Here is a 230686-nt window from a genome sequence, read left to right as displayed (position 1 = left end):
TAGGCTTTGCGACAGTCTGACCGTGCTGCGCGACGGCAGGCTTGCCGCCCATCACCCTCAGATTGCCGGGACGACACGTGAACAGATCATCTCGGAGATGGTCGGCCGCGAGATCAGCGATATCTGGGGGTGGCGCGGACGCCCTCTCGGCGACATCAGGCTCGAGGTCAAGGACCTGTCCGGACCAAGGCTGCGCAATCCTATCAGCTTTGCTGTCCGCCAGGGCGAGATCCTCGGCTTCTTCGGCCTGATCGGCGCCGGCCGCAGTGAGATGGCGCGGCTGCTCTACGGCGCCGATCAAAGGCATCAGGGCCAGGTGACGATCGATGGCGCCGCCGTTTCGCCGAATGATCCGAAAGCGGCGATCGATGCCGGCATGGTGCTCTGCCCGGAGGACCGCAAGTCCGATGGCATCGTCCAGGGACGGTCGATCGAAGAGAATATAGCCATCTCGTCGCGCCGCCATTTCTCGCCCTTTGGTATTCTGAACCTAAAAAAGGAGGCGGCGCTGGCGGATGAATTCATTTCCCGGCTACGAGTGCGGACGCCCTCACGCAAGCAGGACATCATCAATCTTTCAGGCGGCAACCAGCAGAAGGTCATCCTGGGCCGCTGGCTTTCAGAACAAGACATCAAGGTTCTTGTGATCGACGAGCCGACGCGTGGAATCGACGTCGGAGCGAAGTCGGAGATCTACGAAATTCTTTATGAGCTGGCGGCCGGAGGCATGGCGATCGTAGTGATCTCGAGCGAACTGCCCGAAGTGATGGGCATATCCGACCGCATCATGGTGATGTGCCAGGGCAGGGTGGCGACCGACGTCGCCCGCCCGGATTTCGACGAGCGCGGCATTCTGACGGCGGCTCTTCCCGACAAGAACGCTGCCGGCACCATCTAGGATCAGGAACAGGACGATGAACTCGTTGAAAAAAATCCTTCTCGGCGAACAGGGACTGGTGGTGATCTTCGCTGCCGCCTTCGTGATCGTCTCGCTCTTTGTTCCGAACTTCCTGACCGAGCGGAACATGCTGGGGCTTCTGCAGTCTGTCGTCACGATCGGCATCGTCGCCTGCACGATGATGTTCTGCCTTGCCTCCCGCGATTTCGATCTTTCGGTCGGATCGATCGTGGCCTTCTCCGGCATGGCCGCAGTGATGGTCTCGAACGCCACAGGCTCCATTCCGGTCGGGTTGGTGGCCGCTCTGCTGTGCGGCGCGATCGTTGGCTTCGTCAATGGCATCGTCATCGCCCGCTTCCGCATCAACGCGCTGATCACCACCCTTGCGACCATGCAGATCGTGCGCGGACTGGCGCTGATCGCCTCGGATGGCCGCGCCGTCGGCATCAACGATCCGGCCTTCTACCAGCTTGCTCTGTCGCGCTTCCTCACCGTGCCCACGCCGATCTGGATCATGCTCATCCTTTTCATCTTCTTCGGCTTCGTGCTCAACCGCACCGTCTTCGGCAAGAACACGCTGGCGATCGGCGGCAATCCGGAAGCCTCGCGGCTCGCCGGCGTCAATGTCGTCAACATGCGCATCTGGATCTTTGCGCTGCAGGGCCTCGTCTGCGGCATCGCCGGGATCCTGCTTGCCTCGCGCATCACCTCCGGCCAGCCGAATGCAGCGACGGGACTCGAACTCTCGGTGATTTCGGCCTGCGTGCTCGGCGGCGTTTCGCTTTCCGGAGGCCGGGCGGCGATGAGCGGCGTCATTGTCGGCGTTCTGATCATGGGAATCGCCGAAAACGTTATGAATTTGCTGAATATCCAGGCTTTCTATCAGTATGTCGTGCGCGGGTTGATCCTGTTGATCGCTGTGCTGCTCGACAATCTGAGGTCTTCGGCGGCAGGGCGGCGTGGATGAGCAACGGACATGGTGGAGATGAAGTCGAGCTGAGCAACGGCGATCTGTCAGTCGGGGTCAGCCGCCGGGGCGCCGCCCTCACCGCCGCAACCTATCGGGGCAAGCCCTTTCTCGTTCCGGTCGGCGGCCCAAACGGAATCGTCGCGAGTTTTCCCATGGTGCCTTTTGGCAACCGCGTGGAAGGTAATGCCATGTCCTTCGGCGGACGCGACTATGCCTTCCAGCGAAATTGTCACGATCCCCTCTATCTGCACGGCGATGGCTGGATCAGCCTTTGGCAGCCGGAGGAATTAGGCCCTGAGCATGTGCAGCTCCGCTTTTCGCGTGATGCCGATGCAATCTCGCCCTATACCTATCTGGCCCGGCAGGAGATCCGTCTCGCCGGCAATCGGCTGGTGCTGGCGCTTTCTGTGAGGAACCGCGGTGAGGCGGCTCTGCCCTTCGGCCTGGGTCAGCATCCCTTCTTCGTAAGGACGCCGGAAACACGATTGACGATTGCCGCCGGCCGCTTCTGGAACGAGCGGCACGACCATCTCCCCGGTGAACCTGGCCCGGTCCCTGATGATTTCGACTTCAGGTCCGGCAAGCCGCTGCCGCGGCTCTGGATGAATAATGCCTTCGAGGGGTGGAATGGGCGGGCAGCCATCGCCTGGCCGGAACTTGGAATTCAGGCGGCAGTGGAAGCCGATGCCGCGCTTTGCCGATTCATGCTATACATGCGGCTCGACCGCACGGATTTTTTCTGCCTCGAACCGATGAGCCATTTGCCGAACGGCCATCACCTGCCTGAGTTCGGAGGTCTAAAACCGCTTGCGCCAGGTGAGGGTCTTTCCGCTAAAGTGACGATCGATCTGTCGGCGCTGCCGGTTCAACCGGAGGGAAGATCATGAGCAACCGCCTGCAGGGCAAGAACATACTGATAACGGGCGCTGCGCAGGGTATCGGCCTTGCGATCGCGAAGGCGTTCATAAGCGAGCATGCAGCCGTCTATCTCGTTGACCGCAATGCGGCGCTGCTGGCGCGGGCCGCCGCAGAGCTGGCAAGCACCGGCGGCCGGGTCGGTTATCTGCCGGCCGATATAACCGATGCCGGAACGATCACGCGGGCGGTTGCCGAGGCGAATGAGGAGATCGGTCCGCTGAACGCGCTTGTCAACAATGCCGGGGTCAACATCTTTGCCGAACCGCTTGCGACGACGGACGAGGAGTGGAGCCGCTGCTTCGATATCAATCTCAAGGGCGCTTGGAACTGCTGCAAGGCTGTGCTGCCCGGCCTGATCGAGCGCGGCGGCGGCGTCATCCTCAATATCACTTCCACCCACGCCTTCACGATCATCCCGCATACCTTTCCTTACCCGCTGGCGAAACATGCGCTGCTCGGCATGACGAAATCCCTGGGCCTGGAGTACGCGGCCCGAAATATCCGGGTTAATGCTCTGGCGCCGGGCTATGTCTCGACCCAGAAAGTGATAGACTACTGGAATAGCTTCCCCGATCCCGAAGCGGCCAAGGCCGAAACGATGAGGCTCCATCCCGGCGGGCGGATCGCATCGCCGGAGGAGATCGCCATGGCGGCGGTGTTCATGATTTCCGACGAATGCCCTTTCATGAACGCAACCTGCCTGACGATCGACGGCGGCCTCAGCGTCCTGCAGCATGCCGTCTGAGCGGCACTGCCTACTGGATTTTTACAAGCCTGTCGTCTTCTGCCGATAGAGCGTTATATTGCCTGTCGGGAAGGCGAACCTGGATCTCCCACAGGCTTGGAGCGGCCATCGCCGCTGCCTGAAAGCTCAACCGAAAACAGGAGGATGGCATGCAGATCAATCGTACGGCTTCGGCTCATTGGACCGGTGGCCTCAAGGACGGCAAAGGCCTGATCACAACTCAGAGCGGCGCGCTGACAGACTATCCCTATGGCTTTGCCAGCCGTTTCGAAGGCATCCCTGGCACCAATCCGGAAGAGCTGATCGGCGCGGCCCATGCCGGCTGCTTCACCATGGCGCTGTCGCTCATCCTCGGCGAAGCCGGTTTCACCGCCGAGCATATGGAAACCTCCGCCAAGGTGACGCTCGAAAGCGTCGAAGGGGGCTTTGCCGTCACCGCCATCCATCTTTCGCTTTCAGGCCGCATCCCGGGTGCGGATGAGGCAACCTTCACTGAGCTCGCCAACAAGGCGAAGGCCGGCTGCCCGATTTCCAAAGCGCTCGCCGCCGTTCCGATCACGCTCGACGTTAAGCTCGCCTGATTTTTTCTGCTGTCGCCAACGAGGTGCCGCACGCTTCGGCGTCGCGGCACTTTTCAATCGTGGCCCGCGCTCATTGTCACATCCTTCAAAATCATCACGCTCGGCCGCTTGCGCCTAACGGCTAGCATTGACAAATGATGTCTGACATTTTACGAATGACGAAAATCAAAAATCGTCAGTCGTAACTCGAGGCCTCGAAACTCATGAACGACATTGCGGAAACTACCATCGACGTTACGCGGCAGGAGAATGTCACGCGCATTCTGGACGCGGCCGAGCGGCTGTTCCGTCACTACGGCTACAGCAAAACGACGGTGGCCGACATTGCCCGTGATCTCGGCATGTCGCCTGCCAATATCTATCGTTTCTTCGCTTCGAAGGTGGAAATCCATCAGGCGCTTTGCGGGCGCATGCTCGCTACCGCCTATCAAATCGCCTACGACATCCGCCATCAGCCGATCAGCGCCAGCGAGCGGTTGCGCCGCTATGTCGAAACCCAGCATCAACTGACGCTGGATCTGATGCTCGATGAGATGAAGGTGCACGAGATGATCATCGTCGCGATCGAGCGCGACTGGCATGTGATCGAGAAACATATCGATCGCATCCATGATCTCATCGCCGAGATCATCGCCGAGGGCATCGCAGCCGGGGAATTCGCCGAGCAGGATCCGGTCGTTGCTTCACGCTGCTTCGGCGCGGCGACGATCAATCTCGTCCATCCGCAGATGGTGGCCCAATGTCTTGCTAAAACCAACCGCGCAAGCGTCGACGAACTGATTGATTACGTGATCAGGGCGCTCAAGAAATAAGCGACGGCAAAGGCCGCCGGAAATCCCGAAACGATCTAGGAGTGCGGAAGATGTTTTCGCTGAAGACCGTCAGTAATCGCATGCCGTCCGTCGCGAGCCTCGTGCTCGTCGGCGCCATCGGCATCGGCCTTTCCGCCTGCTCGGAAGAAAACGCTGAGGTCAAGGAAGTTATCCGGCCGGTGAAGGTCGTCGAGATTGCCAGGGCCGACGATACCCGCAAGCTTGATTATTCAGGTTCGGTCAAGGCGCGCACGGAGATGAATCTCGGATTCCGGGTGGCGGGCAAGATCACCGAGCGGCTCGTCGATATCGGCGACCGGGTGATGCCGGGCGACGTTCTCGCCCGGGTCGATGCCACGGATTACCAGCTCGCTGTCAAGACGGCGGAGGCCAATCTCGCCGCTGCGGAAAGGGGCGTCGAAACCGCCGATCTCGCCAACAAGCGCGCCGAGCAACTGTTCGACAAGAGCGTCGCTCCGAAGTCGCAGCTCGAGCAGGCCGCGCTCAGCCATGACCAAGCGGTCTCGCAGCGCGATGCGGCGCTCTCGGCGTTGGACCAGGCGAAGAACCAGGTGAGCTATACCGAGCTCAAGGCCGGGCAGAGTGGCATTGTCACGTCGATCAATGCCGACATCGGCCAGGTCGTCGGCTCCGGAAGCCCCGTCGTCACGGTTGCCGTCGATGGCGAGAAGGAAGTTCAGATCGCGGTTCCGGAAAACGACATTGCCGACTTCAAGCCCGGCAAGACGGTCAAGGCCAGTTTCTGGGCGGATGACGGGCTGGTACTCGACGGCAAGGTGCGGGAGGTTTCCGGCAGCGCCGACCAGCAGTCGCGCACATTTGCGGTTCGGGTGAGCCTGCCGAACGATCCGCGCGTATTGCTCGGCATGACCGCGACGATCGAGGCCGATGTAAACAACGGCAGCAGCTATGTCTCGATTCCGCTCAGCGCGCTGGCTGAGAAGGATGGCAAGCAGATGGTCTGGACCGTCGACCGCGACACGGCGACGGTGCATGGCCGGGCCATCAAGGTCGCCGATTTCACCGGCGATGGCGTGCATGTGACCGAGGGCCTCGATAGCGGCGATCTCATCGTTGCCGCCGGCACCCAATTCATGAGCGAGAACCTGAAGGTGAAGGTGCCGGATCAGCAATCAGCCCTGGTTGATACGGATCAGACCGTGCGCTGATCGCGTCGTAAAAGGAACAAGACCATGGACGCAACCGCCACCGAAAAGCGGCCCTTCAATCTGTCGCGCTGGGCAATCCGACATCCGAGCATTGCGCGCTTCCTCTTCGGGCTCATCATCGTCACCGGCGTGCTCGGCCTGATGCGCATGGGCCAGCGCGAGGATCCCGAATTCACCTTCCGCGTCATGGTCGTTCAGGCGCTCTGGCCGGGTGCCTCCATCCAGGAAATGGAAGATCAGGTCGTCAACAAGATCGAGCGCAAGCTGCAGGAAACGCCACATCTCGACTGGGTCAAATCCTATACGCGAGCGGGCAGCGCGATCATCACCCTGCAGGTCAAGGGCGACACGAATTCGCAGGAAGTGGCGGATGCCTTCTATCAGGTGCGCAAGAAGGTCGGCGATATCGCGAACGAGCTGCCGCAGGGCCTGCTCGGCCCCTATTTCAACGATGAGTTCGGCGATACCTTCATCACGCTGCATTCGATCAGCGGCGAGGGTTATTCCTATCCGGAATTGAAGAAGTTCGCGATCCAGGCGCGCGACATGCTGTTGACAACGCCGGGCGTCGAGAAGGCAGTCATCATCGGCGATCAGCCGGAAAAGATCTATATCGACGTCTCGTCCAAGGCGCTCGCCGAGCGCGGCCTGACGATCCTCGATCTGCAGAACGCCATCAAGGGCCAGAACAATGTCGATCCGGCGGGTTCGGTCGATACCGGCCTTCGTTCTGTGCGTATTTCGGTCGAAGGCGATGTGAAGAAGGCTGCCGATATACGTGAGCTGCGCCTGCGGGCCGGCGGTCAGGTGACCCGCCTCGGCGATATCGCCACGGTCAGTTCCGGGCTCGAAGACCCCTACCAGCGCAAGTACCGGTTCAACGGGCACGAAAGCGTTCAGGTCGGCGTCGTCATGGCCAAGGGCTTTAACGTCACCGATGTCGGCAAGGATGTGGAAACGACCTATCACCACTTCGAGGACGCGCTGCCTTACGGCGTTGCGGTCGACCAGATCGCCAACCAGCCCGACGTGGTGACGGACGCGATCAGCGAGTTCATGCACGCGCTTGGCGAAGCCCTGGTCATCGTGCTTGTTGTCTCGTTCCTGTCGATCGGCTGGCGGTCCGGCCTCGTCATCGCCATCGCCATTCCGCTGGTGCTCGCCTTCACCTTCGCACTGATGTACGAACTCGGCATCGACCTGCAGCGCATCTCGCTCGGCGCGCTGATCATCGCGCTCGGCCTGCTCGTAGACGATGCAATGATCGTCGTCGAAATGATGGAGCGGAAGCTGGAGGAGGGGCTCGTCAAGGTCGAAGCGGCAAGCTTCGCCTATTCCTCGACTGCCTTCCCGATGCTGACGGGTACGCTGATCACCACGGCTGGCTTCATCCCCGTTGGTTTCGCCGCATCGACAGCCGGCGAATATGTGCGCTCACTGTTTTATGTCGTCGGCATCGCGCTGGTCACTTCATGGTTCGTCGCGGTCTATTTCACGCCATGGCTCGGCTACATGATCCTCAAGCAGCGCCATCACGCCGGCGAGCATCACGATGCTTTCGACACGAGCTTCTACCGCCGACTGCGCGGCACGGTCGGCTGGGCGGTTCGCCATCGGGTGATCGTGCTGCTGTTGACGCTCGGCACCTTCATTACCAGCCTCTGGGCCTTCCAGTTCATTCCGCAGAATTTCTTCCCGCAGTCGTCGCGGCCTGAGATTCTCGTCGATCTGTGGCTGCCCGAGGGCACCAGCATTCGGGAAGTCGAGGTGCAGGCAAAGGCGCTCGAAGCGAAGATGATGGATGATCCCGACAAGCGGTTCATCGCCACCTATATCGGCGAAGGCGCGCCGCGCTTCTTCCTGCCGCTCGACCAGCAGTTGCGCAATCCGAACTTTGCCCAGCTTCTGGTCATGGCGAATGACGAACCGGCGCGCGAACGGCTGATCGTCAAGCTGCGTACAATCCTTGCGGAGGATTTCCCCTCGATCCGCGGCAAGGTTGACCGCCTGTTCCTCGGCCCGCCCACAGGCTGGCCGGTCCAGATGCGCGTCATGGGGCCCGACCGCCAGGAAGTGCGAGCGATCGCTGATCAGGTGAAGGCGCGCTTCGAAGCCAACCCGATGCTCGGCGCCATCCACGACGACTGGCTGGAACAGGTGCCGGCGATGAAGCTGGTGGTCGACCAGGACCGCGCCCGGGCGCTGGGCGTGACCTCGCAGCGTGTGCGCCAGATGCTGCAAACCGCTATGTCCGGGGCGCCGCTCGACGATTTCCGTGACGGCGAGGAGACGGTCTCGATCGTCGCCCGCGAGCCGGATTCCAGCCGCTCGCTGCTGTCGGCTGTCAACTCCGTCTACGTGCCGACCGATTTCGGCGGCTTCGTGCCGGTCTCGCAGGTCGCCAAGGTCGTGCCCGTCATGGAGCAGGGCGTCGAATGGCGGCGCGACCGTTTGCCGACGATCACCGTGCGTGCGACGCTGCCAGACGGCGTGCAGCCGAACGACGTGGTAATGAAGATGTATGCCGACATGAAGGATCTGCGCGACAGCCTGCCTGCCGGCTACAAGGTCGAGATCCAGGGCGGCGCCGAAGATGCGGCGGAAAGCCAGATGTCGATCGCCGCCAAGGCGCCGATCATGCTTGCCGTCATCATCGTGCTGCTGATGGTGCAGCTGCAGCATTTCGGCAAGGCGATGCTGGTGCTTGCCACCGGTCCGCTCGGCATCATCGGGGCTGCGGCAGCCTTACTGATCAGCGGCGCGCCTTTCGGTTTCGTGGCGATCCTCGGCGTCATCGCGCTGCTCGGCATCATCATGCGCAACTCGATCATCCTGGTCGACCAGATCGACCAGGACATCAAGGCCGGCATGCACCGGCAGGAGGCGATCGTCGGTGCTGCGGTGCGGCGTTTCCGGCCGATCATGCTGACGGCGCTGACCGCTGTGCTGGCGCTGATCCCGATCTCTCGCGGCGTCTTCTGGGGTCCGCTTGCCTACGCGATGATGGGTGGCATCCTGGTCGCGACAGTGCTCACCATTCTGGTTCTACCCGCCGGTTACGCCCTTTTCTTCGGCCGTGAGCCGAACGCAAAGAACGAGCCAGGCCGAGATGCCGACGCCATCCAGGAAGAGGCGGGTGACAGACATCCGCCGGCGTTGGCAGCCGAGTGAAGGCGGCGCGGCGAAAGCCGCGCCGTTTTCCTTTCGAGGCTGCTTCGCCTGAGCTCGCGCCGATTCCCTTGCCGTCTCGAAAAAGCTAAGCTCGTGGAAGCATGCCGGGAGAGTGCCGCGGACCCGGCCGCTCATCGACGGGAAAGGGCGCGAGCATGGCTGATTATCGTCTGGAAACGAGCTGGCGTCCGATCGAAGGCGGTTTCGGGCGCTTGAACTTCACGCTCTTCAACCTTTCCTCCGAGCCTCTTTCCGGCTTCTTGCTCGCCTACACGTCGGAGACGCGGCTTGCCGATAAACATGTCTGCGATGGCGGCAGCCTGAAGCGGCAGGTCGCGCATTTCCATGAAGTCCGGCCACCCGAGGGGCTGAGCGTGCCGCCGGGCGGGCGCTGGCAGTTCACCGTCGAGGGGCTGACCCGTGAGCCGAAACATGTGACGTCAGGGGTCAAATCGGCCTATCTGACACTTGGCGACGGTCGCCATCTTCCTGTCGGCTTCGGCGATCTGCTTCTCGAAGGCCGGGATGGCGGTGCGGCGCCGCCGCTTTTGCCGCCGGGCCGGGTAGAGGAGCCTTATTCGCTGCTGCCCTGGCCGCTGGCGCTCGGGCTGAAGGCGGGAGAGCTGCCTGTCGTTCTTTATCCGGCCGAGAGGACACGGCCGGAGGCGGTCAAGACGTTGTCCCTGGTTCTTTCGCTCCACCAGCGGCTCTATCCGGCTGAAAACGTGCCGTTCTCGCTCTGCGCCGCAGAGGGCGGGCGCGCTATTCGTTTCGTCACCGAATCGTCGATCGCTGCGTTCGCCTATGAATTACGGTTTACCGCGCATGAGATCGTGCTCTCCAGCGCCGATGCGGCGGGCCTGCACTATGGGCTGATCAGCCTGGCGCAACTCATGCACGGCGCCCGTACCGATCGAGAGCACTTCCGATTTCCCAGTTTCGGCACGATCGCCGATCAGCCTCGTTATAACTGGCGCGGCTGCCATCTCGATGTGGCCAGGCAGTTCTATTCGGTTGCAGACGTCCTACGGCTGCTCGATATTCTTGCCTGGAACAAGCTTAACATCTTTCATTGGCACCTCACTGACGATGAAGCCTGGCGGCTGGAGATCAAGACCTATCCCCAGCTTACGGAGACCGGCGCGCGGCGTGGGCCGGACGAGGCGCTCGTGCCGCAGCTCGGCGACGGGGCGGAAACGCGCTCCGGCCATTACGCGCAGGAGGACGTCAGGCGGATCGTCGCGCATGCTGCGTCGCTTCATATCGAAGTGGTGCCGGAAATCGATATTCCCGGGCATAGCACCGCGACGCTGTTGTCACTGACCGGCCTCGTCGACGGCCAGGAGGCGCCGGATAGCTATCGCGCCGTGCAGGGTTATCCCAACAATGCCCTCAACCCGGCGGTCGAATTCACCTATGAATTTCTCGGCAAGGTGTTCGACGAGATGGTCACGTTGTTTCCCGGTGAATATTTTCATATCGGCGGGGACGAGGTCGCAAGCGGCGCCTGGCTTTCCTCGCCGCTTTGCACGGCGCTGATGGAACGGGAGAAAATTGCCGGCACGGCCGAGCTGCAATCCTATTTCCTAAAGCGGATCAAGACAATGCTGTCGGAGCGCGGCAAGAAGCTCGCCGGGTGGAATGAAGTCTCACATGGTGGCGGCGTCGATCGCGACGGCACTTTGCTGATGGCCTGGGAAAAGCCCGCTGTCGGCATCGAGCTGGCGCAGCAAGGCTACGATGTGGTGATGACGCCGGGTCAAGCCTATTATCTCGACATGGCCCAGGCGGAAGCCTGGTCCGAGCCCGGCGCGAGCTGGGCGGGCCATGCGCCGCCGGAACATACCTATGCTTACGAGGCCGAGGGTGAGTTGCCGGATGCGCTGCGGGAGAAGATGCTTGGCGTCCAAGCCTGCATCTGGACTGAAAACTTCCTCTCTCGCGCCTATTTCAACCGGCTGGTCTTCCCGCGCCTTCCGGCCGTCGCCGAAGCCGCGTGGACGCCCTTGGAACGCAAAGACTGGGACAGGTTCGCAGCGATCGTGCGGATGTGGCCGGTGCTTTAAGCCGTGGTCGCTTCCGCCTTCAGCCCCAAGAGCGCCGCGCCGATCAGACCGGGTTCGATGCGGCACTCGCTCGGTACCACCAGCGGGCGGTCGAACCTGCGCAGGATCCGGGCGCGCACCGCCTTGTCTAGCTCGGCAAGCAAGGGCTCGGCATTGGAAAGTCCGCCGCCGACCGGAACGATTGTGGCGCCGGTGATGTTGATCGTCAGGGCGAGCGGCGAGGCGACGAGATCGATATAGACGTCGATGGTGCGTGTCGCCTTCTCCTCCCCCTGTCGCCACTGACCGATGATCTCTTCGCTCGAGAGTTCGAGATCGTGTAGCGTCTTATGCAGCCGCTCCAGTCCGCGGGCGCCGCCGACCGTATCGACACAGCCTCTTTGGCCGCAGCCGCAGGCATAGACGGGAATGGCGGTGGGCGGATTGCCGGCTGCGGAGGCGAGGATCGGGCCATGGCCCCATTCGCCGGCGAAACCGCCTGCCTCGTTGACGAGACGCCCGTCGGCGACCAGGCCACCGCCGACGCCGGTGCCGAGGATGGCGCCGAAGACGATACGGTGGCCGCGGCCGGCGCCGAGACCGGCTTCAGCCATCGCGAAACAGTCGGCATCATTGGCGATCAGAACAGGCAGAGCAAGTTCGGCTTCGAGGTCGGCTGCGAGCGTGCGGCCGTGGATGCAGGATATGTTGGCGCAGGTCAGCCGCTGTGTATCGGGATCGACGACGCCAGCGGTCGACAGCGCAATGCGGCTCGGCCGTTCGCCCGTTTCGGCGATGATGTCGCGCAGGGTCTCGACGAAAGCGGCAAAATCGTCCTTCGGCGTCGGACGGCGACCGAGGGGAACGATGTCGGTCTCGGAGCGGGCGATGCCGCCTTTGATGGCGGAACCGCCGATGTCGAATGAAATGATCATAGCCTGCCTGCCGTTTCTCTGGCCTTCAGCGTCTGCTCGCACTGTTGGCAGGCAATTACAAGCCTTCATGCATCCGCCTGCCATGCGTTTGCGGGCACAAAGGGCGATGGTCGAACGTAAATCGCGCCCACAGGTCTTCTCATTCGATTTCCTGCGTCATAAGTCATTCAATTGGCATATTGCGCGGCCAAAATCGGATCTCGCATTCCATCATCTGCCGGTATCATGACCATCGAAAACGCCGATTCCCCTAGACGCAGAAGACCACGTCCGCCACGTCCCAAAGGCCGCCGCCTCTCAGCTGTCCTGCGGCAGCTGGCAGGCGACCGAAGCCGGGAGTGGATTTCGATCGGCGACGTGTTCCAGACGATGGGCGACCGGGCGATCAGCGCCCTGATGCTGATTTTCGCGCTGCCGAACGCCTTCCCCACCCCGCCCGGCACCTCGGCCGTGCTCGGCGCACCGCTGGTTTTTCTGGCGGTGCAATTGACCTTCGGGCTCAAACCCTGGCTGCCGAAGGCGATTGCGAACCGCTCGATGCGGCGGGAGGATTTTGAGGCCATCGTCGGGCGCATCCACCGCTGGCTCGCCTGGGCGGAGCGCATGCTGAAGCCGAGGCTTGCGATCTTCGCCGAGCCGCCGGCGGAGTATTTCGCCGGCCTTGCCTGTCTGCTGCTTTCTCTCGTGCTGGTTCTGCCGGTTCCGCTCGGCAACATCCTGCCGGCGATCACCATCTCGGTTTTCGCTTTCGGTATAATGGGCCGTGACGGGCTCTTCGCACTCATCGGCTTCATCATGACGACCGTGTCGCTCGTGATTGCCGGCGGTGTGATTTACGGTCTCGCGAAGGCGTCGATTTATTTCGTCATGCAATGGTTCGCCTGAGCGGTGGCGTCAACAGGCTCGACTTTTTCAAGAATTTTGTTTTGATCTGACGCGATAGAGACTCACATCATGCCGGCGGCAAGCCGGCTCATTTTTCGCGGTAGGCATCATATGGCAAAAAGATCCGAGACCCCTGCGCGGCTCGACGATGCGGCCCGTGCCGGCTGGCTATATTACGTCGCCGGGCGCACGCAGGACGAAATCGCCGCCGCGATGGGCATCTCACGGCAATCGGCGCAGCGGCTGGTGTCGCTTGCAGTCGCCGAGCGTCTGATCAAGGTGCGGCTCGATCATCCCATCGCCGCCTGCCTCGAGCTTGCCAACCAGCTGCGACGGAAATTCGGGCTGAAACATGTGGAGGTGGTGCCGAGCGATGCGGGTTCCTCATCGACCACCGTCGGTATCGCCGAGGCGGCCGCGGCCGAGATCGAGCGCTGGCTGAAGCGGCCGGAACCGATCGTGCTGGCGGTCGGCACCGGCCGCACGCTGAAGGCGGCCGTCGACCAGCTTCCGGTGATCGAATGTCCCAATCACCGGATCGTCTCACTGACCGGCAACATCGCGCCAGACGGCTCAGCCGCCTATTACAATGTCATCTTCAGCATGGCGGATGCGGTCAAGGCGCGGCACTATCCGATGCCGCTGCCGGTGCTCGTCACCTCGGCCGAGGAACGGGAGCTGCTGCATGGCCAGCAGCTGGTGCGTTCAACGCTCGACATGAGCGCGCAGGCCGACGTCACTTTCGTCGGCATCGGCGAACTCGGCATTGACGGGCCGCTCTGCGTCGATGGTTTTCTCGAGAAGGACGAGATGATGGAATTGATGCGCGGGGGTGCTGTCGGTGAAATCTGCGGCTGGATCTTCGACGTCGACGGCAAGCTGCTCGACAACCCGATCAACGAGCGCGTCGCCTCGGCGCCGATCCCGTCCCGCGAGGCATCGATTGTCATCGGGCTTGCCAAAGGCAAGCGCAAATTCAAGGCGATCAGAGCTGCCCTCGTCGGCCATCAAATTAACGCGCTGATCACCGACGAAGAGACTGCTGAGTTTTTGCTCAGAGGTTGAGCAAAAAATATTATAATCAAATCAAGGGGAAGGATATCGCCTTCGGCATCGCAGCAACGATTGCTGATTGACATTTTTTGTCCGGTGGTGAGTAATTGCTCATGAGCAAAGCGAATGCTCACATCTCATCTTCTGGGAGGAAGATATGACATTGAGAACTTTCCTGCTGGGCGCCTGCTCAGCACTGGCGTTTGCCGGCATGGCTTCGGCCGAGACGCTGACAATCGCCACCGTCAACAACGGCGACATGATCCGGATGCAGAAGCTGACGGATGACTTCAAGGCGAAGAATCCCGGCATCGACCTTGAATGGGTGACCCTCGAGGAGAACGTGCTGCGCCAGAAGGTCACGACCGACATCGCGACCAAGGGTGGTCAGTATGACGTTCTGACGATCGGCACCTATGAAGTTCCGATCTGGGCAAAACAGGGCTGGCTGCTGCCGCTCGACAATCTCGGCGCCAATTACGACGTCGAGGACCTGCTGCCGGCAATCCGCAGCGGCCTGACCACAGACGGCAAGCTCTATGCGGCGCCGTTCTACGGCGAAAGCTCGATGGTCATGTACCGCAAGGACCTGTTTGACGCCGCCGGTCTGAAGATGCCGGACGCCCCGACCTGGGACTTCGTGGCGGATGCTGCCCGCAAGATCACCAATAAGGACAAGGAAATCTACGGTATCTGCCTGCGCGGCAAGGCCGGCTGGGGCGAGAACATGGCCTTCCTGACCGCCATGTCAAACTCCTTCGGCGCCCGCTGGTTCGATGAAAGCTGGAAACCGCAGTTCGACCAGCCCGAGTGGAAGGAAGCACTGGATTTCTACGTCAAGCTGATGAAGGACGCCGGTCCTCCGGGCGCTTCTTCCAACGGCTTCAACGAAAACCTGGCGCTCTTCCAGACCGGCAAGTGCGGCATGTGGATCGATGCCACCGTTGCCGCGTCCTTCGTTAGCAATCCGAAGGAATCCACCGTCGCCGACAAGGTGGGCTTCGCGCTCGCCCCCGACAAGGGCCTCGGCAAGCGCGGCAACTGGCTCTGGGCCTGGAACCTCGCCATCCCGGCAGGCTCGCAGAAGGTCGAAGCCGCCGAGAAATTTGTCGCCTGGGCAACGAGCAAGGAGTACACCAACCTCGTCGCCGAGAAGGAGGGCTGGCTGAACGCACCTCCCGGCACCCGCACCTCGCTTTACGCGAATGCGGAGTACCAGAAGGCTGCTCCCTTCGCCAAGATGACGCTCGATTCGATCAACTCGGCGGATCCGACAAAGCCGACCGTGAAGCCGGTCCCCTATGTCGGCGTCCAGTTCGTGGCGATCCCGGAATTCCAGGGCATCGGCACGGCAGTGGGCCAGCAGTTTTCGGCAGCCCTTGCCGGCCAGATTTCGGTCGATCAGGCGTTGAAGAGCGCACAGCAGCTGGCAACCCGCGAAATGACCAAGGCCGGCTACATCAAATAAAACCTCCTGAGAAGGCGGATCCTTGACAATCCGCCCCTCTGGGCCGCCGATTGCCCGAACCGCATCGGCGGCCTCTTTTCCAGACAAAGCTGCCTTGCGGCCGCTCCCCGCTTCAGATCAGATCGGTGATTGCCATGGCAACATTACATACTCGCTCCGCGGCGCGCCTGATGATTGCGCCCTCCGTGCTGTTCCTTTTTGCGTGGATGATCGTTCCGCTCGCGATGACGATCTATTTCTCGCTCCTGAACTACAATTTGCTCAGCCCCGGCATGGAGAGCTTTGTCGGCCTGCTGAACTACGAATATTTCCTTTCCGATCCGGCCTTTATTGCCGCGCTGATCAATACGCTGCTGCTTGTCGCCGGCGTTCTTGTCATCACCGTCGTCGGCGGCATCGGCTTCGCGCTGCTGCTCGATCAGCCGATGTACGGCCAGGGCATCGTGCGCATCCTCGTCATCGCGCCCTTCTTCATCATGCCGACGGTGGCAGCACTCGTCTGGAAGAACATGTTCATGAACCCGGTCAACGGCCTGTTTGCGCATCTTGCGAAGGCGTTGGGCCTGCAGCCGATCGACTGGCTTGCGAATGCGCCGCTGTTGTCTGTCATCCTTATCGTTGCATGGCAGTGGCTGCCCTTTGCCACCCTCATCCTACTGACCGCGCTGCAGTCGCTCGACGAGGAGCAGAAGGAGGCGGCGGAAATGGACGGCGCCGGGGCGATCTCGAAATTCATCTACATCATCCTGCCGCACATGGCCCGCGCCATCACCGTCGTCATCCTGATCCAGACGATCTTCCTGCTTTCGGTCTTCGCCGAAATCCTCGTCACCACCAATGGCGGGCCGGGCACCGACAGCACCAATCTCACCTATCTCGTCTATGCGCAGGCGCTCCTGCAGTTCGATATCGGCGGCGCTTCGGCGGGCGGCATCGTCGCGGTCGTGCTTGCCAACATCGTTGCGATCTTCCTCGTCCGCCTCGTCGGCAAGAATCTGGAGGCTTGAGAGATGGCCAGAAAAGCCTCTACCCGGCGCAAGGTCATCGTGACCGCAATTGCCTGGACGCTCGGAATCCTGATCTTCTTTCCGATCCTCTGGACGTTCCTGACGAGCTTCAAATCGGAAGCCGACGCTATTGCCTCGCCGCCGCAGTTCCTGTTCTTCCATTGGACGGCGGAGAACTACGCGGAGGTGCAAAGCCGGTCGAACTACCTCAGCCACTTCATGAATTCGGTGGTCATTTCCTTCGGCTCGACGCTGATCGGTCTCATCATCGCCATTCCGGCCGCCTGGGCGATGGCGTTTTCGCCCACCAAGCGGACGAAGGACGTGCTGATGTGGATGCTCTCGACCAAGATGATGCCGCCTGTGGGCGCACTGATCCCGATCTATCTGATGTTCCGCAATTCCGGCCTGCTTGACACGCGCACAGGGTTGGTGATCGTGCTGACGCTGATCAATCTGCCGATCATCGTCTGGATGCTCTACACCTACTTCAAGGAAATTCCCGGCGAGATCCTCGAAGCGGCGCGCATGGACGGGGCGTCGCTGATGAAGGAGATTGTCTATGTGCTGACGCCGATGGCGGTGCCGGGCATTGCCTCGACGCTGCTCCTGAACATCATCCTTGCCTGGAACGAGGCCTTCTGGACGCTCAACCTCACCGCCTCGAAGGCGGCGCCGCTGACGGCCTTCATCGCCTCCTATTCCAGCCCCGAGGGCCTGTTCTACGCCAAGCTTTCGGCCGCCTCGACCATGGCGATCGCGCCGATTCTGATCCTCGGCTGGTTCAGCCAGAAGCAACTCGTCCGCGGCCTGACCTTCGGCGCAGTGAAATAAGAAAAGGGAGAGAAACATGGGCAGCATTACCCTTCAGAAGGTTTCCAAGGTCTTCGGCGAAGCCAAGGTCATCCCTTCGATCGATCTCGACATCAACGACGGCGAATTCGTCGTCTTCGTCGGCCCATCCGGTTGCGGCAAATCCACACTGCTCAGGCTGATTGCCGGCCTTGAAGATGTATCCGGCGGCAAGATCGTCATCGACGGCAGGGACGCCACCGAAACGGCTCCTTCAGAGCGCGGGCTTGCCATGGTGTTCCAGTCCTACGCGCTCTATCCGCATATGAGCGTGCGCAACAACATCGCCTTCCCGCTGAAGATGGCGGGCGTCGACAAGGCGGAGATCGACCGCAAGGTGGCGGATGCGGCGCGGGTGCTGAACCTCACCGACTATCTGGAGCGCAAGCCGCGCCAGCTTTCCGGCGGTCAGCGCCAGCGAGTTGCGATTGGCCGCGCCATCGTGCGCCAGCCTTCGGCCTTCCTGTTCGACGAACCGCTGTCGAACCTCGATGCTGCACTTCGCGTCAACATGCGTCTCGAGATCAGTGAACTGCATCAGCAGCTGAAGACGACGATGATCTACGTCACCCACGATCAGGTCGAGGCCATGACCATGGCCGACAAGATCGTCGTGCTGAATAGGGGCAATATCGAACAGGTCGGCTCGCCGCTCGAGCTCTACAGCCGCCCGCGCAACCTTTTCGTCGCCGGCTTCATCGGCTCGCCGAAGATGAATTTCATCAAGGGCCAGAACGCGGCCGAGCTCGGCGCACATACGATCGGCATCCGCCCCGAACATATATTGCTGTCGATGGAGACCGGCGACTGGAAGGGCAGGGTCGTCGTCGCCGAACATCTTGGTTCCGACACCTTCCTGCATATCGACGCCGACGGGATCGGCATGGTGACAGCGCGCGGCAGCGGCGATTTTGCCGCGCAAGCAGGCGATACAGTCTATCTGACGCCGGACCGGTCGCGCATTCACAAATTCAACGAGGGCGGCCTTGCCATCTGAGCAGGCGGCCGGCTGGGGGCAGGCATGCGAGCCGGGCGAAGGCGCCCGGCCGTCTCGGCAAGACCTTCAAGAGGATTGAAACATGACGTGCAAATTATCGCTGGCAACGCTTTCGGACGCGGCGCGCACTGCCGCCATCCCTTCCTATGACAGGGCGTCGCTGAAAGCCGGCATCGTGCACTTCGGCGTCGGCAATTTCCACCGCGCCCATCAGGCGATCTATCTTGACGATCTCTTCAACCAGGGCGTCGATCACGACTGGGCGATTATCGGCGCCGGCATTCTGCCATCGGATGCCGCGATGCGCGAAAAGCTTGCGGCGCAGGATTTCCTGACGACGGTGGTGGAGCAGGACAACAATAAAACGGCGGCGCGCGTCACTGCGCCGATGATCGACATCCTGCCGGTCGGCGATCCCGCCGCGATCATCGCCAAGCTTGCCGATCCGGATATCCGCATCGTCTCGCTGACGATCACCGAGGGCGGTTATTTCATCGATGCGTCAGGCACGTTCAATCCGGCCCATCCCGATATCGCCGCCGATGGCCAAAATCCCGGCGCGCCGAAGACGGTCTTCGGCCTGATCGTCGCCGGCCTGAAGGTTCGCAAGGAGAAAAGCATCCGGCCCTTCACCGTGATGTCCTGCGACAATATTCCTCATAACGGCGTCGTCACCGCTAATGCCGTGGTTGGCACGGCAGCGCTTTCCGATCCCGCTCTTGCCGACTGGATCGCGGCCAATGTCGCCTTTCCGAACGCGATGGTCGACCGTATTACGCCGGCGACCGGTCAGCGGGAGATCGATTTCCTCAAGGACAATTTCGGCATCGAGGATAACTGGCCGGTTTATTGCGAAGAATTCAAGCAGTGGGTGCTCGAAGACAAGTTCACGGCCGGCCGGCCGGCTCTCGAAAAAGTTGGTGTGACCTTCGTTCCCGATGTTACGCCTTACGAACACATGAAGATCCGCATCCTGAACGGCGGACATGCCGCGATCGCCTATCCGGCGGCGCTGATGGACATTCACTTCGTGCACGATGCCATGGAGGATCCGCTGATCCGGGCTTTCCTGGCCAAGCTCGAGAAAGACGAGATCATCCCGATCGTGCCGCCGGTGCCGAACACCTCACTGACGGATTATTTCGACCTCATCGAACATCGGCTCCTCAATCCGAAGATCGCCGACACTATCCCGCGTCTGGCACAGGACGGTTCGAACCGCCAGCCGAAATTCATCCTGCCGTCGACGCTCGACAATCTGCGCCAGGGCAGGGACGTCATCGGCCTGGCGCTTGTCTCGGCCCTCTGGTGCCGCTACTTCGGGGGCAAGACCGACAGCGGCAAGGATATCGTCTTCAATGACGCCAGCGCCGGGCGCCTGCATGAAGCGGCGCTGAAGGCAAAGGGTGATCCTTCGGCCTTCCTCGTCTTCGACGATATCTTCGGCGAGGTGGCGAAGTCCGAACTTTTCCGCAAGCGTTTTGCCCATGCGCTCAAAAGCTTGTGGGAAAAAGGCACGCGTGAGACGCTGCAGCTCTATCTCGACGGCAAGCTCGCAGTGTAAGGGAATCCACATGGCGGCATCCGCTGCCGCCATTCATCCTGCCTTGCGAGCGAAGCGGGACGGTCATGTGTCGGAATTGAACTCAGGTTGGGTCTTTCATGGCTGATGCTGAACCACGGCTGGTCATCTTCGATTGCGACGGGGTGCTCGTCGACAGCGAGCCGATCTCAATCAGCGTGCTCGTGCGGGCGATGAGCGATCTTGGCGTGTCGATCACCGAGGACCAAGCCTATGAGCGTTTTCTCGGCCGCAGCCTGTCGACCCTCATCGATACGCTGGAAACCGAATTCAACATTCACGCCGGCGAAGAATTCCTGGAGCGCATCCGCACCGATCTCTACGCGCGCTTCCGCAGCGAGCTGAAGCCGATCGACGGCATCGCCGCGACGATCGACAGGCTTGGTATTCCTTGCTGCGTTGCCTCTTCAAGCCAGATGGAGCGTATCCGACTATCGCTTTCCGTCACCGGGCTTCTCGACAGGCTCCCCGACATCTTCAGCGCGACGATGGTCAAACGCGGCAAACCCGCGCCGGACCTCTTCCTGCATGCGGCCCGCCAGATGCATGTCGAACCCGAAGCATGCCTTGTCATCGAGGACAGTCCAGCCGGTATTGCCGCCGCCAAGGCGGCCGGCATGACTGTCTTTGCCTTCACCGGCGGATCGCATGCGAATTTCGCCGGATACAGGGCCGAACTCGACCGACTTTCGCCGGAAGTCGTGTTTGACGCCATGCCGGATTTGATACACCTTGTCCGCAACCATAAGCTGGACGGGACCGAGATTTGATGCGTGATCATGTGGTTGCGGTGGATGTCGGCACCGGCAGCGCGCGCGCCGGCGTCTTCGATGCCGGCGGCCGTTTGCTGGCCAAGGCCGAACATCCGATCGTAATGAACCGGCCGCGTGAAAACCACGCCGAGCACGATTCCGAAGACATCTGGTCGGCCGCCTGCAGAGCAGTTCGCCAGGCGGTGGAGCAATCCGGTATCTCAGCCGCGTCAGTCGCGGCAATCGGCTTCGACGCTACGTGTTCGCTTGTCGTCCGCGATGTCGAAGGCCGGCAGATCAGTGTATCCACAAGCGGCGAGCAGCGTTTCGACACCATCGTGTGGCTCGATCATCGGGCGCTGAAGGAAGCCGACTTCTGCACGGCGACGGAGCACGGAGTGCTCGAACATTCCGGCGGGGTCATGTCGCCGGAAATGGAAATGCCGAAGCTGATGTGGCTGAAGAAGAAGCTGCCGTCGACATGGGAAAATGCGGGATATTTCTTCGATCTTGCCGATTTCATGACCTGGAAATCGACGGGATCGCCGGCCCGCTCGCGCTGCACGGTGACGGCAAAATGGAACTACCTCGCCCATCTCGAAAGGGGATGGCAGCAGGATTTCTTGCAGCGGATCGGGCTCGACGATCTTCAGACTCGCGGCCGGTTGCCGGATGAGACCGCGCCGGTCGGCGGCAGTATGGGCCTGTTGACGCCCGATGCGGCCGAGGCGCTGGGGCTGACCACGGAGTGCCATGTCTCCGCGGGAATGATCGACGCCTATGCCGGCGCGCTCGGGGCGCTCGGGGGTTATGCCGCCGATCCTGTAACACGCGAGCGCCAGTTGGCGCTGATCGCCGGCACTTCAAGCTGCATCGTCGCCTTTTCACAGCAACGCAAGCCGAGCCACGGCATGTGGGGCCCCTATTATGAAGTCGTCTTCCCGCGGTCCTGGCTGGTGGAAGCCGGGCAATCTGCGACCGGAGCGCTGCTCGACCATGTCGTGCGAATGCATGCGGCCGGTGGTGAGCCGACGGCGGCGTTGCACCAGAAAATCGTCGCGCGCATCGCCGAATTGCGGGCAGGGGAGGGCGACGCTTTCGGCGAGCGCATTTTTGTGCTGCCGGACTTTCACGGCAATCGCTCGCCGCTTGCCGATCCGCATGCCGTCGGTGTGATCAGCGGCCTGACGCTGGATACGTCATTCGACGGACTCTGCGCGCTCTATTGGCGGTCTGCCGTCGCGATCGCTCTCGGCATCCGCCATATCCTGGAGAAGATGAAGGAGTATGGCTACGTGCCCGATACGCTGCATATCGCAGGCGGACACGTCAAGAACCCGGTGCTGATGGAACTCTATAGCGATGCCACCGGCTGCAAGGTCGTGGTGCCGAAGATGAACGAGGCCGTGCTGCTCGGCACCGCGATTGCGGCATCCGTGGCCTGCGGTCTGCACGAGGATTTGGCGGCAGCCGGCGAGGCGATGTATCCGGGCGGCAACGAACGGCTTCCCGACAAGGCGAAACAGGCGCTTTACGACCGCGATTATCGCCGTCTTCTGGCCATGCATCGGCACCGCGCCGAACTGGAAGCGTTGCTCTAGACTAGCCGCTGAAGGCGCCCGACTATTTAGTGGTTCGCGGTCTCGCCGAGGACGGTCGCGAATTCCAGCATGCGGCGGCGCCGAAGAGCTGCCTCCTCTCCGACTTCGAGAATGACGGATTCCGACAGGCAATCGAGCAACGCGATCAGCGGCGGAAGATTATCGAGATCGGGGGCGCGTGCCGGCGGCAAGGACAGCATGACGTTTGACTGATCCGCCATCCAGTCCGCTTGCTGAGGCGAAATCAGCACGACCTTGTAGCCGTATCGCCGCGCGGTTCTGGCAAGCAGCCGTGCCTTGGCGAAACGGCGGCAGTCGATAATGACGAGCAAAGCATCGTCGACGGCCTGCCGGGCGAAGAGTTCGGCAAAACGGTTGTCGGTGGCATCGAGCGTGCGGACGCCATCGCGGGCTTGCGTCAGTCGCTGGCAGAAATGATTGGCAAGACTGGCGAGCCGCGCATGCGTGGCGATCGATACTTCGCGGGCGGTGCTGATCAGGCGGACGGCTTCCGCCCAGTGGGGCTGCGCCGTCAGATGATAGATGTGATGCAGGGCCTGGATCTGTTCTGCGACCAGCACGGCAAGCGGCTTGCCCTCCGCCGCGTCCGCGTGCAGCTCGCTCATGGCACTCTGCAGCTGCGCCGGCGATGTCGTCACGGTTTCGCGAATCTCCACCTTGACGCTGTCCAAACCCTGATAGCCGAGCGCGCGCAGGAAGCGCCCGACGGTCATCGGCGAGAGATCCAGCCTGTCGGCAACAGACGCCGCCGTCTCAAACGGCAGGTCGTTCAAGTGCTCGGAGAAATATTTCGCGATACGACGCTCGGCCGGTGTGCCGCTTTTTACGTATTGCCTGAGCTTGTGCACAAAGTCTTCCACGTCAGCCTCCCCGTATTTCCTCAGAGGCGTTCCGTGGATGCGCTATCGCGACCCCTTGTCTTGGCAACTATTTTCGGAAGCTGCTTCTCAGGTCCATGCGTATTTCTGCGTCTGATAATATTATATTAGTTCTAATATTGCGACAAGTTTCTATTACAGCCTGCAATTTTATTCTCTCTTGCCGGTGGCATTCGCCTTTCCTACATCTTCTGCGCAACCGGAGACGCCGAAGAAATGATTCTTGATGCCGCACGCCTTTCGCTCGCCAATCTGTTCGCGCCGGAGACACGCTCGGTCTTCTGGAAGGTGCTCGGCCTGACGCTTCTCGTGCTCGTCGGCCTATGGTTTGCGCTACGTGGGGCCTTCATGGCCTTCCTCTTTCCCTGGCTCACCAGCTTCTTTCCCGAAATGCCGGATTGGGCGGGGTGGTTCGCTCTGGTCTTTGCGATCCTGGCCGGGATCGGCCTTGCGCTCCTGCTGGCGCTGCTGCTTTCGCCGGTAACGGCACTGATCGCAGGCCTTTTCCTCGACGATGTCGCCGAGGTCATCGAAAAGCGTGATTATTCCGGCGACGCACCGGGCGCCGCCATGCCGATCGGCCCGGCGATGGCAAGCTCGATCAAATTTTTGGGGGTGGTGATCCTCGGCAATATCGTGGCGTTGTTGCTGCTGTTCATCCCCGGCGTCAATCTGGTCGCTTTCTTTTTGGTGAACGGCTATCTGCTCGGACGGGAATTCTTCGAATTCGCCGCCATGCGCTTCCGGCCGCAGCATGAGGCACGGCTCTTCCGCGCCAAACATGCGCCGACCGTCTTTCTCGGCGGGCTGGTCATCGCACTCTTTTTGGCGATCCCTGTGGTCAACCTGCTAACACCTCTCTTTGCTGCGGGCATGATGGTGCATCTGCACAAGCTGATTTCCGCAAAGGACGCCGATTTTCGCGCCTGAGGCTCAACTCGGTAAGGCTGATGCCTCGTACATTGCGGCGAACTCGGCGCTCGGCGGTATAGGTTTAATGACGTCGATCAGCACGCCATTCGGGTCGGCGGTAATGAAGTGCCGCTGGCCGAATTCCTCGTCGCGAATCTCCCGCAGGATCGGGAGGTTTGCGCTGCGGCAGGCCGCGTAGACCGCATCTACATCGGCAACCTCGAAATTGAGGAGCAGGCCGCTTACTTTGCCGCGAGCCACGGCCGGTATGGTTTCGTGGCTGCCATCGAGAATGGCAAGAGCGACATGCTTCTCCTCTTGCGACTGCAGGTGAACGTACCAGTCGCTCTCGAACACCGCCCTGAAGCCGAAATGCGCGCAATAGAAGCGGGCGGAACCAGAAACGTCTTCGGTCATGATGACAGGATAATAGCTCGTCGAATTCACCCGGTTTCTCCTTACATACAAACTGACTGTATGTTTTTCTTCTTAACATACAGTCGGCTTGTATGTAAATGGGGGAAATGAGCCGCAGCAATCGCGAAAGAACAGAACAGACAAGACAGGCGCTGATCGACGCCGGACGGCGCCTCTTCGTCGGTAAGGGGTATGCCGAAACGGCGACGCCGGACATCGCCGCGGCAGCGGGTGTGACGCGCGGAGCGCTCTATCATCATTTCGAAGACAAGAAGGCGCTCTTTCGCGCGGTTGTCGAAGGCGAGGCGCGCGCAGTTGCCGAAGCGATCGAGGCATGCCCAGCGCCCGACGATGCGCCCCGAGACGCGCTGCTTGCCGGCGCTTCGGCTTATTTCGATGCGCTGATGGCTGAGGGCCGCACGCGGCTGCTGCTGGTCGAGGCGCCTGCCGTCCTCGGCTTGGCGGCCACTCAGGCGATCGATGCCGACAATGCGGAAATGACATTACGGGCAGGACTTGCAGCCATGCTGCCGGGAGCCGGCGCTGCTCTCGAGCCTCTGACATTGCTGCTATCGGCGGCCTTCGACCGCGCGGCAATGGCCATCGAGGCGGGCGGGGAAAGGCGGAGTTACGAGGAGGCGATCGTTGTTTTACTCGACAGCCTCGCCGATCACTTGCGGCGGTAGCTCGATGAGTGGGGCCGGCACATCCGAACTCTTCTCCGGCGATTTGCAAATGTCGGCGATGACGCAGCGTTCGCATTCGGGACGGCGAGCCTTGCAGGTGTAGCGTCCGTGCAGGATCAGCCAGTGATGGGCATGATAGAGGTAGTGTTTCGGCACCACTCTCATCAATCGCGCTTCGACTTCATCAGGTGTCTTGCCGGGAGCAAGCCTGATGCGATTGGCGATCCGGAAAATGTGTGTATCGACCGCCATGGTTGCCTGTCCAAAGGCCATGGACAGCACGACATTGGCAGTCTTGCGGCCGACGCCCGGCAGCCGAACTAGTTCCTCGCGGGTTTCCGGGACCTTGCCGGCGAATTCGTCGACCAACATTTGCGAGAGCGCGATCACGTTTTTCGCCTTGTTGCGGTAAAGGCCGATCGTTTTGATGTAATCGCGAACCTTCTCTTCGCCGAGATCGAGCATTTTCTGCGGCGTATCGGCCACCGTGAACAGCGCCCGCGTCGCTTTGTTGACACCGGCATCGGTGGCCTGGGCGGAGAGGGCCACCGCCACGACAAGGGTAAAAGGATTGGTATGCTCCAGCTCACCCCGCGGCTCGGGCCGCTGCACTGAAAAGCGACGGAAGATTTCCTCGCGCTCAGCCTGCGAATAGGCGGTCTTGACCACCGCCGCCGGCTTGCGGCGGGTAATCACATTCGTGCCTTGCGGCGGGGATTTGAGTTTCGGATTCGCCATAGAAACTCTATACTCAGCCGTCATGATGGAAAGCAACGCCAACAGCTCCAACGAGCAGCCTGTTTTCGCCGCCGAGCTTTTCCCTCACCGGTCGCTCGGCCGCCGGGGCTTCAAGGTGCTGCTCATTCTGTCCGGCGCCGTCTGCTTCCTCTATGGGATGTTCTTCATCGTCACCGGCGCCTGGCCGATCGGCTTCTTCTTCGGATTGGATTTCGCGCTTCTCTACGGCGCCTTTTGGCTGAATTACCGTTCCGGGAAGGTGCGCGAACAGGTCATCGTGTCGCGCACGGACGTATCGGTGCGCAAGTTTGCTCCATCGGGACGGATGGTGGAGCATCATTTCAATCCCTTCTGGGCGCGTTTCCTCGTTCGCAGGCACCAGGAGATCGGCATCCTCTCCATGCATATTTTCGGCGAGGGCCGCCGTACGGATATTGGTTCCTTCCTCAATCCTGACGATCGCGAGAGCTTCGCCAAGGCCTTCAAAGGTGCGCTCGCCACCGTCAGGCAGCGTATCTGAGCGCATCAGGCGAACGCGCAAGAATCGGGTGGCTTACCCCCCGCCTATTGATTATCTCCTTGCTGCAAGGAGAAAGACCATGGACATGATTGCGAACCCGCAGACCGACATCACGCCTGACGGCCCTGATTACGACATCGTCCGTCGGGTCATCGAACTCATCACCGAGGATTACCGCGACCAGCCGTCGCTGGAGGCGATCGCCGCGCGGCTCAACCAGTCGCCGACGCAGCTGCAGAAGACCTTTACCCGCTGGGCCGGCCTCTCGCCAAAAGGTTTCCTGCAGGCGGTGACGCTCGACCACGCCAAGCGGCTGCTGCGCAAGGAAGATATGCCGTTGCTCGAGACGTCGATCGAAGTCGGCCTCTCCGGGCCGAGCCGCCTGCACGACCTTTTCGTTACCCACGAAGCGATGTCACCCGGCGAATGGAAGGCGAAAGGCGGCGGCCTCATCATCCGCTACGGCTTCCACATCTGCCCCTTCGGCGTGGCGCTGATCATGGTGACCGATCGCGGTCTTGCCGGCCTTGCCTTCAGCGATTCCGGCGGGGAACGGGCTTGCCTCGAGGACATGACCTGCCGCTGGCCGAATGCCGAATATATTGAAGACCTGCAGGCGACGATGCCCTATGCCGCCCGCATCTTCGAACCCGGGAAATGGTCTTCCGAGCAGCCGCTGCGCGTCGTGCTGATCGGCACAGACTTCCAGGTGCGTGTCTGGCAGAGCCTGCTGAAGATACCCTTCGGCAGGGCGGTCACCTATTCCGACATCGCCAACGAAATCGGCCGGCCGTCGGCGCAGCGGGCCGTGGGGGCGGCGGTGGGCGCAAATCCGATCTCCTTCGTAGTGCCTTGCCACCGGGCGCTCGGCAAAAACGGTGCGCTGACGGGTTACCACTGGGGCCTCACCCGCAAACGGGCGATGCTTGGTTGGGAATCGGCGCATGCGTAAAGTAAGCCGTGCTAAAAAGCACGGCATGAAGCGCGGCAAGCCAAATTGAAAGCTCACGGCGCGCTTCGGGCCTCTTCGGCCAGATCAAGCAATGCTTGCGCCGCGCCTTCATCGGTGATCAGGGTGTTGCAGCCGATGCGCTTGATCGTAGCGCGGATGGCGGTGGCCCGGTGGGCGCCGCCCGAGGAAAGCACGATGTGCTTGGCCTCCTTCAGCATGTCGAGATCCACCGACATCACGCGCTGGTTGATCGAGTGGTCGACCGAATGGCCGTCCTTGTCGAGAAAGTTGAACATGGTGTCGCAGACGCAGCCGGCATTGATCAGTTCCTGCAGCTCGGCCTTCGATATCCATCCTTCCGATAGCGAGGTCGAGTGCGGCCCGATATCACCACAACTGACGATGGCGAGATCGAGATTCTCGGCGAGACGGTAGATCGTGTCCAACCCGCATTTGTCGATCAGATTGCGTTTGGTCTCGACGGAATCGACGAGAAGCGGCGCCAGGAACATATAACATTCGGCGCCGAGCTGATTTGCCAGCCGCCAAGTGTAATCGATCGGGTTCGTCTGGTGCACGGCAACGATGCCGCCGAGCAGCGAGACGACCTTACAATTGGCGCGGCGTGGCGGCCGGAAGCTCGCTAGCGAGGCGGTCATGGTGCGGCCCCAGCCGACACCGATCGTATAGTCGTCGGGGATGGCTTCTGAGAGGAACTGGCCGAGCGCCAGACCGACATTCTTTGCCAGCGAATCGACGTCGCAATGAACCGGCGCAGGCACGACGATCGCCTCGTCGAGGCCATAGGCACGCTCCAGCTTGACCGAAAGCTCGACGCAATCACCGATCGAATCGTTGATCCAGATCTGGACTTCGCTGCGCTTCATCGACTCGTCGAGCAGCCGGATCACCGTCGTCCGGCTGATGCCCAGCTGTTCGGCGACGTCCTTCTGGGTCAGGCCCTCATTGTAGTAGAGCCATGCGGCCCTCAGTCGCAGCGAGGAGGCCTCGGAATAGGCGGTATGGGTGCCGCGTTTGAGCTTGACCACGTCTCCTCCCGCAGGATTTTCGCCTAAACCCCTGGTGGCGAAAGGCTGCGCCTGTGCGCTTGCTGTTGGGATAATGACGGGCGTGACACTTATGTCAACTGAAATGCACAAATGTCCTTGACTTTTCCTAGGCTGCGCGTTGATAGTCCTCGCGACATGAAGTCGTTCCTGTCCGTCCGAGGAGGACATAGTGCGGGCATGCCGAAAGTCACGACCGGCCTTTGCGCCGCAGGCGATATTGCCTGCGTTCGAGCAGCCGTTCACACCGGGCCGGAACACGTCGACTGTCCCTCACGTTTATGAATCATCCGTGACGGAAGCGCGTATATTCGCCTGCAGCATGCAAACCATCTGTCCCAAGATCATCTCTTTGCCGGGCGGAAGTCGCGCCGGTCCGCTCTGAATTCAATAAGGATCACCAACCATGACATCCAAGCTTGACCAACTCCGCGAGATTACCACCGTCGTCGCCGATACCGGCGATATTCAGGCGGTCGCCCGCCTGAAGCCGGTTGATTGCACGACCAACCCATCCATCGTTCTCAAGGCGCTCGGCACCGAAATGTTCGCCGACGACATGAAGGAAGCGATCGCCTGGGGCAAGAAGCTCGGCGGCGATGCAAATGTCGCTGCTGCAGCCGTTGCCGACCGCCTTGCCATCTCCGTCGGCGCTGCCCTGGTGAAGCTCGTTCCCGGCCGCGTTTCGACGGAAGTCGATGCCGACCTGTCCTTCGATACAGAAGCATCGCTGAACAAGGCACGCAGCATCATTGCCGCCTACAAGGAACGCGGCATCGAGAAAGACCGTATCCTCATCAAGCTGGCCTCCACTTGGGAAGGTATTCGCGCAGCGGAAATCCTGCAGAAGGAAGGCATTGACTGCAATCTGACGCTGCTCTTCTCCAAGGCACAGGCGATCGCCTGCGCCGATGCCAAGGTTTTCCTGATCTCGCCTTTCGTCGGCCGTATCCTCGACTGGTACAAGAAATCGACGGGCAAGGATTTCACCGCCGAGGAAGATCCGGGCGTCCTGTCCGTCCGTGAAATCTACAATTACTACAAAGCCAATGACATCAAGACGGTTGTCATGGGCGCATCCTTCCGCAATACCGGCGAAATCGAAGCGCTGGCCGGCTGCGACCGCCTGACCATCGCTCCGAACCTGCTCGACGAGCTGTCGAATGACCTGGGCAAGCTCGAGCGCAAGTTGTCGCCTGAAACGGTCAAGCCGGCCGCGAAAATCGCCGTCGACGAAAAGACCTTCCGCTGGATGATGAACGAAGACGCGATGGCGACCGAAAAGCTCGCCGAAGGTATCCGCGCTTTCGCCAAGGACTTGGGGACGCTGCGCAGCATGGTGCAAAAGGAATTGCAGCTCGCCGCGGCCTGATAGGGTACGGCAAAGGATCGCAGGCGCGGTGGCCTACTGGCAACCGCGCCTTTTTCATGCTGTTATCAAAGACCTATGCGGCCGGAGGCGAAGATGGAGGAGGAACGGACAACGTCTCTGGCGGTGCTTTCCTCCCGACATGCAAGCTTCATCATCGCCGCCCTTGTCGGCTTGGCAGTCTTCCTGGCCGTGACCTCGCGGGAAGTCAGCGCCCGCAACGTGCTGTTCGGATGGAACGCCAGCGCCGGCGTCTTCATCGCGCTCAGCTGGCGCAAGATGCTGCGGGCGACGGTCGAGAGCATCCGGAAGCGCTCTGAGGACCTCGATTTTTCCGACACGGTCTTGCTGGCTCTTTCGATCGGCGCGGCGCTTGCGAGCATCGCCGGCATCGGCCTCGAGCTGCATTCGATCAAAGAGGCGACGCCCGATGTCGCGCTGGTCCGGGCCGGTGGCGCGGTGCTGACGATCTTGATCTCCTGGGTCTTCCTGCACACGCTCTTCACCATCCATTATGCTCATTATTTCTACGGCGGGGCGGACGATGAGGGCGGCCTGAAATTCCCCGACGGAATCGACGAGCCCAGATATTGGGATTTCCTCTATTTCTCCTTCACCATCGGTGTTGCCGCGCAGACGGCGGATGTCGCGGTCAGTTCGACCAGCATGCGCAAGCTGACGCTGCTGCACGCTGTGCTGTCGTTCCTGTTCAATACGACAATTCTGGCATTGGCGATCAATGTCGGGGCGAGTTTGCTATAATAGGCCGTGCCCCGGGCGATCTGGAGAATTCGAGCATCGCACGCATCCAAGGCAGCACGGGCGGGAGATCGAGGCAGCAGCAGGGCAGGCGGACTATCTGCTCTGGGCAGGAGGCTATCATGGAAAGCGCCGCAAGCAGGTACCGACCGGCCGATCTTGTCCTGCTCCTCGGCAGGCTTTTGCTGTCGCTGATCTTCCTGCACGAAGGCTGGTCACTTGCGGCGGATCTCGCGGCGACCATCGACACCTTCGCGAAATTGGGACTGTCGGCGCCGGTAGCCTTCGCTACCATCGCCCTTCAGCTCGGCGCCGGCGCTTCCGTCGCGACTGGTTTCCTCGGCAGGCTCGGAGCCGCGGCGCTGGCGCTCTTCTGCCTGGCGACCGCTTTGCTCTTCCACACGAACTTTGCCAGTCAAAACGAGCTCCTGCATTTCGAGAAGGATCTGGCGATTGCCGGCGGCATGTTCGTCCTGGTGGCTACCGGTGCCGGATCGATATCGGTCGACAATCTGCTGAAAAGGCGGACTCGAGGCGTTCCTCCCTGGCTGAGGGCCATGATGTGACGCATCCGTCCGCATTCGACGGTCTCAGCTGGCGTCCGAACCGTTCACAAGACCGCCTGGCCGGCCAGCAGTGCCAGAACCAGGAAGATCAGGAAGATCACCAGCGCGATACCGAAGAGCACCCGGGCGATGGTCGCGGTGGCGGCTGAGACGCCGGAGAAGCCAAAGAAGCCGGCGATGATCGAAATAACGAAGAATATCAGAGCCCATTTCAGCATGACATCATCCTTTGCGTTTGCCTGAAAAGACGCGGCAACCGGGAAAATGTTCCGCGTCGCGCGAAACGGATGGTGTTCTCTGCTGTCGGGGTCGCTGCTATATCCTTGCCGGGTTCACCGTCAGCCGTGATTGATCATCACATGGCGAACGGCGGTATAATCCTCCAGCGCGTAGACCGACATGTCCTTGCCGTAACCTGATTGTTTGAGGCCGCCATGCGGCATCTCGTTGACCAGCATGAAATGCGTATTGATCCAGGTGCAGCCATATTGCAGCCGGGCGGCGGTCTTCATGCCGCGGCCGATATCCCTGGTCCAGACCGAAGAGGCGAGACCGTAATCGCTGTCGTTCGCCCAGGCGATGGCATCCTCGGCGTCGGAGAAACGGGTGACCGAGACGACCGGGCCGAAGACCTCGCGGCGGACGATCTCGTCGTCCTGCAGGGCACCAGCAATGACAGTCGGAGTGAAGAAGAAGCCCTTATCGCCGGAGACCTTGCCGCCGGTGGTGATTTCCATGTGCTTGTGCTCGGAAGCGCGGGCGACGAAGCTTTCGACGCGGTCGCGCTGGCGCCTGGAAATCAGCGGCCCGATCTCGTTTTCGGTATCGTCAGACTGGTTGAAGCGGATGCTGGCGACAGCAGACGAGAGATCGGCGACGAAATTGTCGTAGACCCTGGCGTCGGCATAGATGCGGCAGGCGGCGGTGCAATCCTGGCCGGCATTGTAATAGCCGAAGGTGCGGATGCCCGACACGACGGCATCTATATCGGCATCGTCGAAGACGATGACAGGGGCCTTGCCGCCGAGTTCGAGATGGGTGCGTTTGACCGTCTTGGCGGCGGCCTGCAGCACCTTCTTGCCGGTCGCGACATCGCCTGTGATCGAGATCATGCCGATCTTGGCGTGATTGATCAGGGCGTTGCCGACGCTTTCGCCGCGGCCAAGAATGACGTTGACGACGCCTTCGGGAAGGATGTCGGAGAGCAGCTTCGCCATCTTCAGCGCCGTCAGCGGCGTCTGCTCGGACGGCTTGAAGACGACGGTATTGCCGCCGGCAATTGCCGGCGCAAGCTTCCAAGCCATCATCATCAGCGGATAGTTCCATGGCGCGATCGAGCCAACGACGCCGATCGGATCGCGGCGGATCATCGAGGTATGACCGGGCAGATATTCGCCGGCGGCCGGTCCATGCAGATTGCGCACCGCGCCTGCGAAGAAGCGATAACAATCGACGATCGCCGGGATTTCGTCGTTCAGCACAGAATTGATCGGCTTGCCGCAGTTCAGCGCCTCCAGCGCTGCGAAACCTGCGGCGTCCTTCTCGATGGCGTCGGCGATCTTCAGCAGATAACCGGAGCGCTCGGAAGGCGTCGTCTGCGACCAGCTCGCGAAGGCTTTTTCGGCGGCATCGACGGCGGCGTCTATCTGGGAAAGCGAGGCCTCGGGAAGATCGATCACTGTCTCGCCGGTCTTCGGGTTCAGGATGTGCTCCTCCGTCTCCGTGCCTTTTTCGAAGCGGGAACCGATCAGCATTTTTGTATCCATGATGTTCTCCCTGTTATTTGCCGGCGCCGGCGATCTGGTCGCCGTCGCGGGTGAGGTAAAAGGCTGCCAGGATCGGCAGGAAGGTGACGAGCACCACGACCATGGCCACCACGTTGGTGACGGGGCGCTGGCGCGGGCGGATGAGTTCTTCGAGCATCCAGATCGGCAGGGTCGATTGCTGGCCGCCGGTGAAGGTGGTGACGATGACCTCGTCGAATGACAGGGCAAAAGCGAGCATGCCGCCGGCCAGAAGAGCGGTGCCGATGTTCGGCAGGATGACATGGCGGAAGGTCTGGAAGCCATCGGCGCCGAGATCCATGGAGGCTTCGATCAGCGAGCTCGAGGTGCGGCGGAAGCGGGCGACGGCGTTGTTGTAGACGACGACCACGCAGAAGGTGGCGTGGCCGAGCACGATGGTCCAGACGGAAAATGGGATGTCGAAAAGGCTGAACGCCGACCGCAGCGCAATACCGGTGATGATGCCCGGAAGGGCGATCGGCAGGATGACCAGCAGCGAGATCGCCTCGCGGCCGAAGAATTTCGTCTGGCTGACGGCTGCCGCGCAGAGCGTGCCGAGAACAAGCGCGATAGCGGTTGCGATGACGGCGACCTGCAGGGAGAGGCCCAGCGCCGACCAGACGTCAGGCCGGTCCCATGCGACCGCGAACCATTGCAGCGTCAGCCCGGGCGGCGGCCACTGATAGCTCTTTTCCTCGGTCGTGAAGGCATAGACGAAGATCAAGAGGATCGGCAGATGCAGGAAGAGCAGTCCGACTGCAGCGGCGATCTTCAGGAGCAGCGGCGCTGTGTTGCGATCAGAGCGCATCGAAGGCTCCCTGTTTCTTGGCGAGCCACAGATAGAGCGCCATGATGACGATCGGCACGACCGAAAAAGCCGCCGCCAGCGGCACGTTGCCGGCCGTTCCCTGTTGGGCATAGACGGCCTGGCCGATGAAGAGCCTGGACGACCCGATGATCTGCGGAATGATGTAATCGCCCAATGTCAGCGAGAAGGTGAAGATCGAACCCGCGACTATACCTGGCAGCGCCAAAGGCAGCAGCACAGTGCGGAAGGTCTGGCGCGGTGTGGCGCCGAGATCCGCCGACGCTTCGATCAGGTTACCGGGCACACGCTCGAGCGCCGCCTGCGTCGGCAGGATCATATAGGGCAGCCACACGTAGACGAAGACGATGAAGGTGCCGAGGTAGCTTACCGAAAGCGAATTGCCGCCGATAACCGGCAGGTCCAGCACGCTGTCCAGCAGCCAGGCGAGATGGAGCTTCTCGAAGATCCAGGTAAGAATGCCTTCCTTGGCGAGGATCAGCTTCCAGGCGTAGATCTTGACGAGGTAGCTCGACCAGAGCGGCAGCATGACGCCAAGATAGAAGAGCGCCTTCCACTTTCCCTGGGCGTAACGGGCGGCGTAGTAGGCGATCGGAAAGGCGACGAATGCGGAGGCGACGGTGACCAGTGCGGCCATCACGACCGTACGCATAATAATGTCGAAGTTCGTCGGGCTTAGAAGCTGGGCGTAGGTCGACAGCGTGAATTCGTAGTTCACCAGTCCCGAGAAATCATCGATCGAGAAGAAGCTCTGCAAGAGCAGGGCGACCAGCGAGCCGATATAGATGATGCCGAGCCAGAGCAGGGGCGGAGTCAGCATCAGGAACAGCAAGAGCTTCGGGTGTCGCCAGAGGGCGTCTGACATCAGGCCGAAGACGCCGCTGCGTCCCGGAAGGATCGATGTCTTGCCGTCGGACATGATGAGAGCCGTCATGCCGCATCGTCCATATAGTGGATATCGGCGGGCTGCCAGGCGAGGCGGATGCCGGCGCCGACATCCGGCACAGGCGCGCCGGCCGGCAGGGTGACATGCAGGCGGCTGCCTCTGAGGTCGACGCTGAGACGGGTCGCCGCACCGAGGAAGCTAGCATTTTCGACCTTCGCCTCGACGCCGTCGCTTGCCAGCCGGATCGCCTCGGGGCGCAGGCTTGCCCAGCGCTTCTCTCCGCCGAGCGCTGCCATCAGATCAGGCGCGATTACGTTGGACGAGCCGACGAAATCGGCGACGAAGCGGGTCCTCGGGCAGCGATAAATTTCCTGCGGCGTGCCGTGCTGGACGATGTTGCCATTGTTGAAGACGGCGACGCGATCGGCCATGGACAGCGCTTCGCCCTGGTCATGCGTCACGAAGACGAAGGTGATGCCGAGCGCGCGCTGCAGGCTCTTCAGTTCCTCCTGCATCTGTTCGCGCAGCTTCAGGTCAAGCGCGCCAAGCGGCTCGTCGAGAAGCAGCACTTTCGGCTTGTTGACGAGGGCGCGGGCAAGCGCCACGCGCTGCCGCTGGCCGCCGGAGAGCTGACCGGGCCGGCGGGCGCCATAACCCGGCAGCTTGACGAGCTCGAGTGCGTCGCCCGCCGCCTTCGTCCGCTCGGCCTTGCCGACGCCCTTGACCATCAGTCCGTAGGCCACGTTGTCGATAATGTTGAGATGCGGGAAGAGCGCATAGTCCTGGAAAACGGTGTTGACGTTGCGCCGATAGGGCGGAACGCCGTCGGCAGTCTCGCCGAAGATCTGAATGCGGCCCCCCGTCGGCTGCTCGAAGCCGGCGATCAGTCTGAGACACGTCGTCTTCCCGGAACCGGACGGTCCGAGCATGGCGAAGAACTCGCCTGGCGCGATCTCCAGATCGACGCCGTCGACGGCGCGAACCTGGCCGAAATGGCGCGATACCTGCTGGAAACGGACGGCTGACGTCATTGGGAGACTCCAGGATAGCTATCTTCTGCCGTGTAAGCCCCTCATTTGCCCTGCCGGGCACCGACCGGAGTCGAGCCACGGGTCTCGACCCGTCCTTCGGACCCCCGCGTGGGGAGAAGGGGACACAGAGCGCTGCTTTCGCTCACCAGCTTGTCGCGGGGCACGTCCCTCTCCCCGCAGGCTGGGAGAGGGTTAGGGTGAGGGGCTGTGACGCAACTACCTTCCGCCGATCACGCCGATATAATCCGACACCCAGCGATGATAGGGAACGCATTCGCTCTGCGTCGCGCATTTGGCGACCGGGGTTTTCCAGAACTTGATCTTGTCGAAATGATCGAAGCCGTTGGTGGCGCAGCCGGCATCGCCCATCAGCTCGTTACCCTTGCAGGCGGCGGGAACGGAGGGCACGGCGCCGAACCAGGCGGCGGCGTCGCCCTGGACCTTGGCCTGCAACGAATGTTCCATCCACATATAGGCGCAATTCGGGTGTTCGCTGTCGGCGTGCAGCATTGTCGTGTCGGCCCAGCCGGTGACGCCTTCTTCCGGGAACGTGGAGGCGATCTTCTGCTTGTCGGCCTGCAGCAGGTTGACCTGGAAGGGCCAGGAACCGGAGGCGACGACGCCTTCGTTCTTGAAGTCGTCGATCTGGATCATCGCGTCGTGCCAGTAACGCGAGACGAGCTTGCGCTGGCCGCGCAGCAGGTCCAGAGCGGCCTTGTACTGGTCTTCGGTCAGTTCATAGGGATCCTTGATGCCGAGATCCGGCTTATGGGCCATCAGATACATCGCCGCATCGGCGATATAGATCGCGCCGTCATAGGCCTGGACGCGGCCCTTGTTCGACTTGCCGTCGGGCAGGGTCTGCTCCTCGAAGACGACACCCCAACTGGTCGGTGCCTTGTCTTTGAAGGCGTCGGTATTATACATCAGGACGTTCGGCCCCCAGAGATAGGGCACGCCGTAATGTGCGCCGCCGACCGTATACCACGGGCCGTCCTGCAGGCGCTTGTCGACATTCTTGAAGCTCGGAATCAGATCGGTATTGATCGGCTGGACGCGCTTGCCCGCGATGAGGCGCAGCGATGCGTCGCCGGATGCGGTGACGAGATCGAAGCCACCTTCGTTCATCAGCGACACCATTTCATCGGAAGTGGCGGCAGTCTTGACGGAGACTTTGCAGCCCGTCTCCTTTTCGAAGCCGGTGACCCAATCGTAATTCTTGTCGGTTTCACCGCGCTCGATGTAGCCGGCCCAGGCGACGATGCTGACCGCGCCTTCGCCCTTACCCAAGGCCTTCAGCGGTTCGGCGGCGACCCCCTGTGTCGCGAAGCTGAGGCAGGCGAGCGCTGCCGTGCAGGATTTCAAGAGATTCTTCATCATCCGTCTCCCGGTTTGGTGCCACTTTCTGTGGCCGTTCGTTCCCGGATGAAAAGGTGACGCGAAAATGCCGCTTTCGCAAATTCATTTATCAGAAAGGCGGTATCGGAAATTCCGATATCACCTGATGCGGCCGGAGCGCATGCTTTCGGCGATGCCGACGAAATCGCGGGCCGCCTGCGGCAGGCTGGAGCCCTTGCGCCAGACCATCCCGACCTGCACGACCGGCAGCGAGCCGGAGACGTCGCGGCTCTCGATGCGGTCGCCTTCGAGCGACCAGGGTCGATAGACGAGATCGGGAAGCAGTGCGACGCCGGCACCTGTCGCAACCAAGCTGCGCACCGCTTCGACCGAGCGGGTGCGGAAGGCGACATGCGGGCGGGCGCCGAGCGCCGATAGCAGCTTGCCGGTGTTCTCTTCGATTTCGTCGACCGTCAGCATGATCAGCGGTTCACGAGCGATATCGGCGACCGAGATGATGTCGGCCGACACCAGCGGATGGCCCATGGGCAGCCATAGCCGATAGGGCGAGGTTTCGAGGATCTCCGCCTGCAGCGCCATGCGGTCGCGCAGGTTTGATATCACCATGACGGCCACGTCGAGCTCGCCGCCGACCAGCAGGTGTTCAAGGTAGCCGCCATTGTCCTCAATGGCGCTGACCTCAATGCCCGGACAGGCGCGCCGGTATCGCGCCAGCAGATCGGAGAGGACGTAGCCGGCGACAAGCGAGGTAACGCCGATGTTCAAGGTGCCGGAGAGGGCACTCTGCTGGCCGGAGAAGCTGGTTCGCGCATCGGAGACGGAGGCGAGAATCTTGGTCGCGTGACGGAGGAACTGATGTCCGTTGTGGGTGATGGTCAGGCCACGCGGATGGCGCTCGAAAAGCTCGACGCCAAGGTCGGTTTCCAGCTCCTTCAGCGCTTCGGTCACTGAGGATTGCGAGATCGAAAGGTTCTGCGCGGCTCGCGTCACTGAACCCTGTTCTGCGACGGCCACGAAATATTGGACCTGGCGGAGCGTGAAGGCCATGGGCTTATAGAGCATGGCGCGATGCGCCGTGGCAAGCGGCTGGAAAAGACGGACCTTTTTTGGTTTTTTTCAAAACGGGGCAGGCTTTGCATGTTCACTTAAACTTTCGGAAACGTCATTTCCCTAGCATTCCCAGCACCTGTCCTGCGTTGGAGTTTGAAATGGCGGAGCAGTTGGCGTGAAGGCCTTACTGCGCATATTCCGGCCTTCCCGGAAATTGGCAATCATCATCGGCGGAGTCGCGCTTCTGGCGGGCGTTTCCGGCGGTGCGGCGATTTATGTCGGTAAGGACAGGCTGGTCGGCGTCTCCGGTGGCGGTGGGCTCGAATGCAGCGACGTCAACCTCGTGACGATCAGGAAGCAGGATCATCTCTGGGTGCGGAAGTACATCAAGACCGAACCGACCGATGGCGTGACGCGGGTCAGGACCGCACTCCGTGTTGCCCAGGCCGTCTACGCCGCGCAGAAACCGGATCTGGTACAGGTGGTGGTGCTTGATGAGAATGGCCCGACGCTGCGCGCCGATATTCGCGGCCGGGCGATTGGCGCCGATGTCGTCTTCATTCCGCACCCCGACAAGGCCATTCCCGGCCTGGACGACAAGCGTTTTACGGCGCGCTACTATGACGGCAAGGCCAGCGAAAATGGATTGTTCTTCGGCGAGCGCATCGAGCTGCCGGCCGATGAGATCGCCATGATCAGCGCCTCGTTCAAGGATCCCGAAGATTGTGTCGACCCGGTCGCCGTCGCCTCGACCAAGCACGATGAAAAGGGCAAGACGGACGCAGGCGGCGGACATGGCACAGCACCGGCCGCCGAAAGTGAAGCCGCGCCCGCTGCAGAGAATGAGGGCGCCGACGTGGTCGCCGAGGCGCCGGCCGAAGAGCCGCCGGAGGAAGCCCCGAAGGCGCATTGACTTGCTGAATTTTGCATTTACGCAATTGCCTACGGAAAACCGCTTCGCACTTTTCCTGGAATTGATCTTGCCAGCATGAAAAAGCGGAGCGCCGGGCGGCATTCCGCTTTCGTTTCTTATGCGTTTTTCCCTCAGTCGGCTTTGCTGCGGCGGGCCGGGAAGAGGATGACGTCGCGGATCGACGGCGCGTTGGTCAGAAGCATGATCAGGCGGTCGACGCCGATGCCGAGGCCGCCGGCCGGCGGCATGCCCTGGTCGATCGCGTCGAGGAATTCGTCGTCCAGCTGCTTTTCCTTTTCGCCGCGGGCATGCGCCTGTTCCAGCTGCTCGACCATTCGGCGGCGCTGTTCCTCGGGATCATTGAGTTCCGAGAAGGCGTTGCCGAGTTCCCAGGCGTTGCAATAGGTCTCGAAGCGTTCGACAAGCCGCGGCTCGCCCGGCACTTCCTTTGCAAAGGGCGAGATGTCCTTCGGGAAATGCGTGACGTGGGCAGGCTGGATCAGCGTGGCTTCGACCTTTTCCTCGAAGATGAAGGCAAGGCATTCGCCCCAGGTCCAGTCCTTCTCGACCGCGAATCCAGCGGCCTTGGCGGCGGCGCGGGCTTCTTCATCGGTCTTGATGGCGAGGAAATCGATACCGGTCGCTTCCTTGACGGCATCCGGCATCGGCACGCGCTTGAACGGTCCCTTGAAGGACAACCGCTTGTCGACGAAGTCGAATTCCGTCGTGCCGTGAATGGAGAGCGCCAAGGTCTCGAACAGCCGTTCGACGAGGTCCATCATGTCCTCGTAATCGGCATAGGCCCAGTAACACTCCATCATCGTGAATTCGGGATTGTGCCGGGTGGAGACGCCTTCGTTGCGGAAATTTCGGTTGATTTCGAAGACCTTGTCGGTGAGGCCCGAGACCAGCGTTCGCTTCAGGAATAGTTCCGGCGCGATGCGCAGGTACATGTCGAGCTTCAGCGTGTTGTGATGCGTCTTGAACGGCTCGGCAGTGGCGCCGCCATAGACCGAATGCAGCATCGGCGTCTCGACTTCCATGAAGCCGTCATTTTCCATGAAGCGGCGGATGCCGGAGACGATCTTCGAGCGCTGCTGGAAGCGCAGCTTCGAATCCTCGTTGGTCATGATGTCGAGATGGCGCTTGCGATAACGCAGTTCGATGTCGGAGAGGCCGTGCCACTTCTCGGGCATCGGCAGCAGCGACTTCGTCAGCATTTCGATCTTCTGCGCGTTGATCGTCAGTTCGCCGCGCTTGGTGCGGCGCACGATGCCGGTGACGCCGATGATGTCGCCGATATCGATCATCGGCAGCAGGGCGCGGGCTTCCTCGCTCGTCACATCCTTGTGCGAGAAGATCTGGATCTTCCCGGATGCATCACGGAGATCCATGAACATGCCCGAGTTGCGCGAGGAGTAGACGCGGCCGGCGACCGTCACGACGTCCTTTGTCTCGACGTCGGCTCCCAGAGATTCATACTTGGCGCTCAGTTCGGCATTGGTCAGCGTCCGGTGGAAATGCGCCGGATAGACGTCGCCGATCTGATCGCGCAACAGCTTCAGCTTTTGGGCGCGCACCTCGGTCGCGTCGGAGGAGAGGGTGTTTTCGGTCTTGTTGTCAGCCACTGTCGAAATCCTCTGACTATTCTTACTTCGAGCCGACGAGGGCTGCGACCGCCTGGGCGGCGAGCTTCAGACGCTGTCGCACGACGGAGCGTCCGAGGATTGCCATGGAATCGAAGAGCGGCAGGGAGCGCGACGAGCCGGAGACGGCGACGAAGAGCGGCGAGACCACGACCTTCAGCTTCTTGCCCATGCGGTCGGAGATCGCGCGCAGTTCCGCCTCGATCGTCTCGACGTTCCATTCGAGGATCTTTTCGAGATCCGGCTGGACGGTGTTGAGGATCTCCAGGATCTCTTCCGGCGGCGACTTGATCTTAGCGAAGTCGGAAGGCTGCAGGCCGAGATCGGACTTCAGCAGGAAGCCGGCGAGATCGGGCAATTCGCCGAGCTTGGAAATGCGCGTCTGCGATAGGCGCAGGCCCGCCATCAGGCGGTCGTTTTCCATCGCCCAGGTCAGCACGCGCGCCTGAAATTCCTCTTCGGAAAGTTTCTCGCGGATCCAGCGGCCGTTCAGCCAATCAAGCTTCTGGATATCGAAGATTGCGCCGGCCTTGGAGAGATTGTCCGGGTCGAATTTTTCGGAGAGCTCATCCATCGTCAGAAGCTCTTCGCCCTCGGCGATCTGCATGAAGAACAGGCCGAGGAAATTCATCAGCGCTTCGGGGATATAGCCGAGCGCCGAGTAATAGGAGATCGAGGTCGGGTTCTTGCGCTTCGATAGCTTCGACTTGTCGGCGTTGCGCATCAGCGACAGATGCATGAAGACCGGCTGATCCCAGCCGAAATAGCGATAGAGCAGGATGTGCTTCGGCACAGAAGCCAACCATTCCTCGCCGCGCGCCACGTGGGTGATCTTCATCAGATGGTCGTCGATGACGTTGGCCATATGATAGGTCGGCATGCCGTCGGCCTTGATCAGGACCTGCATGTCGACGGAATCCCATGGAATGGAGACATCGCCGTAGACGCCATCGGTGAAGTCGCAGGAGCCTTCGGTCGGTATCTTCATGCGGATGACAGTCGTTTCGCCAGCCGCCATGCGCGAGGTGACTTCCTCGGCCGTGAGGCTCAGGCAGAGACCGTCGTATTTCGGCGGCTTCCCGGCGGCGCGCTGCGCATCGCGCATCTGCTCCAGCCGCGCCGGCGTGCAGAAACAGCGGAAGGCATGGCCCTTGTCCAGCAATTCCTGGGCGTAGGGCTGGTACATCGGCTTGCGGTCGGACTGGCGATAGGGGCCGTAGGGGCCGCCGATATCGGGGCCTTCCTTCCATTCCAGTCCGCACCATTTCAGCGCGTCCAGCACCTTCGTCTCGAATTCCGGAGTCGAGCGCGTCGCATCGGTATCCTCGATGCGCAGGATGAACTCGCCACCGTGCTTCTTGGCGAAGAGGTAGTTGAAGAGAGCGATGTAAGCGGTGCCGACATGCGGCTCGCCGGTCGGCGAGGGAGCGATGCGGACGCGGACACCGGAAGCTGTCCCGGAAACTGTCATTGTGTGTGCCCGTCAATGAATGCCGGACGGCTTTCACGGGAAAGCGACGTTCGGCGGAAGGATGCAGATATCTTCGGCAAACCGGCCGAAAAAAAGGGCATGCGCCCGCACCATCCGCCGATCGTCCGTTCGGCTGGCCTTAGGCCATATTCAACCGAGCGCGTCAAGGAAAACCACGTCCGCAACGGCTTCCCGGTCCGGAGAGGGGCGCGCCGGTTGCCCGCGCGCCCTCCCGTATCAGCCTCAATGCGCGCCTTCGCGTTTGCGCTTGCGGGCGTTGCGCGCGAACATGTTCAGCACCTCGACCAGCGCCGAGAAGGCCATGGCGGCGTAGACGTAACCCTTCGGTACGTGGAAGCCCATGCCTTCGGCGATCAGAGTCGTGCCGATCATCAGCAGGAAGGCGAGCGCCAGCATGACGATCGTCGGGTTCTTCTCGATGAAGTTGGCGAGCGGAGTCGCCGCGACCAGCATGACGGTAACGGCGGCGATGACGGCGATCACCATGATCGGCAGGTGCGGCGTCATGCCGACGGCGGTGATGATGCTGTCGACGGAGAAGACCAAGTCTAGCAACAGGATCTGGCCGATGGCTGATGCGAAACCTGTCGTGACGGATGTCGCAATGAAATCCTCCTGATGATCGACCGGATCGACCGTGTGGTGAATTTCCTTGGTCGCCTTCCAGACGAGGAACAGGCCGCCGGCGATCAGGATCAGATCCTTCCAGGAGAAGCCGTGTCCGAAAGCTTCGAACAGCGGTTCGGTCAGTTGCACGATCCAAGCGACGGTGCCGAGCAGCGCCAGGCGCATGATGAGGGCCAGACCGATACCAATCTTGCGGGCCTTCTCCCGGTGCTCGGGGGGCAGCTTGTTTGTGAGAATGGAAATGAAGATCAGGTTGTCGATGCCGAGAACGACTTCCATCACCACCAGCGTGATGAGCGCCACCCAGGCCGCCGGATCCTGAATGAGCGTCATAATTTCCTGCATTAGTCTATATCCCCTTGCGTCACCGATGACGCCCGCAATGTAGTGTCCGCGGCCTGCTGCGCAAGCGCCGCAAGGGGATATACGAAATCGATGTGACTTTTATTCCCTGATAGGTAGCCAGATTTCAGTGACGCCCACGCCGGTATAGGGATCGAAACGTTCGTCATAACGTTCGAACATGTCGGGCATGTCAGCGTGCTCCAGGCCCGACGTTGGCCACCATGCGCCGAAAATCCGATTCATGGTCGAGGAAATGCCGGAGACATGGCCGCGATGGGTGAAGACAGCGTAGCGCTGGCCCGGAAGCCTAAGCGTCGTAAAATGCGGCGGCAGGTCGCCGGTATTAGATATTTCGGCCGCGGCCATATAGCGGAATTTCTCTGCTTCACCATTGATATGGGTACAGATGCCGTAGGCGACATTGCCCTTCTGGCTGGAGATATGGCCGAAATGGGCATTGAACCTCTGCCAGAGGGAGGGAATGGCGGCATTGTCGCCGTGAGCATAAATCTCCTGCAGGCCGGCAAAGAGCATCGGCTGAAGGCTTTCGAAGCGGGGCGGTTCGAGGTCGTTGAGGTGGGCGGGGTCCATTCTGATCGGCTCCATCAAGACAAGATTGCGGGCGTGCCCCTGTTTGCGCACCGCATCCGGCGTCATGCCGAACTGGTCGCGGAAGGCACGGGTGAAAGCTTCGTGCGAGCCGTAGCCCGCGCAAAGCGCAACCTCGAGAATGGTAGATGAACCGCCGACCAAGGCGGGCACGGCGCGGCTGAGGCGCCGCCCTCTGATATAGCCGCTGATCGAGTGGCCGGTGACCAGCCCGAAGACGCGCGACAGATGGTAGCGCGACAATCCGGCTGCTTCCGATATCTCCTCCAGCGATATATCGCTTTCGAAATGGCTCTCTATGAACCAGATCGCCCGTGCGATGGCGCTCATTCTCACTCCCCTGGTTGCGGCTTCTTCCTTAGAGAAAAGCCGAAAGCCGGGTTTGATCGTTCTTGCGGAGTTTTGGCCGATGCAAGGGAGCGGTCAAGAAAACGTATCAGGCGGTGTCGTGCCGGCGCGCGCCATAGGCTGCCATGAAGACCCTGATCGCACCCCGGATGACCCGGTCGATCTCTTCGCGGCTCGGCGGTTCTTCCATGCTGCCGAACAGGCGCAGCTTGAAGAAACTGCCGCTGGCGAGATCGAGAAACTGGCCGGCGGCGAGATCGATATCATCGATCTCGAGTGTGCCCTCGGTGATGTGGCGCTCCAGGAAATCGCGCATGATGGTGCGCAGATTGACCGGACCCTTGAAGAAGCGCTGACAGAGGGCCGGCATGCGGTCTCGGACGCCGAGAACGGTGCGCATTGCAGTGATGACCTTTTCGTCGGTCATGTGGGTGACGAAGCTTATCCCGAATTCGTACAGTCCGGATTCGGGATCGTCATGCTCGGCGAGCGCCGTGCGCACTGCGGCCACGAAGGCGGCGCGCTCGTTCTCGACCATTGCCGAAAACAGCTCTTCCTTGTTGGTGAAGTAGACGTAGAGCGTCCCCTTGGAAACGCCGGCCTCACGCGTCACATCGTTCATGCTGGCGGCATCGAAGCCCATTTTCATGAAGACGCGTTTGGCGCCATCGAGGATCTGCTGGCGCTTGGCTGGATCTTCGCCCGCGGCAAATCGGCCCCCAGCAGGAGGAGGGCTGAAGACGGCGGCATTGTCGGATTTCAGCGTCATGTCTCCTTAACCGTTTTTGCGGCTTCGCCTGTACCTTAAAAGAAATCGAACCGATTGGTTCTATCCATCTTGATATGACGACAAAAGAGGTTTATGTCAACTGAACCGAACCGTTCAGTTCGATCAATTACTCCAAGATCGGTAAGTGCCCATGTCGAGCAACCAGAAAAGCAGCGTCGCGCGTATCGTCAGCGAAAACGCCGAAGCCGAAGAGGCAAAGGTCGCGGCCGTTGCGGAGGCCCCGACGGCTGAAGCACGCGAGAAGCCGTCTGCCCCCGCGCAGTCGGCGCCGGCTTCGGTCGCAGCTCCTGCGGCTGCGAAGAAGCGCCGCAGTCCGGTGCTGCCGATCGTGGTGCTTGCTCTTCTCGCAGGCGGCGCTTGGTATGGTTACGAATGGTGGACGAACGGCCGCTTCATGGTGTCGACCGACGATGCCTATATCGAGGGCGATATCGCAACGATTTCGCCGAAGGTCACGGGCTATGTCGCGAAGGTGAACGTCGTCGCCAACCAGGAAGTCAAAGCCGGCGATGTGCTCGCTACGCTCGACAATGGCGACTACCAGAACGCGCTCGATCAGGCCCAAGCCCAGATCGCCACCGAAAAGCTTTCGCTGCAGCGCATCGATGCGCAGATCGAAGGCGCCAATGCGAGCTTCGCACAGGCGCAGGCGCAGAAGGTGGCACTCGAAGCGGCCGTTCGCGGTGCCGAAATCACCCAGAAGCGCCAGAGCGAGCTTCAGGCAAAGTCGGTCGGCACCGCCGCCGATCTCGACAATGCCAACATCGCACTCGACCAGGCCAAGGCCAATCTTGCCGCAGGCGACGCCAACATTGCCGCCGCGCGTGCCAACATCACCATCCTTCAGGCCCAGCGCAAGGAGGCGGAGGGTTCGGTGCGCTCGCTGGAAATTTCGCGTGATAAAGCCGCCCGTGACCTCTCCTTCACCGTGCTCAAGGCGCCTTATGACGGCATCGTCGGCAACCGCTCCGTCCAGGAAGGCGATCTCGTCTCGCCTGGCCAGCGCCTGATGGCGCTCGTTCCGGTGCGTGAGCTTTATATAGACGCCAATTTCAAGGAAACGCAGATCCAGCATCTCGTTCCGGGCTCGAGGGTCGACGTGCATGTCGATGCTTATGACGACCATCCGATCGTCGGAACCGTTGTTTCGATTTCGCCGGCGTCCGGCTCGGTCTTTTCACTGCTGCCGCCGGAAAATGCGACGGGCAACTTCACCAAGGTGATCCAGCGTGTGCCGGTGCGTATCGCGCTGCCGCAGGATGCGCTCGACAGCGGGCGTCTGCGCGCGGGCCTGAGCGTCGTCGTCGACGTCGACACCCGCACGGCGCCGAGCAAGTAAGCCTTTAGGGCAATTCCAGCAAAAGTGTGCAGCGGTTTTGCGTCCGGAATTGCGTGAAAAAATTGCTCTGGAAAGGCGGAGGTGGTCCCATGGCCGGAAGTGCGACTGCAACAGCGGGTACTGTTCCGGCAGCGCCCGCTCACGCCGAGGACCGCATGGATCCGAGGAAGCTCATCGCCTTCTTTGCGATGGTGCTCGGCATGTTCATGTCGATCCTCGATATCCAGATCGTCTCGGCCTCGCTTGCCGAGATCCAGGCTGGCCTTTCGGCCGGCAGCGATGAGATCGGCTGGGTGCAGACATCATATCTGATCGCCGAAGTGATCATGATCCCGCTCTCGGGCACGCTGGCGCGCATCATCTCGACCCGTTATCTCTTCGCGATCTCGGCTGCGGGCTTCACCATGGCGAGCGCGCTTGCGGCAACGGCGACGAATATCGACCAGATGATCGTCTATCGCGCCATTCAGGGTTTCATCGGCGGCGGCATGATTCCGTCGGTCTTCGCGGCTGCCTTCACCATCTTCCCGCCGTCGAAACGCAGCATCGTCTCGCCGATCATCGGCCTGATCGCAACGCTGGCGCCGACCATCGGCCCGACAGTCGGCGGCTATCTCAGCCACGCCTTCTCCTGGCATTGGCTGTTCCTGGTCAATATCATTCCGGGAATCATCGTTACGATCGTCACCTGGAACTTCATCGATTTCGACAAGCCGGAACTGTCGCTCTTCAAGAAGTTCGACTGGTGGGGGCTGGTTTCGATGGGCGTCTTCCTCGGCGCATTGGAATATGTGCTCGAAGAGGGCAACTCCAACGACTGGTTCAACGACGAGTCCATCGCCATCGCGGCCGTTGCGTCGGGCGTCGCCGCCATCATATTCTTCCATCGCGCCTTTTCAGTGGAGTTCCCTGTCGTCGATCTCAAGGCCTTTGCAAACAGAAACTTCTCCTTCGGCTCGGTCTTCTCCTTCGTCATGGGTATCGGCCTTTATGGCCTCACCTATATCTACCCGGTCTATCTCGGCCGCATCCGCGGCTATGATTCTCTGATGATCGGCGAGACGATGTTCGTTTCCGGACTGGCGATGTTCTTCACCGCGCCGATCGCCGGCCGGCTGTCGACCAAGATGGACCTGCGCCTGATGATGGTGATCGGTTTCGTCAGCTTCGCCGCCGGCACATATATCATGATGCACCTGACGGCGGACTGGGATTTCTACGAGCTCTTCATTCCGCAGATCCTGCGCGGTTTCGGATTGATGATGTGCATGGTGCCTATCAACAACATTGCGCTCGGCACGATGCCGCCCTCGCGCATTCGTGGTGCGTCCGGTCTGTTCAACTTGACGAGAAACCTCGGCGGCGCCGTCGGCCTTGCCGTCATCAACACCGTGCTCACCAACCGGCAGGATGTGCACTACGAGCGGCTGCGCGAGAATGTCGACTGGGGCAATCCGGCTGCGATCGATCAGATGAACAACATGGCCGCCAATTTCAACACCTATGGCATGGACGGTGCGTCGGTCGCGATCAAGCAGATGGTCAACCTTGCCACCAGGCAGGCGGTCATTCTCTCCTTCAGTGACGTATTCCTGATCCTGACCGTACTTTTTCTCGCGATGATCCTCGGTGTCGCGATGATCAAGAAACCCGCGCCGCAAGGCGGGGGAGGAGGTGGCGGCGGCCACTGACCTCCGGCTTCCGCCCCTCGAAAAGGCCCTCTCCGGAGGGCCTTTTTGTTTGCCGTCCTTCGACTTTTATGTCAACGGAGTGTGATGCCGGAAGCGAACCGGGCAGCGCCTGAAATCGGTGCGCGAACTGGCCGTTCGATTTTTTGATTTACGTACATCAAAATTAGCGCTAATGGTCTCGTCGGGAGGAATGATGAGGCCAACTGTTCACGATATCGCCGCCGCCGCCGGGGTTAGCCTAGCGACTGTCGACCGGGTGCTCAACCAGCGCCCGGGAGTGCGTCATGTCACGCGGGAGAAGGTAGAGACCGCGATCCGGCAGCTCGGTTATGTCAGGGACGTCGCCGCCGCCAATCTTGCCAAGGGACGCACCTATCCGCTGGTATTCATTCTGCCGGCCAGCGACAATTCATTCATGCACGGCCTCAATGCCGAAATCCGGCAAGCGATCCTCCGCTCGCCTGCTGAACGCACCGATATTCGCACCATCGAGGTGCCTGCCTTCGATCCGGCCGCCCTCGTCGCAGTGCTCGAAGGGCTTTCCCGCGAAAAGCCTTGCGGCATCGCGATGGTTGCGACCGATGCGCCGGAGGTGCGTGCCGTCGTCGACAGGCTGGTGCGTGCCAGCTTTCCTATCGTGACGCTGGTGTCCGATCTTACCGGCTCGCTGCGTCATCACTACGCCGGCGTCGAAAACATCGCGGCAGGCCGCACAGCGGCCCGTCTGCTCGGCCGGTTCCTCGGGCCGCGAAAGGGCGAGATCGCCGTGCTCGCCGGCTCCATGCTGGTGCGCGACCATCGCGAGCGGCTGGAAGGTTTCACCTCGGTCATGGCAGAGGAATTTCCCGATCTTGCGATCCTTCCGGTTCTGGAAGGCCGTGACGATCCGGAGATCGCTCATATGCTGGTCGCCGAGGCACTTGGGAATGCCGACATTATCGGCGTCTACAGTCTCGGCGCCGGCAACCGCGGCCTTATCAGGGCGCTGAAGGAGAAGGCTGTCGACCGGACGCTGACGGTCATTGCCCATGAACTGACCGCGCACACGCGCGCGGCGCTCATCGACAACACGATCGATGCGATCCTCAATCAGGATGCCGGTCATGAGGTGCGCAGCGCAATCCGCGTGCTGAAGGCCAAGGCGGACGGGCTCGCCGTCATCGAATCGCAGGAGCGTATCCGCCTCGACATATTCCTGAAGGACAATCTGCCGTAACGGCAAAGGGAGAATGCCACATGTATCTCGGTCTCGATCTCGGAACCTCCGGCGTCAAGGCGATGCTGATCGACGGCGACCAGAAGATCGTCGGTTCGGCGAATGGTTCGCTCGATGTCTCGCGCCCGCATTCCGGCTGGTCGGAACAGGAACCGGCTCACTGGGTGCGCGCTACCGAAGAGGCCGTAGCAGGCCTCAAGGCGAAACATCCCAAGGAGTTCGCAGCGATCAAGGGCATCGGCCTTTCAGGCCAGATGCATGGCGCCACTCTTATCGACGCCGCCGACAAGATATTGCGGCCTTGCATTCTCTGGAACGATACGCGCAGCCATGTCGAAGCCGCCGCACTCGATGCCGATCCGCGTTTCCGCGCGCTGACCGGCAATATCGTGTTTCCCGGCTTTACGGCGCCCAAACTCGCCTGGGTCAAGAAGCATGAGCCCGAGATTTTCGCGAAGGTCGCCAAGGTGCTGCTGCCGAAGGATTATCTGCGTCTCTGGCTGACTGGCGATTATATTTCCGAAATGTCGGATTCGGCTGGCACCTCCTGGCTCGACACGGGCAAGCGCGGCTGGTCGTCCGAACTGCTTGCCGCCACCGACCTTTCCAAGGAGCAGATGCCGGCGCTTGTCGAAGGTACCGAGCAGGCCGGCAGACTGCGGCCGGAACTCGCGGCGCAATGGGGCATATCGGGCACTGTCGTCGTTGCAGGCGGCGCGGGCGACAATGCGGCCTCGGCCTGCGGCATGGGCACTGTCAGCGATGGCGCGGCCTTCGTCTCGCTCGGCACCTCGGGTGTGCTTTTTGCCGCCAACGGCTCCTATCTGCCGAAGCCGGAGAGCGCCGTGCATGCCTTCTGCCACGCGCTGCCGAACACCTGGCATCAGATGGGTGTCATCCTCTCGGCCACCGATGCGCTCAACTGGCATTCCGGTGTGACAGGCAAATCCGCCGCCGAGCTCACCGGCGAACTCGGCGAGACACTGAAGGCGCCTTCCGGTGTCACCTTCCTGCCTTATCTCTCAGGTGAGCGCACGCCGCACAATGATGCCGTCATCCGCGGCGCCTTTATCGGTCTCGAGCATGAAAGCAGCCGTGTCGTGCTCACCCAGGCCGTGCTCGAAGGTGTGGCCTTCGCCATCCGCGACAATCTCGAAGCGTTGCGTTCGGCCGGGACGGGTATCGCGCGCGTGACGGCAATTGGCGGCGGTTCGCGCTCGCTTTACTGGCTGACATCAATCGCCACCGCGCTCGGCGTTCCGGTCGACCTGCCGGCCGACGGCGATTTCGGCGCGGCCTTTGGCGCCGCCCGTCTCGGCCTGATCGCAGCGACGGGGGCGGATCCGATCGCCGTCTGCACGCCGCCGGTGACGGCGAGCACCGTCGAGCCGGTCTCGGCGCTGAAGGGCGCTTACGAAGACGCGTATCAGCGCTACCGCGCATTCTATCCGGCGATCAAATCGCTGGCGCATTGAAACCTAGAGCCGGCGGCCCCCTCATCCGCCTGCCGTACCTTCTCCCCGCTGGGGAGAAGGGAATACGCCGCAACGTTTCCGTTTCCCTTCTCCCCTCGGGGAGAAGGTGGCCCGAAGGGTAGGATGAAGGGCTGGATGGCACGAACGACAAGACTGAACACGAACCCAAGGAGACCTGACATGAGCACCGGATTTTTCGGCGATATCCAGAGAATAAAATACGAAGGCCCGGACAGCACCAATCCGCTGGCCTTCCGCTACTACCAGCCGGACGAGATCGTTCTCGGCAAGCGCATGGAAGATCATCTGCGTTTTGCGGTGGCCTATTGGCACACCTTCACCTGGCCGGGCGGCGATCCCTTCGGCGGCCAGACCTTCCTGCGTCCCTGGTTCGAAGACTCGATGAAGGCCGCCAAGCTGAAGGCAGACGTGGCTTTCGAATTCTTCTCGCTGCTGGGCGCGCCCTACTACTGCTTCCACGATGCCGACGTGCGTCCGGAGGGCAAGAATTTTGCCGAAAACACCAAGAACCTGAACGAGATCGTCGATTACTTCGCCGAGAAGCAGGCCGCGACCGGCACCAAGCTGCTCTGGGGCACGGCGAACCTCTTCTCCAACCGCCGCTATATGTCGGGTGCGGCGACCAACCCGGATCCCGACGTCTTTGCTTTCGCGGCCGCGACGGTCAAGACCTGCATCGACGCCACGCAAAAGCTCGGCGGCGAGAACTACGTGCTCTGGGGCGGCCGCGAAGGCTATGAGACGCTGCTCAACACCGACCTCAAGCGCGAGCTCGACCAACTCGGCCGCTTCCTCAACCTCGTCGTCGAGTACAAGCACAAGATAGGCTTCAAGGGCACGATCCTGATCGAGCCGAAGCCGCAGGAGCCGACCAAGCACCAGTATGACTATGACGTCGCGACCGTCTACGGCTTCCTCAAGAAGCACGGCCTCGAAAACGAGGTGAAGCTCAATATCGAGCAGGGCCATGCGATCCTCGCCGGCCATTCCTTCGAGCATGAGCTGGCGCTGGCCAACGCGCTCGGCATTTTCGGCTCGATCGACATGAACCGCAACGACTACCAGTCCGGCTGGGATACCGACCAGTTCCCGAACAATGTTCCGGAAATGGCGCTTGCCTACTACCATGTTCTGGCAGGCGGCGGCTTCAAGACCGGCGGCACGAACTTCGACGCGAAGCTGCGTCGCCAGTCCCTCGACCCGGCGGATTTGCTGATCGGCCATATCGGCGGCATGGATTGCTGCGCTCGCGGCCTGAAGGCAGCCGCCAAGATGATCGAAGACAAGGCCCTGTCGCAGCCGCTCGCCGATCGTTATGCCGGCTGGGAAACGGCCGAGGCGCAGAAGCTCTTCCGCGGCGAGTATTCGCTCGACGAGATCACGCGTTACGTCGAGAGCCGCGACATCAACCCGCAGCCGAAATCCGGCAAGCAGGAACTGCTCGAAAACGTCGTCAACCGCTACGTTTGACAACATGCGCCGGCGGCCATCGGTCGCCGGCGCAGCCCCTCCTCGGCCGGCTGCAATCCATTCGATTCAGCGTTTCGACCAGCTGCGCGATGGTGCGGAGACGGAGTTTCGAACGACCAGATCCGGCCTCAGCAGGATTTCCGTCTCGGCCGGCTCTCCATCTGACAGGAGTTCCAGCAGCAGCGCCATGGCCTGTTTGCCGATCGCCGTTCTCGGCTGGCGGATCGTCGTCAGCGACGGGGATATGAAGACGGCTTGCGGTACGTCGTCGAAGCCGGTCACCGAGAAATCGCGAGGAATGTCGTAGCCGCGTGCGCCGAGCCCGATCATGACGCCGATTGCGGTCTGGTCGTTCACGCACATGAAGGCGGTCGGAAGCGTATCGCGCATGAAAAGCTGTTCAACGGCATGCCGGCCGCTTTCAATCGTGCCATCGCCTTCGAGCACGATCCTCAAATCGGGCGGGACTCCGGCAGCGTCAAGACCGGCATCGTAACCCAAGCGGCGCCGTGTAAAGGCAAGTCGGGTGCGGGAATCGCCGATGAAGGCGATCTTGCGATGGCCCTCGGCCAGCAGCAGGTCCACCGCCTTTCGCGCCCCCTCGGTATCGTCGACGCCGACATAGGGAATGCCGCCGTTGAATACCGGTTCGAAAACCCCGACGCTCGGCGGCAGCCGCGCGGTCATCGTCTGATGCCCAAAGGGCAGGATGCCGGTGAAGAGGATAAGGCCGGCGGCTTGGTTGGAGTTGAGGAATTTCAGATACTCCAGGCCGCGCTGGGCATCGTTCTGAGTGTGGCCGATCAGGACGCCATAGCCGTGGGCGCGCGCCTCGTTCTCCAGCCCGACGAGGATGTTGGAGAAATTCGGATCGCCGATGTCGGGCGCCACGACAAGGATCATGTTAGAGCGGCCGAGCCTCAGGCTGCGGGCCATGGCATTGGTCGTGTAACCGGTGATGGCGATTGCCTGGTTGACCTTGAGCCGCGTCGAGTTGGCGACCTTTTCCGGGGTGTGGATCGCCCGCGAAACCGTCGCGATGGAGACCTCGGCGATCCGGGCGACGTCTTCGATTGTTGCAGGCGTAGAATTCGACACTGGGCTCTGCCTTAAGGCTGTCTTCGCCGTGACACTACACAGACTTGTCGCGAGGTCAAAGGCAGGCCTCACCTCATCTGTGTAAATCCAAGATGTAAACCTTTACATGGCCGATGTAAAGGTTTACACAGGCTCAAAGCGGACGGGAGCCGCGAGCGCATAGCCCTGAGATCGACGCAGTTTCAGAAACTAAATGTGAGCTAGTTCATAGTGGAGCGTTGCCGGCCTTTCCGGACGCGCAGTGCTCTAGGGGAGGGATTGATGACCGTCGAGATCGCCGACACCGCACCTGTGGTGCTGTCCGCCAGGCGCATATGCAAATCGTTCAGCGGTGTGCAGGTTCTCTTCAGCGTCAACTTCGATCTCCGCGCCGGCGAAATCCATGCGCTGATGGGGGAGAACGGCGCCGGCAAATCCACGCTCGTCAAAGTGCTGTCAGGTTTCGAACAGCCGACTTCAGGCGAGATTCTCCTGGATGGCAAGCCTGTGGTGCTGCCGCCCAATGGTGCTGCGGAAGCGCTCGGGATCGTCATCATACACCAGGAATTCAATCTCGCAGAACATCTGACGGTGACTGAGAGCCTTTTTCTCGGGCGCGAGGTTACGCGTTTCGGGGTGCTCGACCGAAGATATATGCGCTCGGAGACGCGCAAGGTCCTCGACCTGCTCGGGTCGCATGTGGATGAGAACGCGCTGATCAGCACGCTTTCCATCGCCGATAAGCAGATGGTCGAGATTGCCAAAGCGATCAGCCGCGATGCACGCGTCGTGTTCATGGACGAGCCGACCGCCGTCCTGTCGCGGGAAGAAACGAATATGCTCTTCAAGCAGGTCCGCAAGCTTCGCGATCAGGGCACAAGCTTCGTCTTCGTGTCTCATAAGCTCGACGAGGTGATGGAGTTGACAGACCGGGTGACAGTCCTACGAGACGGCCAGTGGATCAAGACGTCACCGACGTCGATCCTCGACGGCGAATCGATCGCGCAGCTGATGGTCGGCCGCGAGCTTTCCAGTCTCTATCCCGCCAAGGTCGAGCCCGATGTCGACGAGGAGGTCGTCCTCAGCGTCTCCTCGGTGTCGACGGGCTATGTCAAGGATGCGAGTTTCGAGGTGCGCAAGGGCGAGATCATCGGCTTTTCCGGCCTGATCGGCTCCGGCCGCACCGAGCTGATGGAGGCGATCGCCGGCTTGCGTCACCGAATTGAGGGTGAAGTGGTCATCAAGGGGCAAGCGGTCCCTTCCGGCGACGTGCATGCCGCCAATCGCTGCGGGCTCGCCTACATGACCAAGGACCGCAAGTCGAAAGGCCTCCTGCTGCGCTCCGGCATGGTGACCAATCTGACTTTGCAGTCTCTCGGAAGGCATTCCCGCCACGGCTATCTCAGCCCGGGCAGCGAGGCGGCCGCGCTGGCAAAGGCCAAGCGCCGTTTCGACATAAGGGTTCGCGACGCAAATGTCGTCGCCGGCCGGATGTCGGGCGGAAACCAACAGAAGCTGCTGCTCGCCAAGGTCATGGAGACCGATCCCGATATCATCATCATCGACGAGCCGACGCGCGGCATCGATGTCGGCACCAAGCAGCAGATCTATCATTTCATTTCAGCGCTCGCCCGCGACGGCCGGTCGATCATCGTCGTGTCGTCGGAGATGCCTGAGGTGATCGGCCTCTGCACGCGGGTGGCGGTGATGCGCGAAGGCCATATCGTCGGCGTGCTCGAGGGCGACGAGATTTCCGAACAGGAGATCATGCGCTACGCGGCCGGGCTCAAAAGGAAAGCGGCCGCGTGAGGGTGGAAGCGGGCTTGGCAGATGCGGACGATAAATAACATGCCCAGAGATTATGGGATCGGAGGTTGGTTTTGGAAATGAGTGTCAACGAGGAGACCAGGGAAATCCGGCGCCGGTCCTGGCGGGATGTCGACCTGCGTGCGGTCGCGCCTTTCGTCGCCTTAGCACTGCTCCTGATCGTCGGAGCCCTGGTCAATCCGAATTTCATTGGCGTCACCAACCTTGCCAACGTCGCGACGCGCAGCGCCTTCATCGCCATCATCGCGGTCGGCGCGACCTTCGTGATATCAGCGGGCGACCTCGATCTCTCGGTGGGTTCCATGGTGGCTTTCGTCGCCAGCCTGATGATCTTGCTGATGAATTCGGCTGCCATCGAAAATCCGGCCTTGATGCTGATCGCTGCGGTCGTCTTCACGGTCGCCGCCGGTGCGCTCTGCGGCCTGGCGAATGGCCTCATCACCACGGTTGGCAAGATCGAACCTTTCATCGCCACGCTCGGTACGATGGGCATCTATCGCGGTCTGACGACATGGCTGTCGCAGGGCGGCGCGATTACGCTTCGCTCGCCCGACATCCAGACGCTCTATCGTCCCGCCTATTTCGGCACTATCGCCGGCGTGCCGGTGCCGATCGTAGTGATTCTTGCGGTGACGGCGGTCGCGGCATTTGTCCTCTATCGCACCAGATACGGACGCCATGTCGTGGCCGTGGGATCAAACAGTGATGTCGCCCGCTATTCGGGCATCGCCGTCGACCGCGTGCGTACAATCGCCTTCGTGATCCAGGGGCTTTGCGTCGCCATCGCCGTGCTGCTCTATGTTCCGCGCCTCGGCTCGACCTCGGCGACGACGGGAATCCTCTGGGAACTGCAGGCGATCACCGCCGTCGTTGTCGGCGGCACGGCGCTCAAAGGCGGTGCCGGCCGGGTCTGGGGCACGATCTGCGGGGCCTTCATTCTCGAACTCGTGGGCAACATCATGCTGCTTTCGAATTTCATCAGCGAATATCTGATCGGCGCCATTCAGGGTGCGATCATCATCATCGCAATGTTCGTCCAGCGCTCGCTGGTGAGAAAATCATGATCTGACCAGTCTGAATCGGGCCGGGCTTACAGGGCGTCCGGTCCCAGTATGGAAAAGTCCCTGAAGTCATTGGGAGGAAATAGCATGCGGAAATTGATGTTGGGTTTGGCTGTTGCGGCGTTGACTGTTGCCGGCACGGCCTATGCCCAGGATAAGAAATTTACGATCGGGGTGTCCATTCCCGCCGCTGACCACGGCTGGACCTCGGGTGTCGTGTTCCATGCTGAACGCGTCGCCAAGCTGCTGATGGCCGAGCATCCGGGTCTCAACGTGATAGTCAAGACCTCCCCTGATGCCGCCAGCCAGGCCAATGCAGTTCAGGATCTTGATACGCAGGGCATTGATGCCCTCGTCATCCTGCCGTCCGACCCGGATCCGCTCGTCAACGCTATCAAGGAAGTCAAGGACAAGGGCAAGTTCGTTGCTCTCGTCGACCGGGCACCTAGCAACAACGACAGCTCGGTGCGCGATCTCTACGTTGCCGGCAACAACCCGGCTCTCGGCGAAGTCGCCGGCAAGTACATCAAGGAGAATACGCCGGACGCCGAAGTTGTCATCATCCGCGGCCTGCCGATCCCGATCGACCAGCAGCGGCAGGACGGCTTCGACAAGGGCATCGCCGGTTCGAACGTCAAGGTTCTCGATCGCCAGTATGGCAACTGGAATCGCGACGACGCCTTCAAGGTCATGCAGGATTACCTGACAAAGTACCAGAAGATCGACGTCGTATGGTGCCAGGACGACGACATGGCCGTCGGCGTTCTTCAGGCGATCGAGCAGGCCAAGCGCACGGACATCAAATATGTCGTCGCTGGCGCCGGCTCCAAGGACATGATCAAAAAGGTTATGGACGGCGACAAGATGATCCCGGTTGATGTTCTCTATCCGCCGGCGATGGTCGGCACGGCCATGGAGCTGACAGCCGCGGCCCTTTACGATCAGGTTCCTGTCCACGGCAACTACATCCTCGACGCGACGCTCGTCACTAAGGAGAACGCTGAGGACTTCTACTTCCCGGATTCTCCGTTCTGATCTATCGGCATTGGAGTGCGCCCATTCGAAAGGATGGGCGCATTTTCGCTTTCATTTCGGTGCATAGCCGAAAATGCTGCACGTACCTCTTGCTCGTCAAAGCCCATCATGATTAGGTCGCAGCCATACCGCATCTGGTCTCGCCGCAAGTCTCCGAGCCAAGGGTGAGGAGGCACCTTGCTCCCGCCCAAATGCGTGCTACAAGTTCTCAGAAACGTTTACGGCAGATATTCAGGGAGGAATCTGACATGAAGACGATCAAGGGTCCCGGCCTTTTCCTTGGCCAGTTTGCGGGTGACACCGCGCCTTTCAATTCCTGGGACGCGATAACCAAATGGGCGGCCGGTATCGGCTATAAGGGTGTCCAGGTGCCGACCTGGGCGAGCCAGCTGATCGATCTGAAGAAGGCTGCCACATCCAAGGATTATTGTGACGAATTCGCCGGCAAGGCCCGCGAAAATGGCATCGAGATTACCGAGCTCTCCACCCATTTGCAGGGCCAGCTCGTCGCCGTTCACCCGGCCTATGACGAAGCTTTCGACGGTTTCGCGGCGCCTGAGGTGCGTGGCAATCCGAAGGCCCGTCAGGAATGGGCGGTCGAGCAGGTCAAGATGGCGCTGACCGCATCGAAAAACCTTGGCCTCAAGGCGCACGCAACCTTCTCTGGCGCGCTTGCCTGGCCTTTCATCTATCCCTGGCCACAGCGCCCGGCCGGTCTGGTCGAGACCGCCTTCGACGAGCTTGCCCTCCGCTGGACCCCGATCCTCAACCATGCGGACGAGAACGGCGTCGACGTCTGCTACGAGATTCATCCGGGCGAGGACCTGCATGACGGCATCACATTCGAGATGTTCCTGGAGCGCGTGAAGGGCCATCCGCGCGCCAACATGCTCTACGATCCCTCGCACTATGTTCTGCAGTGCCTGGATTATCTCGAGAACATCGACATCTACAAGGACCGCATCAAGATGTTCCACGTCAAGGATGCGGAGTTCAACCCGACCGGTCGCCAAGGCGTCTATGGCGGCTATCAAGGCTGGGTAGAACGCGCCGGCCGCTTCCGTTCTCTCGGCGACGGCCAGGTCGATTTCGGCGCGGTCTTCTCGAAGATGACGGCCAATAATTTCGACGGATGGGCCGTGGTCGAATGGGAATGTGCGCTGAAGCATCCGGAGGATGGCGCCCGTGAGGGTGCCGAATTCGTCGCCGCCCATATCATCCGCGTCACCGAAAAGGCCTTCGATGATTTCGCCGCCGGCGGCACCGACCAGGCGGCCAATCGGCGGATGCTCGGACTTTAAAGAGAGAAATCCCCTGCCCAGCCCCTCCCCAAAAAAGGGGAGGGGCTTGTTGTGGCGCTGCCGCGGATTTTCTCCCGAATTGTGGGGAGAGGCCCGGCAGGGCAGAGGGGATTGATCTCCAAACAAGAAATTTCAGGAGGACAAGAATGGCAATCGAAGCATCATCCGAACAGACCCGTGAGCCGCGCATCCGGCTCGGCATGGTGGGCGGCGGCGCCGGCGCATTCATCGGTGCGGTGCACCGCATCGCGGCGCGGATTGACGATCAATACGATCTCGTCGCCGGCGCGCTGTCGTCGACGCCTGATAAGGCTGTCCAGTCTGGCCGTGATCTTGGCCTCGACCCGTCGCGGACCTACTCCAGCTACCGCGAGATGGCGATCCGCGAGGCGAAGCTGAAGAACGGCATCGAGGCGGTGGCGATCGTCACGCCGAACCATGTGCACTACGATGCGGCCAAGGAATTTTTGAAGCGCGGCATCCATGTCATCTGCGACAAGCCGCTGACATCAAACCTTGCCGATGCGAAGAAGCTGAAGAAGGTGGCCGACGAGAGCGGCGCGCTTTTCGTGCTGACACATAATTACACCGGCTATCCGATGGTCCGTCAAGCGCGCGAGATGGTCGCGAACGGCGAACTCGGCGATATCAGGGTGGTCCAGGCCGAATATCCGCAGGATTGGTTGACGGAAGCGGTCGAGCAGACCGGCCAAAAGCAGGCCGCTTGGCGCACCGATCCGGCCCAGTCCGGCGTCGGCGGGTCTACAGGCGATATCGGCACGCATGCCTATAATCTGGCCTCCTTCATCACCGGTCTGGAGCTCGACAGCCTTGCCGCCGATCTCGACAGTTTCGTGCCCGTTCGCCGGCTTGATGACAACGCCCATGTCATGCTGCGCTTCAAGGCGAAGGGTTCGGAGAAGCCGGCCAAGGGCATGCTCTGGTGCAGCCAGGTGGCGCCGGGCCATGAGAACGGCCTGATGGTTCGCGTCTACGGCACCAAGGGCGGACTGGAATGGACCCAGAAAGATCCGAACTACCTCTGGTACACGCCATTCGGCGAGCCGAAGCGGCTGATCACCCGTGGCGGCGCCGGCGCAGGCGCTGCGGCCGGCCGCGTTTCGCGCGTGCCGTCAGGGCATCCGGAAGGTTACCTCGAAGCTTTTGCGACGATCTATACGGAAGCCGCGCATGCGATCAACGCCCGCAAGAAGGGCAAGGAAGTCGATAAGGCGGTGGTCTATCCCACCGTCGACGATGGCGTGAAGGGTGTCGCCTTCGTCGAGGCCTGCGTTGCCTCGTCCAAGAAAAACGGCGCCTGGGTGAAACTCTAAGCTTTGACGATCCGCGCCTCAGATGGTGTGGGGCGGAGTCGTGAGCAATGCCGAGGCGGCCTTGGGTCGCCTCGGCTTATCATCATGTCTCAGGCCGTAGCGTGGTTGCGCTTCATGAGGCCGTCGACGCTGAGTGGGCCGGCGCCTGCCGCCACCAGATAGAGAAACACGAAGCAGAACAGGATCGCAGCGACGCCGCCGTTCTGCGCGGGATAAAAGCTCTTCCCCGCATGGCCGATAAAATAGGCGAAGGCCATCAGCCCCGAGAGCACGAAAGCTGCGATGCGTGTCTGGAATCCCACCAGGACGAGGAAGCCGAGGATGAGTTCGATCAGCCCGGCGATCCAGGGGAGCGAGCCCATCGGCGGCACGCTTGCCGCCGCCGGAAAGTGCAGGATCTTCTGCGTTCCATAACTGAAAAGCACGAGCGACGAGACGATACGGAGCAGGCTCAGCAGATGGGGCTGCAACAGGTGGATCGAAGACAGCATTGGATTCCTTTCATGTTCTACGATGTCTTCCGCTGTGTAGCGATGGTGAGCCTGGCAGCAAATCACGACTGCTGACATTCGCGTTATGAGAGCGCCGGGGCGGAAAACATGGCAATTGGGAGCGAGGAACAGCGCCATATGGCTGCTCTGCCTTTCGTACTGCAACGTTGCAGTTTTTCGTTGTGGAGACCTGTACTTTGCAATGCGGCTTGGCTAAATCCGCCCACGGGTCAGTCCAATCAGTGAGAGACGGGGATTACAGATGATCGATGCAAAGACGCTTGCAGGCCGCTTTCCCGGCGATTTCACCTTTGGCGTCGCCACCGCCGCTTTCCAGATCGAGGGTGCCAGCAGGGCCGATGGGCGCAAGCCGTCGATTTGGGACGCTTTCTGCAATATGCCCGGCAGGGTCCATAATCGCGACAACGGCGACATTGCCTGCGACCACTACAACCGGCTGGAGCAGGACCTGGATCTCATCAAAGAGATGGGCGTCGAAGCCTATCGTTTCTCCATCGCCTGGCCGCGCATCATTCCCGAGGGCACAGGCCCGGTGAACGAGGCCGGCCTCGATTTCTACGACCGTCTTGTCGATGGTTGTAAGGCGCGAGGGATCAAGACCTTTGCGACGCTCTACCACTGGGACCTGCCTCTGCTGCTCGCCGGCGATGGAGGCTGGACGGCGCGTTCCACCGCTTATGCCTTTCAGCGTTATGCCAAGACTGTCATGAACCGCCTCGGCGATCGCCTCGACGCGGTCGCGACTTTCAATGAGCCCTGGTGCATCGTCTGGCTGAGCCACCTCTACGGCATCCATGCCCCTGGCGAGCGCAATATGCAGGCCGCTCTTCACGCCATGCATTACATGAACCTTGCCCACGGCCTCGGTGTCGAGGCGATCCGTTCGGAAGCCCCGAACGTGCCGGTCGGGCTGGTGCTCAACGCCGCCTCGATCATTCCCGGCTCCGACAGCCCGGCCGATCTTGCCGCTGGCGAACGCGCGCATCAGTTCCACAATGGCGCCTTCTTCGATCCTGTCTTCAAGGGCGAATATCCGAAGCAATTCGTCGAAGCGCTCGGTGACCGCATGCCGGTGATCGAGGACGGCGATCTGACGCTGATCAGCCAGAAACTCGACTGGTGGGGCTTGAACTACTACACGCCCGAGCGGGTCGCCGACGATGCCGAACGCCAGGGCGATTTCCCTTGGACGGTGAAGGCGCCGCCGGCAAGCGACGTCAAGACCGACATCGGCTGGGAAATCTATGCGCCAGGCCTGAAGCTCCTGGTCGAGGACCTCTATCGCCGCTACGACCTGCCGGAATGCTACATCACCGAGAACGGCGCATGCGACAATACCGATGTTGTCGACGGCGAGGTCGACGACAGGATGCGTCTGGACTATCTCGGCGGCCATCTAGATGCCGTGGCCGACCTCATCAAGGACGGCTATCCCGTGCGCGGCTATTTTGCCTGGAGCCTGATGGATAATTTCGAATGGGCGGAAGGCTATCGCATGCGCTTTGGTCTCGTCCATGTCAATTATGAGACGCAGCTGCGCATGGTGAAGAAGAGCGGCAAATGGTATCGCGAACTCGCGGCGCAATTTCCGAAAGGCAATCACAAGCCAGGTCAGCAGGCCATCTGACTTCGATGGCAGGCGACCCCAGGTGCTCGCTTTGAGCTCGTGCCGACGGCGAAAAAATAGACGGCCGAAGTCTGCAGCAGACGGTTGCTTAAACGTTTCTGAACCCTTGGCTGGCAGAGTCCGGTGGTCAGGGAGCCGGAATGCAAATACTCGGAAAATTGCAGAGCAAGGGTTCAGGAATAGGCCGTCACATCACCGTCACGGGCGTGTTGTTTTCCTTTGCCGTCATCGTCGCGGTCGCCACCATCATGGTGTTGACGGCAATCGAGCGCGTGGCTGAAAATGCCAATGTCCTAGATGACGAGCGTTCGCGCGAAACGACAATCGGCGCGTTGAAGACCTTCGAGGATCAGCTCGGTGCGACGCTAGACGATTATGCAGCCTGGGACGATGCCGCCGCCAACGTCTATATGCCCGATGGCATGGCGTGGACGGTCAGCAACTACGGCGAGATGTCGGTCAACAGCTCGCTTTTCGACATGGCGATCGTTATCGATGACGCGAAGAATTCGATCATGGCCTATCGGGACGGCAAACCGATGGAGGAGCCGCCCGCGGACTTCTTCGCGACTTCGCTGTGGAAACTGTTCGACGCGGTGAAGGCGGCCGGCCCCGCCGATACTCCCCAGGCAGTCGGTTTCGTTCGCACCAAACGCGGCATTGCCGCTGTCGGCGTGGCATTGGTGCGGAAGAAATCTGGCGCGCTTGATGTGCCTGCCGGTCAGCACCGCTACCTTGTTTTCGCCCGTCATCTCGATGACGCCAGAGTGGCAGGGCTCGGCGAGACCTATGTGATCGGCGGTCTGAGGCTGGCGTCGCCAAGTTTCGAGGCCGAGTATCTCGTACCGATCGTCGATCCGGCGGGGGCCACGATCGGCAAGCTCGTCTGGAATTCGCGCTCGCCCGGCAATATTGCCTATGCGCAGGTGCGGCCGATGGTCATCCAGGCGCTCGGTCTCGTCGGGCTTTTCTTCGTGGTGCTGCTGGTCATCGGTTGGCTGGCTGGCCGGCGCCTGAAGGCGGAGGAAAACAGCGCGCGGGAGGAGGCGCTGCGCGACAGGCTGAGCGGCCTTTCCAATCGCGACGGCCTCGGGCTCGCCGTCGATCGTTTCGTCTTCGAAGCGCGCCAGAGCAAGCGCAACGTGCTGCTCCTCTATCTCGACCTCGATGGCTTCAAGGAAGTCAATGACAGCTATGGACACGGTACCGGTGATCAGTTGATCCGCGCGGTCGCGGCTGGGCTCAAGGTGTTGATCCCACAGGGCGCGGTTCTCGCCCGCATCGGCGGGGATGAATTTGCGATAGCCTTCCTCTCCGACGGCGAGAATGCCGCCGCCCTGCAGCTTGCCGAGCAAATTCTCGATTTCCTCGTCGAGCCGCTGGAAATCGGTCGACGTGTCGTCGTCGTCGGCGCCAGCATCGGCATCGCCATGTCGCCTGCCGGCGCAATTGATCGCGAGGAACTGGTGCGCCGTTCCGACCTTGCAATGTACAAGGCAAAGGAGGCGGGCCGTGCGCGCATGACGCTTTACGATCCGTCGATGGATGCGGACCGGCAGCAGCGCAATGCGCTCGAGCTCGATCTCAGAATCGCCATTGAAGGCGGCGACCTGACACTCGTCTACCAGCCGCTGGTCGATGCGGCCTCGCATGAGCTGACGGGTGTCGAGGCGCTGGTGCGGTGGAACCGTCCGGGCCATGGCCCGGTTTCGCCCGAGCTGTTCATTCCGATCGCCGAGACCAGCGGCCTCATCGAATCGCTCGGCCTGTTCGTGCTGCGCAAGGCCTGCGAAACGGCCAGGCAGTGGCCGGAACTGGACGTCTCGGTCAACGTTTCGCCGGGCCAGTTCCGAAATCCCGCCTTCACCGATTATGTGCGCTACGTGTTGAAGCAGACGGAGATCCAGCCCAGCCGCATCACCCTCGAGATCACCGAAGGCTATATGATCCAGAACCCGCAGCGTACCCGCCAGTCGATCGAGCGGCTGAAGGGGCTGGGGGTCAAGGTAGCGCTCGACGACTTCGGTTCCGGCTTCTCTTCGATCGGCTATCTCAGACAGTTCGGCTTCGACCGCATCAAGATCGACCGCTCGCTGGTCATGGGCGTCAACGAGGACAAACGCCAGCGCGAAATGCTGCAGGCGACGGTGGCGCTCGCACGCTCGCTCGATATCCCGGTGACGGCTGAAGGCATAGAGACCGAGGGACAGGCTGTCGCCATGCGCCTGTTCGGCTGCGACTGCCTGCAGGGCTATTTGTTCGGAAGGCCCCTGGCGGCCGAGCGGATTACCGAGATGCTAAACGAACTTCGTGCTGCGGAGCCGTCAACCCGGCGCCGCCTCGGCGCGGCCTGACGGCGAATTCTTGGACGGCAAGCTCGTCCAACAGAAACAGGCTCAGCTGCCAATATGACGCTGGCCACGTTTTTTTGCCAGAGCGATCTGATGCTGCCGCTGACGGTAGCGCAGCCGGTCATCCTCTGTGCGCGTGTGATAACAGTGGCTGCAGGAAACGCCTTCCTCATAGAGCGGCGAGGCAATTTCCTCGGCGGTGATCGGATTGCGGCAGGCGTGGCATAGCCGGTGCTCACCTTCCTTCAGGCCGTGTTCGACGGATACACGCTCATCGAATACGAAGCAGGCGCCGTCCCAGAGGCTTTCTTCCTGAGGCACTTCCTCCAGATATTTCAGGATGCCGCCTTTCAGATGATAGACCTCGTCGAAACCCTCAGCCTTCATGAAGGCTGTGGCCTTCTCGCAGCGTATGCCGCCAGTGCAATACATGGCGACTTTCGGCTTGTTGTGCAGCCCGGTATTCCGGCGCACCCAATCCGGAAATTCGCGGAATGTCTTCGTCTTTGGGTCGAGCGCGCCGCGAAAGGTACCGATCGCCGTCTCATAATCGTTGCGGGTGTCGATGACGATCGTATCGGGGTCGGAGATCAGCGCGTTCCAGTCCTTGGGCGCCACATAGGTGCCGACCACCTTGTTGGGGTCGATGTCTTCGACGCCCATGGTGACGATTTCCTTCTTCAGCTTCACCTTCATGCGCAGGAAAGGCATTTTCGAGGCGCGGCTTTCCTTGTGCTCCAGGCACGCAAATTCCGGCTGAGCATGCAGGAAGGCGAGTACGGCGTGAACGCCGGCATCCAGCCCCGCGATCGTTCCGTTGATGCCCTCATGCGCCAAAAGCAGCGTTCCCTTGACGCCGTTCTCCTCGCACAGCGCCTGCAGCGGAACCTGCAGGCTTGCAAAGCGCGGCAGGGAAACGAAATGGTAGAGCGCCGCCACTAGGAACGGGCTGGTGTGTGTCTGGCTGTCGGTCATGCGCCGGAAATACAGAAAATCACCGGACCGCGCAATTCCCCTGACGGGGACCGATCACGGCTTTGCCTTCCATTCGGAAAGCGGTTGCACGCCGAAATTTCGATCGGGCGCATCGTCGAGAATGCTGATGAACTCGATCGGATGCCCATCCGGATCCTTGAAATAGATCGACAGCGCCGGCATCCAGCCTAAAACGACCGGCTCGGTTGCCGGTTGGCCGGTGAAGCCGAGAGGTTCGACGCCTTTTGCCTTGAGACGGGCAGGCGCCTGCAGCACACCATCGACAGTCATGCGGAAAGCGATATGCAGCCGCATCTTCAGGGGGCCGGTTCCGCTTTCCCAGAGGCCGAGCATACCAGTCTTCCTGTCGTCCACCCAGAGGAAGGCGACCTTGCGTTCCTCGAACGACGCCGCGGGTTCCAGTCCGACGACATCGCGGTAGAAATCCACGGAGGTCTTGAGACCCGCAACCGTCAGATGGGTCTCGTAGAGCCCGAGCACACTTGGCATCGCGGCATTTTCTGCAAACATTTCTTCCTCGCGGCTAGGTTCCTTTGGTCGATTACCGGAGGCTAGGACCTCAAGATTGGTTGAGGTCAATGGGGTCTGGCGACATTTCCAGATGCGCCGTCTCTCAGTTCCCGACGGTCAGCCAGAGAAGTTCGATACGCTCCGATTCCTCGTCGGGATCATCGGCGAAGACGGCTTCGGCCTTGACGAGGGCTTGCCGCCGGTCTTCCTGTTGGCGGAAGATGATCGCGTCGAGAAGATGCGCCAGATCGTCGTTGCGGGTGAAGAGCTGTGGCTCGGCTTCGACCAGTTCGCAGAGCACGACTAGGTCATGGATGTGGCCGAGATCCTCGACGAGCTCCTTGGCAGCATCGCGCTTGGCCTTCATCGCGCCCGGCCAGATGTCTCGCAAAAGAGCGTGGTAGAGCCGATAGTCGTAGGTGCGTTTGCGCAGATCATGGAAATTGTCGGCCGATGCATCACCGTGGCAGCCGGCAAGCGCGGCCTTGGCCTTGCGGGCGGTGCGGCGCCAGCTCTTCGCCAGCATGCGGGCATTCCTGCGGTGGCTGCCATCGAAGGAGATCCCGTCCAAAGCGGTGATCGCCTCCTTCAGCACGCCTGAGGTTTCGATCAGCCGCTGTTCCAGACCCCTTTCGGCCTCCGCCATCCAGTCACGGCGCCCCTCGAGAATGGTGACGATCCGGCCGAGGGCTTCGCTTTCCTCTTTGCCGCGGGCTGAATGCTGCAGATATTGCGCAGTGCCGATGAGCGCGGCAGCGTCCCGGATTGCCGAAAGCGAGCGCGCGGCATCGCGCAGCCTTGCATTTTCTTGCTTCTGAAAGTCAGGCACCTCGCGCGCGACGAGCCGGTAGAGCGAGCGCAATCGTTTCAGGTTTTTCCGGAAGGAATGGATCGCCTCGTGCGCGCCGTCCGGCCGCTCTTCGAGAAAGGTGATGGCGCTTTCCAGTTGCTCGGCCGCGACGCCCCTGAATGCCTGGGTGAAATCGGCGTCAGGCCGAATGCGATAGGCCATGCCTGTCGTGCCCGTATTCGGTGGCAAGGGCTTGGTTGGAATAGCGGAAATCGCCGGTCACTTCGCGGCCGAGCCAGAGGGGCAGGGCTGGCTTGTCGGTTTCCGCCGCCATCTCCACTTCGGCAATCACCAGTCCGCGATGTTCGCCGGCAAAGACGTCAACTTCCCAGACGAAGCCCTCATGGGGAACGCGGTAGCGCGTTTTCTCGATGACGATGCCGATTGCGTTCTGCAACAGCTCTTCGGCATCGGCGACGGGGATATCGTATTCGAATTCGTCGCGAGTAATGGCGCTGCGGCCGATCTTGATCGTCAGTCTCGCTTTCCTGCCGTCGAGGATGCGGACCCGAACGGAACGGTCGTCCATCGAGGCGATGTAACCCTGCCTGAGGACAGACTTGGTCTCGACGGCGGAACGCCATCCATCGCTGCGTACGAGAAATTTCCGCTCGATCTCTTTCGCCATGTCAGTGAACCTTTTGTGACGATTGCTGCACGGTAGACCAATTTCCAAGCATTTCATACCCTTCTTCTCAGGCAACTCGGTTTTAGCTCGACAAGGTTCGGCGGGGACGTTATTCGGGATGCAAATTTTCAATCGTTTCAAGGAGGTTGTGCGACCATGGGCGACAAAACAGAGAAGCTCCTTTCCATCCTGAAACTCCAGCCGGTCGTTCCCGTCTTGATTGTCGACGATGCCAAATCGGCGGTGCCGCTTGCCCGGGCGCTCGTCGCAGGCGGCTTGAAAGCAATCGAAATCACCATGCGCACGCCGGCGGCACTCGAGGCGGTGCGTGCCGTCGCCGCCGAGGTCGAGGGCGCCGAAGTCGGTGCCGGCACGATCCTGAATGCCGCCCATTGGCAGGCGGCCGTCGAGGCCGGTTCGAAATTTATCGTCAGTCCAGGCACGACGCAGGAACTGCTCGATGCCGCTGCAGATTCCGATGTGCCGTTGCTTCCCGGAGCTGCCACTGCCAGCGAAGTCATGGCGTTGCGCGAAGAAGGCTACCAGGTGCTGAAGTTCTTTCCGGCCGAACAGGCCGGTGGTGCCGCTTACCTCAAGGCGCTCTCTTCGCCGCTCGCCGGCACACTGTTCTGCCCGACAGGTAGCATTTCACTTAAGAACGCCCGAGATTATCTCTCGTTGCCGAACGTCGTCTGTGTTGGTGGTTCCTGGGTTGCGCCAAAGGAATTGGTCGCAGCCGGCGACTGGGCGGGGATCACCAAACTTGCAGCAGAGGCCGCGGCTCTGAAAGCCTGAGGTCGCAAGGGCTGGGATGAGCGCCAGGCGCGATCATCACGCGCAGTATTTGTATTTCAGCCGTCGCAAACCTATGTTCTCCTCCAGCCTCAAACAGGAGATGACGAGGAATGTTCGACGCAAAGAAGCTTCTCGACCAGTTCTTGGGTTCGCAGGTGCCGGGTGTCGGCGGTTCGGTCCGAGACAGGGCGGGCGAGGCCATGCAGACGGCAAAGAACAATCCGATGAAGAGCGGTGCGATCGCAGCCGTGCTTCTCGGCACCAAGACCGGCCGCAGCATTGCCGGCAATGCACTGGCGATCGGCGGTCTTGCCGCCATAGCCGGCCTTGGTTATCAGGCCTATAAGAATTACCAGGCGGGCCAAGCCCCCGCGGCCTCGTCGGATGCGCCGTCGGCAAACAACCCGGTTCTCCTGCCGCCGCCTGTTGACTCCGGCTTCGGGCCGGCGTCGCCTGCCGGCAGCAACGAATTCGTGCTGGTGCTGATCCGCGCGATGATCGCCGCAGCCAAGGCCGACGGCCACATCGATGGCGCCGAACGCGCCCTAATCATGGACAAGATCAAGGCCGCCGATGTCAGTGGCGAGGCTGCAGCCTTCATCGAGCGCGAACTCGCGTCGCCGACGGATATTGACGCGATCGTCGCTGCGGCGGTGACGGAAGAACAGCGCGTCGAACTCTACACCGCTTCGCGGCTCACCATCGAGCCGGATTCGCGCGCCGAGCGCGGTTATCTCGATCTGCTTGCGGGCCGTCTCGGCCTCGCCGACCAATTGGTCGACCATATCGAGGCGACGGTGTCGTCCGCAAAGACGACCTTGTCACAGTAACATCTAGGCCGGTTGCCTTTGTCGGGCGGCTGGCCTATCCACTCTGCCGAGAAGGGGAGTGAACATGCGCGATCTTGCAAATTTCAAGGGCTGCCCGGCGCCGAAGCCGGTCACACTGAAGGGCCGTTTCGTTACCGTTGAGCCCTATCGACGCGAGCAACATCTCGAAGCGCTGTGGAAGGGGTTAGGGGGCATGGGCATCAACCCGCTGCTTCTTTATTTCGCGCAGGACGACTTCACTGGCATCGAGGATTTCGCCAACTGGCTGGAAACCGTCCACACCAAGTCCAACTGGCTCACCCATATCTTCCGCGACAACGCCACCGGCAAGATTGTCGGCATGGCGAACTATATGCGCGCGGACCCGGCCAACGGCGTCGTCGAGATCGGCGGGGTGGCCCATGGTCCCGACATGAGCCGTTCGCCGCTGTCCACCGAGGCGCACTACCTCATGGCCAAGCACGTCTTCGAAGATCTCGGCTACCGCCGCTACGAATGGAAATGCGACAACAAGAATGAAGCGAGCAAGACGACGGCTCTGCGCTACGGCTTCAGCTTCGAAGGCGTGTTCCGCCAGCACATGATTTCCAAGCACCGCAACCGCGACACTGCCTGGTTCTCGATGATCGACGCCGAATGGCCGCTGATTAACCAGGCCTTCGAAGCCTGGCTTTCGCCCGAAAATTTCGACGCGACCGGCAAACAGGTCCGGCGCCTGCAGGATATTCGTGCCGATCTGGAAAAGGAAAGGCTCGCGTGAGCCCGGAAAGCCGCTCGCAGGCGATCGCCGCCGCCGTCATTCTTCTGGGCGCCGGTCTCGTCCTTTATTTTCTGCCGACCATCGTTCTATGGATCGGCAATTTCTCCCCAGTGCTGGCGATTGCCGTCGGCGTCTGCCTGATCATGGCGTTTTTTGCGGTGTTCTGGCTGCGGGCGCGCTACCAGCGCGGCAGAGGAAAATAGCCTATCCCTGCAGGGAAGCCCCGAGCAGCAGGACGCCCATCAGGATGACGAGCAGGGCGCCGAGGATTTCAATTGCGTTGCCAACCCAGACCGAAGCCGTCGAGCCGCGTCCGGAGAGGCGGACCGCCGCACCCTTGGCGGTGACGGCAAGCGTCGCAAGCACGGAAACGGTGATCGCCGTGCCGAGCGACATGGCAGCAACCGAAAGCGCGCCGCCGAGATAGAGGCCGTTCAGAAGCGAGAAAGTCATGACAAGCAAAGCCCCGGAGCAGGGTCGAAGGCCGACGGCCACGATCGCCGACCAGGCTTCTCGAGCGCTGAACCTGTCGCCGGCGAGCAGGGCCGGATTAGGCACGTGCGTATTGCCGCAGGTCTCGCAGACCATTCCGGGAAGGAAGTTGTGGCCGGCATCCACGGCCTGCGCCTTGCCGTTGAAGGCATAGGCCTGGCGTTCGGCTGCATTATCCTTCCAATCGAGCATCATGGAAACCGGACCGGCCGACGTCGCCACCAGCCGCCGGCGCGGCAGATTGCTCGCCATCGAACGCAGTTTGCGGAACAGCAGCCAGCCGCCGAAGAGGATGACCATGACGAAGCTTGCGATTTCCATGGCGTGAGTGGCTGTCGTCAGCGTAATGCCGGTGCCGCGCAAAACCAGCCAGGCACCGCCGACCAATGCCACGGCGGCGACTCCCTGGATGAAAGCCGAAATGAAGGAAATCACCACGCCACGCTTCAGTTCAACCTCGTTGGCGATCATGTAGGAGGAGATGACCGCCTTGCCATGGCCAGGGCCGGCGGCATGGAAGACGCCGTAGGCGAAGGAAAGGCCGACCAGCGATGTCAGTTGCCACGGGTCCTCCCGCATGCCCTTCAACGCACCGGTCAGCGCCCGATAGAAGGCCTGCTGTTCATAATTCACGTAGAGCAAAAGCGGCGCGAAAGGCCCACCCGTCGGTTGAAAACTCGGTTCGGCCGTGCCGATGCCGAGCGGCGATTGCGCATGGGCGAGGCTTGCAGCCATCAGGAGCGTGAGGAGTGCTGCGGGAAAGATGAGGGACGGGCTTCTTATCAGCATGTGAGCTCCAGCCGGGTGGCGAAGAGTTTGGACATGTTGGTGCCGGTGGGGTCGGTAAAGAAGGCGTCCGTCAGGGACTGCTTGTTTTGCGAGATCACCTCGTCGGCATCCGGCCTCACCACTTGGTGTTTGCAGGCCTTCAAGCTGTCGCCGACCGTTGCCAGCTCGTTGTCTGTGGGAAAATCGATCGACGTATAGAGCGTCGGATCGTAGACGCCGAACGTAAGCCTGCCCTTGAGCGGCATCTTTTCCACAGGCTTGACCGCAAAGAACATCAGGAGCTGGCCGTTCTTATAGTCGACATGGATGACGTCAGGCTGTTGGACGGTGACGCTCTTCCCGTTGATCGTCAGGTTCATGTAGTAGTCGTAATCGGCAAGCGATTGCTTCACCGTGTTACCGACCTGCGCGAGTTCGTTCGGCTCCAGTTTCAGATCAGTGTTCTTGTCGAAATCCATGACGACCGAGGAGGAGAAGACCTCGTCAAAGCGCCAGACATTGCGCAGTTCCTCGATGCTGCCGTCAGCGCCGGCCAGGACTTCGAGCCGCGCCTCCACGAAGATGTGCGGATGTGCAAATGCCGCTGCCGGCGCCAGCGAAAGCAGCGCGGTCATCAATGGTATGGATTTGTTCATGCGTCCCGCTGCCCTATTCGCTCGACCCGAGTTCTTACGAGAAATTGGGACGGAATTGGGACCGGCTTGTCGGTTGATGGCGTTCGGCATCATCCCATCGTCCGGCCAGGCCGGTCTGTGCCATCCAAATCTCACGGATGCTTCTTGAACCAGTTGTGCAGGTAATCGACGAAGATTCTCACCTTGGCCGGCAGGTAGCGCCGGTGCGGGTAGACGGCATAGATGCCGCGGTCGGTCGGAATGTAATCATTAAACAGCGTCACCAGCTCGCCGCTCTCGATCGGCCTGCGGGCGATGAAATCGGGAATAAGGGCGATCCCGATGCCGGCGAGTGCAGCGCGTAATGTCGCATGCGGACTGTTGACCTCGATCGGCCCGGAGACGGCGACGGCAAAGGTGGTGTTGTCAGGATTGTGGAAGCGGATGCTGCCCTGGGTGCGTGAATTGGTATCGACGATAAAGGGAAGATTGGAAATGTCGCTCGGATGCTCCAGATCGGGATGGCGCTCGAGAAAATTCGGGGTGGCGCAGAGATGGACGCGGAAATCTGAAATCTTGCGGGCAATCATGCCGGAATCTTCGAGCTTGCTGATGCGAATCGCCACGTCGAACCCTTCCTCGATCAGATCGACGAAACGGTCGTCGGCGGCGATCTCCAGCGAAAGGTCCGGGTTTTCGCTGGAGAAATCGATTAGCGACTGACCGACGTCCGCATCGACGAAGGTGCGGGGGACGGAAACGCGCAACCGCCCCTTCAGCTGTGCATTGTTTTCGCGCACGAGATCGGCAAGATTGTCGATCTCCTTAAGAATATCCGAGGCGCTGCGATAATAGGTGTGGCCGGCCTCCGTCATGGAGAACTGCCGGGTGGTGCGGTTGAGCAGCAGCGCGCCGAGCTCGTCTTCCAGTTCGCGCACATATTTGGACAGCAGCGCCTTCGAGCGGCCGGTGCGCCTGGAGGCGGCGGAAAAGCCTTCGGCCTCGACGACATCGATGAAGGCGCGTATGCGCGTCAAGGTATCCATGATGCTTCCTAAAACTGTTTTGGAACGTTGAACAAATTGGCCAGCGCTGTTCAAATATTTTTTTGCCCAGAGGATCAAAAATTCGCTTGATTATGGAGGCGAATATTCTTATTTCCCAATCAGCCCAAAGTCGCACGTGCCCATGGGTGTCCGCCGAACCCTCGAATTGGTGAGGAAATCGGTAAGGTACCTGGAATTAACCCCTCCAGTCGCTATTCCGGCCAACCGGAAAATGCGAGGACGCCTGAAGCAACGACGGTGCGGGCCTTTTTGTTCTCTCCCTGCTTTCCATCAGCGGGGGTTACTGAAGAGGCACACCATCATTGCCGGAAGTGCGGTTGGGACTCTCCCTCCAATCCATGGCAGACAAAGCCGAACTTACACCGCGTCCGCGGCGTTGGTTCACTATCCGCGCATCGAGCGCTTGCTATGGTTCCGGGGTCTCCACCGGCTGGTTCCAATGCGAGTTCTCGTATGCCCTTTGTCCTCCGGTTCATGCCGGAGTTCTGGAACTGGAAGAGGGAACGACTATGACCACCCAGCGCATCCGCGACTTTCTCGCAACCCGACGTCCCGACGGTCCCTGCCTCGTGGTTGACCTCGATGTCGTTCGCGACAATTTCCACGCCTTCCGTCACGCCATGCCGGACAGCGCCATCTACTATGCCGTCAAGGCTAACCCGGCTCCGGAAGTGCTGAAGCTGCTCGCAGGGCTCGGCTCCAATTTCGATTGCGCATCCGTTGCCGAAATCGAAATGGCGCTGGAAGCCGGTGCGACCGCTGCCCGCATCTCCTATGGCAACACGATCAAGAAGGAACGTGATGTCGCCCGCGCTCATGCGCTCGGCGTCAGCCTCTTTGCGGTCGACAGCCACGAGGAAGTCGAGAAGATCTCGCGCGCCGCTCCCGGCGCCCGTGTCTTCTGCCGCGTGCTCACCGATGGCGAAGGCGCCGAGTGGCCGCTGTCGCGCAAGTTCGGCTGCGTTCCGCAGATGGCGGTCGACGTTCTCGTCTATGCCCATCAGCTCGGCCTGCAGTCCTACGGCGTCTCGTTCCATGTCGGCTCGCAGATGACCAAGGTCGATGCTTGGGATTCGGCTCTTGCCGACGCCAAGCGCGTCTTCGTCCAGCTTGCCAAGCAGGGCATCCACCTGCAGATGGTCAACATGGGCGGCGGCTTCCCGACCAAGTATCTGCGCGACGTTCCGTCCGCGGAAGCTTACGGCAAGTCGATCTACCAGGCGCTGCGCACCCATTTCGGCAACCAGATCCCGCAGACGATCATCGAGCCGGGTCGCGGCATGGTCGGCAATGCCGGTGTCATCAAGGCGGAAGTCGTGCTGATCTCCAAGAAGTCGGACAATGACGACGCCCGCTGGGTCTTCCTCGACATCGGCAAGTTCGGCGGTCTCGCCGAAACCATGGACGAGGCCATCCGTTACCCGATCCGCACGGAGCGCGACGGCGGCGAGATGGAACCTTGCGTGATCGCCGGCCCGACCTGCGACTCGGCCGACGTGCTGTATGAAAAGAACCTCTATCCGCTGCCGCTGTCTCTGACGATTGGCGACGAGGTTCTGATCGAAGGCACCGGTGCCTATACGACGACCTACTCGGCGGTTGCTTTCAACGGCTTCGAGCCGCTGAAGGCTTACGTCATCTAAGGTCTTGTTTCTGCCAGCTCCGCAACCAGCCGGGGCGGCAAATCCACAATTCACCGAAGTCACCGTCTGAATCGGTTTTGAGTGCGGGAGGCCCACAATGGCCGCTGTTCTTGATTCTGTCCGCGCATTCTTTGCGCCCTCCATTTTCACCATCGACGCCGAAAACCCGTCGGATGTTGTCGCGCGTGAAAACCTGCTCGACCGCGTCATGGGCCCCGACCGCCGCAAGAAGTCGTCGGAGAAGATCCGCCGCAACCGCATTCCGGCCGAAGGACTTGCACTGGTCGCGCGTGATCGCGACGGTCGCCTGATCGGCACGGTGCGGCTCTGGAACGTCGAGGCCGGCGTCAACGCCGATGGCACGCCGATCAACGCGCTGCTGCTCGGCCCGCTGGCCGTCGATTCCCGTCATGGCGGCAAAGGCATCGGCTCGGCCCTGATGCGCGCGGCGATCCTCGAGGCGAAGAACCGCGGGCATGGCGCCGTCCTGCTCGTCGGCGATGCCGCCTATTATGAGCGTTTCGGCTTTTTCGCCGAAAAGGCTCGCCATCTTGTCATGCCAGGTCCGTTCGAGCGCTCGCGCTTTCTCGCGCTTGAGCTCACGGAAGGCTGGCTTGACGGCGCGGCCGGCATGATCGTTCCCTCGGGACGCATGCTGGCCAGCGCGCCGGTTCGCCGCGCAGCCTGAGCTGCGCGCCCACCAGGTAGTGATAGGGAACGTTCCCCGCCGGTAATATCCGCGCCGCTGATCATGCAGGCAGGCGGGCCTGCCGTGGCTGCGGCGCGGATTGTTTTTTATGCCGAGACAGAGAGACACGGGTAACCGGTTCACCAGCAGACACGATCGCGTGAGAAGTGCTGTGGGCACGCGAATATGTTGCCGCGATATCCTATCATGCGTCACATGATCCGTATTCTTTTCCTTCTCCTTTTCTTCTGCCTGACATTTGCCGCAACAGGTCCGACGGCCGCTCAGAGCACGGCGTCCGCCGCCGGGCTTGGTCCGCGTCTCGACCAAGCGGCGAGCGATCCGGCGCTGCGGCCGCTGAAGACTGTGATCGTCGCTCGCGACGGACGCGTGCTCACCGAACGCGGCTTCCGCAGTCATTCGCCGTCGGAATCGACCAATATCAAGTCTGCTTCGAAATCGATCATTTCGGCGCTCGTCGGTATCGCGATCAGCAAAGGACTGCTTGATGGTCCGGACCAGAAGATCGCGCCGATCCTGAAAGCCGATCTTCCCTCATCGCCAGACCCGCGCCTCAACGACATCACCATCGGCAATCTTCTCTCCATGCAGGCGGGACTCGACCGCATGTCGGGGCCGAACTACGGCCGCTGGGTTTCCTCGCGCAACTGGGTGCGCTTTGCTCTCTCACAGCCTTTCATCGATCAGCCCGGCGGCGAGATGCTCTATTCCACCGCATCGACGCATCTGCTTTCGGCCATTCTTACCAAGGTCAGTGGCCGCTCGACCCTGGCGCTTGCCCGCGAATGGCTCGGCCCTGTCGAGGGTTTCCGCATTGGCGCATGGGAGCGCGACCCGCAGGGCATCTACATCGGCGGCAACCAGATGGCGATGAGCGCTCGGTCCTTACTTGCCTTCGGCGAGCTTTATCGCAATGGTGGGCGCACAGCCAAGGGGGAGCAGGTGGTGCCTGCCGACTGGATCGCGCAATCCTGGCAGCACCGTACCAATTCGCGTTTCTCCGGCGACGAATACGGCTATGGCTGGTTCACGCGTGTAATCGGCGGCGAGCAGGTGCATTTCGCCTGGGGCTATGGCGGGCAGATGCTCTACATCGTCCCGTCGCTCGATCTGACCGTCGTCATGACGTCGGAAGAGAGCGGCCCCTCGGCGCGAAACGGCTACCGGGATTTGCTGCACGGTCTGTTGGCTGACATCATCGGCACGGTGCGATCTGCTTGATTACTGCGGCTGTAGGAAAACCACCGATTGTTCGATTTTCAACGAAGGCTCCGATCAAACCGCAAAATGCTTGCTGTAGGTTCCGCGGCCAGAACCTCGCCCACCACGATCCGCTGACCGGCGCGCTCAATCGTGGCGGCCTTGCCCAGCACGTGCCCGTGCTCGCGTTCTCCGATATCCCTGCTGATCTCGATATCGACCATTTCGAGCAGTTGAACGACAGGCACGGCCACGCCGCCGGCGACGAGATCCTGCGGCTTTTCGCCCGCGTTTCGAGGAGCATCATGCGCTCCAACGAACTGCTCGCGCGGCAAGGTGGAGACGAGTTCCTGGCGGTGCTGAAAAACATCGCCCAGGAAGATGCGGTGGCGATTGCCTAGCAGATCCGCCTCGCTTTCGCCGCCGCCGTCATGCAGCGGCCGGATCTCGCCGTCTTTCCGACGTTGAGCATCGGCGTTGCTACCCGTGAAAACGCAGAGGGTTTCGAGCGGCTCATGCACAAGGCCGATGAAGCGCTCGATCGCTCGAAGCGCGAAGGCCGAAATCGCGTTGAAGCTTCCCGGCAAAACCAGCAGGCCGGATAGCGCATGGGTGCGTCCCTGTAGGGCCTAGATATTCTGGTCCATGGTCTCGGCCGGGATTTCATCGGCGCGGTGGATCCGCACGATCGCGGCCGGGACGCCGGCAACAGTGCAATGTTCGGGAACCGGCTTCAGTACGACGCTGCCGGCCGCGATTTTGCTGAAGGCGCCGATTTCGATATTGCCGAGAATCTTGGCGCCTGCGCCGATCATGACGCCGTGGCGAATCTTCGGATGGCGGTCCCCCGTCTCCTTGCCAGTTCCGCCAAGCGTGACATTCTGGAGGATCGATACTTCGTCTTCGATCACCGCCGTTTCGCCGATCACGATGCCCGAGCCATGGTCGAGCATGATGGAAGCGCCTATCCGTGCAGCCGGATGAATGTCCGGGCCGAAGACCAGCGAGGCCAGATTGGCGAGCCAGGCGGCAATCTCCGGGCGGCCGGTATTCCAGAGCACGTGGGCGATGCGGTGTGTCTGCAGCGCATGAAAACCCTTGAGGTTCAAGAGCGCATGCAGAAATGTCGTGCAGGCCGGATCGCGTTTGCGAACGGCAGCGAGATCTGCCTCGACTTTCCGGATGATATCGTCATCAAGCGTCGACAGGATGAGGTCGAACAGATCGCCGGTTTCAACTTTCGCCACCGAGAGCCGCGCCGCCAGCACCTGAGCCAGGATCTCATGGTTGCCGGCGGGGCTCGTCACCTGCTCGGCAAGCAGTCGCCGCAATATCGGCTCGCGCGCTGCAAGCTCGCCCGCCTCGGCGCGGATCACCGCCCAGATGGATGCGTCGCCCAGGGGCTGCGGCTGTTGCTCGGCCAAGCCGAGGCCGGTCGATATCGGCATTGCGTTTCCTCTGTCAGTCACGGCCAGGCATTAGCTGCGCGGATTTTCATGTGTCGTCCAGCCAAGATCGACAAGTCCGGTATTCTAAGGCCTTGGCATGCGATCTTCCAGCCAGTCCGTTTAAGCCGGCGCCTGCATATGGTCGGCGCCATATGCGACGGTTTCAGGTTCCGCCAGGGGCTTAAGCCGAGATATCGACCACGCCGCAATCGCCGGCTTCGGAGGCGAAAGCGAGCAGCTTGCCGTTTGCGCTCCAACTCATTGCTGTGATCGCGCCCTTGCCGGGGCGGCGCAGGAGGGCTTCCTTGCTGTCGGCGATGCGCACGGCGAGGATCATGCCGTCGATGAAGCCGATCGCGAGGATATCCTCCAGCGGATGGAACTTCACCGAGGTCGCCATGATGTTGGCGCGGGTGCCGAGTTCGAGTGGCGCCTTGCCCATCGGGCCGTCCTTGCCCTGGAAAGGCCAGACGATTGCCGCCGGTGCGCCCGAGGAGGCTAGCCATTTGCCTTTGACCGACCAGGAGAGGGATTTCACCTTGGCGGGGTAGCCGGTCATGCGCATGTGGCGGGCTTCGGCGCCGGGCTTGCTGTCGAGCTTCCAGCCGTGCAGCGCGTTTTCCTGCATCGAGGTGACGAGGAAATTACCATCGGGCGAGAAGGTGACGGCGGTATGCGCGCCCTTCCATTCGAGATCGACCGGTTTGGCGCTCATGCCGACCCAGTGCAACGACACGCCGTTATAGCGGGCGGCGGCGATGCGCAGGCCTTTCGGTGCGAAGGCGAGGCCTTCGACGGTGCGCTCCTCGGGGAATTCCTTAGTGGTGCCGTCGGCAAGCCGGACGAGCGAACTCTTGCCATAGGAATAGGCAACCGCTCCTTGCGGGCCGGCCGCGACCTGCGAGATCCATTTGCGCGGCGCGGTCGCAAGTTCGCTGACGCTGCCGTCGGCGGCGATGCGCAGAACCTTGCCGTCTTCGCCGCCCGAGATCAGGCTGTCGCTGTAGGGATCGCGGATCGCGGTGAGCATGCCCTGATGGGCTTCTGAAACCCTCTCGCCGCCGTCCAGCCGGTGAAATGTGCCGTTGGCGCTGGCGAAGAAGGGAACATCACCTAAAAATTCGACGGCCAGAACGTGGCCGTCGAGATCAAGCGGTGCAACTGTGGGCATCAGGCGGCTGCCTCACAGGCCTTGAAGGAGGCCTCGAGTTTTTCCCGGTCGAGATCGCGGCCGATGAACACGAGACGGCTTTCATGCTTCTCGCCTTCCTTCCATGGCCGCTGGTGATCGCCTTCGATGATCATGTGCACACCCTGGACGACGTAACGCTGCGGGTCGTCCTTGAAGGCAATGATGCCCTTGAGGCGCAGAATATTCGGCCCCTGCGTCTGCGTGACCTTCTGGATCCAGGGGAAGAAGCGCTCGGGGTTCATCTCGCCGCCGCGCAGCGACACCGACTGTACCGTCACATCGTGGATAGCCGACATCGCGCCATGGTGATGGGCGCCGTTGTGATGGCCGTGGTCATGATCGTGATGGTGGTGGTCGTGATCATGATCGTGGTGATGGTGATCGCAATCCGGGCCGCAGACGTGGTCGTCATGGCCGTGTTCCAGGAAATGCGGATCGTTTTCCAGCGCGCGCTCGAGGTTGAAGGCGCCCTGATCGAGAACGCGGGCGAGGTCGACGCCCGAGCGGCTGGTCTTGTAGACACGGGCGGCCGGGTTGATGGCACGGACGATGTCTTCGATCACATCCAGTTCTTCGGGGGTCACGAGGTCGCTCTTGTTGATGACGACGACGTCGGCGAAGGCGATCTGGTCCTCGGCTTCGCGGCTGTCCTTCAGGCGCAGCGGCAGGTGCTTGGCGTCGACGAGAGCAACCACGGCATCGAGCTCGGTCTTGGCGCGCACGTCGTCGTCCATGAAGAAGGTCTGGGCGACCGGGACCGGATCGGCAAGGCCCGTTGTTTCGACAATGATGCCGTCGAAGCGGCCGGGGCGGCGCATCAGGCCTTCGACGACGCGGATCAGGTCGCCGCGCACCGTGCAACAGACGCAGCCATTGTTCATCTCGTAGATTTCTTCATCCGACTCGACGATGAGGTCGTTGTCGATGCCGATTTCGCCGAACTCGTTGACGATGACCGCGTATTTCTTGCCGTGATTTTCCGACAGGATGCGGTTGAGCAAAGTCGTCTTGCCGGCGCCGAGATAACCGGTGAGCACGGTAACGGGAATGGGCTTCTGGGTGGAGATCGCGTCGGTCATGAGAACCTCTAAATTAGGCGTGCGGCCGAGCGGCTTTGGATCGGCCGCTTGAACGGTTGGTCTCATATAATGGCATGGGCACGGCAGTTCAAAGGATTTTATATGTTATAAGATCACATCGCCGCCGGATGCAGATGATCGCTTTTCAACGGAGCTCGCCGAGATCGAATGCATCGACATCCTCCAGAAGTTCCACCAGCCCCTTTACCGAGTGAGCAATCAGCGCCTCTCCCTTTTCGGCCGTCGCAGCGGCGGCATTGCCTGCCACGCCTTGTTTGTTGAGATCCGACATCTTCCAGCCGAAGGCATGCGGGCCGTAGGCGCGCAGGTGCTTGAAGCGGGTGGCGAATTCCGTCTGCCGCGAAGGAAAATCCCCAGCCTTTGCCATGTCTACCTTGGTGGGGTGAAGAGCCAGCATGACCGATGTCTCGATATCGCCGCCATGGATGCCAATCGCCTTTTCCTCTGGTGCAATCACGCCATCCGGCAGCCCGAAGCGGGTCCAGCTCGTCGCCACAGCCAGCATGGCAAAGCGGATCCGCGCCTCGGTCGCGACAATAGTCATGAGGGGCGAATTGCCACCATGGGCGTTCAGCATCACGAGTTTGCGGATGCCTTGCTTCGCCAGCCCTTCGGCAATGGCGAGCCAGCGGTTGACCGCTTCGTCGAATGCGAGCGTCTTCGTTCCTTCAACATCCATATGTTCTATGGAGTAGCCGACCGATTCGGTGGGCAGGAAGGTGACCGACAGTCCGACGGGCAAGGCCATTTTCAATCGTTCGGCGATGCCTTCGGCAATCAGCGTGTCGGTTTCGAAAGGCAGGTGAGGGCCGTGCTGCTCATGGGCACCAAGCGGCAGCACCGCGATCGGGCGGCGCTCGCCAGGGGCGCGGACCGAGCCGCTGTCCTCGGAGCGGGGCGAAGACGTCATCATCCGGTCGTTGCCTCTTGTTTATGACGAGATCATGGGCAATGTCATATCGCAGCGGCGCCGGGGCTTAAAGATCAAAGGGATGGCTATGGGAAAGAAGCATAAGGACGGCAAGAAGAGCAAGTCCAAGAAGAAGGACCAGACGGAGTATACGCTTGTCGACCTCTCGCCGGCGCTGACCCAGGCAGCTCGTTCCATGCGTACGGTGCTGTCGCGCAACCTGTTCGAAAGCGGCCTCTATGCCGGCCAGGACGGCGTCATTCTCTCGCTGGCCGAGACCGACGGCATGACAGCTGGCGGTCTTGCGCAAAAGCTCGGAGTGAAAGCGCCAACCATGACGCGGACGATCGGCCGCATGGAGGCGCAGGGCTTTCTCGAGCGCAAACCCGATGCCGAGGATGCGCGCCTGACCAAGGTCTATCTCACTCCGCTCGGCCGTGACAGCGTGCGGGCGATCGAGATGGCGGCCTCGGCCTGCGACAGACTGGCGACGCAGGAATTTTCTGAAAAGGAAATCCGCAATCTCGTTCGACTCCTGAAGGCGATCGACGCCAATCTGCAGGCCGAAGCGCATGCCATCGAAGAGCCGGACGACGACTGAAATTTCCCAGAAAAGACGAATTGCCTGCTGCGGTTAAATCTTTTAATTAAACATTTTAAGGGCCGCGCCGGTTTCCCGGCGTGGCCTTGCTGTCTTGCGTGCTGCCTGGAGGAGGACACGTGGTCCAGAAGATCAAGCTTTCGACAATCGCCGAGACGCTCGGCATCTCAACGGCGACCGTGTCGCTCGCCTTGCGCGACAGTCCGCTGGTGGCCGGTAATACGCGGGAGAAGATCAAGGAGCAGGCGCGCGCGCTTGGCTATATCTACAATCGCCGTGCCGCCAGCCTGCGCACCTCACGCTCGGGCATCATCGGCGTCGTCGTGCATGACATCATGAATCCATTCTACGGCGAAATCCTGAAGGCGATCGAAAGCGAGCTCGATCGCAGCCGCCACACCTTCATTCTTTCCAACCATTACGATAATGTCGAAAAGCAGCGCACCTTCATAGAAACGCTCCTGCAGCTCGGCGGCGATGGCGTGATCATGTCGCCGGCAATCGGCACCCCGCCGGAAGATCTGCAGTTGGCGGAAGAGAACGGCATGCCGGCGATCCTCGTTGCCCGTTCGATGGAAGGTCTGGAGCTGCCGACCTATCGCGGTGACGACAGCTATGGCATCTCGCTCGCCACCAACCATCTGATCGGCCTCGGACATCGCTCGATTGCGATGATCGGCGGTACGGACCAGACATCCACCGGCCGCGACCGCTACCAGGGTTACGTCAATGCGCTGCGCAAGGCGGGCATCGAAGTCGACCCGAACCTGCGCATTCCCGGGCCTCGCTCAAAGCAGGGTGGTTTCGAGGCGGCTGTGCATTTCCTCTCCCTGCCGCAGAAGCCGACGGCGGCCGTCTGCTGGAACGATCTCGTCGCGATCGGCCTGATGAACGGCATTGCCCGCGCCGGCCTTGTGCCGGGCCGAGATATTTCCGTCACCGGTTATGACGATCTCGAGGAAGCCTCGATCGCCACGCCGGCGCTGACAACCGTCTGGAACGGCCAGACCGAGGTCGGCCGCCTGGCTGCGCGCGCGCTTCTCGATCGTCTTGCCGGCAGCCATGAACCTGACGGCATGCATCTCATCAAGCCGGAAATGCGAATCCGCCAATCGACCAGTCCCCATCGGCCCCGCGCCTGAACCAGACCCGTCCAAGAGGAAAAGCCATGTCCCGCATCGCCATTCTCGTTCCTGGGAAGATACACGAGCGTGTTCTCGAAAGGCTGAAAGATCGTTTTGAGATCATCGCTGTCGCCCGCGAGGAAAGGCTCGCGCTCGACAATGACACCGCCGGACGCATCCGCGGCGTCGCCGTCTCCGGCGCTTTTCCCGGCGCCTGGATGGACCAGTTGCCTGGTGTCGAAGTGATCGCCAGTTTCGGTGTCGGTTATGACGGCATGGATGTGAAGCGTGCAGCCGAAAAGGGCATCGTCGTCACCAATACGCCAGACGTTCTGAACGACGAGGTTGCAGATACGGCGATCGGCCTGCTCTTGAACACGATCCGCGAGTTGCCGCGGGCGGAAGCCTGGCTGCGTGCGGGCAACTGGAAGCCGGGCACGGCTTTTCCGCTGTCACGTTTCTCCCTCAAGGGCCGTCATATCGGGCTTTACGGCCTTGGCCGTATCGGGCTTGAGATCGCCAAGCGGCTGGAGCCGTTTAAGGTGAAGATCAGTTATCACACCCGTTCGCGCCACCCGGATGCGCCCTACGACTATTACCCGACGTTGAAGGAATTGGCGGAGGCGGTGGATACCCTGATCGCCATCGTTCCGAAGACGCCGCAGACGCATAAGACGATCGATGCCGATATCCTGGCCGCTCTCGGGCCGAACGGAGTTCTCGTCAATGTCGGCCGCGGCTGGACGGTTGATGAAGAAGCGCTGAGCGCTGCCCTCGCATCAGGCGCGCTCGGTGCGGCCGGCCTCGACGTCTTTTACGATGAGCCGACCGTGCCGTCCGGCCTGCTCGAACCAGCCAATGCCGTGCTGCTGCCGCACGTTGCCTCGGCCTCCGTGCCCACGCGCGTGGCGATGGCTGATCTGGTCGCCGACAATCTCATCGCCTGGTTCGAGAAGGGGACTGCGCTGACGCCGGTGCCGGAGACGCCGCAAAAGGTTAAGCGAGACTAACGTTGAGCGCCTTATGAAAATCTGAACCGCCTAGGCGCTGTGCGTCCTTTCGGACGAACAAGGGACGCTCCAGCACCCTGAAGCAGCCACTCGTGCTTTCCGAAGATCGCTCCGATTCTCGGGCCGATGCTCTAGGCGATTTCCGGCGCCGTCACAGGCAGTTTGCCGGCGGCGTAGCTGCGGACGGCGTCGCCGAAGGCGGCAAACAGCCGGTTCGACGCCTTGTCGGTTTCGGCCCAATATTCCGGATGCCATTGCACGCCAACGGCGAAGGCCCTGGCATCGATCACGGAAACGGCCTCTACCGTGCCGTCTTCGGCGGTGGCTTCCACCTGCAGGCGCGGCGCGGTTCTGGCGATCGCCTGTCGATGCAGCGAATTCACGCGGATATCGCCGGGGCCGAGAATCTCTGCGATGCAGGAGCCTTCCTTGATATGGACAGTCTGGCGGATGGCATACATGCCATCACGGTCCACACCCTCCGGCCGGCGATGATCCCAGATGCCGGGCTGCTCATGGATCTCGCTTGCCAGCGAGCCGCCGAGAGCGACGTTGAGTTCCTGAATGCCGCGGCAGATGGCGAGCAGCGGGATGGCGCGGTCGATGGCGCGGCGGATGAGCGGCAGGCTGGTGGCGTCGCGGGCGGGATCAAAGGGGCCGTCCCTGTCAGTCGCCTCGACGCCGTAAAGCGCGGGATGCACATTGCTGGCCGAACCTGATACCAGCAAGCCATCGACGCGGTCGAGGATCGCGTCACTATCGTAGCCTGCCTCGAACGCGGGGATCATGAAGGCCATGACGCCGGCCGCATTCAATGCGGCGCTCAGATATTGATGCTGAACGGCATGCCAGGTCGCGCCGTCGAAGCTGCGGATATCGGCAGGAATGGCAACAATCGGTTTCGTCATGTTCGCCCCGGTGAAATCTCTGCTCGTCGTTTCTGCCGCCAGAACGGCGGTGAAGTCAACGCCTGCCTCATGTCCGGTGGACAAATTGCGGCGCAAGTGGCACCGCGGCTCTCCGGCGCGCGCTAAGCTGCTGATTTTGATGGGCGCGTCGCGCGCTGCCCTATTGGCTATCCTGATGCCAAAGGCTAATAGACTAAAGCTTGAATCGCGGCCCCTGCCATGCTTAGCTCTGCCCTCGCTGCGGGTAGGGGTGAAGATTGGCCGCGCAGTGCCATCTATACGGGAGGTTTTTGATGGATCGTCGTTCGTTTTTCAAGAAGGCGGGAACTGCCGGCGCCGGAGCGGTTGCCGCAACGGCACTGGCAGCGCCTGCGATCGCGCAGGAGAATCCGAAGATCGCATGGCGCATGACGTCGTCATTTCCGAAGAGCCTGGACACGATCTATGGCGGCGCCGAGGACATCTCCAAACATGTCGCCGCTGCGACCGACGGCAATTTCACGATCCAGCCTTTCGCAGCCGGTGAAATCGTTCCCGGCCTGCAGGCCGTCGATGCGGTCGCCGCCGGCACGGTCGAGGCAGCGCATACCACCTCCTATTATTTCGTCGGCAAGGATCCGGCCTATGCCTTCGGAACAGCCATTCCCTTCGGGTTGAACAGCCGCCTGACCAATGCCTGGTTCTATGAGGGCAACGGCAACAAGCTGATGAACGAGTTTTATGCCACACAGGGCATGTATGCCTTGCCGGCGGGCAACACCGGGGCGCAGATGGGCGGCTGGTTCCGCAAGGAAATCAATACTCTCGACGATCTCAAGGGTGTCAAGATGCGCATTGCCGGCCTTGCCGGACGCATCATGGAGAAGGTCGGTGTCATTCCGCAGCAGATCGCTGGCGGCGACATCTATCCGGCGCTCGAAAAGGGTACGATCGACGCGGCGGAATTCGTCGGTCCCTATGACGACCTGAAGCTTGGCTTCCATAAGGTAGCGAAATACTATTATTACCCGGGCTGGTGGGAAGGCGGCCCGACCGTGCATGCGTTCTTCAACCTCGATAAGTGGAGCAACCTGCCGAAGCACTATCAGGCAGCGCTCACCGACGCCTGCGCCTTCGCCAACACCAACATGCTGGCAAAATACGACATGAAGAACCCGACGGCGCTGAAACAGCTCGTTGCGGAGGGTGCGACGTTGCGCCCGTTCAGCCAGGAAATCATGGAAGCCAGCTTCCAGGCGGCGATGGGCATCTATGGTGAAATCTCGGCCAACAACCAGTATTTCAAGAAGATTTACGAGGACCAGACCGCCTTCAAGCGCGATGCCTATCTGTGGATGCAGCTTTCGGAATATACCTTCGATACGTTCATGATGATCCAGCAGCGGGCCGGGAAGCTCTGAGCTTCTGGCCGACGGCATTCGTCGACGCTTGATCGCCACTGATGACAAAACCCCCGGATTTCGGTCCGGGGGTTTCTTTTTCCGTGTTATTTGCCGGGCGCCGGCGCTCCGGGCAGGCCGTTCAGCGGCGGCAGGCTGAGGCCTGGAATCTGAGGCGAGCCGTTGCCGCCGCCCACCGGCGGCAGGCCGAGTTGACCGCCGAAGCCCGGCACTTCGATCTTGATGGAGCTCGGATCCACCTTCGGGCTGCGGTCCAGCCAATAGGTGACCGATTGCGGCCAGAAGATCACGATCGCTACCAGGATCAACTGCATGCCGACCCACGGGAGGGCGCCCATGTAAATATCCGAAGTCTTGACCTCCTTGCCGGCGATCGAGCGGAGGTAGAAGAGCGCAAAGCCGAACGGCGGGTGCATGAAGCTGGTCTGCATGTTGACGCAGATCAGCACGCCGAACCAGATCAGGTCGATGCCGAGACTGGAGGCGACGGGGGCGAGCATCGGGATGACGATGAAGGCAATCTCGAAGAAATCGAGAAAGAAAGCGAGCACGAAGATGAAAATGTTGACGAAGATCAGGAAACCGACCGGGCCACCGGGGATGCCGGACAGCATGTGCTCGATCCAGCGCGAACCATCCATGCCCTGGAACACCAGGCTGAAACAGGTGGAGCCGACCAGGATCATCACCACCATTGATGTAATATGGGTGGTCGACGTCATCGCCTCGCGGATCAGCGGCCAGGTGAGGCGGCGATGCAAGGCGGCGAGCGCCATGGCGCCGACGACGCCGAGGGCGCCGGCTTCCGTCGGCGTCGCAAGTCCCATGAAGATCGTGCCAAGCACGAGGAAGATCAGCACCATCGAGGGCACCATGCCCATCAGCACCTTGGCGAGCAGCGCCCAGTCAAGGTCGCCGCGTATCTCTTTCGGCAGGGGCGGCATTGATTTCGGCCGGACGATCGACATAACCAGAATGAAGAGGACGAAGATCGCCACCTGCAGGATCGAGGGGCCGATGGCGCCGAGATACATGTCGCCGACCGACCTGCCGAGCTGGTCGGCGAGAACGACGAGCACCAGCGAGGGCGGGATCACCTGTGTAATGGTGCCGGAGGCGGCGATGACGCCGGTGGCAAGGCGAGGGCTGTAACCGTAGCGCAGCATGATCGGCAGCGAGATCACCCCCATGGTGATCACCGAGGCCGCCACCGTGCCGGTGATGGCGCCGAGCACTGCGCCGACGAGGATGACAGCATAGGCGAGGCCACCGGGAATGCCACCGAAGAGCTTGCCCGTGCCTTCGAGCAGATCCTCGGCAAGCCCGCAACGTTCCAATACGGCTCCCATGAAGGTGAAGAAGGGAATGGCCAGCAAAAGGTCATTGGAGACGATGCCGAAAAAGCGCAGAGGCAGTGCTTGCAGAAACGCTTCGCTGAAATGACCAGTGATGATGCCGATGATGCCGAAGAACAAGCCGACGGCAGCGAGCGAAAAGGCGACCGGAAAGCCGTAGAGCATGAAGATGACCATGCCGAGGAACATGGCCGGCGGAATGTAGCCGAAATCAAACAAATCCGTTCCTCCCGGGAGCGCTACTGCAGCGGCTTTTCGTATTTGGTGTCGATGCTGATGTGGCCGGTGAGGGCGGCGATCCGCTTGATCAGTTCCGAGATGCCCTGAAGAGAGAGCAGCGCGAAGCCTGCGACGAGGATCAGCTTGACGGGCCAGCGGATCAGCCCGCCGGCATTACCCGATATTTCCCCCTGCCGGTAGGAAAGCGCGAAGAAGGGCCAGCAGAGCCAGGTGAGAAAGATGCAGACCGGGATGAGGAACAGGATCAGGCCGACGACATCGATCCAGATCTTTGCCTTGTCGGAGACAGCGCCATAGATCAGGTCGACGCGGACATGCTCGTTATTGTTAAGCGCATGCGAAGCGCCGAGCATGACAACGAAGGCGAAGAGATACCACTGGATCTCAAGCCAGCCGTTCGAACTGTAGTTGAAGGCGTAGCGGACGATGGCGTTTCCGGCGCTGATCAGACAGCAAAACAGCACCATATATTCGGAAAGTTTTCCCATGATCCGACTGATCGAATCGATCAACCGGCTTGCTGCCAAAAGTGCCGACATTCGTTTCCCTTGTTCTTGTCCTGCCGTTTTTCGGCAGCTTTCCCTCTTTGGAATCGGTGTAGACCAGGGCCTTTGAAATTGGAAGGACAAATGCCTGGCGTTGGAGCATAGTCTAAGGCGCAGAGGGCGGCCGGCACGGTCTTTCGATGTTTTCACAACCAAAGCGCGGATGAATATTTTCCAATTCTCGCCGGAAGGCTGCATAATCTCGCGTAAGGTGCGGAGTTCATCCTGCAGTTTTAGAAAATTTGACCAAATGTTTGGTTCGGTTGAAATCAATTTTTAAAGGGTTGGGCTTAGAATCCCCGCGCACAGGGAAAGTGTGGATGAAGCCAGATAACCCGAACAGGGTCCCTATAGATGTGTATTTGTCGTTTGTGAGCTCCCTTTCCGGGAACCGCATGACGCTTCTTGCCGGCGTGATCGTCCATGTAGCGACATGCCTCGCCGTTGCTGCCAAGACGCAATATTCCATCTACATCCTGTTGTCGCTCGCCTTCCTTCTGGTCTTCAGCGCCCGCATGGCCATCTTCCGGCAGTTCGATCGCGTCAACAAGGAACGCCTGTCGCGCGCCGACATTGAGCGCTGGGAGCGGATCCTCGTCGCCGGTGCTGCCTGCACCACCGCTCTTCTTGGCTTTGCCAGCGGCTACGCGATCTTCGTCGTGCATGATTCCTTTGCGGAGCTTGCCTGCATTTCCGTCACCATGGCGACCATGGTTTCGGTCGTCGGCCGAAATTACGGGTCGCGCCTTGCGGTCGATCTTCAGACATTCTCCTGCTGCCTGCCGATGATCGTCTGCAGCCTGTTGGCAATGGATTTCTACCGCGGCCTGCTGTCGATCTTCCTCATTCCCTTCTGGCTGACGACCAGGGCCATGGCGAACGGCGTGCGCGAGTTTCTTTACGAGAACGTCATCGCCCGCCGGGAAGTCACCGTTATCGCCGACCGTTTCGATACCGCGCTCAACAACATGCCGCATGGCCTGGTGATGGTCGATGCCGAAAACCGTATTCAGGTCGTCAACCGGAAGGCCTGCGAGCTATTGAAAATCGGTGCGCCGGAGCGGCTGAAGGACCGTGATCTCGGCGCCGTGCTGCGTTATGGCGCACGTTACAGCTTCATGGACGCTTCGCAGCCGGAGCTCATCCTGCGCCAGCTCACCCAGGTTGCCGAAGGAAACCTGTCGCGCACGCTCATCCATTTCCCCGAGGGACTCTCGCTTGAATTCTCAGCCAGCCGAAGGGCCGACGGCGGCGCCGTGCTGATCTTCGAAGATGTTTCGAGCCGGGTGAAGGCGGAGCAGAAGATCATGCACATGGTCCGCTTTGACGCGCTGACCGGCCTGCCGAACCGCGAATATTTCGGCCAGTTGGTGCAGGAATATCTGGCCAGGCACCCGCGGAAGTCAGGGCCACTCGGTTTCATGGTCCTCGATATCGACGAGTTCAAACATGTCAACGACATGCGTGGACACGTCACTGGCGACCATCTGCTTTGCGCAATTGCCGCCCGCATCAAACAGGTCTGTGGCAACGCTATCCTCGGCCGGCTGATGGGAGATCAGTTCATCCTGTTCTTCCCGCATGCGAGGGAGCCGGCCTCGCTCGATCTTGAGATCCGTCGCGTACATGCCGCGATCCAGGGCCATTACGAGGTCGATGAGCTGACCTTTCTCGTTTCGCTCAGCGCGGGTTACGCGACATTCGAAAGCACGGCCTTTGCGTTGGATGAATGGAGCGTAAAGGCGGATCTCGCGCTCTTCGAGAGCAAGTCGCGCTTTAGGGGCGGCATATCAGGCTTCGAGCGCGAGATGGATGGGCGCTACATCGAGCAGCAAAAGCTGAAGGCGGACCTGCGTGAAGCGGTCGCAGCGCAGGCGCTGCATCTCGTCTTCCAGCCGATGTTCCGGGCCGACGGGTCGCGGATCGAATGCGCGGAGGCGCTGGCTCGCTGGGTGCATCCGACGAAAGGCGCGATCCCGCCCGACGTCTTCATCAAGCTCGCCGAGGATATGGGCATCATCTCCGACATCACCCGTTTCGTGCTGTTCAAGGCCTGCAGCGAATGCATGACCTGGCCGGAGCACATCGCCGTCTCAGTCAATCTCTCGGCGCGAGATCTGCGCGATGCCGACATTCTGCAGGTGGTTGCCGATGCGCTTGCCCATTCCGGGCTCGACGCGGGGCGGCTGCACCTTGAGATCACCGAAAGCTGCTTGATCGACGAGCCGCAGGCGGTGCGCGCCATCCTGGCGGAGCTCAGAGCCCGTGGCATCACCATCGCGATCGACGATTTCGGCACCGGCTTCTCCAGCCTCAGCTATCTCGACACGCTGCCGCTCGACATCGTAAAGATCGACCGCTCCTTCGTACGCAATATCGTCGAGGATACCCGTCGCCTCAAGCTCCTGCGCGGCACGGTCAATCTAGCGCGCGAACTCGGTCTCAAAATCGTCATCGAGGGCGTCGAGACCGATGAGCAGCTGGCGCTGCTCAATAAGCACCGCAGCACCGATCTCGTGCAGGGCTACGTGTTTTCGCCGCCGGTGCCTTCCCAGAATATCACCCTGCTGCAGCAGGGCATCGGTCGCCGCAGCGTCCAGCGTCGTCGCAACAAAGTCGCCTGAGCGCTCCGCAGCGGCCGCTATTTCCCAAAACAGTTCGCCGCGCGCCCGTTAACCTTAATAGTTTATATACGGCCCGAATTATCGGATTTCCTTGCCTAAATCGCGCTGGCGTATGATTAATGATCCGTTAACGAGCGGATCAAGAAAATGTCAGAGACACTGTTCAAGCGAAGTGATTTCAGCACGAAAATTTTGGAAATATTGGATCATGTCGAATATCGCCGCGTCGAAAGCAGTGAGGACATGGAGCAGGTGGAACGCCTGCGCTACAAGGCTTATAAGGCTCATGACGTGCTGGCGCTCGCCCCGAAGGGGCTGCTTGACGACAGCGATTTCGACAGCCACGCCTATATTTTCGGCCTGTACTATTATGGTGAACTGATCAGTACAATCCGGGTTCATTATGTGACACCGGAGCATCGCCTCAGCCAGTCCGGCGGCGCTTTTCCCGAGGCGATGGACGAGCTTCTGGATTCCGGGCTGACCTTGATCGATCCGGCGCGTTTTGCAGCCGATCCGGAACTCACTGCCGACCTGCCATGGGTCCCCTATCTGACGTTGAGACCCACAATCGTCGCGGCCGCCTATTTCCGTGCGGATCGAGTTCTTCAGTTTGTCCGGCCGCCCCATGCGGCTTTCTACAAGCGGGTCTTCTATGCCGATACGGTCGTTCCCGGGCGGCTGGCGAAGAATTATGGAATCGACATGACCCTGATGGCGACGAATGTGATCGAGGTCGGACGCAAGCTGTTGACGCGCTATCCCTTCTTCATCTCCAGCGCCAGTGAGCAGCGCATGATGTTTTCGCGCAATCCCAACGACACACTGCCGCCGCTGACCATCATTCCGACGGCGCGCTTCGTTCCGCAAGGCGAACTCGGCACAGACCTGCCGCTCTAGCTTCTCCTGTCCTCCAAATGGGGGAGAAGATAGGGGCGATGACGCGACCGCCGCCGCACTCTTTTTCCACGCGGAAGAAGGTGGTTGGAAGCGCGGCTGCGGCATTCTCATGCATTGCGCTTTCGCCTGTCATTGTGTAATTCCTGCTGCCAGGGACTTCCCTCGGCCCAAGAGGGAATCAAGCAGCGGAAAGCATTTCAGGGAGACGATATTTATGGCCGAACATCATACCGGACCGGTCGAGACCGGCGCGCCGATGGATTACAAGGAACATGAGCAGACCTACAACATGTTCGTTGCCGGCACGAAATACGGCACGATGCTTCTCATCGTTCTCCTGCTGGCTATGACCGCCGGTTTCTTCGGCGGCGCTGGCCTCCTTGGCGGTCTCTTCGTCTTCATCATTCTTCTCGCCGCCGGCATCTTCCTGGTCCGCTGATCTCGGCTGGCGCATCGCCGGAAAGTCGGAATCGATTTTCGGAGAGCGCGATGCTCGATCCAAAGAGTTCGAGCGTCTGTGCGTCCGGGAGGACGCTAGACGCTCCAAGGGGAGGGGAGGCTTCTCCGAAGCTTTGTGAATTAGGTGCTTGGCCTGCGCAGGCGAGCCTGCGGCGGTCTGGCTGACCCGGAGGAGGGGGCAGTTGGGCAATATTGTTTTCGTTGCTAGGGAAATCACGGACGGGGAGACGCGTGTCGCAGCCTCAGCCGAGACCGTGAAGAAGATGAAGAGTTTCGGCTTCGATGTCGTCGTTGAAGCCGGCGCGGGTGCGGCTTCGCGTATTCCGGATGGCGAGTTCGAGGCAGCCGGCGCCAGGATCGGCAGCTTTACCGACGCTGCCGCGGCCGACGTGGTGCTGAAGGTGCGCCGCCCGAGCCTATCGGAGCTCTCGGGTTATAAGAACGGCGCCGCCGTCATCGCGATCATGGACCCCTACGGCAATGACGAGGCGATCGCCGCACTCGCAGGTGCCGGGCTTTCGGCCTTCGCGATGGAGCTGATGCCGCGCATCACCCGCGCTCAGTCGATGGACGTGCTCTCCTCCCAGGCTAATCTTGCCGGTTACCAGGCCGTCATCGAGGCTGCGGCGGTTTATGACCGCGCCATGCCGATGATGATGACGGCGGCAGGCACCGTGCCGGCTGCCAAAGTCTTCGTCATGGGCGCCGGTGTTGCCGGTCTTCAGGCAATCGCCACAGCCCGTCGCCTCGGTGCTGCGGTCTCGGCCACTGACGTCCGTCCGGCCGCCAGGGAACAGGTCGCCTCGCTCGGCGCCAAGTTCATCGCCGTCGAGGACGACGAGTTCAAGGCGGCGGAAACGGCAGGCGGCTACGCCAAGGAAATGTCGGCCGACTATCAGGCCAAGCAGGCTGCCCTGGTGGCCGAACACATCGCCAAGCAGGATATCGTCATCACCACCGCTCTCATTCCCGGCCGGCCGGCGCCGCGGCTCGTGTCGCGCGCCATGCTTTCTTCGATGAAGCCGGGTGCGGTCGCCGTCGACCTCGCAGTCGAGCGCGGCGGCAATATCGAGGGCGTTGTTGCCGGCGAGGTCGCCGATGTCGAAGGCGTGTGCGTGATCGGCTTCGCCAATATGCCCGGCCGGGTCGCGGCCAGCGCCTCGGCGCTCTACGCCAAGAACCTCGTCACCTTCCTCGAGACGATGGTCAACAAGGAAAGCCGGAGCGTCGTCGTCAACCTAGATGACGAGCTCGTCAGGGCGACGATGCTGACCTATGCCGGCGATGTGGTTCATCCCGCCTTCGGCGGCGTGAAGAAGGGAGACATATGATGGCCAGTGAAGCGATGGACAGAGCGCTGGAGCAACTGAACGACGCGGTTGCGGCCGTCGCCACTGCAGCCGCGCATGCCCCGGAGGCGGCAAGCGCTGCGACCGGCGGGGCGATCGATCCTTTCGTCTTCCAGCTCGCGATCTTCGTCTTGTCGATCTTCGTCGGCTATTACGTCGTTTGGTCGGTGACGCCGGCGCTGCATACGCCGCTGATGGCCGTCACCAATGCGATCTCCTCCGTCATCGTGGTCGGCGCACTTCTGGCGGTCGGCATCTCCACAAGCGGGCTTGCGACCGGTTTCGGTTTCGTCGCCCTGGTGCTCGTTTCGGTCAACATCTTCGGCGGCTTCCTCGTCACGCAGCGAATGCTTTCGATGTACCGCAAGAAGGACCGGTGAGGATCGATGACCAATATCGCAGCCTTCCTCTACCTCGTCTCCGGCGTGCTGTTCATCTTGGCGTTGCGCGGTCTTTCGCATCCAGCCACGAGCCGCAAGGGCAATCTTTACGGCATGGTCGGCATGGGGATCGCCATCCTGACGACGCTGGTGCTGGCGACGCCGAGCGTCGGCGGTTTCGTGCTGATCGTCCTCGGCCTTGCCATCGGCGGCAGCGTCGGCGCCTATGTCGCCCGCACCATCGCCATGACTTCGATGCCGCAGCTCGTCGCCGGCTTCCATTCGCTGGTCGGCCTTGCCGCCGTGCTGGTCGCGGCTTCCGCGCTCTATACGCCTGCCTCGTTCGGCATCGGCGAGATCGGCCATATCCATACCGAGGCGCGCATCGAGATGGCGCTCGGTGTGGCGATCGGGGCACTCACCTTCACGGGCTCGATCGTCGCCTTCCTGAAGCTCGACGGGCGCATGTCCGGCAAGCCGATCCTGCTGCCCTACCGGCATCTGATCAATGCCGCACTGCTGGCGCTGATCGTGCTCTTCATCGTCGGGCTTGCCATGACCGAAAGCCATGTCGATTTCTGGGCCGTCGTGGCGCTGTCGCTGGTGCTCGGCGTCCTGCTGATCGTGCCGATCGGCGGCGCCGACATGCCGGTCGTCGTTTCGATGCTGAATTCTTATTCGGGCTGGGCCGCGGCTGGCATCGGCTTCACTCTCGGCAATCTGGCGCTGATCATCACCGGTGCCCTCGTCGGTTCCTCCGGCGCCATCCTCTCCTACATCATGTGCAAGGGCATGAATCGCTCTTTCATCTCCGTCATCCTCGGCGGTTTCGGCGGTGAGACTGTGTCGGGCGGGGCCGACACATCGGACAGGACGGTCAAGCTCGGCTCGGCGGAAGATGCCGCCTATCTGATGGTGAATGCGTCGAAGGTCATCATCGTGCCGGGATACGGCATGGCGGTCGCCCAGGCCCAGCATGCGCTGCGTGAACTCGCCGATAATCTAAAGAAGAACGGTGTTGAGGTCAGATATGCGATCCACCCGGTCGCAGGCCGCATGCCCGGCCATATGAACGTGCTGCTAGCCGAAGCCAATGTTCCCTATGATGAGGTCTTCGAGCTCGAGGACATCAATTCAGAATTCGCCCAGGCCGACGTCGCCTATGTCATCGGTGCCAATGACGTTACCAATCCGGCGGCGCGCGATGACAAGACCTCGCCGATCTACGGCATGCCGATCCTCGACGTCGACCGGGCCAAGACCTGCCTCTTCGTCAAGCGTTCGCTTGGCTCGGGCTATGCCGGCATCGACAACACGCTGTTCTACAAGGACGGCACGATGATGCTGCTCGGCGACGCCAAGAAAATGACCGAGGATATCAACAAGGCGATCGGTCACTGAGCCTGATGCAGCTGCCCTTTTGGCCGCTTTTCTCATATCTCGCCCGGGACCAGGGTCAGCTTCTCGACGCCGACAGCCAGGTTCAGCCCTTCCTGGGCCTGAACATTCAGCGGCTGCAGCATGAAGGCCTTATTGGTGCCGCCGGCGATCACCTTGGCGCCGGCACCGGCACCGAGACTCGCATCGGCGCCGATGCCGAAATATTCGCCGGCGAGGGCGAACTCAGGCATGTCCGTGCCAGTCTTTGCCAACACCTGCCAGATCATCACGCTCTTGCCGGTCTGGCCGAGGTCAATGCCGAATTTCTCTATCTTACCGGCATAGACCGCCTTGGCGCCGCCGGCCGCCGGCGTATAGGTGCAGATGAGATTCTTCTGCGAGGTGATGATAAGACCCTGACCGCCATCCGATCCGCAGACCAGACGGCCAAGCGTCACATAACTTTCGGCGTTCGCCGAGCTTGCCCAGGCGGCGGCCGCCAGAGCCGCGGCGGCGATCATCGTTTGCTTGAACATGGTCCTTCTCCTTGGGAACGACCTGTTCGAAACGGGTTGAACTGGCGATTGTTCCTGGCTTATTCCCGCTCCAGCGCCGCGCGCTGGGCCGTCAGCACCCATAAGAGGCCCTCCGGTCGGAAATCGACCTGCACCGTGCCACGGAAGGCGGAGGCGGCATGCGCCTTGATAACCGTCGTGCCGAAGCCCGAGCGTGACGGCTCTGTTACCGGCGGGCCGCCGCTCTCTTCCCAGGTGAAGCGGAGCAGGGCATCCGGCTTGTCTTCTTCCCTGACATCGTGCCACTCGAAGCGGACGCGGCCTTGCGGGACGGAGAGGGCACCATATTTCACCGAATTAGTGGCGAGTTCATGCAGCGCAAGGCCGAGGTTCTGCACCGCATCCGGCTTCAGGATGAAATCTTCGCCTGCGATTTCGATCTGCTCGCGCGATTGCGGGAAGGCCTGCAGATGGATGTCGACGACCCGCCGAAGCGACACGCCTCCCCATTGCTCGCTGGTCAGGAGCTCGATCGAACGCACCAGTCCCTCAAGGCGGTCGGCGACGGCGGCCTGAAAGGTTTCGACGCTGTCGGCTTGCTTGGCGAGTTGGCGCATCATGGCCTGCGCAAGTGTGAGAAGGTTCTTGGTGCGGTGGACAAGTTCATGCATGACGAAGCGCAGCCGGTCCTCGGTCTGGCTGCGATCGAAAGAGGCGTTCGAAAGAGCGATCGCCACCTGGTTCGCCTCGATGACGCTCGTTTCGACGGGTGAGACAATGTGGCCTTCGCCCATTCGGTTCGCCATGTCGGCGATCTCGCGGATCGTGGTGCGGACCTGTCTCGCGACCGCATAGGCGGCTAACACGGCGACGAGCACGAGTGCGACACCTCCGATGATGAGGAAACGCCAGGTGCTGAGAATCGAGGCCTGCGCCACCGGCCCCCAGATCACCGTCTTCCACGACCAGCCCGGAATTTGCGCATAACCAAGAAGCATGTGCGGCAGGATCGTCTTATCCTCGAAGACGCCTCGGAAGCTGCCGAGCGCCGGCAGGATACGCGGGTCGAAGGGCGTGCCGGGTTCGAGATTGGCCGGGCCGGTGGCGGCGACGACATGGCCGCCTTGGTCGATGACGGCGGCCGACCAGCCTGGCGCCAAACCCTCGGTCGTCACCAGCCTGCTCAGATCCTTGGCATCCTGCGTGATGATGAGGGCTGCCACGGGATCGTTCGCCCGCGGCAGGGTCACATTATAAACCCAGTCGCCGCTGGTCCGGCCGCGGAAGACATCGGACGCCTCGATGCGGCCGGAGGTCATGGCCGATTCGAGTGCAGGCATGTTCGCGACCTTGCTGAGCGGGGTGCCAAAGGCTCGGCGCGTGTTCAAGAGTTGCTGGCCGGTGCGGTCGACGGCGATGACGAATAGTGTATTGTCCCGCAACGCTGTTTCCGTGCGTTCGTGGAAGGCGGCGAGATTGCCGTTTTCGAGTTCCGGCGAGCTCGACAGCAGCCGGAGCGTCGTCGCCATGTCCTGCAGCTGGCGGTCTATGATTCGCGAAAGGGCAACCGCATCCTGGGCCGTCTCGCGTTTCAGCGCCGAACGCTGGTTGTCCTCCAACTGCAGCAGAAGCAACGCCACGAAGGCAAAAATCGGCAGCGCGATCGCAACCGCCATGGCGACCAAGTAGGTGCCGATCGAAGCTTTGGGGAAAAACAATGTGACGATCTTCATTTATTGCGCCACATCGCCCGCGCCATTGCCTCATTCTGCAAACTGGAATCGATCCAAGACACAATCAGACTGCAATTCCACGTGAAGCCGCCTTTGCGCGTCTTGAAAGACGCGCGGCGCCGTCGTGCCCGCTGCCCGCAACAGTTTTCGTCTGCGGTCAGGAAAGCAAAGATCCGCATCTCTCGCAAACCGCCCTCAACATGTTTTCGCGCAGCCCGATAGCGGGCTATCGAAGCAGCCCATGTTAGGGGGAGCAAAAGCAGGTTGCAACATAGTATGACATGCCATCGAAGACGGCGGCGGTTTTTCCGCCTCTCTTTTCAAAGCGATGCTGCGGCCTTCATGACGGCTCGCTTACGCTGCACAGGCATCGGGCCGGTCATTGGTCAGGCGGCTCTGCCGGTGATTTTGTTGCAATGCCGGGTCCTGGGGCTTCCGAGGTCCGGCCGCCCCAATTCACATCTTTAGCCGGCTGGAACGCCGACTCGGGCGAGACCGTCGCGGGCCGGCTGGTATTTCGGATCGAGTCCAACGGCGTGGCGATAGGAACGGGCGGCCTTTGCCTTGTCGCCGCGGCGTTCGTAGACGAGCGCTTGATTGGCCCAGGATTCGGCGATGTTGCCGTTGAGCTCGATCGCATGATTGAAATCGGCAAACGCGTTGTCGTCATCATTCAGCGCGAAGTAGGAGACGCCGCGGCCATTGTAGGGCTCGGGTGAATTCGGCGCGAGCGAGATGGCTTTCGAGAAATCGTCGATTGCCTTATCCTGTTGATTGCGCTTCTGGTAGATCAGCCCACGGTTGTGGTAGGCGCGGCCATCGGTCGTGCCGAGCTGGATCGCCTTGCTGAAATCGTTGAAAGCCGCATCGTCCTGGCCAGCCATGCGATAGACATTGCCGCGGCCGATATAGGCGACGTCGTAGCTCGGGTTGATCTGCAGGGCGGCATTGTAGTCGGCAATCGCCTGCTGCTGCTGGCCCATGTTGCGGTAGACCAGGGCGCGGTTGGCATAGGCCTGGAAGAAGCGCGGGTTGATCTGCAATGCCGTGTTGAAATCGTTCAACGCCTGGCGGAACTGGCCGCCGCGGCCATAGGCGGAACCACGGACATTATACCCTTCGGGATCTCTCGGATTGGCGTTGATGACCGCCGTCAGCGATGCAATATTCTCTTCCGAACCTTGTGCCTTGTCGATGCGGATTACGGCATCGGTGGTATTGGTCGTCTCGCAGCCGGCGAGACCAACCATGGCCGCCAGCGTCAAAGCCGGCAGGAATGCGGTTTTCTGAAAGCGCCATGCGCGGGACGGATTGAAGGTGGTATCAGCCATTCGGGCTCGCTTTCCCCATGCGGCATATCCGATGTTTGGATATGCGATCTTCAGCGGCAAACTAAAAAGGCGGCGGCGAACCCATCGCCCCCGCCACAATGCATCTGAAAACGTCGAAAAAACGACGGCAACGCTTAGCGTGCGACCAGACCTTCGCGCTGGGCGCGCTTGCGGGCCAGCTTGCGAACGCGGCGAACAGCCTCGGCCTTTTCGCGAGCGCGCTTCTGCGACGGCTTCTCGTAGTAGTCGCGCATCTTCATTTCGCGGAAAATGCCTTCGCGCTGCATCTTCTTCTTGAGAGCGCGGAGAGCCTGATCGACATTGTTATCGCGGACAAGTACCTGCACGAGAATCACGTTCCTTTGGTTTGGTTGATGCCAGAGGCAGCGCAGCGCCAGGGGCAAAAATATAACGTTCGCGCGGCCGCAGCCTTGCGATTGGTGATGCGGGATAGCAGATCGAGTAGGCGAAGTCCAGACGGATGTGGAAGGCGGGCGGAAAAATCACGCCTCGCCTGATATCCGGTTGCGCTCCATAGTCTCGGGGAGGGCTTCATCAAGTGCTGCGATCGCCTCCTTGAGAGCCGTCCTGACCCGAAGACGGTCAGCCGGTTCCAGCCGGCCCATGTCCAGATGCAGGTCGAGGCCCGAGAGATGCTCGCTGAGAACGCGGCTCTTGTGATCGGCGCCGAGCTTCAGCCCGTCCACGGCATAGGGCACGACTTCGCGCTGTATGCCCTTCATGGTGATCGGCGGCAAGGGATGGGCATCGACGATCTCGTTCACCAGCGCATAGGTTTCGTAGCTGATGACGATTTCCCCGCCCTGGGCGATCGATTGCAGTCGGGCCGCCAGATTGGCCTCGGCGCCGATGATCGTATAGTCCATGCGGTCGCTGCTGCCGAAATTGCCGACGTTGCAATAGCCGCTGTTGATTCCCATGCGCACCACGAAGGGTTCTTCCGTGCCGTTCCTGCGCCATCTGTCCTTAAGCTCGCCGAGACGGCGCTGCATGTCGACCGCCATGCGCAGGCATGCCTTCGCATCCTCTTCCGGCCCCTTCGTTTCGGGATCGCCGAAGAAGACCAGCATCGCGTCGCCGATGAACTTGTCCACCGTGCCGCCATGCTGTAGCGCGATGTTCGACATTTCGGTCAGATATTCGTTGAGCATTTCCGTCAGGGCTTCCGGCTGCAAGCGCTCAGTGGTCGCCGTAAAATCCTTGATGTCTGAGAAGAAGATCGTCAGACGCTTACGCTCGGTATGGACGACGACGTCCTTCTGCCCGCTGAAAATGCTCTTGTAGATCTGTGGCGAGAGATAGCGCGAAATTTTCAGGGAAATGCTGGCGAGGAACTCATTCGCCGCTTCCAGATCCTGATTGGCGCCGTGGATCGCGCGCGTCTGCTGCCGCTGGAGAAGGATGAAGCTGATGCCGATGACGGCGACGAACAGGAAATAACAGAGCAGGTATTTGAAGGCGAAGACGTTGCTGGCATAGGGCTGGCGGATGACAACTTCCTGTATGCCGCGCACATCGCCGACCTTCCAATCGGTTTTTGGGCTTTCGGGATGAGTATTGTGGCAGGCGACACAGGCCTGGCCCATGACCACCGGGGTGATGAACCGCAAGGTGTCGGTTAACCCGACGCGGGTAAGGTCGTTCAGCGCTTGCTGCGGATTGGCGCGCAGGGCGGCGAGCGCCTTTCTCTCGAAGTCGTCGAGCTCGTGGGATGCGCGGCTCTTGAAGGGAAGGTCGGAAACGAAGCGGTAGGTGATATTGGCCTGCTGCTCCTTGATAACGTCTCCGAGCTCCAGGGAAAGGGTTGCCGGCAGCGGGATGGCGCCTGGAATATTGGCATAGTTATGGGAAACGACCGTGCCTGAGGTCGCACCGCTCGCGTGTGCGGCCAGAACACGCCCCACGACATTCGTCGAATAATAAGAGCGGATGCTTGAAATCAGCGAGCTCATGTCTCGCGCCTGACGCCGCAGGGTATTGCCCGAGAGATCGCTGATATCGAGCCAGACGGCCAACGGCAGTCCCCCGAGCATTGCCAGCACGACGACAATAAGCCAGTAGCCGCTCCGACGCGCGGCGGATTCGGAAATCACGGGCGACCCCTCGTTCTTTTTGCGGAAAAGCATCCGATTTGCAGCCGCTAGAAGAACATTTCGCTGCCCGCCCGGCAAGATCGATGCCTTGTCATTCGGGCAAAAGCCCGGCTGAAAATTGGAGGTATCTGCGAATGGCATTCAGAATGAAAGCGGCGTAGCCTGTCCGTCGGCAGTTGCGGGCCCGATCGGCCGGCCGTGGGAGGGGACAGCCGGTGAGATCATGACGCGCGTGCAGCAAATCGGTGTCGTTATCGGTCTGGCGATCGTGGCTCTGCTCACGATTCTGCGGGCTGGCGATCCCGGAATTTTCAAGCTGATCCGCGGCGTGACATTTGACGAGTATCAGCGGCTGGTTCCGCGGACCTTCGAGCCGATGCCAGTCCGCGTCATCGACATTGATGAGGCCTCGTTGCGCGAATTCGGGCAATGGCCTTGGCCAAGGGACCGGCTGGCCCTCCTCGTGGACCGGCTTTCGGAGATGGGTGCCGCGGCCATCGCCTTCGACGTTCTCTTCTCCGAGCCGGATCGGTTGTCGCCGCGCAACATCGTCCGGGAGGTCATTGGTATCGATCCTTCGCTTGCCGAAAAGCTGCCCGACAATGACGAGATATTCGCCCGCTCGATCGCCGAAAAGCCGGTCGTGCTCGGCTTCGGCCTCTCCAACGAGGGCAGTTACCGGCCGCCCGTCAAGGCGGGCTTCGCATTCACGGGCGAAAGCCCCGTCTCGGCTCCGCCCCATCTCGGCGCCTCGACGCCGCTCAGACCGCACCTGGAAACCAATGCGGCGGGGCTCGGCCATATCAGCCTCAACCCCGGAAACCCTTCGCCGGTGGTGCGGGCAGTTCCGCTGTTCCTAACCGACGGAGAACAGCTCTATCCCAATCTCGCGGTCGAGGCGCTGCGCGTCGCACAGGGCGCCTCGACCTACGTACTATCCGGCGCTCCCGACCACGCCGGTATTATGACATCGGCTAAGATCGGCGACTTCGTCGTCCCGCTGACGGCGGCTGGCGAACTCTGGCTTTATGTCACTACCGACCGGGCCGAGCGGTATATCTCCGTCCGGCAGGTGCTTGCGCCGGGAGGCGTCTCCACCGAGACGGCAGCGGCCATCAACGGGAGCATTCTCTTCGTCGGCACATCGGCAGCTGGCTTGCAGGACATCCGCGTTACCGCGCTCGGCGAGAACGTTCCCGGGGTTTCGCTGCATGCGCAGGCGGCCGAGCAGATCCTCTCCGGCCAATTCCTGTCTCGGCCCGACTGGGCGGACGGGCTTGAAATCCTTGTCATCGCGGTGCTCGGATGCCTGCTCGTCGTGGTGACGACCTTCGTCAGCCCCGCCGTCGCGCTGGTCTGCGGCCTGCTGATCACCGCAATGGCGCTGGTGGCGTCGTGGCTCTCTTTTCTCTATGCGGGGCTTCTCTTCGATCCGCTGGCCCCGATCGTCAGCGGATCGATCACCCATTTTGCCGCGACCTCCTTCAAGATCCTCGTGATCGACCGAGAGCGGCGTGAGGTGCGGCGCGCCTTCGGGCATTATCTTTCTCCGTCGTTGCTCCACCGCATCGAGCATAATCGTGACGCATTGCGTCTTGGCGGCGACGACCGCGAGCTGACGGTCATGTTCGTCGATGTCAGGAACTTCACCGAGATGAGCGAGCGGCTGGCGCCGACCGATGTCGTCGCCTTCCTGAATACGCTGCTGGACGCGCTGAGCCGCCATGTCGTGGCTAATGAAGGCACGCTCGACAAGTTCATCGGCGATTCGATCATGGCTTTCTGGAATGCGCCCGTCGATGTGGCGGATCACGAAACCAAGGCGGTTCGCACAGCGCTGGCCATGCGCGAGACACTCGCCGAACTGAACGCCGGCGACGCCTTCGGCTTCGGGCCTGATCAGGAGGTCGGCATCGGCATCGGTATCCATACCGGCCTTGCCTGCGTCGGCAACATGGGCGCCAAGACCCGCTTCAACTATTCGGCCGTCGGAGACGCCGTCAACGTTGCTGCCCGCATCGAGTCATCCTGCAAGGAGGTCGGCTTCGATATCCTCATTTCCGACAGTACAGCACGGTCAGTGCAGGGAATGGCACTGATCGAAGCCGGCGCGCTCCCGCTCAAGGGGAAGAGCAACCGGACACAGATCCTGGCCGTGGTCGGCGACGAGCGCGTCGCCGCGTCCCCGGAATTTGCGGCTCTTGAGGTCGTTCACAGGCAGTTGATGCAGGCCCTGCAATCGCATTCGCGGAACAGCCGGAAGCTTATCGGTACGGCAAAGGTCAGAGCGGTGCAGGTGATCGGCGGTTTGGCGGAATTCTACCAGCGTATATCCGGCCGGGCCGATCATTTTCGCGAAGTGCCGGAGGGGATCGAAAACAGCGCAGCCGACTGATCGCCTCAGCGGCCGCGATTGAAACTCCGACTCCTGTCGTGGCTAAGGTCGCTGTCGCGATCATGATCACGATTGTGATCGCGATATCCATGACGGTCGCGGTCGTGTCCGCGATGATCCTCGCCATGATTCCCGGGCTTGCCGTCATCGTCATGCCGGCCATGGCCATCATGCTTGTCGTGCCGATCGGGCTTGTGGTGATGCGGCTTGTCGTGATGCGGCTTCTCATGATCAGGCTTGTCAGGCTTGGCCGGCCGCTCCTTTTGCGGCTCGGCCTGTCTCTGCGGCGGATCCTGCCTTTGGGGGGTGGGCGCAATCGCGGGCGGAGGGCGCGTTCTGTCTTTTCTCTCTGGTGCAACGGAGGCCATATTGCAGCCTCCGAGCATACCGATGCCGCCCACAAGCCGCTGGTTGCCGGAGAGGAAGGGTAGGGCGCGGGAAGTTCCGAGCTTATCGAGAACGCTGGGGTCGACCCGGCGGGCCGGCGACATATCACCGTTCGGCTTGGCGACCACGCAATCGCAGCGCTGCTGCAACTGCCGGCACCCGCCGGGGCCGCAGAAACTGGCCGCGCCGTTCAAGAGGACGACGGCGGTGGTGCCGTCGGGGCCGACGTAAAAATCGAATGCAGTCCCGCGCACGCCGATCGTGCCTGCCGGCGTCAGGATTTGATAGGCCGAGGATTTGGAATTGCCGCTGACCCACCGGAAGGTCCCCTTGGCGGCCTTGATGGTGAGTTTCTTGACCGATTGAGAGTCGTCGAAAACATACTTGTCAATAACGACGGACGAACCCCAGCCGACCGCAAGTTTGGTGCCGTCCCTAAACAGAAACTGGCCGAGCCCCGACTGGGATGTTTTTATGCGTTCGTCACGGTGAACGCTTGTGTTGACTTCAATTGGGCCGGCTTGTCCCGTTACCTCAGTCTTGATGAGGACAGCCTGGCCAACCGGCTCGGCGGCGGCTAGGTGGGCGCTGCCGAGCACAGTAAAAAGCGTCTGGAATAATAAACGCCGCCCCCGCATGATACACCAACCCCGCAACCGGGCGAAATTAACACTTTGGTAACTGCTTGTCTTTTCACCCTCTTGGGTTAGGCCGACCCTGCCGCCGGGTGGAAAGTCATCTTGCATGGCATGATTGGGAAGCGGCGCTCGGCACCATCGAAAAATTGCGCAGTTTTCGACATGATGTCGTTCAGTGTCAAAAGCGAAGCTCTCGCGCGTCGCAAAAGAGCCGTTGTGCCGCATTTGGATTTGCGATTTGTATGGGCGCGAGAACAGCCCTTGCCTGAAGGAGAACAAGGCAGATGCGGAAATATTCGGTTTTTGCCGTGGCGCGAGAGGCCCTTCGCGGCCACCGAGGTTGGGAGAAGCAGTGGACTTCGCCGGAGCCCCGCGCCGAATACGACGTCGTCATCATCGGCGCGGGTGGGCACGGCCTCGGAGCCGCCTATTATCTCGCCAAGGAGCACGGCATCACCAATGTAGCAGTGATCGAGAAAGGCTGGCTCGGCGGCGGCAATACAGGGCGCAACACCACCATCATCCGTTCGAATTATCTCTATGAAGAGAGCATGCACATCTACGAGCATTCGATGAAGCTCTGGGAAGGGCTTTCGCAGGAGCTCAACTACAATGTGATGTATTCGCCGCGCGGCGTGATGATGCTCTCGCACAATATTCACGACCAGCAGTCCTTCAAGCGGCATATCCATGCCAACCGGCTCTACGGCATCGACAATGAATGGCTGACACCGGAGCAGGCGAAGGCCTATTGTCCGCCGCTCGATATCTCCGCCAGTGCGCGCTATCCGATCAATGGCGCAGCGCTGCAGCGGCGCGGCGGCACCGCGCGGCATGATGCGGTAGCCTGGGGATATGCGCGGGCCGCCTCCGATCGTGGCGTGCACATCATCCAGAACTGCGAAGTGACCGGCATCCGGCGCGGTCCGGACGGACGGGTGATCGGGGTCGAGACCTCGCGCGGCTTTATCGGTGCCAAAAAAGTCGGCGTGTCGGCCGCGGGCCATACGTCAACAATCATGAAGATGGCGGATGTGCGCGTGCCGTTGCAATCGAGTCCGCTGCAGGCGCTGGTCTCCGAGCCGCTGAAGCCGATCTTCCCCTGCGTAGTCATGTCGAACACTGTGCATGCCTATATCTCCCAGTCCGACAAGGGCGAGCTCGTCATCGGCGCCGGCACCGACCAGTACAATTCCTATTCCCAGACGGGCGGGCTGCAGATCATCACGCATACGCTCGACGCCATCTGCGAGCTCTTCCCGATGTTCCGGCGCGTCAAGATGATGCGGCAATGGGGCGGCATCGTCGACAATACGCCGGACCGTTCGGCAATCCAGTCGAAGACGCCGGTCCCCGGCCTGTACGTCAATTGCGGCTGGGGCACCGGCGGCTTCAAGGCGACGCCGGGTTCGGCCAATCTCTTCGCGCATTTGATCGCCCGCGATGAACCGCACAAGTTCAGCGCCGGCCTGACGCTGGAGCGCTTCCGCAGCGGCCGGCTGATCGATGAAGCGGCGGCTGCGGCGGTGGCGCACTGATAATGAACACTTCCGCTCGTATGCTCGCTCCTTTGGTCGCTTACCCCCTCACCCGCCTTTCAGGCACCTTCTCCCAGCTCGGGAGAAGGGGAGGAGAAGGAAATCCCACATGCTGCTGATCCATTGCCCTTACTGCCAAGAAGAGCGCTCCGAGCTCGAATTCCGCGGCGCGGGTGACGCACATATCGCGCGGCCCACCGATATCGCTTCGATCTCGGACGAAGAGTTCGAAGAGTATTTCTTTCTGCGCGAGAACCCGAAAGGACTGATCTTCGAACGCTGGCGGCATATTCACGGCTGCGGCCGCTTCTTCAACGCGGCGCGCGATACGGTGAGCGACAAGTTCATCATGACCTACAAGGCGGGTGAGCCGAAGCCGCGGATCGGTGCCGAGGCCGAACAGCATAGCCCTGTCGAGACATATGAAGCCGTGGAAGGAGAGGCGCAATGAGCGGTGCTAATCGTATCGCCGGGAAGGGGCGCCTGACGCCGGCCAAGACTGCGCGTTTCAGCTTCGACGGCAAGGGCTATACGGCGCTGGAAGGCGATACCGTCGCCTCGGCGCTGATCGCCAACGGCATTCATCTCGTCGGCCGGTCGTTCAAATATCACCGTGCTCGCGGCATTCTGTCGGCAGGGGCCGAGGAGCCGAACGCGCTGATCGACGTTGCTCGGGATACGGCGCGCAAGCAGCCGAACGTGCGCGCCACGGTGCAGGAAGTCTTCGACGGCATGATCGTCCAGTCGCAGAATCGCTGGCCTTCGCTCGCCTATGATGTCGGTGCGGTCAACAATCTGATGTCGCCGTTCTTCGCCGCCGGTTTCTACTACAAGACCTTCATGTGGCCGCGTTCCGCCTGGAAACATGTCTACGAACCGTTCATCCGCCGTGCCGCCGGCCTCGGCGTCGCACCGACGGAAGAGGATCCAGATCATTATGCCAGCCGCTACGCCCATTGCGACGTGCTGGTGGTCGGCGCCGGAGTGGCCGGGCTTTCGGCGGCGCTGGCCGCGGCCGAGACCGGCGCGAAGGTGATCCTCTGCGACGAGCAGGCGGAAGCAGGCGGGGCGCTGCGCTACGATGCGGGGGTGAGGATCGACGGGCAGGATGGTTACACCTGGGCGCAGAAAGCCGTGGCGCGGCTGAAGGCAACCGATAATGTCAAGGTGCTCACCCGCACGACCGCCTTCGGCTACTACAACCACAATTTCGTCGGACTTGCCGAACGCGTCACCGATCATATCGCCAAACCATCGAGCGATCTGCCGCGCGAGCGGCTGTGGCAGGTCCGGGCCAAGCGGGTGATCCTCGCCACCGGCGCGATCGAGCGGCATATGGTGTTTCCGAACAACGACCGCCCAGGCATCATGCTGGCTTCGGCGGGGCGGATGTATCTCAATCATTACGGTGTCGCCGTCGGAACCAATATCGGCATCTACACGGCACATGATTCCGCCTATGAAGCGGCTTTCGATCTGAAGCGGGCCGGTGTCTCGATCGCCGCCATCGTCGATTGCAGGCAGGCGCCGGGAGCGGCGGTGCTGGCGGAGGCGCGTACGCTCGGTATCGACGTTCTCACCGGCCAGTCGGTCATTAATACTGCAGGGCGGCTGCGCATCTCGTCGATGACGGTAGCGCGCAACGGCGGCGGCTCGCCCCGCAAGATCGCGGTCGATGCGCTGCTGGTTTCGGCCGGCTGGACACCGTCCGTGCATCTCTTCTCGCAGTCGCGCGGCAAGGTGGCCTTTGAAGCGGAAAGCCAGCGCTTCCTGCCCGGCACCTATTCGCAGGACTGCCTTTCGATCGGCGCCTGCAACGGCACTGACGACCTGCAGCGGACAGTCGAGGAATCGCTTGCCGCCGGCGAACTGATGGCGCGGGCCACCGGCAGAAGCGGCGGCGGTAAGATCACGATTTCGGCCGAGCAGCCCTATGACTGGACAGGCGGCATGATTGGCGCCGCCGAAGGCGCCGGGCCGAAGACAAATGCCAAGGCCTTCATCGATTTCCAGCACGACGTCTGCGCCAAGGATATTCGCCTGGCCGTGCGCGAGGGCATGCATTCGATCGAGCATATCAAGCGCTTTACGACCAACGGCATGGCCTCGGACCAGGGCAAGCTTTCCAACATGCATGGCTTGGCGATTGCCGCCGAAATGCTAGGCAAGGAAATTCCGAGGGTCGGTCTCACCACTTTCCGTGCGCCCTACACGCCGGTGACCTATGGTACGCTGATCGGCCATTCGCGCGGAAAGCTGTTCGATCCCACCCGCAAGACGCCGCTGCACGAGTGGGAAGAAGCCCATGGCGCTGTTTTCGAGGATGTCGGCAACTGGAAGCGCGCCTGGTTCTACCCGCGCTCGGGCGAGAACATGCATCAGGCCGTCGCCCGGGAATGCCGGACGGCCCGCGAATCGGCAGGTATCTTCGATGCCTCGACGCTCGGCAAGATCGAAGTGGTAGGGCCGGATGCGGCGAAATTCCTCAATCTCATCTACACCAATGCCTGGGACACGCTGAAGCCCGGCAAGGCTCGCTACGGCATCATGACGCGCGAGGACGGCTTCGTTTATGACGATGGCGTCGTCGGTCGCCTGGCGGAGGACCGTTTCCATGTGACGACGACGACAGGCGGAGCGCCGCGTGTTCTCCACCATATGGAAGACTACCTGCAGACGGAATTTCCCGAACTGAAGGTGTGGCTGACCTCAGTGACCGAGCAATGGGCCGTCATCGCCGTGCAGGGGCCGAAGGCGCGCGAGATCGTCGCGCCGCTGGTCGAGGGCGTCGACCTTTCCAACGAGGCCTTCCCGCATATGAGCGTTGCCGAGTGCACGGTCTGCGGCGTGCCGGCGCGACTGTTCCGCGTTTCCTTCACAGGTGAAATCGGCTTCGAAATCAACGTGCCGGCCGAATACGGCCAGTCGGTGCTCGAAGCGGTCTGGGCCAATGCCGAACCGCTCGGGGCTTGCGTCTACGGCACCGAGACCATGCACGTTCTTCGCGCCGAGAAGGGCTATATCATCGTCGGTCAGGACACGGACGGGACCGTGACCCCTGACGATGCGGGCGTTGCCTGGGCGGTTTCGAAGAAGAAGAAGGACTTCGTCGGCATTCGCGGACTGCAGCGGCCGGACCTCGTCAAGGAGGGGCGCAAGCAGCTTGTCGGCCTTGTCACCAAGGATCCGAAGCAGGTGCTCGAAGAAGGCGCGCAGATCGTCGCGAGCCCGAACGAGCCGAAGCCGATGACGATGCTCGGCCACGTCACATCGTCCTATTGGTCCGAAAATTGCGGCAGGTCGATCGCCTTCGCGCTGGTCGCCGGCGGCCGGGCGCGGATGGGCGAGACGCTTTATGTGCCGATGCCGGACCGGACGATCGCCGTCGAAGTGACGGATCTGGTGTTCTTTGACAAGGAAGGAGGCCGCATCCATGGCTGATGTCGCAATTCGCAAGCCGGCACTGGCCGGCCGTCTCGGCGGCTCCGCCACAGTGCGCCTGACAGTCGCACCGCCCGCAACTCGCGTGGCGCTGCGCGCGCCGGCAGGGTCGCTCAAAGCACTTTCTTTGGCTCTCGGCCTGTCTGTGCCGACCACTCCGAAAACGTCCGGCCGCGCGGGTGCGCGCTCGGCACTCTGGATCGGGCCGGACGAGTGGCTGTTGATCGACGAGGCGGGCGGTGATCTGATGGCCGCGTGTTCCAGTGCCGGTGCGCTGCATTCCGCGACCGACGTTTCCCACCGCAATGTGGCGGTCATCGTTTCGGGACCGGGTGCGGAGGCCACGCTTGCGGCCGGCTGCCCGCAGGATCTGTCGCTTTCTTCCTTTCCGGTCGGCGCTGCCTCGCGCACGATCTTAGGCAAGTCGGAGATCGTACTTTTCCGCACGGAAGAAGACACGTTCCGGGTGGAGTGCTGGCGGTCGTTTTCCGATTACGTCTTCGGGCTGTTGGCCGAAGCGGCGGAAGATGCCGGGCATTGAGGCTTTCAAGCCCGGCTGCTTAAGAACCCATGACATTTTCAGGGCTGCAATGACAGTTGCGGCCCATTTCGCACCAATGTGCGGCATCCGTGCCGAATGCGGCGAAGCCGTCGTCAGTCCGGGCGGGTAGCAAAGCAGCGCTGGCCTACGCGTCTTCCGGCCGGTCCTTCGGGTCGAACTGGATAATCGTGATCCATCTTGCCGTCAGCGCCGGCTTCTTCTCGTTTTCGATTTCGATGGTCACGTCATAGGTGGTCATCAGCATGCCGCCGCCGCGGAAGCGGGCGTCGGAAAGCAGGAAACGGCCGCGCACACGGGCGCCGCTCTTCACCGGCGTCATAAAGCGAACGCGATCAAAGCCATAGTTGATGCCCATGGTCTGCTCGCGCACTTTCGGCAGGCAATTGTAGTTCATCGCCGACAGCAGAGACAGCGTCAGGAAGCCATGCGCGATGGTGCCGCCGAAGGGGCTTTCGGCGGCCGCGCGCTCGGGATCGACATGAATGAACTGATGGTCGTCGGTGGCCCCCGCGAAGGCGTCGATCATTTTCTGATCGACGGTGATCCAATCCGAAAGGCCCGTTTCCATGCCGATCAATCCCCGCACATCGGAGAGTGAAATTTCCGTGACCATGAATTCCTCGTGAGAAAAGCCGCCGGGCAAGCCTTATCGTGCATTTATGACGATTGCGACAAGGATTTGTATGAGTGGCGGGAGGCAGTCATTTTTCTGCGAAAAAGGCGACGGAGCGTGGCTCGATGGTCACGGAGGTGCCGGCCTTCTTCTCTCCCTCCGACGTCAGTTGGCGCCAGCCCAACTCGTTCTCTGACGGGAGCGTAAAGAGCTGGCGGCTCTCGGAACGATTGAAAAGCACGGCAAGCCGGGTCTTTCTGCCGCGCAAGGAGCGGTCGCCGGTGGCGAGCAGCATCCCGAGCGTCGAGAGCGACGGCGTCTCCCATTCGGCAATGGTCATCGGTTCGCCGGAGAGTGAGATCCATTCGACGTCGCCATTGCCGGAGAGGAAGCCCTTTTCGGAAAACACGGTGAAGCGGCGGCGGAGTCCGGCGACGAATGCCGTATGGGCGATGAGATCCTCATTCAGCGTCTTCCAGTCCAGCCAGGTGATCTCATTGTCCTGGCAATAGGCGTTGTTGTTGCCGCGCTGGCTGCGGCCGCCCTCGTCACCCGCCGTCAGCATGATGCTGCCACGGGTGGCAAAGAGCGTTGATATCAGCGCCATCACATCATTTATGCGGCGCTTGCGGATGGTCGGAAAAAGCGTCTCGCCTTCGACGCCATTGTTCCAGGAATGGTTCTCATTGTGGCCGTCCCGATTGTGCTCGCCATTGGCCTCATTGTGCTTGCCGGCATAGGAGACGAGATCGATCAATGTGAAGCCGTCATGGGCGGCGAGAAAATTGACGCTGCGCGTCTCCTTGCCATCATTGCGGGAGAAGATGTCGGAGGAACCGGCAAGTGCGGTGGCCAGTGAGCCGGTCTTCCATTGGTCGCCGCGCCAGTAGCAGCGCAGATCGTCGCGAACCCTGTCGTTCCATTCGAGGAAGGGACTGGGGAAATTGCCGAGCTGGTAGCCGCCGGGGCCGATATCCCAAGGCTCGGCGATCATGATCCGATCGGCAAGCACGTCGTCAGTCAGGATCGCGGCGAGCGTCCCGTCATCACGCTGGAAGCCCGTCGCGGTGCGGCCGAGGACCGGGGCGAGATCGAAGCGAAAACCGTCGACGCCCGCATTGAGCACGAAGTGCCGCAGGCTGTCGATGACGAGGCGCCTGACCTCAGGATGATCGCAGGCAATCGTATTGCCGGTACCGGTGTCGTTGACGAGTTCGCCAGGGTTATTCTGGACGTGGCGATAGTAATGCAGGTTGTCGAGGCCGCGCAGCGACAGCGTCGTGCCATAGCGGTCGCTTTCGCCGGTATGGTTGAAGACGAGATCGAGGATGACGGCGATTCCTTCGGCATGCAGGGCGGCAACCGTTTCGCGCAGCTCCGTCACACCGCCGGGGACAATCCTTGGATCGAGGGCCATGAAGGCGACGGGATTGTAGCCCCAGCCGTTGGTGAGCCCGAGCGGCGGCAGGTGGCGTTCGTCGATCCAGGCGGTGATCGGCATCAGTTCGACGGCGTCGACCCCGATCCGCTTCATATGGGCGATGACGGCGGGATGGGCAAGCGCTGCAACCGTGCCGCGCTGAGCCTCCGGTACGTCGGGATGGAGAATGGTGAAGGGCCGCACGGCCACCTCGTAGATGAAGCCGCCCGGTTTGAAGAGCGGCTTGGCGGCGGCGGCTCGCGTATCGGTGGTGACGATCGCCTTCGGCATCAGATCCTGACTGTCCTCGCCGTAGATGCCGAGGCGGGGATCGTAGCGGAACGGCCGGTCGATTTCCTTGGCGTAAGGGTCGATCAGCAGTTTGGAGGGATCGAACCAGAGGCCGTTGTCGGGCGCATAGATGCCGTCGGCGCGATAGCCGTAGCGCGCGCCTTGCCTGACGCCGTCGACGAAGAGGCGATGGATGTGGTTGCCATCGCGCGTCATCGGCAGGCGCGCAAGCTCCTTGTTGCCGTCATGCTCGAAGAGGCAGAGATCAATCTGCGCGGCATGATGCGACCACACGGCAAATTCGACGCCGGTCTCGAAGACGATCGCGCCGCGCGCCGATTTGCTGTCCCGCATGCTCCCCACGGATCAGGTGATCACGGTTGGCTCATCGCGTCCCGTGCGCTCACGAATGCTGGCGATGCTTTCGGCGGCCGCAATCAGATCGGCGAGCGCTTCCTGCGTTTCGATGTTGTGACGAGTCGAATCCGGCTCGTACCGCTCGATATAGACGCGCAAGGTTGCGCCAGATGTGCCGGTGCCGGAGAGACGGTAGACGACGCGGGAGCCGCCCTCGAAGAGCACTCGGATGCCCTGATGCTCGCTGACCGATCTGTCGATCGGGTCGTGGTAGGCGAAATCGTCGGCCTTCTCCACCTTCAGGCTGCCGAAGCTCTTGCCGGACAGGGTGGAAAGCTGGCTACGGAGGTTGTCCATCAGGCCATTCGCTGCGTCGGTGTCGAGCCCTTCATAGTCGTGACGCGAGTAGTAGTTCCGGCCGTAGGTCTGCCAGTGCTGGGTCACCACGTCGGCGACGCTCTCACCGCGCACGGCAAGGATGTTCAGCCACAATAAAACGGCCCAGAGGCCGTCCTTCTCACGCACATGACTGGAGCCCGTACCGGAGCTCTCCTCACCGCAGATCGTCGCCATGCCGGCGTCGAGCAGGTTGCCGAAGAACTTCCAGCCGGTCGGCGTTTCATACATGCCGATGCCGCGTTTTTCGGCGACGCGGTCGGCCGCGCCAGAAGTCGGCATCGATCGGGCGATACCGGCGAGGCCGCCGGAATAGCCTGGGGCGAGATTGGCGTTAGCGGCGAGGATCGCCAGGCTGTCTGAGGGGGTGACGAAGATGCCGCGGCCGATAATCAGGTTGCGGTCGCCGTCGCCGTCGGAAGCGGCGCCGAAGTCGGGCGCGTCCTCGCCCATCATCTCGTCGAAGAGCTCCTTGCAGTGAACCGGGTTGGGGTCGGGGTGATGACCGCCGAAATCCGGCAGCGGCATGAAGTTGCGCACCGAACCCAGAGGAGCGCCAAGACGATTTTCGAAGATTTCCTTGGCGTAGGGGCCCGTGACGGCGCTCATACCGTCGAAAGCGATGCGGAACCCAAGGCTAATCAGATTGCGGATGGCGCCGAAATCGAACAGTTCTTCCATCAGGGCGGCATAGTCCTCGACCGGATCGATGACTGAGAGAATCATGCCGCCGGGAAGCTCGTCCTTGCCGATACGGTCGAGATTGACGTCGGCGAAATCGGCGATCTTGTAACTGTCGATCGTCTTGGAGCGGGCGTAGATCGCGTCTGTGATCTTTTCCGGCGCCGGGCCGCCATTGTTGATGTTGTACTTGATTCCAAAGTCTTCGGTCGGGCCGCCGGGATTGTGGCTGGCCGACAGAATAATGCCGCCGAACGCCTTGTACTTGCGGATGATATGAGACGCGGCCGGCGTCGACAGAATGCCGCCCTTGCCGACCATGACCTTGCCGAAGCCGTTGGCGGCGGCCATTTTGATCGCCTTCTGGATGACTTCGCGATTGTAATATCGTCCGTCGCCGCCGATGACGAGGCACTTGCCCTGATAGCCTTCCAGCGAATCGAAGATCGACTGGATGAAATTCTCTGCATAATTCGGCTGCTGGAAGACCGGAACCTTCTTACGCAGACCCGACGTTCCGGGTTTCTGGTCCAGATAGGGCGTGGTGGGTACGGACTTGATCATTTTAGGTCACATGCCTTTCGAGACGAGGCTTGAATAGAGGGCAGCGTAGCGTTCGGCGCTCTTCTCCCAGGAGACATCGGATTTCATGCCTTGCTTTTGCAATTGGGTCCAGAGTTTTCGGTCCGCATAAAAATGCATCGCACGGCGGATTGCCTGTAGCATGCCCGTTTCTGTCACGGGTGAGAATTGTATGCCGGTTGCCACTTTCGCCGCAAGTGCGGCGTGATTGGCGTCGATCACGGTGTCGTTCAATCCGCCGGTGCGGGCGACGATCGGCACGCAGCCGTAACGCAGGCCGTAAAGCTGGGTGAGGCCGCAGGGTTCGAAGCGCGACGGGATGATAATCGCGTCGCAGCCGGCCTGCATCAGGTGCGACATCGGCTCGTTATAGCCGATCGAGACGCCGATGCGGCCGGGATGGCGGCTGGCGGAGGCGAGCAGCGCTCCTTCAAGCGCGGCTTCGCCGGAGCCGAGTACGACGAGCTTGCCGCCCATGCCGACGATCTGATCGGCGACGTTGGCGACGATGTCCATGCCCTTCTGCCAGGTGAGGCGGCTGATGACGCAGAAGATCGGCGCATCGTCATCGTCGAGATGGAAGAACTCGGCGATCGAGCGGCGGTTTTCCTCGCGGTTCTTCAGCGTCGTCGGGCCATAATGGGTGTGGACGACGGGATCGGTCCCCGGGTTCCAGATATCGGTGTCGATGCCGTTGACGATGCCGTGCAGGTTGTCGATGCGGCTGGCGATGACGCCTTCCAGCCCCATGCCGAATTCCGGCGTCAATATCTCGTCGGCGTAGGTTGGGCTGACGGTCGTGATTGCATGGGCCGTCTGCAAGCCGCCCTTGAGGAAGCCTACCGTGCCGTAATATTCGATGCTCTCAGTGGCAAAGGCATGGTCAGGCAGACGCAGGCCGGGAAAGATCTCCGCACCGAACTGACCTTGGAAGGCAATGTTGTGGACCGTCAGCACGCTCGGCAGTTCCGGCGTCGGGTAATAGCGCATGTAGACCGAGGTCAGGGCAGACTGCCAGTCGTGCGTGTGGACCAGATCCGGCCGCCAGCCGGGCAGCAGGCCAGCCGCGATTTCGGCAGCGGCGAGCGACAGAGCGGCGAAACGGCGCCAATTATCGGGATAGTCCTTGCCGAGCGTATCGAGATAGGGGCCGCCCGGCCTGTCGTAATAGGCGGGAGCATCGAGGACGAGCAGATCGAGTCCCTCATGCTGAACCTCCAGCACGGTCGCCCGCTCCCCGAGAAGGTCCGGGAATTCGAGCCTGACGACGGGGTCGCGAATGACCTTCATGACGGCGGGGTAGCCGGGCAGGAGGGTTTTGGTCTCGACCCCGAAGGCTTTCAGAGCAATCGGCAGGGCGCCGGACACATCGGCCAGGCCCCCTGTCTTGATCAAGGGGAAGACTTCGGACGAAACCGAAAGAACTTTCATAAGTCAGATATCCAGCTTGTCGATCATCGGTTGCGTGATCAGGCAGATGCCGCTTTCCGTCCGGCGGAAGCGCTTGGCGTCGAGATTGGGATCCTCGCCGACGACGAGCCCCTCGGGGATGACGACGCCATGGTCGATCACCACATTCCTGAGCTGCGCGCGCCGTCCGATCTTCACGTTGGGCAGGATGACCGCTCCTTCCAGCTTGGAAAAGGAATTGGCCCTGACGCCGGTGAAGAGAAGGCTCTTGTTGAGGCTGGCGCCTGAGATGATGCAGTCGCCCGATACGACGGAGGACGTGGCCGAGCCGCGGCGATCGTCGTCGTCATGGACGAATTTCGCGGGCGGGGTGATTTCGGCGTAGGTCCAGATCGGCCAGGACTTGTCGTATATATCGAGCTCCGGGACGATGGCCGTCAGATCGATATTGGCCTGCCAGTAGGCGTCGATCGTGCCGACGTCGCGCCAGTAGGGCTCGTGCTCGAAATCGGAACGGACGCAGGATTTGGCGAAGCGGTGGGCGACCGCCTTACCGTTTTTGACGATATAGGGAATGATATCCTTGCCGAAATCGCGGCTCGAGTTCGGGTCGGCGGCGTCGCGGCGCAGCGCATCGAGCAGGAACTTGGTGTGGAAGACATAGATGCCCATCGAGGCGAGCGCAAAGTCAGGCTTGTCCGGAATGCCGGGCGGATCGGCCGGCTTTTCGATGAAGGCGAAGATCTCATCCTTTTCGTTGACATGCATGACGCCGAAGCCGGTTGCTTCCATGCGCGGCACTTCCAGGCAGCCGATCGTCACGTCCGCGCCGGAATCGACATGCTGCTGGAGCATGTATTCGTAGTCCATCTTGTAGACATGGTCGCCGGCGAGAATGACCATGTATTCGACGCCGTAATCCTCGATGATATCGATGTTCTGATAAACGGCGTCGGCGGTGCCTTCATACCACTGCGTTTCGGAAACGCGCTGGGAGGCGGGCAGGATGTCGAAGCTTTCGTTTCGCTCGGGGCGGAAGAAGTTCCAGCCTCGCTGCATGTGGCGTATCAGCGAATGCGCCTTGTACTGCGTCGCAACGCCGATGCGGCGAATGCCCGAATTCAGTGCGTTCGACAAAGCGAAATCGATGATGCGGGCCTTGCCGCCGAAATAGACGGCGGGCTTGGCGCGCCGGTCGGTCAGTTCCTTGAGACGGCTCCCCCTGCCGCCCGCCAGAACATAGGCCATGGCATCGCGGGCAAGTGGCTGAATACGCTTCTCTACCATTTTCTCCTCCCACCAGTCTAATTTTCAGGTTCAAGCATGATTGTCGCCAAGGGCGGCAGAGTGATCGAGCAGGTGATATTGCCGCCGGCATCGACGGCCTGCACGCGCCCGCCATTGCCCTTGCCGCTGCCGCCATAGATGTCGGCGTCGGTGTTCAGAATCTCCCGCCAGCGGCCCGCGAAAGGCAGGCGTAATAAATAGTTCTCGCGGTAGACGGGAGTAAAGTTGGTGATCACGACGATGGGCTTTTGGCCCGGCGCCTTGCGTTGCCAAGCGAAGACGGAATTTTCGCTGTCGTCGGCAATCAGCCATTCGAAACCGTCGCCCTCGCAGTCACGCTCATGCAGGGCGGGCTTGCTGCGATAGGTGAAATTGAGATCGCGGACCAGGCGCCGCATGCCCTCGTGCATGCGATACTGCAGGAGGTTCCAGTCGAGCGACCTCTCCTCGCTCCATTCGCTCCACTGGGCGAATTCCTGCCCCATGAACAACAGCTTCTTGCCGGGATAGCCCCACATGAAAGCGTAGTAAGCGCGCAGATTGGCGAATTTCTGCCAGTCGTCGCCCGGCATCTTCGCGATCAGCGAGCCCTTTCCGTGAACGACCTCGTCATGCGACAGCGGCAGGACGAAATTTTCCGAATAGGCATAGAGGAGGCCGAAGGTGAGTTCGTTCTGGTGGTGCTTTCGGTGCACCGGGTCACGTTTCATGTAGCTTAGCGTGTCATGCATGAAGCCCATGTTCCATTTGAAGCCGAAGCCGAGGCCGCCTTCATGCACGGGTTGAGAGACTTTCGGCCAGGAGGTCGATTCCTCGGCGATGGTCATGACATTGGGATGTTGGCCGTAGATGCGAATGTTGAGGTCCTGCAGAAAGCGGACAGCTTCGAGGTTCTCGTTGCCGCCATATTCGTTGGGGATCCATTCGCCGTGTTTGCGAGAATAATCGAGATAGAGCATAGAGGCGACGGCATCCACACGCAGGCCGTCAAGATGGAACTTCTCGGCCCAATAGAGGGCGTTGTTGACCAGATAGGAAACCACTTCGGTGCGGCCAAAATTATAGATCGCCGTGTTCCAGTCCGGATGGAAGCCCTTGCGCGGGTCTTCGTGCTCGTAAAGCGCCGTGCCGTCAAACCAGCCTAGGCCGTGTTCGTCGGTGGGGAAATGCGCCGGCACCCAGTCGAGAATGACGCCGATGCCGACCTTGTGGCAGCCGTTGACGAAACGGGCGAAACCTTCCGGCTCGCCGAAGCGAGCGGTGGGCGCGTAAAGGCCCGTCGTCTGGTAGCCCCAGGAGGGATCGTAGGGATGTTCTGTGATCGGCAGGAATTCGATATGGGTGAACCCCATGTCGACGCAATAGGGGATGAGGCTGGAGGCGAGCTCGTCCCAGGAAAGCATGCTGCCGTCCTGCCGGCGCTGCCAGGAGCCGGCATGCACCTCATAGATCGAGATCGGCTGACGGCGCTTGTCGGTCTCGCTCCAGTGCTTCAGGTGGGCCTCGTCCTCCCAGACCTGCTCGAGCTCGGCAGCGGCGATCGAAGCGGTCTTCGGTCTGAGTTCGCTGCGGCGGGCGAAGGGATCGGCCTTGAGCGGCAGCAACACGCCGTCGTGGCCGCGGATCTCGAATTTGTAGGCCACCCCGATCGGAACGTCCGGGGCGAAAATTTCCCAGATGCCGCTGTCGGCGCGGAAGCGCATGACATGGCGGCGCCCGTCCCAATTGTTGAAATCGCCGACGACGGAGACGCGCTGGGCGTTCGGCGCCCAGACCGCGAAGTGGATGCCCTGGGCGCCTTCATGCTTGATGAGATGAGCGCCCATCTTGTCGAACAGGCGCAGATGCGAACCTTCGCGGGCGAAATAATCATCCATCGGCCCGAGCACCGGCCCGAAGCTGTATGGGTCGGTGACGGCCCATTCGGCGTCGCCGCGCCGGGCGCGGTAGCGCAACGGCTGCAGTTTGGCGATCGAAACCGGGCCGGCGAAGACGCCATCGGCGTGGAACCGATTCAATTCACCGACAATGTCGCCATCGAGCGTCATGGCGGTCACTTCATCGGCACCCGGGATGAAGCACCGGGCGACAAAAGCGTCGCCGGCCTGATGCGCACCTAGGACGGCAAAGGGATTGGAATGCGAGCCAGCAAGGATAGCCGTGATTTCATCTGCCGAAATTTCCCAGGAAAGCTTTACTTCAGGGAGCGTTTTCGGCGTTTTCATCCGGCTCTCCAGATTTCGTCTGCATATTGCCTGATCGTGCGGTCGGAGGAGAACCAGCCCATCCGTGCCGTATTGTTGATCGTCTTCGTGTACCAGGCGGACTGGTTGGTCCAGATCTGATCGACGTCACGCTGGGCCTGGGCATAAGCGTCGAAATCTGCGGCGACCATGAACCAGTCATGCGAATAGATGCCATCGATCAGCGCGGCGTAGCGATTGCGGTCATCGGGCGAGAAGACGCCGGAGCCGATGGCTGAGAGAGCCTGGGAGAGTTCGCGGGACCCCTCGATGATGGCGCGCGGATTGTGACCATCGCTGCGGACTTTGGCGACCTCATCCGCCCTGAGGCCGAAGATGACGATATTATCTTCGCCGACATTGTCGCGCATTTCGACATTGGCGCCATCGAGCGTGCCGATCGTCAGCGCTCCGTTGAGGCCGAACTTCATGTTGCCGGTCCCTGAGGCTTCCATGCCGGCGGTCGAGATCTGCTCGGAAAGGTCGGCGGCCGGAACCATGACCTCGGCGAGCGAGACATTGTAGTTTGGCACGAAAACGACTTTCAGCAGCCCGCGCACCGCCGGATCATTGTTGATCGTGCGGGCGACGTCGTTGATCAGTTTGATGATCAGCTTGGCGTTGTAGTAGCTCGGCGCCGCCTTGCCGGCGAAGAGTTTCACGCGCGGCACCCAATCGAGTTCGGGATGCGAGCGGATCTGATCGTAGAGGGCAACCGCTTCGATGATATTCAGAAGCTGGCGTTTGTATTCGTGGATGCGTTTGATCTGGATGTCGAACATCGCCGAGGGATCGAGCTTCACCCCCATGCGGCTGGCGACAAGGTTGGAAAGGGCCACCTTGTTGGCGCGCTTCACCGCGGCGAACTTCTGCTGAAAGCTCGGATCGGAAGCATGCGCCTCAAGCGGGCGCAGCTTTTCCGCATCATCGAGGAATTCGTCGCCGATCGCCTCGCGGATCAGCCCGGTGAGGCCGGGATTGCACTGCTGCAGCCAGCGGCGCGGCGTGATGCCGTTGGTCTTGTTGTTGATGCGGTCGGGATAAAGCTTATGCAGGTCGGCAAAGACCGTGACCTTCATCAGCTCGGTGTGCAGCGCCGAGACGCCGTTGATCGAATGCGAGCCAATGAAGGCGAGATTACCCATGCGCACGCGGCGGTCGCCGCTTTCCTCGATCAGCGAGATCGAACGGATTTCACTGTCGGAGAAGTTCTTGCCCTTGCGGGCTTCGAGCAGGATCTTGGCGTTGATCGCGTAGACGATCTGCATGTGGCGCGGCAGCAGGCGCTCGAAGAGCGGAACGGGCCAGCTTTCCAGCGCTTCGGGCAGAAGCGTGTGGTTGGTATAGGAGAAGGTGCGGCGGGTGATGTCCCAGGCCTGTTCGAAGTCGAGTCCATGCACGTCGGAGAGCAGACGCACGAGTTCGGCGACGGAGACGGCCGGATGGGTGTCGTTCAGCTGGATCGCCACCTTGTCGGGCAGCGAGGTAAAATCGTCATATTGCTGCAGATGGCGGCGCAGGATGTCCTGCAGCGAGGCCGAGGAGAAGAAGAATTCCTGGCGCAGCCGCAATTCCTGACCGGCGGGGGTTGCGTCGGCGGGATAGAGTACGCGCGTCAGGCTTTCGGCCTTGTTGCTCTCGCGCAGCGCTCCGATGTGGTCGCCGGCGTTGAAGGCATCGAGCAGGATCGGATCGATCGGCTGCGCCGACCAGAGGCGCAGCGTGTTGACGCGTTTTCCCCGCCAGCCGACGACCGGCGTATCGAAAGCGGCGGCGATGACGCGTTCGGCCGGTTTCCAGACGTAACGTGGTTGATCGTCATGAGTGGTGATGAATTCGACAGAGCCGCCGAAGCCGATTTCATAGGCGCTCTCGCGACGTTCGAACTCCCAGGGATTACCATGGGCGAGCCAGTTCTCGGGCAGTTCCACCTGCCAGCCGTCGGCCAGCTGCTGGCGGAAAAGGCCGTGGACATAACGAATGCCGTAGCCATAGGCCGGAACGTCGACCGTCGCCATGCTCTCCATGAAACAGGCGGCGAGGCGACCGAGGCCGCCGTTGCCAAGCGCGGCATCCGGCTCCAGGCCGGCGATGACGTTGACGTCGACGCCGAGCGAGGCGAGAGCATCGCGCACTTGCTCCATCAGCCCGAGGTTGGAGACGGCATCGCGCATGAGGCGGCCGATCAGGAACTCGAGAGAAAGATAATAGACGCGCTTGGCTCCGGTCGCATAGACCTCACGCGTGGAGGCCATCCACTTGTCGATGATGCGGTCGCGCACCACCAGGATCGTCGCCGTCAGCCAGTCATGCGGCTTTGCCACTTTGGCGTCCTTGCCGATGCGGTAGGTCAGACGTTCGATGATTTCTTCAGCGAGAATTTCCGGCCTTGAGCTGCGGGGAGCGGGAGAGGGGATAACCGGCTTGGAAACGGTGTTCATGGTCAGATCTCGCCAATTTTAATTTTGTTTCAGGACGTTATGCCTGATTTAATCGATTTGTCGCCTGAGCTTGCGACAGTTTATGCATCGTTAGGAAGCACTTGCAACAAAGGATTTGGGCAAACGAAGAATTTGCGAAAAGCTCATATTCGCACGGCTGGGGAGGGTTGGTTTCAATCGCCTTTCCCGATCTGATAGCGGGCAGCAGGAACGAAAAGCCGCCCCGGCTTGTTCCGGCGCGGCTTGTTGTTCGGCTTTTTGCCGTGGTCGCTCAGTTCGTCAGGCGCGTGACCTGTGCCGAGGCCTTCGCTCCAATCGCTTTGAACGCGGCTAGGAGGTCTTCCATTTGCTCCGCCTGGAAATAATGGGCAGCATCGGAGGCGCAATACTGCAGCAGCGCCTGCCCGCCCGGCGGCGCCATGAAGGCGATCGTATAGATTTCTAGGCCCTTGGACTTGGCGGTGTCACATGTTGCTTTTGTCAAAGTGTCGTAAGAGCGGCCGCCACTGCTATCGTTGTTGTTATCGCCGTCTGTCATGAAGACTATGTATTTTTTGGGTATTTGCCCGGTTTTCAACTTGTGGGCGGAGTCCTCGGCGTCGTTCCCGGCGGCGTTCTTTGCTGTCAACGATGTGTAAGCCGTGTTCATCGCGCCACTTGAATTCGTGCCGCCATTCGCCTGAAGCGCATTGACATAACTTGTGACACCGGCAGTACCCCAGGCGAGATTGCTGGGTGAGTACTGGACGATATCGTAAGATACCGCGCCGGTGCGCACGTACTGCGCATTAGGATCGGCGCTGTTCAGCTGGCCGAAGAGATTGCCGGCAGCAATCTTCAGCGCCTGTATCTTGGTATAATAGTTCGTACGGGTGCCGGTGCAGGTGTCGTAAACCAGCTTGCCGTTCTTATTATAGTGCGGATTGCAGCTGTAGCTGTAGCTCTCCGTTGGTTTCTCTTTGTTGACGGTAGCGGTATCCTCGCCCATCGACCCTGACTTATCGAGCGCGAGATACATGGAAATCGAGCCCTGGCTTTGCGAATGACCGCCGACGGTCGTCCCGGAGGTTGAAAGACGCTGCGTGCTGAAGCCTACCGCCTGCATGAGCGGATTGACCGCGAGGTCGTAGCTCGGCGAAACCGTCACCTGATAGGATGTCGAACTGCCGGATGTGCTGGTCTGCACGGTGACACCAGTCGCGCTCTTGATATCGACGCCGCCCTGCACGTAATTCGCCATTTGCCCGGCAACGAAATTTCGTGCAAAGGCTTCGGCCTCAGAGGTTTGGATCGTCCCATTCGCCAGAGCGGTGGCGGTTGCAAGTGCCGCCGAATCGGCTGCTTCCTGCAACTGCTGTTTCGCGAGCAACATATCACCGACCTGGATCGCCATGCCGGCGGCGCCGAGAAGAACCGGCGCCATGATCGCCGTCATAATTCCAAAATTACCGCCTCGATCGCTGAACATGCGACGCAGGCAGGGACGCATAAAGGAGGTGCGCATCATGTTCACCCAACTGGAAACCCTGTGAGGTGATTTACGCACGCGGCTTCTTTACGCCATCCTTACGGCGTCAATAGAATTTTAACGAATCGGCGGATTTTTCCAGTTTTGGGATTATTTCAGCGGGACTACGTCGACTGCTTGCGCGGCGCGCTGGCTGCCGTAACTTTTCAACACGCCGATCACGGGAACGACGTCGGAATAGTCGCGGCCGTAGGCGACGACGATGTGGTCCATGCCGGCAGGGATGTTGTTGGTCGGGTCGAGCTCGATCCAGCCGATCGTCTCGCCGCACCAGATCCGCACCCACGCATGCATCGCGTCCGCCCCTTCCAGCCTTTCCTTGCCGGGGGGCGGAATGGTGCGCAGGAAACCGGAGACGTAGCCGGCCGGAATGCCGAGGCTTCTGAGCGCGAGAATCATGATGTGGGTGAAATCCTGACAGACGCCGCGCTTCAGCCTGAACGCCTCAAGCGAGGTCGTGTCCACCGTCGTCGCGTCGGGATCGTAGGTGAAATCCTTGTTGATGCGGGCGCAGAGCGCGTGCGCGATCTGCATAACGGTCAGCTGTGGCGTAACGCAGCTTCGTGCATAGTCGCCAATCTCGCGCGCTTGCGTCAGACGCGGGCTGTTGCCGAGGAAGTGGTGCGGCGAATCCGGCGTCAGCGACCAGACGCCTGAGATTTCCTCCGGCAGGTCGGCAAGCAGCGGCGAGAAATCCGCGGAAATCAGCTGGCTTTCGACCTGCACACGAGCTTGCATGCGGATGTCGAGCGCCTCGTGCGGCGCCCGCAGCATGAAGGAGGTGGCGGGATGTTGAAAGAAATCAACGAAATGCGACTGCTCGTCCGGCGTCGGCGAGATGGTGATCGAGCCGGCGACCAGGCGTTGCCGGTTGGTCAGCGACAGCGGCATCAGTCGCATGATATGCCGAGCGCCGGAGGCCGGCACGTCGTAGCTGTAACCCATGCGGAGCGAAAGATCGTAAAGCACCGCCGTCACCCGAGATAGGTCTGGGCGAGCAGATCGGAAAGCTGCTCCAATTCGCGCTCGAGCCGCTGGTAGACCTCGACCCCCATGCCCTCCGGCGTCATCACCGCCAGACCGGAATGAAGCCGCATCGCCTCGCGATAGAAGGGCGACATCTGGCCGTTAATCAGCGCATTCGGCAATTGCTCGACCTCATGATGGATCTCGTTGACCTGGAAGAGGACCGAGCGCGGATTGAGGGGATCGAGCGCCAGCAAGTCGGTGACGGTCAACCGCGCCGTGTTGACGTTGTAGCGGCGGCGATGGGTCATGACGCTGTCGCCGATCTCCAGCAGCATGTCGAGGGCGCCGTCGGGCGCTTCCGGGCCAGACATGTGGCCGAGCAGGCGCGTCATGTGCAGGCCGCGCTCGATATAACGGCCGAGCGAGAGGAAACGCCAGCCGGTAAAGCGGTACATGTTTTCGTGCACGAGACCGGCAAAGCCCGCGAGCTTGCGCAGGAGGATCGTCATCGCATGGCTGGCATCGTCGCCGGCGGCGACGGTGACGCGGAAGCGGCGGGCTGTCTTGGCAAGATCGTTGAGCGCCAGCCATCCGTCGGGCGAGAAGCGGTCGCGGATGTTGCTTGCCGAATAGACGGCGCTGTCGATGTTGCGCAGGAGCGTTTCGGGCACGGCCTCAGCCGTATCGATATCGACGGCTGCGAGATAGGCGGAGACGTCGGCGAGCAGCGGCTGGCTTGGATCGGCGGCTTCGGCAAAACGGGAATGCCAGGCGCGCAGGATGCGCAGCGCTCCTTCGGCACGTTCGATATAGCGGCCGAGCCAGAACAGGTTGTCGGCCGCCCGGCTCGGGAGACTGCCCGGCATGTTGCGGGTGAAGCTGCCCTCCGCCGGCAGCAGCGTGTGGCGCTCGACCGGCTTATCGCTGACGATCCAGACATCGGCCGCCGCTCCGCCGGACTGCATGGCGATCGCCGCGACGTCGGCGCCGGAACCGATGCGAGCAAAGCCGCCGGGCATGATCTGCCAGCCATTTGCCGTCCGGGCGGCGAAAACGCGCAGCGACATCGGCCGCGGCACGAGCTTGCCATCCACCCAGGCCGGCGTCGTGGACAGCGTGACGACCTCCTGGCCGACGAGTTTCGGGCCGTCCGAATTCAGCCAGTCGGCGATGGAATCCTTGGCCGTCGTCCGCAGCGACGAGCCGAGGACGGATTCGCCATTGTCATCAAAGAAGGGGGCGCGGGAATAGGCCGGGCCGATCACCATTTTCTCTATGTGCTTGGCAACATGCTCGCGCTCTTCCTTCTGCCCGCACCACCATGTGGCGATCGAAGGCAGTTTCAGATCCTGCCCCAGCAGATGGCGGCAGATGGTCGGCATGAAGGCCAGGAGCGCCCGGGTTTCGAGAATCCCGGTTCCGAGCGCGTTGACAATGGTGACGCTCTCGGCGCGCAGCGCTTCCACCAAGCCGGGCGTGCCGATATGCGAATTCTGGTTCAGCTCCAGCGGGTCGGCAAAGGCCGAATCGAGGCGGCGCCAGAGCACGCCGATCGGCTTCAGGCCGGCGACGGTACGCACCATGACACGGCCCTTGACGACGGCGAGATCTTCGCCCTCGAGCAGCATTAAGCCTAGATAGCGGGCGATGTAGGCGTGTTCGTAATAGGTCTCGTTGGCAGGGCCCGGCGTCAGGACGGCAATGCGGTCGTCGCCCGAATGTTTCATGCCCTGCAGCGCATCGCGGAAGGCGCCGAAGAAGGAGGCGAGGCGGTGGACCGGAGTTTCAGCGTAGATATCCGAGAAGGCCCGGGTCGTCGCGACGCGGTTCTCCAGGGCAAAGCCGGCGCCCGAGGGAGCCTGGGTGCGGTCTGCCAGCACCCACCAATTGCCGTCAGGCCCGCGGCCGATCTCGAAGGCGCAGAAGTGCAGATAGTAGCCGGATGCCGGCCGGATGCCGGCCAGCGGGCGCTGAAATTCAGGATTGGCGGCGATCAGCGCCGGCGGCAAGAATCCTTCCTCCACCAGCTTGTTCTCGCCGTAGATATCGGCGACGATCGCCTCCAGGAGGTCGGCGCGCTGGACGAGGCCGGCCGACAGCGCCTGCCACTCGCGCTCGTCGATCAGCACCGGAATATGCGAGATCGGCCAAGCGCGTTCGCCGGTTCCCTTGCTGCCATAGGCGCGGTAGAAGACGCCAGCATCTCTGAGGTAGCGGTCGGCACGGGCGAAACGCTCCGCGAGATCTTTTTCCGGCATTGCGCCGAGATGCGAAAGGAAACGCTGCCAGACGGGGCGGACCACGCCTTTATTGTCCACCATTTCGTCTGCTGTGCCGGGAAGCGGCGCATAGGCGAAGGCCGCATCCTTGCCGATGCTGCTCTCAACCTCTTCCCTGCGCTCCACTGCCGGTCTCTTACCCATCAAAACCCAAGCCTTACCCCCTGGCCTCTACCCAGGCCTCAAATGCCGGCGGGCCGCCTCAGATCCAGCGTCAGCGGGAATTCCGGCGAACCCGTCTCGGCGCGCGGGATATAGCCGCCCGCCGTATGCCCCCACGGCTCGAACCGGGCGAGCCGCCGTGCTTCCGCCTCGTTGCCGTTGACCGGGAAGGTGTCATAGGTCCGGCCGCCCGGATGGGCAACATGATAGATGCAGCCGCCGATCGAACGCTTCGACCATGTATCATAAATGTCAAAAGTCAAAGGTGTGTTGATCGGCAGGACGGGATGGAGGCCGGAGGCCGGCTGCCATGCCTTGTAGCGGACGCCGGCGACCGATACGCCCGAAGTCCCGGTCGGGGTCAGCGGCAGGACGCGGCCGTTGCAGGTGACGGTGTAGCGAGCGGTATTGCTGGTTTCGAACCGCACCTGCAGGCGCTCGACGGAGGAATCGACATAGCGCACCGTGCCGCCGATCGCGCCTTGCTCGCCCATGACATGCCAGGGTTCCAGCGCCTGGCGCAGTTCCAGCTTCGATCCTTCATATTCGACCTCGCCGCAGAAGGGGAAGCGGAATTCGAGCTGGGCCTTGAACCATTCCGGACTGAGATCGAAGCCATTTTCGCGCAGGTCCGTCAATACGTCGAGGAAGTCGGCCCAGACATAATGCGGCAGCATGAAGCGGTCGTGCAGGGAGGTTCCCCATCGCACGAACTTGCCGTCAGCCGGGTTCATCCAGAAGCGGGCGATCAGAGCACGCACCAGCAGTTGCTGGGCAAGCGACATGCGGGCATTCGGCGGCATCTCGAAGCCACGGAATTCCACCAGGCCGAGGCGACCTGTCGGGCCGTCGGGCGAGAAGAGCTTGTCAATGCAGATCTCGGCGCGATGCGTATTGCCGGTCACGTCGATCAGCAGATTGCGGAACAGGCGATCGACGAGCCAGGGGAGGGGCTGCAGGCCGCGGCCGGGGGCCGGGATCTGCGCCAGTGCGATTTCCAGTTCGTAGAGGCTGTCGTGACGGGCTTCGTCGATGCGCGGCGCCTGGCTGGTCGGGCCGATGAAGAGGCCCGAAAAGAGGTAGGATAGCGACGGATGGCGTTGCCAGTGCAGCACGAGGCTCTTCAGCAGATCCGGACGGCGCAGGAAAGGGCTGTTATTCGGATTGCTGCCGCCGACGACGACATGGTTACCGCCGCCGGTGCCGGTGTGGCGGCCGTCGATCATGAACTTGTCGGCGCCGAGACGGCTCTGGCGGGCTTCCTCGTAAATAGCTGTGGTGACGTCGACCGTCTCTTTCCATGTCGAGGACGGATGGATGTTGACCTCGATGACGCCGGGATCCGGAGCGACGCGGATGACGTTGATGCGCTCGTCCTGCGGCGGCGGATATCCCTCGATGTGAACGGCGAGGCCCAAGGCGGCCGCCGCTCGTTCGGTCGAGGCGATGAGATCGAGATAATCTTCGAGCGTTTCCGTTGGCGGCATGAAGACGCAGAGCCGGCCGTCACGCGGCTCGATGGAAAGAGCGGTGCGAACATGGCCGCCGATTTCGCCGATCGACTGAGGTGCGCTCGGCTGCTGACCGGTGAAGGGCTGGAAGTGTGCTGCCTGAAGCGGGCGCCCCTCATCCTGCCCGAAATCCGGCAGCTCGGGCCGCTCCACGAAAGGATCGAGCGGATTGATGTAGGGATATTGCGAGGGCGGGATATAGGCGAGCGAGCCGAGTGGCAGCCGGTAGCCGACCGGACTGTCGCCCGGTACGAGGAAGATGCGGCCGCGCCGAGTCGACCATTTCTCGCTCGTCCAGGCGCGGCCGCTGGCACGCGCATTCCACGCCTGGACAGGCAGCACATAGCCCGTCGGGCGCGTCAATCCACGATCGAATACGCGGGCGATGCGGCTGCGCGCCTCGGCATCTTCGAGCTTGGAATTCGACGGATCGACATTTTCCGGCAGGCTCGCTTCCTTGACGAGCCATTCGGCGGGGTCCTCGAAGGCTGGCACGACGTAATCGGGCGGCAGGTCGAGCTCGCCGGCGATTGCTGTCAAAAGGCGGCCGGCATCATCCTCCGTTACCTGGTAATCGCGCCCCTCGGTGGCGACGAGATCGTCGTTGGACCAGATCGGCAAGCCGTCCTTGCGCCAATAGAGCGAGAAGGTCCAGCGCGGCAGGCTCTCGCCCGGATACCATTTGCCCTGACCGTAATGCAGGAAGCCGTTCGGAGCAAAACGGCTGCGAAGCCGGCGGATGAGCGTGTCGGCTTTTTCGCGCTTGGTCGGGCCGACGGCTTCGGTGTTCCATTCGGCCGACTGGAAATCGTCAATCGAGACGAAGGTCGGCTCGCCGCCCATGGTCAGCCGAACGTCTTCCGCCTCAAAGACACGGTCGACCCTCTCGCCGAGTTCGTTGAGCTCGTTCCAGCTTTCATCGGAGAAGGGTTTGGTGATGCGCGGATGTTCGGCGACGCGGGACACCTTCATGTCGAAGGCGAATTCGGTCTCCGCTTCGCCGAAATAACCGCCGGAGATCGGAGCGGCGTTGCGGTAATGCGGCGTGGCAGCCAGCGGGATGTGGCTTTCTCCGGTCAGCAATCCCGATGTGGGGTCGAGGCCGACCCAGCCGGCGCCGGGCAGATAGACCTCGGCCCAGGCATGCAGGTCGGTGAAATCGACTTCGGTGCCGGAGGGGCCGTCAAGCGCCTTCAGATCCGGCGTCAGCTGGATTAGGTAGCCCGAGACGAAACGGGCGGCAAGGCCGAGATGGCGAAGGATCTGGACGAGCAGCCAGCTGGTGTCGCGGCAGGAGCCGGTGGCGCTTTCGAGCGTCTCTTCCGGCGTCTGCACGCCGGCCTCCATGCGGATGACATAGCCGATCTGCCGCTGCAGGCGCGCATTCAGGCTGACGACCATATCGATCGTCGGCTGGCCGGGCGACCAGTCGAGCGTCGGCAGCAAGGCCTTCAGGCGCGGGCCAGCCGGTTCCGGCGTCATGTAGATCGACAGATCTTCGCGCATCGTTTCAGGATAATCGAAGGGCCATTTGGTCGCCTCCTCTTCGACGAAAAAGTCGAAGGGGTTGTAGACCGTCATATCGGCAACGAGGTCGACCTCGATCTTGAACTCCGTCACCGGATCCGGGAAGACGTAGCGCGCGAGATAATTGCCGTAGGGATCCTGCTGCAGATTGACGAAGTGGTTGGACGGCGTGACCTTCAGCGAGTGGCTGAGCACCCGCGTCTTCGAATGCGGGGCCGGTTTCAACCGGATGATCTGTGGGCCGAGGCGGACCGGTTTGTCATAGGTATAATGCGTCAGGTGATAGATGCTGGCTTTGATCGACATATTTCTCTTTTTATCCGGCGCGCATCGTCGTGCGGCTTGCTGTTCCCGAAGCCAGTGTGTGCAATGCAGCGAAAGAAAGCAAGGGCGGAAGGCCGAGGAACCGGTGGCTTTTACGCCGCCTTGGCGAAGGTGACCGCCGCCTTCAGACCCTTGCCGCCTGCGCCCGGCTCCAGCGTCAGGGCGGCGTTGAAAAGATTGGCGATTTCTTCGACGATCGGCAGGCCGAGGCCGGCGCCGGGCGCACCGGAATCATTGCCGCGCGAAAAGCGCCGGCGGACCGCCTCCAGCTTCTCGCGCGGAATGCCGGGACCATTGTCCTCGACTTCGAGACGAACCGTGTCGGCGGCTGCGATGATGCGGACGGTGACCTCCGCCCCCTTGCCGGCATAGGCTATGGCATTGCCGGCGAGGTTGCGCAGCATCTCGCCGATCAGCAGCGGCTCGGCGCGGATCATAGCCGGGCTTTCGCCCTCGAAGCCGAGATCGATGCCGGCGACGGCTGCTGCCGGGATCTGCTCGCCGGTAATATCCTGGGCGATTGCCGCAAGGTCGATGGCGGAGGCGGTCAGCGCCTCCTTGGCCGTGGCGGCGTCGATCTTCGCCATCAGAAGAAGCTGGGCAAGGATGCGCTCGGCATGCGCCACGGCCTGGTCTCCCTTCAGCGCCGCCGCCTGGGCTTCATCAAGTGTGCCGGCGCGGGCCGACAGGGCAAGCTGGGTGCGGATGATCGCCAGCGGCGTGCGCAGCTGATGGCTGGCATTGCCGGTGAAATTGCGCAACGCATCCAGGGCCGACTGCAGGCGGACCATGAAAGAGTTCACGGTATCGACCAGCGGCTCGACCTCGCTCGGCACGGTTTGTTCGATCGGATGCAGATCGTCAGGACTGCGTTCACCGATGGCGTCGCCGAGCTTGTAGAGCGGGCGGAGCGCCACCGTGACCGATATCCAGACGATGACCGCCGCGCCCAAGATCATGAGGGCGAGACGCAGCGCCGAGCGCACGAGGATCGCCTGCGTCAATTGCCGGCGGGCGATGGTTGTTTCGGCGACGGTCACGACGAAGGGCACGGAGCGGATGCCCGTCGAGGCCGAGCGCTCGAGGGTGGCGATGCGGATCGGCTCGCCGCGAAAACTGTCGTCGGCAAAGGCTGCCGCATCGCCGGGCGTCTTGTTGAGGACCGGCAGGGATTGATAGCCGGTGATGAATTGACCCGGAGGGCCGTCGACGCGGTAGAAGACGCGGTCCTGCGCCGCCGAGGTCAACATTTCGAGGGCGACATAAGGAATATCGACCTGCAATGTGCCGTCTTCGGCGACGACAACGCGCTCGGCAATTGCGAGAGCAGAGCCGGCGAGCACGCGGTCGGAGACGATATTCGAGGTCTGGACAGCCTCGCGATAAGTATCGGCGAGCGCCATCGTGCCGATGACGGCGGTAGAGATGAGCAGCCAGAAGAGCAGCCGGCGCCTGAGGGAGTAGGCGGCTTTCATGAGACCTCGGGCAGCTTGTCGAGATAGTAGCCGATGCCGCGGGCGGTCTTGACCGTCAGGCCGTACGGCGAGAGGCGCTTTCTCAACCGGCTGACATATTGCTCGATTGCGTTTGCGGAAATGTCGTCGTCGAAGGCTGTCAGCGACTGGATGATCGCCTCCTTGGCCACGACCTTGCCGGCCCGCATGAACAGGATTTCGAGTAAGCCAAGTTCGCGGGCGGGAATATCAAGAGGAGTGTCGCCTGATGAAAAGGTGCGGGAATTGAGGTCGAAAGAAATGCCGCCGAAGCCGACGGTCGCCGAACGCAGCCCGGCCTGGCGGCGCAGCAGCACGCGCACGCGCGCCTCGAATTCGGCAATGTCGAACGGTTTGATCAGATAATCGTCGGCGCCGAGATCGAGACCCTTCACCCGTTCTTCCGGTGTGCCGCGCGCCGTCAGGATCAGGACGGCCGCCTGGTTCTGCCGGGCGCGCATAGCGCGCAGCACATCCAGCCCGTCCATTTCGGGCAGGTTGAGGTCGAGGATCACGAGATCGAAATTCTCCGCCGCGATGACCGCATTGGCGGATGCGCCGTCATGGACGACGTCGACGGCATGGCCGGTGCCGCGCAGGATCGCCGACAGACCGTCGGCCAGCGCTATATTGTCTTCTGTGAGCAAAATGCGCACGGATGTTCCCTCTGTTTTCTAAGGAGATTACAGAGGTGGCGCAGCGATGTCATAGCGATTTTCAAATTCGGTGAATAGCTGGGAAGAGATTTCAGCTCCCGGTCCTCTCGATCCGTTCACGTTCCGTCATCGCGATGGCCAACAGTTTCCGGAAGCGGGGATCGTCGCGGATGTTGTCGAGATCGGAATCATTGTTGAACCATTTGATGTGATAGACGGAGCTGTGCGGCAGAAGCTTCTCCAGCAGGTCGATCGCTCGGTCGGCGTCGCCGAGGACGGAATAGACGCAGGCAAGATTATACTGGGCGACAATGTCGTCGGGATCGATGGCGATCGCGCGGGCGGCCCAGTCGCGCGCCCGTGTCGCATCGCCCAGATGGGCAAGCGCCAGCGCGCCGCGATGGGCCGGGCCGGAGTTCTCCGGATTGAGATTGAGCGCGCGTTCGGCGCGCAGCAGGCCGAGGCGCGCCCAGTTTTCCGTATCCACCGGACGGCCTAGCGAACGGTAGGCGGACATCAGATGGATCGGCGAGACGTAGTCGTCATGGCGGATTTCGGCAGCACGGGTGAAATATTGGACGGATTCGGCAAAGTTTCCGTGCATGAAGAAGAACCGGGCATAATGGAAATTCGCCTCGAACAGATTCGGGTCGAGCGTGAGGGCGCGTTCGAAAGCGGCCGCCGCCCGATCGTCGTAGCCGCTCTGATGCAGGGCCAAGCCATGCGAGGCATGGGCCTCGGGAAGATCGGGATCAAGCTGAAGGGCGCGGGCGCTCATGTCGAGGATGCGCCTCAGCGGCACATCGTCGGGCGCCCAGTCACGGATCGCCGCGTCGCAATCGGCAATGCCGGCATAGGCGCGGGCATAATCGGGGTCGAGCTCCACAGCCTTGCAGAACATGCGCCTCGCGAGATGCAGGTAGGATTTCGTCCAGGTGTGGGAGAGCTGACGGCCTCTGAGATAGTAGGTGTAGGCCTCGACATTGGCGGTCGGTTCGCTGGCAATCGCCTTCTTTTCCTCCGGCAGCAGGCGCACCTTCAGCTGACTGACGATCGCCTGGGTGATCTCGTCCTGAATGGCAAAGATGTCGGTGAGATCACGGTCGTAACGCTCGGCCCAAAGATGGTCGCCATTGGCGGTGTCGATCAACTGACCGGAGATGCGCACGCGCTTGTCGAAGATGCGCACACTTCCTTCGAGCACATAGCGCACGCCGAGTTCCTGGGCGAGCCGCTTCAACTTCACCGATATGCCCTTATAGGTAAAGATGGTGTTGCGCGGCACGACATGCAGGCTCGAGATCTTCGAGAGATCGGTGATGATGTCTTCGGTGATGCCGTCGGAGAAATAATCCTGATCGGCATCGCCGCTCATGTTTGTGAAGGGCAGTACGGCGATGAAGCAGGTGTTGCGGTTCTCAGCGACCAGCTTGGCGGAGGAGGGCGGCGCCAAGGTGACGGTGTAGACCTGAACGGGCTGCCTGATATTCTTCAGCGTGTGCTCGCCGATGAATTCGAAGCCGAGATTGAGGCGCGAGCCGACCTGGTCGCGCACCGAGGCCGACACGGCGATGCCGCCCGGTGCTGCGATGCGCTCAAGCCTTGCTGCAAGATTGACGCCGTCGCCGAATATGTCGCCATTTTCGACGACGACATCGCCGAGATTGATGCCAATGCGGAATTCAACGCGCTCATCCTTCGGCACGTTCTCGTTGCGGGCCGACATGCTGCGCTGTATTTCTGCGGCGCAGGCGACGGCATTCACCACGCTCTGGAATTCGGCAAGGATGCCATCGCCGGTGAGTTTGACGATTCGGCCCTTGTATTCCGAAATACGAACGTCGACCAGCTCGCAGCGATGGCGGTTCAGCGCCTGCAAGGTGCCCGACTCATCAATGCCCATCAGTCGGCTGTAGCCGACGACATCCGCAGCGAGAATAGCGCTCAGTCGTCGTTCCATGACCCCTCCCATGGATCTCCAGAGTGATCTAGTTTTTTATAGAGTTTTTGTCGCGCAGAGTCGTCCCCCGAACAAGAAAATTCGGGCGGGATTCGACGTTTTGACGCGGCAGCGCACCCTATATCGTCGCCAAACTTCATCAATACTCTAAACGAGCGAAGGATGATGTGAAAGCCATAATCATTTATGATTAAAGTCGTCGCCAGGCCCGCAGCTACGCTGTTGTTGCTCCAAACCAATACTTGTTATTCGCCGGACAATTCCGCGCGCGGCCGCTGTTCATATCCTGCGCCCTTGCTCCTCCCCCCATGCTCGGGCATTGTTGCGGTATGAGGAGAATTTTCATCTTGCTGCTGGCGTTCTGGCCGGGTGGCGTCCTGGCCGATCAGACCTTCTATCCGGCGAAGTCGGGGAACACAGCCGCACCGGTGCTGACGGTCTATTCTTCGCTCGACGAACCCTTGGCACAGCCGATGATAGGCGGTTTCCAGGAAGCCAATCCTGATGTCGCGGTCAGATATGAGGATATGCTGACTGGGGAGATCTACGACCGGATCGTCAGGGAAACGGATGCTGGTGGCAAAACGGCCGATTTTGCCTTTTCATCGGCGATGGACCTGCAGGTGAAGCTTTCCAATGACGGCTATGCGCAAGTCAGCAATCTGCCGATGAGCGCCGCCTGGCCGAAATGGGCGAACTGGCGCAATACCGCCTACGCGCTCACCTTCGAGCCGGCTGTCTTTGTCTATCACAAGCCAAGCTTTGCGCATGAGCCGGTGCCGAGTTCGCGGGCGGAATTCGTCGGTTATCTGAAACGCAAGGGCAACGCAGTCTACGGCCGGATCAGCACTTACGATATCGAGCGCTCCGGTGTCGGCTTTCTCTTCATGGCGCGCGACCAGGAGCAGTTCGGCGACATCTGGTCGGTTATCGGAGCGATGGGCGCGGCCGGCGTCAAGCTATACTCGACGAGCTCAGCGATTCTCGAACGCGTTGCCGACGGGCGTTTCGTGCTCGGCTATAATATTCTCGGTTCCTACGCCGCTGACTGGGCTTCGCGGCACCCCGACGTCGGCATCGTGCTGCCGAAGGACTATACGGTGGTGATGTCGCGCATCGGCCTGGTGCCGCAGGCTGCAGCCGAGCCGGAACTCGGGCGCCGCTACCTTGCCTTTTTCATGTCGAAGGAGGGCCAGACGATCATGGCGCGCGAGCTGCAGATTCCGGCCGTCAGCCCGGAGGTGGCGGGGGAGAATACCGCCAATACGCTGCAGGAGCTGCTCGGCGCCCAACTTCGGCCGGTGCCGGTCAGTCCCGGACTGATGGTCTATCTCGACCAGGTAAAGCGTGCGCGGCTGATTGCGCACTGGAACGAGGTTCTGCGGGCTCAGTGAGAAGGCCAGCTTTCGGCCGTTCATGACCTCAATGACTGTTACATCTCGGCGGGCTGTCGGCCCAATTACGGCAAAAAAGTGTCCTTCCCTTCTGGATATCTCGCCGATGTCAGCTAGATGACAGGTTGTTGTGGTGGCTTTGGCTACTTCTTCTCCGTGGAGGCGGAGAATTGAAGCCTTGGGAGGCATTCCGCTCGTCATTCAGGACAACTGCGTCCACTGGCCGGCCACCCCTCCCGATTCACTCGAGAATAACAGGCGGTTCGCTCAGCCGCCCACGGAGGACACATCGTGAAGCATACGTTCATCGCAACCATTCTTGCAGCCGCCATCGCGCTGCCGGCCTATGCGGCCGACTACACCATCATCGCGCCGGCCGCTCCCGGCGGCGGTTGGGACCAGACGGCCCGTTCGCTGCAGACTGCGCTGCAGCAGGAGAAGATCTCCGGCAACGTGCAGGTCCAGAACGTTCCGGGCGCCGGCGGCACTATCGGCCTTGCCCAGTTCAGCAGCCAGGCGGCCGGCAATCCGAACTCGCTGATCGTCGGCGGCTATGTCATGGTCGGCGCCATCCTCACCAACAAGTCGCCGGTAACGCTTAAGGACGTCACGCCGATCGCCCGGCTGACCGGCGAATATGAGGCCGTCGTCGTTCCCGCCTCGTCCGATATCAAGACGATGGCCGATCTGGTCGCCGCGCTGAAGAAGGATCCGGGAGCGGTTTCCTGGGGCGGCGGTTCGGCCGGCGGCACCGACCACATCACCGTCGGCCTGATTGCCAAGGCGTCCGGCGTCGACCCGACCAAGATCAACTATGTCGCCTTTTCCGGCGGCGGCGAGGCGCTTGCCGCTATTCTCGGCGGCCAGGTCACGGCCGGCGTGTCGAGCTACAGCGAGTTTGCGTCGCAGGTGAAAGCGGGCACGCTGCGTCTTCTTGCCGTATCGAGCGACAAGCGCATTGATGGCGTTGATGCCCCGACGCTGAAGGAAGCAGGCACCGATGTCAGCATCCAGAACTGGCGTATGGTTGCCGCTGCTCCCGGCCTGTCGGCGGAGCAGGTCGCGGCCATCACTTCCGATTTCGAGAAACTGCACAGCTCCGCCGCCTGGCAGGAAATCCTGAAGACCAAGGGCTGGGCCGACACCTATCTGTCCGGCGACGCCTTCAAGGCGCAGCTCGAAAAGGATGTCGCCGCCACTGAAGGCATTCTCAAAGAGATCGGACTTGTTCAATGAGCGGGGATAACACCTCCTCGGCAACCACGCGCCGCCCTGATTGGGCGGCGTTCACCATTGCCGTTTTCCTCTTCGCCGTCGCCGGCGTGATGGCCTGGGATGCACTCCATCTGAAGACGATCGCGCAGTACGACCGCATCGGCCCGGCCACGATGCCCCAGGTGGTGGCCTTCGGCCTCTTCTGTCTTGGGATCTGGACCGTCGCCGAAGCCTGGCGTGGCGAGTTTCCGGAACGCGATCGGCAGGAAGTGGCGCCCGTCATCTGGATTATCGCGGGTCTCGTCGGACAGATGCTGCTTCTGCGCCTCGCCGGTTTCTCGATCGCGACCGGCCTGCTGTTTGCGCTCACGGCACGCGGCTTCGGCAAACGCAAGCTCTGGATCTCGCTGCCGTTTGGCATAGCCTTCAGCTTTGTCGTCTGGGCGATCTTCTCGCAGCTGCTGCAGCTGACGCTGCCGGCCGGTCCGCTCGAACGCCTGTTCTTCTGACGGCGCGCGCCGTCAGCACTTTTGACTATTGCGCAGCGCCGGATAGCGTCACGCACGGCCGGAACGCGCTTGGGATATCAAGATGAGCACATTCGAATTCCTATGGCAGGGGATCTTGGTTGCGATGCAGCCGATGAACCTGGTTTATGCGCTGGTCGGCGTGACGCTCGGCACCGCCGTCGGCGTGCTGCCCGGCATCGGACCTGCACTCACCGTGGCGCTGCTGTTGCCCGCAACCTACAAGCTCGACCCCGGCGGTTCGCTGATCATGTTCGCGGGCATCTATTACGGCGGCATGTATGGCGGTTCGACCACCTCGATCCTGCTGAACACGCCGGGAGAAAGTGCGTCGATCGTCACGGCGCTCGAGGGCAACAAGATGGCGCGCGCCGGGCGCGGCGGACCGGCGCTGGCGACGGCGGCAATCGGATCTTTCGTGGCCGGCCTGCTCGCCACGCTCGGGCTCGCCTTCATCGCGCCCTATATCGTCAAGCTGGCGCTGGTCTTCGGGCCGCGTGAATATTTCGCGCTGATGGTGCTCGCCTTTGTCACCGTCTCCTCAGCCTTCGGCGATTCAGCCCTTCGGGGCCTGACCTCGCTGTTCATCGGTTTTGCGCTCGCCATGGTCGGCATCGATCAGCAGACAGGGCAGGCGCGGCTTTCCTTCGGCATACCAGACCTGCTTGATGGTATCGAGGTGACGACGCTCGCGGTGGCAATGTTCGCGATCGGCGAGACGCTCTATATTGCCGCACAGGGCAACCGGCTTGAGGACAAGGTCGAGGCCGTCAAGGGCTCGCTCTGGATGAACGCGCAGGACTGGGCGCGCTCCTGGAAAGCCTGGCTGCGCGGCGCGGCGATTGGCTTTCCGATCGGCGCCATGCCGGCGGGTGGTGCCGAAATCGGCACCTTCCTGTCCTACGCTACCGAAAAGCGGCTGGCAAAGAACCCCGAGGAGTTCGGCCACGGCGCCATCGAAGGCGTGGCCGGCCCTGAGGCGGCGAACAACGCATCTGCGGCCGGCACGCTGGTGCCGCTGCTGACGCTCGGCCTGCCGACGACGGCAACGGCGGCGATCATGCTTGCCGGCTTCCAGCAATACGGGCTGCAGCCCGGACCGTTGCTGTTTGCCACCAATCCGCAGCTTGTCTGGGGCCTGATCGCGAGCCTGCTCATCGCCAACGCGATGCTGCTGGTCTTGAACCTGCCGATGATCGGCCTTTGGGTGCGGCTGCTGACCATTCCAAGGCCGTGGCTCTATGCGGGCATCCTGCTGTTTGCAACGCTCGGAACGATCGGCGCCAATCCGTCGGTCTTCGAGCTCGGCATGCTGCTCGCCTTCGGCCTGCTCGGCTACGTAATGCGCCTCTTCGGTTATCCGATTGCGCCCACTGTCGTCGGCCTGATCCTCGGGCCCCTTGCTGAACAGCAACTGCGCCGTGCGCTAGCGATCAGCCAGGGCGACGTCGCGACGCTTGTGATGTCGCCGATCGCGGCAGGACTTCTCATCGTTGCGGCCGCCGCCTTCCTCATCCCGCTGATCCTGCGCATTCGCGGCAGGGGCCAGGTGCTGTCGCAGTTGGCGGCAAACGAAGACTAGAAGAAAAAGACAACCTTACCCCTGCCTCGAGGCCGGCCATGGAAACATGCGCCGGCCTCTTCTTTTTGCATAGCTGAGGTGATTTTACGTGCATTGTGGATCGGTCCGCGTACTGCCATCTATAGATGGTCTATCGTAGAGGAAGAGGTAAGGACAATGTCCGCAATTCGTAATTCAGTCCGCGCCGGCTTCCTGGGCCGTGCATTTGCTACGCTGAGCGCCGCAAATGCCGTGAGCGCCGCTGTCGAAGCTGGCCGCCGTCCGCGCGCCCGCGATCTCAAGGAACTTGGTATCGACCCGGCCTCCTTCGGTCAGGTCATCCGGTAAGCCTTTCAAAGGCATGCATGAATGAAATAGCCCGCAACCGGATGGTCGCGGGCTTTATTTTTGTCCAAATGACAGCCGCAACGCCGAGACGCGTTGCGATCCTCAAATCGTCATGCCAGGTCAGGCGTGCAGTTCTTCCCGCCGGCCGGCGTGATCTTCCACCTGTGCGCGCCGGTTGTGGCGAATGGACGACCAGAGCGACAGGCCGATCAAGATCGCGCCGCCGAGGCCGGTAATCACCTCGGGAATGTGCACCAGGGTCTGCGCATACATGATCACCGAGAGGATCAGGATGGCGTAGAAGGCGCCGTGTTCGAGGTAGCGATATTCGGCGAGCGTTCCCTTCTCCACCAGCATGATCGTCATCGAGCGCACATACATGGCGCCGATGCCGAGGCCGATCGCGATGACGAAAAGGTTCTGCGTTAAGGCGAAGGCGCCGATGACGCCGTCGAAGGAGAAGCTGGCGTCCAGCACCTCCAGATAGATGAAGGCGCCAAGGCCACCCTTGGCGGCAGCGCTCATCGTCTGTTGCGAGGCATCGAGCAGCTCGCCGACAACCTCGACCGCGAGGAAGGTGAGCAGCCCGTAGATGGCGCAATGGACGAAGACGCTGGCTTCCTCGCCGCCGATCAGCCAGGAGAACACAAGCATCAGCGCCAGCACGAAGGCGATCTCGATGCCCCTGATGGTAGCCGAGCGCGCCATCACCTTTTCCAGTCCGCGAAGCCAGTGGATTTTCTTTTCATAGTCGAAGAAGTAGCTGAGGCCGACCATCATCAGGAAGGTGCCGCCAAAAGCCGCGATCGGCAGATGCGCATCGTTCATGATGCGGGCATATTCCTCGGGCTGGCGGGCAGCGAGCACCAGGGCGTCCCAGGGGCCGATCCGTGCCGCGATCGCGACGATCGCCAGCGGAAAGACAATGCGCATGCCGAAGACGGCAATGATGATGCCCCAGGTGAGGAATCGTTTCTGCCAGAGCGGCGTCATCTCCTTCAGCTTGTTCGCATTGACGATGGCATTGTCGAAGGAGAGCGAAATCTCCAGCACCGCAAGCACGGCACAGATGAAGAAGACGGTTGCCATGCCGCCGATCGTGCCCGTCGTCTGCCATCCGAGCACGGCGCCGAGAACGAGGCCGAGGGCAGTGACGATGAAAGCCCAGCGGAAATAGCTGAGCGAGGATTTATCGGTCCCGGTCTGGTTCATGGCCGCACCCCGCGGCAACAAACATTCCTGGAGAGGGTGAAGAGGGAAAAACGCGGCACACCACAATGGGCATGCGGATAAGGCATGGTGAGCTTTTTCATCGATGAAAAATCCGCCGGCTGAGCTGCAGGCGGTACCGACATCACGAGAGCGCCGTAAAAACTCTCGCCAGAGGGGCCCGGCACCAATGTTCCCCCGTAGCCGATGTCTGGAAGGCTGCGGGATAGGCTCTAGGTAATCAACTTCCCAAACCAGTCAAGGCCAATCACGACAGGGAAATCGGCAAATTTTCGGGAACCATCCGGCACCCTGCCCGTTAGAGCTTGGTTGAGCTTAAAGGAGGCCGATGATGCACACTTCGACCCATATCCCTGACAAACGCACGGAAGCGTCCGACCGCATGAAGCGGGCGAGACCGAACCGTATGCAGAAGGCGCAGGTGCTGCCGCCGCATCATGTCGACCTGACTCTAACGCCCGGCGTCATCCATGACATTCATGTGCCGGCCCATGTCACCGGTGCCGACCTGTCTAAGGGCGGTCCCGACATCAAAAGCAAGAAATGAAGCTGTCCTTTTGCACTTCGACAATAATTGAGGATGAGAAGAATATGACCGTGAACTTTGTGCCCCGCGATATCTTCATCCGGCACGAAAACGAATGGAAGGCAATCCGTGAGGCGGCCGACGAACGCATCAATATCGGCAGGCATCAGAAACAGCCCACTGCATCCATGATTCACCCGGCATCGGTCGGGAAAGGTGATGCTTCGGCCGCACGCCCCGAATAGACAGCACACAATTATTCAGCATGAGCGCCCGGCATGATGCCGGGCGTTTTGCTTATCGACGCTCATCCCCATCGACACGTTGCCCGGAATTATAGCCGAGCCACTGCTCCAGCTTGCCGAAGGCGAAGAGGACGCAAATTGCGGCAACCGTCGTGAAGAAGGCAACCGGCCAATAACCGAAGCCCATGGCGAGCCCGATTGCGCCGGAGAGCCACATGCCTGCGCCTGTTGTGAGCCCGTGAATGCGACCTCTGGCAAAGACGATCATGCCGGCGGCCAGGAAGGCGACACCTGCGGTCACCGCTTCGATGACGCGCAGCGGATCGATGCGGACCTGCTGGACATCGACGAAACCCGGCATATGAACGGCCTCGATCGAAATGATGGCGAAGAGGGCAGCGGCAAGGCTGATCAGTATGTGAGTACGGAAGCCTGCGGGGCGATCGCGCGCCTCTCGTTCGAAGCCGATAAGGCCACCGAAGACAACGGCGCCCAGCAGGCGGGCAAAGATGACGGGATAGTGGATACGCGATGCCGGTATCATATCGGCGATAATAAGATCCATGGGCTCTCCTTCAGGGACGTCGGATTCTTCGCTGGCTAACGTCTGAGCCTGGGATTTGTTCGGCGTTTGCCCGCTATGCGTTTTGACCTCTGCGCTGGGCCCTGCGATCGGACCTGGCCGCTCGAGGGAAGGAGCGGTGGAGGAATGATCATCCTTTCGCCGCGCCAACCTTTCGGAAAGGATTAGGCGGCGATAATCCCGGCCTCAAGGGATTCGGACGATGGCCAAGACAGCGACACGCGGCCGCCGCAAGGCGCCGACGAGAGGAAAGAGCAGGGCGCGAAGCGGCGGTGGCGGACTGCTGCCTTGGATGGTGATCGGTATTGCCGCATTCGCGGGCATCGCCGCCCATGACAATTGGAAGAATATCAAGCCGATGCTCGCCAAAGAGCCGGCTGCGACAATCCGGGAGATCGCGGAGACGAAGCCCGCGGTCAGAAAGGATTCGCCGCCGAAACAGGTGGCGCTTGCCGCGCCGGCGCCAAAAGTGGCGCCGCCTGCGCAGCTGTCGCCACCGGTGGCCATTCCCACGCCGACTGCTCAGCCGGTAAAGGCCACGCCGGCGGCTTCTTCTCCCGCGACCTCGGAAACCGGGACGGCCGCCTTCGGCTATTGTGGTCAGGGTGCTCACATCAACTGCGTCGGCGACGGCGGCGTCTTCTGGTACAAAGGCGAAAAGATTGTCATTGCCGACATGGCAAGCCCGGTGGCCCACCAGGCCCGCTGTGACGACGAACGCAGGATAGCCTTTGCCGCCAAATTGCGTCTGCTGGCGCTTCTGAACGCCGGCCCCTTCACCATGAATGCGGCTGGAAAGACCGATCCCTCAGGCGCCCCGCGGATCGTCTCGCGCGACGGGCGCTCTTTCGGCGCGCAGCTGATCAAGGAAGGGCTAGCCCGCAAGCCGGGGACGGCCGGCGGCGCATGGTGCGCCGCCTGACGGGAGCTATTTTCCCTTTTTCACTAGCTTGCCGCCGGTGCGGAAGCTGCCGGTGAAGGAGGAGTCCTTGCTTTCCGCGGTGCATTCGATCGCGATCGGCTTGCCGCCATAGGGATTGCCGAAGGTACAGAAGCCGGCGACCTTGACCTGGCCGGTCATCCTGTTGCCGACGCCCGTTGTGACGAGGCTCAACGGCAGGCGGGCATTGCCGTTGGAGGCTGGCTTGATGCCGCTGCCATCGCCTTGGAAGCCGAGCGCCTTTCCATCTGAAGTGAAGATGAAGGTTACCGAACCGTTGGCCAGCGTGACGCTGGCAAGCTCGTTTTTGCAGCCCTTGGTCGCGTCGAACTTTGCGACGACCAGTTTGGCGCATTTGCCGGAAAGCGTGATGACGCCAGGGGCGCCGGGAAATGTCTCAGGCGGGGAGGCCGGCGCGGCAGAGGCTGACAATGCGAAGACCGCGGCAACAAAGCCGGCGGCAACAAGCGCGGATAACTTCATTTCGATCTCAAATCCCATGTCCTGGCGAGGCGAATCACCGCCTCACCTGCGATTCGCCATGGCATGGCTCTGTGTCCGAATTTGGTTCCGCTGTTGCTGCGGCGCAAAGATTTCGCCAGGCTGACACACCGATCGGCGGCAGATGAGCGGAATATCGGTTGGACTTGCCGGCAATAGATCCAGCACGGCCTAAGCCTGCGAACATCTGCGACGTAGCGACGTGAAGTGTCAGCGCATCGGTCCGAAAATCGGAATCGATCTGGGAAGTGCGATGCGTAGATTCATGGTGTTGGAGCGTCCTTTGTGCGTCCGACAGGATGCACGTCTGCTCAAGGGGAATGGGCCTAGGCAGGGAAGTCCAGGCCCATTCTTTCCCGATCGGAGGTCAGTCAGATCAGGAATTTACAGCTGCCGGTCCAGCCGGCAGCCTCTATTAGAACGCGCGCTGCAGGCGGAAGAAGCCCGAGGTTACGTCTTCAGCATTGTCCGGATCGAGGTATTGAACCGAAACCTTCGTCGAGAGGTTGTCAACGATCTGGTAGTCGATCGTTACGCCGGCCTTCCAGGCGCTGACGTCGTCGTTGAACTCGCCAGCGGTGACGCCGTAGTTGTCGTAGTACTGAACAGCCGGAGTGATCTTCAGCTTGTCAGTCGCCTTGATGGCGTATTCGGCAGCGATCGCCCATTCAGCCTTGTTGTAGTAGGCGTTCGGGTTGGATGCGTAGACAACTGCGAGGCCAAGGGTGCCCGGACCGACAGCAACCGTACCCATTGCACGGACAGCGCCTTCTTCGTTGTCGGTGTCGTAACCAGCGGTGATCTGATAGCTGAAGATGCCCGCCTTGCCGCCGAGACCGATTGCAACGCCGACGTTGTTGGGGGTTTCGCCATTGTAGAACGGGCCGTCTTCCAGCTCGTCGACGCTGATGCCAGCGTAGAAGGCGTCGGTTTCGTACTGATAGCGGATCGAGTTGTGCAGCGTTACGGGAGAACCGATGTCGTCGGTTTCGCCGGAGAGGCCGTCGTCCCACCAGCTGTAGAACAGACCAGCACGGAAGCCCGCGATGTCGAGGTAAGCGGAGTCGAGGATAGCCTTCTGGGCCGAAGCGTTGTCAGCATTGAACTGCATGACGATGACGCCGGTCAGCGGACCATATTCGGTGTCGCTCTTGGCGGTGAACTGAACCTGGCCGCGAGTACGGGCGTCCCAGTCCGAGTCGTTGGCGACAGAACCGCCGCCACCAGCGCCGATCGAGCTGGCGTTCGGAGCAACGTCAACCTGGAAACGGATGTAGCCGTTGATCTTCAGGCAGGTTTCAGTGCCCGGGATGTAGAAGTAGCCGGTGCCGTAAGCGTCGCAGACGCGAACATATTCAACCGGTTCCGGTTCGGCAGCAACGATAGCGTCAGCAGCCTGAGCGCCGGATACTGCTGCGAGAGCAGCAGCGGAGCCGAGAAGAAGGCTCTTGATGTTCATGGAATAACCTCCAGTTCAGATGCAGAAGGATGAAGAGCGTTGCCATCGGCAGTCCCTACGGATCTTCACCCCGTGTGATCGAGGCGGCACCTTCTTTGCTCGGTGCCTGCCTCGCCGCGGAAGTTACATAAGCGATGTTGCACCGCAACGTCATTGTCGATCATGACAGCAGTCTGCATCGGCTATGTTGCTGAAATAACACGCCTTTTGTCACAAACCCGTCATCTGTTCGTCACAAAACCGCAGCTTCGGGCTAGGTGGGCAACGAGGGGCTGAGCACTTAGCAATCGCATGCAATTGATGCTCGAATGAGCGCGTTCTTATATGCGAGCGCGCCACAAATGTGCACGAGTCGAAGCAAGGTCAGTAAAAAGACCGCCTGGACATGCCGATCGATCGGTGCACCGATCGCGATGATTGCCACACCCTCAACCTCGGGCGCAAAACTGTGCAGGTAAACGAAACCGAAGAGGCCAAACCCAGCCCAGGGCGAGGCGATCGATTATGGATATCGCCTTACGTGTCCGCGTCCTTTCATCTGCCCCTGCTACCTGCGTGGATGGTCATCCCACAGCCGATCGATATCCCGCCCGATCTGGTCGGAGCAAATCACGCAAGCCCCTTTAGGATAAAGGCTGGATTCAGGCCACGCAGTCTCGATGAATGAAAATCCTCGAGTCGGAGATCTGTCAATGATGTCAGGGAGATCGGATGGTGGGCGTGACAGGGATTGAACCTGTGACCCCTACGATGTCAACGTAGTGCTCTCCCGCTGAGCTACACGCCCATCCGATGGCGGCGCATAGATCACAAAACCTTCGGAGCCGTCAATAGGCTTTTTTCAGTTTTGTGACGCGCTGCCCGGCAAGCCTTATGCGGCAAGCATTTTATTGACCTCGTCGACGAGGTCGCGGAGGTGGAAAGGCTTGGAAAGGACCTTGGCATCCTTCGGTGCTTTCGAATCGGGGTTCAGCGCCACGGCGGCAAAACCGGTGATGAACATCACCTTCAGATCGGGGTCGAGTTCGGTGGCCCGGCGCGCCAGCTCGATGCCATCCATCTCGGGCATGACGATATCGGTCAGCAGCAGGGAAAACGGCTCCTCGCGCAGCCGGTCATAGGCGCTGGCGCCATTGTCATAAGAAAGGACCTTGTAACCGGCCTTTTCCAGCGCTTTCACCAGGAAGCGGCGCATGTCGTTGTCGTCTTCGGCGAGAAGTATCTTCTGAGTCATCAATCCAGACCGCTGATCAATAGGTTTTTGGTGGGCTGCCAGCCGTTTACACTAGTCTTTGCCCGGTAAACAACCGGTGAATTGCCTGTGCGTGATCGTCATCCCTCCTACATAGTATGGACTTGAGGGCGGGCAACTGGCAACATGGACGAAGCAGCCAGTTCATGACATGGTAAAGAGGGCCGAAAGTGCCGGAAATCCGCGAATACGAGCTTTTCGAGGTCCATGAGCCCGTGTCGCAGACCATCCCCTTCGTCTACAACTCCCCCCATAGCGGCCGCGTTTATCCACCGGAATTCATCGCCCAGTCGAGGCTGGAAGGCATTGCCATCCGCCGTTCCGAGGATCATTACGTCGACGAGCTGTTCGGCTCTGCCGTCGAACTCGGCGCGCCACTGCTCGCCGCCAATTTTCCGCGGGCCTATCTCGACGTCAATCGTGAGCCCTACGAGCTCGATCCCAGGATGTTCGACGGGCTGCTGCCGCCCTATGCCAACGTCAATTCGCTGAGGGTCGCCGGCGGGCTCGGAACCATTCCGCGCATCGTTGCCGAGAACATGGAGATCTATGCGCGGCGGCTGCCGGTGCAGGAGGGCCTCGATCGCGTCGAAGCGGTCTACAAGCCCTATCATGCGGCGCTGCGCCGGCTGATTGCCCGCACCCATGTGCAATTCGGCTTCGGCGTTCTGATCGACTGCCACTCGATGCCCGGCAATGTGCGCGTCGCAGGCTGTACGGGGCGGCCTGATTTCATCATCGGTGATCGCTACGGCACCAGCGCTTCGGCCGAACTTTCACGCGCCGCCATCGCCATCCTTGAGGAAATGGGCTTCGCGGCGATCCGCAACAAGCCTTATGCCGGCGGCTTCATCACCGAACATTACGGCCGGCCCTCGCGCGGGCTGCATGCGCTGCAGATCGAAGTGAACCGGGCGATTTATGTCGACGAGGTGACGCTGGAGAAGCGCGACGATTTCGCCGCGGTGGCCGGGGCCGTCACGGATTTCATGCGGCAGATGGCCGAATATGTCGAGAAATTCGCCGGCGAGCGGGCGCTGGCCGCCGAGTAAAGGCTTCAATCCTCAGAACTCGGACGGTCTCCCCGGCCAAAAAAAACCGCGCTTGTCAGCGCGGCTAAGTCTAGGGAGGAAACACCCAAGGAGGGTATTTACAGTCAGAAGACTGTAATGACGACGCTACTATTGCGTTGCACAAATGTCAAGCAATATATTGCGCTGCGATATCTTTGGGCAGTTTTCATGAAGTTGCCCGCTCCGTTTGCATTCCCGCCAGTTTTCGCTATGAAAAGCCATTCCCGCCAGCCAAACGGTGCCACCATGCTTCCTGACCGTTCATTCTTCAATCGTCTGGCGGAGGTCGCCCGCGCCGAGACGCTGCCCCGCTTCCGCTCCGGCCTCGACGTCACGAACAAACTTTCGTCCGGGTTCGATCCGGTGACGGAAGGTGACCGGGCCGCCGAGTTCGCCATCCGGGCGCTTATCGAGGAGAATTTTCCCGAGCACGGCATTCTCGGCGAGGAGCACGGCGACGTCGGGCTCGACCGGGACTTTGTGTGGGTGATCGATCCTATCGACGGCACGCGCGCCTTCATATCGGGCGTGCCGGTCTGGGGAACGCTGATCGGCCTGCAGAGGCAAGGCCGGGCGATCATGGGCATGATCGAGCAGCCGTTTACCGGCGAACGCTATTTTGCCGACGAGAACGGCTCGATCTATACCGGACCGGAGGGCGAGCGGCGGCTGGTGACGCGCCAGTGCGAGGCGCTTTCGAGCGCCGTCCTGTTCACGACCTCGCCACATCTCTTCGCCGGCGGCGAGATGGAGAAATACCGGGAGATCGAGGGCCAGGTGCGGCTCTTCCGCTATGGGTGCGACTGCTACGCCTATGCGCTGCTTGCCGCCGGCCATATCGACCTCGTCATCGAGAACGGGCTGAAGCCTTATGACGTCGGCGGCATCATTCCCGTCATCGAGGGGGCGGGCGGCATCATCACCACCTGGGACGGCGGACGGCCGGAAAATGGCGGCTCGATCATCGCTGCCGGCAGCCGCGCGGTCTATGAGCAGGCAATCGCCATCCTGCAGCGCTGACTCGGCTGATCCGGCTCACGTGCCGAGGGCGGCGACATCATGGTTTTCCTCGGCATCGCTGCCGGGAATGAAGGCGTGGAAGGCCGCCAGCGCCGCGGCGCGGTAGATATCCCGTTCCTGGAAGATCTCATGGCGAGCGCCGTTGATCGGCACGAGCTGGCCGGCGCGGAAATAACGCGAGAGCCGCTCCTGTGCCGTGTAGGGCACGACACCGTCACGCGTCGGGGCGATGACGATGGTCGGTATGGTGATCGAGAAGAGATGGTTGGGTGAGGTAACACGGTCGATCGTCCGGAAGGCTTCGGTCAGCCAGCGAGCCGTCGGCGGCCCGAGCGTCAATTCCGGATGGGCGTTCATCATCGCAACATTGCGCTCGAAGCGGGTTTCGTCCGAAGTCAAAGGATTGTCGCGGAAGTCCGGCTCCCTGAGCCTCGCGGTCAGCGGTATGAAGCCGAGGCCGGCGGCGGTCAGCGTGCCGGCAAGGGTGCGAATAACGCGGGGCGAGGCCGACTGGCCGGTCAGCCCGATGAAGGGGGCCGACAGCACCATGCGATCGATGCGGGTGGTGAGATAGGGGGCGGCCGACAGCGCGATCAGTCCGCCTGTGGAATGGCCGAGCAGGTAGAAAGGCAGGCGAGTATCCGGCAGCACTATCTTCTTAAGGAAGGTGTCGAGATCGCGCTCGTAATCGGAAAAGCGGCGGATATGGCCGTGATTGCGCCGCAGGAGCCGCGATGAACCGCCCTGGCCGCGTAGGTCGAAGGTCGCGACCCAGAGGCCCTTGGCGGTCAGGTCACGGACGGTCTCAAAATATTTTTCTATATATTCGTTGCGGCCATGGATGATGACGACCGTGCCCTTGGCGACAGGCGCGCCGGAGCGGAAAACGGCATAACGCAGCCGGTGGCCGTCGTGGGTTTCGAAGAACCCTTCGGTACGGTTTTCCGGGGCAGGATTGTCCGGCGTCGAATAGAGAACCTGTTCCATGGCTTGCCAATGCGCCGCTGCTGAATGCTTCGCTAATAAAGCGCCGTGCGTTCGGACGCACAAAGGACGCTCTAATATTTGAATCTACGCATCGTGCTTTCCGAAACCGATTCCGCTTTCAGAAGGCACGATGCGTTAGGGATAGCGCATGGCGCCGGCCTTGGAAAGCGGGGGAAAAAGGGCCGGCGGGAGCGTGAGGGCGCTCACGGCCGGCCCAAGTCTAGACTGAAGAAGAAGGGACGATGCACTTCAGCCATCGGGGCCAGTGTCACCCGACACCATCATGTTTAGGCCGATATGCCTGAACGCGTTCCGAACCGGCCGTTCATGCGCGGTTCACGGCCGTTTGAGGTGATTTCGAAATGGTCTTGAACTCCACGAATCCCATCACCATCTCCATTCTGCGGGTGCCAAAGAGGGCCCGCGCAACCGTCCCGAGACTGCCGAGATGGGGTTTCAGGGCATTTTACCGCAACACGTCGCTTCCCTAGGAGGACATCATGCGTCACGTTGACTTCTCTCCCCTTTATCGCTCGACGGTCGGTTTCGACCGGCTCTTCACCATGCTCGACAGCCTTGCACAGCCGGAGCAGGCGCAAACCTATCCGCCCTATAATATCGAGCGCACCGGTGAAAACACCTATCGCATCACCATGGCGGTCGCCGGTTTCGACGAGACCGAGCTTTCCATCGAAGCCCACGCCCATGTGCTGTCCGTGAAGGGTGAAAAGAACGAGGAAACCGCTGAAGGTGGCGAATTTCTCTATCGTGGCATTGCCAAGCGCGCCTTCGAGCGCCGCTTCCAGCTCGCCGATCATGTCGAGGTGACCGCCGCGTCGCTGAAGAATGGCCTGCTGCACATCGACCTTCTGCGCAACATTCCCGAGGCTATGAAGCCCCGCAAAATCGCGATTGCCGCTGAGCCGGTCGAGGCTCCGAAAGCGATCGAGGCGCAGGTCATTAACGGTTAACAGCTGCCCCTCGGGGACAATAGACGGCGCCCCGATCGGGGCGCCGTTTTTTGCCGTTCGTTTCATTGCCGTTCAGGCCGGACTGGCGGCGTCCTTTATCTGCTGTTCCGTCGCGCGCCGGGCTGCTGCTGCGGCATATTTCTGGGCGATAACGGCGCAGACCATCAGCTGAATCTGGTGGAACAGCATCAGGGGAAGCACGATTGCACCGATCGACTGGCCGGCGAAGATGACGTTTGCCATCGGCACGCCGCTCGCCAGGCTCTTCTTCGAGCCGCAGAAGGTGATGGTGATCTCGTCGGCCTTGTCGAAGCCCAGCCAGCGGCTGCCGAACATGGTCAAAGCAAGGACGAGTGCCAGAAGCACGATATCGGCGACGATGACAACGGCGATGTCGGCGATCGAGAAGCTATGCCACAGTCCCTCGATGACGGCCGTGCTGAAAGCGAGATAGACCACCATCAGAATCGAGCCGCGGTCAACCGGCATCAGGACCTTCTTCTTTGCGCGAATCCAATTGCCGATCCAGGGCTGCAGGATTTGGCCGACGATAAAGGGTGCAAGCAGCTGCAGCAGGATCTGCTGAAGCGCGTCGAAGGAGAAGCCGCCATGGCCGCCGACGGAGAAGAGCAGGCCGACCAGCAGCGGCGTCAGGAACATGCCGAAAATGTTGGAGGCCGAGGCAGCGCAGATTGCGGCGGGCACGTTGCCGCCCGCCATCGAGGTAAAGGCGATCGACGACTGTACCGTCGACGGCAGCACGCAAAGGAAGAGGATGCCGAGGTAAAGCGGCTTCGGCAGAACGGTGTCGGGGATGAAGCCGAGCCCGAGGCCGAGCAGCGGGAAGATGCCGAATGTCGTCAGCAGGATAGCGAGATGCAGCCGCCAGTGCAGCAGGCCTGATATGACGACATCACGCGATAGGCGAGCGCCGTGCAGGAAAAACAGCAAGGCGATGGCAAGATCGGTGGCGATGCCGAAATAATCCGCAAAACTCCCGCTCGCCGGAATCAATGAGGCGAGAACGACGGTGCAGACCAGCAGGATCGTGAACGTATCGGGCAGATGGCGGCGCATGGCGGTCTCGCGACAACAATATTCGTCATTGTTCTGTCGCCCATTATGATGCAGGATGCAAGGAATAACAGTTATCGAGATATTGGATTACCTATGCTGGATCTCTCGCAGTTGCGCAGCTTCGTCGCCGTCGAACAGATGGGCAGCTTCACGCTTGCCGCGGATAGGCTGGGCCTCGGGCAATCGACTGTCAGCCAGCACATTCAGCGCCTGGAGGCGGCCCTCGGACGCAAGCTGCTCGCGCGCGATACGCACAAGGTCCTGCTGACCGGCGACGGCGAGGCGCTGCTTTCGCATGCGCGCGCCATGCTCTCGATCGAGGGGCAGGTGCAGGCGCTCTTCAAGAGTAACAGCTTGCGCGGCAGCCTGCGGCTCGGCGTGTCGGAGGATTTCGTCACCAGTCAGCTGCCGGCGGTGCTGGAGGATTTCGTTCGTTCGCATCCGTCCGTCGACCTGGAGCTGACGGTGGCGCTTTCAGGCGTGCTTTATGAGATGCAGGACAATGGCGAAATCGATCTGGTACTCGCCAAGCGCCGGCTGGGGGATGCGCGCGGAAAACTCGTCTATCGCGAGCCGCTCGTCTGGCTGGCCCGCGATCCTGATCGAGTGCTCGCCTCCGGCCCGCTGCCACTGATTGCCTTTCCGCCGCCAAGCGTCACGCGGGTGATCGCTCTGGAAGCGCTCGGGCGAAACCGTGTGCCGTGGCGGATCGTCTGCACTTGCGGCAGTCTGAGCGGGCTGACGGCAGCAGCGCGGGCGGGAATGGGCGTGCTGGTGCAGCCGCGCAGCATGGCTCCATCAGGACTGAAAGAGATCGCTTCGGGAAAATTGCCGGTGCTCGAGGATGTGGAATTCGTATTGGTGCCGCGCAAGGGTGCGGATCAGGCGCTGGTGTCGGCGCTTTCCGACGATATTCTGCAAAAGGTGAGGGGGCTGAGGACGGCCTGAGTCATCCCTGTCACGGAGCAGCCCGCCCGCGATGCCCGCCTTGCCAGTCGACGATCAGGCGGCCAGGCACCTCAGGAAACCATCCACGTCCGCTTCCGTCGTCGCGAAGCTGGTGACGAGGCGGATCAGAGTTTCGCCTTCGGAAACGAGTTCCGACGTCGCCGCCGGCACCGGCCACTCGTAAAACTTCGCGCCTTTTTCCTCCGCGGTTTTTGCAGCACCCTTGCTGATGACGGCAAAGACCTCGTTGGAAGCGGTCGGCCAGGCGAGGCGGGCGGCATTGCTGGCGCCGATACCGGCGCGCAGACGGTCGGCCATGGCGTTCGAATGGCGGGCGAGATCGAGCCAGAGGCCGTTTTCGAAATAGGCGTCGAACTGTGCGGCGATGAAACGCGACTTGGAGAAGAGCTGGGCGGCGCGCTTGCGGATGAAAGGCATTTCCCGAGCCCGCTCCTGATCGAAAATGACGATCGCTTCCGCACACCAGCAGCCGTTCTTCGTGCCGCCGAAGGACAGCATGTCGACGCCGCGTTTCCAGGTCATCTCAGCCGGGGTGGCGCCGAGCGCGACCAGTGCATTGGCGAAGCGGGCGCCGTCCATGTGCAGCGGCAGATTGCGCTTGGCAGATATGGCGGCGATCTCGCCGATCTCAGGCAGGGAATAGACGGTGCCGATTTCGGTCGCCTGAGTGATGGTCACGGCACTGGCCCGGCCATGATGGACGGCGTCTTCGGGAAAGCCAGCGATTTTGGCCGAAAGCTTCGCCGGATCGATCTTGCCGGCTTCGCCGTCAACGGCAACGAGGCGGGCGGAGCCCGAGAAAAATTCCGGAGCCCCGCATTCATCCTCGATTACATGGGCTTCCGAATGGCAGAAGGTGATGCCGCCGGGGCGTTGAACACTCGCCAGCGACAAGGAATTGGCAGCCGTCCCGGTTGCGACGAAGAAAACCGCGACCTCACGCTCGAAGATTTCGGAGAAACGAGCCTCGACCTTCCTGTCGAGATCACCGGCGCCGTAGGCGGCAGCAAAGCCGCCCGATGCCGCCAGCAGACGCTCGGCAATGGATTTATGGGCGCCAGCCCAATTGTCTGAAGCAAAGAACATGGGAAACCGTGGCAGGAAAGGTTGGCGGGTTTGCAGCGGACATTACGCCAAAGCTTCACGGGATCAAGGTCGCCACTGGTGATACATCACAAAATTTGAACTGCGCAATCAATGAAAAAAATACGTCACTGATCGGTAATTTTATTTCCCTTGAGCGACCGATCCGGTAATCTTCCTTCGCAAATTGACGTTTTTTAACACGACGCTCTTGCGGAGCCCCATGGTTTCTGGCATAGAACGGATGAATTAGGACAGTGTTGCTGTCCTATTTTGGCCCTTGCGGCCGAAGAGGCGCCGAAAGCCCTGGCACGGGCCGGCTTTCACGCTATAGTTCTTCCGAGCGCCGACCTTCGTGGGTGGCGCGCGGAGGCGAATGGCAGGCGCGGAACGCGACGGTTTGCTTTCCTTTAAGCAGATGTCTGCGGCCGATCTTCACAATGCAACAGCACTGTCACGTGCCGAACCTATTTTTCAGGTCGCGGCACAGGACGAAAAGCCGCCCGCGGCCCGCGGGCTTCGACAGGAGGAAAGACGATGACGAAGACGCCATCCATAGAATTTGACCGGGTTGCTGCTGCAGAGGTGCGCGCAACGGTCAATGCGTCCAAATCCGCCTCCGGCCTGCCGAAGAGACAGGGCCTCTACGATCCCCGCAACGAGCATGATGCCTGCGGCGTAGGTTTCGTCGCGCATATGAAGGGCGAACGGTCGCACCAGATCGTCAAGGACGGTCTCTTCATCCTCGAGAACCTGACGCATCGCGGCGCCGTCGGCGCCGATCCGCTGATGGGCGATGGCGCCGGTATCCTGGTGCAGATCCCGGACCGGTTCTTCCGCGAAGAAATGGCCGCGCAGGGCATTACCCTGCCGCCGGTCGGTGAATATGGCGTCGGCCATATCTTCATGCCGCGCGACGAAAAGCAGATCGAGCACTTCAAGAAGGTGATCAAGGACGTCATCGTCGAGGAAGGGCAGGTCTTCATCGGTTTCCGCGACGTGCCTGTCGACAATTCCTCGCTCTCCAAGGCGCCTGATATCGCCGCGACCGAGCCGCATCACGTGCAGGTCTTCATCGGCGCCGGTGAAGATGCGGAAAATAACGATGAGTTCGAGCGGCGGCTGTTCACGCTGCGCAAGGTCATCTCCAACCGCATCTATGACGAGTTCGACGGCGAGGAGAGCAATTTTTATCCGGTATCGCTTTCGTCGGCGACCGTGGTCTACAAGGGCATGTTCCTCGCCTATCAGGTCGGCGCCTATTATAAGGATCTGTCGGACCCGCGTTTCGAAAGCGCGGTCGCCCTGGTGCATCAGCGCTTTTCGACCAACACCTTCCCGTCGTGGAAGCTCGCGCACCCCTATCGCATGGTCGCCCACAACGGTGAGATCAACACGCTACGCGGCAACGTCAACTGGATGGCGGCCCGTCAAGCCTCGGTCTCCTCGCCGCTGTTCGGCGAAGATATCTCCAAGCTCTGGCCGATTTCCTATGAGGGGCAATCAGACACGGCCTGCTTCGACAACGCGCTCGAATTCCTGGTGCGCGGCGGCTATTCGCTGGCGCATGCGGTGATGATGCTGATACCAGAAGCCTGGGCAGGCAACCAGTCGATGGCGGCTGAACGCAAGGCCTTCTACGAATATCATGCGGCCCTGATGGAGCCTTGGGACGGGCCGGCTGCCGTCGCCTTCACCGACGGCAAACAGATCGGCGCCACACTCGACCGCAACGGCCTGCGGCCAGCGCGCTATCTCGTGACCGATGACGACCGCGTCATCATGGCGTCAGAGGCCGGCGTTCTGCCGGTTCCGGAGGAGAGAATCGTCCAGAAGTGGCGCCTGCAGCCGGGCAAGATGCTGCTGATCGACATGGAAGAAGGGCGCATCATCTCCGATGACGAGGTGAAGTCGAAGCTTGCAACGGCGCATCCCTATCGCAGCTGGCTTGATCGCACCCAGCTCATCCTCGAAGAGCTGAAGCCGGTAGAGCCCCGCGCGCTGCGTCGTGACGTGTCGCTGCTCGACCGCCAGCAGGCCTTCGGCTACACGACCGAGGACACCCGCATCCTGATGTCGCCGATGGCGACGACGGGGCAGGAGGCGATAGGTTCGATGGGCACGGATACGCCGATCTCGGCAATGTCGGAAAAGCCGAAGCTGCTCTACACCTATTTCAAGCAGAATTTCGCGCAAGTGACGAACCCGCCGATCGATCCTATCCGTGAAGAGCTCGTCATGAGTCTCGTCTCCTTCATCGGCCCGCGCCCGAATATTCTCGATCACGAAGGCATGGCGAACGCCAAGCGCCTCGAAGTGCGTCAGCCGATCCTGACCAACGGGGATCTCGAAAAAATCCGCTCGATCGGCCATACGGAAGACCGTTTCGATACCAAGACGCTCGATTTCACCTATGACATCGAGCGCGGTGCGGCAGGCATGCCCGAGATGCTCGACCGGCTCTGCGAGCGCGCCGAAGCGGCCGTCAAGGGCGGCTACAACATCATTGTGCTCTCAGACCGCCAGATTGGGCCTGATAGAATCGCCATTCCGGCGCTGCTCGCAACGGCTGCCGTCCATCATCACCTGATCCGCAAGGGGCTTCGCACCTCGGTCGGTCTTGTCGTCGAGACCGGGGAACCGCGCGAGGTGCATCATTTCTGCCTGCTCGCCGGCTATGGCGCGGAGGCGATCAACCCCTATCTCGCCTTCGACACGCTGCTCGACATGCATGCCAAGGGCGAGTTCCCGAAGGAAGTGGATGCCTCCGAAATCGTCTACCGCTACATCAAAGCAGTCGGCAAAGGCATCCTCAAGGTCATGTCGAAGATGGGCATCTCGACCTACCAGTCCTATTGCGGCGCCCAGATCTTCGATGCGATCGGCCTTTCGTCGGAACTGGTCGACAAGTATTTCTTCGGCACCGCGACGATGATCGAGGGCATCGGTCTCGAAGCGATCGCCGAGGAGACCGTCGCACGCCATAAGGCGGCCTTCGGCAAGGATCCGCTGCTGGCGACAACGCTTGATATCGGCGGCGAATATGCCTACCGCATGCGCGGCGAAAGCCATGCCTGGACGCCGGATGCGGTTGCCGCCCTGCAGCATGCCGTGCGCGGCAATGCCGAGGACCGCTACCGCGAATTCGCCGAGATGGTGAACAATTCAGCTTTGCGCATGAACACGATCCGCGGGCTCTTCAAGATCAAGAGCGCCGAGGCGCTCGGCCGCAAGCCGGTGTCGATCGACGAGGTCGAGCCGGCGGCCGATATCGTCAAGCGCTTCTCGACGGGGGCAATGTCCTTCGGCTCGATCTCCCGCGAGGCGCATACGACGCTGGCGATCGCCATGAACCGGATCGGCGGCAAGTCGAACACCGGTGAGGGCGGCGAGGAATCCGACCGCTACATGCCGTTGCCGGACGGTTCGATGAACCCGGAACGGTCGGCGATCAAGCAGATCGCATCTGGCCGCTTCGGCGTCACCACCGAATATCTCGTCAATGCCGACGTATTGCAGATCAAGGTGGCGCAGGGCGCCAAGCCCGGCGAAGGCGGCCAGCTGCCGGGTCACAAGGTTGACGCGACCGTTGCCAAGACCCGCCACTCGACGCCGGGCGTCGGCCTGATCTCGCCGCCGCCGCACCACGACATCTATTCGATCGAGGATCTGGCGCAGCTGATCTACGATCTGAAGAACGTCAACCCGACGTCCGACGTCTCGGTCAAGCTCGTCTCGGAAGTCGGCGTCGGCACGGTTGCCGCGGGCGTCGCCAAGGCGCGCGCCGATCACATAACGGTCGCAGGTTTCGACGGCGGCACGGGGGCCTCGCCGCTGACCTCGCTCAAGCATGCCGGCAGCCCTTGGGAAATCGGTCTTGCCGAAACCCAGCAGACGCTGGTGCTGAACGGTCTGCGTTCGCGCGTTGCGCTGCAGGTGGACGGCGGTCTCAAGACTGGCCGCGACGTCATCGTCGGGGCACTGCTTGGCGCCGACGAGTTCGGCTTTGCCACCGCGCCGCTGATCGCGGCCGGTTGCATCATGATGCGCAAGTGCCATCTCAACACCTGTCCGGTAGGCGTAGCGACGCAGGATCCGGTGCTGCGCAAGCGCTTCAAGGGCACGCCGGAGCACGTCATCAACTACTTCTTCTTCGTTGCCAACGAAGTGCGCGAAATTCTCGCCTCACTCGGCTTCACCCGGCTCGACGAGATCATCGGCGCATCGGAGCTCCTGGAGAAGGACGAGATGCTGGCGCACTGGAAGGCTAGGGGTCTTGACTTCAGCCGCATCTTCCACAAGGTCGACGCCGCCAAGGAGGAAACCTTCTGGACGAGCCGGCAGCAGCATCCGATCGACGATATTCTCGATCGCGCACTGATCGAGCAGGCGCAGCCGGCGCTGACTGCCAAGACGCCCGTTGCCTTCGAGGTAGGTATCAAGAACGTCGACCGTTCGGCCGGCGCGATGCTCTCCGGCGAGGTCGCCAAGCGTTACGGCCATCGTGGCCTGAAGGAAGACACGGTCAACGTGACGCTTCGCGGCACGGCGGGACAGAGCTTCGGCGCCTTCCTGGCGCGTGGCGTCACCTTCAACCTCATCGGCGACGGCAACGACTATGTCGGCAAGGGCCTCTCAGGCGGCAAGATCATCATCCGGCCGCCGGAGAACTCGCGGATCGTGGCTGAGAACTCTATCATCGTCGGCAACACCGTGCTTTACGGCGCAACCGAAGGCGAATGCTATTTCCGCGGCGTGGCCGGCGAACGTTTCGCCGTCCGCAACTCGGGTGCGATCGCCATCGTCGAGGGCGTCGGCGACCATGGCTGCGAATACATGACCGGCGGTGTCGTGGTCGTGCTCGGCGCCACGGGCCGCAACTTCGCGGCCGGCATGTCCGGCGGTGTCGCTTACGTGCTCGATGAAACCGGCGATTTCGCCAGCCGCTGCAACATGGCGATGGTCGAGCTCGAGCCGGTGCCGGAAGAGGACGACATGCTGGAGAAGCTGCATCATCACGGCGGCGATCTCATGCACAAGGGACGCGTCGATGTCTCGGGCGACATGACGCGCCATGACGAGGAGCGCCTCTACCAGCTAATCTCCAACCATCTGCACTACACGGGCTCCGCCCGCGCCAAGCAGATCCTCGATAACTGGGCCGACTACCGTCCGAAGTTCCGCAAGGTCATGCCGGTCGAATACCGTCGTGCGCTCGAGGAAATGGAACGCAGCCGGATGGGCATCGCCGCGGAGTAATTGCGCCGGGACATCGGCCGCCTGCCGAACGCAGATCGCCGATGTCGGAAAACTTCTCGATGACCCGTGACGATCGTGCCGGCGACAGGCCGTCCACATCGCCCGGATGTTTCAGGGGATTTGTTCCGATGACGGTAAAGACAAGCAACCCGCCCGGGATACCGGGACTGACGACAGACAACTGGCCGCGGGTGAGGCGGTCATGAGGGTAAGGGACGAAGAAATGGGTAAGGTAACAGGATTTCTGGAAATCGACCGGCAGGTGGCGAAGTACCAGCCGGCGTCGGATCGCATCCGTCATTTCCGCGAGTTCACGATCCCGATGTCGGACCCGGAAGTGCAGAAACAGGCGGCGCGCTGCATGGACTGTGGCATCCCTTATTGTCACGGCCCCACCGGCTGCCCGGTTCACAACCAGATTCCTGACTGGAACGACCTTGTTTACAACAACAACTGGGAAGCGGCGATCCAGAACCTGCATTCGACCAACAACTTCCCGGAGTTCACCGGCCGCGTCTGCCCCGCGCCTTGCGAGGAAGCCTGCACGCTGAATCTCGAGGATGCGCCGGTCGCGATCAAGACCGTCGAACAGGCGATCGCCGACAAGGCCTATGAGCTCGGCTTCATTCGACCGCAGCCGGCCACCGTTCATACCGGCAAGAAGGTTGCCGTTATCGGCTCCGGCCCCGCAGGCATGGCGGCAGCCCAGCAGCTCGGCCGCGCCGGTCACGAGGTGCATGTCTATGAGCGTGAAACCAAGCCGGGCGGCCTGCTGCGCTACGGCATTCCGGATTTCAAGATGGAGAAGAACTTCATCGACCGCCGCGTCGAGCAGATGAAGGGCGAGGGCGTCACTTTCCATTGCGGCGTCAATGTCGGTGTCGATGTCAAGGTCGAACAGCTGTTGGCCGATCACGATGCCGTCCTTTACTGCGGCGGCTCGGAGACGCCGCGCGAGGCTGGCATCCCGGGTACCGATCTCGCGGGCGTGCATGATGCCATGCCCTATCTGGTGCAGCAGAACCGCCGCGTCGGACGCGAGAATATCGACAGCGTCGGCTGGCCGTCTGATCCGATTCTTGCCGGCGCCAAACACGTCGTTGTCGTTGGCGGCGGCGATACGGCTTCCGACTGTGTCGGCACGGCCTTCCGTCAGGGCGCCGTCAAGGTCACCCAGCTCGACATCCGGCCGCAGCCGCCGGAGAAGGAAGACAAGCTTGCCGTCTGGCCTTTCTGGGCGACGAAGATGCGCACCTCCTCCTCCCAGGCCGAGGGCGCTGTGCGCGAGTTTCAAGTGGCGACGCTCGAATTCATCGGCGAGGATGGTGTGCTGACGGGCGTCAAATGCTGCGAGGTCGACGAGCGGCGGCGGCCGATTGCAGGCACCGAGTTCGTCATCCGCGCCGATCTCGCCTTCATCGCCATCGGATTCCGCGGTCCGTTCACAACAAGCGTGCTCCAGGAGCTCGAGGGCAAGCTGACGCTAAACACCGACAAGCGCGGCTCGACCAATGTCGTCGCGAATGATCGCGACTACAAAACGTCGATCGAGAAGCTCTGGACCGCGGGCGACGTGCGCCGCGGCCAGTCGCTGGTGGTCTGGGCGATCCGAGAAGGCCGCCAGGCGGCACGCGCGATCGACGAAGCCTTGATGGGCTCGACTGTCCTGCCGAACTGATCGGGGCCTGATGGGCCTAAGATAAACGAGCTCCGCCCTCCCGGCGGAGTTTTTATTGCAGGCGGCCTGCGCCTCGCTTCTCTCCAACATGCACTGTCGAGGCGGCTCGACTGGCCTTCCTCCAGAAACGACACGTCCGACGAGAAAACACGACTGACTGCAGCGCTGATGTGACCAGCGCTTCCTTCATGCGGATGCTGAAGCAGCAGTTGCAGGATGCGGTCGTGGCCGAAGGCGAGAGCGGCAAAGCTCACGACATGCTGGCTCCACTCGAAGCGGCACGCTCACCGTCTCCGATCCGACTCCGGGTGTGTCGGTTGGCGCCTGGAATGTCGATGATGCCGATGAGGCGGACACTGAAAACAAGGTCGGCAAGGCGATCGACGTCAGCGGCTGGAGCGACTTCCTCGATGCACATCTGGAGCGCAGCAGCGCCGGCGCCTTCGTCTGGGAGAATGGCAGCTATGTCGACCGGACAAATGGCAGCAACGCCTTCTTCGGCGTGATTGGTTCGAACCATCATAATCTGAGCTGGCTACAGGCGACGGAAAGGGAAAGGGCGTCGGACAGTCTCACTCTGCCTTTTTCATTTCACGGAGACTTCGGCCGGCGTCTTGGCCGCCGGCATGCGGTAGTCGTCGACGCGTCCGACAGGCGCCGGGCTCATCTCACCCTGCTCGACCAGAAGATCGCGCGGCGATTTCGTCAGTGTCACAGGTGGCGGCCTTGAGCCGAGAAGCTCGGTGCCGCCATCGAGATTGGGATCGGAGAGGCTGATCGGCACGGTGTGTTCAACCGGATTGGTGGGAAGGCCGAGACCAGGCAGGTTGCTTTCGTCAAGGCGCACGAGGTCCGGGCTTGCCTGGGTGCCGAGAATGCGGCGGGCGGGCTTTTCCACGTAAAAGGCAAGCTTGCGCCGGCCGGCCTGGGTCAGATTGACGCCATCGGAGGTGCGCAAGCGCACCTGCTGGCCATTCACGTCAGAACCGGTAACGATGAAGTTGCCGTTTTCATCGACGAAGCCATCCCAGATGTCCACGAATTCGCCGCCAATGCTCTCGACCTGGTTACGATAGAGCTGGTTCATTTGGACGGCATCGGCTGTCATCTGATCGGATTCGAAGGCGGGAAGACCGACCCACAGCAGCGGAATCTTGCGGCTGGTGACTTCCTTGCCGAAAGAAAGGACACGGCGGCGATATTCGGCAAACCAGCCATCGGTGCGGAACTTCTCCTTGGCAGTATCGGTCACCATCTGCTGGCGGTCATTGGCGCCGATCATGACGACGACCATTGCCGGTTTCAGCTCGTCGATCATCTTCGGCAGCTGTTCCGGCCAGTCGTAATAATCGTCGCGAACGAGACCTGAGGAGACGTTCCCGCGAGCTTCGACCACAACACCCGGTGAGGTCTCGAAGGCGGCGGTCAGTCCGTCGCCGAGACCGCTGGCAAGGAAATCACCGACGATCAGGATCTTTCGGGCGTCGCCAAGCTTCTGCACAACCGGCTCTTCCTGCACGGGCGGTCGCGCAGGCGATGCGGTGCGAGCGTTGATCACTGCCTTCTGCGCCGGTGGGCGCTTGCGCTGCTGGCGTCTTGGCTGCTGGACATCAGGGGCCGGCGGCGGCGCGTCGTCGAGATAGCGACGGCCAAGAAAGAAATCGAGGATCGAGCGACGCTGGTAACGCTGCTCCTGGGCTTCGGCACGCACCGGCGCAAGCGTGCCGAGGCATAGCGCAACCGCTGTCAAGGTGAACACCAGCCAGCGGATATTACGGGTCCAATCAGTTTTCGTCATAGGCAGTTCCGCATCTGCCGGCACCTTGCACACAGGGTAGGCCAGCGTCCACTCCCGCTTATAATTTAGGTCACGGTTCTGCCGCGTCCAATCAGTTATGTTCCGGAGTCGTGCTCTAGCGACGAAGGGCGTTCAGAAGCGGCAGCGAGGGTTCGCCGTCCGGCGGCATGCCGATGCGCTCCTGCACCGCCGATATCGCCGCTTTCGAACCCGACCCGAAATTGCCGTCCACCTCGCCATTGTAATAGCCGAGCGTCTTGAGGCGGGTCTGCAGCTCGAATTTCTCGGTGATGTCGAGAGCGCCGTCAGGACGCGGCCAGCGCTGCTGCATGCCGCCATAGCCGGCGATCTGGTCGGCCAGTAGCCCAACGGCAAGCGCATAGCTGTCCGACGCATTATAGTTCTTGATGGTGAAGAAGTTTGCGGTCATCAGGAAGCCGGGGCCGCCGGCCCCGGCCGGCATTTTCAGCACGGCTTTGGTTCCGCCATCGCGAAAGCCCTTGCCATTCGGACGTTTCACGCCGAGCTCCGCCCATTGAGCCAGAGTGTGGGTCTTGCCGGCTTGTTTGGCTGCTGCCGCGGGAACGACGACTTCATAACCCCAGGTCTTGCCGGTATCCCAGCCATTCTTCATCAGCAGGTTGGCCGAAGTCGCAAGCGCATCCGGCACCGAGTTCCAGATGTCGCGATGACCGTTGCCGTCGGCATCGACGGCATAAAGCAGGTAGCTCGTCGGGATGAATTGGGTGTGGCCCATGGCGCCCGCCCAGGAGCCGGTCATCTCACGCGCCGGCACATCTCCGTTCTGCAGGATCTTCAGTGCGGCGACCAGCTGCTTCTTTGCGAACTTGGCCCGGCGCGGATCGGCATAGGCGAGCGTTGCCAGGGCGCGTGGAACGTAATGCAGCCGGTCATCCTTCTCCAGGATCGCGCCGTAATTCGATTCCATTGACCAGATCGCGAGCAGAATGCTCTTGTCGACGCCGAAGCGCTGCTCGATCGCAGCAAGCGTCCGGGCGTGTTTGGCGGCCATCTCGCGGCCGATCTTGACCGTATAGGGATTGACGCGCGAATCGACGTAGTCCCAGATTTTCGAGGTGAATTCCGGCTGATAGGCCGCTTTTTCGAGCACGGTGGGGTCGGGCTCGCTCACCCCGGAGAAGGCCTTTTGATAGGTTGCCTTACTGATGCCACTCTGAGCGGCTGTTTGGTAAAAATCCGCGATCCATTTCTGGAACCGGGAATCAGCTTTCGCGTTGTCGGGGACCAGGCCTACCTGGGCGGCGACAACGAGGGCGAGAGCAAGACCTCGAAGGGAGTTTTTGTGATTCTGGATCATCGACAGTCGTATCCGTCATCTTCAGTTTTCGGTGCAGCAGGGGCATCATGTCCGCCCAGACCCGAGACTACAGGAACGGAGTCAACAAATTCTTTACCATGGCGGTCCGCTGCGGTCACCATTGCAAAACAGTAGCAATTATATACTAAGTCAGACGTGAACGGCTTTATTTAAAAGGCGATTTAGTCAAAGCAGGAGGCCTGTGTGGCGCATCACAATAAAGTTCGTAAGGCAGTTTTTCCGGTGGCAGGGTTGGGAACGCGATTCCTGCCGGCAACGAAGGCTGTTCCGAAGGAAATGTTGACCGTTGTCGACAAGCCAATCATTCAATATGTCGTCGATGAGGCGCTGGAAGCAGGAATCGAGCATCTGGTCTTCGTTACCGGACGCAACAAGCACATTATCGAAGACTATTTCGACATTCATTTCGAGCTGGAGCAAACGCTGCGCGAGCGCGCCAAGGAGGCGGAAATCACCCTTCTTGCCGAGCAATTGCCGAAGGCGGGAACGGTTAGCTTCACCCGCCAGCAGGAGCCACTCGGCCTTGGCCACGCCGTATGGTGCGCCCGCGAAATCGTCGGCGACGAACCTTTCGCGCTGCTGCTGCCCGATATGATCATGAAGGGCGACAAGGGCTGCATGAAGGGGATGATCGACCTTTACGGCCAGAGCGGCGGCAATATCATCGCCGTCGAGGAGTGCGCGCCCGACCAGGCGCATAAATACGGCATCGTCGGCGTCGGCGAAGCGATCGGCGATGGCTTCCGCATCACCGGCATGGTGGAAAAACCCGCCAAGGGCACGGCGCCTTCCAACTTCTTCATCAACGGTCGTTACATTCTGCAGCCGGAGATCTTCAAGATCCTCGAAACGCAGGAGCGTGGCGCCGGCAATGAGATCCAGCTCACCGACGGCATGCTGAAGCTGCTGAAGGAACAGGATTTCGCAGGCTACCACTTCCGCGGCACGACCTACGACTGCGGCGCCAAGGACGGCTTTATCCTGGCAAACGTCGCCTACGCCCTCGAACGCGCCGATATCCGCCCGTCGGTCGAAGGCGGCTTCAAGGAATTGATCGCAGGGCTGAAGTAAGGCCTCCCAATCCTATCCGTGATAAACGCCGCGCCTCCCATCGGATGCGCGGCGTTGTCGTTTTTTTGCTTTATGCATGCCGTTGTCCCAAAACCGCTGCACACTGTTGGGCGACATGCTTTAGCGTTTCAGCTTGAGGCCGACGCCGGCGCGCCATTGCTGCGAGTCGTCGCCGTCCTTGCGCGTCGTCAATTCGTAGCCGAGGGTGCTGGTGAGATCGAGGTAGCGGTTGATGTTCCAGATCAGGCCGGTCGCCGCAGTATAGACGATCTCATCGTTGACGGTGCTGTCGGTCGGATAATCGCGCCATATGACGCCGCCGATCATGGTTCCGACGAGATTGTCTCGCAGCTGGTGGGTGACCGTCGTCGTCAGCGCATGCGAGACATAGCCGCTCTCGCCGGCAGTGGTCGAGGGTTGGATGCTCGTCTGCAGGTCAAGATTGACGTCGGTGCCACGAATCGGCGACCAGAGCAGGCTCGCATCGAGCGTGGCCGTGTCGATCGAGGCGAGCCGGGTATCTTCGAAATCCGCCATCTCGTAGCCGACGCCGACCTCACCCTTCAGTTTTTCGCCGAGGTCGACCTCGACGCCGGCCTTGGCGCCGTAGCTGTGGCCTGAGCGTTCGTAACCGGCGAAATCGCGCGTCTCGTCATAAACCGTGCGACCGATCGTGGCCTCGACGAAGGGGATGAGCGCGGGCGACAGTTCGTAGCCGACGCGGCCGCGCAGTGTGCCCGTCGTCTGGTCGCGATCGCTCAAGGTTACAGTCGTGCCGTTCGCAAGAGTGGCGTCGGAATAGATCGATCGGCTCAGCGCCAGCGCCGTCGTGCCGCGAAGGATGCCGAAATCGCGCTGCACCGAGGCCCCAGCGGTGAACTCCTGCACATCCGACTGCTGCGTGGCATCGGCGATGGCGTCGGGATCGTCCGTATCCTCGCGATAGAAATTGTAGCCCGCCGTAAGGTGCGCGACCGTGTCGTCGGGAAGGTCCAGCCGGAGATCGCCGTTGACCTTGAAGGACGGCTGCTCCTCGCCTTCGCCGCTGATATTCCTCTGCCAGGCGCCTTCAGAGGTGACGGTCAGCTGGTGCCGTCCCCAGTCGGAGGTGAGCGTCGCGGCTGCATCCGTTTCGAGGAAGGCGCGCCGTTGCCTGGTATTGCCGTCCTTGGTGGTCTCGGTGTTGATGCTTTGGGTCACGCTCGGGCGAAGCACGAAGGTGCCGATTGGAATGCCGGGCGTTTCTGCCGTCGAGGCACTTTCGGCAGCCCTGCGAGGCGGTAGCGTTTCGTCGATCCGCGCTTCACGGGTGTTCAGCCGTCGCATGTCCTCATCGAGGATGGAGCCGGTAATGTCGTCGTCGGGTTGCGTGGCCGGTATGGCGGGCCTCTGCCCGGTATCGCTCGAGTTTCCTGCGGTGCCCGTTGCCGCAGGAGCGGTGGCAACGTCGGCTTCGTCATCGAAGCCGGCAGTTGAGGCATTGTTCGTGGTGAGATTGTCCTGGCTGGTGGAGCGGCTATTTGCAGGCTGCCGTGATGTAGACTGTGCGAGTGCCGCAGTCTGGCAAAAAAGCAGGGTGCTGAACGCAGTAAAGCAGACGACACGCCTCATCGCGCGGAGCGGCGTCACACTGCTCTTCTGTTTTGGCTGGCCCATTAAATCGCCTGACATGCTTTCGGTTCTTACTCAAAGGTAAAGCCTTGTGGTTAACCATTCGTTGCCGCCGGCGAGTGCTGTTCACAACTCGGAAATGGCGCAGGGTGGACTTGGAAAGTGAAAAGGTCTAACGCATCTGCATGAACAGAAGAGCGATCAAACTCGTTGAAAATAGCGTGCTCGAATCGGCAAAACGCACGATAGAGACCGAGAAACGCGGTCTTGAAGCGCTTGAACGCGCTTTTGACAACGGATTGGCCGGTCCTTTCACCCGCGCCGTCGAAGTCATCGGGGACATCTCCGGGCGTGTCATCGTCACCGGCGTCGGCAAGAGCGGCCATATCGGTACCAAGCTGGCGGCGACATTCGCCTCGACCGGCACCCCTGCCTTTTTCGTGCACGCGGCCGAAGCCAATCATGGCGATCTTGGCATGATCGCGCGCGACGACGTCGTCCTGGCGATTTCCAAAGGCGGCGAGAGCGCCGAGCTCAAGAGTATCATTTCCTTTACGCGGCGTTTCTCGATTCCTCTGATTGCGATCACTTGCAGCGAAGGCTCCTCGCTTGCGACGGCCGCCGACATCGTGCTTCTTGTGCCGAACGAACAGGAAGCCTGCCCCAACGGGCTCGCGCCGACGACCTCGACGCTGATGCAGCTTGCACTCGGCGATGCATTGGCGGTTGCCCTCCTGGAGGCAAGGGGCTTTACCGCCACCGATTTCCACGTCTTCCATCCCGGCGGCAAGCTCGGGGCGAGCCTGACTCATGTCGCCGACATCATGCATACCGGCGAGAAGCTGCCGCTCGTTGCCAAGGGCACGCCGATGCCGGAGGCGATCACGGTGCTGTCGCGCAAGCATTTCGGCTGCGTCGGCGTACTCGACGAGGATGGACGGCTCTGCGGCATCGTGACTGACGGCGACATGTCGCGCAACCTGACCCGCAATCTTGCCGAGCTTGCGGTCGACGACATCATGACGAAGACCCCGAAGACGGTGAAGCCGACCATGCTGGCGACGGCGGCCCTGGCACTGCTCAACCAACACCACATCGGCGCCTTGATCGTCATCGATGAGGACAGCCGGCCCGTAGGGCTGGTGCATTTCCACGATCTGCTGCGGATCGGCGTCGCCTGATCAGGCTCGGTTGTGATCAGATTGGCTCGACTCTCAGGTCGCGGCCGTTGCTCGAGACCACCTTCACCCGCGTTCCCACAGGAAGATCAGGTCCCATCACCTGCCACAGCGTATCATCGAGGCGGATGCGGCCGCGGCCCTCGCGGATCGGCTCCTGCAGCGTCGCCGTGCGTCCGACGAGGCTCGCGCCGCGCTGATTGAGGAAGGGCTCGTCGGTCTCGACGCTGCGCAGCGTCAGCCGGCGGCCGGCAAAGGTCGTGGCGACGGCGAGAAGCGCAAAAAGGATCGCCTGGAGTTCCCAGACCCAAAAGGCGCTGTCCCAGAAGAGCAGCGACAGTGCGCCGACGATCAAGGCGGCGAGGCCGATCCAGACCAGGAAGAAACCAGGCACGATCATTTCGGCGGCAAGCAGCACAAGGCCTGCAACCCACCAGCTCCACGGACCGAGTTCGGCGATGATCTTCGCCAGCATGGCTTATCGCTCCTGATCCGGATTGAAAGGATTGGGCGCCGGCGGATTGATCGGCGGCGTCGAGCGGACCGGCGCGGGACGCGGACGCGGCGGAGGCGGCGACGGATTGCCGGCGTCACCGAAGACTTCGCGGGCGATGGCGCCGATGCCGCCGAGCGAACTCAGGATGGAAGAGGCTTCCATCGGCATCAGCACGATCTTGGAATTGGGGGCCGAGCCAACCGAGGCGAGAGCTTCGGTGTATTTCTGGGCAACGAAATAGTTGATCGCCTGGACGTCGCCGGCAGCAATCGCTTCGGAGACCATCTTCGTCGCCTTGGCTTCGGCCTCGGCCAGGCGCTCGCGGGCTTCGGCGTTGCGGAACGCGGCTTCGCGCTGGCCCTCTGCCTGCAGAATGGCGGATTGCTTGGCGCCCTCGGCCCTGAGGATCTGTGCATTGCGCGCGCCTTCGGCTTCCAGCACCTGGGCACGCTTTTCGCGCTCGGCCTTCATCTGGCGGGCCATGGCATCGACGAGGTCGCGCGGCGGCTGAATATCCTTGATCTCGACGCGGGTGACCTTGATACCCCAGGGCTGGACGGCCTCGTCGACGACGCGCAGCAGCCGGTCGTTGATCGCATCGCGGTTGGAAAGCAGTTCGTCGAGATCCATCGAGCCCATGACCGAGCGGATATTGGTCATGGTGAGATTGAGGATGGCGTTTTCGAGGTGAGAGACCTGGTAGGCGGCTTGGGCGGCGTTCAGCACCTGATAGAAGGCGACGGCATCGGCGGAAACCGAAGCATTGTCCTTCGTGATCACCTCCTGGGTCGGTACGTCAAGCACCTGCTCCATGACATTCATGCGGGCGCCGACACGCTCGATGAAAGGGGTGATGAGATTGAGGCCCGGCTCCAGCGTGCGGGTGTATCGGCCGAAGCGCTCGATTGTATAGCGATAGCCCTGCGGCACGGTCTTGATCCCGGCAAAGAGCACCAGAATAACGAAGATTACCAGCACGATCACGACGATGTCGAAGCCGCCCAACAGCATGAAGAATTCCTCCCATCGGCGCGTGCATGCGCGCCTCACAACTGATGTGGTGAGTTAGCATGTTCTTCGCGAGGAAGAAATGACGTAGGGAAGTTCCACCTAAGAGCGAAAAGGAGGTCGGGCCGCCGCAAGATTTTCGACGGCCGCTCGACGCCGCTTCCGAAAAAGCTTCTCAGATCCAGCCCTGCAACTCGCGGCGAACGACCTTTTCCAGCACCTTCATGCCATCTTCGCTGTCGTTGAGGCAGGGAATATGGGTGAATTTCTCGCCGCCGTTCTCGTGGAAAGAATGCGCGGCTTGCTCGGCGATTTCCTCCAACGTTTCCAGGCAGTCGGAGACGAAGCCGGGATTGATGACTGCTAAGCGCTTGACGCCGTCCTGAGCGAGCTTTTCCACCGTCTTATCGGTATAGGGTTGCAGCCATTCCTCCGGCCCGAAACGGGACTGGAAGGTGATCATGAAGTTTTCCTTGGTGAGCTCGAGCCTTTCGCGCAGCAGACGGCCGGTCTTCTGGCACTGACAGTAATAGGGATCGCCCTGCTTGAAATAGGACATCGGAATGCCGTGGAAGGAGGCGAGCAGCACGTCCGGCTTCCAGTCGAGCGTCGAAAGATGTCTTTCGACGGACCGGGCGAGGGCTTCGATGTAGGTCTCGTCGTCGTGATAATCGGGCACCGTGCGCAGAGCCGGCTGCCAGCGCATGGAGAGCAGCTTCTGGAAGGCCTTATCGTTGACGGTGGCCGTCGTTGCCGCCGCATATTGTGGATAGAGCGGGAAAAGCACGATCCGGTCGCAGCCTGCTTCCTTTAGCGCGTCGATACGCGAGGCGATCGACGGCGTCCCGTAACGCATCGCCCAATCGACTTTGACGTCGGCGAGATCCTGCAGGCGCTCAGCCATCAGCTCTGACTGGTTACGCGTGTAGGTGCGGAGATAACTTTCGTTCTTCTCCTTGTTCCAGATCAGCTCATAGGCCTTGCCAACCTTCTGCGGGCGTCTGTTGAGCACCACGCCGAACAGGATTGGGTACCACTTCCAGGGCGACCATTCGATAACGCGGCGATCGGTCAGGAACTCCTTGAGATAGCGGCGCATCGACGTGTAATCGGTGCCGTCGGGTGTCCCGAGATTGACCAGCAGCACACCGATCTTGCCTGATTTTATGGCCGGATGGTCCGCCGGACGAAGTGATATATCTGCAGTCATTGTGATCCCAACGCTTTGTGTCCGTCGGCTTATACGCAGCCTCGGGATCTTGGTTCACCCTATAGAAAGAAAAGCCGGCCCGGGAAACCCCGGACCGGCGGATGGCATCGGGACAAATCGTCTTACTTGGCTGGAACCTCGATTTCCTTGCCGATCGTCAGCTGGCGCGGGTTCGGGCTGCCGTTGGCCTCCGAGAGCTTCCGCCAGAGTGTGCCGTCGCCATAGAAGCTGACGGCAAGATCCCAGAACGTGTCCCCGGCCGCGATCACGTGAGTGGAAGGCGTCGTTGCGGCGGGCGCGGAGGCTGCCGGAGCCGGAGCCGGTTCCGCGGCGGGAGCGGGAGCTGCAGGTGCCGGCGCAGCGGGCGCGGGCTCGGTGGCTGGTGCGGGCGCGGCCGGTGCAGCGGGGGCGGGCTCGGTGGCTGGTGCGGGCGCGGCCGGTGCCGCAGGGGCAGGCTCGGTGGCGGGTGCGGGTGCAGCCGGTGCCGCGGGGGCAGGAGCGGGCTCAGTGGCCGGCGCAGGCGACGCCGGCGCGGGAGCAGGAGCTGCCTGTTCGGCAGCAGGCGCCTGTGCCACAGTCGCGCCGATTTCGGTGACGCGGCCATCGGTATAGGGCTTATACGGCGAATGAGCGGCCAGGTATTCGGCGGTTACGTCGGCAAGGTCAGGGCCGAAATCGTAAGCGTTCTTGCCTTCCTTGAAGATCGAATAGCCGTCGCCCCCGGCCCGCATGAAGTTGTTGGTGGCGATCTTGTAGGTTTTGGCCGGGTCGATCGGCGCCAAGCTGTCGCCGTCCTTCACATGAACATCGCTGACGCGGCTGCCGACAGGCTTCGACTGGTCGAACGAGAATTTCAAGCCGGCGACCTGCGGAAAGCGGCCGGCGCCCTGGTCGATCTGGCTGACACCGTTTTCGAGCGCCTTGACGATATCCGCGCCCGTCGCCTCGAAGGTGGCGAGGGTGTTCTGGAACGGCAGGACGGTGATGACTTCGCCCTGGGTGACATCGCCGCTGTCGATCGAGGCGCGCAGGCCGCCGCCGTTCTGGAAGGCAATGGTGACGCCCTGGTTCTTGGTGCGGTCCAGCATGGCGTCGGCCACCAGATTGCCCATCGAGCATTCCTTGACGCGGCAGACCTTGCGGTCGCCCTCTATTGGACCCTCGGAGGAGCCGATCACTTTCTTGCGCAGTTCCTCGATCGGTTTTGCCAGTTCGGTGACGCGGGTGACGACGGCCGGATCGGGCGTGAAGGACGAGTCGATCAGGATCGGATCGCCCTTGGCATCCTTGACGACGCCATTATCGTCGAAATTGACGACGATGTCGCCGAGATACTTGCTGTAGGAAGCGGCTTGGACAACCGGCACCTTGTAGCCGCCGGGATTATCGGCCATCGTCGGATAGGGACCTTCAGCCTTCGGATCGGTATTGGAGAGCAGGCTATGGGAGTGGCCGCCGACGACGACATCGACGTCCGGAATCTTGGCGATGATAGCGAGATCACGGGGATAGCCGACATGGGTCAGCGCGATGATCTTGTTGACACCCTGGCCTTTCAGGTCCTGGACGGCTGACGTGATGGTCTCAACGTCGTCGGCAATCGTGACATTCGGGCCGGGGGAGGAAAGCTCTGGCGTATCATTGGTGACGGCGCCGACGATGCCGATCTTCTGGCCGCCGACATCGAGCACGAGCGAGGGCTTGATGCGGTCACCGAGCTTCGAGGCGGTGCTTGCCTTGACGTTCGCTGTGACGACAGGGAATTGCACTTTGTCGAGGAAGGTCGCAAGCCCGTCCTCGCTATCGTCGAATTCATGATTGCCGACGGTCATGGCGTCGAACTTCATCATGTTCAGGAATTCGGCTTCGGCCGCGCCCTTATAGGTGGTGTAGAAGAGCGATCCCTGGAAATTGTCGCCGGCATTCAGGAGAAGGACATTCTTGCCCGATAGCGCCTGACGGCGCTGGTCGATCGCGGTCTTCAGGCGGGCGGCGCCGCCGAAGCATTCCTTCTTGCCTTCCTCTTCGGCCGAGCAGGTGGAATCGAATTTGTTGATCGATTCGATGCGGGAATGGAAATCGTTGATATGAAGGATATTGAGTTCAAAATCTGCAAAGGCGGCGCCCGCGCTCAGCGCCAGCACGGACGCGGTCAAAAGACCGAAGCTAAAAGACTTCGTCATCCCTGTTCTCCTGATTGACGCGAGAGATCCCCCTGATCCCCGCGATCCCTTCCATAGTCTGCCGGGATCAGTTTCCCGACACTCAGATGTTCCATGACACGGCATATGACTGCAAGGGAAAGCTGGGCCAGGCGGCACGCTTTCCAAGGGGGATGGGACAAAAAAGCCGGCTGCCGGCAGGGCTAAGATCAATAGCTGCAGGTGGCAGTCGCCACCGGCAGCGGCGATGCCCTGGGCACGATCGAGATTGGCGGGCAGAACGACGGCAAATGCGGCAAGCGGTATTGCGCACAGCAGAGATGTAACCGGCGAAGGCCCGCATGCTTAGCCTATTGCCTTATCCTTCAGCCGCGGCGGGAAAGCGTGAACTGGGCGCCGGAATCAGAGGTGCAATTGAGCTGGCTAGGATTGACGAGGGCACAATTGACCTTCGATTGGGTCTTGCGCACCAGCGAGGTCATATTGATCTCTACCAGCGTCGGCGATGTATTGATGTAGGTCCCTGAGGCGAGAAGTTGGTTGCTGTCGGTGGTGCGGGTTGTGAACGTACCACCCTGGAAGGTGGAAACGATACCGTTCGGATCGCTCCAATTGCCTTCGACGCCGGTGGTGGCAGGCGCGGCCGCAATCGGCATGGGGCGCGGCTCCGGTGAAACGCAGGCGACAAGAATGGCCGCTGCACCGACAAGAACGAGACCAGTTCTGATTTTCATGAGGCTTCTCCCGGGGAATCGGCGTGGCGGTCACCCGCCAAGTTCGGGCAAAACATGGCGTGCACCCGCTCTGATGGCAAGGCTTGGAGCTGCGGCGTCGGCATTTATACAGCCAGCGTTACAAAAATGCCCGCCTTGCGGCGGGCATTGTCCAAATCCCCTGCGGGCGATCTCAGCGAACGAGAATATTCTTGAACTGCCAGGGATCCTTGGTGTCGATATCCTCGGGGAAGAGGCCGGGACGGCCGTCGAGCGGGGTCCAGTCGGTGTAGTGTCCTTCGACCGGACCGAGATAAGGCATCTGCACTTCGAGGCAGCGCTTGTAATCGATCTCGTCCGCTTCGACGATGCCGGCGGTCGGGTTTTCCAGTGCCCAGACCATGCCGGCGAGAACGGCGGAGGTCACCTGCAGGCCGGTGGCGTTCTGATAGGGCGCGATGCGGCGGGTTTCTTCCAGCGACAGGCGCGAGCCATACCAATAGGCGTTTTTCTCATGGCCGTAGAGCAGGACGCCGAGTTCATCGATGCCGTCCTCCAGCTCGTCCTCGTCGAGAACGTGGTGGACCGGCTGCGAGGTGCCGCCATTGCCGAACATCTCGTGCAGCGAGAGCACGGCGTCGTTCGCCGGATGGTACGCATAGTGGCAGGTCGGCCGGAAGGTCACTTCGCCGTCCTTGTCACGGACCGTGAAGTAATCGGCGATCGAGATCGATTCGTTGTGGGTGACGAGGAAGCCGTATTGCGGGCCGGGGGTCGGGCACCAGGTGCGCACGCGGGTGTTGGCGCCCGGCTGCTCCAGATAGATCGCCGCCCTATTGCCCTTCTTGTGCTTCTTGGCGTTCTTCGGCATCCACTGCTCGTGGGTGCCCCAGCCGAGTTCAGCCGGCTGCATGCCCTCGGAGATGAAGCCTTCGACGGACCAGGTGTTCCAGAACACGTTGAGCGGCTTCGGGTGCTTGGTGCGCTGGGTGTCGCGCTCGGCGATGTGGATGCCCTTGACGCCCAGCTTCTTCATGAGCTTGGCCCAGCCTTCGCGATCGTGCTGATCCGGTTCCTCGAATTTGAGGCCAATATCATGGCCAAGGTTGACGAGCGCCTGCTTGACGAACCAGGAAACCATGCCAGGATTTGCGCCGCAGGTGGAGACGGCGGTGGCGCCGCCCGGGTTTTTCGCCTTTTCCTTGCGCACGGTCTCGCGCAGCGCATAGTTGGTGCGCTCGGCGTTGCTCATGCCCTTGTCGAAATAGAAGCCGAGCCAGGGCTCGACGACCGTATCGATATAGAGAACGTCGAGCTTGCGGCAGAGCTTGATGATGTCGAGCGAGGACGTGTCGACCGAGAGGTTGACGCAAAAGCCCTGGCCTTCGCCTTCCGTGAGCAGCGGCTTCAGTAGCTCCTTGTAATTATCCTTGGTGACATATTCCTTGATGTGGCGAACGCCGTGCTTCTTCAGGATCTCCATATCGGAGGGCTCTTCGCGCGGGTCGATGACGACCATCCGGCTCTTGTCGAATTTGAAGTGGCGCTCGATCAGGGGCAGGGTGCCGCGGCCGATGGAGCCAAAGCCGATCATCACGATCGGACCGGTAATTTCGGCATATACCGGATAGTTCTGTTCCGTCATTCTTTTCTCCTGAGGAAGGGGACGAAGGCGCGAGGCCCGAAGAATTCTTTTGAAATTGCCGCAGAAATTGCGAGGTGACCGGCTCTAATCATAAAACGACGTCACAATAAAGGGTGTTGACGGGGAAAGGCCAAATATCAGGCGACGAGATCAACCAACTGGAAATCAACGCTTCAGAATTTCCAGACCTTCGGCGGTTGTCGTCACGGCGATCTCTGTAATTTCGTATTCGGCGACGCCATGGATGGCGAAGGGATCGGCGGCGACATAGGCTTCGATTGCGGCGCGGTCGCCGATGGCAAGAATGGCGCCGCCGGTGCGCGGCACCTTGCGGCCGGAGGCGAGGAACCAGCCCCTCGCATATCCCTCCTTCACCCAGGCCATGTGCGGATCCATGTGCCTGTCGGCTTCGTCGTTGGATTTCACGTAGGTGAGGGAGAGGATGAACATAATCAGCTCCTGAGGAGATTTGCGCGGATCAGCCCGCGCAGCGAGTTGCCGAGGTAAAGCGTGCCGGTATCGAGATCAGCGAGCGTCAGTCGGCCGACACGCGCCCTACGCCCGCAGATGAGTTCGGTACGCAGTACGCCGGCGAGCAGGCCGCAGGAGATCGGCGGGGTCCGCAGGATGCCGGATCCGTCGTCCAGGAAGATGGAGGTGATGGTGCCCTCGCAGACTTCGCCGCGCTCGTTCAAAAGGATGACTTCATCAGCTTCGGCAGGCGTATATTCGGCGCGCGCAGCTTCATAGACGGTGCGGCGCGTTGTCTTGACGCGCAGCAGTCTGTCGGTGGAGTCGAGGCAGGTTTCGGCGGCGCGGACGGTCCAGATGGTTTCGGATAGCAGCGGGACGAAGGCGGCGCTCGACACCTCGATGCGACCTTGCGGATCGAAGGTCAGGCGGACGCGCAACGGGCCGCCAGCGCCGGCAACGGCTGCTTCGAGCTTCGTTTGCGCATCGGTCGGTTGGGGAAAACCGAGGCGGCGAGCGGAGCGCAAAAGCCGGGCGAGATGCAGGCGCAGGCGGATGAAGCCGTCGCCGGGCTGCCAGCGCAGCGTCTCGATCAGCGAGAAATCGATCATTGCGCGATCCACTTGTCGCCGACAGCAAAGCGGGCCTTGAGCAGGCATTCCTCATATTCGGCTTCGGCTGTGGAATCGAAGACGATGCCGCCGCCGACATTGAATATCGCCCTGCCGCCGTCGAAAAGTGTGACGGTGCGGATGGCGACGGAAAAACGCATTGCGCCAGTGGGCGAGATCATGCCGATTGCACCGCAATAAGCGTCACGTGGGTCATCCTCGAGGGAGTGCAGGATTTCCATCGCCCGTATCTTAGGCGCACCGGTGATCGACCCACAGGGGAAGAGGGCGGCAAAGATGTCGCGGATCGATAGGCCGGGTCGAAGTCTTGCCTGCACATGGCTGACCATCTGATGAACGGTCGGGTAGGTCTCGATCTCGAAGAGCTTCGGGACGTCGAGCGTGCCGACCTCGGTGATGCGGGAGATATCGTTGCGCAGAAGATCGACGATCATGCGATTTTCCGCCTGCGTCTTGATATCGGCACGCATCGCATCGATGATTTCGGCATCCTCGGCCGCTGTCGCGCCGCGTTTTGCCGTACCCTTCATCGGATGAGTCTCGATCCAGCCCTGCTCGTCGGTGCGGAAAAACAATTCGGGCGAACGCGAGAGGATGACGGGACCGCCGAGATCGACAAGCGCGCCATATTTGACCGGCTGGCGCTCGATCAGTGACCAGAAGGCGGCGCGGGGGTCGCCGCTCCAGCGTGCCTCGACCGGCATGGTGAGATTTGCCTGATAGGCGTCGCCGAGCCGCAGGTGCTCATGAAGGCGGTCGAAGCGCTCTTTATATATAGGGAAATCCCAACGGGCCTTCGGTGCGGTGAGGAATTCCTCGTTTTCGAGACGCCGTTCGGGCTGGGCGAGCGGATGCGTGTTCGACTGCGGAGCATCGAATATGCCGAAACAGAGGAGCGGTGTTTCGCGACCTTCCGCGGCGAAGGAAGCGAGTTTTTCCTCAAAGAGATATCCGGCCTCGTAGGACATATAGCCGGCAAGCCATTTGCCCTCGGCCTTAGCCTCTTCCATCCTGATAAGCCCGGTAAAAAATTCGGCGCGCGTCTTGGTAATGATGATCTCGGCCGGCTGGGCGAAGAGCATCACCTGGCCGGTAGTGTCGTCACGGAAGAGAATATAGGGGTCAGACATGGTTGCCCCGCGCATCTTGTTTGTTATCCGATGCTGGCAAGTGTTTTGTTTTTTTCGCGGCAGGCCGAGACATCGGCAATCACAGAGGACAGGGATGAGGGAGAGGGGGCTGCCGTCATGGTTCCTCGTGGACGTTGCAGAATGCGGCTGGCGGATCAATAGCCTACCATCACATTCGCTCTTTCTGGTCTTGGCTGAGCCTTACGCTCGGTCCAAAGCTTCCAACTCGTCGATCAGCCCTTCGATCATCGACAGGCCCTGGCTCCAGAACGACGGATCGGTGGCGTCGAGGCCGAAAGGCTTCAAGAGTTCCGAATGATGCTTGGTGCCGCCGGCCTTCAGCAGTTCGAAATATTTCTCCTGGAAACCCTTCTCGGCCTTTTGGTAGACGGCATAGAGCGAATTGACCAGGCAATCGCCGAACGCATAGGCGTAGACATAGAAGGGCGAATGGATGAAGTGCGGGATATAGGCCCAATAGGTCTCATAGCCCTCGGAAATGTTGATAGCCGGTCCGAGGCTTTCCGATTGGACGGAGAGCCAGAGTTCGCCGATGTCGTCGGCGGTGAGTTCGCCTGCCTTGCGGGCAGTGTGCAGCTGGCGCTCGAACTCATAGAAGGCGATCTGGCGCACGACCGTATTGATCATGTCCTCGACCTTCTGGGCGAGCATCGCCTTGCGATCGCGTCTGTCGGTCGTCTTTTCCAGGAGCGCGCGGAAGGTCAGCATCTCGCCGAAGACGGAAGCGGTTTCGGCAAGTGTCAGCGGCGTCTGGCACATCAGCGCACCCTGCGCACCGGCGAGAACCTGGTGGACGCCGTGGCCGAGTTCATGCGCAAGCGTCATCACGTCGCGCGGCTTGCCCATATAATTGACGAGCACGTAAGGGTGGGCGGAGGGAACCGTCGGATGGGCGAAGGCGCCGGGCGCCTTGCCTGGGCGAACCGGGGCATCGATCCACTGCTCGTCAAAGAAGCGCCTGGCAATATCAGCCATTTCGGGGGCGAAATTGCCGTAAGCCGATAGCACCGTGTCCTTCGCGTCGGCCCAGGAGATCACGGCGCTCGACGTTTCCGGAAGGGGCGCGTTGCGGTCCCAGAAGTTCATCTGCTCCATGCCGAGCCATTTCGCCTTCATTTTATAATAACGATGCGACAGGCGGGGATAGGCTTCCCGAACGGCTGCGGCCAAGGCGTCGACAACCTCGCGCTCGACGCGGTTTGCCAGATGCCTGGAGTCGGCGATATCTTCGAAGCCGCGCCAGCGGTCGGAGATATCCTTGTCCTTGGCAAGCGTATTGGTGATCAGCGTGAAGATGCGGATATTCGCCCTGAAGGTTTCGGCGAGCGCCATGGCCGCCTTGCGGCGCACCTCCGGATCCTTCTCCTGCAGCATGTTCAGCGCCACCTCGAGCGGCACTTTCTCGCCATCGATCTCATAGCGGAGCTCCGCCATGGTTTCATCGAAGAGGCGGTTGAAGGCGGAGGACGATGTCATCGACTTTTCGAGGAAGAGCTGCTCCAGCCTGTCATCGAGCTGGTACGGCTTATCTTTGCGGAGGTCGATCAGCCAGGGGCGGTAATGACCGGCATCGGGGTCATTGGCGATGCAGGCGTCGATCACGGCGTCGTCAATCCGGTTCAGTTCGAGCGCAAAGAACAGGAGATGGCCTGAGAATTCGGTGATCTTGGCCTGCACGTCGCCGTAGAGCTTGCCGTTTGCCGGATTGGTGGTGTCGGAGAAATAAGTAAGGCCGGCAAAGGAGCCGAGGCGGCCCATGATATCGTCAAGCGCCTCATATTCTTTCAGCGCTGTGCCGATGCCTTCGGCGCCGGTCTTTGCCGCAGCTTCGGCGAGCTTGCCCTTCCACTTTTCTTCGAAGGCGATTGCGGCCTTGCCGGCCTTTTCCATGTCGGCGACGAAGGCGGTCGAGGTGGCGGAAGGATAGAGATCCTGCAGCTTCCAGACCGGCAGGTCGCCGAGCGCCGGATCGGCCGCCGCCCCGGCTGGCGCTGTTGGCGAGAAAAAAAAGCCGGCGTGCGGGAGCTCGATTTTCATGGGCGCAATTCCTCTCCACTTTATAACAGGTCTGTTTGAATAAGCGTGAGAGGGCCCGGCATCAAGGGCTTTTCGGCGCATAAAAGGCCTCGCTTCGGCACGAAATCGCGCTCTCGCAATCGTTAAAATGCAATTATTTCTCAAAACTGGATGTTCAAGCCTTTCTGCCAGAGTGCGCTCCAGGGTTTCGCATGAAGTGAGGCGACAATGACCGGTTACAATGAGCTCAAGGGAGCAGGGCAAATCCTCGTGGTCGAGGACGACCCGGTGCAGCGGCGCCTGCTCAAGAACGCAATCGAGCGTCACGGCCATGTCGTGCACCAAGCGGAAAACGGCCGAATCGGCCTGGAGATGGTCAAGCGTGACAGTGGCCTCTTCAATGTCATCGTGCTCGACCTGATGATGCCCGAGATGACCGGCCTCGAATTTCTCGACGCGCTTCACGAATTCGGCACGCAGATCCCCGTTATCGTGCAGACCGGCCAGGGCGGTATCGAGACAGTGGTGCAGGCGATGCGCGCCGGCGCCTTCGATTTCGTTGTCAAACCGGTCTCGCCCGAACGGATCGCAACCTCGATCGCGAATGCGATGAAGCTCGACCAGCGCGAGGTGAGGGCGCGGGCCGGACGCCGGTCGCGCTCGGGCTCGGTCGGGTTCGATGACATCGTTTCGGCAAGTCCGGCGATGATCCGCGTCATCGATCTTGCCCAGCGGGCCGCGCAATCGAATATTCCCGTCGTGCTCGAAGGTGAATCCGGCGTCGGCAAGGAACTGGTGGCGCGGGCTATCCAATCCGGCGGCGAACGCTCCAACAAACCGTTCGTCACCGTCAATTGCGGGGCGATCCCGCACAACCTCGTTGAAAGTATCCTCTTCGGTCACGAAAAGGGCGCCTTCACCGGCGCGACCGAACGTCACATCGGCAAGTTCATGGAAGCCGATGGCGGCACCATCTTCCTTGACGAGATCGGCGACCTGCCGCTCGAGGTGCAAGTGAAACTCCTGCGCGCCGTGCAGCAGGGCGAGATCGAGACCGTCGGCGCGCGCACCGCCCACAAGGTCAATGTGCGGCTTATCTCTGCGACGAACAAGGATTTGATCGAAGAGGTCAAGAACGGCCATTTCCGCGAGGACCTCTACTATCGCCTCAACGTCTTCCCGATCACCATTCCCGCGCTACGCAAGCGCAAGGAAGACATCCCGCATCTGGTGCGCGTCTTTACCGACCGCTTCTCAAGCGAGCAGAAGAACGGCCGCCGCATGACCGTGAACTCAGGTGCGCTGGCGCTGCTGACCGCCTATGACTGGCCCGGCAATATCCGCCAGCTCGAAAATGCGATCTTCCGCGCGGTCGTTCTCGCCGAAGGGCCGGAGCTGACGGAGGCGGATTTCCCGCAGATCGCCGCCCAGCTTCCGGAATATGAAGTGGTGGACCACCTGGCGCTCGTTGCCGACAATACCGGCCTCGATCCCGACGAGGGCTATGGAGAGGACTTCCGGACGTCGCCGCCCGCCGAGGTGCACCACCGCCTTTCCGAAGTTTCGGAAAATGCGATTGCCAGTGTCAATCCCTCCGGAGACGTGCGCAAGCTTGCCGATGTCGAGGAGGAACTCATCCGATTCGCACTGAAATTCTATCGCGGGCAGATGAGTCAAGTGGCTCGCAAGCTTGGCATCGGCCGATCCACACTTTATCGCAAGCTCAAAGATTACGGCATAGATCCCGATAATCCCCAGAAAGATGCGGCTTAGGCCTTATTTATTAAGACTCGGGCAACCACGATTTGTTACTGATCATAAACCACTTGTTAGTGGCTCGTTCACTATGTAAAGAAAAGGTTGATCATGTGTGGCATTTTTGCCATCGTGTGACCGCATTTGACAGTCATCTGAGACAGTACGGGACATTGTCTGTCTGACGGGGATCGAGTTGCCGAATCTGAATGGGAATTCCAAGCCTTCGCGCTTGAGCTGGCGTTCTTTGTGCGCCGACATCTGCGGAAAGGCAGTAAGGACGGCAGGGGCCGCCCTTCTTGCGCTTGCGGTTTCCTCGCCGGTATTCGTCAGTACGCCTTCCGAGGCAGCGGGCGATACCCGCAGCCTCAAGCTCTATTTCATCCATACCGGCGAAAAAGCTGTCATTACCTATAAGCGGAACGGTAAGTTCGACCCTAAGGGTCTGGAGCAGTTGAACCGCTTCCTGCGCGACTGGCGCAAGAACCAGCCGACGAAGATGGATCCGCGCCTGTTCGACCTGATCTGGGAAGTCTATCGCCAGAGCGGTTCGAGAGATTATATCAATGTCGTCTGCGGGTTCCGTTCTCCGGCGACCAATGAAATGCTGCGCGGCCGCTCGCGCAAATCCGGCGTCGCCGAAAAGAGCCAGCACATGCTCGGCAAGGCGATGGACTTCTTCATTCCCGACGTCAAGCTTGCAACGTTGCGCGCCATCGGCATGAAGATGCAGGCCGGCGGCGTCGGCTTCTATCCGAAATCCGGTTCACCCTTCGTACACATGGATGTCGGCGGCGTTCGCGCCTGGCCGCGGATGAGCCGCGACGAGCTTGTCCGGCTTTTCCCGAACGGCAATACCATTCACATTCCCGCCGACGGCAAGCCGCTGCCCGGCTATCAGCAGGCGATGGCCGATTACAAGCGCCGCGTCAATGGCACGCAGATCGAGATCGCCAGCGCTTCCGAATCGGCGCCAAAGCACAAGACGCTGTTTGCGGCGCTGTTTGGCGGCGGGGCGGACGAGCAGGAAGACGAGACGGATGATTCGGCTCCTGTCGCGGTTGCCAAGGCGACACCGCCGAAGGCCGAGGCCGCTCCTGCCGAGCCGCAGCAGACCGAGGTCGCAGCCGTGAACGCGCCGGTGCCGCAGGTTCGTCCGGCCTTCAGCAATCAGCCGGCCGGCAGCCAAATGGCGACTGCGCTGGTGGCGCCGTCTTCGGGTAATGCAGCGCAGCAGGCCCTTGCCTCTGCGCTTCCGACCGATCAGGTCCAGCCGGAGCAATTCGCCGATCTCAGCGCTTATAGCATTCCCGTTCCCTCGCTTCTCGGGCAACGCCGCGCGCCGGGTGACGCCGAGGTCGCGTCGGCGGATCCGAACCTGCAAAACGGAATGCCGGTTCCGACTCCGGTCGAGCGCCCTGCCGTTGCCGAAAATCTGCTTGCTGCAGCCGATGCCGATCCGGAAGCGGAGGCAGACGAGGCCGATCAGGATGGCGGACTGTCTCCTGCCATCGCCGAGGCGCTCGAGCAGCAGAACAAGGATGCGGAAAGCCAAGTCGCCTCGCATGAGCCTGAGATGACCGTGGAGCAGGCAATCGCCGCCGCGATGCCGCAAAAGACGCCTGCTGAAAAGCCGTCGTTGCAGCTCGCTGCCTTGGCGCCTGCGACGAAATCGGCGAGCTTCGGCGATGCTTTCGACGCCCCGGCTGCGGAGGGTCCCGCGCCGCAGGCCCTTCCGACCAAGGGCGGCCGTCCGACACAGAAGGAAGCCGCCGCAGCCGATGCAAGCCGCGCGACGGTTCGCACCGAGCCGAAGCTGACGGAGAAGATGATTTCGCAATGGGCGTTGACCAATGCCCGTGTCGAAATGGCGTCCAAGCAGGTCAAGGCGCCGCGCTTCGTCAGCCAGACGATGCGCGCCCAGCCGACCGCGGTCTATGCCGAGGGCTTCAACCTCAAGACTGCCTCGGTCGATCCGGCCCGCTTCAGCGGCACGGCCGTCAACTTCATGGAAGTGCGCAAGTTCAACACGAACTGAGCCAGTCGATCCTGGGAGAATCGAAACCGCTGGGGTGCCCCGGCGGTTTTTCTTTGGTTGCTTCGGCCGGCGAGGAAGCCGCGGCACACTTCCGGGCGCTTGCGCAAAAGAAAAGCCGCCGAAGGCGGCGGCTTGTCGAAGCGGCGATGTCTGCGAATCAGCCTTCCGGCGGCGCCTCGATCATTCCGAGAGCATGCAGATAGGTATCGAGGATTGCTTCCTCCTCCATGCGCTCCTGCTCGTCCTTCTTGCGCAGCGCCACGACCTTCTTCAGAATCTTGGTATCGAAGCCCATTCCCTTGGCTTCGCCATAGACGTCCTTGATGTCGTCGGCGATGGTCTTCTTTTCTTCTTCCAGCCTTTCAATGCGCTCGATGAAAGCGCGAAGCTGATCGCGGGCGACGCCATGAGCATCAGACATCGTGTTCTCCTGATTTTCCGGTGATCAATTTTGGATGCACGTGACTGCCGCGAAGCGACGTCACGGTCAAGCCTGTTAGAGGCCAAGCGGACTATTTGTGTGGCTTGTTCAGCTCAAAAGCACCCTTTTGCACAGGCGAAGCCTCCTTCTGGTGGAGGTTCTTCCAGTCCTCATAGGGCATGCCGTAGACCATTTCGCGCGATTCGTCCCGGCTGACTGGGACACCTCCGGCCTCGGCGGCCTCGCGGTACCAGTTCGAAAGGCAGTTGCGGCAGAAGCCTGCCAGATTCATCAGGTCGATGTTCTGGACGTCGCTGCGGTCACGAAGATGTGCAACCAGACGGCGGAAGGCTGCGGCTTCGAATTCGGTCTGTTGTTCCCTGCTGAGCGCGGTCATCTCGCTCTCCTTTCATTCCGTGGACCTCAATAGGGGCCGGTGCGCGACGGGTGGACGTCGTATTCGTGCAAGGCCGGATCGGCGTTCATCGCCGTAAAGATCGGGGCCAGGCGCCCCGCCCATGCCGATATGCCTGCTTCATCAGTGATCAAATCCTGACGCACTTCGAGCAGGGCATGCGGAATGCCTGTCACCATGCAATGGCGGTACATGGTATCGCCCTTCAGAGCGCCGTCATAGGGCTCGTTGTCGCCGACGATGAGATCGGGATCGGCGCGCAGCATGTTAAGTAGCGGGCCGACGGCGCGCCGGTCGCTGTCCCAGAGGACGGCTGCGTGCCAAGGTCGGGGAATGCTCTTCCACGCCGGCGTGAAAGAGTGCAGCGACAGCACCAGCGGTGCCTTACCGGTGCTATTCGCCACCGTGTCGATCGTGTCTGCGACGGCATCGTGGTAGGGTCGATGAAAGGCTTCGATCCGGTAATTCCATTCCTGCGGCGTGATCGGGTGATTGCCTGATATGACGGCGCCGTCCGAGATCTTCATGATCAGCGTCGGGTCGTCCTCCCCGCGGTTAGGGTCGATCAGCAGGCGCGAGAAACCGCCGAGCACTGCCGGTATGCCGAGCTTCGCTGCAAGCTGTCGCGTCAGGCCCTCGATGCCGATGTCGTAGGCGATGTGACGGGCAAAGGCAGATTCTGGCAGGCCGAGCCTTTCATATCGGGCGGGAAGGCGGTTCATCGCGTGATCGGCGAGGATCACCATGCCTCTGTCATGTTTTCCGGGTATGATTTCGAAGGATTGGAAGTCGTCCATGAAGGATTCGCCGTTGGTCATTGCGCAGTCGCGCCCAGTGATTGCATGCGCCCGCGACCGGTTCAAGCGCAGCAGGCGGCGGGAGCGGATATGAACCTCAGCGGACGGTTATGAAAGGAAATATAATCGATTAGCATTGCGTTGACTTTCGGATGACGGCGGCGCAAGAAGACACGGATACGAATAACCGTGGAGCTATTTGGGAGCCGTGTTGATTCAAGCCGCGCCAAGTTTCCTCACGCGGTCCGGACCGTTGGTCCGACTCGCCCTGTTTGCTCTTGCAGCCGCCATGCCGTTCTTCAATGCAGATGCCGCACGCGCCGATTTTCGCGTCTGCAACGGAACCCAAAATCTGGTTGGGGTGGCGATCGGATACAGGGCCAAGGACGGCTGGATCACGGAAGGTTGGTGGCAGGTGCCGGCAACGACCTGCGCCACTCTGATCGAGGGAGAATTGCAGTCGCGCTATTATTACCTCTACGCGGAGGACGCCGCCCGGGGAGGACGATGGACGGGGGACGTGCAGATGTGCGTGGCGGAAAACGAATTCAAGATCTCGGGCGTGCAGGATTGTTATGCCCGGGGTTACCAGAAGATGGGATTCAAGGAATATGACACGGGCCGCCAGGGCAGCTGGATGGTTCAACTCTCCGACACCCCAGGGACGCAAGAAAGTCAGAATTGATGAAGCGTAATCGCAAAGTTAAAATCCTCGCCACCCTCGGGCCCGCCTCATCCGAGGAGTCGATGATCGAGAAGCTGCACCAGGCCGGTGCCGACGTCTTCCGCATCAATATGAGCCATGCGAGCCACGACCTGATGCGAACGCTCATCCAGCGCATCCGCTCGGTCGAGGCGCGCTCCGGCCGGCCGATCGGCATTCTCGCCGACCTGCAGGGGCCGAAGCTGCGCGTCGGCAAGTTTACCGACAGCAAGGTCGACCTGAAACCTGGCCAGACCTTCACGCTGGACAACAACGAAGCGCTCGGCGATGCCACACGCGTCTACCTGCCGCATCCCGAGATCCTGGAATCGGTGCAGCCTGGCCACCGCCTGCTGATCGACGACGGCAAGCTCTGCCTGCGCGCCGACAAGTGCGACGGCAAGAGCATCGTCACGACGGTCATTTCGGGCACGCGCATTTCCGACCGCAAGGGCGTCAGCCTTCCCGACACGCTGCTTGGCGTCGGCGCACTGACCGACAAGGACCGTGCCGATCTCGACGCCGTGCTCGCCACCGATGATGTCGACTGGGTGGCGCTTTCTTTCGTCCAGCGTCCGGACGACCTTGCCGAAGTGCGCAAGATTGCCCGCGGCCGGGTCGGCCTGATGTCGAAGATCGAAAAACCGCAGGCTCTCGAGCGCATCGAGGAGATCATTGAGCTTTCCGACGCCTTGATGGTCGCCCGCGGCGATCTCGGCGTTGAGATGCCCCTCGAATCCGTTCCCGGCATCCAGAAGCAACTGATCCGCGCCTGCCGCCGGTCTGGCAAGCCGGTGGTCGTCGCCACGCAGATGCTGGAATCGATGATCTCCGCGCCGGTTCCGACGCGCGCCGAAGTTTCCGACGTCGCGACGGCCGTTTTCGAAGGGGCCGATGCCGTCATGCTTTCGGCCGAATCGGCCTCCGGCGACTATCCCGTCGAGGCTGTCTCGACCATGGCGTCGATTGCCGGCGCCATCGAGCGCGAGCCGCATTATCCCGGCATCATCTATGCCCAGCGCGCCCAGCCGGAAGCGACCGGCGCCGACGCGATCTCGCTTGCCGCCCGCCAGATCGCCGAGACGCTGAAGCTGTCGGCGATCGTCTGCTACACATCGTCCGGCACGACGGGCCTTCGCGCCTCGCGCGAGCGTCCGCAGGTGCCGATCCTGGCGCTGTCGCCGATCATCAAGACAGCGCGCCGGCTTGCCATCGTCTGGGGCCTCCATTGCGTCGTCACCCACGATGCGACCGATCTCGACGATATGGTCAACCGCGCTTGCCGCATCGTGGCCGACGAAGGCTTCGGCAAGCCCGGCGATCGCATCATCATCTCGGCCGGCGTGCCGCTCGGCACGCCGGGCGCAACCAACATGCTCCGCATTGCCTATATCGGTTCGGACGGCCAGAGCGGCATCTGATCCGATCGCATCCGTGATGAAGCCCGCTGCCTGAAGAGGCGGCGGGCTTTTTTGTCCATGTGACGAGGCATTGCCAAGGGATGCAGGGCATGCAAGTCTCGATCCTGGGTTTGGAGGGATCACCATGGATGTCGTCACTCTTTTGGCTTTTGCGGCCGTTTCTTTCGTCGGTATCGCGACGCCAGGGCCGACGGTGCTGCTGGCTTTGACAAATGGCTCGCGGCATGGGTGGCGCCGCGCGATTGCCGGAATGGTCGGCGCGGTTCTTTCGGATTTCGTGCTGATCGGCGCTGTGGCTGTCGGGCTTGGTGCGCTGCTTGCGGCATCGGAATTCTGGTTCTCGATGCTCAAATGGGCGGGTGCTGCCTATCTCGCTTTTCTCGGCATTATGCTCTTGCGTTCGAAGGGCACGATCGATGCGGCGCTGAAATCAGATGAGGCGGCGGCCATGAGATCGGCCTTATCGATCGGGCTGAAGAGTTTCATGGTCGCGGCGACGAACCCGAAGGGTTATCTCTTCTTCTCCGCCTTTCTGCCGCAGTTCATCGATCCCACCCAGCCGCAGGCGGCGCAGTTTATGCTGCTCGCCCTAGTCTTCGCTGTGCTCGATTTCATCATCATGTTCGGCTACGCTTTCTTCGGCTCGCAGGCGGTCCGTTTTCTGAAAACGTCAGGCGCCTTATGGCTGGAGCGGGCCTGCGGCGGCGCGTTGCTCGCCCTTGCCGGGTCGCTTGCCCTCTACCGCCGGGCAACGGTTTGATTTCAGGGCCGAGGCAGCGATAGGTGGCCGATTCGATAGGTCTGGGTGTGCCTGCCTATCTCAGGCATATCTTTCCATAGGCTGAAGCGTACGCGCGTCCATGTCGTCGGTTCGAAACCGGAGACGGAGGCGAGCGCACCTCTTGCCCGATCAGCTTCGGCCTCCGCGTTTTCGGCCCGGCGAAGATCGGCAAGCGACGCATAGGCTTGGGTCTGAATGATATCGCGGGTGGCAAACCCGGACGCCGCAATCTCGGGCGAGACTTCCGCTTGCCACACAATCCAGGTACTCACCTGCGGCCAGCCGAAGGCGCCGGTGAGTGCCTCGAAACCTGGGCCGCAGAGAAAGTCGCTTGCTCCCTCCGGTCTTTGCCAGAGATAGAAGGGCGCGTAGAGATTGTCGCGGCTGCCGAATTCGTCCTTCCGGGCGCTGAGATAGGCCTTAAAGCCGAGATCGGGGAAGCCGTCGAGAAGTGGCCCTTTTTCGCGGATGCGGCGCTCGATAATCGACATGTCGTAGTCAGCGGGCAGGGTGAAGCCGTATTGCATAGCGATCATGGCCGTGTCTCTACTGCACGCAGTCGCCAGTCAGGATCAGTCATCTGGGCGATGCCGTCGCCGAAGGACCAGTCCTCGGGCGCGCTGGTGCTGATAACGATCATCACGTCTTCCGGCCGGATGCCCGGCGATTGCGCCAGCAGTTCGGCGAGCCGAAGATAAAGCGCTGCCTTCATCTCAGCCGTTCGCGGCCGTCCGATCGTGACCGAGATATAGACGAAATCGTCCGAGCGCGGTCCGGCAAGATAGCTGCGGTCGAAGATCAGTTCATTTTCATCATGCTGATGGATGGCCTGAAAGCGGTCGTTCTCAGGCACGTCGAAGGTTTCGACCAGCGCGCGCTGGACATTGTCGGCGAGGGCAGCGAGATATTCCTGTGACTTGCCTCTGCGAAGAGAGATGCGAACGAAGGGCATTGGGATCTCCATGGTTCGGCCGTCCGGCGGCCTTGACAACAGCATCATCGCAGCACAGGATGGTACTGAAAATCAGAATTTTATGGACAAATTATCCTAAATAACGGAACTGTTGATGCGACGGACGATCTTCGATCTCGATGTGCTTCGAACCTTTTCGACCGGCATGGAGCTCGGCAATTTCGCCAAGGCGGCAGAAAAGCTCGGGCGTTCGACGTCGGCGGTCAGCGCGCAGCTGAAGAAGCTGGAGGAGCAGGCGGGCACGCCAATCTTCCGCAAGGCGGGGCGCGGGCTCGCGCTGACCGACGCCGGCGAAACGATGCTCGGTTATGCCAGACGGTTGCTGGAGCTCAACGACGAGGCGGCTGCGGCCGTCCACAGCGCCGAGCTGGAAGGCTGGGTGCGGCTCGGCTTGCAGGAGGATTTCGGCGAAAATCTGCTGCCCGAGGTGCTCGGCCGTTTCGCGCGGGCTCATCCGAAGGTGCGCATCGAGGCGCGGGTGGTGCGCAATGCCGAACTGCTGGAGCGCGTCACTTCGGGCAAGCTCGATCTGGCGCTCGCCTGGAGCGACGGCACGCTGGCGGCTCATTGCGAGCGCATCGGCGAGGTGCCGATGCGCTGGATCGGGCCTGCGGAGGGGCTGCCGGGCTGGCATGCGGCAAGCGGCGAACCCGTACCGCTCGCCTCGTTGGAGGCGCCGTGCCTGATGCGAACTGCGGCCACCCGGGCACTCGATGAGGCGGACATTTCCTGGCGGCTCGCCTTCGTTAGTCCCAGCCTCGGCGGTCTCTGGGCGGCCGCGGCGGCGGGCCTCGGGCTCACCATCCGCACGCCGATCGGCCTGCCGGCCAAAGTCCGGCCACTTGCGCCCGAAGCGGTCGGCCTGCCTGACTTGCCGAAGCTCGGGTTGGTTCTGCACCGGGCGGAGGCCGAACTGCAGCCGGCTGGAGCGCGGCTTGGCGCGCTCCTACTGGAGTCCGTGCATGACGCCCTGCGCGGGACAAGTGGCTGATATCTTCGTTGACCCTTCGGGCGCAGGCCTATAACCTCACGCCATTATGAAGATGCTCACTGCCAATATCGCTTCGGTCTTCTTCTTGAGCCGCTGACTTCGCTGCCTTGGGCAGGTCTTGCCTCCCGGGCCTATGGAGACGCGACCGCAGACCAGCTTCGGCTGGTTCTTGGTCGTGGAGCGAAACAACCTCCGCCCGGTAATCCGGCTTGAGAGGTTTACGACAGAGAGTTTTCATGACCGATGAACATTATCCGCCGGCGCTGACCGCAGCCGAGATCGAAGGATTCATCCGCGACGGATTTGTCCGAATCGACAGAGCCTTTCCACGCGAGTTGGCCGAAGAAGCACGCGCCATCATGTGGTGCGACATCCCCTGCGCTCCTGACGATCCCGCGACATGGACAAGGCCAGTGATCCGGCTTCCGGGTTATGGCGGAGGGCCATTCGCGGCAGCCGCCAACACGCCGGTCCTGCATGCTGCTTTCGACCAGCTCGTCGGCATTGGGCGCTGGGTCCGGCGTGACGGGCTCGGCAGTTTTCCGGTGCGCTTTCCACATCCCGATGACCCGGGCGATGCCGGCTGGCATGTCGATCTGAGCTTTCCCGGCGAGAATTGCGACGCGAATGAACAGCAGGATTTTTCGACCTGGCGAGTGAACATCACCTCGCGCGGCCGGGCGCTGCTGATGCTGTTTCTGTTTTCCGATGTTGGCGAGGAGGATGCGCCGACCCGCATCAGAGTGGGTTCGCATATGGATATGGCGCGCTACCTCGCACCGGCGGGCGAAGCTGGCCGCTCGCACATGGATCTCGAAACCATGGGCGCGGATCGTCCGCTGGCATTGGTGACGGGGCAGGCAGGCACTGTCTATCTCTGCCATCCCTTTCTGGTGCATGCGGCGCAGAAACATCGCGGCACTACGCCGCGTTTCATGGCGCAGCCACCGCTTGGCCTCACGCGGCCCTACAGGCTGGAGCGGAAAGACGGCAACTATTCGCCGGTCGAGGTGGCGATCCGGCGGGCGCTTCACGATCCCTGCTGACGGCCGATCAGGCATTCGGCCGCGGGCCGGATGCCTCACGATTGGTACTGCTGCTGAGCGTTGCGGCGGATGGCCTGGGGCGGTTGACCGAAGGCACGCAGGAAGGCTCGCCGCATGCGCTCGCGGTCGGCAAAGCCGGTCTCGTCGGCGACCACGTCGATCGGATGGCGACTCTGCTCCATCATCAGCCGGGCGGCTTCGAGCCTCAAGTTCTCGACGGCCTTGGCGGGGGACTGGCCGGTTTCGGAGCGGAAGGCGCGGCTGAACTGGCGGGGGCTGAGATGAGCGGCTTCCGCCAGCTCTTCGACGGACAGCTGCGCTTTCAAATTCTTGCGCGCGAAGTCGAGCGCCTTCTGAATGCGGTCTGATTTCGGCTCCAATTCCAGCAACGCGGAAAACTGTGACTGGCCGCCGGCGCGGCGGTGATAGACGACGAGCATGCGCGCGACGGCGCGGGCGACCTCGATGCCGTGATCCTTTTCGACCATCGCCAGCGCCAAGTCGATACCGGCTGTCATTCCGGCGGATGTCCAGACCGAACCATCGATGATGAAGATGCGGTCTTCTTCCACCCGGATCTTCGGGTAACGCGCTTTCATTTCGCGGGCAAGGCACCAATGTGTCGTCGCGCGGCGGCCGTCGAGAATGCCGGCTTCGGCAAGGTAGAAGGCTCCGGTGCAGATCGAAGCAATACGACGAGAGGCGCCCAATGCGGCACGCATGAAGGCGCTTTCGCCGGGCTTCGGCAAGACGAGGTCGGGTGCGCCGACGACGATCAGCGTGTCGAAGGCCGGATCACCAAAAGGCTCCGTCTCGATCGGCATGCCGAGCGAGGTGCGCAGCACTCCGCCAGCCTCAGAAATGTGGGTGATGTCATAAGCCTTCCGGCCGAGTTCGAGATTAGTGAACTCGAAGACCGAGACGGCGGCCAGACTCATGATCTGGAAGCCGGGATAGAGCAAGAAAGCGATGTGCTGCATGGCTAAGCTCCAACGTCCTGAAAAGTGGTATATATGACATTCAGGACGTCGGCAATCCCGCGTATTATTATCTTCACGCGCAGGGCGAGGTCCGGCGCATGAAGGAGATGGAGCATGGTACAGGAACATAAGGGTACGGCGCTTATCACCGGCGCATCCTCGGGCATCGGCGCAATCTATGCCCACAGACTGGCAAAGCAGGGGTACGACCTGATCATCGTCGCCCGCAATGAGGAGCGGCTGAGGGCATTGGCAGATCGGCTGACGACGGAAACCGGCAGGACGGTCGAGACCCTTGTCGCTGATCTCGGCAGGAAGGTGGATCTTTCCCGCGTCGAGAGCGTGCTGAAGGGAGACCGAAGCATCACGCTTCTGGTCAACAATGCCGGCTTCGGCGGAACGGCCCCGTTGCTTGCCGCCGATGTCGATAAGATGCAGGAAATGATCGAGCTTAACGTCACTGCACTGATGCGGCTGACTTATGCCGCCGTTCCTGGTTTCGTCTCACGCGGCGGCGGAACGGTCATTAATATCGCTTCCATTGTTGCGATTGCGCCGGAACTGTTGAACGGCGTCTATGGCGGTACGAAGGCCTTTGTGCTTGCCTTCAGCCAGTCGTTGAAGCACGAGCTCGCAGAAAAGAATATCCGCGTCCAGGCTGTGTTGCCTGGTGCCACAGCAACGGAGTTCTGGGGCGTCGCCGGCACACCCGTGGAGCATTTACCCGGTGAAATCGTGATGTCGGCGGAAGATATGGTCGATGCCTCGCTCGCAGGCCTCGAGCTCGGCGAATTCGCGACGATCCCGTCGCTTGAGGATGGCAGTCTGCTGACTGCCTATGAACAAGCGCGCCAGGCACTGATGCCGAGCCTCTCCCGGACAGCGCCGGCGAAACGATATAAGACGGCCTGACTGACGCGCCCGCGTTTACTCAGCCGAAGCGTTCCAGCGCCATGGTGAAGATGTCGGCATCGACATTGCCGCCGGAGGTGATGGCGACGACCGCATCGCTTTCCAGCGCCTCACCATGGAAAAGGGCGGCAGCCAGCGCCACTGCGCCACCCGGCTCGACGACGATCTTCAGCCTGACGAAGGCGAGCGCCATCGCCCGCAGCGCCTCCTCGTCGGTGACCACGATGCCGGCGCCGGCGAGGCGCTTCAGGATCGGAAAGGTGACATTGCCCGGCTGCGGCGTGATGATCGCATCGCAGATCGAGCCCGACATTGAGGCATTGCGTTCGATCCTGCCGGAGGCGAGCGAACGGGCGGTATCGTCGAAATTCTCGGGCTCGCATGGACGGACGCGAAAATCCGGCGCGCTGGCTTCGAGGGCAAGGGCGATGCCGGAGCTCAGCCCGCCGCCGCCGCAGGGAACGAGAACTTCGGCTGACGTGACACCCTCTTCTTCAGCCTGCTCGGAGATTTCGAGGCCGGTCGTGCCCTGGCCGGCGATCACCAGGGGCTCGTCGAAAGGCTTGATCAGCGTCAGGCCGCGTTCGGCGGAGAGCCGGGCGCCGATTTCGTCCCGATCCTCATTGGCGCGGTCGTAGAGCACGACTTCGGCACCGAAGGCGCGGGTATTGGCGATCTTCAGCTTCGGCGCATCGCTCGGCATGATGATCACGGCGGGCACGCCGTGCAGCTTGGCGGCAAGGGCGACACCCTGCGCATGATTGCCGGAGGAGAAGGCGATGACGCCGCGCGCGCGTACGGCCGGGTCGAGGCCGGAGACGGCAGACCAGCCGCCGCGAAACTTGAAGGAACCCGAATGCTGCAGACATTCCGCCTTCACGAACAGGCGCCGGCCGGCGATCTCGTTCAGGAAGGGGGAGGAGAGAAGCGGCGTGCGTCTGATGTGACCGCGCAGTCGGGCGCGGGCGGCAACAATCATTTCAATGCTGACCATTCGGGAATCGTCCTGCTTGCGGGATCGCTAATGCATAGGACGGGGCAAACGGTTTGTGAACGGCGACTTTGTCACCGTGACATGAATGCCCAACGCACCTATGCCCGCGGCTCGCCGACCGTCAATAACCGCCCGCCGAGCCTTCCGTCGCGCGGGCGTCCATGGCGCCGTTGTAGCGCGCGCCGCCGCCCTTTTCGATGGCGGCAAGGCTTTTGCCGCCTACGAGTATGCCGGCCGCCTGGCCCCAGAGCGGCGCGTCGTTGCCGCCGTCGAAGCTATAACCCATCGCCGCAAGCGTCCTTTCCGTATCCGGCGAAAGCGCATAGGGCTCGAGATAGACTTTGTCGGGCTGCCATTGGTGATGGAAACGCGGTGCATTGACCGCCTGGCCGATATCCATTCCGAAATCGATGACATTCAAAATCGCCTCCAGCGTGATGGTGATGATGCGCGAGCCGCCGGGGCTGCCGATCACCATGAAGGGCTTGCCGTCGCGGGTGACGATCGTAGGGCTCATCGAGGAGAGGGGCGTCTTCTTCGGGGCGATGGCATTGGCTTCGCCCTGAACAAGACCGTAAAGGTTCGGCACACCCGGCTTGGAGGTGAAATCGTCCATCTCGTTGTTGAGCAGAACGCCGGTGCCGGGCGCTACGACCGCCGCGCCGAAGGAGCCGTTCAGCGTATATGTCACGGCAACCGCATTGCCCGCGTCGTCGATGATGGAATAGTGGGTCGTCTCGTTGCTTTCCTTGTCGCCGAGCGGTTTCAAATTCGCCGAAGTCCCGGCCTTATAAGGGTCGATCTTTGCTGAGATCTCTTTGGCGTAGCTCTTGTCGAGCAGTTTTTCGATCGGGTTCTCGACGAAATCGGGATCGCCGAGTGCGGCGTTGCGGTCGACATAGGCGTAGCGCATTGCCTCGACCATGACATGCACGGTTTCAGCCGAGGCGTAGCCGAGATAGGAGAGCGGATAGCCTTCGAGGACGTTGAGGATCTCGCAGATGATAACGCCGCCGGAGGAGGGTGGCGGCGAAGAGATGATGTCGTAGCCGCGGTAATTGCACTCGATCGGCTTCAACTCGCGCACGGTATATTGCTCGAAATCTTCCTTGGCAAGGATACCACCCTTGGCCTGGCTCGCTTGGACGATCGCCTCGGCGGGGGCGGCCTTGTAGAAGGCGTCGGGGCCTCTTTCCGAGATGGCTGCCAGCACCGCGGCAAGATCCGGCTGCGCAAGCTTTTCGCCGGAGGCATAGGTCTTGCCGTCCGGTTTCAGGAAAATCTTCGCTGCCGTCTCGTCCTTCGCAAGGCGCTTGGCGCCGCCAGCAAGGATCGCCGCGTCACCCTGCTCCAGAGTGAAGCCCTCTTTGGCGAGACGCAGCGCCGGCGCGATCAAATCCTGGCGTGATCGGGTGCCGTATTTCTCGCGCGCCGTCTCGAAGCCCATGACGGAACCGGGAACGCCGACGGCGAGATAACCGTCAAGGCTGGCGCGCGGCACGATATCCCCCTTGCTGTCGAGATACATGGTCTTCGTCGCGGCGAGCGGCGCCCGTTCGCGGAAATCGAGGAAGGTTTTGGAGCCGTCTTTCAGGCGGATCGTCATGAAGCCGCCGCCGCCGAGATTGCCTGCCGAGGGATAGACGACCGCCAGTGCGTAACCGACGGCGACCGCCGCATCGACGGCGTTGCCGCCGCTCTTCAGCACCTCGACGCCGACATCGGTCGCCAGATGTTGGGCAGTGACGACCATCCCGTGTTCGGCTTCGACAGGTGCGGGCGACGCCGCGAAAGCCGTGGTCAGACTTAGCGACAATGCCGATATGACAGAGATCGTCCCGATATGCAGGCGGCCCATGATTTCCCCTCCTATGGACAACAACGGAAAGACATATGGGGCTGCCGCGGTCGGCGGCAATGCGGCGACCTAGGCTTTGTGGGAGCTGGCTGTCCGACCGGCGATACTAAACGCCGGAGAGAGCCCCCGGCATCAGCGACGGCTGGATCTGCATCGCGTGATCTTCAAGAGAGGCGGCAAGCCTCTCCTCGGCCCGGCGGGCGCTCGCCTGCAGGTCGCGCGGCTCGCCGGCGATCTTTTCCATGGCGGCGATGGCGACATCGGTGGCGAGATAATCCGGCTTGTGCCCGACGCCGCGGACCGTAACGAGTTCGGAGCCCGCTATATCGCGGGCAAGGCCGCGAGAATGCAGGTGTTCCCAGACGATTTCGTCGCGGTCGCCTGTTATGATGACAGTCGGCGCGGTGATCTGCGAATAAAGCAGCGACTGCTCCTTCACATAGGCGAGCAACCTTTTGAAATCAGCGGCATTGTTGTGGAAGGTGCGCGGCCGCAGCACAAGCGACGGACCGGTTTTCTCGATGTAATCGGCAGGCCGCGGATTGGGACGGAAAACATTCAGCGTGCCGCGCTCCAGCCGGCTCAGTCCAAGCGGAACGACGATAGCGTGGTTGAAGAGCCAACCAACGAGCGGCACGGTTGCCACATGATAATACCAGTCGATGCCGCCGGGCCACGGATGGGTGGCGGGCGCGAGGAAGAGAAGGCCTGCGGTTTTGTCGGGATGTCGCAGGCCGAAGGCGGCGGTGATTGCGCCGCCGAAGGAATGGCCGACGATGATCGCCTTCTCAATGCCGCGCTTTTCCATCAGTCGGGCGATTGCATCGGCCTGGCCTGAGGGGACGGCGTTCTCGGGGCCGCCACGTTCGGAATAACCGTGACCGGGACGATCGACGAACAGCATTTCCGCCCGCCCTTCGAGCGCAGCGCGAAAGGCAACGATCTGATCGAGCAGATTGCCGCTGGCGCCGTGAATGAAGACGAGCGCCGGCAGATCCGCACTCTCGGGACGCTCGATATGGACGGCATTCATGCGGTAGCCGCCGACATCCGTCAGTTCGCCGATATTCGGATAGGTCTGTTCGAATTGCCGCGCCTTGTAAGAGGAGTAACCTATGGCGGCGGCCAGCGGGGCGAGAAGAACGGAAACTTCTGCAAGCATGATCTTAACGGCGACAATCGATGGTTCTTGCGAGGGCGGCAGTCGTGTCAAAATGCCTCGACAGTTCTGAAAATTGCGCGATCTGGGCGGCGGTCAAGCGCGGCGACTCGGCTTCAGGTTCGATTGCCTGCCAGTTTTTCCGCAAGCATGTTGACCTGTTCCTGCGCGGTGCGTTCGGCGGGATAGATATCGAGGAACCGTTCCCAGGCCTTCAGCGTCAATTGGTCGTTGCCGGAATTGCTGAGGATCGCGGCCATGCCGGAGAGGGCGCCGAAATGGCGCGGCTCGAGATCCAGCACGCGCTCGATGTCGGACATCGACTTGCGGTAATTGCCCATGACAAAATTCAGCGAGGCGCGGCGATTCCAGCTCTCGGCATAATCTGGCTTGAGGGCGATCGCCTCGTCGAGGAAATCGAGAGCGGCGGGATTGCGCTTTTCCTCGATCGCCTTGTCGGCCCATTGCATCAGCAGATTGATGGTCGCGCTGCCGGAATCATTCCATTCCATGCGAATTTCGTTCGCGATGCTGCTGGCCTTGTCGGGATCGCGCTCGCGTTTCAGCTGGCTGAAAAGCTGATCGAGACGCTGCTTCGGCGAACTACTGGCATCCCTCTGCTCGACAATGACGTCCTTTTCCGCCGCGGCGGCAGGAAACGGGGAGGCGAAGAGGATGAAAGCAAGCGGCAGCACCGCTGACGTCAAAGCAAAAAAGCGCATAGCGGACATATTAGTCCGCCAGCGCCGAAGATCAAACAAATTAGACGGGATCACCGCAGCGACCTACCGGATATGCCTGGCCGTAACATGCGCGGCGCAGCAATCCGGATTCGCGCAATCAGCCCTGACGAGCCTTATAGCGCGGGTTCAGCTTGTTGATGATGTAGATGCGGCCCTTGCGACGAACCAGACGGTTGTCACGGTGACGAGCCTTGAGCGACTTGAGCGAATTCTTGATCTTCATTTTTCTGATCCGCGATCTCTATGGGGGAATTCACATTCGCCCGTAACTTTAACAATCAAAAGCGCGCCGTCGGGGCGCGCTCTTTAGGTGGGGGTGCAGATACCTCGTCACCTTTTCCGTGTCAACCACGTGACGGTGTTTTTCCAAAGCCGCATGGCCGCTTTCTCACCGCGAAACCGGCGATTTCGGCGTCAACGTGGTGACATGACCCATCTTGCGGCCCGGGCGCCACTCGCTCTTGCCATAGAGGTGAACCAGCGTGTCTGGACGCTGCAGCCAATCGGGAACGGCAAGGATATCGTCGCCGACGAGATTCCGCATGACGCAGTCGGAGTGCCGCTCGCCATTGCCGAGCGGCAGGCCGGCGACAGCGCGTATATGCTGCTCGAACTGGCTGACGACGCAGGCGGCTTCCGTCCAATGACCAGAATTGTGGACGCGAGGCGCCATCTCGTTGGCGATCAGGCTGCCGTCGGCAAGCACGAAGAATTCGATGCCGATGACGCCGACATAGTTCAATGCGGCGAGGATCTTTTCGGCCGATCGACGAGCGGCCTCCGCCGTTGCCGCCGAGATTGCGGCTGGAACGGTCGAGGTGTGAAGGATGCCGTTCCGGTGGATGTTTTCGGCAGGATCGAAGCAGACGATCGCGCCGTCCGTGGCGCGTGCAGCGATGATCGAGACTTCGCGCTCGAAGGCGATAAAGCTTTCGAGGATCAGCGGCACGGCCCCGAGCGCGGCATATGCACCGTCAGGATCGTCCGCCGCCGAGCGGAATACCTTCTGCCCCTTGCCGTCATAGCCGAGGCGGCGGGTCTTCAAAACGCCCCGCCCGCCGAAATCCTCAAGGGCGGCCTCCAGATCGGCCTGGCTGTCGATCGCATGAAAGCGGGCGGTTGATATGCCGCAGCCGTTGAGGAAGCGTTTTTCGACCAGCCGATCCTGTGCGGCTTCCAGCGCTTTCGGCGGCGGGTAGACGGCGATGCTTGCCGAGAGCCTCTCGGCGGCCCCGACGGGCACATTCTCGAATTCGTAGGTGACGACGTCGCAGGCGGCGGCGAGTTCGGCCAAGGCGGCCGGATCGTCATAGGCGGCAACGATCTGCCGGTTGGCAAGCTGGGCAGCCGGGCAGTCCGGCTGCGGCTCGAGGATGACAGTGCGGAAATTCAATCTGGCGGCGGCAATGGCCAGCATGCGGCCGAGCTGGCCGCCGCCGATGATGCCGATCGTTCCTGCCTTCATAGGTCGTCCATCGGGTATTCGGCGACGGCGACACTCTGGCGCTCGCGCCATTCGTCCAGCCTGTCGGCGATCTCTTCGTCGGAAAGGGCAAGCACGGCGGCGGCTAGAAGAGCGGCGTTGATCGCGCCCGCCTTGCCGATAGCGAGCGTCCCAACCGGAATGCCGGCCGGCATCTGCACGATGGAAAGAAGGCTGTCCTGCCCGGAGAGAGCTTTAGACTGGACCGGCACGCCGAAGACCGGCAGCGGCGTCATCGATGCGGCCATGCCCGGCAGGTGGGCCGCGCCGCCGGCGCCGGCAATAATCACCTTGAACCCTTCAGCCCGTGCACCCTTGGCGAAGTTGACCAGCCGGTCGGGCGTGCGATGCGCCGAGATAATGCGCGCGTCGTAAGCAATCTCCAGCGATTCCAGCGTGTCGGCAGCGTTCTTCATGGTCTCCCAATCGGATTGGCTGCCCATGATGATGGCGACGGGTGGTCTGTCTGTCATCGCGCGGCCGCTCCTTTCAGGCAATGATGTCGGGAACGATCTGATCTTCCAGCTTGGAGAGCTTGTCCTTGATGACGAGCTTCTTCTTTTTCATGCGCTGGATTCGCAGAGCGTCGCACCCGGTCTCAATCATGGCATTGATCGCGGCATCGAAATCCTCGTGCTCCTGGCGCAGGCGCGCCACCATGAGCCTGATTTCCGCCTGTTCCTGATCGGCCATATGCATTCCCCGTTATCGTCCTCGGACCTTGTCCGATCTGCCGATGATTTCCGCAAGCTCCTATCACCAAATACGGGTAACGGCTAGTTAGTCTTGATCATGAATTTGCCATCTCATCTTCATCTTTTGGCCTTCGACAAGCCTTCAAAAATATGTCACAGTCCGCGCGTTGACACCTTGATCCCCGACGAAGACGGTCGGGGAGGGTAAGAGGAAGGAAGGGTCAAATGACAGTTGAAGCTCATCTTGAATCACTCCAGAAAAAGCATGTTGCTCTCGAGGAGGAGTTGCATGCACTTAGAACAGCTCCCTCTATCTCCGATACAGAAATTGCCGAATGCAAGCGCCGCAAGCTGCGCATCAAGGACGAGATTCAGCGTCTCAAGTCATCCGTCCATTGATCTTCCCAAGGGTCGCCGGGCGATCTTGCGCAAGAGGTAAATCCATCCATTCCGCCAAAAATTTGCAAGAACCGGTGATCACACCAGAATTGCGCCAGCCCGATGCTTGTGACGTCGCGGCTGGCGCTTTTGCGTCTGCTCGCAGCAAATGGCGTTACAATGATTGCGCCGGGGGAAGGGCGCGGTCAGGCCCAGAACTGATCTAGCCATAGATTGAGCTTGTCAAAGCCGCGGTTGTTGACCGCATAGATGCGTTTCGTACCTTCCGAGGTTACGGAGACGAGGTTGCTGTCCAGCAGCGCCTTCAGATGTTGCGAGACAGCAGGTCGGCTGATCGGCAGGCCCTCGGCAAGCTCGTTGACCGTGCGCGGCGCGCGCCGCAATTCCTCCAGCAGAAAGCGCCGGTTAGGATCGGCAATCGCAGAGAAAGGGTCCGTGTTCGACATGCAGGAACGCTACGTCAAACCGCACGGCGCAGCAAGAAAATTGTGCATTGCAGCGTGCTGCGGCCATTACCCGCCAAGGCCCTCGCGCATGATCAGCAAGGCCGCGATCAGTGCCATCGCATACATGAAAGGGTAGAAAATCTGAGGCTTCATGCGGCGCACGCACCAGGCGCCGGCAAGGGTCGCGAGCGGCGCGACAGGCAGGAGCGTGGCGGAGGTCGCAAGGTTCTGTGTGTCGAGCTGGCCGAGCGCGAAATAGGGGATCAGCTTGATGGCGTTGAGGATCGCGAAGAAGCGCACGCTGGTGCCGGTATATTCGCGCGGCTCCAGCTTGAGCGGCAGGGCATAGATCTGAAACGGCGCGCCGCCGGCATGGGCGACGAAGCTGCCATATCCGGAAAACGTTCCCCAGAGACCGGCGGCCACCGGCCGCTGGCCGCGCGGCGGGATCGTCTTGCCGGCGCTGGGGCCGAAATTATTCCAGAAATAACGTAGACAGAAGAGGATCGTCACCGCGCCGATGACGACACGCAGCACGTTACCGGGTACGAGCGCGGAAGTCGCCCAGCCGAGGGCAATGCCCAAAATTGCACCCGGCAGCATGATCTTCAGCGTTGCCCAATCGCCGTACCTGCGCCAGATGACAAGCGAGATCATGTCCATGAAGACCAGGATCGGCAGCAGGATCGCCGCCGCCTCGAGCGGCGAGACCACGAGGGCGAGAAAGGGTAGGCCGATCAGCGACAAAGCATCGCCCATGCCGCCTTTTGCAAGTCCGACTAGCAGAACTGCGGGCACGGCGGCGTAGTAGAATGACAAGTCCTGCGGCATGCTTTCGACGTCCTCCTCTTGCAAGCCTCCTCTAACGGAACTACTCACACAAAACGAGTGCGGATCCGTCCTTTCGAGAAGGGAATTCGCAGGAAACGGAAAGACCTCATGACCGAACCCGAAAATCGCTGCCGCCTGGTCCTCATCGCCCCTGATATCGCCGACGCCGATGAGCAGGCAAGGATCGTCGCCGACGCGCTGAAGGGCGGCGATGTCGCCTCGGTGATCGTGCCACAATACGGGCTCGACGACGGCACTTTCCAGAAACACGCCGAGAAGCTGGTGCCGGTAATCCAGGATGCCGGAGCCGCCGCGCTGATTGCAGGCGATAGCCGCGTGGCGGGACGGGCAAAGGCCGATGGCCTGCATCTTGCGGGTAACGCGCAGGCGCTGTCGGAGGCGATCGACAAACACGCACCAAAGCTAATCGTCGGCGGCGGCAACGCGAGCGACCGGCACACGGCGCTGGAGATCGGCGAGGTCAGGCCGGATTATATCTTCTTCGGCAAACTCGACGGGGACATCAAGCCTGAGGCGCATCCCAAGAACCTCGCGCTCGGCGAATGGTGGGCCTCGATGATAGAGATCCCCTGCATTGTCATGGGCGGCACCGATCCGGCGTCGGCTCTTGCCGTCGCCGAGACCGGAGCAGAGTTCGTAGCGTTCCGGCTGGCGGTGTTCGGAGAGCCCGCTCGGGCGCCGTCCATCGTTGCCGAGATCAACGCTCTGCTTGACGAAAAAGCGCCACGGTTTGAGGATTGAAATCCCGCTCATGCCGATCCCGCCCGCCCGCCTTTTGAAATATATGCTCGCCAGCATGGTCGCCCTCACCGCGGGCGGGTCTAATATCGCCCTGGCGCAGGCACCCGGCAGCGTCATCGGCCAGCCGGGCACTGCGCCGGCTTCAAGCTTCCGCACGGACCGGCTCACCGGCGAGGACGTGAAGCCCTCGGATGGCGTCGGCGTTTTCGACCGCATGGGCGCGAAGCTGCCCGACCTTCCGCCGGAGAAGGACTACAAAGGGCCGATCGACGAGGCTTACGGCGCCTTTCAGCGCGGCTACTACTTGACGGCAATGGACAAGGCCCTGCCGCGCGCCCAGCTCGGCGACCCTGCGGCGCAGACGCTTATCGGCGAAATCCTCTCGCAAGGCCTCGGCGTCAAGAAGGACATAAAGAATGCAGCCTTCTGGTACGGCAAGGCGGCCGAAGGCGGCGATCCTGCGGCGATGTTCAAATATGCGCTGATGCTGATGGAAGGCCACGGTGTGATGCGCGACAAGGCTAAGGCCGACGATTATATGCGCAAGGCTGCCGAGGCCGGCAATCCCTCAGCCGAATTCAACTGGGCCCAGATCCTCATCGCCGACAATCCGGGCGAAAAGGGGCTGAAGCTCGCGCTGCCGTTCTACGAGAAATCGGCCGAACAGGGCATTGCCGACTCGCAATATGCCGTGGCGCAGATCTATGCGACGCTGAAGGACCTGCCGGAGGAAAAGAAGCAGCTTGCCCGCGAATGGATGGCGCGTGCCGCGCGTGCCGGCTTCGATACGGCCCAGCTCGATCTCGGCATCTGGCTCGTCAACGGCGTCGGTGGGCCGAAGGACTACGTCAAGGGTTTCGAGTGGCTGAAACTTGCCGCCAATGGCGGCAATGTCGTCGCGCAGAACAAGCTCGCCCATCTCTATATCAACGCGATCGGCACGCCGCCGGATCCGGTCGAAGCGGCGAAGTGGTATGTGTTGTCGCGCCGTGCGGGACTCGCCGATCCGGCGCTCGAGGATTTCTATCTCGGCATTGAGGAGGGACAACAGAAGGCGGCGATCGACGCCGCCAACAGATTCCGGCGGCGGTAGCCGCCGGGCGTCTAGAACAGCGCGTCGGCGAAAAGATCCTCGTCACCTTCCGCTTTGGCGATCCCGGCGGGAGCTGGAATGCTCTCCTCGCTTGCCGGGATGATATCGCGGTGAATACTGCGCTCCTGGACCATCGTGTAGAGCTTGAAGATCTTACGGTCGAGCGGTGCAATGGCCTCGGCGAGATCGGAGATATCGGCGACATCGGTGCCAGCGACGCCTTCGAGTACATCGGCGCAGCGGGCAAGGACATCGCCAAGTTCATGCTGGAAGTCCAGCTTGCCGATCAGCAGGCCAATCTTGGTGGCGACCTCGCGGCCGTTCTCGGCGAGTACCTTCAGCTCGTTTTCCATGACGTTGGCCGCGGAACGGATATTGCCGACGGCGAACGTCAGGCTCTCTCCCAGTCCGCCGGCCGCCGCATCCGTAGCCGGAGCCACTCGCTCGGCTGCGGCTTCGAGCCCCGGCAGGCCATTGACGATGGCGTCGGCAGATTCGTCGAGCTTGCCGGCGAAGATGCGCAGCTCGGCAGTCACCACGTTGATCGACTTGCCTTCCTCGCCGAGCCGGCTGCAGCGCAGGTTGGTATTCAAAGCCATGTAATGGATGTCGGTCTTGACCGCGCGGATGTTGGCGATGGCTTCGGAAAGCTTGGCGGCCGTGCCGATCGTCGAATGGCTTACCTGATCGGCCTGGCGGCTTGCAGTGTCGACCTGCTTGACGATCTCGTGGGCGGCAGAGACGCTGGCTTCCAGCGCGCGCATGAAATTGCCGCCGGCTTCGCCGCTTTCCGTCCCCATTTGATCGCGCAGTTTGAGGATTTCCCGCATATCATGGTCGAAACTCGCGATCGTCTTGACGACGTTCTCCGAATCCCGCTGGAAATTGACGCACATGTCGCTGATCTGCGCGGCGGTCAGATGGTGAACAACATTCTGGAGACGCTGGCGTGCGCCGGCGTCGAGCCTGGCGCCATCTTCGCCGGCGAGGAAATCGTCAAGCAGCGAAAAGATTGCCTGCACATGCTCGATGCGCTGGCGGGTGATATCACCGATCTGGAGGGCCGATAGAGTGGCGCTGACCTTGCTCTGGACACCACGTGCAATAGCACCAACCTCTCGGGCGATGACGCCGAGATTCTTGCGGTGTTCGGTGATCTTGGCGGCATCATCGCGCAGGGCTCCGGCCACCGCGGGAACGGTATCGGCGTAGCTCTTAGAGACGTTGGCGCCGAAGGAGGCGGCGAGTTTGACCTCTTTCTCGAGACTGTCGAGATGGGCGGCGAAGCGATTGACCTCGTCGGTGCCCGAATAGATCCGTTCGAGGATCTCCTGAGCGAAGCCGGCGAATTCGGCAAGGCCGGCGCCGGTGATCTTTACGGTCACGGCAAAGGTTCTGAGATAGCGCATCGTCTCCTGCATGTCGGCGACATGCTTGCGCAGCTCCCTGCCGGTTTGTGCCAGCGAGATGAGCGCCTGCTGGCGGTTTTCTTCGATGACCGGCAATGCAGTCAGGCTTTCCACCGTGGCGCGGAGATCGGCGCTGGTATCGCTCGCCTCCTTGTCGTCGAGTGCCTTGGCGACACTTTCGAGCGAATTCAGCAGGCGGTTGAGGACATCCATCACTGACAGCAGCACCGAGCCGCCCTCGAGAAAGCGCTCCTCGACTTGGCTGCGGGCGGATTCCAGGGTCTGACTGATCTCCCGCCCCGATGCGTAGGCTGCAGCGTCGGATGATACCAGAGCGTGTGCCACATTTATACCTTTTCTCAAAACACAGACCATTCGACTCTAGTTTTACGGGCAGGATGGAAATGTCCGGTAAACGCAACAGACTCGCGTGCGTTGTGATTAATGAAAGGTGTGATCGAGGCGCCCGGCGCAGTTCTGGGTCAATAGAGACCATTTAAGACTCTGTTTTTACTCTATTGTTTCTAAATTTTGAGAGAAAGATACAACTTATTCCGGATGAGAATTGGGAGTCGCGGAATCCGCTACACGGCAGTTTTCTACAACCGCTGTTTACGCTGCATTAACGCTGTCGTGAGAGTCCTCTTAGGGTCACAAGTATTTCTCGGGCCGAGGGGGCTGCATTGGATACTCAGAGTCAATATTGTGAATCTATAAATTTGCCGGACATGCTAAGCATCCGCCATGTGTTGGAATTGCATTCCAAGCTTAGCGCTGAATTTCGTAGTAAAGACGAAATTGTCGTCAGCATCTCTGATGGCGCTGAAGCTGATCTCAGTTTCATCCAACTTGTGGAGGCGGCCCGCCGCCAAGCAAAATCTGAGGGAAAGACGTTCAGGCTTTCTTCCCCCGCCAGCGGCTCTGTTCTGAAGGTACTTGAGCGCGGCGGCTTTATCGAATCCTTCGATCAGGAAGACTTAAAGTTCTGGTTGCATAAAGAGGTGATGTTATGAGTGCCAACATCCTGACCGTAGACGATTCCGCCAGCATCCGCCTGACCACCAAGGTCACGCTCACCAATGCCGGTTTTAGCGTTACCGAAGCGGTGAACGGGGCGGAAGGCCTCATGGCGGCCAAAAGCGGCAGCTTCGATTTGATCGTAACCGATCTCAACATGCCGGTTATGGACGGGCTGACGATGATCGAGGAACTGCGCAAGCTGCCAGCGCAGGCCGGTGTTCCGATTATCTTTCTAACGACGGAATCTGACGCCGATCTCAAGGCGCGTGCGAAGGCTGCAGGCGCGACTGGCTGGCTGACCAAGCCGTTCGACCCGGAAAATCTCGTGAAGATCGTGAAAAAGGTCTTAGGAAGATGAGCGCCCTCGATCCCGTCGCCGTATTCCGCATGGAAGCTGCCGAATGCCTCGAAGCGATCGAGGCCGGACTTCTCGACCTCACGCACCAGCTCGACAATAAGGATCTCGTCGACGCGGTATTCCGTGGGCTTCACACGCTCAAGGGATCGGGCGCGATGTTCGGTTTCGAGGCGCTCGCCGCCTTCACCCATCATTGCGAAACCGCCTTCGACCGCGTCCGGAAGGGCGAGGTCGCGGCGACCAGCGAACTCGTCGCCGCCGTTCTCGCCGCCCAGGATCATATGCGTGCCCTCGTCGAACAGCCCGACGCCGATCACGGCGACACCGGGCATAAGCTGCTGGCGCAGCTGCAGGCTGCCGTCGGCGGCAAGACTGCGACGCCCGCCACGGCGGCAGCCGCTGTCACAGCGCCCGTGCAAAATACATCGGGGAAGAACAGCTGGCGCATCCGCTTCAGCCTGCCGGCCAGTTCAATGGCCAACGGTACCAATCCGCTGGGTTTGCTGGACGAGTTGCGTGATCTCGGCGAATGCACCGTGCGCGCCAATACTTCGGCCATTCCACCGCTCGACGCGCTCACTCCGACGGAACTCTACGTTTCCTGGGATGTGACGCTGACCAGCGAGCAGGACCGTTCGGCGATCGACGACGTCTTCATCTTCGTGCTCGACGACATGGAACTCAGCGTTGATGAGATCGACGGCACAGTGGCGATAGCAGCCGCTCCGGCTGAAGCAGGGCCGGCGCGCCTCGCTGCCGCCTCCGTATCGCCGGCGCCTGTGCCGGCTGCTGCCGTGCCGGAATTCCGTCCCGTGGAAGCGGTTCCCGTCAAGCGTGAGGCGCCCGTCGCCGCCAGCCAGGCGAAGGCTGCCGAGAACGTGCGGGTCCCGGCTGAGCGTCTGGACGAACTGATGGACCGCGTCGGTGAGCTCGTCATTGCGCAATCGCGCCTCAGCCAGCTCGCCGGCGCCAGCACCGACATTGCGTTGCGCTCCGTATCGGAAGAAATCGAACGTCTTTCCGGCGAATTGCGCGACACGATGATGGTGCTGCGCATGGTGCCGGTCGCGACCCTCTTCTCCCGCTTCCGTCGACTTGTCCACGACCTCGCACGTGAAACTGGGAAGGTGATCGAGCTGGTGACGGAGGGCGAGACGACCGAAGTCGACAAGACGGTGATCGAGCGCCTGGCCGATCCGCTGGTGCATCTGGTGCGCAACTCGATCGATCATGGTCTCGAGACACCTGACGACCGCCTTGCCGCCGGCAAGACCGAAGCCGGCACGGTGACGCTTTCGGCCCGCCAGGCCGGCGGGGAGGTGATCATCTCGATCAAGGACGATGGCCGCGGCATTAATCGTGAACGGGTTCGGGCCAAGGCGGAATCCTCCGGTCTCATTCTGCCCGGCCAGCCGCTTTCGGACCAAGAGTTGCTGCAGTTGATCTTCGCTCCCGGCTTTTCGACGGCTGCGGCGATCACCAATCTCTCCGGCCGGGGCGTCGGTATGGACGTCGTCAAGAAGACGGTCGAGGCGCTTCGCGGCGCGATTGATATCGTCAGCGTGCCGGGTCAGGGCTCGGAAGTATCGCTGCGCATCCCGCTGACGCTAGCCATCATCGACGGACTGCTGGTGCGTGTCGGCTCGGGCCGCTACGTCATTCCGCTCTCGGCGGTCGAGGAATGCCTCGAACTATCGCTCGAGGAAGATCTCCGCTCACGCGGCCGCAGCTTCATCTCGCTGCGTGACAGTCTGGTGCCGTTCCTGCGCCTGCGTGATCTATTCCGCACCGGCACTAAACCCGATGTGCACCAGAAGGTCGTGGTCATCTCGACCGGAACCGAGCGGGTTGGCCTCGTCGTCGACCAGATCATTGGCGATCACCAGACGGTCATCAAGTCGATGTCGAAACTCCACAATGACGTGGCGACTTTTTCGGGCGCCACCATTCTCGGCGACGGCAGCGTCGCCCTCATTCTCGACGTCGGGCATCTGGTTGCCGCGGGTCAGCAACAGGAGGCGCAATTGCGGGTAGCAGGATGAGAGCAGCAGCAACGGTCGAACGTTTCGACAATCATTGGAACTATGCCGAGGAGGTCGAGGTCCTGACCTTCGATCTCAACGGCGAGACCTTTGCGCTGGAGGCGGTCATCGTCCAGGAAATCCTGGACCTGCTTCCGGAGACCGCGGTGCCGGGCAGCCAGCCCTTCGTCGCCAGCGTCATCAACTTCCGCGGCAAGGTCATTCCGCTCGCCGACCTGCGTCTCGCCTTCGGGATGGAGGCGGCGGAGGCGACGATCGACAGCCGCTTCATCGTCATCGAGATCGACCTGCAGGGTGAGCCGACGCTCGTCGGTCTCAGAACCGACAAGGTGAACGAGGTGACGACGCTGACAAAAAACGCGAGCGAGGCGCCACCGAGCGTCGGCATGCGCTGGCGCGCCGACTACATCAACTGCCTGGTGAAGAGGGGTGGAGAGTTCATCATTCTCCCGAATCTGCAGGCGATTTTTTCATCGCGACATGACGCGGCGGGGGCCGTCAACTGAAGGCGGATGAATCCAAGAGGGGTTTGGGACGATGAGACTGACAATCAAGACGAAACTGGTGACGGCGTTCACCTTTATTATTCTCATGTTATTGGGCACTGCCGTTTATGGCATTTTCAGCCTCGGATCACTGAACGATACGATCGGCAATCTTCTTGCCGGCCCGGCGGCCCGCCTCGACCTTGCGCAGCAGATCAACATCGCGCAACTCGAAGCCATCCGCCAGCAGAAGAACCTGCTCAATGCCCGTAGCGCCGATGAATCGGCCGCGGCGATCGACAAGGGCAATCAGGCCCGCAAGGACTTCAGTGACGCCTTCAATCAGGTGCTGACGCTTGCGACGGAAGAAGGCAAGGCGCGCTGGGCTCGTATCGCCGAATTTTCGAAGTCCTTCAACGCAGCCGACGATCAAATCCGTGACTACCTGAAGGTGGGCAATGCTGAAGGTGCAAACACTGTCTCCATTACGACGGCGCGGGCTGCCGTCAACAATATCGACTCGACGCTCGCCGAGATCCTGGCGCTTGAAAAGCAGCGCATGAAGGCCGCCGACGCCGATGCCGACGCGCAGTATGCGACGACGCGCACGACGATGATCGCCGTCGCTGCCGTTGCACTGCTGATTGCCGCGATTACCGCCTTCTGGATCGCCAGCACGATCAGCAAAGGCCTCAGCCGCGCCAATACCGTGGTGCGTGAAGTGTCTGAAGGCGACCTGACGAAAATGGCCGATATCACCAGCCATGATGAAATCGGCGAACTCCTGGGCAACGTCAACATCATGATCGAACGCCTGCGCGGCGTGGTCGCCGACGCGATATCGGCCGCCGAAAACGTCTCGTCGGGCAGCCAGCAGCTCTCGGCAAGCTCCGAGCAGGTGTCGCAGGGCGCCTCGGAGCAGGCGGCTTCGGCCGAAGAGGCTTCCGCCTCGATGGAGGAGATGGCCGCCAACATCAAGCAGAATGCCGACAATGCCGCCCAGACGGAAAAGATAGCCCGTCAGTCGGCCAAGGATGCGGAAGCCAGCGGCGAGGCGGTGACGCGCGCGGTCGACGCCATGCGCACGATCGCGCAGAAGATCAGCATCGTCCAGGAAATCGCGCGTCAGACGGATCTGCTTGCCCTCAATGCCGCTGTGGAAGCGGCACGCGCCGGCGAGCACGGCAAGGGTTTTGCAGTGGTCGCATCGGAAGTGCGCAAGCTTGCCGAGCGCAGCCAGTCGGCCGCGGCCGAAATCAGCTCGATGTCCAGCGATACCGTCAAGGCCGCTGCCGATGCCGGCGAGATGCTCGGCCGCCTAGTGCCCGATATCCGCAAGACGGCGGAACTCGTTTCCGAGATCAGCGCCGCCTGCCGCGAACAGGATATCGGTGCGGCCCAGATCAACGAGGCGATCCAGCAACTCGACAAGGTCACGCAGCAGAACGCCGGCGCCTCCGAACAGATGTCTGCAACTTCCGAGGAGCTCGCCTCCCAGGCGGAAGAACTGCAGACGTCGATCGCCTTCTTCAAGGTCGATACGGCAGGCAGAGCGGGTTCCGGCGCCCAGAAGTCGCCGGCAAAAGGTCCGGCCAAGGTGGTCAAGGCTCCGACCGTTGCCCGCAAGCCTGCCCAGCAGGCCCAAAGCCAGGGCGGCCGTGGCCAGACGGTTGCGGCTCAGCAGCAGCGTCTCAAGGGCTTTGCTCTCGATATGTCGATGGGCGGTCCGGATGCCAGCGACGACGATTTTCGGGAAAGCGCGTAGGCGCTTTCCGGGGGAGAGCGCATAGCGTTTCCCGGCGAGGCAGTGAACGCCTTCGCCCTCATTTGATCCCTCGGGCCGCTCCGGTGGCCCGAGGCCGAAATCTCCCCAACGCGTGTAGGCGTTGACGCTGCGACCGACAGATGTTCGGCTGCCGGGAAGTGAATGCAGTCGCTTTCCCTCTTTCAGACAAATCATTCTGAAGTTCGGCGTTCCCTGGATCGGAACGTCTTTCTATCCAATCGTTTTGGCACGGGGTATCACATGCGTTTCACCATTAAGCTCAAACTAGGCCTTGCCTTTGCAGTCATAACGCTGCTTTTGATCGGCATCGCGGTTTACGGAAGCCTGAGCCTCGGCACCTTGAACGAGGCGAGCGGCAATATGATCGATGGGCCGGTGCGCCGCCTGGAGCTGGCGCTGAATGCCAATATCGCCGAAGTCAATGCGATCCGCGCTCAGAAGAACGCGCTGCTTTCGACCGATCACGAGACCGCAGCCGGCTTCTATAAGGAAGCCGACCAGAACCTGCAGACGCTGTTCGACACCGTTGACGCCGGGCTTGCCATCGCCTCGCCGGAGGGCAAGCCTCATTGGGAGAAGCTGCGGACGATCGGAGAAAAATTTAGTGAGAAGTCGACCGAACTGCAGCAACTCGACGAAAGGGGCGACAAATCGGGCGCGCTGGCGCTTTCACTCGGCGATCTCAGGGTGATGACCGACGAGATGGCCGGTGCGATTGCCTCCCTGACCGAGATCCAGCGCAAGGGCATGCAGGCGACCGATCAGGCCAACACCGATCTCTATAGTTCGACGAAGCTCATCCTCACCACGGCATCTGGAATCGCTGTGCTCCTGGCGCTCGGCGCCGCCTTGTGGATCACGTTCGGCATCAACAACGGCCTGAGGAAGATCACCAGCGTCGCAAATGCCGTGGCAATCGGTGATCTCAATCAGAAGGTCGACATCAGGACGAATGACGAGATCAAGGATCTCCTCGATACGGTCAACACGATGACCGCCAATCTGCGTGCGACCGCCGCGCTTGCTAACCAGATCGCCATGGGCGACCTGACCACTGATGCCAAGCCGCTCTCGGACAAGGACACGCTCGGGATTGCGATGCAGAGCATGATCGCCAATCTCCGGACCACGGCCGGGATAGCCAACCAGATCGCAAACGGCGATCTGACCGTGTCTCCGAAGCCGCTCTCCGACAAGGATGCGCTTGGCCTTGCCCTGGAGCAGATGGTCGAGCGGTTGCGCGGCGTGGTCGCAGACGCGATTTCGGCGGCCGAAAATGTTTCGGCCGGCAGCCAGGAGCTTTCGGCAAGTTCCGAACAGGTGTCGCAAGGCGCCACCGAGCAGGCCGCGTCGGCCGAAGAGGCGTCGGCCTCGATGGAAGAGATGGCCTCGAACATCAAGCAGAATGCCGACAATGCCGCTCAGACGGAAAAGATAGCCCGTCAGTCGGCCAAGGATGCGGAAGCCAGCGGCGAAGCGGTGACGCGCGCCGTCGACGCCATGCGCACGATCGCCCAGAAGATCGGCATCGTCCAGGAAATCGCCCGCCAGACTGATCTGCTCGCTCTTAATGCGGCTGTGGAAGCGGCACGCGCCGGTGAACACGGCAAGGGTTTTGCGGTGGTCGCATCGGAAGTGCGCAAGCTTGCCGAACGCAGCCAGTCGGCCGCAGCCGAAATCAGCGCCATGTCGAGCGATACCGTGACAGCCGCTCAGGAGGCCGGCGAAATGCTGGGTCGCCTAGTGCCCGACATCCGCAAGACGGCGGAACTCGTTTCCGAGATCAGTGCTGCCTGCCGTGAACAGGATATCGGTGCGGCCCAGATCAACGAGGCGATCCAGCAGCTCGACAAGGTCACGCAGCAGAACGCCGGCGCCTCCGAACAGATGTCTGCAACTTCCGAGGAGCTCGCCGCGCAGGCGGAAGAACTGCAGACGTCGATCGCCTTCTTCAAGGTTGACATGGCTGGCAACCGCCAGTCCCGCGCGCCGGCCGTCAAGATGACGGTACGGGGTGCAGCTCCCACCGCTGCGCGCAAGCCTGCGGCCAAGAAACCGGCTGCCGGTAGCGTGGCCGCCCAACAGGCTCGTGCGAAGGGGTTTGCTCTCGACATGTCGATGGGCGGACCGGATATGGCGGACGAAGAATTCCGCGAGAGCGCGTAGCGCTCTTCGGACACAGGATTGGGGCGCGGCGACAGCGGCCCCAGCATCGAACCGGTGCATGGACGCACTTGGTCATGCCGGCCCTGCCGGCAACGCATGAAGCGTTTTCACGACGGCACTATGTGCGATTTCGCGGAATACCCGCTGCGGTACTAACGAGGGCTTGAAATGCGCTTCACAATCAAACTCAAACTAAGCTTGGTGTTCGGTTTCATCGTGCTACTCACGTGCGGCATGGCCGGTCTTGCGATCTATAATCTTTCGTCGTTGAACAGTGAGATATCGATCATGGTCGCCGGTCCGGTCGCCAACCTGCGCGATTCGGGCGATCTTTCCGATGCCGTCATGCGCTCTATCCGCGCCGAAAAGGACGCGATCATCAATACGGATCCGGTCAAGATTACAGGCTATGTCGAGGAGATTGCGCAACAGCACGAAGTCATCAAGACACTGCAGGGCCGTCTTGCCGCCTCGAACGATGCGGAGATCAAGAAGGAGATGGCCGAGTTCGGTGATCTCTATAGTAAATGGACCACGTTGCAGGATCGCATCGCCGGTCTCGCCACCGAGAATACGACGGAATCCAATGCTCAAGCCGGCGTCATTTCGATGGGCGAAGGGCAGCAGGCGACGGCCCAGCTGCTCGGTATTCTCACCAAGCTGAACGACACCGTGACAGCCAATCTCGCGGAAACGGATGCGGCCACCAACGAGCAGTATGCCCACTCGCGTAATCTGCTTGTCATGATGACGATTGGTTTGATCTTTGTCTCGTCGGCGGCCGCGATCTGGATCCTGCTTAACATCTCCCGCGGCCTGAAGCGCGCCGTCAACCTCGCCGACGCGGTCAGCATCGGGGATCTCGAGCAGAAGATAGAGCATAAGAGCAATGACGAAATCCGCGATCTCGTCGATTCGATGAGCAGGATGACGGCAAATCTGCGCAACACCGCGACGATCGCCAACCAGATTTCGAACGGCGACCTCATGGTGTCCCCGAAGCCCCTTTCAGAGAAGGATACGCTCGGCATTGCGCTCGAACAGATGGTCGAGCGGCTGCGCGGCGTCGTCGCCGATGCCATCTCGGCCGCTGAGAATGTTTCCGCCGGCAGTCAGCAGCTTTCGGCAAGTTCCGAGCAGGTATCTCAGGGTGCCAGCGAACAAGCGGCTTCGGCCGAAGAGGCGTCGGCCTCGATGGAGGAGATGGCCGCCAATATCAAGCAGAACGCCGACAATGCCGCACAAACGGAGAAGATCGCACGGCAGTCGGCCAAGGACGCGGAAGCGAGCGGTGATGCGGTGACGCGCGCCGTGCAGGCGATGCGGACTATTGCCGAGAAGATCAGCATCGTTCAGGAAATCGCTCGTCAGACGGACCTTCTCGCTCTCAATGCCGCTGTGGAGGCGGCGCGTGCCGGCGAACACGGCAAGGGCTTTGCAGTGGTCGCGTCGGAAGTGCGCAAGCTTGCCGAACGCAGCCAGTCGGCCGCGGCCGAAATCAGCGCCATGTCAGGCGATACGGTCAAGGCCGCGCAGGAAGCCGGTGACATGCTCGGCCGCCTGGTGCCCGACATCCGCAAGACGGCGGAACTCGTTGCCGAAATCAGCGCGGCCTGCCGCGAGCAGGATGTCGGTGCGGCTCAGATCAACGAGGCGATCCAACAGCTCGACAAGGTGACTCAGCAGAATGCCGGCGCCTCCGAACAGATGTCGGCGACCTCGGAAGAACTTGCCTCCCAGGCGGAAGAACTGCAGACCTCGATTGCCTTCTTCAGGGTCGATACGGCAGGCAACCGCCTGTCACGCGCGCCGGCCGTCAATATGACGGCCCGCAGCCCGGCTCCCAGCGCCGCCCGCAAGCCGGCGATCAAGAAACCGGCGGCCAGCAGTGTCGCCGGCCAGCAGGCGCGGGTGAAAGGTTTCGCTCTCGATCTCTCCATGGGCGGTCCCGATGATGGTGACGCCGAATTCAAGGAAAGTGCATGATCATGGCAACGACATCTCTGGAAGCGCAATTCGTGACCTTCAGCCTCGGCGAGGAAATTTTTGCTGTGCCGGTCGAGGTCGTGCGGGAGATCCTCGACTATGCGGAAGCCTTCAAAATTCCGAATGGTCCCGACTATCTGCTCGGTCTGCGTGATGTGCGCGGGCAGGGCGTGCCGACCATCGATCTTCGATTGAAGCTTGGCATGACGAAGACGGTGCCGACGCCACATACGCGGGTGCTCGTGCTCGACGTGCCGATGGAAAGCCGGCTGCTAACGCTCGGCCTCGTCGCCGACCGCGTCTTCGAGGTTACACCGTTCCGGCGTGACCAGATCGAGGCGGCGCCTGACATCGGCGTGCGCTGGCGCTCGGACTATATCGCCGGCGTCGTTCGCCGTGAAAACGGCTTTGTCGTCATCATCGATCTCGCACGTCTCTTGTCGCGCGAGGATGCTTCTGCACTGCAATCGGCGGCATGACCGCGCGTCAACCCGGAGTAATGCGTTCCATGAGTATGGCAGCAGCGGTGGAAACCCAATTGCCGGGCGACCGGATCAGCAAGCGGAATTTCGAAAAGCTTGCCCGGTTCATCTACGACTATAGCGGCATCAAGATGCCGCCGACCAAACTGACGATGCTCGAAGGGCGGCTGAGACGCCGCCTTCGCGCCACCAACCATTCGACCTTCGACGATTATTGCGACTTCCTGTTCAATCACGACGGCCTCGCCCAGGAAACTGTCTACCTGATTGACGTGGTGACGACGAACAAAACCGATTTCTTCCGCGAAGCAAAGCATTTCGACTACCTGCAGAGCGTCGCACTGCCGGCAATCGTCAACAGCGGCGTGCGGACCATCCGCGCCTGGAGCTCGGCGTGCTCGACCGGAGCCGAACCCTATACGATGGCGATGGTGCTGGCAGAGTTCACGGAAGGCCGCAACGATGTCTCCTACAGCGTGCTGGCGACCGACCTTTCCACAGATGTGTTGCAGACGGCGCGCCGCGGCATCTATCCGGAAGATCTGATTGCGCCCGTGCCGCGCGACCTGCAGCGCAAATATGTGCTGAAAGCCAAGCAACCGGATCGGCGGGAAGTGCGTATCACGCCCAAACTGCGCAGCAGGATCGGCTTTGCCCGCATGAATCTGATGGACGACAAGTATCCGATCGGCGATCCGATGAACGTCATCTTCTGCCGCAACGTACTCATCTACTTCGACAAGCAAACTCAGGCGGGTGTGCTCAGCCGTCTCTGTGATTGCTTGGCGAAAGGCGGCTATATGTTCATCGGTCATTCCGAATCGATCACCGGCTTCGATCTGCCGCTCAAGCAGGTTTCGAACACGGTGTTTCAGCGTATCTAGAGGCATTCATGCGCAAGAAAATCCGCGTTCTCATCATCGACGATTCCGCCAGCGTCCGGCAGACACTGGCCCATGTGCTGGAGCAGGATCCCGATATCGAGATCATGGGGGTGGCACCCGATCCTTTCGTGGCGGCGCGGAGGCTGCAGGAGGAGATTCCCGACGTCATCACCCTCGACGTGGAGATGCCTCGTATGGACGGCATCACTTTCCTGCGCAAGCTGATGTCGCAGCGGCCGATCCCAGTGGTAATGTGTTCGTCGCTGACGGAAGCGGGCTCGGAAACGCTGATCCAGGCGCTGGAGGCTGGTGCCGTCGACGTCATTCTCAAATCAAAGATCGGGGCAGCCGACGGCTTGGCCGATGATGCGATACGCATTCGCGAAGTCGTCAAGAGCGCTTCGCATGCGCGGCTTTCCACCGTGCGCCGCGCCGCCGGAACCATCCGCTCGGCTTCCGCCGAGGGCCCAGCCAAGAAACTAACGGCGGATGCCATGCTGCCACCGCCGACGGGTCGAGCCATGGCGAAGACGACGGAGATGGTCGTCTGCGTCGGCGCCTCCACCGGCGGCACCGAAGCACTGCGCGAATTTCTCGAGGAACTGCCGGCCAATGCACCGGGCGTGGTGATCGTCCAGCATATGCCGGAGAAATTCACCGCGGCCTTCGCCAAGCGCCTGAACGGGCTTTGCGAGGTCGAGGTCAAGGAAGCCGTCGACGGCGATCCAGTGCTGCGCGGCCATGTGCTGATCGCGCCCGGTGACAAGCACATGCTGCTCGAACGTCAGGGCGCGCGTTATTATGTAAGCGTGAAGACAGGGCCGCTGGTCTCGCGCCACCGGCCTTCCGTCGATGTGCTCTTCCGTTCGGCGGCGCGTTCGGCCGGCTCGAACGCCATGGGGATCATCATGACGGGCATGGGCGACGACGGTGCGCGTGGCATGCTGGAGATGCATGAGACGGGCGCCTACACGGTGGCGCAGGACGAGGCAAGTTCCGTTGTATTCGGCATGCCGAAGGAGGCGATCGCCAGGGGAGGGGTCGACCGCATTCTGCCGCTCGATCAGATCGCCCGCGAAGTGCTGATCACGCAGCAGAAGTTCTGATACCTGTTTCAATCGAGCAAGGCCGGCGGTATCAGGGGAGGCCGCCGGGACATTAATCCTTACGCGTGCGCGTCAGGCGAGATAACCACCATCGATCGTCAGGCTGGCGCCGGTGACGAAGCCGGCTTCCTCGCTGGCGAGATAAGCGGCGAGACCTGCGATCTCCCGATCCTCGCCCAGGCGGCCTAGCGCCATCAGCGGCTTGAGGCGCTCATGATCTTCCTCATTAGGGTTCATTTCGGTAACTGTCGGGCCGGGCTGGATATTGTTGACGGTGATGCCGCGCGGCCCGAGATCGCGGGCAAGTCCGCGGGTCATCGACGCAATGGCGCCCTTTGTCATGCTGTAGACCGCCGATGTCGGAAAGCCGCTGCGCTCAGCCGTGACGCTGCCTATGGTGATGACGCGGCCGCCCTCTTTCATATGTCTTGCCGCTGCCTGGACGCCGACGAAGACAGCGCGGACATTGACCGCGAACATGCGGTCGAAATCCTCTAGCGAGTAGTCGTCGAGCGGATTGCGGATTAGAATGCCCGCATTGCTGACGAGAATGTCCAGACCACCGAAGCGGTTGACGGTCAGCGAGACAGCGTCCCTCACAGCCTGTGCATCGGCGCTGTCAGCATGGATCGACAGCACCCTTCCGCCGGCTGTTTCCAGTTCCTCGACGACCGCCTTCGCCCTCGCTTCGGAACTGGAGTAAGTGAAAGCGACCGCGGCGCCATCGGCAGCAAGTCTTCGCACGATGGCGGCGCCGATGCCGCGTGATCCACCGGTGACGAGGGCGATCTTGCCGGAGAGCGATTGGGACATATGCGTTTCCTTTCTTTTTGGATCGTTTAGTCTATAATAGAGCGCGAAAAGATTTTTGTTGGCGATATCCCTTTCTTCAGCGAAGACTCCTGACCGCCAAGCGGGCAATGCGGCGCAGTATCTCTGGTGAGGCACCGTTGCGGGCACTGATTTTCATGCCCGATAGCGTAGCGCCGAGAAAATGAATGGCATCGGAGATCTGGATGTCGTACGCAAGTTCTCCCGCGCTACGAGCCTGCTTGAGAAGGATTTCCAGGGCGGAATGCAGTGCGCGGCCGGCGCTGTCGGTAAGAGCCCCGATCTCTGCGTCGGTGCGGCCGAATTCGCAAATGGCGCTGACGCCGAGGCAGCCGCGCTTCGCCTCGGCTGCAGGACGGGAAGCGAAAGCGACAAGGGCGCCTTCCAGCGCCTTAATCGGTTGGCCGGGAAGGCGAAGGTCAGCGACGATCTTGCCGATGCTGTCGGCATTGTAGCGTTCCAACGCTTCGAGATAGAGGCCGCGCTTGTCACCGAAAGTGTCGTACATGCTTTGCCGGCTGATCTTCATCGCTCTCAGCAGTTCGTCGGTGGAGGTGCCCTCATACCCGTGCTCGGAAAACACCCCGATGGCGGCATGCAGCGCGTTGTCGCGATCGAATTCCTTGTGTCGTGCCATGATCAGCAACTAGCATTTCTGGATTGATCTGTCCAGAATAGATTGATGGTTTCCGACGAGGCGCGGCGCCATGCGTGCCTCCCCTTGAAATTTCCGCGATTTTGTGGTCTTGAGGCCGCCAATCTTTGCAGCGCTGCCTGTCATGCATGTTCAGGGACATTTCCCGCCCCTGGCAGAGCGCGTCCCGTATCAGTCCCAAGGAAAATGCGCCGATGGCCCGTTCAGCTCTTCTCAATGTCATGGTTCAGGCCGCTCTCAAGGCAGGAAAATCGCTGGCGCGTGATTTCGGCGAAGTGCAGAACCTTCAGGTTTCGGTGAAGGGACCGGGTGATTTTGTTTCCGCCGCCGACCGCAAGGCCGAGAAGATAGTCAGGGAAGAGCTGATGAAGGCGCGTCCGACCTACGGCTTCCTCGGCGAGGAAGGCGAGGAGATCAAGGGCACGGACGGCGCGCATCGCTGGATCGTCGACCCGCTCGACGGGACGACGAACTTCCTGCACGGCATCCCGGCCTTCGCTGTCTCGATTGCGCTTGAGCGCAACGGCGAGATCGTTGCCGCCGTCGTCTTCAATCCGGCGACCGACGAGCTCTATACCGCCGAGCGCGGCGGCGGCGCTTTCCTCAATGACCGGCGCCTGCGCGTGGCTGGGCGCCGCGTGCTGTCGGATTGCGTCATAGGTTGCGGCATGCCTGCGCTCGGCAAGCGCAATCACGGCAAGTTCCTGGTGGAACTTCGCCACGTGATGGGCGAAGTGGCGGGCATCCGCCGCCTGGGCTCGCCGACGCTCGATCTTGCCCATGTCGCCGCAGGACGTTTCGACGGTTTCTGGGAGGCGGAGCTTGCGCCCTGGGACATGGCAGCCGGCATCCTGCTGATCCGCGAAGCCGGCGGCTTCGCCACCGATTGGGACGGTGGAGCGGGCATTCTGGAAGGGGGTGCGATCGTCGCCGGCAACGAGCACATTCACAAGGCGCTGATCGAGGTGATCAAGCGGCCGATCCCCGCCAAGTGACCTGGGAAAAACCGGCTGTTGTAAAGTCACGGTTTTCGCCCCGGCATACTTCAATTCGGCACAATGTTGCTCTAGTCTCCGCCAGCAATGAGTTCGGAGGCTGCTGAACCTATGGAAAATGTGAATGTGGCGGAGATCGGCTCCACCGAAAAGACGGCCGGCGGTTATACCTACAGGCTCTCGAGCCCCATGCCCTTCCTCTGGACGATGCTGCTTTTCCTCGTCATCGTCGGGTTCATTGCCGCGATCCTCTTTCGGCAGACGCAGACCGCCTTCATGCACAATCCGGGCCTCAACGGCCTGATCCTCGGCGTTCTTGCAGTCGGGATCATCCTTGTTTTCAATCACGTGCTGGCGCTTCGCCCCGAAGTGCGCTGGTTCAACTCCTTCCGCGCTGCCGGCAGCGCGGACAAGGTCAACCGCAATCCCCGGCTGCTTGCGCCGATGCGGGCGCTGATCGGCAGCCGCACAGCGTCTGTGGCGCTGTCGACCACCGCTTTGCGCTCGATCCTCGATTCGATCGCCACCCGCCTCGACGAATCGCGTGACGTTTCGCGCTACCTGATCGGCCTCCTGGTCTTCCTCGGCCTGCTCGGCACCTTCTGGGGCCTCATCGGCACGATCGGTTCGATCAGCACCGTCATCCAGTCGCTCGATGCCGGCTCGAACGGCACGGGAGACGTGCTCTCGGCGCTGAAGGAGGGACTTTCCATGCCGCTTTCGGGCATGGGCCAGGCCTTCTCCTCCTCGCTGCTCGGTCTTTCCGGTTCGCTCATTCTCGGTTTCCTCGACCTGCAGGCCGGCCGCGCGCAGAATCGCTTCTACATGGAGCTGGAAAACTGGCTCTCCTCGGTTACCGATGTCGGCTCCGATCTGGCGCCAGCGCTCGAGGCCGTTGCCGGGTCTTCCTCGGACGACATGCGCGCTCTCTCCGAGTATCTGCGCAAGGTCTCCGAAGAGGGCGGTGTCGGCAACCAACGCTCTGTCGCCGCCATGGCAAGCCTTGCCGAAGGTATTCAGGGTCTCGTCAAGAATATGCGCAACGAGCAGCAGATGCTGCGCGACTGGATCGAAGCGCAGCAGGACGAGGCGAAAGCAATGCGCCGCACGCTCGACCGGCTGGCCGAGCGCATCGGTCTGCAGGAGCGGGGCGGCGACCGGACCGAGCGCCAGCGCGACCGCATGAGCCAGACAGAAAAGAGCGAGGGCAAGTAGGCCATGGCACTTGCCCGCAACCGCCGCCGCGAACGCACGGTGGATTACTGGCCGGGCTTCGTCGATGCGCTGTCGACGCTGCTCATCGCGATCATGTTCCTGCTGACGGTCTTCGTCGTCGGGCAGTTCATCCTCAGCCGGGAGATCACCGGGCGCGATGAGGTGCTCAATCGCCTCAACAGCCAGATCAACGAGTTGACGCAGCTGCTCGCGCTCGAAAAGGGCAGCAATCAGGATCTTCAGGATTCGATTGCCAATCTGCAGGCATCGCTTGCTACTGCCGAAGGCGAGCGTTCGCGGCTGCAGACGCTGCTGAATGCCGGCGCCGGCGGCCAGGATGCGGCGCAGAAGCGGATCGGTTCGATGACGCAGGAACTCGACGAGCAGAAGCAGGTGAGTGAGCGGGCGCTCAACCAGGTCGAACTCTTGAACCAGCAGATCGCCGCGCTTCGCAGTCAGATCGCCGCCGTCGAGGCAGCCCTTCAGGCATCGGAGGAAAAGGACCGGGTCTCACAAACCAAGATCGCCGATCTCGGCAGCCGCCTCAACGTGGCGCTTGCCGCACGCGTGCAGGAGCTGAACCGCTACCGCTCCGACTTCTTCGGCCGCCTGCGCGAGATCCTTTCGGATCGTGAAAATATTCGTATCGTCGGCGACCGCTTTGTCTTCCAGTCGGAGGTGCTATTTCCCTCGGGCGGCGCGGATCTCAATCCGGAAGGGCAAACGGAGATGGCGAAGCTTGCCGCCGCCCTTCTCGACCTCGCCAAGGAAATTCCGCCGGAGATCAACTGGGTGCTGCGGGTCGACGGCCATACCGACAATGTGCCGCTTGCGGGAACCGGCCGCTATCGCGACAACTGGGAACTGTCCTCAGAGCGCGCGATTTCCGTGGTCAAGTTCCTGATCGGGCGTGGCGTGCCAGCCGATCGGCTCGTTGCGGCCGGCTTCGGCGAATTTCAGCCGATCGCACCGGGTGATTCGCTGGACGCACGATCCACGAACCGCCGCATCGAACTGAAGCTGACCGAGAAATGATCAGCTCGACTTTGCCTGGCGTGCCTGCTTCAGCCGCTCGGCGAGAAAGGCGCGCACCGCAGGGCTGTCGCTGAGGCCCATCGCGGTCATGTAGGCATCGGCCGCTGCGGCATCGTCGCCGGCGCTTGCGAGAAGAAAGGCCAGTACGGCCCAATAGGGCTGATAGGCCGCGATGGCACATGGATCGATCCTGTCGAGCAGGTCCAAGCCTTCGGCCGGGCTTGAAGCTCTGCCGATCACCGCCGCTTGGGCGACGCGTGCGCCGAGCGTCGGCTTCATCCTCAGCAGCGCGGCGTAAAGCGTCGTCAGCGCTTGCCAGTTGGTTGTCCCCGAGAGGCGCCGCGCCGCATGCACCGATTGTATCGCCGCCTGGCACTGGTAGGGGCCGAAACGGTTTAGGGCGCCGGCCTTGCTCAGTAGCGAGTCGGCTTCCGCGATCATCATGGCATTCCAGCCGGCCGGATCCTGCTCGTCCAGCGGCACATATCGACCGTTGCCGTCACGACGGGCACTGCGGCGGGCTTCGCAGTGAAGCATAAGCGAGAGAAGGCCGATCGCTTCCGGCTCATCCGGCAGCACAGCCAGAAGCGTCCGCCCGAGCCAGATCGCTTCGCCGGCAAGTGAATGGTGTGCTTCCTCGCCATCGAGGCCGTCCCATCCGAGGCCATAGGCGGCGTAGATCGCCGAAAGCACGGCGGCAAGCCGCCCAGGCAGCGCGGGCCAAGGCGGTATGGTGAACGGAATGCCCGCATCACGGATCTTCACCTTGGCCCGCACCAGCCGCTGGCTCATCGCTTCCGCGCCGAAACGACGAAGGCGCGTGCGATGGTCCTTGCTTCGATGCCGAGAATCGTCTGAAGCATCAGCGCCGTATGCACGGAACTGTCGATGGCGGGATGGGTGCAGGCGAAGAGCAGCTTCAGCCGTTCATCGGAAAAAACGGAATTGCCGGCCTCGTTCATCCGTTCCTCCGCTTCGTCGAGGGCGATCGATATCGTCGTTTGTGCATTGGCCTCGACAGTTCGGCGGCGGGCCGCCTGCATCAGGTTGCGGCGGGCGGCAACCAGCAGCCAGGCTTCGGGATTGGCAGGAATGCCGCGCTCCGGCCAGACGCGCAGGGCCGAAGCCAGCGCTTCCGACAATGCGTCTTCTGCTGCCGGCACATCGCGCGAGCGGGCGGCGAGAAAGGCGATCAGCTTGCCATAGGAGTGTCGCGCCACCTGTTCGGCGGCGCGTCCGGCATCGGGCGGCATTGCCGCCTCACATCTGCAGGCGTGGGCGCACCTCGACCGAACCCTTGTCGGAGATTGGAACACGGGTCGCCCATTCGAGTGCGGTGTCGATGTCGGGGACCTCGATCAGATAGAAGCCGCCGAGCTGTTCCTTGCCTTCCGGATAGGGACCGCCCTGGACATCGTGGTCCTCACCTTTGCGGCGCACGATCGTGCCGGTCTCGGGGGCTGTCAGGCCGGCGCCGCCGGTCATGATCCCCGCTTGGGCGAGCGCTTTGCTATAGGCCACCCAGCCATCTCGATAAGCCGGATCGCCGCGTCGAGCGAAATCCTCGGCGGCTTCGCGAATAATGAGAGCGAATTGCATGGAAAACTCCTGATCTCGTTGTTGGCTTTGTTCCAGGCGGGCCGACGGAAGACCGTAATGCCTGGTAGAGCGGCTCAGCCGTTCCGAGACAATGAGGCGCGACGGCCGGGCGTTTCGACATGGTTTTGAAAAAATAGTTGAGAAAGAAAACAACGCCTGCAATCCAAGCAGGTGAGCCGGTCTCAAAACACCAGCGCCGCGCAAGGGCGCGAAAAAGCAGGGCGGCATTGACGCCGCCCATGCCGTGCCGCTCAGGCTTCGGCCTTCGTCTGGTCGACGATTTCGGCGCCGGAGGTATTCTTCTTGATGGATTCGATGGCATTCAGTGCGGACGCCTTCGCCTTGTAACCCTCGGAACTGAACATGGTTTCCCCGTTCGATGCCTTGAAGCGGAAACGGAATTCGCCTGATTTATCCTTGTAGACTTCGAATTTATACATGGATGTCTCCCGAAACGCTGAATTGCACCATCAGCGTTGCGGAAGCTAGATCAAAATGGCGAGCTTTTCCACTGCCTTAATGACAATTGAGTTGCCTTGCACCCAATGGGCGGGTCCACGTGAGATACCCCGACAAATGCCTCCGCATCACTCCATCTGGATGTTTGCTCCCTTGACGACCGGCCCCCATTTGGCGAGCTCAGCCTTGACATGGGCTGCAAGTTCCTCGGGTGGCGAGCCGACGATGGTGGCGCTGAACTCCTTCATGCGTTCGGCAACTGCGGGGTCGGCGAGCGCCTTTTTGGCCGAGGCGTTGAGGCGCATCACCACCTCGCTCGGCGTCTTTGCCGGAGCGAAGAGCGCGTTCCAAGTATAGGTCTCGTAGCCTGGAATGCCGGACTCCGCGACTGTCGGCACATCGGGGAAAGAGGGCGCGCGCTCGGCCGTCGTCACCGCCAGCGCCCTCAGCGTGCCCGCCTTGATATGGCTGGACGATGAGGGCAGGTTATCAAACATGATCGGCACCTGGTTGCCGATGACGTCGTTCAATGCCGGCCCCGCGCCCTTATAGGGGATGTGCTGCATGCTGACGCCAGCCATGGACTTGAAAAGTTCGCCGGAAAGATGCAGCGGCGTGCCGTTGCCCGACGAGGCGTAACTGTATTTATCCGGCTCGGCTTTCAAGAGCGCGATCAGCTCCTGCACCGTCTTTGCCGGCAATTCCGGATTGACCACCAGCACGTTCGGCACGACGACGAGCAGTGAAACCGGCGCAAAATCCTTTTCCGGATCATAGGGGGTCGATTTGAGGATCAGCGGGTTGAGGGCGTGGGTCGCTACCGTGCCCATCAGAATGGTGTAGCCATCAGGCTCAGCGCGCGCGACGTTGCCGGCACCGAGATTGCCGCCGGCGCCGGCGACGTTCTGGACGATCACCTGCTGGCCGAGATCCTCTGACATTTTCTGCGCGACGATACGCGCGACGACATCGGTCGAGCCGCCGGCGGCAAAGGGCACGACCATGGTTATCGCGCGCTCGGGAAAATCCGCAGCAACGGCAGACTGGCCAAGCCCCAGCATTACAGACAGGCCTAGAGCGAGCGCGAGGCCCGTGCGTCGTGTCATGTTGGAAAGCACCATTCCTAATCTCCTCCCACGATTTCAACAGGAATCCCACCCAGGGGCATGAAGAGGGTAGCGCGGGAGGCCGGAAAGGCAACCGCGGCGAGGCGCAACGGAATCAGACTTTAGTTGCGGTGCGACTAGTAGCGCCTGCTGGCTATCTCACGGCGGCAAGCACATCCTGGTTGGCGGCGTCGAATTGCAGCCGGGCGAGGCGCGCATAGATGCCGCCGTGGCGGATCAGACTTTGATGCGTGCCTTCCTCGACGACGCGTCCCTCATCCATGACGAGGATGCGGTCAGCTTTCAGCACGGTTGCCAGGCGATGGGCAATGACGAGTGTCGTGCGGCCATCCACCAGGCCGTCGAGCGCCTTCTGCACGAGCGTCTCGCTTTCGGCGTCAAGCGCGGAGGTCGCCTCGTCGAGCAGCAGCACCGGCGCGTTCTTCAGAATGGCGCGGGCAATGGCGATGCGTTGTCGCTGGCCGCCGGAGAGGGTGACGCCGCGTTCGCCCACCTCAGTCTCATAGCCGTTCTCCAGTCGGGCGATGAATTCGTCGGCTTGGGCGGCAAGCGCTGCGGCGCGGACTTCCTCACGCGATGCGTCGGGGCGACCGAAGGCGATGTTGTCATGGATCGATGCGGCGAAGATGGTGACATCCTGCGGCACGATGGCGATGCGCTGGCGCAACTCGTCAGGTGTCGCCAGCCGGGCGTCGACACCGTCAATCGTCACGCTGCCCTGCTGCGGATCATAGAAGCGCAGCAGCAGCGAAAAGACGGTGCTCTTTCCGGCGCCTGAGGGGCCGACGATGGCGACGGTTTCGCCTGGGGCAACCGCAAAGTTCAAGCCATGCAGGGCCGATTTGCCGGGGTGCGAGGGATAGGCGAAATGCACGCCGGAAAACTCGACGCGGCCACGGCTGGGCGACGGGAGAGCCTCGGGGCTGGCGGGGGCGACGATCGGTGACGCCTCGTCAAGAAGCTCGGTCAGCCGATCGGCGGCGCCGGCGGCCTGCGAGAGTTCGCCCCAAACCTCCGACAGCGCGCCGAGCGACCCCGCGGAGATGACAGCGTAGAGCAGGAACTGGCCGAGCGTGCCGGCGGACAGCGTACCGGCAAGCACGCCGTGAGCGCCGACCCAGAGCACGGCGACGACGCTGCCGAAGATCAGCGTGATGGCGATGCCCGTCAGCAGCGCGCGCGAGCGGATGGCCGCGCGCGCGGCTTCATAGGCGGATTCGACGGCGCCGCCGTATCGCGCCGCCGCGGCATCCTCGCCGTTGAAGGCCTGTACCGTACGCGTCGCGGCGATCGTCTCGTTGGCGAAGGCGGACGCTTCGGCAAGCGTATCCTGAGCGGCGCGGGAACGCCTTCGCACCGAGCGGCCGAAGGCGACGAGCGGGAAGACGATCAGTGGGATCGCTCCGATAACGAGGCTCGAGAGTTTGGGTGAGGTGACGACCATCATGCCCATGGCGCCGAGACAGAGAATAAGGTTCCTGAGCGCCACAGAGGCTGTGGCGCCGACGGCGGACTTGATCTGCGTGGTATCGGCGGTCAGACGCGAGACGATCTCGCCGGACTGATTGACGTCGAAGAAGGAGGGCGACAGCCGCGTCACATGGTTAAAGACGTCGCGGCGAAGATCGGCGACGATGCGTTCGCCGATGGTAATGACGAAATAATAACGCAAGGCGCTCGCGATCGCGAGGACGACGGCCATGACCATCAGCATGGCGAAGTAGCTGTTGATGAAGCTCCCGTCGGACCGGGTGAAGCCGTGATCGATCATGCGGCGCACGGCAAGCGGCAGCGCCAGCGAGGTGACTGCGGCAAGCGCCAGTGAAATCAGCGCTCCGGCCACTAGGCCGCGATAACGCATCACGTAAGGCGTCAGCCTGCCGAGCGGCCGCAGCGACCGCCTTCTGTTTTCCTCAGCCCGTGCCTGTTCTGCCAAATCGTCTCCGATCGCCTGCAGGACCCGCTAATGCGGCCTGTTGGCTCTTGTTATCCCGACGTCCTTCATGTATAGGCACCGCATCCTAATGGGAAGCCGTAGCCATCACGACTGCGGCTTCATTTATTCAATCGGTTCGGTGGCCGCAACTGCATGCGGCAAATTGAACTCCGGTATCGCAGGAAGATTGTTATGAAGGCAGGCATCCATCCCGACTATCACATGATCAAGGTAGTCATGACCGATGGCACCGAATACGAAACCCGCTCGACCTGGGGTTCGGAAGGCGCTGTCATGAACCTCGAAATCGATTCCAAGTCGCATCCGGCCTGGACGGGCGGCAACCAGCAGCTTATGGACCGCGGTGGCCGCGTTTCCAAGTTCAACAAGCGTTTCGGCGGCCTCGGCCTCTAATCGCTTTTGCTTGACAAGATTGCGCAAGGAGCCCGGTTCTGCCGGGCTTTTTGCGTTTGCAGGGCGCGTGCAGTGGCAACAAAAAACCGGCCGCACACTGCGCAGCCGGTTCAATGGAAGTTCTAAGATCCGCTCAGTTGTTGCCGAAGGCCGTCTGCAGCAGGGAAAGCTGCGCCTGGACGCTGTTTTGATTGTCATGAACGATCACGGCTTCGGCCGGTCGATAGATTTCGCGATCGAGCAGGGCGACGCGGTTCTGCAGCCGCAGGGAGCGCTCGACGAGATCCCGGAAGGATTCCGGCAGATCAGCCCAGCCCGGCGCGGCGCGGTCGACGTTGAAGCCGTCAAGGCGGACTTTGTTCTTCTCGGCCAAAACCTGGTCGCGCGACATTTCGCCGTTGTTGACGGCGCGCTGCAGCAGCAGCCACGAGGCCATCTGCATAAGGCGAGTGGTCAGCCGCATCGATTCCGCGGCGTAGAGGACCGACGCCATGCGCGGCAGAACCTTGGAAGCTGCGCGGCCTTGGCCATCGAGATAGGCGGCGGTCTCTTCGACAAGCGACATGCCTTCGGCATAAAGTGCCTTGAACTGTGAGGATGCAGCCGCGCGGCCCGCAAAACTGATCGTGTTCAATCCAACTTCCGACATCGCAATAGTCCCTGTTGCACGCAGCTACTTATGGTCAGGTAACGCCGGTGTTGACGGAAAAGTTTCCGCGTCCGGTCTTTATGGCTTTAAGATGGTATCATTAGCGCAAATGCGCAAGCCGTTTCTTAAGAAAAGGTTAATCTCCACAGTTTCATGGAAATGTGCCAGCGGTAGCAAAAAGAAGAGCCGCAAAAGCGGCTCTCAAGGTAAAACAGGGAGAAAAATCAGACCAATTCACCGCATGGAAAACTGTCTGAGATCCAGAGAAAATCTGGATGAGTATAGTAATACCTTATAAAGCTTAATAATTTATTAACATTGTGCCGAATGAAGACTTGTGACCAGTTCAGTCTTCTGCCTATCGTCTTGTATTTGGAGGCTTTTAGCGGATTACGAGCGGAAGAGGCTTTCAGCCGCCTGCCGTCCGGAGGCTTTGCGGGCGGCTTCGGCTTCGAGCCGGGCGATTTCCGTTTTCAGCAATTCCACCCGCGCTTTCAGCTCATCCACCGAAAGCATGGAGAGATCGGCGCCGATCTCGTGTGCTGGTGTCTTCTGCGGCCGGTCGTCATCGATAAAGCTCATCGGTTCTCCTCCATTTGCTTCTGTCAGCACAATGCCGAAAGAAATAGGCGATACGGAATCGGAATTTAGGCCGATCCGGCTCAAGTCCAGCCTCGCCTGGAGTTTTTGCGTTTCTCGCGCGCCACGGATGAAACCGCAGTGAAATTTTGCTCGACGCTTATCCGAATTTTACAGCAGGATCGCCGCTTTCGGGAGATTTGCCGGTGCCGCGATCAGCCAGAGACATGCTCTGCGGTGTCAGCATCGGCGACGTTCCGGTCGGAATCGTCGTATAGGCGTCGCGGTCGCTGGCCGGGACGGCGGCGCGGATGCGGCTTCTGATGATGGCATAAACGGTGATCAGCACATGGGCGACGGCTGTGACCAGGAAAAGCGCATGCGGGGTGATTGCCGACATGACTGGGCCGCCGAGCGTCGGGCCGATGACTGTGCCGATGCCGTAGAGGAGCAGCAGGCCACCGGAAACCTTGACGAAATCTTCCGATGCCGCGAAGTCGTTCGCGTGAGCGACAGCGATCGGGTAGAGCGTATTGGCCACTGCGCCGTAAAGGACAACGAGCCCAATCAGCAAGGCGGGCGATGTCGGGTGAAGCAGAAAGATCAGCAAGCCGGCGAAGGCGGCAATAGCCGACAAGGCGGCGAGCACGTAGCGACGGTCGATACGATCAGAAAGCCGGCCGGCCGGCAGTTGCATCAAGGCGCCGGCGAAGATGGTAGCGCTCATCATGACGGCGATGCTGGTGTCGGACAGGCCGGCACCGGCGCCGAAGACAGCCCCAAGCGTGCCGTAAGCGCCGTTGGCAATGCCGACGAGCAGGATTCCGAGGCAGGAAACGGGCGAATTGCGATAGAGCGCAGGCAGGTCGAGGCGAACAGCCTTCAGCGGCTGCGGTGAGGCCGCAGTCGACAGCGTCGTCGGCAGCATGGCGATGCAATAGAAGATGCCGCAGATCATGAAGAGCACCGGCGTACGCACGTCTTCGAGCGGGATCATCATTTGGCCGGCGACGACGCCGATCAGGGTGATGCCGATATATAGCGAAAAGATCGCGCCGCGGCTCTCGTTGCTGGCACGTTCGTTCAGCCAGCTTTCGATGATCATCGACGTGCCGGCAGTGGAGAAACCGGTAACCGCGCGCAGGACCACCCACCAGATCGGATCGATAATAATGCCGCTCACCAGCGCGATGATGGCGATGATCGAGATGAAGCCGGAGAAGGCGCGCACATGGCCGACGCGGCGCACCAGTTTCGGCGCTACCAGGCAGCCGATGACGAAGCCTCCGGCCCATGAGGTACCAAGCAGGCCAAGCGTCGTCGTGGCGTAACCTTCGATATTACCGCGCACCGGGAGCAGGATGCCCTGCAGGCCATTGCCCATGAAAAGGAACAGCGTGCCAAAGAGCAGCGCGGCGACGGACAGCAGATTTCTTTTCATTTCCCCAGACTCGGTCTCAGCGATTATGAACGGACATAAGGCAAGACCTGCGCCTGCCCAGCCTCAAGATGATTGATTGTGCCCCGGAATGCCTTTACGGCCTGACGAGGTCCTGTGTTCGCGCGGAAAAATGTCCGTCCTGTGACATTCTGAAAAATGGAAAAAATAAAGCATGACAAAGCTGATAGGCTTGCTGCTCATCCTTGCCATGGTGATACAGGTGATCAAGCCGCTCGGACTTCCCGGCCTCAGACGCAGGATCGATTTCTGGAAGATCGCGTTGATCGCCTTTGGCGTCTGGGCAGTGGCGCTGCTGTCGCGCGACTTCCTGATGTAGGCCTGGGTGGCGCGGGGATTGTCAGTCCCGCAAGGTGATTTCTCCGCGCATGACGGAGACGCAACTTCCCGAGATCATAACGTCGGTGACGATCCCGCCGGATTTTGTGACATCAAGAGCGATAATGCTGCGGCGGCCCATTTCCACGCCCTGTTCGATAGTGATGCGGACGTTCATATCGGCCTCCGGCGCCAGCGAAACGAGGTAGGCGCCGAGGGCTGCCGCAGCGCTGCCCGTCGCGGGATCCTCGGGCACATTATCGAGCGGCGCGAACATGCGGGCGCGAATATTCCAGGGATTTTCAGGTGCCCTAATGTAGACGAAGAGCGAGAAGTCGTGGCCGCTCGTAGTCTGACGGCCGGCAGCTTCATGGAAGCCGGCGAGGTTCGGGCGGGCGGCGGCCAGTGCTTCAACTCCGCTCAATTCAGCGACGGCGAAGTTCAGGCCGACGGAGGCAAAGACCGGCGCATGGGTGGTCGCGACCACGACGCCGGGATCGAGCGAGACGCAGCGGGCGACAGTTTCTCCCGTGATGGTATCGCCGATCGCCAGCGGTTGCGGCGCGCGGATAGCGGCGGCCGTCACCCTTCCCTCGTTGCGTTCCAGAATGACCTCGACCAGTCCGGCCCTTTCTTCGAAGCGCAGTGTATCGCCGACAGGCTTACCGAAGATCTCCGCCTGCTGGCCGAGCACAAAGGCGGTGCCGACATTCGGATGTCCGGCAAAGGGGATCTCCATCGTCGGGGTGAAGATGCGCACGCGGGCGGAATTGGCGGGGTCTTCCGGCGGCAGGACGAAGGTGACTTCGGAATAGTTGAATTCTGTGGCGATCTTCTGCATTGCCGCATCGGTGAGGCCGCGCGCATCGAAAATCACGGCAAGCGGGTTGCCCTCGAAACGCGTGGTGGTGAAGACGTCGACAGTGAGGTAGGGGACGGTAGTCATAGCGGCTCCTGTAGCAGCGGCCGTTATGAATAATCACGATTTTTGGTGCGGCGAAGCGGTTTCTTGTCGCCGAGACAATACAGAAAGGGCGGCAACATCCAGTTGCCGCCCTTTCTGCAATCGACTTGAGGCTACCTGGATCAGGCCGCCTTTTCCAGGTCCTTCTGCCAGTTGCCCTTGGCAGCAAGGCTGTTCATCTCGGCGCGGTGGGTGAATTCGCGCTGCCCGGCGGCGACATTTTCCGGCTTGCCATTCCAGGCCTTGAGCGCGCTGTCCTGCAAGGCGCGGCCATAGGAGAAGGTGACGAACCAGGGCAGGTCAGCCATGGCATTGATGGCGGAAAGGTGCGCGGTCGCCTCTTCGGTCGACTGGCCGCCGGAGAGGAAGGCGATGCCCGGAACCGCTGACGGGACCGTGCGCTTGAGCACCTGCACGGTGCGTTCCGCCACTTCGGTGACCGAGGCCTTGCGGGCGTTCTTGCCGTCGATGACCATGTTCGGCTTCAGGATCATGCCTTCGAGGCTGACGCGGGCATCGGCCAGTTCCTCAAAAACGATGCGCAGCGTGGATTCGGTGACCTCGGCGCAGCGGTCGATATTGTGGTCGCCCGGCTTGCCGTCCATGAGGCATTCCGGCTCGACGATCGG

General features: G+C 61.4%; 205 protein-coding genes, 1 tRNA gene and 3 pseudogenes (2 of these 209 only partly in view). 105 read left to right on the top strand and 104 right to left on the bottom strand.

The window, feature by feature from the left end; genetic code table 11:
* The 9 genes from araG to J2J98_RS18775 all read left to right on the top strand — a co-directional run.
* Window positions 1-898: the 3' portion of an L-arabinose ABC transporter ATP-binding protein AraG gene (gene araG, locus J2J98_RS18815; RefSeq protein WP_207601825.1), read on the top strand. The gene continues 608 nt to the left of window position 1, outside the view; 898 of the gene's 1506 nt are visible here — the last part of the coding sequence; its start codon lies off the left edge, out of view; the stop codon is at window positions 896-898.
* Between the two features lie 16 nt (window positions 899-914).
* Window positions 915-1865: an L-arabinose ABC transporter permease AraH gene (gene araH / locus J2J98_RS18810; RefSeq protein ID WP_138394980.1), complete on the top strand. Its 951-nt coding sequence runs from the start codon at window positions 915-917 to the stop codon at window positions 1863-1865.
* Complete coding sequence (locus tag J2J98_RS18805; RefSeq protein ID WP_207601824.1) at window positions 1862-2755, top strand: aldose 1-epimerase; 894 nt, start codon at window positions 1862-1864, stop codon at window positions 2753-2755. The genes araH and J2J98_RS18805 overlap by 4 nt, the downstream gene beginning before the upstream one ends.
* The gene (locus J2J98_RS18800; RefSeq protein ID WP_207601823.1) at window positions 2752-3531 is read left to right on the top strand and encodes an SDR family oxidoreductase; all 780 of its coding nucleotides are present in this window, start codon (window positions 2752-2754) and stop codon (window positions 3529-3531) included. The genes J2J98_RS18805 and J2J98_RS18800 overlap by 4 nt, the downstream gene beginning before the upstream one ends.
* A 149-nt stretch (window positions 3532-3680) precedes the next feature.
* Window positions 3681-4112: an OsmC family protein gene (locus J2J98_RS18795; protein WP_064708612.1), complete on the top strand. Its 432-nt coding sequence runs from the start codon at window positions 3681-3683 to the stop codon at window positions 4110-4112.
* A gap of 203 nt (window positions 4113-4315) precedes the next feature.
* Entirely contained in the window at window positions 4316-4924 is a 609-nt protein-coding gene (locus J2J98_RS18790) for a TetR/AcrR family transcriptional regulator (protein WP_207601822.1), read from the top strand.
* A 50-nt stretch (window positions 4925-4974) separates the two neighbouring features.
* Window positions 4975-6114: an efflux RND transporter periplasmic adaptor subunit gene (locus tag J2J98_RS18785; protein ID WP_207601821.1), complete on the top strand. Its 1140-nt coding sequence runs from the start codon at window positions 4975-4977 to the stop codon at window positions 6112-6114.
* A 24-nt stretch (window positions 6115-6138) separates the two neighbouring features.
* Complete coding sequence (locus tag J2J98_RS18780; RefSeq protein WP_207601820.1) at window positions 6139-9285, top strand: efflux RND transporter permease subunit; 3147 nt, start codon at window positions 6139-6141, stop codon at window positions 9283-9285.
* Between the two features lie 155 nt (window positions 9286-9440).
* A complete protein-coding gene (locus tag J2J98_RS18775) occupies window positions 9441-11351 on the top strand; it encodes a beta-N-acetylhexosaminidase (protein ID WP_207601819.1) in 1911 nt (636 codons plus the stop codon).
* On the opposite strand, the gene J2J98_RS18770 is transcribed toward J2J98_RS18775, so the two are convergent.
* Window positions 11348-12265 carry an ROK family protein gene (locus J2J98_RS18770; RefSeq protein WP_207601818.1) on the bottom strand — a complete coding sequence of 306 codons (918 nt, stop codon included), beginning with the start codon at window positions 12263-12265 and terminating at the stop codon, window positions 11348-11350. The genes J2J98_RS18775 and J2J98_RS18770 overlap by 4 nt on opposite strands.
* Here J2J98_RS18770 and J2J98_RS18765 point away from each other — a divergent pair.
* The 10 genes from J2J98_RS18765 (at window position 12246) to J2J98_RS18720 (ending at window position 22462) form a co-directional block, all read left to right on the top strand.
* The gene (locus J2J98_RS18765) at window positions 12246-12494 is read left to right on the top strand and encodes a hypothetical protein (protein WP_207601817.1); all 249 of its coding nucleotides are present in this window, start codon (window positions 12246-12248) and stop codon (window positions 12492-12494) included. The genes J2J98_RS18770 and J2J98_RS18765 overlap by 20 nt on opposite strands.
* A gap of 77 nt (window positions 12495-12571) precedes the next feature.
* Window positions 12572-13150 carry an exopolysaccharide biosynthesis protein gene (locus tag J2J98_RS18760; protein WP_171049247.1) on the top strand — a complete coding sequence of 193 codons (579 nt, stop codon included), beginning with the start codon at window positions 12572-12574 and terminating at the stop codon, window positions 13148-13150.
* A 111-nt stretch (window positions 13151-13261) separates the two neighbouring features.
* On the top strand, window positions 13262-14215 hold the full coding sequence (locus J2J98_RS18755; RefSeq protein ID WP_207601816.1) for a sugar-binding transcriptional regulator: 954 nt from the start codon (window positions 13262-13264) through the stop codon (window positions 14213-14215).
* A gap of 145 nt (window positions 14216-14360) precedes the next feature.
* On the top strand, window positions 14361-15671 hold the full coding sequence (locus tag J2J98_RS18750) for an ABC transporter substrate-binding protein (RefSeq protein ID WP_064708620.1): 1311 nt from the start codon (window positions 14361-14363) through the stop codon (window positions 15669-15671).
* Window positions 15672-15805: 134 nt separating this feature from the next.
* Window positions 15806-16678, top strand: a complete 873-nt coding sequence (locus J2J98_RS18745; RefSeq protein WP_138394972.1) for a carbohydrate ABC transporter permease — start codon at window positions 15806-15808, stop codon at window positions 16676-16678.
* A 3-nt stretch (window positions 16679-16681) separates the two neighbouring features.
* The gene (locus J2J98_RS18740) at window positions 16682-17512 is read left to right on the top strand and encodes a carbohydrate ABC transporter permease (protein ID WP_138394971.1); all 831 of its coding nucleotides are present in this window, start codon (window positions 16682-16684) and stop codon (window positions 17510-17512) included.
* A gap of 16 nt (window positions 17513-17528) precedes the next feature.
* Window positions 17529-18527, top strand: coding sequence for an ABC transporter ATP-binding protein (locus J2J98_RS18735; RefSeq protein ID WP_064708622.1), 999 nt, complete (start codon window positions 17529-17531; stop codon window positions 18525-18527).
* 82 nt (window positions 18528-18609) lie between these two features.
* Window positions 18610-20091 carry a mannitol dehydrogenase family protein gene (locus J2J98_RS18730; protein WP_207601815.1) on the top strand — a complete coding sequence of 494 codons (1482 nt, stop codon included), beginning with the start codon at window positions 18610-18612 and terminating at the stop codon, window positions 20089-20091.
* A gap of 98 nt (window positions 20092-20189) precedes the next feature.
* On the top strand, window positions 20190-20879 hold the full coding sequence (locus J2J98_RS18725) for an HAD family hydrolase (protein ID WP_064708624.1): 690 nt from the start codon (window positions 20190-20192) through the stop codon (window positions 20877-20879).
* Window positions 20879-22462, top strand: coding sequence for an FGGY-family carbohydrate kinase (locus tag J2J98_RS18720; RefSeq protein WP_207601814.1), 1584 nt, complete (start codon window positions 20879-20881; stop codon window positions 22460-22462). The genes J2J98_RS18725 and J2J98_RS18720 overlap by 1 nt, the downstream gene beginning before the upstream one ends.
* Before the next feature lie 26 nt (window positions 22463-22488).
* On the opposite strand, the gene J2J98_RS18715 is transcribed toward J2J98_RS18720, so the two are convergent.
* Complete coding sequence (locus J2J98_RS18715; protein ID WP_064708626.1) at window positions 22489-23343, bottom strand: MurR/RpiR family transcriptional regulator; 855 nt, start codon at window positions 23341-23343, stop codon at window positions 22489-22491.
* Between the two features lie 234 nt (window positions 23344-23577).
* On the opposite strand from J2J98_RS18715, the gene J2J98_RS18710 reads away from it, so the two are divergent.
* Window positions 23578-24291: a sulfate transporter family protein gene (locus J2J98_RS18710; protein WP_064712233.1), complete on the top strand. Its 714-nt coding sequence runs from the start codon at window positions 23578-23580 to the stop codon at window positions 24289-24291.
* 3 nt (window positions 24292-24294) lie between these two features.
* Here the strand turns inward: J2J98_RS18710 and J2J98_RS18705 are convergent, their stop codons facing one another.
* A complete protein-coding gene (locus tag J2J98_RS18705; RefSeq protein WP_207601813.1) occupies window positions 24295-24720 on the bottom strand; it encodes a VOC family protein in 426 nt (141 codons plus the stop codon).
* Between the two features lie 77 nt (window positions 24721-24797).
* On the opposite strand from J2J98_RS18705, the gene J2J98_RS18700 reads away from it, so the two are divergent.
* Window positions 24798-25376, top strand: coding sequence for a TetR/AcrR family transcriptional regulator (locus tag J2J98_RS18700; protein ID WP_207601812.1), 579 nt, complete (start codon window positions 24798-24800; stop codon window positions 25374-25376).
* Here the strand turns inward: J2J98_RS18700 and nth are convergent.
* Window positions 25341-26114 (bottom strand): endonuclease III, encoded by a 774-nt coding sequence (nth, locus tag J2J98_RS18695; protein WP_375337105.1) that lies wholly within the window; start codon window positions 26112-26114, stop codon window positions 25341-25343. The two genes, J2J98_RS18700 and nth, sit on opposite strands and share 36 nt — an antisense overlap.
* A gap of 22 nt (window positions 26115-26136) precedes the next feature.
* On the opposite strand from nth, the gene J2J98_RS18690 reads away from it, so the two are divergent.
* Window positions 26137-26634 (top strand): DUF2244 domain-containing protein, encoded by a 498-nt coding sequence (locus J2J98_RS18690; protein ID WP_064712230.1) that lies wholly within the window; start codon window positions 26137-26139, stop codon window positions 26632-26634.
* A 79-nt stretch (window positions 26635-26713) separates the two neighbouring features.
* Window positions 26714-27586 (top strand): methylated-DNA--[protein]-cysteine S-methyltransferase, encoded by an 873-nt coding sequence (locus tag J2J98_RS18685; RefSeq protein WP_064708632.1) that lies wholly within the window; start codon window positions 26714-26716, stop codon window positions 27584-27586.
* A 53-nt stretch (window positions 27587-27639) separates the two neighbouring features.
* Here the strand turns inward: J2J98_RS18685 and J2J98_RS18680 are convergent, their stop codons facing one another.
* Window positions 27640-28635 carry a sugar-binding transcriptional regulator gene (locus tag J2J98_RS18680; RefSeq protein WP_064708633.1) on the bottom strand — a complete coding sequence of 332 codons (996 nt, stop codon included), beginning with the start codon at window positions 28633-28635 and terminating at the stop codon, window positions 27640-27642.
* A gap of 424 nt (window positions 28636-29059) precedes the next feature.
* Here J2J98_RS18680 and tal point away from each other — a divergent pair, with 424 nt between their 5' ends.
* From tal to J2J98_RS18665, 3 genes are all read left to right on the top strand, one after another.
* On the top strand, window positions 29060-30025 hold the full coding sequence (gene tal, locus J2J98_RS18675; protein ID WP_064708634.1) for a transaldolase: 966 nt from the start codon (window positions 29060-29062) through the stop codon (window positions 30023-30025).
* A gap of 93 nt (window positions 30026-30118) precedes the next feature.
* Window positions 30119-30784, top strand: coding sequence for a DUF1345 domain-containing protein (locus tag J2J98_RS18670; RefSeq protein WP_375337088.1), 666 nt, complete (start codon window positions 30119-30121; stop codon window positions 30782-30784).
* A gap of 119 nt (window positions 30785-30903) precedes the next feature.
* Window positions 30904-31347: a DoxX family protein gene (locus J2J98_RS18665; protein ID WP_138394961.1), complete on the top strand. Its 444-nt coding sequence runs from the start codon at window positions 30904-30906 to the stop codon at window positions 31345-31347.
* Between the two features lie 44 nt (window positions 31348-31391).
* Here J2J98_RS18665 and J2J98_RS18660 read toward each other — a convergent pair whose 3' ends face one another.
* The 7 genes from J2J98_RS18660 to J2J98_RS18630 all read right to left on the bottom strand — a co-directional run bounded on the left by J2J98_RS18660 (window position 31392) and on the right by J2J98_RS18630 (window position 38280).
* Complete coding sequence (locus tag J2J98_RS18660) at window positions 31392-31565, bottom strand: DUF1328 domain-containing protein (protein WP_126923204.1); 174 nt, start codon at window positions 31563-31565, stop codon at window positions 31392-31394.
* A 120-nt stretch (window positions 31566-31685) separates the two neighbouring features.
* Window positions 31686-33113 (bottom strand): gamma-aminobutyraldehyde dehydrogenase, encoded by a 1428-nt coding sequence (locus J2J98_RS18655; protein WP_207601810.1) that lies wholly within the window; start codon window positions 33111-33113, stop codon window positions 31686-31688.
* A 13-nt stretch (window positions 33114-33126) separates the two neighbouring features.
* Window positions 33127-33939 carry an ABC transporter permease gene (locus J2J98_RS18650; protein WP_207601809.1) on the bottom strand — a complete coding sequence of 271 codons (813 nt, stop codon included), beginning with the start codon at window positions 33937-33939 and terminating at the stop codon, window positions 33127-33129.
* Window positions 33929-34891: an ABC transporter permease gene (locus J2J98_RS18645; protein WP_207601808.1), complete on the bottom strand. Its 963-nt coding sequence runs from the start codon at window positions 34889-34891 to the stop codon at window positions 33929-33931. Before J2J98_RS18645 ends, J2J98_RS18650 begins: the two co-directional genes overlap by 11 nt.
* The gene (locus tag J2J98_RS18640; protein WP_138394957.1) at window positions 34888-35874 is read right to left on the bottom strand and encodes an ABC transporter ATP-binding protein; all 987 of its coding nucleotides are present in this window, start codon (window positions 35872-35874) and stop codon (window positions 34888-34890) included. Before J2J98_RS18640 ends, J2J98_RS18645 begins: the two co-directional genes overlap by 4 nt.
* 216 nt (window positions 35875-36090) lie before the next feature.
* Complete coding sequence (locus J2J98_RS18635; protein WP_138394956.1) at window positions 36091-37251, bottom strand: ABC transporter substrate-binding protein; 1161 nt, start codon at window positions 37249-37251, stop codon at window positions 36091-36093.
* A gap of 120 nt (window positions 37252-37371) precedes the next feature.
* Window positions 37372-38280, bottom strand: coding sequence for a LysR family transcriptional regulator (locus J2J98_RS18630; protein ID WP_018072713.1), 909 nt, complete (start codon window positions 38278-38280; stop codon window positions 37372-37374).
* Between the two features lie 178 nt (window positions 38281-38458).
* On the opposite strand from J2J98_RS18630, the gene J2J98_RS18625 reads away from it, so the two are divergent.
* The gene (locus J2J98_RS18625; protein ID WP_138394955.1) at window positions 38459-39196 is read left to right on the top strand and encodes a hypothetical protein; all 738 of its coding nucleotides are present in this window, start codon (window positions 38459-38461) and stop codon (window positions 39194-39196) included.
* A 131-nt stretch (window positions 39197-39327) separates the two neighbouring features.
* Here J2J98_RS18625 and lysS read toward each other — a convergent pair whose 3' ends face one another.
* From lysS to J2J98_RS18600, 5 genes are all read right to left on the bottom strand, one after another.
* Window positions 39328-40824, bottom strand: a complete 1497-nt coding sequence (lysS, locus tag J2J98_RS18620; RefSeq protein WP_207601807.1) for a lysine--tRNA ligase — start codon at window positions 40822-40824, stop codon at window positions 39328-39330.
* Between the two features lie 22 nt (window positions 40825-40846).
* Window positions 40847-42313, bottom strand: a complete 1467-nt coding sequence (gene gltX, locus J2J98_RS18615) for a glutamate--tRNA ligase (protein ID WP_207601806.1) — start codon at window positions 42311-42313, stop codon at window positions 40847-40849.
* 243 nt (window positions 42314-42556) lie between these two features.
* Entirely contained in the window at window positions 42557-43306 is a 750-nt protein-coding gene (locus tag J2J98_RS18610; RefSeq protein WP_138394952.1) for a TerC family protein, read from the bottom strand.
* Between the two features lie 99 nt (window positions 43307-43405).
* Window positions 43406-44245 carry an AraC family transcriptional regulator gene (locus J2J98_RS18605; protein ID WP_207601805.1) on the bottom strand — a complete coding sequence of 280 codons (840 nt, stop codon included), beginning with the start codon at window positions 44243-44245 and terminating at the stop codon, window positions 43406-43408.
* A 106-nt stretch (window positions 44246-44351) separates the two neighbouring features.
* The gene (locus J2J98_RS18600; RefSeq protein ID WP_207601804.1) at window positions 44352-45032 is read right to left on the bottom strand and encodes a TetR/AcrR family transcriptional regulator; all 681 of its coding nucleotides are present in this window, start codon (window positions 45030-45032) and stop codon (window positions 44352-44354) included.
* Window positions 45033-45183: 151 nt separating this feature from the next.
* Between J2J98_RS18600 and J2J98_RS18595 the strand changes: the two genes are divergently transcribed.
* From J2J98_RS18595 to xylA, 5 genes are all read left to right on the top strand, one after another.
* Window positions 45184-46392 carry an HlyD family secretion protein gene (locus tag J2J98_RS18595; protein WP_207601803.1) on the top strand — a complete coding sequence of 403 codons (1209 nt, stop codon included), beginning with the start codon at window positions 45184-45186 and terminating at the stop codon, window positions 46390-46392.
* 89 nt (window positions 46393-46481) lie between these two features.
* Window positions 46482-48083: a DHA2 family efflux MFS transporter permease subunit gene (locus J2J98_RS18590; protein ID WP_207601802.1), complete on the top strand. Its 1602-nt coding sequence runs from the start codon at window positions 46482-46484 to the stop codon at window positions 48081-48083.
* Between the two features lie 193 nt (window positions 48084-48276).
* On the top strand, window positions 48277-49299 hold the full coding sequence (locus tag J2J98_RS18585; protein ID WP_138394947.1) for a LacI family DNA-binding transcriptional regulator: 1023 nt from the start codon (window positions 48277-48279) through the stop codon (window positions 49297-49299).
* Between the two features lie 20 nt (window positions 49300-49319).
* Complete coding sequence (xylB, locus tag J2J98_RS18580; protein WP_138394946.1) at window positions 49320-50774, top strand: xylulokinase; 1455 nt, start codon at window positions 49320-49322, stop codon at window positions 50772-50774.
* A 180-nt stretch (window positions 50775-50954) separates the two neighbouring features.
* Window positions 50955-52265, top strand: a complete 1311-nt coding sequence (xylA, locus tag J2J98_RS18575) for a xylose isomerase (RefSeq protein ID WP_207601801.1) — start codon at window positions 50955-50957, stop codon at window positions 52263-52265.
* A 66-nt stretch (window positions 52266-52331) separates the two neighbouring features.
* Here xylA and J2J98_RS18570 read toward each other — a convergent pair whose 3' ends face one another.
* On the bottom strand, window positions 52332-53363 hold the full coding sequence (locus J2J98_RS18570) for a LacI family DNA-binding transcriptional regulator (protein ID WP_138394945.1): 1032 nt from the start codon (window positions 53361-53363) through the stop codon (window positions 52332-52334).
* Between the two features lie 261 nt (window positions 53364-53624).
* On the opposite strand from J2J98_RS18570, the gene J2J98_RS18565 reads away from it, so the two are divergent.
* The 5 genes from J2J98_RS18565 (at window position 53625) to J2J98_RS18545 (ending at window position 59900) form a co-directional block, all read left to right on the top strand.
* Window positions 53625-55151, top strand: a complete 1527-nt coding sequence (locus J2J98_RS18565; protein WP_207601800.1) for a sugar ABC transporter ATP-binding protein — start codon at window positions 53625-53627, stop codon at window positions 55149-55151.
* 77 nt (window positions 55152-55228) lie between these two features.
* Window positions 55229-56233 (top strand): ABC transporter permease, encoded by a 1005-nt coding sequence (locus tag J2J98_RS18560; protein ID WP_207601799.1) that lies wholly within the window; start codon window positions 55229-55231, stop codon window positions 56231-56233.
* 84 nt (window positions 56234-56317) lie between these two features.
* Entirely contained in the window at window positions 56318-57265 is a 948-nt protein-coding gene (locus J2J98_RS18555) for a substrate-binding domain-containing protein (protein ID WP_138394943.1), read from the top strand.
* A gap of 248 nt (window positions 57266-57513) precedes the next feature.
* Window positions 57514-58566, top strand: a complete 1053-nt coding sequence (locus tag J2J98_RS18550; protein ID WP_138394942.1) for a sugar phosphate isomerase/epimerase family protein — start codon at window positions 57514-57516, stop codon at window positions 58564-58566.
* A gap of 146 nt (window positions 58567-58712) precedes the next feature.
* Entirely contained in the window at window positions 58713-59900 is a 1188-nt protein-coding gene (locus tag J2J98_RS18545) for a Gfo/Idh/MocA family protein (RefSeq protein ID WP_207601798.1), read from the top strand.
* Between the two features lie 89 nt (window positions 59901-59989).
* Here the strand turns inward: J2J98_RS18545 and J2J98_RS18540 are convergent, their stop codons facing one another.
* Window positions 59990-60391, bottom strand: coding sequence for a DoxX family protein (locus tag J2J98_RS18540; protein ID WP_138394941.1), 402 nt, complete (start codon window positions 60389-60391; stop codon window positions 59990-59992).
* A gap of 262 nt (window positions 60392-60653) precedes the next feature.
* Between J2J98_RS18540 and J2J98_RS18535 the strand changes: the two genes are divergently transcribed.
* Window positions 60654-62039 (top strand): GH1 family beta-glucosidase, encoded by a 1386-nt coding sequence (locus tag J2J98_RS18535; protein WP_207601797.1) that lies wholly within the window; start codon window positions 60654-60656, stop codon window positions 62037-62039.
* Between the two features lie 140 nt (window positions 62040-62179).
* Window positions 62180-64393 carry a putative bifunctional diguanylate cyclase/phosphodiesterase gene (locus J2J98_RS18530; protein WP_207601796.1) on the top strand — a complete coding sequence of 738 codons (2214 nt, stop codon included), beginning with the start codon at window positions 62180-62182 and terminating at the stop codon, window positions 64391-64393.
* A gap of 42 nt (window positions 64394-64435) precedes the next feature.
* Here J2J98_RS18530 and trhO read toward each other — a convergent pair whose 3' ends face one another.
* The 4 genes from trhO to J2J98_RS18510 all read right to left on the bottom strand — a co-directional run bounded on the left by trhO (window position 64436) and on the right by J2J98_RS18510 (window position 67374).
* Entirely contained in the window at window positions 64436-65365 is a 930-nt protein-coding gene (gene trhO / locus J2J98_RS18525; RefSeq protein ID WP_207601795.1) for an oxygen-dependent tRNA uridine(34) hydroxylase TrhO, read from the bottom strand.
* A 54-nt stretch (window positions 65366-65419) separates the two neighbouring features.
* Window positions 65420-65896, bottom strand: a complete 477-nt coding sequence (locus J2J98_RS18520; RefSeq protein ID WP_207601794.1) for a VOC family protein — start codon at window positions 65894-65896, stop codon at window positions 65420-65422.
* 103 nt (window positions 65897-65999) lie between these two features.
* Window positions 66000-66908: a CHAD domain-containing protein gene (locus J2J98_RS18515; protein ID WP_207601793.1), complete on the bottom strand. Its 909-nt coding sequence runs from the start codon at window positions 66906-66908 to the stop codon at window positions 66000-66002.
* On the bottom strand, window positions 66886-67374 hold the full coding sequence (locus tag J2J98_RS18510) for a CYTH domain-containing protein (RefSeq protein WP_064708662.1): 489 nt from the start codon (window positions 67372-67374) through the stop codon (window positions 66886-66888). Before J2J98_RS18510 ends, J2J98_RS18515 begins: the two co-directional genes overlap by 23 nt.
* A 156-nt stretch (window positions 67375-67530) precedes the next feature.
* Between J2J98_RS18510 and J2J98_RS18505 the strand changes: the two genes are divergently transcribed.
* From J2J98_RS18505 to J2J98_RS18490, 4 genes are all read left to right on the top strand, one after another.
* A complete protein-coding gene (locus tag J2J98_RS18505) occupies window positions 67531-68169 on the top strand; it encodes a 2-dehydro-3-deoxy-phosphogluconate aldolase (RefSeq protein WP_207601792.1) in 639 nt (212 codons plus the stop codon).
* Window positions 68170-68279: 110 nt separating this feature from the next.
* Window positions 68280-68999, top strand: a complete 720-nt coding sequence (locus tag J2J98_RS18500; protein ID WP_207601791.1) for a tellurite resistance TerB family protein — start codon at window positions 68280-68282, stop codon at window positions 68997-68999.
* A 64-nt stretch (window positions 69000-69063) separates the two neighbouring features.
* A complete protein-coding gene (locus J2J98_RS18495) occupies window positions 69064-69759 on the top strand; it encodes a GNAT family N-acetyltransferase (RefSeq protein ID WP_207601790.1) in 696 nt (231 codons plus the stop codon).
* On the top strand, window positions 69756-69962 hold the full coding sequence (locus J2J98_RS18490) for a hypothetical protein (protein ID WP_207601789.1): 207 nt from the start codon (window positions 69756-69758) through the stop codon (window positions 69960-69962). The genes J2J98_RS18495 and J2J98_RS18490 overlap by 4 nt, the downstream gene beginning before the upstream one ends.
* 1 nt (window position 69963) lies before the next feature.
* Here the strand turns inward: J2J98_RS18490 and J2J98_RS18485 are convergent, their stop codons facing one another.
* The 3 genes from J2J98_RS18485 to J2J98_RS18475 form a co-directional block, all read right to left on the bottom strand.
* On the bottom strand, window positions 69964-71040 hold the full coding sequence (locus tag J2J98_RS18485) for a nickel/cobalt transporter (RefSeq protein WP_207601788.1): 1077 nt from the start codon (window positions 71038-71040) through the stop codon (window positions 69964-69966).
* A complete protein-coding gene (locus J2J98_RS18480) occupies window positions 71034-71675 on the bottom strand; it encodes a DUF1007 family protein (RefSeq protein WP_207601787.1) in 642 nt (213 codons plus the stop codon). The genes J2J98_RS18485 and J2J98_RS18480 overlap by 7 nt, the downstream gene beginning before the upstream one ends.
* 131 nt (window positions 71676-71806) lie before the next feature.
* Complete coding sequence (locus J2J98_RS18475; RefSeq protein ID WP_064708668.1) at window positions 71807-72700, bottom strand: LysR family transcriptional regulator; 894 nt, start codon at window positions 72698-72700, stop codon at window positions 71807-71809.
* Between the two features lie 530 nt (window positions 72701-73230).
* Here J2J98_RS18475 and odc2 point away from each other — a divergent pair.
* The 4 genes and pseudogenes from odc2 to J2J98_RS18455 all read left to right on the top strand — a co-directional run.
* The gene (odc2, locus tag J2J98_RS18470) at window positions 73231-74364 is read left to right on the top strand and encodes an ornithine/lysine decarboxylase (RefSeq protein ID WP_207601786.1); all 1134 of its coding nucleotides are present in this window, start codon (window positions 73231-73233) and stop codon (window positions 74362-74364) included.
* 97 nt (window positions 74365-74461) lie between these two features.
* The gene (locus tag J2J98_RS18465) at window positions 74462-75052 is read left to right on the top strand and encodes a GNAT family N-acetyltransferase (protein ID WP_207601785.1); all 591 of its coding nucleotides are present in this window, start codon (window positions 74462-74464) and stop codon (window positions 75050-75052) included.
* A gap of 216 nt (window positions 75053-75268) precedes the next feature.
* Window positions 75269-76294, top strand: coding sequence for a serine hydrolase domain-containing protein (locus J2J98_RS18460; RefSeq protein ID WP_207603164.1), 1026 nt, complete (start codon window positions 75269-75271; stop codon window positions 76292-76294).
* 95 nt (window positions 76295-76389) lie between these two features.
* Window positions 76390-76878, top strand: a pseudogene (locus J2J98_RS18455) (GGDEF domain-containing protein); the annotation flags it as partial.
* Window positions 76879-76902: 24 nt separating this feature from the next.
* Here the strand turns inward: J2J98_RS18455 and cysE are convergent.
* The 4 genes from cysE to J2J98_RS18435 all read right to left on the bottom strand — a co-directional run bounded on the left by cysE (window position 76903) and on the right by J2J98_RS18435 (window position 80926).
* Window positions 76903-77721, bottom strand: a complete 819-nt coding sequence (gene cysE / locus J2J98_RS18450) for a serine O-acetyltransferase (protein ID WP_138394931.1) — start codon at window positions 77719-77721, stop codon at window positions 76903-76905.
* Window positions 77722-77902: 181 nt separating this feature from the next.
* Window positions 77903-78892 carry a WD40 repeat domain-containing protein gene (locus J2J98_RS18445; RefSeq protein ID WP_064712211.1) on the bottom strand — a complete coding sequence of 330 codons (990 nt, stop codon included), beginning with the start codon at window positions 78890-78892 and terminating at the stop codon, window positions 77903-77905.
* On the bottom strand, window positions 78892-79992 hold the full coding sequence (locus tag J2J98_RS18440; RefSeq protein WP_064708674.1) for a CobW family GTP-binding protein: 1101 nt from the start codon (window positions 79990-79992) through the stop codon (window positions 78892-78894). Before J2J98_RS18440 ends, J2J98_RS18445 begins: the two co-directional genes overlap by 1 nt.
* Window positions 79993-80137: 145 nt before the next feature.
* On the bottom strand, window positions 80138-80926 hold the full coding sequence (locus J2J98_RS18435) for a creatininase family protein (protein ID WP_207601784.1): 789 nt from the start codon (window positions 80924-80926) through the stop codon (window positions 80138-80140).
* An 85-nt stretch (window positions 80927-81011) separates the two neighbouring features.
* On the opposite strand from J2J98_RS18435, the gene J2J98_RS18430 reads away from it, so the two are divergent.
* From J2J98_RS18430 to J2J98_RS18420, 3 genes are all read left to right on the top strand, one after another.
* On the top strand, window positions 81012-81524 hold the full coding sequence (locus J2J98_RS18430) for a MarR family winged helix-turn-helix transcriptional regulator (RefSeq protein ID WP_064708676.1): 513 nt from the start codon (window positions 81012-81014) through the stop codon (window positions 81522-81524).
* Window positions 81525-81643: 119 nt separating this feature from the next.
* Window positions 81644-82666: a LacI family DNA-binding transcriptional regulator gene (locus J2J98_RS18425; RefSeq protein ID WP_064708677.1), complete on the top strand. Its 1023-nt coding sequence runs from the start codon at window positions 81644-81646 to the stop codon at window positions 82664-82666.
* 26 nt (window positions 82667-82692) lie between these two features.
* Window positions 82693-83658: a 2-hydroxyacid dehydrogenase gene (locus tag J2J98_RS18420; protein WP_207601783.1), complete on the top strand. Its 966-nt coding sequence runs from the start codon at window positions 82693-82695 to the stop codon at window positions 83656-83658.
* Window positions 83659-83789: 131 nt separating this feature from the next.
* Here the strand turns inward: J2J98_RS18420 and J2J98_RS18415 are convergent, their stop codons facing one another.
* Complete coding sequence (locus tag J2J98_RS18415) at window positions 83790-84566, bottom strand: gamma-glutamyl-gamma-aminobutyrate hydrolase family protein (protein WP_138394927.1); 777 nt, start codon at window positions 84564-84566, stop codon at window positions 83790-83792.
* A 293-nt stretch (window positions 84567-84859) separates the two neighbouring features.
* Here J2J98_RS18415 and J2J98_RS18410 point away from each other — a divergent pair, with 293 nt between their 5' ends.
* Window positions 84860-85966, top strand: a complete 1107-nt coding sequence (locus tag J2J98_RS18410; RefSeq protein ID WP_064712207.1) for a TRAP transporter substrate-binding protein — start codon at window positions 84860-84862, stop codon at window positions 85964-85966.
* An 86-nt stretch (window positions 85967-86052) separates the two neighbouring features.
* Here J2J98_RS18410 and J2J98_RS18405 read toward each other — a convergent pair whose 3' ends face one another.
* A complete protein-coding gene (locus J2J98_RS18405; RefSeq protein WP_207601782.1) occupies window positions 86053-87540 on the bottom strand; it encodes a TRAP transporter large permease in 1488 nt (495 codons plus the stop codon).
* Window positions 87541-87560: 20 nt separating this feature from the next.
* Entirely contained in the window at window positions 87561-88100 is a 540-nt protein-coding gene (locus J2J98_RS18400; RefSeq protein WP_064708682.1) for a TRAP transporter small permease subunit, read from the bottom strand.
* A gap of 326 nt (window positions 88101-88426) precedes the next feature.
* Between J2J98_RS18400 and J2J98_RS18395 the strand changes: the two genes are divergently transcribed.
* The 6 genes from J2J98_RS18395 to J2J98_RS18370 all read left to right on the top strand — a co-directional run bounded on the left by J2J98_RS18395 (window position 88427) and on the right by J2J98_RS18370 (window position 95219).
* Window positions 88427-90730 (top strand): putative bifunctional diguanylate cyclase/phosphodiesterase, encoded by a 2304-nt coding sequence (locus J2J98_RS18395; RefSeq protein WP_207601781.1) that lies wholly within the window; start codon window positions 88427-88429, stop codon window positions 90728-90730.
* Between the two features lie 147 nt (window positions 90731-90877).
* A complete protein-coding gene (locus J2J98_RS18390) occupies window positions 90878-91630 on the top strand; it encodes an N-acyl amino acid synthase FeeM domain-containing protein (RefSeq protein ID WP_064712204.1) in 753 nt (250 codons plus the stop codon).
* Between the two features lie 214 nt (window positions 91631-91844).
* Window positions 91845-92069, top strand: coding sequence for an aa3-type cytochrome c oxidase subunit IV (locus J2J98_RS18385; protein ID WP_064708685.1), 225 nt, complete (start codon window positions 91845-91847; stop codon window positions 92067-92069).
* Between the two features lie 202 nt (window positions 92070-92271).
* Window positions 92272-93420 carry a Re/Si-specific NAD(P)(+) transhydrogenase subunit alpha gene (locus J2J98_RS18380; protein WP_064708686.1) on the top strand — a complete coding sequence of 383 codons (1149 nt, stop codon included), beginning with the start codon at window positions 92272-92274 and terminating at the stop codon, window positions 93418-93420.
* Complete coding sequence (locus J2J98_RS18375) at window positions 93420-93818, top strand: proton-translocating transhydrogenase family protein (protein ID WP_064708687.1); 399 nt, start codon at window positions 93420-93422, stop codon at window positions 93816-93818. The genes J2J98_RS18380 and J2J98_RS18375 overlap by 1 nt, the downstream gene beginning before the upstream one ends.
* 6 nt (window positions 93819-93824) lie before the next feature.
* Window positions 93825-95219: an NAD(P)(+) transhydrogenase (Re/Si-specific) subunit beta gene (locus J2J98_RS18370; protein WP_064708688.1), complete on the top strand. Its 1395-nt coding sequence runs from the start codon at window positions 93825-93827 to the stop codon at window positions 95217-95219.
* Between the two features lie 32 nt (window positions 95220-95251).
* Here the strand turns inward: J2J98_RS18370 and J2J98_RS18365 are convergent, their stop codons facing one another.
* From J2J98_RS18365 to J2J98_RS18345, 5 genes are all read right to left on the bottom strand, one after another.
* Window positions 95252-95734 (bottom strand): DUF992 domain-containing protein, encoded by a 483-nt coding sequence (locus J2J98_RS18365; protein WP_207601780.1) that lies wholly within the window; start codon window positions 95732-95734, stop codon window positions 95252-95254.
* A 59-nt stretch (window positions 95735-95793) separates the two neighbouring features.
* The gene (locus J2J98_RS18360) at window positions 95794-97446 is read right to left on the bottom strand and encodes a sensor histidine kinase (RefSeq protein WP_207601779.1); all 1653 of its coding nucleotides are present in this window, start codon (window positions 97444-97446) and stop codon (window positions 95794-95796) included.
* Window positions 97447-97910: 464 nt separating this feature from the next.
* Window positions 97911-98777, bottom strand: coding sequence for a tetratricopeptide repeat protein (locus J2J98_RS18355; protein WP_207601778.1), 867 nt, complete (start codon window positions 98775-98777; stop codon window positions 97911-97913).
* Between the two features lie 134 nt (window positions 98778-98911).
* On the bottom strand, window positions 98912-99124 hold the full coding sequence (rpsU, locus tag J2J98_RS18350) for a 30S ribosomal protein S21 (RefSeq protein ID WP_003585885.1): 213 nt from the start codon (window positions 99122-99124) through the stop codon (window positions 98912-98914).
* A 156-nt stretch (window positions 99125-99280) separates the two neighbouring features.
* A complete protein-coding gene (locus tag J2J98_RS18345; protein ID WP_375337108.1) occupies window positions 99281-100831 on the bottom strand; it encodes an adenylate/guanylate cyclase domain-containing protein in 1551 nt (516 codons plus the stop codon).
* 283 nt (window positions 100832-101114) lie between these two features.
* Here J2J98_RS18345 and J2J98_RS18340 point away from each other — a divergent pair, with 283 nt between their 5' ends.
* A complete protein-coding gene (locus J2J98_RS18340; protein ID WP_207601776.1) occupies window positions 101115-103286 on the top strand; it encodes a CHASE2 domain-containing protein in 2172 nt (723 codons plus the stop codon).
* A gap of 5 nt (window positions 103287-103291) precedes the next feature.
* Here J2J98_RS18340 and J2J98_RS18335 read toward each other — a convergent pair whose 3' ends face one another.
* Window positions 103292-104311, bottom strand: a complete 1020-nt coding sequence (locus tag J2J98_RS18335; RefSeq protein ID WP_138394918.1) for a FecR family protein — start codon at window positions 104309-104311, stop codon at window positions 103292-103294.
* A 284-nt stretch (window positions 104312-104595) separates the two neighbouring features.
* On the opposite strand from J2J98_RS18335, the gene J2J98_RS18330 reads away from it, so the two are divergent.
* The 4 genes from J2J98_RS18330 to J2J98_RS18315 all read left to right on the top strand — a co-directional run bounded on the left by J2J98_RS18330 (window position 104596) and on the right by J2J98_RS18315 (window position 109831).
* Window positions 104596-105849, top strand: coding sequence for a sarcosine oxidase subunit beta family protein (locus tag J2J98_RS18330; RefSeq protein WP_207601775.1), 1254 nt, complete (start codon window positions 104596-104598; stop codon window positions 105847-105849).
* A 109-nt stretch (window positions 105850-105958) separates the two neighbouring features.
* Window positions 105959-106300 carry a sarcosine oxidase subunit delta gene (locus J2J98_RS18325; RefSeq protein ID WP_207601774.1) on the top strand — a complete coding sequence of 114 codons (342 nt, stop codon included), beginning with the start codon at window positions 105959-105961 and terminating at the stop codon, window positions 106298-106300.
* On the top strand, window positions 106297-109290 hold the full coding sequence (locus J2J98_RS18320; RefSeq protein ID WP_207601773.1) for a sarcosine oxidase subunit alpha: 2994 nt from the start codon (window positions 106297-106299) through the stop codon (window positions 109288-109290). The genes J2J98_RS18325 and J2J98_RS18320 overlap by 4 nt, the downstream gene beginning before the upstream one ends.
* Complete coding sequence (locus tag J2J98_RS18315; RefSeq protein ID WP_207601772.1) at window positions 109283-109831, top strand: sarcosine oxidase subunit gamma; 549 nt, start codon at window positions 109283-109285, stop codon at window positions 109829-109831. Before J2J98_RS18320 ends, J2J98_RS18315 begins: the two co-directional genes overlap by 8 nt.
* A 145-nt stretch (window positions 109832-109976) precedes the next feature.
* On the opposite strand, the gene J2J98_RS18310 is transcribed toward J2J98_RS18315, so the two are convergent.
* From J2J98_RS18310 to J2J98_RS18245, 14 genes are all read right to left on the bottom strand, one after another.
* On the bottom strand, window positions 109977-110465 hold the full coding sequence (locus J2J98_RS18310; RefSeq protein WP_020922277.1) for a MaoC family dehydratase: 489 nt from the start codon (window positions 110463-110465) through the stop codon (window positions 109977-109979).
* A gap of 88 nt (window positions 110466-110553) precedes the next feature.
* Window positions 110554-112530 (bottom strand): glycogen debranching protein GlgX, encoded by a 1977-nt coding sequence (glgX, locus tag J2J98_RS18305; protein WP_207601771.1) that lies wholly within the window; start codon window positions 112528-112530, stop codon window positions 110554-110556.
* Between the two features lie 12 nt (window positions 112531-112542).
* On the bottom strand, window positions 112543-114174 hold the full coding sequence (locus J2J98_RS18300; protein WP_207601770.1) for an alpha-D-glucose phosphate-specific phosphoglucomutase: 1632 nt from the start codon (window positions 114172-114174) through the stop codon (window positions 112543-112545).
* A gap of 6 nt (window positions 114175-114180) precedes the next feature.
* Window positions 114181-115623, bottom strand: a complete 1443-nt coding sequence (glgA, locus tag J2J98_RS18295) for a glycogen synthase GlgA (RefSeq protein WP_207601769.1) — start codon at window positions 115621-115623, stop codon at window positions 114181-114183.
* 3 nt (window positions 115624-115626) lie between these two features.
* Complete coding sequence (gene glgC / locus J2J98_RS18290) at window positions 115627-116889, bottom strand: glucose-1-phosphate adenylyltransferase (protein ID WP_138394900.1); 1263 nt, start codon at window positions 116887-116889, stop codon at window positions 115627-115629.
* A 17-nt stretch (window positions 116890-116906) separates the two neighbouring features.
* The gene (gene glgB, locus J2J98_RS18285) at window positions 116907-119114 is read right to left on the bottom strand and encodes a 1,4-alpha-glucan branching protein GlgB (RefSeq protein WP_207601768.1); all 2208 of its coding nucleotides are present in this window, start codon (window positions 119112-119114) and stop codon (window positions 116907-116909) included.
* Window positions 119111-121573, bottom strand: coding sequence for a glycogen/starch/alpha-glucan phosphorylase (locus J2J98_RS18280; protein ID WP_138394898.1), 2463 nt, complete (start codon window positions 121571-121573; stop codon window positions 119111-119113). The genes glgB and J2J98_RS18280 overlap by 4 nt, the downstream gene beginning before the upstream one ends.
* A 271-nt stretch (window positions 121574-121844) precedes the next feature.
* The gene (locus J2J98_RS18275; protein ID WP_064708705.1) at window positions 121845-123077 is read right to left on the bottom strand and encodes a pilus assembly protein; all 1233 of its coding nucleotides are present in this window, start codon (window positions 123075-123077) and stop codon (window positions 121845-121847) included.
* A 114-nt stretch (window positions 123078-123191) separates the two neighbouring features.
* Complete coding sequence (locus J2J98_RS18270) at window positions 123192-124079, bottom strand: transglutaminase family protein (protein ID WP_207601767.1); 888 nt, start codon at window positions 124077-124079, stop codon at window positions 123192-123194.
* Entirely contained in the window at window positions 124076-126493 is a 2418-nt protein-coding gene (locus J2J98_RS18265) for a circularly permuted type 2 ATP-grasp protein (protein WP_064708707.1), read from the bottom strand. Before J2J98_RS18265 ends, J2J98_RS18270 begins: the two co-directional genes overlap by 4 nt.
* A 38-nt stretch (window positions 126494-126531) precedes the next feature.
* On the bottom strand, window positions 126532-129855 hold the full coding sequence (locus tag J2J98_RS18260; RefSeq protein WP_207601766.1) for a transglutaminase family protein: 3324 nt from the start codon (window positions 129853-129855) through the stop codon (window positions 126532-126534).
* Between the two features lie 110 nt (window positions 129856-129965).
* Window positions 129966-131348: a sensor histidine kinase gene (locus J2J98_RS18255; RefSeq protein WP_207601765.1), complete on the bottom strand. Its 1383-nt coding sequence runs from the start codon at window positions 131346-131348 to the stop codon at window positions 129966-129968.
* Window positions 131345-132022, bottom strand: a complete 678-nt coding sequence (locus tag J2J98_RS18250) for a response regulator (RefSeq protein ID WP_064708710.1) — start codon at window positions 132020-132022, stop codon at window positions 131345-131347. Before J2J98_RS18250 ends, J2J98_RS18255 begins: the two co-directional genes overlap by 4 nt.
* A gap of 91 nt (window positions 132023-132113) precedes the next feature.
* Window positions 132114-133982: a TPR end-of-group domain-containing protein gene (locus J2J98_RS18245; protein WP_064708711.1), complete on the bottom strand. Its 1869-nt coding sequence runs from the start codon at window positions 133980-133982 to the stop codon at window positions 132114-132116.
* Between the two features lie 347 nt (window positions 133983-134329).
* On the opposite strand from J2J98_RS18245, the gene J2J98_RS18240 reads away from it, so the two are divergent.
* The 5 genes from J2J98_RS18240 (at window position 134330) to J2J98_RS18220 (ending at window position 139027) form a co-directional block, all read left to right on the top strand.
* Window positions 134330-135376 carry an ABC transporter substrate-binding protein gene (locus J2J98_RS18240; RefSeq protein WP_207601764.1) on the top strand — a complete coding sequence of 349 codons (1047 nt, stop codon included), beginning with the start codon at window positions 134330-134332 and terminating at the stop codon, window positions 135374-135376.
* 291 nt (window positions 135377-135667) lie between these two features.
* Entirely contained in the window at window positions 135668-136612 is a 945-nt protein-coding gene (locus tag J2J98_RS18235; protein WP_064708713.1) for a Bug family tripartite tricarboxylate transporter substrate binding protein, read from the top strand.
* On the top strand, window positions 136609-137100 hold the full coding sequence (locus J2J98_RS18230) for a tripartite tricarboxylate transporter TctB family protein (protein ID WP_064708714.1): 492 nt from the start codon (window positions 136609-136611) through the stop codon (window positions 137098-137100). The genes J2J98_RS18235 and J2J98_RS18230 overlap by 4 nt, the downstream gene beginning before the upstream one ends.
* Window positions 137101-137182: 82 nt before the next feature.
* Window positions 137183-138700, top strand: a complete 1518-nt coding sequence (locus tag J2J98_RS18225; protein ID WP_064708715.1) for a tripartite tricarboxylate transporter permease — start codon at window positions 137183-137185, stop codon at window positions 138698-138700.
* A gap of 156 nt (window positions 138701-138856) precedes the next feature.
* Window positions 138857-139027: a hypothetical protein gene (locus tag J2J98_RS18220; protein WP_092751668.1), complete on the top strand. Its 171-nt coding sequence runs from the start codon at window positions 138857-138859 to the stop codon at window positions 139025-139027.
* Window positions 139028-139147: 120 nt separating this feature from the next.
* Here J2J98_RS18220 and J2J98_RS18215 read toward each other — a convergent pair whose 3' ends face one another.
* A complete protein-coding gene (locus J2J98_RS18215; protein ID WP_207601763.1) occupies window positions 139148-140239 on the bottom strand; it encodes a DUF475 domain-containing protein in 1092 nt (363 codons plus the stop codon).
* Between the two features lie 346 nt (window positions 140240-140585).
* Here J2J98_RS18215 and J2J98_RS18210 point away from each other — a divergent pair, with 346 nt between their 5' ends.
* Window positions 140586-140804 carry a hypothetical protein gene (locus J2J98_RS18210; RefSeq protein WP_171049242.1) on the top strand — a complete coding sequence of 73 codons (219 nt, stop codon included), beginning with the start codon at window positions 140586-140588 and terminating at the stop codon, window positions 140802-140804.
* Between the two features lie 44 nt (window positions 140805-140848).
* Window positions 140849-141028: a hypothetical protein gene (locus J2J98_RS18205; RefSeq protein ID WP_207603163.1), complete on the top strand. Its 180-nt coding sequence runs from the start codon at window positions 140849-140851 to the stop codon at window positions 141026-141028.
* Window positions 141029-141080: 52 nt separating this feature from the next.
* Here J2J98_RS18205 and J2J98_RS18200 read toward each other — a convergent pair whose 3' ends face one another.
* Window positions 141081-141593 carry an MgtC/SapB family protein gene (locus tag J2J98_RS18200; protein ID WP_064708717.1) on the bottom strand — a complete coding sequence of 171 codons (513 nt, stop codon included), beginning with the start codon at window positions 141591-141593 and terminating at the stop codon, window positions 141081-141083.
* 220 nt (window positions 141594-141813) lie between these two features.
* On the opposite strand from J2J98_RS18200, the gene J2J98_RS18195 reads away from it, so the two are divergent.
* Complete coding sequence (locus J2J98_RS18195; RefSeq protein ID WP_207601762.1) at window positions 141814-142533, top strand: hypothetical protein; 720 nt, start codon at window positions 141814-141816, stop codon at window positions 142531-142533.
* 6 nt (window positions 142534-142539) lie between these two features.
* Here the strand turns inward: J2J98_RS18195 and J2J98_RS18190 are convergent, their stop codons facing one another.
* The 4 genes from J2J98_RS18190 to cpdR1 form a co-directional block, all read right to left on the bottom strand.
* Complete coding sequence (locus J2J98_RS18190) at window positions 142540-143034, bottom strand: hypothetical protein (RefSeq protein ID WP_207601761.1); 495 nt, start codon at window positions 143032-143034, stop codon at window positions 142540-142542.
* A gap of 433 nt (window positions 143035-143467) precedes the next feature.
* Window positions 143468-144511: a porin gene (locus tag J2J98_RS18185; protein ID WP_207601760.1), complete on the bottom strand. Its 1044-nt coding sequence runs from the start codon at window positions 144509-144511 to the stop codon at window positions 143468-143470.
* A gap of 712 nt (window positions 144512-145223) precedes the next feature.
* Window positions 145224-145298 (bottom strand) — tRNA-Val (locus tag J2J98_RS18180).
* Between the two features lie 84 nt (window positions 145299-145382).
* The gene (gene cpdR1, locus J2J98_RS18175) at window positions 145383-145745 is read right to left on the bottom strand and encodes a response regulator CpdR1 (protein ID WP_003542883.1); all 363 of its coding nucleotides are present in this window, start codon (window positions 145743-145745) and stop codon (window positions 145383-145385) included.
* Window positions 145746-145933: 188 nt separating this feature from the next.
* Between cpdR1 and J2J98_RS18170 the strand changes: the two genes are divergently transcribed.
* The gene (locus J2J98_RS18170) at window positions 145934-146815 is read left to right on the top strand and encodes an N-formylglutamate amidohydrolase (protein ID WP_207601759.1); all 882 of its coding nucleotides are present in this window, start codon (window positions 145934-145936) and stop codon (window positions 146813-146815) included.
* A 267-nt stretch (window positions 146816-147082) separates the two neighbouring features.
* Window positions 147083-147856, top strand: a complete 774-nt coding sequence (hisN, locus tag J2J98_RS18165) for a histidinol-phosphatase (RefSeq protein ID WP_064708723.1) — start codon at window positions 147083-147085, stop codon at window positions 147854-147856.
* Between the two features lie 15 nt (window positions 147857-147871).
* Here the strand turns inward: hisN and J2J98_RS18160 are convergent, their stop codons facing one another.
* Window positions 147872-148843, bottom strand: a complete 972-nt coding sequence (locus J2J98_RS18160) for an alpha/beta fold hydrolase (protein WP_207601758.1) — start codon at window positions 148841-148843, stop codon at window positions 147872-147874.
* Between the two features lie 500 nt (window positions 148844-149343).
* On the opposite strand from J2J98_RS18160, the gene J2J98_RS18155 reads away from it, so the two are divergent.
* Window positions 149344-149814: an Hsp20 family protein gene (locus tag J2J98_RS18155; RefSeq protein ID WP_064708725.1), complete on the top strand. Its 471-nt coding sequence runs from the start codon at window positions 149344-149346 to the stop codon at window positions 149812-149814.
* 72 nt (window positions 149815-149886) lie between these two features.
* Here J2J98_RS18155 and J2J98_RS18150 read toward each other — a convergent pair whose 3' ends face one another.
* Complete coding sequence (locus J2J98_RS18150; protein ID WP_207601757.1) at window positions 149887-150891, bottom strand: bile acid:sodium symporter family protein; 1005 nt, start codon at window positions 150889-150891, stop codon at window positions 149887-149889.
* A gap of 93 nt (window positions 150892-150984) precedes the next feature.
* On the opposite strand from J2J98_RS18150, the gene J2J98_RS18145 reads away from it, so the two are divergent.
* Window positions 150985-151839: a LysR substrate-binding domain-containing protein gene (locus tag J2J98_RS18145; RefSeq protein ID WP_064712187.1), complete on the top strand. Its 855-nt coding sequence runs from the start codon at window positions 150985-150987 to the stop codon at window positions 151837-151839.
* Between the two features lie 54 nt (window positions 151840-151893).
* Here J2J98_RS18145 and J2J98_RS18140 read toward each other — a convergent pair whose 3' ends face one another.
* The gene (locus tag J2J98_RS18140) at window positions 151894-152946 is read right to left on the bottom strand and encodes a threonine aldolase family protein (RefSeq protein ID WP_207601756.1); all 1053 of its coding nucleotides are present in this window, start codon (window positions 152944-152946) and stop codon (window positions 151894-151896) included.
* Window positions 152947-153480: 534 nt separating this feature from the next.
* On the opposite strand from J2J98_RS18140, the gene gltB reads away from it, so the two are divergent.
* The 3 genes and pseudogenes from gltB to J2J98_RS30405 form a co-directional block, all read left to right on the top strand.
* Window positions 153481-158202 carry a glutamate synthase large subunit gene (gene gltB, locus J2J98_RS18135; protein WP_207601755.1) on the top strand — a complete coding sequence of 1574 codons (4722 nt, stop codon included), beginning with the start codon at window positions 153481-153483 and terminating at the stop codon, window positions 158200-158202.
* Window positions 158203-158425: 223 nt separating this feature from the next.
* Complete coding sequence (locus J2J98_RS18130; protein WP_138394883.1) at window positions 158426-159880, top strand: glutamate synthase subunit beta; 1455 nt, start codon at window positions 158426-158428, stop codon at window positions 159878-159880.
* Window positions 159881-159944: 64 nt separating this feature from the next.
* Window positions 159945-160433: pseudogene (locus J2J98_RS30405) on the top strand (hypothetical protein); the annotation flags it as partial.
* Window positions 160434-160466: 33 nt separating this feature from the next.
* Here J2J98_RS30405 and J2J98_RS18125 read toward each other — a convergent pair.
* Entirely contained in the window at window positions 160467-161702 is a 1236-nt protein-coding gene (locus tag J2J98_RS18125; RefSeq protein WP_171049240.1) for an SGNH/GDSL hydrolase family protein, read from the bottom strand.
* Between the two features lie 91 nt (window positions 161703-161793).
* Entirely contained in the window at window positions 161794-163017 is a 1224-nt protein-coding gene (locus tag J2J98_RS18120) for a lytic murein transglycosylase (protein WP_064708733.1), read from the bottom strand.
* A gap of 204 nt (window positions 163018-163221) precedes the next feature.
* Here J2J98_RS18120 and galU point away from each other — a divergent pair, with 204 nt between their 5' ends.
* On the top strand, window positions 163222-164109 hold the full coding sequence (galU, locus tag J2J98_RS18115) for a UTP--glucose-1-phosphate uridylyltransferase GalU (RefSeq protein ID WP_064708734.1): 888 nt from the start codon (window positions 163222-163224) through the stop codon (window positions 164107-164109).
* Window positions 164110-164229: 120 nt separating this feature from the next.
* On the opposite strand, the gene J2J98_RS18110 is transcribed toward galU, so the two are convergent.
* Complete coding sequence (locus J2J98_RS18110) at window positions 164230-165765, bottom strand: outer membrane beta-barrel protein (RefSeq protein ID WP_207601754.1); 1536 nt, start codon at window positions 165763-165765, stop codon at window positions 164230-164232.
* Window positions 165766-165905: 140 nt separating this feature from the next.
* On the opposite strand from J2J98_RS18110, the gene J2J98_RS18105 reads away from it, so the two are divergent.
* Complete coding sequence (locus tag J2J98_RS18105; RefSeq protein ID WP_064708736.1) at window positions 165906-166901, top strand: KpsF/GutQ family sugar-phosphate isomerase; 996 nt, start codon at window positions 165906-165908, stop codon at window positions 166899-166901.
* A 16-nt stretch (window positions 166902-166917) separates the two neighbouring features.
* Here the strand turns inward: J2J98_RS18105 and J2J98_RS18100 are convergent, their stop codons facing one another.
* The 10 genes from J2J98_RS18100 to J2J98_RS18055 all read right to left on the bottom strand — a co-directional run bounded on the left by J2J98_RS18100 (window position 166918) and on the right by J2J98_RS18055 (window position 178423).
* The gene (locus tag J2J98_RS18100; RefSeq protein ID WP_207601753.1) at window positions 166918-167373 is read right to left on the bottom strand and encodes an NfeD family protein; all 456 of its coding nucleotides are present in this window, start codon (window positions 167371-167373) and stop codon (window positions 166918-166920) included.
* A gap of 3 nt (window positions 167374-167376) precedes the next feature.
* Window positions 167377-168405: an SPFH domain-containing protein gene (locus tag J2J98_RS18095; protein ID WP_064712181.1), complete on the bottom strand. Its 1029-nt coding sequence runs from the start codon at window positions 168403-168405 to the stop codon at window positions 167377-167379.
* Between the two features lie 172 nt (window positions 168406-168577).
* Complete coding sequence (gene hemH, locus J2J98_RS18090; RefSeq protein WP_207601752.1) at window positions 168578-169612, bottom strand: ferrochelatase; 1035 nt, start codon at window positions 169610-169612, stop codon at window positions 168578-168580.
* 122 nt (window positions 169613-169734) lie between these two features.
* Window positions 169735-171795 (bottom strand): 5'-nucleotidase C-terminal domain-containing protein, encoded by a 2061-nt coding sequence (locus tag J2J98_RS18085; protein WP_207601751.1) that lies wholly within the window; start codon window positions 171793-171795, stop codon window positions 169735-169737.
* Between the two features lie 344 nt (window positions 171796-172139).
* Window positions 172140-172508, bottom strand: a complete 369-nt coding sequence (omp10, locus tag J2J98_RS18080; protein WP_064712179.1) for an outer membrane lipoprotein Omp10 — start codon at window positions 172506-172508, stop codon at window positions 172140-172142.
* 172 nt (window positions 172509-172680) lie between these two features.
* Window positions 172681-174132, bottom strand: coding sequence for a homospermidine synthase (locus tag J2J98_RS18075; protein ID WP_138394878.1), 1452 nt, complete (start codon window positions 174130-174132; stop codon window positions 172681-172683).
* A 165-nt stretch (window positions 174133-174297) separates the two neighbouring features.
* Entirely contained in the window at window positions 174298-174582 is a 285-nt protein-coding gene (locus tag J2J98_RS18070; protein WP_064708742.1) for a YciI family protein, read from the bottom strand.
* A gap of 2 nt (window positions 174583-174584) precedes the next feature.
* Window positions 174585-175214: an aminotransferase class IV family protein gene (locus tag J2J98_RS18065; protein WP_138394877.1), complete on the bottom strand. Its 630-nt coding sequence runs from the start codon at window positions 175212-175214 to the stop codon at window positions 174585-174587.
* Window positions 175211-176365 carry an aminodeoxychorismate synthase component I gene (locus tag J2J98_RS18060; RefSeq protein WP_207601750.1) on the bottom strand — a complete coding sequence of 385 codons (1155 nt, stop codon included), beginning with the start codon at window positions 176363-176365 and terminating at the stop codon, window positions 175211-175213. Before J2J98_RS18060 ends, J2J98_RS18065 begins: the two co-directional genes overlap by 4 nt.
* Window positions 176366-176566: 201 nt before the next feature.
* Window positions 176567-178423 carry a M3 family oligoendopeptidase gene (locus tag J2J98_RS18055; RefSeq protein ID WP_138394875.1) on the bottom strand — a complete coding sequence of 619 codons (1857 nt, stop codon included), beginning with the start codon at window positions 178421-178423 and terminating at the stop codon, window positions 176567-176569.
* Window positions 178424-178630: 207 nt separating this feature from the next.
* On the opposite strand from J2J98_RS18055, the gene J2J98_RS18050 reads away from it, so the two are divergent.
* Together J2J98_RS18050 and J2J98_RS18045 are read left to right on the top strand one after the other, a co-directional pair.
* Entirely contained in the window at window positions 178631-180175 is a 1545-nt protein-coding gene (locus J2J98_RS18050; RefSeq protein WP_064708745.1) for a sigma-54-dependent transcriptional regulator, read from the top strand.
* A gap of 178 nt (window positions 180176-180353) precedes the next feature.
* The gene (locus J2J98_RS18045; protein ID WP_064712176.1) at window positions 180354-182195 is read left to right on the top strand and encodes a peptidoglycan L,D-endopeptidase MepK; all 1842 of its coding nucleotides are present in this window, start codon (window positions 180354-180356) and stop codon (window positions 182193-182195) included.
* A gap of 157 nt (window positions 182196-182352) precedes the next feature.
* On the opposite strand, the gene J2J98_RS18040 is transcribed toward J2J98_RS18045, so the two are convergent.
* The 3 genes from J2J98_RS18040 to J2J98_RS18030 all read right to left on the bottom strand — a co-directional run bounded on the left by J2J98_RS18040 (window position 182353) and on the right by J2J98_RS18030 (window position 183828).
* A complete protein-coding gene (locus J2J98_RS18040) occupies window positions 182353-182616 on the bottom strand; it encodes a DUF2312 domain-containing protein (protein ID WP_008533181.1) in 264 nt (87 codons plus the stop codon).
* Between the two features lie 91 nt (window positions 182617-182707).
* Window positions 182708-183013 (bottom strand): DUF1244 domain-containing protein, encoded by a 306-nt coding sequence (locus tag J2J98_RS18035; protein WP_207601749.1) that lies wholly within the window; start codon window positions 183011-183013, stop codon window positions 182708-182710.
* Window positions 183014-183039: 26 nt separating this feature from the next.
* Window positions 183040-183828 carry an N-formylglutamate amidohydrolase gene (locus J2J98_RS18030; RefSeq protein WP_064708893.1) on the bottom strand — a complete coding sequence of 263 codons (789 nt, stop codon included), beginning with the start codon at window positions 183826-183828 and terminating at the stop codon, window positions 183040-183042.
* A gap of 199 nt (window positions 183829-184027) precedes the next feature.
* Here J2J98_RS18030 and J2J98_RS18025 point away from each other — a divergent pair, with 199 nt between their 5' ends.
* From J2J98_RS18025 to J2J98_RS18015, 3 genes are all read left to right on the top strand, one after another.
* Complete coding sequence (locus J2J98_RS18025) at window positions 184028-184513, top strand: DUF1036 domain-containing protein (protein WP_138394872.1); 486 nt, start codon at window positions 184028-184030, stop codon at window positions 184511-184513.
* Window positions 184513-185952, top strand: a complete 1440-nt coding sequence (gene pyk, locus J2J98_RS18020) for a pyruvate kinase (protein WP_064712174.1) — start codon at window positions 184513-184515, stop codon at window positions 185950-185952. The genes J2J98_RS18025 and pyk overlap by 1 nt, the downstream gene beginning before the upstream one ends.
* A gap of 124 nt (window positions 185953-186076) precedes the next feature.
* Window positions 186077-186712 (top strand): LysE family translocator, encoded by a 636-nt coding sequence (locus tag J2J98_RS18015; protein WP_064708750.1) that lies wholly within the window; start codon window positions 186077-186079, stop codon window positions 186710-186712.
* Between the two features lie 2 nt (window positions 186713-186714).
* Here J2J98_RS18015 and J2J98_RS18010 read toward each other — a convergent pair whose 3' ends face one another.
* Window positions 186715-187269: a DUF4865 family protein gene (locus tag J2J98_RS18010; protein ID WP_207601748.1), complete on the bottom strand. Its 555-nt coding sequence runs from the start codon at window positions 187267-187269 to the stop codon at window positions 186715-186717.
* Window positions 187266-187685 (bottom strand): tautomerase family protein, encoded by a 420-nt coding sequence (locus J2J98_RS18005; protein WP_207601747.1) that lies wholly within the window; start codon window positions 187683-187685, stop codon window positions 187266-187268. Before J2J98_RS18005 ends, J2J98_RS18010 begins: the two co-directional genes overlap by 4 nt.
* A gap of 115 nt (window positions 187686-187800) precedes the next feature.
* Here J2J98_RS18005 and J2J98_RS18000 point away from each other — a divergent pair, with 115 nt between their 5' ends.
* Together J2J98_RS18000 and J2J98_RS17995 are read left to right on the top strand one after the other, a co-directional pair.
* The gene (locus J2J98_RS18000) at window positions 187801-188697 is read left to right on the top strand and encodes a LysR substrate-binding domain-containing protein (RefSeq protein ID WP_207601746.1); all 897 of its coding nucleotides are present in this window, start codon (window positions 187801-187803) and stop codon (window positions 188695-188697) included.
* Between the two features lie 236 nt (window positions 188698-188933).
* Window positions 188934-189743, top strand: a complete 810-nt coding sequence (locus J2J98_RS17995; protein WP_064708753.1) for a phytanoyl-CoA dioxygenase family protein — start codon at window positions 188934-188936, stop codon at window positions 189741-189743.
* Window positions 189744-189778: 35 nt separating this feature from the next.
* On the opposite strand, the gene J2J98_RS17990 is transcribed toward J2J98_RS17995, so the two are convergent.
* Window positions 189779-190723 (bottom strand): GlxA family transcriptional regulator, encoded by a 945-nt coding sequence (locus tag J2J98_RS17990; protein WP_207601745.1) that lies wholly within the window; start codon window positions 190721-190723, stop codon window positions 189779-189781.
* 114 nt (window positions 190724-190837) lie between these two features.
* On the opposite strand from J2J98_RS17990, the gene J2J98_RS17985 reads away from it, so the two are divergent.
* Window positions 190838-191635 (top strand): SDR family NAD(P)-dependent oxidoreductase, encoded by a 798-nt coding sequence (locus J2J98_RS17985; protein WP_138394867.1) that lies wholly within the window; start codon window positions 190838-190840, stop codon window positions 191633-191635.
* A gap of 19 nt (window positions 191636-191654) precedes the next feature.
* Here J2J98_RS17985 and J2J98_RS17980 read toward each other — a convergent pair whose 3' ends face one another.
* From J2J98_RS17980 to J2J98_RS17945, 8 genes are all read right to left on the bottom strand, one after another.
* Window positions 191655-192629, bottom strand: coding sequence for a threonine ammonia-lyase (locus tag J2J98_RS17980; protein WP_207601744.1), 975 nt, complete (start codon window positions 192627-192629; stop codon window positions 191655-191657).
* Window positions 192630-192750: 121 nt separating this feature from the next.
* Window positions 192751-194487 carry a gamma-glutamyltransferase gene (gene ggt, locus J2J98_RS17975; protein WP_207601743.1) on the bottom strand — a complete coding sequence of 579 codons (1737 nt, stop codon included), beginning with the start codon at window positions 194485-194487 and terminating at the stop codon, window positions 192751-192753.
* Between the two features lie 106 nt (window positions 194488-194593).
* Window positions 194594-195649 (bottom strand): alpha/beta fold hydrolase, encoded by a 1056-nt coding sequence (locus J2J98_RS17970; protein WP_207601742.1) that lies wholly within the window; start codon window positions 195647-195649, stop codon window positions 194594-194596.
* A 113-nt stretch (window positions 195650-195762) separates the two neighbouring features.
* Window positions 195763-196377: a tetratricopeptide repeat protein gene (locus tag J2J98_RS17965; protein WP_064712167.1), complete on the bottom strand. Its 615-nt coding sequence runs from the start codon at window positions 196375-196377 to the stop codon at window positions 195763-195765.
* 109 nt (window positions 196378-196486) lie between these two features.
* Window positions 196487-196612, bottom strand: coding sequence for a type B 50S ribosomal protein L36 (ykgO, locus tag J2J98_RS17960; protein ID WP_003582204.1), 126 nt, complete (start codon window positions 196610-196612; stop codon window positions 196487-196489).
* Between the two features lie 165 nt (window positions 196613-196777).
* Entirely contained in the window at window positions 196778-197854 is a 1077-nt protein-coding gene (locus J2J98_RS17955; RefSeq protein WP_207601741.1) for a 5-(carboxyamino)imidazole ribonucleotide synthase, read from the bottom strand.
* The gene (purE, locus tag J2J98_RS17950; protein WP_064708761.1) at window positions 197851-198345 is read right to left on the bottom strand and encodes a 5-(carboxyamino)imidazole ribonucleotide mutase; all 495 of its coding nucleotides are present in this window, start codon (window positions 198343-198345) and stop codon (window positions 197851-197853) included. The genes J2J98_RS17955 and purE overlap by 4 nt, the downstream gene beginning before the upstream one ends.
* 16 nt (window positions 198346-198361) lie before the next feature.
* On the bottom strand, window positions 198362-198565 hold the full coding sequence (locus tag J2J98_RS17945; protein ID WP_010028538.1) for a YdcH family protein: 204 nt from the start codon (window positions 198563-198565) through the stop codon (window positions 198362-198364).
* Window positions 198566-198792: 227 nt separating this feature from the next.
* Between J2J98_RS17945 and J2J98_RS17940 the strand changes: the two genes are divergently transcribed.
* A complete protein-coding gene (locus J2J98_RS17940; protein ID WP_008533139.1) occupies window positions 198793-198966 on the top strand; it encodes a YdcH family protein in 174 nt (57 codons plus the stop codon).
* Between the two features lie 185 nt (window positions 198967-199151).
* Here the strand turns inward: J2J98_RS17940 and J2J98_RS17935 are convergent, their stop codons facing one another.
* Entirely contained in the window at window positions 199152-199412 is a 261-nt protein-coding gene (locus tag J2J98_RS17935; protein WP_003552646.1) for an ArsR/SmtB family transcription factor, read from the bottom strand.
* A gap of 66 nt (window positions 199413-199478) precedes the next feature.
* Window positions 199479-200243 (bottom strand): sulfite exporter TauE/SafE family protein, encoded by a 765-nt coding sequence (locus J2J98_RS17930; RefSeq protein WP_138394861.1) that lies wholly within the window; start codon window positions 200241-200243, stop codon window positions 199479-199481.
* Window positions 200244-200351: 108 nt separating this feature from the next.
* Here J2J98_RS17930 and J2J98_RS17925 point away from each other — a divergent pair, with 108 nt between their 5' ends.
* Together J2J98_RS17925 and J2J98_RS17920 are read left to right on the top strand one after the other, a co-directional pair.
* Window positions 200352-201005: a thiamine phosphate synthase gene (locus tag J2J98_RS17925; protein ID WP_207601740.1), complete on the top strand. Its 654-nt coding sequence runs from the start codon at window positions 200352-200354 to the stop codon at window positions 201003-201005.
* 10 nt (window positions 201006-201015) lie between these two features.
* A complete protein-coding gene (locus tag J2J98_RS17920; RefSeq protein ID WP_207601739.1) occupies window positions 201016-202098 on the top strand; it encodes a tetratricopeptide repeat protein in 1083 nt (360 codons plus the stop codon).
* Window positions 202099-202109: 11 nt separating this feature from the next.
* Here the strand turns inward: J2J98_RS17920 and J2J98_RS17915 are convergent, their stop codons facing one another.
* On the bottom strand, window positions 202110-203852 hold the full coding sequence (locus J2J98_RS17915; protein WP_207601738.1) for a chemotaxis protein: 1743 nt from the start codon (window positions 203850-203852) through the stop codon (window positions 202110-202112).
* A 338-nt stretch (window positions 203853-204190) separates the two neighbouring features.
* Between J2J98_RS17915 and J2J98_RS17910 the strand changes: the two genes are divergently transcribed.
* From J2J98_RS17910 to J2J98_RS17865, 10 genes are all read left to right on the top strand, one after another.
* The gene (locus J2J98_RS17910) at window positions 204191-204520 is read left to right on the top strand and encodes an STAS domain-containing protein (RefSeq protein WP_138394857.1); all 330 of its coding nucleotides are present in this window, start codon (window positions 204191-204193) and stop codon (window positions 204518-204520) included.
* Complete coding sequence (locus J2J98_RS17905) at window positions 204517-204885, top strand: response regulator (RefSeq protein ID WP_207601737.1); 369 nt, start codon at window positions 204517-204519, stop codon at window positions 204883-204885. Before J2J98_RS17910 ends, J2J98_RS17905 begins: the two co-directional genes overlap by 4 nt.
* Window positions 204882-206927, top strand: coding sequence for a chemotaxis protein CheA (locus J2J98_RS17900; RefSeq protein ID WP_207601736.1), 2046 nt, complete (start codon window positions 204882-204884; stop codon window positions 206925-206927). The genes J2J98_RS17905 and J2J98_RS17900 overlap by 4 nt, the downstream gene beginning before the upstream one ends.
* Window positions 206924-207433 carry a chemotaxis protein CheW gene (locus tag J2J98_RS17895; RefSeq protein ID WP_064708770.1) on the top strand — a complete coding sequence of 170 codons (510 nt, stop codon included), beginning with the start codon at window positions 206924-206926 and terminating at the stop codon, window positions 207431-207433. The genes J2J98_RS17900 and J2J98_RS17895 overlap by 4 nt, the downstream gene beginning before the upstream one ends.
* Window positions 207434-207464: 31 nt before the next feature.
* Window positions 207465-209177: a methyl-accepting chemotaxis protein gene (locus J2J98_RS17890; RefSeq protein WP_207601735.1), complete on the top strand. Its 1713-nt coding sequence runs from the start codon at window positions 207465-207467 to the stop codon at window positions 209175-209177.
* Window positions 209178-209438: 261 nt separating this feature from the next.
* A complete protein-coding gene (locus J2J98_RS17885) occupies window positions 209439-211364 on the top strand; it encodes a HAMP domain-containing methyl-accepting chemotaxis protein (RefSeq protein ID WP_207601734.1) in 1926 nt (641 codons plus the stop codon).
* Window positions 211365-211532: 168 nt separating this feature from the next.
* Window positions 211533-213350: a methyl-accepting chemotaxis protein gene (locus tag J2J98_RS17880; protein ID WP_207601733.1), complete on the top strand. Its 1818-nt coding sequence runs from the start codon at window positions 211533-211535 to the stop codon at window positions 213348-213350.
* Window positions 213347-213829, top strand: coding sequence for a chemotaxis protein CheW (locus tag J2J98_RS17875; protein ID WP_171049239.1), 483 nt, complete (start codon window positions 213347-213349; stop codon window positions 213827-213829). Before J2J98_RS17880 ends, J2J98_RS17875 begins: the two co-directional genes overlap by 4 nt.
* A gap of 29 nt (window positions 213830-213858) precedes the next feature.
* Window positions 213859-214716 carry a CheR family methyltransferase gene (locus J2J98_RS17870; protein WP_064708773.1) on the top strand — a complete coding sequence of 286 codons (858 nt, stop codon included), beginning with the start codon at window positions 213859-213861 and terminating at the stop codon, window positions 214714-214716.
* 8 nt (window positions 214717-214724) lie between these two features.
* A complete protein-coding gene (locus J2J98_RS17865) occupies window positions 214725-215822 on the top strand; it encodes a protein-glutamate methylesterase/protein-glutamine glutaminase (RefSeq protein WP_207601732.1) in 1098 nt (365 codons plus the stop codon).
* Between the two features lie 72 nt (window positions 215823-215894).
* On the opposite strand, the gene J2J98_RS17860 is transcribed toward J2J98_RS17865, so the two are convergent.
* Entirely contained in the window at window positions 215895-216635 is a 741-nt protein-coding gene (locus J2J98_RS17860; protein ID WP_138394852.1) for a 3-oxoacyl-ACP reductase family protein, read from the bottom strand.
* Window positions 216636-216711: 76 nt separating this feature from the next.
* Window positions 216712-217290 carry a TetR/AcrR family transcriptional regulator gene (locus tag J2J98_RS17855; RefSeq protein ID WP_207601731.1) on the bottom strand — a complete coding sequence of 193 codons (579 nt, stop codon included), beginning with the start codon at window positions 217288-217290 and terminating at the stop codon, window positions 216712-216714.
* A 212-nt stretch (window positions 217291-217502) separates the two neighbouring features.
* Between J2J98_RS17855 and J2J98_RS17850 the strand changes: the two genes are divergently transcribed.
* From J2J98_RS17850 to J2J98_RS17840, 3 genes are all read left to right on the top strand, one after another.
* Complete coding sequence (locus J2J98_RS17850) at window positions 217503-218303, top strand: inositol monophosphatase family protein (RefSeq protein ID WP_207601730.1); 801 nt, start codon at window positions 217503-217505, stop codon at window positions 218301-218303.
* A gap of 111 nt (window positions 218304-218414) precedes the next feature.
* Window positions 218415-219518: a MotA/TolQ/ExbB proton channel family protein gene (locus tag J2J98_RS17845; RefSeq protein WP_064708777.1), complete on the top strand. Its 1104-nt coding sequence runs from the start codon at window positions 218415-218417 to the stop codon at window positions 219516-219518.
* 3 nt (window positions 219519-219521) lie between these two features.
* The gene (locus J2J98_RS17840; protein WP_138394849.1) at window positions 219522-220553 is read left to right on the top strand and encodes a peptidoglycan -binding protein; all 1032 of its coding nucleotides are present in this window, start codon (window positions 219522-219524) and stop codon (window positions 220551-220553) included.
* Here the strand turns inward: J2J98_RS17840 and J2J98_RS17835 are convergent.
* From J2J98_RS17835 to J2J98_RS17815, 5 genes and pseudogenes are all read right to left on the bottom strand, one after another.
* Window positions 220554-221806, bottom strand: a pseudogene (locus tag J2J98_RS17835) (RNA polymerase sigma factor).
* A gap of 7 nt (window positions 221807-221813) precedes the next feature.
* On the bottom strand, window positions 221814-222152 hold the full coding sequence (locus J2J98_RS17830) for a YciI family protein (RefSeq protein WP_207601729.1): 339 nt from the start codon (window positions 222150-222152) through the stop codon (window positions 221814-221816).
* A gap of 251 nt (window positions 222153-222403) precedes the next feature.
* Window positions 222404-222592, bottom strand: coding sequence for a YegP family protein (locus J2J98_RS17825; RefSeq protein WP_064694384.1), 189 nt, complete (start codon window positions 222590-222592; stop codon window positions 222404-222406).
* A 147-nt stretch (window positions 222593-222739) separates the two neighbouring features.
* Entirely contained in the window at window positions 222740-223732 is a 993-nt protein-coding gene (locus J2J98_RS17820; RefSeq protein WP_064708781.1) for a Bug family tripartite tricarboxylate transporter substrate binding protein, read from the bottom strand.
* 139 nt (window positions 223733-223871) lie between these two features.
* A complete protein-coding gene (locus J2J98_RS17815) occupies window positions 223872-225674 on the bottom strand; it encodes an ABC transporter transmembrane domain-containing protein (RefSeq protein ID WP_207601728.1) in 1803 nt (600 codons plus the stop codon).
* A gap of 192 nt (window positions 225675-225866) precedes the next feature.
* Between J2J98_RS17815 and rpmE the strand changes: the two genes are divergently transcribed.
* Window positions 225867-226088: a 50S ribosomal protein L31 gene (gene rpmE / locus J2J98_RS17810; protein ID WP_003566413.1), complete on the top strand. Its 222-nt coding sequence runs from the start codon at window positions 225867-225869 to the stop codon at window positions 226086-226088.
* A gap of 133 nt (window positions 226089-226221) precedes the next feature.
* On the opposite strand, the gene rcdA is transcribed toward rpmE, so the two are convergent.
* The 3 genes from rcdA to J2J98_RS17795 form a co-directional block, all read right to left on the bottom strand.
* Window positions 226222-226737: a protease adaptor protein RcdA gene (gene rcdA, locus J2J98_RS17805; protein WP_064708783.1), complete on the bottom strand. Its 516-nt coding sequence runs from the start codon at window positions 226735-226737 to the stop codon at window positions 226222-226224.
* 390 nt (window positions 226738-227127) lie between these two features.
* The gene (locus tag J2J98_RS17800; RefSeq protein WP_064708784.1) at window positions 227128-227319 is read right to left on the bottom strand and encodes a DUF1192 domain-containing protein; all 192 of its coding nucleotides are present in this window, start codon (window positions 227317-227319) and stop codon (window positions 227128-227130) included.
* A gap of 157 nt (window positions 227320-227476) precedes the next feature.
* Entirely contained in the window at window positions 227477-228757 is a 1281-nt protein-coding gene (locus J2J98_RS17795; protein ID WP_064712153.1) for an MFS transporter, read from the bottom strand.
* Between the two features lie 172 nt (window positions 228758-228929).
* Here J2J98_RS17795 and J2J98_RS17790 point away from each other — a divergent pair, with 172 nt between their 5' ends.
* The gene (locus tag J2J98_RS17790; protein WP_167358967.1) at window positions 228930-229094 is read left to right on the top strand and encodes a hypothetical protein; all 165 of its coding nucleotides are present in this window, start codon (window positions 228930-228932) and stop codon (window positions 229092-229094) included.
* A 21-nt stretch (window positions 229095-229115) separates the two neighbouring features.
* Here the strand turns inward: J2J98_RS17790 and J2J98_RS17785 are convergent, their stop codons facing one another.
* Window positions 229116-230039 carry a PhzF family phenazine biosynthesis protein gene (locus J2J98_RS17785; protein ID WP_138394845.1) on the bottom strand — a complete coding sequence of 308 codons (924 nt, stop codon included), beginning with the start codon at window positions 230037-230039 and terminating at the stop codon, window positions 229116-229118.
* 140 nt (window positions 230040-230179) lie between these two features.
* Window positions 230180-230686, bottom strand: the final stretch of a protein-coding gene (locus J2J98_RS17780; RefSeq protein WP_138394844.1) for a class I fructose-bisphosphate aldolase. The gene runs 519 nt beyond the window's last position; 507 of the gene's 1026 nt are visible here — the last part of the coding sequence; the start codon falls outside the window, past its right edge — the gene reads right to left on this strand; its stop codon occupies window positions 230180-230182.

It is taken from the genome of Rhizobium bangladeshense (assembly GCF_017357245.1).
GTDB classification, from domain to species: domain Bacteria; phylum Pseudomonadota; class Alphaproteobacteria; order Rhizobiales; family Rhizobiaceae; genus Rhizobium; species Rhizobium bangladeshense.
Note: the sequence above shows the minus strand (reverse complement) of the source record. Positions and strands in the feature narration are given on the sequence as shown.

Bases quoted from the DNA above. Each gene is read 5' to 3' on its own strand.
- J2J98_RS18315 (WP_207601772.1), top strand. From the start codon at position 109,283: ATGGCTGATGTCGCAATTCGCAAGCCGGCACTGGCCGGCCGTCTCGGC.
- hemH (WP_207601752.1), bottom strand. From the start codon at position 169,612: ATGACTGCAGATATATCACTTCGTCCGGCGGACCATCCGGCCATAAAA.
- J2J98_RS18530 (WP_207601796.1), top strand. From the start codon at position 62,180: ATGCAAATACTCGGAAAATTGCAGAGCAAGGGTTCAGGAATAGGCCGT.
- J2J98_RS18545 (WP_207601798.1), top strand. From the start codon at position 58,713: ATGGCAATCGAAGCATCATCCGAACAGACCCGTGAGCCGCGCATCCGG.
- J2J98_RS18145 (WP_064712187.1), top strand. From the start codon at position 150,985: ATGCTGGATCTCTCGCAGTTGCGCAGCTTCGTCGCCGTCGAACAGATG.
- J2J98_RS17860 (WP_138394852.1), bottom strand. From the start codon at position 216,635: ATGTCCCAATCGCTCTCCGGCAAGATCGCCCTCGTCACCGGTGGATCA.
- J2J98_RS18335 (WP_138394918.1), bottom strand. From the start codon at position 104,311: ATGCGGGGGCGGCGTTTATTATTCCAGACGCTTTTTACTGTGCTCGGC.
- J2J98_RS18160 (WP_207601758.1), bottom strand. From the start codon at position 148,843: ATGGAACAGGTTCTCTATTCGACGCCGGACAATCCTGCCCCGGAAAAC.
- J2J98_RS18510 (WP_064708662.1), bottom strand. From the start codon at position 67,374: ATGGCGAAAGAGATCGAGCGGAAATTTCTCGTACGCAGCGATGGATGG.
- J2J98_RS18795 (WP_064708612.1), top strand. From the start codon at position 3,681: ATGCAGATCAATCGTACGGCTTCGGCTCATTGGACCGGTGGCCTCAAG.
- J2J98_RS18445 (WP_064712211.1), bottom strand. From the start codon at position 78,892: ATGCCCACAGTTGCACCGCTTGATCTCGACGGCCACGTTCTGGCCGTC.
- J2J98_RS18780 (WP_207601820.1), top strand. From the start codon at position 6,139: ATGGACGCAACCGCCACCGAAAAGCGGCCCTTCAATCTGTCGCGCTGG.
- purE (WP_064708761.1), bottom strand. From the start codon at position 198,345: ATGACAGACAGACCACCCGTCGCCATCATCATGGGCAGCCAATCCGAT.
- J2J98_RS18360 (WP_207601779.1), bottom strand. From the start codon at position 97,446: ATGAAGATCGTCACATTGTTTTTCCCCAAAGCTTCGATCGGCACCTAC.
- J2J98_RS18385 (WP_064708685.1), top strand. From the start codon at position 91,845: ATGGCCGAACATCATACCGGACCGGTCGAGACCGGCGCGCCGATGGAT.
- J2J98_RS18520 (WP_207601794.1), bottom strand. From the start codon at position 65,896: ATGTTTGCAGAAAATGCCGCGATGCCAAGTGTGCTCGGGCTCTACGAG.
- J2J98_RS18640 (WP_138394957.1), bottom strand. From the start codon at position 35,874: ATGACGTCAGCCGTCCGTTTCCAGCAGGTATCGCGCCATTTCGGCCAG.
- araH (WP_138394980.1), top strand. From the start codon at position 915: ATGAACTCGTTGAAAAAAATCCTTCTCGGCGAACAGGGACTGGTGGTG.
- J2J98_RS18465 (WP_207601785.1), top strand. From the start codon at position 74,462: ATGGCCGCTGTTCTTGATTCTGTCCGCGCATTCTTTGCGCCCTCCATT.
- J2J98_RS18500 (WP_207601791.1), top strand. From the start codon at position 68,280: ATGTTCGACGCAAAGAAGCTTCTCGACCAGTTCTTGGGTTCGCAGGTG.
- J2J98_RS17875 (WP_171049239.1), top strand. From the start codon at position 213,347: ATGATCATGGCAACGACATCTCTGGAAGCGCAATTCGTGACCTTCAGC.
- J2J98_RS18100 (WP_207601753.1), bottom strand. From the start codon at position 167,373: ATGCTGGCGAAGATCATCGCCGAACTCGGTCCGTGGAGCTGGTGGGTT.
- J2J98_RS17995 (WP_064708753.1), top strand. From the start codon at position 188,934: ATGACCGATGAACATTATCCGCCGGCGCTGACCGCAGCCGAGATCGAA.
- J2J98_RS17785 (WP_138394845.1), bottom strand. From the start codon at position 230,039: ATGACTACCGTCCCCTACCTCACTGTCGACGTCTTCACCACCACGCGT.
- J2J98_RS17990 (WP_207601745.1), bottom strand. From the start codon at position 190,723: ATGCAGCACATCGCTTTCTTGCTCTATCCCGGCTTCCAGATCATGAGT.
- J2J98_RS18665 (WP_138394961.1), top strand. From the start codon at position 30,904: ATGGAAAGCGCCGCAAGCAGGTACCGACCGGCCGATCTTGTCCTGCTC.
- J2J98_RS18600 (WP_207601804.1), bottom strand. From the start codon at position 45,032: ATGACGCTGAAATCCGACAATGCCGCCGTCTTCAGCCCTCCTCCTGCT.
- J2J98_RS18610 (WP_138394952.1), bottom strand. From the start codon at position 43,306: ATGCAGGAAATTATGACGCTCATTCAGGATCCGGCGGCCTGGGTGGCG.
- J2J98_RS18230 (WP_064708714.1), top strand. From the start codon at position 136,609: ATGAGCGGGGATAACACCTCCTCGGCAACCACGCGCCGCCCTGATTGG.
- J2J98_RS18255 (WP_207601765.1), bottom strand. From the start codon at position 131,348: ATGAAAGCCGCCTACTCCCTCAGGCGCCGGCTGCTCTTCTGGCTGCTC.
- J2J98_RS18155 (WP_064708725.1), top strand. From the start codon at position 149,344: ATGCGTCACGTTGACTTCTCTCCCCTTTATCGCTCGACGGTCGGTTTC.
- J2J98_RS17905 (WP_207601737.1), top strand. From the start codon at position 204,517: ATGAGTGCCAACATCCTGACCGTAGACGATTCCGCCAGCATCCGCCTG.
- J2J98_RS18345 (WP_375337108.1), bottom strand. From the start codon at position 100,831: ATGCTCGGGGGACTGCCGTTGGCCGTCTGGCTCGATATCAGCGATCTC.
- J2J98_RS18750 (WP_064708620.1), top strand. From the start codon at position 14,361: ATGACATTGAGAACTTTCCTGCTGGGCGCCTGCTCAGCACTGGCGTTT.
- xylB (WP_138394946.1), top strand. From the start codon at position 49,320: ATGTATCTCGGTCTCGATCTCGGAACCTCCGGCGTCAAGGCGATGCTG.
- J2J98_RS18015 (WP_064708750.1), top strand. From the start codon at position 186,077: ATGGATGTCGTCACTCTTTTGGCTTTTGCGGCCGTTTCTTTCGTCGGT.
- J2J98_RS18740 (WP_138394971.1), top strand. From the start codon at position 16,682: ATGGCCAGAAAAGCCTCTACCCGGCGCAAGGTCATCGTGACCGCAATT.
- J2J98_RS18595 (WP_207601803.1), top strand. From the start codon at position 45,184: ATGTCGAGCAACCAGAAAAGCAGCGTCGCGCGTATCGTCAGCGAAAAC.
- rpmE (WP_003566413.1), top strand. From the start codon at position 225,867: ATGAAGGCAGGCATCCATCCCGACTATCACATGATCAAGGTAGTCATG.
- J2J98_RS18540 (WP_138394941.1), bottom strand. From the start codon at position 60,391: ATGCTGTCTTCGATCCACCTGTTGCAGCCCCATCTGCTGAGCCTGCTC.
- J2J98_RS18260 (WP_207601766.1), bottom strand. From the start codon at position 129,855: ATGTCGATCAAAGCCAGCATCTATCACCTGACGCATTATACCTATGAC.
- cpdR1 (WP_003542883.1), bottom strand. From the start codon at position 145,745: ATGACTCAGAAGATACTTCTCGCCGAAGACGACAACGACATGCGCCGC.
- gltX (WP_207601806.1), bottom strand. From the start codon at position 42,313: ATGACAGTTTCCGGGACAGCTTCCGGTGTCCGCGTCCGCATCGCTCCC.
- J2J98_RS18000 (WP_207601746.1), top strand. From the start codon at position 187,801: ATGCGACGGACGATCTTCGATCTCGATGTGCTTCGAACCTTTTCGACC.
- J2J98_RS17970 (WP_207601742.1), bottom strand. From the start codon at position 195,649: ATGCTTGCAGAAGTTTCCGTTCTTCTCGCCCCGCTGGCCGCCGCCATA.
- J2J98_RS18550 (WP_138394942.1), top strand. From the start codon at position 57,514: ATGAAGACGATCAAGGGTCCCGGCCTTTTCCTTGGCCAGTTTGCGGGT.
- J2J98_RS18010 (WP_207601748.1), bottom strand. From the start codon at position 187,269: ATGATCGCTATGCAATACGGCTTCACCCTGCCCGCTGACTACGACATG.
- gltB (WP_207601755.1), top strand. From the start codon at position 153,481: ATGACGAAGACGCCATCCATAGAATTTGACCGGGTTGCTGCTGCAGAG.
- J2J98_RS18670 (WP_375337088.1), top strand. From the start codon at position 30,119: ATGGAGGAGGAACGGACAACGTCTCTGGCGGTGCTTTCCTCCCGACAT.
- J2J98_RS18480 (WP_207601787.1), bottom strand. From the start codon at position 71,675: ATGAACAAATCCATACCATTGATGACCGCGCTGCTTTCGCTGGCGCCG.
- J2J98_RS18195 (WP_207601762.1), top strand. From the start codon at position 141,814: ATGGCCAAGACAGCGACACGCGGCCGCCGCAAGGCGCCGACGAGAGGA.
- J2J98_RS17865 (WP_207601732.1), top strand. From the start codon at position 214,725: ATGCGCAAGAAAATCCGCGTTCTCATCATCGACGATTCCGCCAGCGTC.
- J2J98_RS18785 (WP_207601821.1), top strand. From the start codon at position 4,975: ATGTTTTCGCTGAAGACCGTCAGTAATCGCATGCCGTCCGTCGCGAGC.
- J2J98_RS18035 (WP_207601749.1), bottom strand. From the start codon at position 183,013: ATGACCGCGCTCAGCAGGGAACAACAGACCGAATTCGAAGCCGCAGCC.
- J2J98_RS18645 (WP_207601808.1), bottom strand. From the start codon at position 34,891: ATGACGGCTCTCATCATGTCCGACGGCAAGACATCGATCCTTCCGGGA.
- J2J98_RS18765 (WP_207601817.1), top strand. From the start codon at position 12,246: ATGTCGAATGAAATGATCATAGCCTGCCTGCCGTTTCTCTGGCCTTCA.
- J2J98_RS17830 (WP_207601729.1), bottom strand. From the start codon at position 222,152: ATGCAATTCGCTCTCATTATTCGCGAAGCCGCCGAGGATTTCGCTCGA.
- J2J98_RS17890 (WP_207601735.1), top strand. From the start codon at position 207,465: ATGAGACTGACAATCAAGACGAAACTGGTGACGGCGTTCACCTTTATT.
- J2J98_RS18320 (WP_207601773.1), top strand. From the start codon at position 106,297: ATGAGCGGTGCTAATCGTATCGCCGGGAAGGGGCGCCTGACGCCGGCC.
- J2J98_RS17855 (WP_207601731.1), bottom strand. From the start codon at position 217,290: ATGGCACGACACAAGGAATTCGATCGCGACAACGCGCTGCATGCCGCC.
- J2J98_RS17870 (WP_064708773.1), top strand. From the start codon at position 213,859: ATGAGTATGGCAGCAGCGGTGGAAACCCAATTGCCGGGCGACCGGATC.
- J2J98_RS18650 (WP_207601809.1), bottom strand. From the start codon at position 33,939: ATGCGCTCTGATCGCAACACAGCGCCGCTGCTCCTGAAGATCGCCGCT.
- J2J98_RS18755 (WP_207601816.1), top strand. From the start codon at position 13,262: ATGGCAAAAAGATCCGAGACCCCTGCGCGGCTCGACGATGCGGCCCGT.
- ggt (WP_207601743.1), bottom strand. From the start codon at position 194,487: ATGGGCCGCCTGCATATCGGGACGATCTCTGTCATATCGGCATTGTCG.
- J2J98_RS18710 (WP_064712233.1), top strand. From the start codon at position 23,578: ATGATTCTTGATGCCGCACGCCTTTCGCTCGCCAATCTGTTCGCGCCG.
- J2J98_RS18685 (WP_064708632.1), top strand. From the start codon at position 26,714: ATGGACATGATTGCGAACCCGCAGACCGACATCACGCCTGACGGCCCT.
- J2J98_RS17955 (WP_207601741.1), bottom strand. From the start codon at position 197,854: ATGAAGGCAGGAACGATCGGCATCATCGGCGGCGGCCAGCTCGGCCGC.
- hisN (WP_064708723.1), top strand. From the start codon at position 147,083: ATGCTTCCTGACCGTTCATTCTTCAATCGTCTGGCGGAGGTCGCCCGC.
- glgA (WP_207601769.1), bottom strand. From the start codon at position 115,623: ATGAAAGTTCTTTCGGTTTCGTCCGAAGTCTTCCCCTTGATCAAGACA.
- J2J98_RS18460 (WP_207603164.1), top strand. From the start codon at position 75,269: ATGATCCGTATTCTTTTCCTTCTCCTTTTCTTCTGCCTGACATTTGCC.
- J2J98_RS18330 (WP_207601775.1), top strand. From the start codon at position 104,596: ATGCGGAAATATTCGGTTTTTGCCGTGGCGCGAGAGGCCCTTCGCGGC.
- J2J98_RS18340 (WP_207601776.1), top strand. From the start codon at position 101,115: ATGACGCGCGTGCAGCAAATCGGTGTCGTTATCGGTCTGGCGATCGTG.
- ykgO (WP_003582204.1), bottom strand. From the start codon at position 196,612: ATGAAGATCAAGAATTCGCTCAAGTCGCTCAAGGCTCGTCACCGTGAC.
- J2J98_RS18725 (WP_064708624.1), top strand. From the start codon at position 20,190: ATGGCTGATGCTGAACCACGGCTGGTCATCTTCGATTGCGACGGGGTG.
- J2J98_RS18390 (WP_064712204.1), top strand. From the start codon at position 90,878: ATGTCAGAGACACTGTTCAAGCGAAGTGATTTCAGCACGAAAATTTTG.
- J2J98_RS17795 (WP_064712153.1), bottom strand. From the start codon at position 228,757: ATGAAAAGAAATCTGCTGTCCGTCGCCGCGCTGCTCTTTGGCACGCTG.
- J2J98_RS18430 (WP_064708676.1), top strand. From the start codon at position 81,012: ATGGGAAAGAAGCATAAGGACGGCAAGAAGAGCAAGTCCAAGAAGAAG.
- J2J98_RS18040 (WP_008533181.1), bottom strand. From the start codon at position 182,616: ATGTCTGATGCTCATGGCGTCGCCCGCGATCAGCTTCGCGCTTTCATC.
- J2J98_RS18245 (WP_064708711.1), bottom strand. From the start codon at position 133,982: ATGGAACGACGACTGAGCGCTATTCTCGCTGCGGATGTCGTCGGCTAC.
- J2J98_RS17930 (WP_138394861.1), bottom strand. From the start codon at position 200,243: ATGCCGCAGGACTTGTCATTCTACTACGCCGCCGTGCCCGCAGTTCTG.
- J2J98_RS17920 (WP_207601739.1), top strand. From the start codon at position 201,016: ATGCCGATCCCGCCCGCCCGCCTTTTGAAATATATGCTCGCCAGCATG.
- J2J98_RS18410 (WP_064712207.1), top strand. From the start codon at position 84,860: ATGGATCGTCGTTCGTTTTTCAAGAAGGCGGGAACTGCCGGCGCCGGA.
- J2J98_RS18280 (WP_138394898.1), bottom strand. From the start codon at position 121,573: ATGAACACCGTTTCCAAGCCGGTTATCCCCTCTCCCGCTCCCCGCAGC.
- J2J98_RS18630 (WP_018072713.1), bottom strand. From the start codon at position 38,280: ATGGCCTTCACGCTCCGCCAGGTCCAATATTTCGTGGCCGTCGCAGAA.
- J2J98_RS18495 (WP_207601790.1), top strand. From the start codon at position 69,064: ATGCGCGATCTTGCAAATTTCAAGGGCTGCCCGGCGCCGAAGCCGGTC.
- J2J98_RS18210 (WP_171049242.1), top strand. From the start codon at position 140,586: ATGATGCACACTTCGACCCATATCCCTGACAAACGCACGGAAGCGTCC.
- J2J98_RS18585 (WP_138394947.1), top strand. From the start codon at position 48,277: ATGAGGCCAACTGTTCACGATATCGCCGCCGCCGCCGGGGTTAGCCTA.
- J2J98_RS18030 (WP_064708893.1), bottom strand. From the start codon at position 183,828: ATGGACGACTTCCAATCCTTCGAAATCATACCCGGAAAACATGACAGA.
- J2J98_RS18745 (WP_138394972.1), top strand. From the start codon at position 15,806: ATGGCAACATTACATACTCGCTCCGCGGCGCGCCTGATGATTGCGCCC.
- J2J98_RS18075 (WP_138394878.1), bottom strand. From the start codon at position 174,132: ATGACGGAACAGAACTATCCGGTATATGCCGAAATTACCGGTCCGATC.
- J2J98_RS17925 (WP_207601740.1), top strand. From the start codon at position 200,352: ATGACCGAACCCGAAAATCGCTGCCGCCTGGTCCTCATCGCCCCTGAT.
- J2J98_RS18555 (WP_138394943.1), top strand. From the start codon at position 56,318: ATGCGGAAATTGATGTTGGGTTTGGCTGTTGCGGCGTTGACTGTTGCC.
- glgB (WP_207601768.1), bottom strand. From the start codon at position 119,114: ATGAAAACGCCGAAAACGCTCCCTGAAGTAAAGCTTTCCTGGGAAATT.
- J2J98_RS18365 (WP_207601780.1), bottom strand. From the start codon at position 95,734: ATGTTCAAGCAAACGATGATCGCCGCCGCGGCTCTGGCGGCCGCCGCC.
- J2J98_RS18505 (WP_207601792.1), top strand. From the start codon at position 67,531: ATGGGCGACAAAACAGAGAAGCTCCTTTCCATCCTGAAACTCCAGCCG.
- J2J98_RS18275 (WP_064708705.1), bottom strand. From the start codon at position 123,077: ATGCGCACCTCCTTTATGCGTCCCTGCCTGCGTCGCATGTTCAGCGAT.
- J2J98_RS18720 (WP_207601814.1), top strand. From the start codon at position 20,879: ATGCGTGATCATGTGGTTGCGGTGGATGTCGGCACCGGCAGCGCGCGC.
- J2J98_RS18475 (WP_064708668.1), bottom strand. From the start codon at position 72,700: ATGGATACCTTGACGCGCATACGCGCCTTCATCGATGTCGTCGAGGCC.
- J2J98_RS18060 (WP_207601750.1), bottom strand. From the start codon at position 176,365: ATGTCTGACCCCTATATTCTCTTCCGTGACGACACTACCGGCCAGGTG.
- J2J98_RS18070 (WP_064708742.1), bottom strand. From the start codon at position 174,582: ATGTTCATCCTCTCCCTCACCTACGTGAAATCCAACGACGAAGCCGAC.
- J2J98_RS17945 (WP_010028538.1), bottom strand. From the start codon at position 198,565: ATGGCCGATCAGGAACAGGCGGAAATCAGGCTCATGGTGGCGCGCCTG.
- J2J98_RS18800 (WP_207601823.1), top strand. From the start codon at position 2,752: ATGAGCAACCGCCTGCAGGGCAAGAACATACTGATAACGGGCGCTGCG.
- J2J98_RS17985 (WP_138394867.1), top strand. From the start codon at position 190,838: ATGGTACAGGAACATAAGGGTACGGCGCTTATCACCGGCGCATCCTCG.
- J2J98_RS18300 (WP_207601770.1), bottom strand. From the start codon at position 114,174: ATGATCAAGTCCGTACCCACCACGCCCTATCTGGACCAGAAACCCGGA.
- J2J98_RS18110 (WP_207601754.1), bottom strand. From the start codon at position 165,765: ATGGGCCAGCCAAAACAGAAGAGCAGTGTGACGCCGCTCCGCGCGATG.
- tal (WP_064708634.1), top strand. From the start codon at position 29,060: ATGACATCCAAGCTTGACCAACTCCGCGAGATTACCACCGTCGTCGCC.
- cysE (WP_138394931.1), bottom strand. From the start codon at position 77,721: ATGCCGATATCGACCGGCCTCGGCTTGGCCGAGCAACAGCCGCAGCCC.
- J2J98_RS18635 (WP_138394956.1), bottom strand. From the start codon at position 37,251: ATGAAGAATCTCTTGAAATCCTGCACGGCAGCGCTCGCCTGCCTCAGC.
- J2J98_RS18730 (WP_207601815.1), top strand. From the start codon at position 18,610: ATGACGTGCAAATTATCGCTGGCAACGCTTTCGGACGCGGCGCGCACT.
- J2J98_RS17840 (WP_138394849.1), top strand. From the start codon at position 219,522: ATGGCACTTGCCCGCAACCGCCGCCGCGAACGCACGGTGGATTACTGG.
- J2J98_RS18220 (WP_092751668.1), top strand. From the start codon at position 138,857: ATGTCCGCAATTCGTAATTCAGTCCGCGCCGGCTTCCTGGGCCGTGCA.
- J2J98_RS18700 (WP_207601812.1), top strand. From the start codon at position 24,798: ATGAGCCGCAGCAATCGCGAAAGAACAGAACAGACAAGACAGGCGCTG.
- J2J98_RS18420 (WP_207601783.1), top strand. From the start codon at position 82,693: ATGTCCCGCATCGCCATTCTCGTTCCTGGGAAGATACACGAGCGTGTT.
- J2J98_RS18215 (WP_207601763.1), bottom strand. From the start codon at position 140,239: ATGAACCAGACCGGGACCGATAAATCCTCGCTCAGCTATTTCCGCTGG.
- J2J98_RS18150 (WP_207601757.1), bottom strand. From the start codon at position 150,891: ATGCGCCGCCATCTGCCCGATACGTTCACGATCCTGCTGGTCTGCACC.
- J2J98_RS17940 (WP_008533139.1), top strand. From the start codon at position 198,793: ATGACAGTTGAAGCTCATCTTGAATCACTCCAGAAAAAGCATGTTGCT.
- trhO (WP_207601795.1), bottom strand. From the start codon at position 65,365: ATGACCGACAGCCAGACACACACCAGCCCGTTCCTAGTGGCGGCGCTC.
- J2J98_RS18055 (WP_138394875.1), bottom strand. From the start codon at position 178,423: ATGAAAATCGAGCTCCCGCACGCCGGCTTTTTTTTCTCGCCAACAGCG.
- J2J98_RS18105 (WP_064708736.1), top strand. From the start codon at position 165,906: ATGAACAGAAGAGCGATCAAACTCGTTGAAAATAGCGTGCTCGAATCG.
- J2J98_RS18805 (WP_207601824.1), top strand. From the start codon at position 1,862: ATGAGCAACGGACATGGTGGAGATGAAGTCGAGCTGAGCAACGGCGAT.
- J2J98_RS18775 (WP_207601819.1), top strand. From the start codon at position 9,441: ATGGCTGATTATCGTCTGGAAACGAGCTGGCGTCCGATCGAAGGCGGT.
- J2J98_RS18185 (WP_207601760.1), bottom strand. From the start codon at position 144,511: ATGAACATCAAGAGCCTTCTTCTCGGCTCCGCTGCTGCTCTCGCAGCA.
- rcdA (WP_064708783.1), bottom strand. From the start codon at position 226,737: ATGTCGGAAGTTGGATTGAACACGATCAGTTTTGCGGGCCGCGCGGCT.
- J2J98_RS18325 (WP_207601774.1), top strand. From the start codon at position 105,959: ATGCTGCTGATCCATTGCCCTTACTGCCAAGAAGAGCGCTCCGAGCTC.
- J2J98_RS18200 (WP_064708717.1), bottom strand. From the start codon at position 141,593: ATGGATCTTATTATCGCCGATATGATACCGGCATCGCGTATCCACTAT.
- J2J98_RS18735 (WP_064708622.1), top strand. From the start codon at position 17,529: ATGGGCAGCATTACCCTTCAGAAGGTTTCCAAGGTCTTCGGCGAAGCC.
- odc2 (WP_207601786.1), top strand. From the start codon at position 73,231: ATGACCACCCAGCGCATCCGCGACTTTCTCGCAACCCGACGTCCCGAC.
- J2J98_RS18400 (WP_064708682.1), bottom strand. From the start codon at position 88,100: ATGTCGGCACTTTTGGCAGCAAGCCGGTTGATCGATTCGATCAGTCGG.
- J2J98_RS17895 (WP_064708770.1), top strand. From the start codon at position 206,924: ATGAGAGCAGCAGCAACGGTCGAACGTTTCGACAATCATTGGAACTAT.
- J2J98_RS18605 (WP_207601805.1), bottom strand. From the start codon at position 44,245: ATGAGCGCCATCGCACGGGCGATCTGGTTCATAGAGAGCCATTTCGAA.
- J2J98_RS18370 (WP_064708688.1), top strand. From the start codon at position 93,825: ATGACCAATATCGCAGCCTTCCTCTACCTCGTCTCCGGCGTGCTGTTC.
- J2J98_RS18770 (WP_207601818.1), bottom strand. From the start codon at position 12,265: ATGATCATTTCATTCGACATCGGCGGTTCCGCCATCAAAGGCGGCATC.
- J2J98_RS17845 (WP_064708777.1), top strand. From the start codon at position 218,415: ATGGAAAATGTGAATGTGGCGGAGATCGGCTCCACCGAAAAGACGGCC.
- J2J98_RS18205 (WP_207603163.1), top strand. From the start codon at position 140,849: ATGACCGTGAACTTTGTGCCCCGCGATATCTTCATCCGGCACGAAAAC.
- J2J98_RS18375 (WP_064708687.1), top strand. From the start codon at position 93,420: ATGGCCAGTGAAGCGATGGACAGAGCGCTGGAGCAACTGAACGACGCG.
- J2J98_RS18415 (WP_138394927.1), bottom strand. From the start codon at position 84,566: ATGACGAAACCGATTGTTGCCATTCCTGCCGATATCCGCAGCTTCGAC.
- J2J98_RS18190 (WP_207601761.1), bottom strand. From the start codon at position 143,034: ATGAAGTTATCCGCGCTTGTTGCCGCCGGCTTTGTTGCCGCGGTCTTC.
- J2J98_RS17885 (WP_207601734.1), top strand. From the start codon at position 209,439: ATGCGTTTCACCATTAAGCTCAAACTAGGCCTTGCCTTTGCAGTCATA.
- J2J98_RS18005 (WP_207601747.1), bottom strand. From the start codon at position 187,685: ATGCCCTTCGTTCGCATCTCTCTTCGCAGAGGCAAGTCACAGGAATAT.
- J2J98_RS18120 (WP_064708733.1), bottom strand. From the start codon at position 163,017: ATGATCCAGAATCACAAAAACTCCCTTCGAGGTCTTGCTCTCGCCCTC.
- J2J98_RS17850 (WP_207601730.1), top strand. From the start codon at position 217,503: ATGGCCCGTTCAGCTCTTCTCAATGTCATGGTTCAGGCCGCTCTCAAG.
- J2J98_RS18395 (WP_207601781.1), top strand. From the start codon at position 88,427: ATGAAGCCAGATAACCCGAACAGGGTCCCTATAGATGTGTATTTGTCG.
- J2J98_RS18265 (WP_064708707.1), bottom strand. From the start codon at position 126,493: ATGGGTAAGAGACCGGCAGTGGAGCGCAGGGAAGAGGTTGAGAGCAGC.
- J2J98_RS18590 (WP_207601802.1), top strand. From the start codon at position 46,482: ATGGCCGGAAGTGCGACTGCAACAGCGGGTACTGTTCCGGCAGCGCCC.
- J2J98_RS18655 (WP_207601810.1), bottom strand. From the start codon at position 33,113: ATGGATACAAAAATGCTGATCGGTTCCCGCTTCGAAAAAGGCACGGAG.
- J2J98_RS18485 (WP_207601788.1), bottom strand. From the start codon at position 71,040: ATGCTGATAAGAAGCCCGTCCCTCATCTTTCCCGCAGCACTCCTCACG.
- J2J98_RS18535 (WP_207601797.1), top strand. From the start codon at position 60,654: ATGATCGATGCAAAGACGCTTGCAGGCCGCTTTCCCGGCGATTTCACC.
- J2J98_RS17965 (WP_064712167.1), bottom strand. From the start codon at position 196,377: ATGTCCGCTATGCGCTTTTTTGCTTTGACGTCAGCGGTGCTGCCGCTT.
- J2J98_RS18690 (WP_064712230.1), top strand. From the start codon at position 26,137: ATGATGGAAAGCAACGCCAACAGCTCCAACGAGCAGCCTGTTTTCGCC.
- J2J98_RS18660 (WP_126923204.1), bottom strand. From the start codon at position 31,565: ATGCTGAAATGGGCTCTGATATTCTTCGTTATTTCGATCATCGCCGGC.
- J2J98_RS18515 (WP_207601793.1), bottom strand. From the start codon at position 66,908: ATGGCCTATCGCATTCGGCCTGACGCCGATTTCACCCAGGCATTCAGG.
- J2J98_RS18225 (WP_064708715.1), top strand. From the start codon at position 137,183: ATGAGCACATTCGAATTCCTATGGCAGGGGATCTTGGTTGCGATGCAG.
- J2J98_RS18130 (WP_138394883.1), top strand. From the start codon at position 158,426: ATGGGTAAGGTAACAGGATTTCTGGAAATCGACCGGCAGGTGGCGAAG.
- xylA (WP_207601801.1), top strand. From the start codon at position 50,955: ATGAGCACCGGATTTTTCGGCGATATCCAGAGAATAAAATACGAAGGC.
- J2J98_RS18435 (WP_207601784.1), bottom strand. From the start codon at position 80,926: ATGATGACGTCTTCGCCCCGCTCCGAGGACAGCGGCTCGGTCCGCGCC.
- nth (WP_375337105.1), bottom strand. From the start codon at position 26,114: ATGGCGAATCCGAAACTCAAATCCCCGCCGCAAGGCACGAATGTGATT.
- omp10 (WP_064712179.1), bottom strand. From the start codon at position 172,508: ATGAAAATCAGAACTGGTCTCGTTCTTGTCGGTGCAGCGGCCATTCTT.
- J2J98_RS18050 (WP_064708745.1), top strand. From the start codon at position 178,631: ATGACCGGTTACAATGAGCTCAAGGGAGCAGGGCAAATCCTCGTGGTC.
- J2J98_RS18085 (WP_207601751.1), bottom strand. From the start codon at position 171,795: ATGACGAAGTCTTTTAGCTTCGGTCTTTTGACCGCGTCCGTGCTGGCG.
- J2J98_RS18310 (WP_020922277.1), bottom strand. From the start codon at position 110,465: ATGGTCACGGAAATTTCACTCTCCGATGTGCGGGGATTGATCGGCATG.
- J2J98_RS18355 (WP_207601778.1), bottom strand. From the start codon at position 98,777: ATGGCTGATACCACCTTCAATCCGTCCCGCGCATGGCGCTTTCAGAAA.
- glgX (WP_207601771.1), bottom strand. From the start codon at position 112,530: ATGCGGGACAGCAAATCGGCGCGCGGCGCGATCGTCTTCGAGACCGGC.
- J2J98_RS18565 (WP_207601800.1), top strand. From the start codon at position 53,625: ATGACCGTCGAGATCGCCGACACCGCACCTGTGGTGCTGTCCGCCAGG.
- J2J98_RS18790 (WP_207601822.1), top strand. From the start codon at position 4,316: ATGAACGACATTGCGGAAACTACCATCGACGTTACGCGGCAGGAGAAT.
- glgC (WP_138394900.1), bottom strand. From the start codon at position 116,889: ATGGTAGAGAAGCGTATTCAGCCACTTGCCCGCGATGCCATGGCCTAT.
- pyk (WP_064712174.1), top strand. From the start codon at position 184,513: ATGAAGCGTAATCGCAAAGTTAAAATCCTCGCCACCCTCGGGCCCGCC.
- J2J98_RS17900 (WP_207601736.1), top strand. From the start codon at position 204,882: ATGAGCGCCCTCGATCCCGTCGCCGTATTCCGCATGGAAGCTGCCGAA.
- J2J98_RS17800 (WP_064708784.1), bottom strand. From the start codon at position 227,319: ATGAGCTTTATCGATGACGACCGGCCGCAGAAGACACCAGCACACGAG.
- J2J98_RS18560 (WP_207601799.1), top strand. From the start codon at position 55,229: ATGAGTGTCAACGAGGAGACCAGGGAAATCCGGCGCCGGTCCTGGCGG.
- J2J98_RS17880 (WP_207601733.1), top strand. From the start codon at position 211,533: ATGCGCTTCACAATCAAACTCAAACTAAGCTTGGTGTTCGGTTTCATC.
- J2J98_RS18440 (WP_064708674.1), bottom strand. From the start codon at position 79,992: ATGACCGACGCGATCTCCACCCAGAAGCCCATTCCCGTTACCGTGCTC.
- J2J98_RS18140 (WP_207601756.1), bottom strand. From the start codon at position 152,946: ATGTTCTTTGCTTCAGACAATTGGGCTGGCGCCCATAAATCCATTGCC.
- J2J98_RS17825 (WP_064694384.1), bottom strand. From the start codon at position 222,592: ATGTATAAATTCGAAGTCTACAAGGATAAATCAGGCGAATTCCGTTTC.
- J2J98_RS17790 (WP_167358967.1), top strand. From the start codon at position 228,930: ATGACAAAGCTGATAGGCTTGCTGCTCATCCTTGCCATGGTGATACAG.
- J2J98_RS17980 (WP_207601744.1), bottom strand. From the start codon at position 192,629: ATGGTCAGCATTGAAATGATTGTTGCCGCCCGCGCCCGACTGCGCGGT.
- J2J98_RS18095 (WP_064712181.1), bottom strand. From the start codon at position 168,405: ATGCTGTTGGGCGGCTTCGACATCGTCGTGATCGTGCTGGTAATCTTC.
- J2J98_RS17935 (WP_003552646.1), bottom strand. From the start codon at position 199,412: ATGTCGAACACGGACCCTTTCTCTGCGATTGCCGATCCTAACCGGCGC.
- J2J98_RS17820 (WP_064708781.1), bottom strand. From the start codon at position 223,732: ATGGTGCTTTCCAACATGACACGACGCACGGGCCTCGCGCTCGCTCTA.
- J2J98_RS18065 (WP_138394877.1), bottom strand. From the start codon at position 175,214: ATGATCGATTTCTCGCTGATCGAGACGCTGCGCTGGCAGCCCGGCGAC.